The 215837-nt window shown below is 65.9% G+C and carries 244 protein-coding genes, 2 tRNA genes and 3 pseudogenes (2 of these 249 running past the window's edge); 82 read left to right on the top strand and 167 right to left on the bottom strand.

Features of this window, described 5'->3' with window-relative positions; all coding sequences use genetic code 11:
- The 3 genes in view from ACSHZY_RS05820 to ACSHZY_RS05810 are tightly spaced (at most 60 nt apart) and all read right to left on the bottom strand, a layout consistent with a single transcriptional unit that may run on beyond the window.
- Window positions 1-1031, bottom strand: partial view of a 5-(carboxyamino)imidazole ribonucleotide synthase gene (locus tag ACSHZY_RS05820; protein ID WP_435166682.1) — the 5' portion only. The gene continues 37 nt to the left of window position 1, outside the view; 1031 of the gene's 1068 nt are visible here — the first part of the coding sequence; the start codon lies at window positions 1029-1031; its stop codon lies off the left edge, out of view.
- Entirely contained in the window at window positions 1028-1510 is a 483-nt protein-coding gene (gene purE, locus ACSHZY_RS05815; protein ID WP_435166679.1) for a 5-(carboxyamino)imidazole ribonucleotide mutase, read from the bottom strand. The genes ACSHZY_RS05820 and purE overlap by 4 nt, the downstream gene beginning before the upstream one ends.
- Before the next feature lie 60 nt (window positions 1511-1570).
- The gene (locus tag ACSHZY_RS05810; RefSeq protein WP_435166949.1) at window positions 1571-1789 is read right to left on the bottom strand and encodes a YdcH family protein; all 219 of its coding nucleotides are present in this window, start codon (window positions 1787-1789) and stop codon (window positions 1571-1573) included.
- A 169-nt stretch (window positions 1790-1958) separates the two neighbouring features.
- Between ACSHZY_RS05810 and ACSHZY_RS05805 the strand changes: the two genes are divergently transcribed.
- Entirely contained in the window at window positions 1959-2390 is a 432-nt protein-coding gene (locus ACSHZY_RS05805) for an Hsp20 family protein (RefSeq protein ID WP_435166676.1), read from the top strand.
- Window positions 2387-2602, top strand: a complete 216-nt coding sequence (locus tag ACSHZY_RS05800) for a DUF1150 family protein (RefSeq protein WP_435166673.1) — start codon at window positions 2387-2389, stop codon at window positions 2600-2602. The genes ACSHZY_RS05805 and ACSHZY_RS05800 overlap by 4 nt, the downstream gene beginning before the upstream one ends.
- A 48-nt stretch (window positions 2603-2650) precedes the next feature.
- Here ACSHZY_RS05800 and ACSHZY_RS05795 read toward each other — a convergent pair whose 3' ends face one another.
- Window positions 2651-3733, bottom strand: a complete 1083-nt coding sequence (locus ACSHZY_RS05795; protein WP_435166670.1) for a Hint domain-containing protein — start codon at window positions 3731-3733, stop codon at window positions 2651-2653.
- 117 nt (window positions 3734-3850) lie between these two features.
- A complete protein-coding gene (trxB, locus tag ACSHZY_RS05790) occupies window positions 3851-4804 on the bottom strand; it encodes a thioredoxin-disulfide reductase (RefSeq protein ID WP_435166667.1) in 954 nt (317 codons plus the stop codon).
- A 136-nt stretch (window positions 4805-4940) separates the two neighbouring features.
- On the opposite strand from trxB, the gene ACSHZY_RS05785 reads away from it, so the two are divergent.
- Complete coding sequence (locus ACSHZY_RS05785) at window positions 4941-5447, top strand: Lrp/AsnC family transcriptional regulator (RefSeq protein ID WP_271974564.1); 507 nt, start codon at window positions 4941-4943, stop codon at window positions 5445-5447.
- Here ACSHZY_RS05785 and pgeF read toward each other — a convergent pair.
- The 3 genes from pgeF to lgt are packed head-to-tail and all read right to left on the bottom strand — an operon-like array spanning window position 5425 to window position 8062.
- The gene (gene pgeF / locus ACSHZY_RS05780; RefSeq protein WP_435166663.1) at window positions 5425-6165 is read right to left on the bottom strand and encodes a peptidoglycan editing factor PgeF; all 741 of its coding nucleotides are present in this window, start codon (window positions 6163-6165) and stop codon (window positions 5425-5427) included. The genes ACSHZY_RS05785 and pgeF overlap by 23 nt on opposite strands.
- Complete coding sequence (locus tag ACSHZY_RS05775) at window positions 6162-7187, bottom strand: class I SAM-dependent methyltransferase (protein WP_435166947.1); 1026 nt, start codon at window positions 7185-7187, stop codon at window positions 6162-6164. Before ACSHZY_RS05775 ends, pgeF begins: the two co-directional genes overlap by 4 nt.
- Window positions 7184-8062 carry a prolipoprotein diacylglyceryl transferase gene (gene lgt / locus ACSHZY_RS05770; protein ID WP_435166660.1) on the bottom strand — a complete coding sequence of 293 codons (879 nt, stop codon included), beginning with the start codon at window positions 8060-8062 and terminating at the stop codon, window positions 7184-7186. The genes ACSHZY_RS05775 and lgt overlap by 4 nt, the downstream gene beginning before the upstream one ends.
- Window positions 8063-8159: 97 nt before the next feature.
- On the opposite strand from lgt, the gene ACSHZY_RS05765 reads away from it, so the two are divergent.
- Both ACSHZY_RS05765 and ACSHZY_RS05760 read left to right on the top strand, forming a co-directional pair.
- The gene (locus ACSHZY_RS05765) at window positions 8160-8411 is read left to right on the top strand and encodes an accessory factor UbiK family protein (protein WP_435166658.1); all 252 of its coding nucleotides are present in this window, start codon (window positions 8160-8162) and stop codon (window positions 8409-8411) included.
- The gene (locus ACSHZY_RS05760; protein WP_435166655.1) at window positions 8408-8851 is read left to right on the top strand and encodes an NUDIX domain-containing protein; all 444 of its coding nucleotides are present in this window, start codon (window positions 8408-8410) and stop codon (window positions 8849-8851) included. Before ACSHZY_RS05765 ends, ACSHZY_RS05760 begins: the two co-directional genes overlap by 4 nt.
- On the opposite strand, the gene ACSHZY_RS05755 is transcribed toward ACSHZY_RS05760, so the two are convergent.
- The 5 genes from ACSHZY_RS05755 to ACSHZY_RS05735 all read right to left on the bottom strand — a co-directional run bounded on the left by ACSHZY_RS05755 (window position 8821) and on the right by ACSHZY_RS05735 (window position 12541).
- Window positions 8821-9513 carry a hypothetical protein gene (locus tag ACSHZY_RS05755; RefSeq protein ID WP_435166652.1) on the bottom strand — a complete coding sequence of 231 codons (693 nt, stop codon included), beginning with the start codon at window positions 9511-9513 and terminating at the stop codon, window positions 8821-8823. The two genes, ACSHZY_RS05760 and ACSHZY_RS05755, sit on opposite strands and share 31 nt — an antisense overlap.
- A 44-nt stretch (window positions 9514-9557) precedes the next feature.
- Complete coding sequence (locus tag ACSHZY_RS05750) at window positions 9558-10019, bottom strand: transglycosylase SLT domain-containing protein (RefSeq protein WP_435166649.1); 462 nt, start codon at window positions 10017-10019, stop codon at window positions 9558-9560.
- Window positions 10020-10180: 161 nt separating this feature from the next.
- Window positions 10181-11815, bottom strand: coding sequence for a chaperonin GroEL (gene groL, locus ACSHZY_RS05745; protein ID WP_435166646.1), 1635 nt, complete (start codon window positions 11813-11815; stop codon window positions 10181-10183).
- A gap of 44 nt (window positions 11816-11859) precedes the next feature.
- Window positions 11860-12147 (bottom strand): co-chaperone GroES, encoded by a 288-nt coding sequence (locus ACSHZY_RS05740; protein WP_271974578.1) that lies wholly within the window; start codon window positions 12145-12147, stop codon window positions 11860-11862.
- Between the two features lie 187 nt (window positions 12148-12334).
- A complete protein-coding gene (locus tag ACSHZY_RS05735) occupies window positions 12335-12541 on the bottom strand; it encodes a hypothetical protein (RefSeq protein WP_435166643.1) in 207 nt (68 codons plus the stop codon).
- Window positions 12542-12744: 203 nt separating this feature from the next.
- Between ACSHZY_RS05735 and ACSHZY_RS05730 the strand changes: the two genes are divergently transcribed.
- The 6 genes from ACSHZY_RS05730 (at window position 12745) to ACSHZY_RS05705 (ending at window position 18125) form a co-directional block, all read left to right on the top strand.
- Window positions 12745-13659, top strand: coding sequence for a manganese-dependent inorganic pyrophosphatase (locus tag ACSHZY_RS05730; RefSeq protein ID WP_435166640.1), 915 nt, complete (start codon window positions 12745-12747; stop codon window positions 13657-13659).
- Window positions 13659-14546 (top strand): TIGR01459 family HAD-type hydrolase, encoded by an 888-nt coding sequence (locus ACSHZY_RS05725; protein ID WP_435166637.1) that lies wholly within the window; start codon window positions 13659-13661, stop codon window positions 14544-14546. The genes ACSHZY_RS05730 and ACSHZY_RS05725 overlap by 1 nt, the downstream gene beginning before the upstream one ends.
- Window positions 14547-14603: 57 nt before the next feature.
- A complete protein-coding gene (locus tag ACSHZY_RS05720; protein WP_435166944.1) occupies window positions 14604-15527 on the top strand; it encodes a bifunctional riboflavin kinase/FAD synthetase in 924 nt (307 codons plus the stop codon).
- Between the two features lie 34 nt (window positions 15528-15561).
- Window positions 15562-16005 carry a YcgN family cysteine cluster protein gene (locus ACSHZY_RS05715; protein WP_435166634.1) on the top strand — a complete coding sequence of 148 codons (444 nt, stop codon included), beginning with the start codon at window positions 15562-15564 and terminating at the stop codon, window positions 16003-16005.
- Window positions 16005-17042, top strand: a complete 1038-nt coding sequence (locus ACSHZY_RS05710) for a threonine aldolase family protein (RefSeq protein WP_435166631.1) — start codon at window positions 16005-16007, stop codon at window positions 17040-17042. The genes ACSHZY_RS05715 and ACSHZY_RS05710 overlap by 1 nt, the downstream gene beginning before the upstream one ends.
- Window positions 17043-17108: 66 nt before the next feature.
- The gene (locus ACSHZY_RS05705; RefSeq protein ID WP_435166628.1) at window positions 17109-18125 is read left to right on the top strand and encodes a ribose-phosphate pyrophosphokinase; all 1017 of its coding nucleotides are present in this window, start codon (window positions 17109-17111) and stop codon (window positions 18123-18125) included.
- Window positions 18126-18129: 4 nt separating this feature from the next.
- On the opposite strand, the gene ACSHZY_RS05700 is transcribed toward ACSHZY_RS05705, so the two are convergent.
- The 7 genes from ACSHZY_RS05700 to ACSHZY_RS05670 form a co-directional block, all read right to left on the bottom strand.
- Window positions 18130-18483 carry an H-type lectin domain-containing protein gene (locus tag ACSHZY_RS05700; RefSeq protein WP_435166625.1) on the bottom strand — a complete coding sequence of 118 codons (354 nt, stop codon included), beginning with the start codon at window positions 18481-18483 and terminating at the stop codon, window positions 18130-18132.
- A 97-nt stretch (window positions 18484-18580) separates the two neighbouring features.
- A complete protein-coding gene (locus ACSHZY_RS05695; RefSeq protein WP_435166622.1) occupies window positions 18581-18979 on the bottom strand; it encodes a F0F1 ATP synthase subunit epsilon in 399 nt (132 codons plus the stop codon).
- Between the two features lie 9 nt (window positions 18980-18988).
- On the bottom strand, window positions 18989-20416 hold the full coding sequence (gene atpD / locus ACSHZY_RS05690) for a F0F1 ATP synthase subunit beta (RefSeq protein ID WP_435166619.1): 1428 nt from the start codon (window positions 20414-20416) through the stop codon (window positions 18989-18991).
- A gap of 19 nt (window positions 20417-20435) precedes the next feature.
- Entirely contained in the window at window positions 20436-21305 is an 870-nt protein-coding gene (locus ACSHZY_RS05685; protein WP_435166616.1) for a F0F1 ATP synthase subunit gamma, read from the bottom strand.
- A gap of 22 nt (window positions 21306-21327) precedes the next feature.
- Window positions 21328-22866 carry a F0F1 ATP synthase subunit alpha gene (gene atpA / locus ACSHZY_RS05680; RefSeq protein ID WP_435166614.1) on the bottom strand — a complete coding sequence of 513 codons (1539 nt, stop codon included), beginning with the start codon at window positions 22864-22866 and terminating at the stop codon, window positions 21328-21330.
- Window positions 22866-23426, bottom strand: coding sequence for a F0F1 ATP synthase subunit delta (locus tag ACSHZY_RS05675; RefSeq protein ID WP_435166612.1), 561 nt, complete (start codon window positions 23424-23426; stop codon window positions 22866-22868). The genes atpA and ACSHZY_RS05675 overlap by 1 nt, the downstream gene beginning before the upstream one ends.
- A 224-nt stretch (window positions 23427-23650) precedes the next feature.
- On the bottom strand, window positions 23651-24421 hold the full coding sequence (locus tag ACSHZY_RS05670) for a class I SAM-dependent methyltransferase (RefSeq protein ID WP_435166609.1): 771 nt from the start codon (window positions 24419-24421) through the stop codon (window positions 23651-23653).
- Window positions 24422-24480: 59 nt separating this feature from the next.
- Here ACSHZY_RS05670 and gloB point away from each other — a divergent pair, with 59 nt between their 5' ends.
- Both gloB and clpA read left to right on the top strand, forming a co-directional pair.
- Window positions 24481-25248 carry a hydroxyacylglutathione hydrolase gene (gene gloB / locus ACSHZY_RS05665; protein WP_435166606.1) on the top strand — a complete coding sequence of 256 codons (768 nt, stop codon included), beginning with the start codon at window positions 24481-24483 and terminating at the stop codon, window positions 25246-25248.
- Between the two features lie 158 nt (window positions 25249-25406).
- Entirely contained in the window at window positions 25407-27725 is a 2319-nt protein-coding gene (gene clpA / locus ACSHZY_RS05660) for an ATP-dependent Clp protease ATP-binding subunit ClpA (protein WP_435166603.1), read from the top strand.
- Between the two features lie 45 nt (window positions 27726-27770).
- Here clpA and ACSHZY_RS05655 read toward each other — a convergent pair whose 3' ends face one another.
- Window positions 27771-28175, bottom strand: coding sequence for a DoxX family protein (locus ACSHZY_RS05655; protein WP_435166600.1), 405 nt, complete (start codon window positions 28173-28175; stop codon window positions 27771-27773).
- A gap of 95 nt (window positions 28176-28270) precedes the next feature.
- Window positions 28271-29194 (bottom strand): DUF2125 domain-containing protein, encoded by a 924-nt coding sequence (locus tag ACSHZY_RS05650; protein ID WP_435166597.1) that lies wholly within the window; start codon window positions 29192-29194, stop codon window positions 28271-28273.
- 75 nt (window positions 29195-29269) lie between these two features.
- Between ACSHZY_RS05650 and ACSHZY_RS05645 the strand changes: the two genes are divergently transcribed.
- The 3 genes from ACSHZY_RS05645 (at window position 29270) to ACSHZY_RS05635 (ending at window position 32609) form a co-directional block, all read left to right on the top strand.
- The gene (locus ACSHZY_RS05645; RefSeq protein WP_435166595.1) at window positions 29270-29794 is read left to right on the top strand and encodes a gamma-glutamylcyclotransferase; all 525 of its coding nucleotides are present in this window, start codon (window positions 29270-29272) and stop codon (window positions 29792-29794) included.
- A gap of 149 nt (window positions 29795-29943) precedes the next feature.
- Window positions 29944-31059, top strand: coding sequence for a biopolymer transporter ExbB (locus tag ACSHZY_RS05640; protein ID WP_435166941.1), 1116 nt, complete (start codon window positions 29944-29946; stop codon window positions 31057-31059).
- The gene (locus ACSHZY_RS05635; protein WP_435166592.1) at window positions 31059-32609 is read left to right on the top strand and encodes a peptidoglycan -binding protein; all 1551 of its coding nucleotides are present in this window, start codon (window positions 31059-31061) and stop codon (window positions 32607-32609) included. The genes ACSHZY_RS05640 and ACSHZY_RS05635 overlap by 1 nt, the downstream gene beginning before the upstream one ends.
- Here ACSHZY_RS05635 and ACSHZY_RS05630 read toward each other — a convergent pair.
- The 10 genes from ACSHZY_RS05630 to ACSHZY_RS05585 all read right to left on the bottom strand — a co-directional run bounded on the left by ACSHZY_RS05630 (window position 32606) and on the right by ACSHZY_RS05585 (window position 42765).
- Window positions 32606-33319 (bottom strand): extensin-like domain-containing protein, encoded by a 714-nt coding sequence (locus ACSHZY_RS05630; protein WP_435166589.1) that lies wholly within the window; start codon window positions 33317-33319, stop codon window positions 32606-32608. The genes ACSHZY_RS05635 and ACSHZY_RS05630 overlap by 4 nt on opposite strands.
- Before the next feature lies 1 nt (window position 33320).
- Entirely contained in the window at window positions 33321-34232 is a 912-nt protein-coding gene (locus ACSHZY_RS05625; RefSeq protein ID WP_435166938.1) for a prephenate/arogenate dehydrogenase family protein, read from the bottom strand.
- A complete protein-coding gene (gene hisC / locus ACSHZY_RS05620) occupies window positions 34229-35314 on the bottom strand; it encodes a histidinol-phosphate transaminase (RefSeq protein WP_435166586.1) in 1086 nt (361 codons plus the stop codon). Before hisC ends, ACSHZY_RS05625 begins: the two co-directional genes overlap by 4 nt.
- 171 nt (window positions 35315-35485) lie before the next feature.
- Entirely contained in the window at window positions 35486-36106 is a 621-nt protein-coding gene (gene rpsD / locus ACSHZY_RS05615) for a 30S ribosomal protein S4 (protein ID WP_435166584.1), read from the bottom strand.
- A 155-nt stretch (window positions 36107-36261) separates the two neighbouring features.
- Entirely contained in the window at window positions 36262-37413 is a 1152-nt protein-coding gene (locus ACSHZY_RS05610; protein WP_435166581.1) for an MFS transporter, read from the bottom strand.
- A gap of 87 nt (window positions 37414-37500) precedes the next feature.
- Window positions 37501-38340, bottom strand: coding sequence for a dipeptide ABC transporter ATP-binding protein (locus tag ACSHZY_RS05605; protein ID WP_435166578.1), 840 nt, complete (start codon window positions 38338-38340; stop codon window positions 37501-37503).
- On the bottom strand, window positions 38337-39185 hold the full coding sequence (locus ACSHZY_RS05600) for an ABC transporter ATP-binding protein (protein WP_435166575.1): 849 nt from the start codon (window positions 39183-39185) through the stop codon (window positions 38337-38339). The genes ACSHZY_RS05605 and ACSHZY_RS05600 overlap by 4 nt, the downstream gene beginning before the upstream one ends.
- Window position 39186: 1 nt before the next feature.
- A complete protein-coding gene (locus ACSHZY_RS05595; RefSeq protein ID WP_435166572.1) occupies window positions 39187-40080 on the bottom strand; it encodes an ABC transporter permease subunit in 894 nt (297 codons plus the stop codon).
- 7 nt (window positions 40081-40087) lie between these two features.
- Window positions 40088-41095, bottom strand: a complete 1008-nt coding sequence (locus ACSHZY_RS05590; RefSeq protein ID WP_435166569.1) for an ABC transporter permease subunit — start codon at window positions 41093-41095, stop codon at window positions 40088-40090.
- 71 nt (window positions 41096-41166) lie between these two features.
- Window positions 41167-42765, bottom strand: a complete 1599-nt coding sequence (locus tag ACSHZY_RS05585) for an ABC transporter substrate-binding protein (protein ID WP_435166566.1) — start codon at window positions 42763-42765, stop codon at window positions 41167-41169.
- Between the two features lie 220 nt (window positions 42766-42985).
- Here ACSHZY_RS05585 and ACSHZY_RS05580 point away from each other — a divergent pair, with 220 nt between their 5' ends.
- The gene (locus tag ACSHZY_RS05580) at window positions 42986-43387 is read left to right on the top strand and encodes a DUF1489 family protein (protein ID WP_435166563.1); all 402 of its coding nucleotides are present in this window, start codon (window positions 42986-42988) and stop codon (window positions 43385-43387) included.
- Here the strand turns inward: ACSHZY_RS05580 and hisG are convergent.
- The 3 genes from hisG to hisS are packed head-to-tail and all read right to left on the bottom strand — an operon-like array spanning window position 43384 to window position 46660.
- The gene (gene hisG, locus ACSHZY_RS05575; protein ID WP_435166560.1) at window positions 43384-44097 is read right to left on the bottom strand and encodes an ATP phosphoribosyltransferase; all 714 of its coding nucleotides are present in this window, start codon (window positions 44095-44097) and stop codon (window positions 43384-43386) included. The two genes, ACSHZY_RS05580 and hisG, sit on opposite strands and share 4 nt — an antisense overlap.
- Window positions 44091-45179: an ATP phosphoribosyltransferase regulatory subunit gene (locus tag ACSHZY_RS05570; RefSeq protein ID WP_435166557.1), complete on the bottom strand. Its 1089-nt coding sequence runs from the start codon at window positions 45177-45179 to the stop codon at window positions 44091-44093. The genes hisG and ACSHZY_RS05570 overlap by 7 nt, the downstream gene beginning before the upstream one ends.
- Window positions 45176-46660 carry a histidine--tRNA ligase gene (gene hisS / locus ACSHZY_RS05565; RefSeq protein ID WP_435166554.1) on the bottom strand — a complete coding sequence of 495 codons (1485 nt, stop codon included), beginning with the start codon at window positions 46658-46660 and terminating at the stop codon, window positions 45176-45178. The genes ACSHZY_RS05570 and hisS overlap by 4 nt, the downstream gene beginning before the upstream one ends.
- A 76-nt stretch (window positions 46661-46736) precedes the next feature.
- Between hisS and ACSHZY_RS05560 the strand changes: the two genes are divergently transcribed.
- On the top strand, window positions 46737-46937 hold the full coding sequence (locus ACSHZY_RS05560) for a SlyX family protein (protein WP_435166551.1): 201 nt from the start codon (window positions 46737-46739) through the stop codon (window positions 46935-46937).
- Between the two features lie 3 nt (window positions 46938-46940).
- On the opposite strand, the gene dnaE is transcribed toward ACSHZY_RS05560, so the two are convergent.
- Complete coding sequence (gene dnaE, locus ACSHZY_RS05555) at window positions 46941-50432, bottom strand: DNA polymerase III subunit alpha (protein ID WP_435166548.1); 3492 nt, start codon at window positions 50430-50432, stop codon at window positions 46941-46943.
- Between the two features lie 220 nt (window positions 50433-50652).
- Between dnaE and ACSHZY_RS05550 the strand changes: the two genes are divergently transcribed.
- The 5 genes from ACSHZY_RS05550 to ACSHZY_RS05530 all read left to right on the top strand — a co-directional run bounded on the left by ACSHZY_RS05550 (window position 50653) and on the right by ACSHZY_RS05530 (window position 56166).
- Window positions 50653-52182: an ABC transporter ATP-binding protein gene (locus ACSHZY_RS05550; protein ID WP_435166545.1), complete on the top strand. Its 1530-nt coding sequence runs from the start codon at window positions 50653-50655 to the stop codon at window positions 52180-52182.
- Window positions 52169-53251: an ABC transporter permease gene (locus ACSHZY_RS05545; RefSeq protein ID WP_435166543.1), complete on the top strand. Its 1083-nt coding sequence runs from the start codon at window positions 52169-52171 to the stop codon at window positions 53249-53251. The genes ACSHZY_RS05550 and ACSHZY_RS05545 overlap by 14 nt, the downstream gene beginning before the upstream one ends.
- A complete protein-coding gene (locus ACSHZY_RS05540) occupies window positions 53251-54180 on the top strand; it encodes an ABC transporter permease (protein ID WP_435166935.1) in 930 nt (309 codons plus the stop codon). Before ACSHZY_RS05545 ends, ACSHZY_RS05540 begins: the two co-directional genes overlap by 1 nt.
- 17 nt (window positions 54181-54197) lie before the next feature.
- On the top strand, window positions 54198-55283 hold the full coding sequence (locus ACSHZY_RS05535) for a BMP family ABC transporter substrate-binding protein (protein ID WP_435166540.1): 1086 nt from the start codon (window positions 54198-54200) through the stop codon (window positions 55281-55283).
- Between the two features lie 103 nt (window positions 55284-55386).
- Complete coding sequence (locus tag ACSHZY_RS05530) at window positions 55387-56166, top strand: GH25 family lysozyme (protein ID WP_435166537.1); 780 nt, start codon at window positions 55387-55389, stop codon at window positions 56164-56166.
- Here ACSHZY_RS05530 and ACSHZY_RS05525 read toward each other — a convergent pair whose 3' ends face one another.
- From ACSHZY_RS05525 to ACSHZY_RS05515, 3 genes are read right to left on the bottom strand one after another with little or no spacing between them, the layout of a single operon-like run.
- Window positions 56167-56958 (bottom strand): metal ABC transporter permease, encoded by a 792-nt coding sequence (locus ACSHZY_RS05525; protein ID WP_435166534.1) that lies wholly within the window; start codon window positions 56956-56958, stop codon window positions 56167-56169.
- Window positions 56951-57691: a metal ABC transporter ATP-binding protein gene (locus ACSHZY_RS05520; RefSeq protein WP_435166531.1), complete on the bottom strand. Its 741-nt coding sequence runs from the start codon at window positions 57689-57691 to the stop codon at window positions 56951-56953. Before ACSHZY_RS05520 ends, ACSHZY_RS05525 begins: the two co-directional genes overlap by 8 nt.
- Window positions 57688-58164 (bottom strand): Fur family transcriptional regulator, encoded by a 477-nt coding sequence (locus ACSHZY_RS05515; protein WP_435166528.1) that lies wholly within the window; start codon window positions 58162-58164, stop codon window positions 57688-57690. Before ACSHZY_RS05515 ends, ACSHZY_RS05520 begins: the two co-directional genes overlap by 4 nt.
- Window positions 58165-58230: 66 nt before the next feature.
- Between ACSHZY_RS05515 and ACSHZY_RS05510 the strand changes: the two genes are divergently transcribed.
- From ACSHZY_RS05510 to ACSHZY_RS05500, 3 genes are all read left to right on the top strand, one after another.
- Window positions 58231-59184 (top strand): zinc ABC transporter substrate-binding protein, encoded by a 954-nt coding sequence (locus ACSHZY_RS05510; protein ID WP_435166525.1) that lies wholly within the window; start codon window positions 58231-58233, stop codon window positions 59182-59184.
- A 114-nt stretch (window positions 59185-59298) separates the two neighbouring features.
- Window positions 59299-60216 (top strand): diacylglycerol/lipid kinase family protein, encoded by a 918-nt coding sequence (locus tag ACSHZY_RS05505; RefSeq protein ID WP_435166522.1) that lies wholly within the window; start codon window positions 59299-59301, stop codon window positions 60214-60216.
- Window positions 60213-61004 (top strand): metallophosphoesterase family protein, encoded by a 792-nt coding sequence (locus ACSHZY_RS05500; protein WP_435166519.1) that lies wholly within the window; start codon window positions 60213-60215, stop codon window positions 61002-61004. Before ACSHZY_RS05505 ends, ACSHZY_RS05500 begins: the two co-directional genes overlap by 4 nt.
- Here the strand turns inward: ACSHZY_RS05500 and ACSHZY_RS05495 are convergent.
- Both ACSHZY_RS05495 and ACSHZY_RS05490 read right to left on the bottom strand, forming a co-directional pair.
- Window positions 61001-61972, bottom strand: a complete 972-nt coding sequence (locus tag ACSHZY_RS05495) for a type I glyceraldehyde-3-phosphate dehydrogenase (RefSeq protein ID WP_435166516.1) — start codon at window positions 61970-61972, stop codon at window positions 61001-61003. The two genes, ACSHZY_RS05500 and ACSHZY_RS05495, sit on opposite strands and share 4 nt — an antisense overlap.
- A gap of 58 nt (window positions 61973-62030) precedes the next feature.
- On the bottom strand, window positions 62031-62816 hold the full coding sequence (locus tag ACSHZY_RS05490) for a tellurite resistance TerB family protein (RefSeq protein ID WP_435166513.1): 786 nt from the start codon (window positions 62814-62816) through the stop codon (window positions 62031-62033).
- Between the two features lie 160 nt (window positions 62817-62976).
- Between ACSHZY_RS05490 and ACSHZY_RS05485 the strand changes: the two genes are divergently transcribed.
- Entirely contained in the window at window positions 62977-63102 is a 126-nt protein-coding gene (locus ACSHZY_RS05485; RefSeq protein WP_435166510.1) for a hypothetical protein, read from the top strand.
- Between the two features lie 38 nt (window positions 63103-63140).
- Window positions 63141-63260, top strand: a complete 120-nt coding sequence (hemP, locus tag ACSHZY_RS05480) for a hemin uptake protein HemP (protein WP_241557940.1) — start codon at window positions 63141-63143, stop codon at window positions 63258-63260.
- Between the two features lie 51 nt (window positions 63261-63311).
- On the opposite strand, the gene gshB is transcribed toward hemP, so the two are convergent.
- Genes gshB through rsmI form a run of 3 tightly spaced genes read right to left on the bottom strand, consistent with a single transcriptional unit; the run spans window position 63312 to window position 65431 of the window.
- Window positions 63312-64244 carry a glutathione synthase gene (gene gshB / locus ACSHZY_RS05475; protein WP_435166507.1) on the bottom strand — a complete coding sequence of 311 codons (933 nt, stop codon included), beginning with the start codon at window positions 64242-64244 and terminating at the stop codon, window positions 63312-63314.
- Window positions 64245-64280: 36 nt separating this feature from the next.
- A complete protein-coding gene (locus ACSHZY_RS05470) occupies window positions 64281-64604 on the bottom strand; it encodes a YraN family protein (protein WP_435166504.1) in 324 nt (107 codons plus the stop codon).
- Window positions 64601-65431: a 16S rRNA (cytidine(1402)-2'-O)-methyltransferase gene (rsmI, locus tag ACSHZY_RS05465; protein WP_435166501.1), complete on the bottom strand. Its 831-nt coding sequence runs from the start codon at window positions 65429-65431 to the stop codon at window positions 64601-64603. Before rsmI ends, ACSHZY_RS05470 begins: the two co-directional genes overlap by 4 nt.
- Window positions 65432-65514: 83 nt before the next feature.
- Between rsmI and ACSHZY_RS05460 the strand changes: the two genes are divergently transcribed.
- From ACSHZY_RS05460 to murJ, 3 genes are read left to right on the top strand one after another with little or no spacing between them, the layout of a single operon-like run.
- Window positions 65515-66684, top strand: a complete 1170-nt coding sequence (locus ACSHZY_RS05460) for a penicillin-binding protein activator (RefSeq protein WP_435166498.1) — start codon at window positions 65515-65517, stop codon at window positions 66682-66684.
- Window positions 66641-69412 (top strand): [protein-PII] uridylyltransferase, encoded by a 2772-nt coding sequence (locus ACSHZY_RS05455; RefSeq protein ID WP_435166495.1) that lies wholly within the window; start codon window positions 66641-66643, stop codon window positions 69410-69412. The genes ACSHZY_RS05460 and ACSHZY_RS05455 overlap by 44 nt, the downstream gene beginning before the upstream one ends.
- The gene (gene murJ / locus ACSHZY_RS05450; RefSeq protein ID WP_435166492.1) at window positions 69409-70950 is read left to right on the top strand and encodes a murein biosynthesis integral membrane protein MurJ; all 1542 of its coding nucleotides are present in this window, start codon (window positions 69409-69411) and stop codon (window positions 70948-70950) included. Before ACSHZY_RS05455 ends, murJ begins: the two co-directional genes overlap by 4 nt.
- On the opposite strand, the gene ACSHZY_RS05445 is transcribed toward murJ, so the two are convergent.
- On the bottom strand, window positions 70941-71618 hold the full coding sequence (locus ACSHZY_RS05445; protein WP_435166489.1) for a rhomboid family intramembrane serine protease: 678 nt from the start codon (window positions 71616-71618) through the stop codon (window positions 70941-70943). The two genes, murJ and ACSHZY_RS05445, sit on opposite strands and share 10 nt — an antisense overlap.
- A gap of 73 nt (window positions 71619-71691) precedes the next feature.
- Here ACSHZY_RS05445 and trpS point away from each other — a divergent pair, with 73 nt between their 5' ends.
- The 15 genes from trpS to ACSHZY_RS05370 all read left to right on the top strand — a co-directional run bounded on the left by trpS (window position 71692) and on the right by ACSHZY_RS05370 (window position 84331).
- Complete coding sequence (gene trpS, locus ACSHZY_RS05440; RefSeq protein WP_435166487.1) at window positions 71692-72735, top strand: tryptophan--tRNA ligase; 1044 nt, start codon at window positions 71692-71694, stop codon at window positions 72733-72735.
- A complete protein-coding gene (locus ACSHZY_RS05435; protein WP_435166484.1) occupies window positions 72735-73793 on the top strand; it encodes a hypothetical protein in 1059 nt (352 codons plus the stop codon). The genes trpS and ACSHZY_RS05435 overlap by 1 nt, the downstream gene beginning before the upstream one ends.
- A gap of 169 nt (window positions 73794-73962) precedes the next feature.
- Complete coding sequence (locus ACSHZY_RS05430) at window positions 73963-74817, top strand: branched-chain amino acid aminotransferase (protein WP_435166481.1); 855 nt, start codon at window positions 73963-73965, stop codon at window positions 74815-74817.
- A 51-nt stretch (window positions 74818-74868) separates the two neighbouring features.
- Complete coding sequence (locus ACSHZY_RS05425; RefSeq protein WP_435166478.1) at window positions 74869-75324, top strand: universal stress protein; 456 nt, start codon at window positions 74869-74871, stop codon at window positions 75322-75324.
- 53 nt (window positions 75325-75377) lie between these two features.
- Window positions 75378-75638: a hypothetical protein gene (locus ACSHZY_RS05420; RefSeq protein ID WP_435166475.1), complete on the top strand. Its 261-nt coding sequence runs from the start codon at window positions 75378-75380 to the stop codon at window positions 75636-75638.
- A 66-nt stretch (window positions 75639-75704) separates the two neighbouring features.
- A complete protein-coding gene (locus ACSHZY_RS05415; protein WP_435166473.1) occupies window positions 75705-76265 on the top strand; it encodes a NifU family protein in 561 nt (186 codons plus the stop codon).
- Complete coding sequence (gene tsaB, locus ACSHZY_RS05410) at window positions 76255-76833, top strand: tRNA (adenosine(37)-N6)-threonylcarbamoyltransferase complex dimerization subunit type 1 TsaB (RefSeq protein WP_435166471.1); 579 nt, start codon at window positions 76255-76257, stop codon at window positions 76831-76833. The genes ACSHZY_RS05415 and tsaB overlap by 11 nt, the downstream gene beginning before the upstream one ends.
- A complete protein-coding gene (locus tag ACSHZY_RS05405) occupies window positions 76823-77212 on the top strand; it encodes a GNAT family N-acetyltransferase (RefSeq protein WP_435166469.1) in 390 nt (129 codons plus the stop codon). The genes tsaB and ACSHZY_RS05405 overlap by 11 nt, the downstream gene beginning before the upstream one ends.
- A 42-nt stretch (window positions 77213-77254) precedes the next feature.
- A complete protein-coding gene (locus ACSHZY_RS05400; RefSeq protein WP_435166466.1) occupies window positions 77255-78244 on the top strand; it encodes a BMP family lipoprotein in 990 nt (329 codons plus the stop codon).
- Window positions 78244-79779, top strand: a complete 1536-nt coding sequence (locus tag ACSHZY_RS05395; protein WP_435166464.1) for an ABC transporter ATP-binding protein — start codon at window positions 78244-78246, stop codon at window positions 79777-79779. The genes ACSHZY_RS05400 and ACSHZY_RS05395 overlap by 1 nt, the downstream gene beginning before the upstream one ends.
- Window positions 79779-80858, top strand: a complete 1080-nt coding sequence (locus tag ACSHZY_RS05390; RefSeq protein WP_435166461.1) for an ABC transporter permease — start codon at window positions 79779-79781, stop codon at window positions 80856-80858. The genes ACSHZY_RS05395 and ACSHZY_RS05390 overlap by 1 nt, the downstream gene beginning before the upstream one ends.
- Window positions 80858-81808 carry an ABC transporter permease gene (locus tag ACSHZY_RS05385; RefSeq protein ID WP_435166458.1) on the top strand — a complete coding sequence of 317 codons (951 nt, stop codon included), beginning with the start codon at window positions 80858-80860 and terminating at the stop codon, window positions 81806-81808. Before ACSHZY_RS05390 ends, ACSHZY_RS05385 begins: the two co-directional genes overlap by 1 nt.
- 1 nt (window position 81809) lies before the next feature.
- Window positions 81810-82610 (top strand): purine-nucleoside phosphorylase, encoded by an 801-nt coding sequence (locus ACSHZY_RS05380; RefSeq protein WP_435166455.1) that lies wholly within the window; start codon window positions 81810-81812, stop codon window positions 82608-82610.
- A 45-nt stretch (window positions 82611-82655) separates the two neighbouring features.
- Window positions 82656-83576, top strand: coding sequence for a sulfite exporter TauE/SafE family protein (locus tag ACSHZY_RS05375; protein WP_435166453.1), 921 nt, complete (start codon window positions 82656-82658; stop codon window positions 83574-83576).
- On the top strand, window positions 83573-84331 hold the full coding sequence (locus ACSHZY_RS05370; protein ID WP_435166450.1) for a TIGR02186 family protein: 759 nt from the start codon (window positions 83573-83575) through the stop codon (window positions 84329-84331). Before ACSHZY_RS05375 ends, ACSHZY_RS05370 begins: the two co-directional genes overlap by 4 nt.
- Here the strand turns inward: ACSHZY_RS05370 and trpA are convergent.
- The gene (gene trpA, locus ACSHZY_RS05365) at window positions 84328-85119 is read right to left on the bottom strand and encodes a tryptophan synthase subunit alpha (RefSeq protein ID WP_435166447.1); all 792 of its coding nucleotides are present in this window, start codon (window positions 85117-85119) and stop codon (window positions 84328-84330) included. The two genes, ACSHZY_RS05370 and trpA, sit on opposite strands and share 4 nt — an antisense overlap.
- Window positions 85120-85238: 119 nt before the next feature.
- On the opposite strand from trpA, the gene ychF reads away from it, so the two are divergent.
- Window positions 85239-86336: a redox-regulated ATPase YchF gene (gene ychF / locus ACSHZY_RS05360; protein ID WP_435166445.1), complete on the top strand. Its 1098-nt coding sequence runs from the start codon at window positions 85239-85241 to the stop codon at window positions 86334-86336.
- A 39-nt stretch (window positions 86337-86375) separates the two neighbouring features.
- Entirely contained in the window at window positions 86376-87032 is a 657-nt protein-coding gene (gene pdeM, locus ACSHZY_RS05355; protein ID WP_435166442.1) for a ligase-associated DNA damage response endonuclease PdeM, read from the top strand.
- Between the two features lie 3 nt (window positions 87033-87035).
- Here the strand turns inward: pdeM and folD are convergent, their stop codons facing one another.
- The 15 genes from folD to ruvC form a co-directional block, all read right to left on the bottom strand.
- Window positions 87036-87923 (bottom strand): bifunctional methylenetetrahydrofolate dehydrogenase/methenyltetrahydrofolate cyclohydrolase FolD, encoded by an 888-nt coding sequence (folD, locus tag ACSHZY_RS05350; RefSeq protein WP_435166440.1) that lies wholly within the window; start codon window positions 87921-87923, stop codon window positions 87036-87038.
- A gap of 113 nt (window positions 87924-88036) precedes the next feature.
- On the bottom strand, window positions 88037-89935 hold the full coding sequence (ftsH, locus tag ACSHZY_RS05345) for an ATP-dependent zinc metalloprotease FtsH (RefSeq protein WP_435166437.1): 1899 nt from the start codon (window positions 89933-89935) through the stop codon (window positions 88037-88039).
- 60 nt (window positions 89936-89995) lie between these two features.
- Entirely contained in the window at window positions 89996-91186 is a 1191-nt protein-coding gene (gene tilS, locus ACSHZY_RS05340; protein WP_435166434.1) for a tRNA lysidine(34) synthetase TilS, read from the bottom strand.
- Window positions 91186-92010, bottom strand: a complete 825-nt coding sequence (gene ybgF, locus ACSHZY_RS05335; protein ID WP_435166431.1) for a tol-pal system protein YbgF — start codon at window positions 92008-92010, stop codon at window positions 91186-91188. Before ybgF ends, tilS begins: the two co-directional genes overlap by 1 nt.
- Window positions 92011-92571 (bottom strand): peptidoglycan-associated lipoprotein Pal, encoded by a 561-nt coding sequence (gene pal / locus ACSHZY_RS05330; protein WP_435166429.1) that lies wholly within the window; start codon window positions 92569-92571, stop codon window positions 92011-92013.
- Between the two features lie 69 nt (window positions 92572-92640).
- Window positions 92641-93957 carry a Tol-Pal system beta propeller repeat protein TolB gene (tolB, locus tag ACSHZY_RS05325; protein ID WP_435166426.1) on the bottom strand — a complete coding sequence of 439 codons (1317 nt, stop codon included), beginning with the start codon at window positions 93955-93957 and terminating at the stop codon, window positions 92641-92643.
- A gap of 42 nt (window positions 93958-93999) precedes the next feature.
- Entirely contained in the window at window positions 94000-95262 is a 1263-nt protein-coding gene (locus ACSHZY_RS05320) for a cell envelope biogenesis protein TolA (RefSeq protein ID WP_435166423.1), read from the bottom strand.
- A 13-nt stretch (window positions 95263-95275) separates the two neighbouring features.
- A complete protein-coding gene (gene tolR / locus ACSHZY_RS05315; RefSeq protein WP_435166420.1) occupies window positions 95276-95746 on the bottom strand; it encodes a protein TolR in 471 nt (156 codons plus the stop codon).
- Window positions 95747-95749: 3 nt separating this feature from the next.
- Entirely contained in the window at window positions 95750-96445 is a 696-nt protein-coding gene (gene tolQ, locus ACSHZY_RS05310; protein WP_435166417.1) for a protein TolQ, read from the bottom strand.
- Between the two features lie 85 nt (window positions 96446-96530).
- Entirely contained in the window at window positions 96531-96917 is a 387-nt protein-coding gene (gene ybgC / locus ACSHZY_RS05305) for a tol-pal system-associated acyl-CoA thioesterase (protein ID WP_435166415.1), read from the bottom strand.
- Window positions 96914-97477: a hypothetical protein gene (locus tag ACSHZY_RS05300; RefSeq protein ID WP_435166412.1), complete on the bottom strand. Its 564-nt coding sequence runs from the start codon at window positions 97475-97477 to the stop codon at window positions 96914-96916. Before ACSHZY_RS05300 ends, ybgC begins: the two co-directional genes overlap by 4 nt.
- Window positions 97474-98493, bottom strand: a complete 1020-nt coding sequence (gene ruvB / locus ACSHZY_RS05295) for a Holliday junction branch migration DNA helicase RuvB (RefSeq protein WP_271974726.1) — start codon at window positions 98491-98493, stop codon at window positions 97474-97476. The genes ACSHZY_RS05300 and ruvB overlap by 4 nt, the downstream gene beginning before the upstream one ends.
- 42 nt (window positions 98494-98535) lie before the next feature.
- The gene (gene htpX, locus ACSHZY_RS05290) at window positions 98536-99435 is read right to left on the bottom strand and encodes a zinc metalloprotease HtpX (protein ID WP_435166409.1); all 900 of its coding nucleotides are present in this window, start codon (window positions 99433-99435) and stop codon (window positions 98536-98538) included.
- Window positions 99436-99466: 31 nt separating this feature from the next.
- Window positions 99467-100129 carry a Holliday junction branch migration protein RuvA gene (ruvA, locus tag ACSHZY_RS05285; RefSeq protein WP_435166406.1) on the bottom strand — a complete coding sequence of 221 codons (663 nt, stop codon included), beginning with the start codon at window positions 100127-100129 and terminating at the stop codon, window positions 99467-99469.
- On the bottom strand, window positions 100126-100632 hold the full coding sequence (gene ruvC, locus ACSHZY_RS05280) for a crossover junction endodeoxyribonuclease RuvC (RefSeq protein WP_435166403.1): 507 nt from the start codon (window positions 100630-100632) through the stop codon (window positions 100126-100128). The genes ruvA and ruvC overlap by 4 nt, the downstream gene beginning before the upstream one ends.
- A gap of 207 nt (window positions 100633-100839) precedes the next feature.
- On the opposite strand from ruvC, the gene ACSHZY_RS05275 reads away from it, so the two are divergent.
- Window positions 100840-101022: a DUF1127 domain-containing protein gene (locus ACSHZY_RS05275; protein ID WP_435166400.1), complete on the top strand. Its 183-nt coding sequence runs from the start codon at window positions 100840-100842 to the stop codon at window positions 101020-101022.
- Window positions 101023-101093: 71 nt separating this feature from the next.
- On the opposite strand, the gene ACSHZY_RS05270 is transcribed toward ACSHZY_RS05275, so the two are convergent.
- Window positions 101094-101966 carry a 50S ribosomal protein L11 methyltransferase gene (locus ACSHZY_RS05270; protein WP_435166397.1) on the bottom strand — a complete coding sequence of 291 codons (873 nt, stop codon included), beginning with the start codon at window positions 101964-101966 and terminating at the stop codon, window positions 101094-101096.
- Between the two features lie 74 nt (window positions 101967-102040).
- On the bottom strand, window positions 102041-102694 hold the full coding sequence (gene fsa / locus ACSHZY_RS05265) for a fructose-6-phosphate aldolase (protein ID WP_435166394.1): 654 nt from the start codon (window positions 102692-102694) through the stop codon (window positions 102041-102043).
- A gap of 82 nt (window positions 102695-102776) precedes the next feature.
- Between fsa and ACSHZY_RS05260 the strand changes: the two genes are divergently transcribed.
- From ACSHZY_RS05260 to ACSHZY_RS05250, 3 genes are all read left to right on the top strand, one after another.
- Window positions 102777-104984, top strand: a complete 2208-nt coding sequence (locus ACSHZY_RS05260; protein WP_435166931.1) for a primosomal protein N' — start codon at window positions 102777-102779, stop codon at window positions 104982-104984.
- Window positions 104985-105028: 44 nt separating this feature from the next.
- Window positions 105029-105661 (top strand): peptide-methionine (S)-S-oxide reductase MsrA, encoded by a 633-nt coding sequence (gene msrA, locus ACSHZY_RS05255; protein ID WP_435166391.1) that lies wholly within the window; start codon window positions 105029-105031, stop codon window positions 105659-105661.
- 81 nt (window positions 105662-105742) lie between these two features.
- Window positions 105743-107035, top strand: a complete 1293-nt coding sequence (locus tag ACSHZY_RS05250) for an MFS transporter (protein ID WP_435166388.1) — start codon at window positions 105743-105745, stop codon at window positions 107033-107035.
- A gap of 36 nt (window positions 107036-107071) precedes the next feature.
- Here ACSHZY_RS05250 and ACSHZY_RS05245 read toward each other — a convergent pair whose 3' ends face one another.
- The 3 genes from ACSHZY_RS05245 to ACSHZY_RS05235 all read right to left on the bottom strand — a co-directional run bounded on the left by ACSHZY_RS05245 (window position 107072) and on the right by ACSHZY_RS05235 (window position 109629).
- Window positions 107072-107821 carry a DUF1013 domain-containing protein gene (locus tag ACSHZY_RS05245; protein WP_435166385.1) on the bottom strand — a complete coding sequence of 250 codons (750 nt, stop codon included), beginning with the start codon at window positions 107819-107821 and terminating at the stop codon, window positions 107072-107074.
- Between the two features lie 144 nt (window positions 107822-107965).
- Window positions 107966-108967 carry an NAD(P)H-quinone oxidoreductase gene (locus tag ACSHZY_RS05240; protein WP_435166383.1) on the bottom strand — a complete coding sequence of 334 codons (1002 nt, stop codon included), beginning with the start codon at window positions 108965-108967 and terminating at the stop codon, window positions 107966-107968.
- Window positions 108964-109629, bottom strand: a complete 666-nt coding sequence (locus tag ACSHZY_RS05235; RefSeq protein WP_435166380.1) for a COQ9 family protein — start codon at window positions 109627-109629, stop codon at window positions 108964-108966. Before ACSHZY_RS05235 ends, ACSHZY_RS05240 begins: the two co-directional genes overlap by 4 nt.
- Before the next feature lie 92 nt (window positions 109630-109721).
- On the opposite strand from ACSHZY_RS05235, the gene rpsU reads away from it, so the two are divergent.
- Window positions 109722-109928, top strand: coding sequence for a 30S ribosomal protein S21 (rpsU, locus tag ACSHZY_RS05230; RefSeq protein ID WP_128254633.1), 207 nt, complete (start codon window positions 109722-109724; stop codon window positions 109926-109928).
- Window positions 109929-110000: 72 nt separating this feature from the next.
- Here rpsU and ACSHZY_RS05225 read toward each other — a convergent pair whose 3' ends face one another.
- The 4 genes from ACSHZY_RS05225 to gloA2 all read right to left on the bottom strand — a co-directional run bounded on the left by ACSHZY_RS05225 (window position 110001) and on the right by gloA2 (window position 113876).
- Window positions 110001-110459: an Lrp/AsnC family transcriptional regulator gene (locus ACSHZY_RS05225; protein WP_435166376.1), complete on the bottom strand. Its 459-nt coding sequence runs from the start codon at window positions 110457-110459 to the stop codon at window positions 110001-110003.
- A 58-nt stretch (window positions 110460-110517) separates the two neighbouring features.
- Window positions 110518-110961, bottom strand: coding sequence for a large conductance mechanosensitive channel protein MscL (gene mscL / locus ACSHZY_RS05220; RefSeq protein ID WP_435166373.1), 444 nt, complete (start codon window positions 110959-110961; stop codon window positions 110518-110520).
- A gap of 94 nt (window positions 110962-111055) precedes the next feature.
- Window positions 111056-113281 carry a FepA family TonB-dependent siderophore receptor gene (locus tag ACSHZY_RS05215; protein ID WP_435166370.1) on the bottom strand — a complete coding sequence of 742 codons (2226 nt, stop codon included), beginning with the start codon at window positions 113279-113281 and terminating at the stop codon, window positions 111056-111058.
- A gap of 208 nt (window positions 113282-113489) precedes the next feature.
- Window positions 113490-113876 (bottom strand): SMU1112c/YaeR family gloxylase I-like metalloprotein, encoded by a 387-nt coding sequence (gene gloA2 / locus ACSHZY_RS05210; RefSeq protein ID WP_435166367.1) that lies wholly within the window; start codon window positions 113874-113876, stop codon window positions 113490-113492.
- A 156-nt stretch (window positions 113877-114032) separates the two neighbouring features.
- On the opposite strand from gloA2, the gene ACSHZY_RS05205 reads away from it, so the two are divergent.
- Window positions 114033-114263, top strand: a complete 231-nt coding sequence (locus tag ACSHZY_RS05205; protein WP_435166365.1) for a hypothetical protein — start codon at window positions 114033-114035, stop codon at window positions 114261-114263.
- 455 nt (window positions 114264-114718) lie between these two features.
- Here ACSHZY_RS05205 and ACSHZY_RS05200 read toward each other — a convergent pair whose 3' ends face one another.
- Window positions 114719-114853: a hypothetical protein gene (locus tag ACSHZY_RS05200; protein ID WP_435166362.1), complete on the bottom strand. Its 135-nt coding sequence runs from the start codon at window positions 114851-114853 to the stop codon at window positions 114719-114721.
- A 553-nt stretch (window positions 114854-115406) separates the two neighbouring features.
- Between ACSHZY_RS05200 and ACSHZY_RS05195 the strand changes: the two genes are divergently transcribed.
- On the top strand, window positions 115407-115766 hold the full coding sequence (locus tag ACSHZY_RS05195; protein WP_435166359.1) for a VOC family protein: 360 nt from the start codon (window positions 115407-115409) through the stop codon (window positions 115764-115766).
- A 107-nt stretch (window positions 115767-115873) separates the two neighbouring features.
- Here ACSHZY_RS05195 and ACSHZY_RS05190 read toward each other — a convergent pair whose 3' ends face one another.
- From ACSHZY_RS05190 to ACSHZY_RS05130, 13 genes and pseudogenes are all read right to left on the bottom strand, one after another.
- Complete coding sequence (locus ACSHZY_RS05190) at window positions 115874-116278, bottom strand: DUF4440 domain-containing protein (RefSeq protein ID WP_435166356.1); 405 nt, start codon at window positions 116276-116278, stop codon at window positions 115874-115876.
- Between the two features lie 89 nt (window positions 116279-116367).
- On the bottom strand, window positions 116368-116820 hold the full coding sequence (locus ACSHZY_RS05185; RefSeq protein WP_435166353.1) for a GNAT family N-acetyltransferase: 453 nt from the start codon (window positions 116818-116820) through the stop codon (window positions 116368-116370).
- A 269-nt stretch (window positions 116821-117089) separates the two neighbouring features.
- Complete coding sequence (locus ACSHZY_RS05180) at window positions 117090-118229, bottom strand: epoxide hydrolase family protein (protein ID WP_435166350.1); 1140 nt, start codon at window positions 118227-118229, stop codon at window positions 117090-117092.
- A 248-nt stretch (window positions 118230-118477) separates the two neighbouring features.
- Window positions 118478-118780: pseudogene (locus ACSHZY_RS05175) on the bottom strand (transposase); the annotation flags it as partial.
- A gap of 67 nt (window positions 118781-118847) precedes the next feature.
- The gene (locus ACSHZY_RS05170) at window positions 118848-119741 is read right to left on the bottom strand and encodes a glycosyltransferase family 8 protein (protein ID WP_435166928.1); all 894 of its coding nucleotides are present in this window, start codon (window positions 119739-119741) and stop codon (window positions 118848-118850) included.
- A 502-nt stretch (window positions 119742-120243) separates the two neighbouring features.
- The gene (locus tag ACSHZY_RS05165) at window positions 120244-121545 is read right to left on the bottom strand and encodes an ATP-binding protein (RefSeq protein ID WP_435166347.1); all 1302 of its coding nucleotides are present in this window, start codon (window positions 121543-121545) and stop codon (window positions 120244-120246) included.
- Window positions 121542-122201, bottom strand: coding sequence for a response regulator (locus ACSHZY_RS05160; protein WP_435166344.1), 660 nt, complete (start codon window positions 122199-122201; stop codon window positions 121542-121544). The genes ACSHZY_RS05165 and ACSHZY_RS05160 overlap by 4 nt, the downstream gene beginning before the upstream one ends.
- 7 nt (window positions 122202-122208) lie before the next feature.
- Window positions 122209-122757: a L,D-transpeptidase gene (locus ACSHZY_RS05155; protein ID WP_435166341.1), complete on the bottom strand. Its 549-nt coding sequence runs from the start codon at window positions 122755-122757 to the stop codon at window positions 122209-122211.
- A gap of 60 nt (window positions 122758-122817) precedes the next feature.
- Window positions 122818-123156, bottom strand: a complete 339-nt coding sequence (locus ACSHZY_RS05150; RefSeq protein WP_435166925.1) for an MFS transporter — start codon at window positions 123154-123156, stop codon at window positions 122818-122820.
- Window positions 123157-123260: 104 nt separating this feature from the next.
- Window positions 123261-123611, bottom strand: coding sequence for a DUF305 domain-containing protein (locus tag ACSHZY_RS05145; protein ID WP_435166338.1), 351 nt, complete (start codon window positions 123609-123611; stop codon window positions 123261-123263).
- Between the two features lie 27 nt (window positions 123612-123638).
- A complete protein-coding gene (locus ACSHZY_RS05140; protein ID WP_435166335.1) occupies window positions 123639-123917 on the bottom strand; it encodes a hypothetical protein in 279 nt (92 codons plus the stop codon).
- 48 nt (window positions 123918-123965) lie between these two features.
- The gene (locus tag ACSHZY_RS05135) at window positions 123966-124577 is read right to left on the bottom strand and encodes a methyltransferase family protein (RefSeq protein WP_435166333.1); all 612 of its coding nucleotides are present in this window, start codon (window positions 124575-124577) and stop codon (window positions 123966-123968) included.
- A 7-nt stretch (window positions 124578-124584) separates the two neighbouring features.
- Window positions 124585-125133, bottom strand: a complete 549-nt coding sequence (locus ACSHZY_RS05130) for a tyrosine-protein phosphatase (RefSeq protein WP_435166331.1) — start codon at window positions 125131-125133, stop codon at window positions 124585-124587.
- 89 nt (window positions 125134-125222) lie between these two features.
- On the opposite strand from ACSHZY_RS05130, the gene ACSHZY_RS05125 reads away from it, so the two are divergent.
- From ACSHZY_RS05125 to ACSHZY_RS05110, 4 genes are all read left to right on the top strand, one after another.
- Window positions 125223-125879 carry a response regulator transcription factor gene (locus ACSHZY_RS05125; protein ID WP_435166328.1) on the top strand — a complete coding sequence of 219 codons (657 nt, stop codon included), beginning with the start codon at window positions 125223-125225 and terminating at the stop codon, window positions 125877-125879.
- Window positions 125876-127132, top strand: a complete 1257-nt coding sequence (locus ACSHZY_RS05120) for a sensor histidine kinase (RefSeq protein WP_435166326.1) — start codon at window positions 125876-125878, stop codon at window positions 127130-127132. The genes ACSHZY_RS05125 and ACSHZY_RS05120 overlap by 4 nt, the downstream gene beginning before the upstream one ends.
- 192 nt (window positions 127133-127324) lie before the next feature.
- Window positions 127325-127552 carry an EamA family transporter gene (locus ACSHZY_RS05115; RefSeq protein ID WP_435166323.1) on the top strand — a complete coding sequence of 76 codons (228 nt, stop codon included), beginning with the start codon at window positions 127325-127327 and terminating at the stop codon, window positions 127550-127552.
- Between the two features lie 288 nt (window positions 127553-127840).
- Window positions 127841-128266: a VOC family protein gene (locus ACSHZY_RS05110; protein ID WP_435166320.1), complete on the top strand. Its 426-nt coding sequence runs from the start codon at window positions 127841-127843 to the stop codon at window positions 128264-128266.
- Window positions 128267-128348: 82 nt separating this feature from the next.
- Here ACSHZY_RS05110 and ACSHZY_RS05105 read toward each other — a convergent pair whose 3' ends face one another.
- The 3 genes from ACSHZY_RS05105 to ACSHZY_RS05095 all read right to left on the bottom strand — a co-directional run bounded on the left by ACSHZY_RS05105 (window position 128349) and on the right by ACSHZY_RS05095 (window position 130798).
- Complete coding sequence (locus ACSHZY_RS05105) at window positions 128349-128729, bottom strand: hypothetical protein (RefSeq protein WP_435166317.1); 381 nt, start codon at window positions 128727-128729, stop codon at window positions 128349-128351.
- A gap of 568 nt (window positions 128730-129297) precedes the next feature.
- Window positions 129298-129374 (bottom strand) — tRNA-Arg (locus ACSHZY_RS05100).
- A 65-nt stretch (window positions 129375-129439) separates the two neighbouring features.
- Window positions 129440-130798 carry a sensor histidine kinase gene (locus ACSHZY_RS05095; protein WP_435166314.1) on the bottom strand — a complete coding sequence of 453 codons (1359 nt, stop codon included), beginning with the start codon at window positions 130796-130798 and terminating at the stop codon, window positions 129440-129442.
- A 238-nt stretch (window positions 130799-131036) separates the two neighbouring features.
- Here ACSHZY_RS05095 and rpmH point away from each other — a divergent pair, with 238 nt between their 5' ends.
- The 10 genes from rpmH to ACSHZY_RS05045 all read left to right on the top strand — a co-directional run bounded on the left by rpmH (window position 131037) and on the right by ACSHZY_RS05045 (window position 139176).
- On the top strand, window positions 131037-131171 hold the full coding sequence (gene rpmH / locus ACSHZY_RS05090; RefSeq protein ID WP_435166311.1) for a 50S ribosomal protein L34: 135 nt from the start codon (window positions 131037-131039) through the stop codon (window positions 131169-131171).
- Between the two features lie 74 nt (window positions 131172-131245).
- A complete protein-coding gene (gene rnpA / locus ACSHZY_RS05085; RefSeq protein ID WP_435166308.1) occupies window positions 131246-131572 on the top strand; it encodes a ribonuclease P protein component in 327 nt (108 codons plus the stop codon).
- Window positions 131569-131799 carry a membrane protein insertion efficiency factor YidD gene (yidD, locus tag ACSHZY_RS05080; RefSeq protein ID WP_435166305.1) on the top strand — a complete coding sequence of 77 codons (231 nt, stop codon included), beginning with the start codon at window positions 131569-131571 and terminating at the stop codon, window positions 131797-131799. Before rnpA ends, yidD begins: the two co-directional genes overlap by 4 nt.
- Entirely contained in the window at window positions 131799-132665 is an 867-nt protein-coding gene (gene ttcA, locus ACSHZY_RS05075; RefSeq protein WP_435166302.1) for a tRNA 2-thiocytidine(32) synthetase TtcA, read from the top strand. Before yidD ends, ttcA begins: the two co-directional genes overlap by 1 nt.
- A gap of 95 nt (window positions 132666-132760) precedes the next feature.
- Window positions 132761-134569 (top strand): membrane protein insertase YidC, encoded by a 1809-nt coding sequence (gene yidC, locus ACSHZY_RS05070; RefSeq protein ID WP_435166299.1) that lies wholly within the window; start codon window positions 132761-132763, stop codon window positions 134567-134569.
- Complete coding sequence (locus ACSHZY_RS05065) at window positions 134566-135300, top strand: MOSC domain-containing protein (RefSeq protein ID WP_435166296.1); 735 nt, start codon at window positions 134566-134568, stop codon at window positions 135298-135300. The genes yidC and ACSHZY_RS05065 overlap by 4 nt, the downstream gene beginning before the upstream one ends.
- Window positions 135294-135944, top strand: coding sequence for a ribosome biogenesis GTP-binding protein YihA/YsxC (gene yihA, locus ACSHZY_RS05060; protein WP_435166293.1), 651 nt, complete (start codon window positions 135294-135296; stop codon window positions 135942-135944). The genes ACSHZY_RS05065 and yihA overlap by 7 nt, the downstream gene beginning before the upstream one ends.
- Before the next feature lie 29 nt (window positions 135945-135973).
- Complete coding sequence (locus ACSHZY_RS05055; RefSeq protein WP_435166290.1) at window positions 135974-137728, top strand: MFS transporter; 1755 nt, start codon at window positions 135974-135976, stop codon at window positions 137726-137728.
- A gap of 75 nt (window positions 137729-137803) precedes the next feature.
- The gene (gene argB / locus ACSHZY_RS05050) at window positions 137804-138682 is read left to right on the top strand and encodes an acetylglutamate kinase (RefSeq protein ID WP_435166922.1); all 879 of its coding nucleotides are present in this window, start codon (window positions 137804-137806) and stop codon (window positions 138680-138682) included.
- A complete protein-coding gene (locus tag ACSHZY_RS05045; RefSeq protein ID WP_435166288.1) occupies window positions 138679-139176 on the top strand; it encodes a SixA phosphatase family protein in 498 nt (165 codons plus the stop codon). Before argB ends, ACSHZY_RS05045 begins: the two co-directional genes overlap by 4 nt.
- Window positions 139177-139209: 33 nt before the next feature.
- On the opposite strand, the gene ACSHZY_RS05040 is transcribed toward ACSHZY_RS05045, so the two are convergent.
- The 55 genes from ACSHZY_RS05040 to parC all read right to left on the bottom strand — a co-directional run bounded on the left by ACSHZY_RS05040 (window position 139210) and on the right by parC (window position 185676).
- A complete protein-coding gene (locus ACSHZY_RS05040; RefSeq protein WP_435166285.1) occupies window positions 139210-139995 on the bottom strand; it encodes an amino acid ABC transporter ATP-binding protein in 786 nt (261 codons plus the stop codon).
- A gap of 10 nt (window positions 139996-140005) precedes the next feature.
- On the bottom strand, window positions 140006-141322 hold the full coding sequence (locus ACSHZY_RS05035) for an amino acid ABC transporter permease (RefSeq protein ID WP_435166282.1): 1317 nt from the start codon (window positions 141320-141322) through the stop codon (window positions 140006-140008).
- A gap of 1 nt (window position 141323) precedes the next feature.
- Window positions 141324-142571 (bottom strand): amino acid ABC transporter permease, encoded by a 1248-nt coding sequence (locus ACSHZY_RS05030; protein WP_435166280.1) that lies wholly within the window; start codon window positions 142569-142571, stop codon window positions 141324-141326.
- A 111-nt stretch (window positions 142572-142682) separates the two neighbouring features.
- Window positions 142683-143699 (bottom strand): amino acid ABC transporter substrate-binding protein, encoded by a 1017-nt coding sequence (locus tag ACSHZY_RS05025; RefSeq protein WP_435166278.1) that lies wholly within the window; start codon window positions 143697-143699, stop codon window positions 142683-142685.
- A gap of 170 nt (window positions 143700-143869) precedes the next feature.
- On the bottom strand, window positions 143870-144574 hold the full coding sequence (locus tag ACSHZY_RS05020; protein ID WP_435166919.1) for an ATP12 family chaperone protein: 705 nt from the start codon (window positions 144572-144574) through the stop codon (window positions 143870-143872).
- Window positions 144571-145596 (bottom strand): RluA family pseudouridine synthase, encoded by a 1026-nt coding sequence (locus ACSHZY_RS05015; protein WP_435166275.1) that lies wholly within the window; start codon window positions 145594-145596, stop codon window positions 144571-144573. Before ACSHZY_RS05015 ends, ACSHZY_RS05020 begins: the two co-directional genes overlap by 4 nt.
- Window positions 145593-145967 carry a fluoride efflux transporter CrcB gene (crcB, locus tag ACSHZY_RS05010; protein ID WP_435166273.1) on the bottom strand — a complete coding sequence of 125 codons (375 nt, stop codon included), beginning with the start codon at window positions 145965-145967 and terminating at the stop codon, window positions 145593-145595. Before crcB ends, ACSHZY_RS05015 begins: the two co-directional genes overlap by 4 nt.
- A gap of 31 nt (window positions 145968-145998) precedes the next feature.
- Window positions 145999-147315: a replication-associated recombination protein A gene (locus ACSHZY_RS05005; RefSeq protein WP_435166270.1), complete on the bottom strand. Its 1317-nt coding sequence runs from the start codon at window positions 147313-147315 to the stop codon at window positions 145999-146001.
- A gap of 36 nt (window positions 147316-147351) precedes the next feature.
- The gene (locus ACSHZY_RS05000; protein WP_435166267.1) at window positions 147352-147981 is read right to left on the bottom strand and encodes an autoinducer binding domain-containing protein; all 630 of its coding nucleotides are present in this window, start codon (window positions 147979-147981) and stop codon (window positions 147352-147354) included.
- 143 nt (window positions 147982-148124) lie between these two features.
- Complete coding sequence (gene rplQ / locus ACSHZY_RS04995) at window positions 148125-148538, bottom strand: 50S ribosomal protein L17 (RefSeq protein ID WP_271975929.1); 414 nt, start codon at window positions 148536-148538, stop codon at window positions 148125-148127.
- A gap of 128 nt (window positions 148539-148666) precedes the next feature.
- Complete coding sequence (locus tag ACSHZY_RS04990) at window positions 148667-149683, bottom strand: DNA-directed RNA polymerase subunit alpha (protein WP_435166916.1); 1017 nt, start codon at window positions 149681-149683, stop codon at window positions 148667-148669.
- Window positions 149684-149801: 118 nt separating this feature from the next.
- Window positions 149802-150191: a 30S ribosomal protein S11 gene (rpsK, locus tag ACSHZY_RS04985; protein ID WP_136683665.1), complete on the bottom strand. Its 390-nt coding sequence runs from the start codon at window positions 150189-150191 to the stop codon at window positions 149802-149804.
- Between the two features lie 13 nt (window positions 150192-150204).
- The gene (rpsM, locus tag ACSHZY_RS04980) at window positions 150205-150573 is read right to left on the bottom strand and encodes a 30S ribosomal protein S13 (RefSeq protein ID WP_435166263.1); all 369 of its coding nucleotides are present in this window, start codon (window positions 150571-150573) and stop codon (window positions 150205-150207) included.
- Between the two features lie 147 nt (window positions 150574-150720).
- Window positions 150721-151371 (bottom strand): adenylate kinase, encoded by a 651-nt coding sequence (locus ACSHZY_RS04975; RefSeq protein WP_435166261.1) that lies wholly within the window; start codon window positions 151369-151371, stop codon window positions 150721-150723.
- A gap of 9 nt (window positions 151372-151380) precedes the next feature.
- A complete protein-coding gene (gene secY / locus ACSHZY_RS04970) occupies window positions 151381-152739 on the bottom strand; it encodes a preprotein translocase subunit SecY (protein WP_435166258.1) in 1359 nt (452 codons plus the stop codon).
- Window positions 152740-152827: 88 nt separating this feature from the next.
- On the bottom strand, window positions 152828-153310 hold the full coding sequence (rplO, locus tag ACSHZY_RS04965) for a 50S ribosomal protein L15 (protein WP_435166255.1): 483 nt from the start codon (window positions 153308-153310) through the stop codon (window positions 152828-152830).
- Between the two features lie 333 nt (window positions 153311-153643).
- On the bottom strand, window positions 153644-153829 hold the full coding sequence (rpmD, locus tag ACSHZY_RS04960; protein ID WP_435166252.1) for a 50S ribosomal protein L30: 186 nt from the start codon (window positions 153827-153829) through the stop codon (window positions 153644-153646).
- A 12-nt stretch (window positions 153830-153841) separates the two neighbouring features.
- Window positions 153842-154396 carry a 30S ribosomal protein S5 gene (gene rpsE, locus ACSHZY_RS04955; RefSeq protein WP_271975922.1) on the bottom strand — a complete coding sequence of 185 codons (555 nt, stop codon included), beginning with the start codon at window positions 154394-154396 and terminating at the stop codon, window positions 153842-153844.
- A 10-nt stretch (window positions 154397-154406) separates the two neighbouring features.
- A complete protein-coding gene (gene rplR / locus ACSHZY_RS04950; RefSeq protein ID WP_271975921.1) occupies window positions 154407-154766 on the bottom strand; it encodes a 50S ribosomal protein L18 in 360 nt (119 codons plus the stop codon).
- A 14-nt stretch (window positions 154767-154780) separates the two neighbouring features.
- The gene (gene rplF, locus ACSHZY_RS04945) at window positions 154781-155314 is read right to left on the bottom strand and encodes a 50S ribosomal protein L6 (RefSeq protein ID WP_435166248.1); all 534 of its coding nucleotides are present in this window, start codon (window positions 155312-155314) and stop codon (window positions 154781-154783) included.
- A gap of 10 nt (window positions 155315-155324) precedes the next feature.
- On the bottom strand, window positions 155325-155723 hold the full coding sequence (gene rpsH / locus ACSHZY_RS04940; RefSeq protein ID WP_128254679.1) for a 30S ribosomal protein S8: 399 nt from the start codon (window positions 155721-155723) through the stop codon (window positions 155325-155327).
- A gap of 11 nt (window positions 155724-155734) precedes the next feature.
- Entirely contained in the window at window positions 155735-156040 is a 306-nt protein-coding gene (rpsN, locus tag ACSHZY_RS04935) for a 30S ribosomal protein S14 (protein WP_435166244.1), read from the bottom strand.
- A gap of 3 nt (window positions 156041-156043) precedes the next feature.
- Window positions 156044-156619 (bottom strand): 50S ribosomal protein L5, encoded by a 576-nt coding sequence (gene rplE, locus ACSHZY_RS04930; protein WP_435166242.1) that lies wholly within the window; start codon window positions 156617-156619, stop codon window positions 156044-156046.
- Entirely contained in the window at window positions 156619-156924 is a 306-nt protein-coding gene (gene rplX, locus ACSHZY_RS04925; protein WP_271975917.1) for a 50S ribosomal protein L24, read from the bottom strand. Before rplX ends, rplE begins: the two co-directional genes overlap by 1 nt.
- Window positions 156924-157292, bottom strand: a complete 369-nt coding sequence (rplN, locus tag ACSHZY_RS04920; RefSeq protein ID WP_022705624.1) for a 50S ribosomal protein L14 — start codon at window positions 157290-157292, stop codon at window positions 156924-156926. Before rplN ends, rplX begins: the two co-directional genes overlap by 1 nt.
- A 63-nt stretch (window positions 157293-157355) precedes the next feature.
- Window positions 157356-157592 (bottom strand): 30S ribosomal protein S17, encoded by a 237-nt coding sequence (rpsQ, locus tag ACSHZY_RS04915; protein WP_435166237.1) that lies wholly within the window; start codon window positions 157590-157592, stop codon window positions 157356-157358.
- Window positions 157593-157606: 14 nt separating this feature from the next.
- Window positions 157607-157810, bottom strand: a complete 204-nt coding sequence (rpmC, locus tag ACSHZY_RS04910; RefSeq protein ID WP_435166234.1) for a 50S ribosomal protein L29 — start codon at window positions 157808-157810, stop codon at window positions 157607-157609.
- Between the two features lie 110 nt (window positions 157811-157920).
- Complete coding sequence (gene rplP, locus ACSHZY_RS04905) at window positions 157921-158334, bottom strand: 50S ribosomal protein L16 (protein WP_271975914.1); 414 nt, start codon at window positions 158332-158334, stop codon at window positions 157921-157923.
- 12 nt (window positions 158335-158346) lie between these two features.
- Entirely contained in the window at window positions 158347-159054 is a 708-nt protein-coding gene (rpsC, locus tag ACSHZY_RS04900; RefSeq protein WP_271975913.1) for a 30S ribosomal protein S3, read from the bottom strand.
- Window positions 159054-159434, bottom strand: coding sequence for a 50S ribosomal protein L22 (gene rplV, locus ACSHZY_RS04895; RefSeq protein WP_271975912.1), 381 nt, complete (start codon window positions 159432-159434; stop codon window positions 159054-159056). Before rplV ends, rpsC begins: the two co-directional genes overlap by 1 nt.
- A 3-nt stretch (window positions 159435-159437) precedes the next feature.
- Entirely contained in the window at window positions 159438-159716 is a 279-nt protein-coding gene (gene rpsS, locus ACSHZY_RS04890) for a 30S ribosomal protein S19 (RefSeq protein ID WP_244736234.1), read from the bottom strand.
- A 3-nt stretch (window positions 159717-159719) separates the two neighbouring features.
- The gene (gene rplB, locus ACSHZY_RS04885) at window positions 159720-160556 is read right to left on the bottom strand and encodes a 50S ribosomal protein L2 (protein ID WP_271975911.1); all 837 of its coding nucleotides are present in this window, start codon (window positions 160554-160556) and stop codon (window positions 159720-159722) included.
- Window positions 160557-160682: 126 nt separating this feature from the next.
- Window positions 160683-160979 (bottom strand): 50S ribosomal protein L23, encoded by a 297-nt coding sequence (locus ACSHZY_RS04880; protein ID WP_271975910.1) that lies wholly within the window; start codon window positions 160977-160979, stop codon window positions 160683-160685.
- Complete coding sequence (gene rplD / locus ACSHZY_RS04875; protein WP_271975909.1) at window positions 160976-161596, bottom strand: 50S ribosomal protein L4; 621 nt, start codon at window positions 161594-161596, stop codon at window positions 160976-160978. The genes ACSHZY_RS04880 and rplD overlap by 4 nt, the downstream gene beginning before the upstream one ends.
- On the bottom strand, window positions 161593-162444 hold the full coding sequence (rplC, locus tag ACSHZY_RS04870) for a 50S ribosomal protein L3 (protein ID WP_435166226.1): 852 nt from the start codon (window positions 162442-162444) through the stop codon (window positions 161593-161595). Before rplC ends, rplD begins: the two co-directional genes overlap by 4 nt.
- A gap of 12 nt (window positions 162445-162456) precedes the next feature.
- Window positions 162457-162765, bottom strand: a complete 309-nt coding sequence (rpsJ, locus tag ACSHZY_RS04865; RefSeq protein ID WP_244736229.1) for a 30S ribosomal protein S10 — start codon at window positions 162763-162765, stop codon at window positions 162457-162459.
- 72 nt (window positions 162766-162837) lie between these two features.
- Window positions 162838-164013 (bottom strand): elongation factor Tu, encoded by a 1176-nt coding sequence (gene tuf, locus ACSHZY_RS04860; protein ID WP_435166184.1) that lies wholly within the window; start codon window positions 164011-164013, stop codon window positions 162838-162840.
- A 117-nt stretch (window positions 164014-164130) separates the two neighbouring features.
- Window positions 164131-166254, bottom strand: a complete 2124-nt coding sequence (fusA, locus tag ACSHZY_RS04855; RefSeq protein ID WP_435166222.1) for an elongation factor G — start codon at window positions 166252-166254, stop codon at window positions 164131-164133.
- A gap of 24 nt (window positions 166255-166278) precedes the next feature.
- Window positions 166279-166749 carry a 30S ribosomal protein S7 gene (rpsG, locus tag ACSHZY_RS04850; RefSeq protein ID WP_271975906.1) on the bottom strand — a complete coding sequence of 157 codons (471 nt, stop codon included), beginning with the start codon at window positions 166747-166749 and terminating at the stop codon, window positions 166279-166281.
- Window positions 166750-166760: 11 nt separating this feature from the next.
- Window positions 166761-167132 carry a 30S ribosomal protein S12 gene (gene rpsL / locus ACSHZY_RS04845; protein ID WP_128254696.1) on the bottom strand — a complete coding sequence of 124 codons (372 nt, stop codon included), beginning with the start codon at window positions 167130-167132 and terminating at the stop codon, window positions 166761-166763.
- Window positions 167133-167379: 247 nt separating this feature from the next.
- Window positions 167380-168189 carry a glycosyltransferase gene (locus ACSHZY_RS04840; protein ID WP_435166217.1) on the bottom strand — a complete coding sequence of 270 codons (810 nt, stop codon included), beginning with the start codon at window positions 168187-168189 and terminating at the stop codon, window positions 167380-167382.
- A 48-nt stretch (window positions 168190-168237) separates the two neighbouring features.
- Window positions 168238-172431 carry a DNA-directed RNA polymerase subunit beta' gene (gene rpoC, locus ACSHZY_RS04835; RefSeq protein WP_435166214.1) on the bottom strand — a complete coding sequence of 1398 codons (4194 nt, stop codon included), beginning with the start codon at window positions 172429-172431 and terminating at the stop codon, window positions 168238-168240.
- A gap of 48 nt (window positions 172432-172479) precedes the next feature.
- The gene (gene rpoB, locus ACSHZY_RS04830; protein WP_435166211.1) at window positions 172480-176613 is read right to left on the bottom strand and encodes a DNA-directed RNA polymerase subunit beta; all 4134 of its coding nucleotides are present in this window, start codon (window positions 176611-176613) and stop codon (window positions 172480-172482) included.
- 242 nt (window positions 176614-176855) lie between these two features.
- The gene (gene rplL / locus ACSHZY_RS04825) at window positions 176856-177233 is read right to left on the bottom strand and encodes a 50S ribosomal protein L7/L12 (RefSeq protein ID WP_435166208.1); all 378 of its coding nucleotides are present in this window, start codon (window positions 177231-177233) and stop codon (window positions 176856-176858) included.
- A gap of 66 nt (window positions 177234-177299) precedes the next feature.
- On the bottom strand, window positions 177300-177815 hold the full coding sequence (rplJ, locus tag ACSHZY_RS04820; protein ID WP_435166205.1) for a 50S ribosomal protein L10: 516 nt from the start codon (window positions 177813-177815) through the stop codon (window positions 177300-177302).
- A gap of 323 nt (window positions 177816-178138) precedes the next feature.
- The gene (gene rplA / locus ACSHZY_RS04815; RefSeq protein WP_435166202.1) at window positions 178139-178834 is read right to left on the bottom strand and encodes a 50S ribosomal protein L1; all 696 of its coding nucleotides are present in this window, start codon (window positions 178832-178834) and stop codon (window positions 178139-178141) included.
- A gap of 3 nt (window positions 178835-178837) precedes the next feature.
- On the bottom strand, window positions 178838-179290 hold the full coding sequence (rplK, locus tag ACSHZY_RS04810) for a 50S ribosomal protein L11 (RefSeq protein ID WP_435166199.1): 453 nt from the start codon (window positions 179288-179290) through the stop codon (window positions 178838-178840).
- Window positions 179291-179368: 78 nt separating this feature from the next.
- On the bottom strand, window positions 179369-179908 hold the full coding sequence (gene nusG, locus ACSHZY_RS04805) for a transcription termination/antitermination protein NusG (RefSeq protein ID WP_435166196.1): 540 nt from the start codon (window positions 179906-179908) through the stop codon (window positions 179369-179371).
- 134 nt (window positions 179909-180042) lie between these two features.
- Window positions 180043-180231 (bottom strand): preprotein translocase subunit SecE, encoded by a 189-nt coding sequence (secE, locus tag ACSHZY_RS04800; RefSeq protein WP_435166193.1) that lies wholly within the window; start codon window positions 180229-180231, stop codon window positions 180043-180045.
- Between the two features lie 67 nt (window positions 180232-180298).
- Window positions 180299-180374, bottom strand: a tRNA-Trp gene (locus tag ACSHZY_RS04795).
- A gap of 95 nt (window positions 180375-180469) precedes the next feature.
- Window positions 180470-180709 carry a hypothetical protein gene (locus tag ACSHZY_RS04790; protein WP_435166190.1) on the bottom strand — a complete coding sequence of 80 codons (240 nt, stop codon included), beginning with the start codon at window positions 180707-180709 and terminating at the stop codon, window positions 180470-180472.
- A gap of 186 nt (window positions 180710-180895) precedes the next feature.
- Window positions 180896-181120, bottom strand: coding sequence for a hypothetical protein (locus tag ACSHZY_RS04785; protein WP_435166187.1), 225 nt, complete (start codon window positions 181118-181120; stop codon window positions 180896-180898).
- A gap of 314 nt (window positions 181121-181434) precedes the next feature.
- Window positions 181435-182610, bottom strand: a complete 1176-nt coding sequence (gene tuf, locus ACSHZY_RS04780; protein ID WP_435166184.1) for an elongation factor Tu — start codon at window positions 182608-182610, stop codon at window positions 181435-181437.
- 85 nt (window positions 182611-182695) lie between these two features.
- Window positions 182696-183319: a hypothetical protein gene (locus ACSHZY_RS04775; RefSeq protein ID WP_435166181.1), complete on the bottom strand. Its 624-nt coding sequence runs from the start codon at window positions 183317-183319 to the stop codon at window positions 182696-182698.
- Window positions 183320-183390: 71 nt separating this feature from the next.
- Entirely contained in the window at window positions 183391-185676 is a 2286-nt protein-coding gene (parC, locus tag ACSHZY_RS04770) for a DNA topoisomerase IV subunit A (protein ID WP_435166178.1), read from the bottom strand.
- A gap of 118 nt (window positions 185677-185794) precedes the next feature.
- On the opposite strand from parC, the gene ACSHZY_RS04765 reads away from it, so the two are divergent.
- The 5 genes from ACSHZY_RS04765 (at window position 185795) to ACSHZY_RS04745 (ending at window position 188998) form a co-directional block, all read left to right on the top strand.
- On the top strand, window positions 185795-186178 hold the full coding sequence (locus tag ACSHZY_RS04765; RefSeq protein ID WP_435166175.1) for an SH3 domain-containing protein: 384 nt from the start codon (window positions 185795-185797) through the stop codon (window positions 186176-186178).
- Between the two features lie 39 nt (window positions 186179-186217).
- Complete coding sequence (locus ACSHZY_RS04760) at window positions 186218-187042, top strand: SDR family NAD(P)-dependent oxidoreductase (protein WP_435166172.1); 825 nt, start codon at window positions 186218-186220, stop codon at window positions 187040-187042.
- Window positions 187039-187239 carry a hypothetical protein gene (locus ACSHZY_RS04755; RefSeq protein WP_435166169.1) on the top strand — a complete coding sequence of 67 codons (201 nt, stop codon included), beginning with the start codon at window positions 187039-187041 and terminating at the stop codon, window positions 187237-187239. Before ACSHZY_RS04760 ends, ACSHZY_RS04755 begins: the two co-directional genes overlap by 4 nt.
- 113 nt (window positions 187240-187352) lie before the next feature.
- Window positions 187353-188111: an electron transfer flavoprotein subunit beta/FixA family protein gene (locus ACSHZY_RS04750; RefSeq protein ID WP_435166166.1), complete on the top strand. Its 759-nt coding sequence runs from the start codon at window positions 187353-187355 to the stop codon at window positions 188109-188111.
- Window positions 188111-188998, top strand: coding sequence for an electron transfer flavoprotein subunit alpha/FixB family protein (locus tag ACSHZY_RS04745; RefSeq protein WP_435166163.1), 888 nt, complete (start codon window positions 188111-188113; stop codon window positions 188996-188998). The genes ACSHZY_RS04750 and ACSHZY_RS04745 overlap by 1 nt, the downstream gene beginning before the upstream one ends.
- Here ACSHZY_RS04745 and ACSHZY_RS04740 read toward each other — a convergent pair.
- The 7 genes and pseudogenes from ACSHZY_RS04740 to ACSHZY_RS04710 form a co-directional block, all read right to left on the bottom strand.
- Window positions 188995-189264, bottom strand: coding sequence for an HPr family phosphocarrier protein (locus tag ACSHZY_RS04740; protein ID WP_435166160.1), 270 nt, complete (start codon window positions 189262-189264; stop codon window positions 188995-188997). The two genes, ACSHZY_RS04745 and ACSHZY_RS04740, sit on opposite strands and share 4 nt — an antisense overlap.
- Complete coding sequence (locus ACSHZY_RS04735; protein ID WP_435166157.1) at window positions 189261-189656, bottom strand: PTS sugar transporter subunit IIA; 396 nt, start codon at window positions 189654-189656, stop codon at window positions 189261-189263. Before ACSHZY_RS04735 ends, ACSHZY_RS04740 begins: the two co-directional genes overlap by 4 nt.
- Window positions 189657-189660: 4 nt before the next feature.
- The gene (rapZ, locus tag ACSHZY_RS04730; RefSeq protein ID WP_435166154.1) at window positions 189661-190560 is read right to left on the bottom strand and encodes an RNase adapter RapZ; all 900 of its coding nucleotides are present in this window, start codon (window positions 190558-190560) and stop codon (window positions 189661-189663) included.
- Complete coding sequence (locus tag ACSHZY_RS04725; RefSeq protein ID WP_435166151.1) at window positions 190557-190955, bottom strand: HPr kinase/phosphorylase; 399 nt, start codon at window positions 190953-190955, stop codon at window positions 190557-190559. Before ACSHZY_RS04725 ends, rapZ begins: the two co-directional genes overlap by 4 nt.
- Window positions 190952-191944 (bottom strand): annotated as a pseudogene (locus tag ACSHZY_RS04720) (sensor histidine kinase); the annotation flags it as partial. The gene ACSHZY_RS04725 and the pseudogene ACSHZY_RS04720, both read right to left, overlap by 4 nt.
- A 159-nt stretch (window positions 191945-192103) precedes the next feature.
- Window positions 192104-192280 (bottom strand): annotated as a pseudogene (locus ACSHZY_RS04715) (sensor N-terminal transmembrane domain-containing protein); the annotation flags it as partial.
- Window positions 192281-192283: 3 nt separating this feature from the next.
- Window positions 192284-192982: a response regulator gene (locus ACSHZY_RS04710; protein ID WP_435166148.1), complete on the bottom strand. Its 699-nt coding sequence runs from the start codon at window positions 192980-192982 to the stop codon at window positions 192284-192286.
- Between the two features lie 317 nt (window positions 192983-193299).
- On the opposite strand from ACSHZY_RS04710, the gene ACSHZY_RS04705 reads away from it, so the two are divergent.
- Window positions 193300-194898, top strand: coding sequence for a phosphoenolpyruvate carboxykinase (locus ACSHZY_RS04705; RefSeq protein WP_435166146.1), 1599 nt, complete (start codon window positions 193300-193302; stop codon window positions 194896-194898).
- Window positions 194899-194946: 48 nt separating this feature from the next.
- Here ACSHZY_RS04705 and ACSHZY_RS04700 read toward each other — a convergent pair whose 3' ends face one another.
- Genes ACSHZY_RS04700 through folK form a run of 13 tightly spaced genes read right to left on the bottom strand, consistent with a single transcriptional unit; the run spans window position 194947 to window position 204790 of the window.
- Window positions 194947-195711 carry a sulfite exporter TauE/SafE family protein gene (locus ACSHZY_RS04700; protein WP_435166143.1) on the bottom strand — a complete coding sequence of 255 codons (765 nt, stop codon included), beginning with the start codon at window positions 195709-195711 and terminating at the stop codon, window positions 194947-194949.
- A 21-nt stretch (window positions 195712-195732) separates the two neighbouring features.
- A complete protein-coding gene (gene recO / locus ACSHZY_RS04695; RefSeq protein WP_435166140.1) occupies window positions 195733-196455 on the bottom strand; it encodes a DNA repair protein RecO in 723 nt (240 codons plus the stop codon).
- 6 nt (window positions 196456-196461) lie between these two features.
- Entirely contained in the window at window positions 196462-196797 is a 336-nt protein-coding gene (locus tag ACSHZY_RS04690; RefSeq protein WP_435166137.1) for a DUF1491 family protein, read from the bottom strand.
- Window positions 196794-197702: a GTPase Era gene (gene era / locus ACSHZY_RS04685; RefSeq protein WP_435166134.1), complete on the bottom strand. Its 909-nt coding sequence runs from the start codon at window positions 197700-197702 to the stop codon at window positions 196794-196796. Before era ends, ACSHZY_RS04690 begins: the two co-directional genes overlap by 4 nt.
- 1 nt (window position 197703) lies before the next feature.
- Entirely contained in the window at window positions 197704-198384 is a 681-nt protein-coding gene (gene rnc, locus ACSHZY_RS04680; protein ID WP_435166131.1) for a ribonuclease III, read from the bottom strand.
- On the bottom strand, window positions 198381-199178 hold the full coding sequence (lepB, locus tag ACSHZY_RS04675; RefSeq protein WP_435166128.1) for a signal peptidase I: 798 nt from the start codon (window positions 199176-199178) through the stop codon (window positions 198381-198383). Before lepB ends, rnc begins: the two co-directional genes overlap by 4 nt.
- Window positions 199179-199227: 49 nt before the next feature.
- A complete protein-coding gene (acpS, locus tag ACSHZY_RS04670; protein ID WP_435166125.1) occupies window positions 199228-199653 on the bottom strand; it encodes a holo-ACP synthase in 426 nt (141 codons plus the stop codon).
- A gap of 4 nt (window positions 199654-199657) precedes the next feature.
- Window positions 199658-200407, bottom strand: coding sequence for a pyridoxine 5'-phosphate synthase (locus tag ACSHZY_RS04665; RefSeq protein WP_435166122.1), 750 nt, complete (start codon window positions 200405-200407; stop codon window positions 199658-199660).
- Entirely contained in the window at window positions 200404-201036 is a 633-nt protein-coding gene (locus tag ACSHZY_RS04660) for a DUF2062 domain-containing protein (protein WP_435166119.1), read from the bottom strand. The genes ACSHZY_RS04665 and ACSHZY_RS04660 overlap by 4 nt, the downstream gene beginning before the upstream one ends.
- Before the next feature lie 36 nt (window positions 201037-201072).
- A complete protein-coding gene (locus tag ACSHZY_RS04655) occupies window positions 201073-201705 on the bottom strand; it encodes a DUF2062 domain-containing protein (protein ID WP_435166116.1) in 633 nt (210 codons plus the stop codon).
- 10 nt (window positions 201706-201715) lie between these two features.
- On the bottom strand, window positions 201716-203827 hold the full coding sequence (locus ACSHZY_RS04650) for a RelA/SpoT family protein (protein ID WP_435166113.1): 2112 nt from the start codon (window positions 203825-203827) through the stop codon (window positions 201716-201718).
- 15 nt (window positions 203828-203842) lie between these two features.
- Window positions 203843-204196, bottom strand: coding sequence for a DNA-directed RNA polymerase subunit omega (rpoZ, locus tag ACSHZY_RS04645; protein ID WP_271975867.1), 354 nt, complete (start codon window positions 204194-204196; stop codon window positions 203843-203845).
- 36 nt (window positions 204197-204232) lie between these two features.
- A complete protein-coding gene (gene folK, locus ACSHZY_RS04640) occupies window positions 204233-204790 on the bottom strand; it encodes a 2-amino-4-hydroxy-6-hydroxymethyldihydropteridine diphosphokinase (RefSeq protein ID WP_435166109.1) in 558 nt (185 codons plus the stop codon).
- A 74-nt stretch (window positions 204791-204864) separates the two neighbouring features.
- Here folK and ispH point away from each other — a divergent pair, with 74 nt between their 5' ends.
- Together ispH and rnhA are read left to right on the top strand one after the other, a co-directional pair.
- Window positions 204865-205827 (top strand): 4-hydroxy-3-methylbut-2-enyl diphosphate reductase, encoded by a 963-nt coding sequence (ispH, locus tag ACSHZY_RS04635; protein ID WP_435166106.1) that lies wholly within the window; start codon window positions 204865-204867, stop codon window positions 205825-205827.
- A gap of 192 nt (window positions 205828-206019) precedes the next feature.
- On the top strand, window positions 206020-206478 hold the full coding sequence (gene rnhA, locus ACSHZY_RS04630; protein WP_435166103.1) for a ribonuclease HI: 459 nt from the start codon (window positions 206020-206022) through the stop codon (window positions 206476-206478).
- A 3-nt stretch (window positions 206479-206481) separates the two neighbouring features.
- Here rnhA and fmt read toward each other — a convergent pair whose 3' ends face one another.
- Genes fmt through def (ACSHZY_RS04615) form a run of 3 tightly spaced genes read right to left on the bottom strand, consistent with a single transcriptional unit; the run spans window position 206482 to window position 208394 of the window.
- On the bottom strand, window positions 206482-207372 hold the full coding sequence (gene fmt, locus ACSHZY_RS04625) for a methionyl-tRNA formyltransferase (RefSeq protein ID WP_435166100.1): 891 nt from the start codon (window positions 207370-207372) through the stop codon (window positions 206482-206484).
- A gap of 3 nt (window positions 207373-207375) precedes the next feature.
- A complete protein-coding gene (gene def, locus ACSHZY_RS04620; protein WP_435166097.1) occupies window positions 207376-207873 on the bottom strand; it encodes a peptide deformylase in 498 nt (165 codons plus the stop codon).
- A complete protein-coding gene (gene def, locus ACSHZY_RS04615) occupies window positions 207870-208394 on the bottom strand; it encodes a peptide deformylase (protein WP_435166094.1) in 525 nt (174 codons plus the stop codon). The genes def (ACSHZY_RS04620) and def (ACSHZY_RS04615) overlap by 4 nt, the downstream gene beginning before the upstream one ends.
- A gap of 74 nt (window positions 208395-208468) precedes the next feature.
- On the opposite strand from def (ACSHZY_RS04615), the gene ACSHZY_RS04610 reads away from it, so the two are divergent.
- Window positions 208469-209641 carry a MalY/PatB family protein gene (locus ACSHZY_RS04610; RefSeq protein ID WP_435166091.1) on the top strand — a complete coding sequence of 391 codons (1173 nt, stop codon included), beginning with the start codon at window positions 208469-208471 and terminating at the stop codon, window positions 209639-209641.
- On the opposite strand, the gene ACSHZY_RS04605 is transcribed toward ACSHZY_RS04610, so the two are convergent.
- The gene (locus tag ACSHZY_RS04605) at window positions 209635-209982 is read right to left on the bottom strand and encodes a hypothetical protein (protein ID WP_435166088.1); all 348 of its coding nucleotides are present in this window, start codon (window positions 209980-209982) and stop codon (window positions 209635-209637) included. The genes ACSHZY_RS04610 and ACSHZY_RS04605 overlap by 7 nt on opposite strands.
- Window positions 209983-210061: 79 nt before the next feature.
- Between ACSHZY_RS04605 and ACSHZY_RS04600 the strand changes: the two genes are divergently transcribed.
- Both ACSHZY_RS04600 and ACSHZY_RS04595 read left to right on the top strand, forming a co-directional pair.
- Window positions 210062-210925 carry a glycosyltransferase family 2 protein gene (locus ACSHZY_RS04600; RefSeq protein ID WP_435166085.1) on the top strand — a complete coding sequence of 288 codons (864 nt, stop codon included), beginning with the start codon at window positions 210062-210064 and terminating at the stop codon, window positions 210923-210925.
- Window positions 210922-211461, top strand: coding sequence for an MOSC domain-containing protein (locus tag ACSHZY_RS04595; RefSeq protein WP_435166082.1), 540 nt, complete (start codon window positions 210922-210924; stop codon window positions 211459-211461). Before ACSHZY_RS04600 ends, ACSHZY_RS04595 begins: the two co-directional genes overlap by 4 nt.
- Here the strand turns inward: ACSHZY_RS04595 and ACSHZY_RS04590 are convergent.
- Window positions 211458-214904 carry a chromosome segregation SMC family protein gene (locus ACSHZY_RS04590; protein ID WP_435166079.1) on the bottom strand — a complete coding sequence of 1149 codons (3447 nt, stop codon included), beginning with the start codon at window positions 214902-214904 and terminating at the stop codon, window positions 211458-211460. The genes ACSHZY_RS04595 and ACSHZY_RS04590 overlap by 4 nt on opposite strands.
- A gap of 120 nt (window positions 214905-215024) precedes the next feature.
- On the opposite strand from ACSHZY_RS04590, the gene ACSHZY_RS04585 reads away from it, so the two are divergent.
- Window positions 215025-215381 carry a CidA/LrgA family protein gene (locus ACSHZY_RS04585; protein ID WP_435166076.1) on the top strand — a complete coding sequence of 119 codons (357 nt, stop codon included), beginning with the start codon at window positions 215025-215027 and terminating at the stop codon, window positions 215379-215381.
- Window positions 215378-215837: the 5' portion of an LrgB family protein gene (locus tag ACSHZY_RS04580; protein ID WP_435166073.1), read on the top strand. 248 nt of this gene lie beyond the right edge of the window; only the first 460 of its 708 coding nucleotides appear in the window; the start codon lies at window positions 215378-215380; its stop codon lies off the right edge, out of view. The genes ACSHZY_RS04585 and ACSHZY_RS04580 overlap by 4 nt, the downstream gene beginning before the upstream one ends.

Below are 215837 nucleotides of genomic sequence, written 5' to 3'. Positions count from 1 at the left end.
TTCCGGCCCGGACGCGCCTCGGTCTTGCCATACAGATGCAGGGCCGCGCCACGTTCCGCGGCGATGTCGGGCACGCGCAGGATGTCGTCGCCGATCAGGTTTTCCATCACCACGTCCGAATGCCGCCCACCATCGCCCAAGGGCCAGCCGGCCACCGCGCGGATGTGCTGCTCGAACTGGTCCACTGCGCAGCCGTTCTGCGTCCAGTGGCCGGAATTGTGCACGCGGGGCGCGATCTCGTTCACGATCAATCCGTCCGTCGTCACGAACAGCTCCACCCCCATGACACCTACGTAATCAAGGGCGTTGAGGATCTGCGCCGCCATCAGCACCGCGTCCGACCGGCGGTTGGGCGTCAGGCGCGCGGGGATCGTCGTCGTGTGCAGGATGCCGTCGCGATGCACATTCTCACCCGGGTCATAGGCGGCGACCGCGCCGTCCAGCCCGCGCGCAGCGATGACCGACACTTCGTGGCTGAAGGTCACGAAGCCTTCCAGCACGGCCGGCGCGCCGTTCATGGCGGCCAGCGCCGCCCCGGCATCCTCGGGCACCATGATGCGCGCCTGGCCCTTGCCGTCGTAACCGAAGCGCGTGGTCTTCAGAATGGCGGGCGTGCCCACGGCGGCAATGGCGGCGGCCAGATCGTCGGCGTTGTTCACCGCGTGATAGGGCGCGACCTTCAGGCCCAGACCCGACAGGAAGTCCTTTTCCACCAACCGGTCCTGGCTGGTCGCCAACGCGCGGCGGTTCGGGCGGATCGGCAGCGCCGCTTCCAGCACGTCCAGCGCGGCGGTGGGAATGTTCTCGAACTCATAGGTGATGACATCCACGGCGGCGGCGAAGGCGCGCAGCGCGTCGTGGTCGTCATAACTGGCCGTGGTCACCGCATGGGCAACATCCGCGGCGGGCGGGTTGGCCGCCGGTTCGAAGATGTGGGTGCGGAAGCCCAGACGGCTGGCCGCAACCGCCAGCATGCGGCCCAACTGCCCGCCGCCAAGAATGCCGATCGTTCCACCGGGTTTCAGGGTCATTCCTGCGGCTCCTCGGGGATGGAGGCGGAGAGGGCTTCGCGCCAGGCGTCCAACCGCTGCGCCAGTGCCGGATCGTGGACGGCCAGGATTCCCGCCGCCATCAGCCCCGCATTGGCCGCGCCCGCCGCCCCGATGGCCATGGTCGCCACCGGGAAGCCCTTGGGCATCTGCACGATGGAATACAGGCTGTCCACGCCCGACAGCGCCTTCGTCTGCACCGGAACGCCCACCACCGGCACGCGCGTCTTGGACGCCATCATGCCCGGCAGATGCGCCGCCCCGCCCGCGCCCGCGATGATGACCTTCAGGCCACGGCCCGCCGCTTCTTTCCCGTAGGTCCAAAGGCGGTCCGGCGTCCGGTGGGCCGACACGATCTTCGCTTCATAGGAGATGCCGAGTTCGTCCAGAATCGTGGCCGCCTCCTTCATCGTCGGCCAGTCCGACTGGCTTCCCATGATGATCCCGACATCCACGCCCATGGCGATCCCCCGTTGCTGAAAGCGCGCATCATACAGCGGTGCCGCCCGCCCGCAATGGCGTCAGGCGATGATGTCGGGGATCAGGTCGTCCTCGATCCGCGTGATCTCGTCCTTCAGGGCCAGCTTGCGCTTTTTCAGGCGACGCAGCTGCAAGGGATCGGGCGCGGGCTGGGTTTCCAGCGCAAGGATCGCGTCGTCCAGATCCCGGTGTTCGCGCCGCAGAACGCCGACGCGGATTCGCAGCACATCTTCCTGTTTCAGTTCGGTCGGGGCGTTCATGGCAAACTCGGGCTGTGGTGCGGCCATCCTATCCGATGGTCCGGAAAATTGCGCGGGAATTTTGCGCGGCAGGTCCAAGACTTGCGCCCCTGTGCCCCGCATCCCATATTGATCGGGAAGGCGCCGGACGGGCCTTTGCGATTTGTCGCTTCCAGCAAGGGCAAAAGACATGACGAAACTGAGCTTTGGGGCGCACCCCCATCTTCTGGGCTTCGAACAGCTGGAACGGCTGGTCGAACGTACCTCCAAGACCGAAGGGTATCCCCCCTTCAACATCGAGGCCGTGGCCGAAAACGTCTACCGCATCACTCTGGCCGTGGCCGGCTTTCGCGACGCGGACCTTTCGATCACGGTGGAGGATCGCCAGCTGGTGATCCGGGGCCGCCAGCCCGACGATCAGGATCGCCGGGTGTTCCTGCACCGCGGCATCGCGGGCCGCGCCTTCCAGCGCAGCTTCGTTCTGGCCGAAGGGGTGGAGGTGGCGGGCGCCGATCTGGATCACGGCCTGCTACATGTCGACCTGCGCCGCACGGTTCCGGACACGATCGTTCAGACCATTCCCATCCGCACCGCCGCCAAAGCTGAAGGAGAGTCCAAATGAACACCCCCCAATCGCCCGGCGATCGTCTGGTCTATGTCCGGCCGGTGCTTGTGGCCGAACTTCCGCAGGACGTGCAGGATCAGGCCGAAGGCCTCGACACGCTTTACGCGCTGCACAGCGCGGACGGCGAACAGCTGGCGCTGGTGAAGAACCGGCACATGGCGTTCCAGCTTGCGCTCCAGAACGACCTTGCCCCCGTCAACGTCCACTGAGGTCAACGTCCACTAGAAAGCAGGCCCCCGCTTCCGGGGGCCTTTTCTTCAGGCCAGAACCGCCTGCACTTCCCAAGCCTTCAGGCAGGTCCGCGCGGTCGGGCCATAGGCGTCCGGACCGTCAGCCAGTTCGGGGAAGATGCCCACGATCTCGTCCCACTGCGCGTTCAGCACCGAAGCGCCGTACTGGCCCGGGTGGAAGCTTTCCGTCCACACGCCGCCCGAACGCACGATCTGGTGCTGGTCGAACATGATGTGCACATAGGTGACCGTGTCGCACGCCACCTGGCGGATCGTCGTGTCGTTGACCATGTGCTTGGCCGCGGCCAGAACCTGCGAGTCGCCGCTCATCAACTCGGCGCGCCAGCCTTCCAGAAGCATCCGGTGCTGCGGAGAGACGCGAAGCTCTTCCACGTTGCCCAGCGCGCCCGGCGCCACGCAGATCGGCGCCATGGCGCCCTGACCGGGGATGGTGCGTCCGCCGACCCAACGCAGCGGCTGCGCGCCGTTGTCCAGCGTCGTGACCAGATCACCGACGCGAAGATCCTCGACTTTGCGGGGGCCTTCGGGCGTGTCGATCAGCGTGCCGGCGGTGAAGCACGGCATCAGCTGTTCGTCGAAGCGGTCGATCGGTGCCTTGGTGTCCAGCAGGTTCAGCAGCGCGTGCTTGCCCAAGGTCAGCTCTCCGAACGAACCGGGGGTGGCGCCCTCGGGGATATCCTCGTCGGCGATCCGGACCATGTAGGTCTTGTCGGTCATCAGGAAGACATATGCCGTGACCTTCGTCGGCACGCCGTCGATTTCCAGCGTGCTGCCACGATAGGCATAGATCTCGTCCAGCTTCTTCGATTCGCCGTCGATCTCGATCCGGTCGCCGTTCGTGGTGTCGCGGGGGAAGAATCCGAACTGGTTCTGCTCGCTCAGCTCGCCGTCGCGGTTGCCGTCATGGAACGACAGGTCGGTATAGGTGCTGCCGGCATCGATCTTGAGGCCTTCGCCCCGGTTGGCTTCGAAGAAATCAACGCCACCGCCGAAACCGTCCGGCCACTTGTCACCGCTGTACCAGCCCCAGCTGGCGGTATCGGCTGCAGACTGACCACCGTTCCCGCAGTCGGGATTCTTAAACCACATCACTCGTCTCCGTAAAAGAGTTACGGATTAGCGAATGGCTAACTTATACAGCGGAAAAAGGGCCAAACCTGGCCCTTAGCATGTCTTTATTAAACAATTGTAAAATGAAGACTTTTACTAAAAGTGCGCCGTGTCGATGCCCGCAAGCCAGCGTTCGGCGTCCAGAGCCGCCATGCAGCCCATTCCGGCGCTGGTGATGGCCTGACGGTAGACGTGATCCGTCAAGTCCCCCGCCGCAAACACCCCCGGAATGGACGTCCGCGTCCCGCCGGCTTCCACCTTCACATATCCGTCAGAGTGAAGCTCCAACTGATCCCGGACGAGTTCCGACGCCGGAGAATGCCCGATTGCGACAAAGAAGCCGTCGCAGGGAATCACCCGCTCCGCCCCGTCGCGGACATCCTTCACCCGCACGCCCGTCACGCCCAGCGGCCCCTCGGTTCCCAGAACCTCCTCGACCGTCGAATGCCAGGCTAGCTCAACCTTGGGGTGATTGAAAAGCCTGTCTTGCAGGATTTTCTCGGCCCGCAGCGTGTCGCGGCGGTGAATAAGCGTCACCTTGCTGGCGAAGTTGGTCAGGAACAGCGCTTCCTCCACGGCCGTGTTGCCGCCGCCGATCACTACGACCTCTTTCCCGCGATAGAAGAAGCCGTCGCAGGTCGCGCAGGCCGACACGCCGAAGCCCTTGAACTTCTCCTCGCTTTCCAGCCCCAGCCATTTCGCCTGCGCCCCGGTGGCCAGGATCACCGCATCCGCCGTGAAGGTCGTGCCGCTGTCGGCCGAGGCGGTGAAGGGCCGCTTCGACAGGTCCAGATCGGTGATGTAGTCGGTGATGATCTCTGCCCCCATGGCGCGGGCATGCTCCTCCATTCGCACCATCAGGTCGGGGCCCTGCACATGGGTGTCGCCGGGCCAGTTCTCCACCTCGGTGGTGATGGTCAGTTGGCCGCCGGGCTGAAGACCCTGAACCAGGATGGGTTTCAGCATGGCGCGCGCCGCATAGACGGCCGCCGTATACCCCGCCGGTCCCGAGCCGATGATCAGAACCTTGCTGTGCCGCGTTTCGGCCATGAGGATGCCCTTTCGATGATGCTGGCCCGATATAGGCGAGGCGCCGACACGCGAAAACCCCCGCCATGGGCGCGACAGAATATTGCGCATGGCGCGCGCCACTTGTAATGTCCGGCCATCACGAACGGAGACTTGCATGGCCGGATCGAAGCTCGATCCCATTGACCGACAGATCCTGGCAGAACTTCAGGCCGACGGTCGAATCACCAATGTCGAACTTGCCCGCCGCGTGGGCATTTCCGCCCCGCCCTGCCTGCGCCGGGTCCGCGCGCTGGAGGAAGCGGGCTATGTGCGCGGTTATCACGCGCAGATCGACCCTCGCCAGATGGGGTTCGAGGTGCAGGTCTTCGCCATGGTGCGCCTGCACAGCCAGGCCGAACGCGATCTTTCCGCCTTCGAGGAGCATTGCCGCTCCCTGTCCCTCGTCCGCGAATGTCACATGCTGAACGGAGAGATCGACTTCATCCTGAAATGCGTCGCCCCGGATCTGAGCACGTTCCAGACGTTCCTGACGCAACATCTCACCAGCGCCGCGAACGTGGCCAGCGTGAAGACCAGCCTTGTCATCCGCGGGGCCAAGGACGAACCCGGCGTGCCCTTCGACGTGCTGGAGGCGCGGATCAAAGCCGGATCGTCGCGATAAGGCGACCGTAGTCGGCTTCCTTCGCATGGGTGGTGCGGCGGAAGGAATAGAAGCGGTCGGGGTCGGAATAGGTGCAATGGCCGGTCCATTCCGCCTCGGCCCCCGCCGCGCGCAGACGCGACAGGCCAAAGCCCGGAAGGTCGAACAGCAGCCGGTCCCCCTGCCCTTGCGCGAAGAAGCGGGAATATTCCTCGTCCTCGGCCATGAAGGTGTCCAGCAGCTCGGGTCCCACCTCATAGGCGCGCTGGCTGATGCAGGGGCCGATCACGGCCGTGATGTCCGTGGCGCCCAAATCGCGCATCGCCTGCACCGTCGCCTCCAGCACGCCGCCGATCGCGCCTTTCCAGCCGGCATGGGCCGCGCCGATCACGCCGGCCTTGGCGTCCGCCAGCAGGACGGGCTGGCAATCGGCCGTCAGGATCGACAGGACCACCCCCGGCCGGTCCGTCACCATCGCGTCCGCCGCGGGCGTGCCCTCGAACGGCGCCGTTACCACGGTGGCGGAATGGATCTGGTTCAGCGTGCGGATGCCGTCGGCCGGCACCTCCATCGCCTTGGCCACGCGCGCGCGGTTGATGCCCACGACCTCGGGCATGTCGCTGCTGCCATAGCCGCAGTTCAGCCCCGCAAACACGCCCGAGGAAGCGCCCCCCTTTCGGGTGAAGAAGCCGTGGTGCAGCGGATGCAGCGCGCGCGAAGTGATGATGTCCAGCGTCATGCGAACCCCGGTGGTGGTGGTGCGGCGGGCGGCGTGATCGCCAGCGCCTTGAACAGTTCACCCATCTGCGCGGGATCGGTCAACCGCTCCAGCGCCGAAAGATGGGCGGGGGCGTCGCCCCGCGCGGCCAACCGCTCGGCCCGCAGCCCGATGCCCAGCGCGGCCAGAAGCCGCCCTTGCGTGGTGTAGTGATGGGTGCAGGGTGCTGCGGCCAGCGCCAGCGCCTCGAAATCCACATGCGCCGTCAGGTCGGCCCGCCCGGGGGCCGCGAAGGGATCGGCAAAGGCATGGCCCGACAGCGCCTGGAACGTGTCGCCGCGGGACCGCCAGCCGCCGTAGTCCACGATCAGCGCCAACCCGCCCTGCGCCACGCGTGCGGCGACGGCTTCCATGATGGGGATGGCCTGAGGGCAGATCTCCACCACATCCCCATCCTGCGTGTCGTCCAGCCGGTAGGCCAGGGACTGAAGGGTCAGCGGGGCAGACAGGCCCAATGTAAGGTCCGGCCCCACCATCCGCTCGCGCCAACCCGCGCTGTCCCGGACGAACTGACGGATGGGCAAGGCGTCGAAGAACTCGTTGGCGACCAGAAACAGCGGCCCGTCCGGCAGGTCGTGCACCGTCTCCACATGCCGCGCAGGCACCCGTTCGGCCTGCAAGGCGCGCAGGCGCGGGCTCGCCTCCACCATCACCAGATCGGCGGCGGCGTGAAAGCCCGGAACGCCCTTCGTGGCGCGCAGGATGTCGGCCATCAGCGTGCCACGACCGGGGCCCAGCTCCGCCAGCGTGAAGGCGCCGCCCCCCTGATCCAGCCAGACCTGCGCCAAGCACAGGCCCAGCATTTCGCCGAACATCTGGCTGATCTCGGGCGCGGTGGTGAAGTCGCCTGTCGTCCCGAACGGCTCCCGTGTGGTGTAATAGCCGTGTTCGGGATGCAGCAGGCATTCGGCCATGTAGTCGGCCAGCGTGATCGGCCCCGTCTGCGCGATGCGGCGCGCCAGAAGATCCCCCAGCGGCGTCACGCCCGCCGCGCCCGCCCGATCAGCCACAGCCCCACCGCGATCATCGGCAGCGACAGCGCCTGCCCTTGCGTCAGGCCATAGCCGCCGATCTGCCAGGCCAGGCCCAGAGGGTTCCCCTCGGACACGAACTGTGCGTCCGGCTGGCGCACGAATTCGACCAGGAAGCGCGACACGCCATAGCCCGCGATGAAGATCCCGCAGATCGCCCCCGGCCATTTCAGCCAATGGCGGCGCAGGATCAGCAGCCAGATCAGCGCGAACAGAAGGATGCCTTCCAGCCCCGCCTCGTACAGCTGCGAGGGGTGGCGCGCGCAGACGCCCGTCACCTGGCCGCAATCCTGCGCGGCTTCTCCCGGGAAGGCCACGCCCCAGGGCAGGGTCGTGGGACGGCCCCACAGCTCGGCGTTGATAAAGTTTGCGATGCGGCCGAAGAACAGCCCCGGCGGCACCGCCAGCGCCATCATGTCGGCCACCGACAGCTTCGGCGCCCCTTCGCGCGTGCTGAAGATCCAGACCGCCGTCACCACGCCAAGGAAGCCGCCATGGAAGGACATGCCCCCCTGCCAGACCTGAAGGATCTGGCCCGGATGGCTCAGGTAATAGCCCGGTTCATAGAACAGCACGAAGCCCAGCCGCCCGCCCAGCACCACGCCAAGGATCACCCAGGTCAGCAAGCGCTCCACCTGCTCGGCCGTCATGGGGGCGGTGTCGGCGGGCCAAAGCTTCGGGCAGGCGATGGCGCGGCGCACCACCCACCAGCCCAGCAGCAGCCCCGCGATGTAGGCCAGCGCGTACCAGCGCAAGGAAAAGGAGAACCCGCCGAGGCTCAGCGTGAAGATCTCGGGCGAAATGTCCGGGAAGGGGATGTAGCTCATGGCACCTCGGGGGTTTTGCCGCTTTGTCCGGTGCGGCGGCAGGGTTGTCAACCTTGGCCCGTGCCGCCATATCATGTCCCAGCCAACAGGAGATGCCATGACCGCGCGATCCAAATTCCTCGACGACATGTCGCAGTTGATGACCAATGCGATGGGCGTGGCCCAGGGCGCCAAGTCCGAGGCCGACACCGCCTTCAAGGGCATGGTCGACCGCTGGCTCGCGGACCGCGACCTCGTGACGCGGGAAGAGTTCGAGGCCGTCCGCCTGATGGCCACCAAGGCTCGCGCCGAGAACGAGGCCCTGTCCGCGCGCATCGCCGCGCTGGAGGCCAAGCCGGTCGCCGAGTGACCGGCCCCCGGCTGGCGGTCCGCGCCCTGATCCTGGACGAACAGGACCGCCTGCTGATCGTGAACGCGTGGCCCGGGGGCGTGTCCGACCTCTGGACCGCGCCGGGCGGCGGGGTGGAACGTCACAGCGCCCTGCCCGACAACCTGATCCGCGAGGTGCATGAGGAGACGGGCCTGACCGTGTCCGTCGGCGCACCGGTTCTGGTGAACGAATTCCACGACCCGCAGGGCAGCTTCCACCAGGTGGACATCTATTTCCGCTGCACGCTGGTGGATGGCACCCTGTCAGACGACTGGCGCGATCCGGAAGGCGTGGTGACCGAACGCCGCTGGGTCACGAGGAAGGAACTGGCGGCCCTGCGCGTGAAGCCTGACAGTCTGGCCGAGGCCGCATGGGGCGACCGGATGATCTATGATCCGTTGGAGCCGATCATCCGCTGAACCCCAAGCGTGCCGATCACTGCCAGCGCAAGGGGAAGGAGCGGAACCGCCCCCAGAACCAGCGCCGCCCCGACCAGCGCCAAGGGCGCCAAGGCCGGGAGCCGCAGCCAGCCCCAGCCCCAGCCTGCGACCCCCACGATCAGCCCGGCGACAAGGGCGCAGACCAGCGCGTCGGCCCGCAAGGGCGGCAGGTCGTACATCAGGACCAGTGCGATTGGCACGCTCAGGATCAGGTGGCTGGCGTGCCGCACCAGCGCGCTGCCCCGCCGCATCAGAACCGCCTGCGCCCCGAACCCGATGCCGGCCAGCGCAAAGACAGGCGACCAGAGCAGGCCCAGCGGAACGGCTGTGATCAACGCGAAGATCCAAACGGTCGCAGGGACGGGTTCCCGCAGCACCACCCGTGCCGCCGGAAGCGTCAGCGCGGCGGCCGCCGGAATGACCACAACGGCCCATCCCGCCGGGGCCTTGGCAAAGGCCAGTGCACCCACCCAAAGGAGGCAGGCCGCCGCCCCCGTCACGGAGGCGACATCCACGGAAAGCTTGGGGCGCAGGCCGGTTCGCTTGCGGCGCAGCAAGAGCCCCAGCCACATGGACGCGGCCGCCACGGCCAGAACCGTGCCAGCCAGCGCCCGCGGGTCCGCCCCGTTGTTCAGCGCCATCCGGAACAGGACCGGCAGCGCCGCGATGGCAAAAACCGAAAGGATCAGGAGCGCAGGCCCGTCTGCTGCAGCAGACCCTTGCGCTTGGCCTCGTAGTAGTAGCCTTTGGAGTACCACTCCACCGCCTTGTCCTGGCTGCCATTCGACACCATCCAGGCCCCGCGCAGATACTTCATCGCGTAGGTCAGGTTGGTTTCAGCGTCCAACAGTTCCGTCGGCTCTCCGCGGAAGCCCATGATGCGGGCGGTGGACGGGGCGATCTGCATCAGGCCGTAATAGGTGCCGTTGCGGGCGGCCGGGTTGTAGGTGCTTTCGCGCTTCACCACGCGGTGCGCCAGGCTGCGCGGAACGCCGTAGCGGTCGGCGTAATCGTCGACCATGCGCGACACTTCGGCGCGACCGGCGGGCATCGCCAGATCGGGTGCTGCCGCACGGGACACCTCGCCCCCTCCTCCGCAGGCCGCAAGGCCAAGGATCAGCGTCAGGGCAAGGGTGGTGCGCAGCATCTTCACGTCCCGAAGTTGTTATCGTTGGTGAAGTGCTAGCGGGCCGACATGCGTTCGGGCAAGCGCAGGTTCCCGCTGTCAACCCGCATGGGCGGAATCCCGCGCAAACGAAAAGGGGCGCCCCGAAGGACGCCCCCTGATTTCCGAAAGGAAACCGCAGCTTACATCATGCCGCCCATGCCGCCCATGTCGGGCATGCCACCGCCGGCCGCTTTCGGCTCCGGCTTGTCGGCGATCATGGCTTCCGTGGTGATCAGCAGCGAAGCCACCGATGCCGCATCTTCCAGCGCCGTGCGGACGACCTTCGCGGGGTCGATCACGCCAAAGGCGAACATGTCGCCATACTCTTCGGTCTGGGCGTTGAAGCCGAACTTCACGTCGTTCGATTCACGGATCTTGCCGGCAACCACCGAACCGTCCACGCCCGCGTTCTGGGCGATCTGGCGCAGCGGGGCTTCCAGCGCGCGGCGCACGATGGCGATACCCGCGTTCTGGTCGGAGTTCGCACCCTCGACGCCTTCAAGCGACTTGCCGGCCTGGATCAGGGCGACACCACCACCCACGACAACGCCCTCTTGGACGGCCGCGCGGGTTGCGTTCAGAGCGTCATCGACGCGGTCCTTGCGCTCTTTCACTTCCACTTCGGTCATGCCGCCGACGCGGATCACGGCAACGCCGCCAGCCAGTTTGGCCACGCGCTCTTGCAGTTTTTCCTTGTCGTAGTCCGAGGTGGTTTCCTCGATCTGCGTGCGGATCTGTGCCACGCGAGCCGAAATCTCGGCCTTGTCGCCAGCGCCGTCGACGATCGTGGTGTTGTCCTTGGTGATCGTGACCTTCTTGGCCGAGCCGAGCATGTCGATCGTGACATTTTCCAGCTTCATGCCAAGGTCTTCGGAGATCACCTGGCCACCGGTCAGGATCGCGAGGTCCTGCAGCATGGCTTTACGACGGTCGCCGAAGCCCGGAGCCTTGACGGCGGAGATCTTCAGGCCGCCGCGCAGCTTGTTGACGACCAGCGTGGCCAAAGCCTCGCCTTCGACGTCCTCGGCGATGATGATCAGCGGCTTTTGCGACTGGATCACGGCTTCCAGCAGCGGGACCATCGGCTGCAGCGACGAGAGTTTCTTCTCGTGCAGCAGGATCAGCGCGTCGTCCAGTTCCGCGACCATCTTGTCGGGGTTCGTGACGAAGTAGGGCGACAGGTAGCCGCGGTCGAACTGCATGCCTTCGACGACTTCGGTTTCGGTCTCGAGGCCCTTGTTCTCTTCGACGGTGATGACACCCTCGTTGCCGACCTTCTGCATCGCGTCGGCGATCTGACGACCGATTTCGGCTTCGCCGTTGGCGGAGATGGTGCCGACCTGTGCGACTTCAGCCGAATCCGTGACCGGACGTGCCGCTGCCTTGATCGCCGCAACGACCTTGGTCGTCGCGAGGTCGATGCCGCGCTTCAGGTCCATCGGGTTCATGCCGGCGGCCACGGCCTTCAGGCCGTCCTTGATGATGGCCTGTGCCAGCACCGTTGCCGTCGTGGTGCCGTCGCCGGCTTCGTCGTTGGTGCGGGAAGCGACTTCCTTCACCATCTGGGCGCCCATGTTCTCGAACTTGTCGGAAAGTTCGATTTCCTTGGCGACCGAAACACCGTCCTTCGTGATGCGCGGGGCGCCGAAGGATTTCTCGATCACGACGTTGCGGCCTTTCGGGCCCAGCGTCACCTTCACGGCGTCTGCAAGAATGTTTACGCCGCGCAGCATGCGGTCGCGGGCATCGGTATCGAACTTGACGTCCTTGGCCATTGGATTGCTCCTGTCAGTCTAATTACGTTGGGAAGGGCGAAGGCTCAGGAAAGAATCCCGAGGATGTCGCTTTCCTTCATGATCAGCAGCTCTTTGCCGTCGATCGTCACTTCGGTGCCGGACCATTTGCCGAACAGGATGCGGTCGCCGGCTTTCACCGACGGTGCGATCAGCTCGCCCGAGTCCTTGCGCGCGCCTTCACCGACCGAGACGATCTCGCCTTCGGAGGGCTTTTCTTTCGCGGAATCGGGGATGATCAGCCCGCCCTTGGTCTTTTCGTCGCCTTCGATGCGGCGGACCAGAACACGATCATGCAGCGGTTTGAATGCCATCTGGAAGCTCCCTCAGGATCCATGTTGAATGCCTTTAGCACTCACCCATCGGGAGTGCTAACGAACCGGAAGCTATGCAGCCCGTCGGGACCTGTCAACGGGAATCCTGCGAAATTTTGATGACGGCGGACAAAGAAAAACGCCGGAAGCAAGGGCTTCCGGCGTTCTTCGAGGGAACGGATGACGCTCAGGCGCGGGCGTTGTGCATCTTGGGCATCTGGGCGGGGTTGATGCCCAGCAGGCGCAGGTCAGACGCGGCCGGCTCGCGGCGGGATTCCAGCGACACCTTGATGCGGTGCACGGCGCCCAGAAGGGCAAAGAAGGAACCGATGCGGGCGACCAGGCCCGACGCGGGGGCGGTGGTGTGCAGGGGGGCGGCGATGTTCATGTTCATGGCGGTCTCTCCGATCTGGACCCTATGTCCTTCGTTGCCCACAAGATGCCCATTGCACCCCTTGCCCACAACGGCGGAAAGGCGAAGACCCGGCATGCGCCCGGTGCATAGGCCGTGCCGAAAGCGCCGCAAAAACGGGCGGGTGACAAGGCGGCGGGTGCGTCCTATAGATTTTGCAACGCGTCAATGCAGGATGATTTCCCATGCTCAAGGTCTTCGGCCACAAATCCCCCGACACCGACACCACCGCCTCGGCCATCATCTGGGCCTGGTACCAGTCGGAAATGCGCAACACTCCGGCCAAGGCCTTCGTACAGGGCACGCCCAACACCGAGGCACTGTTCGTGCTGAAGCACTGGGACGCGCCCGTGCCGGAGCAACTGGACCTCGCCGCTGGCGACCAGGTGGTGATCGTCGACACGAACAACCCGGCCGAACTGCCCGACACCATCGGCGACGCCTCCATCACGGCGATCATCGACCACCACCTGCTGGTGGGCGGCCTGAAGACGAAAACGCCGATCGACATCACGATCCGTCCCCTCGCCTGCACGGCGACCATCATGTACGACCTGATGGGCAGCGCCGTCGAACGCGCCCCCCGCCACATCCAGGGGCTGATGCTGTCCTGCATCCTGTCGGACACGCTGGAATTCCGCAGCCCCACGACCACGCCGCATGACCGCGCCGTGGCCGAGGAACTGGCCCGTACCCTGCGCATCAACATCGCCGCACACGCGGCCGACATGTTCGCCGCGAAATCCGACGTGTCCGCCTTCTCCGAGGTGGAGCTGCTATGCATGGACAGCAAGGAATACACCGTCGGCGGAAAGGAACTCCGGATCTCGGTTCTGGAAACCACATCGCCCGGGCAGATCCTGTCGCGCAAGGAGGCGCTGGTCGCCGCCATGCCGGGCGTCGCAGCCAAGGACAAGGCCGACCAGGTCCTGCTGTTCGTGATCGACATCCTGAAGGAGGAAGCCACCCTTCTGGTCCCGAACGACCTGGTGAAGACCATCGCGGAAAAAAGCTTCGGCGTCACCGTCACGGGCGACACTGTCGTGCTTCCGGGCGTGATGAGCCGCAAGAAACAGATCATCCCGATGCTGGCCGTCTGATGGCCCGGATCGTCAACTCGCTGGCCGAACTGGGCCAATACCGCGCGCTGTTCTGCGACATCTGGGGCTGCCTGCACAACGGCGTGGCGCCCTTCCCCGACGCCGTGGCCGCCCTCCGGGCGTTCCGGGCCAAGGGCGGGATCGTGATCCTCGTCTCGAACTCCCCCCGCCCCGGGCGGTCGGTGGCGGCGCAGCTGGACGGCATGGGCGTTCCGCGCGACTGCTGGGACGACATCGCCACCTCGGGCGATGCGGCGCAGTTCGCGATGCTGACGGGCGAGGTGGGCCGCCGCATCCACCACATCGGCGCCCCCAAGGACGAGACGTTCTTTTCGGACCTGTCGGACGATCTGAAGGCCGTGGCCGAAAGCCAGCCCGCCATCACCCGCGTCCCGCTGGAGGAGGCGGAGGGCATCGTCTGCACCGGCCTGTTTGACGACATGACCGAAACGCCCGACGATTACATGGACGTGCTGGAACAGGCCAAGGCGCGCAACCTGCGCCTTTTGTGCGCAAACCCGGACATCGAGGTGGACGTGGGCGAGCGCCGCGTCTTCTGCGCGGGCGCCATCGCGCTGGCCTATGACCGGATGGGCGGCGACAGCCTGTATCTGGGCAAGCCGCACGCTCCGATCTACGACCTGGCCCGCCGGCGTCTGGCTGCCTTTGCCGACGTGACGGACGCGCAGACGCTGTGCGTGGGCGACGGCATCCTGACGGACGTGCAAGGCGGGCTGAACCAGAAGATCGACTCGCTCTTCATCACCTCGGGCCTCGCGGCCGGGCACTTTGGCGATGACACCGCCAATCCCGACGCGACCCTGCTGGACCGCTGGATTCTGGAACAGACGCTGGAGCCGACCTGGGCCATCGGGCATCTGCGCTGACTTGCAACTGCCACCCCCCTGCGCGATAGGGGGGTAAGCATGAGCGGACACGTGACGATGAACATCCACAGGCATTGGCGAAACCTTCCGACCAAAGCGCGGCGCGCCTCGGCCGCGATGGGCAATTTCGACGGGCTGCATCTGGGCCATCAGGCCGTGATCGACCTCGCGCGCGGTTCGCCCCCCCTTGGCGTCGTCACGTTCGAGCCGCACCCGCGCGAGGTATTCGCCCCCCACCTGCCCCCCTTCCGCCTGATGAACGCCGAAAGCCGCGCCAACCGGCTGGCAAAGCTGGGCGTGCAACACCTGTTCGAACTGCCTTTCGACACGGACCTTGCCGCCCTGCCGCCCGAGGATTTCGTGCGGGAGGTTCTGGTGGAAGGCCTCGGCGTGTCCCGCATCGTGGTGGGCAGCGATTTCTGCTTTGGCCGCAGACGGTCGGGCAACGCGCTGGCGCTGGCCGCCATGGGCCGCGATCTGGGGTTCGAGGTGACGATCGCGGAACTGGTCGGGCTGGAAGGGAACCAGATCTCCTCCACCGCGATCCGCAAGGCTTTGAGCGAGGGGGACCCCCGTCTCGCCTCCGCCATGTTGGGCCATTGGCACCGGATCGAGGGCGAAGTGCTGCACGGCGAAAAGCGCGGGCGTGAACTGGGCTATCCGACCGCGAACATGTCGCTAAAGGGCCTGCACCTGCCGCGCTTTGGTGTTTATGCGGTGCTGGTGGACGTGCTGACGGGCCCGCAGGCCGGCCGCTACAAGGGCGCGGCCAGCCTTGGCGTGCGCCCCATGTTCGACGGAGAGGTGCCGAACCTTGAAACCTTCTTGTTCGACTTCACGGGCGATCTCTACGGCCAGCACCTGTCGGTCGCGCTGGTCGACTACCTTCGGCCGGAACTGCGCTTCGACGGGCTGCCCGCCCTGATCGCGCAGATGGACGCCGATTGCCTTCGGGCCCGCGAATGTTTGTCGGGGCTTTGACATCCCGCCCCGCAACCCCCACTTGGGCCCCATGATGCGCGACAAATTCTGGGAAACCGTGAAGCTGAAGAACATGACGCCCCAGGAATGGGAAGCGTTGTGCGACGGCTGCGGCAAATGCTGCCTGAACAAGATCGAGTTCGAGGACACGAACGAGATCGCCTTCACCCGGGTGGCCTGCAAGCTTTTGGACGGCACCAGCTGCTTTTGTTCGAAATATGAAACGCGGCGCGATTACGTGCCCGACTGCGTGCAGCTGACCCCGAAGAAGCTGCCCGAGATCGCCTACTGGCTGCCCAAGACCTGCGCCTATCGCCGGCTGCACGAAGGCAAGCCCCTGCCCGACTGGCATTATCTGGTCACCGGCGATCGCGAATCTATCCACAAGGCGCAGGCCTCGGTGCGGGGGTGGACAGTGCCCGAATATCAGGTATCCGAAGACGACTGGGAAGATTACCTGATCGAGGAGACCCCCTGATGTTCTTCGCCTCCGACAACGCCTCGGCCGTGCCGCCGCAGGTTCTGGACGCCCTTGTCCGCTGCAATGAGGGCTACGAGATGCCCTATGGCAATGACACGGTGATGGACCGCGTCCGCGCCCGCCTGCGCGAGGTGTTCGAGGCGCCGGAGGCCGCGGTTTATCTTGTGGCCACGGGAACGGCGGCCAATTCGCTGTCGCTGGCCCTGCTGACGCCGCCTTGGGGTGCCGCACTGTGCCACACGCTGGCTCATGTGCAGGTGGACGAATGCAACGCCCCCGAGGCGTTCATGAATGGCGGCAAGCTGATCACCGTGCCGGGCGACGATGGCCGCATCGACCCGGCCGCGCTGAAGGCCACGCTGGACCGGCTGGTTCCCGCATCGGTCCACAACGCGCAGCCTTCGGCCCTGACGCTGACCAACACCACTGAACTCGGCACCGTCTACACCCCTGACCAGATCGCGGAATTGACAGGTCTGGCCAAGGCCGCCGGTCTTGCCACCCACATGGACGGGGCGCGCTTTGCCAACGCCCTCGTCTCCACCGGCGCGACGCCGGCGGAGATGACGTGGAAGGCCGGCATCGACGTGCTGTCCTTCGGCGGCACCAAGAACGGGCTGATGGGCGTCGAAGCCGTGATCCTGTTCGACCCTGCCCGCGCGCGTGAATTCGAATTGCGCCGCAAGCGCGGGGCGCACCTCTTCTCCAAGCACCGGTATCTTTCGGCGCAGATGGATGCGTATCTTGAGGGTGATCTTTGGCTGGATCTGGCGCGCCGCGCCAACGCCTCTGCCGCGCGGCTGGCTGCGGGGATCGAGGCGCTGCCGGGCGGCCGCCTGATGCATCCGGTGCAGGCCAACATGCTGTTCGCGGAATTCCCTGCTGCCGGCCACACCCGCGCCACCGCGGCGGGCGCCGTGTTCTACAACCTGCGCGACCTGAACGGCGGATCGAACCTTGGGGCGCGGCTTGTCACGTCGTGGTCCACGACCGAGAATGAGGTCGATACTTTCCTATCACATCTGCGGGGATAGGCGTTCCCGCCACGGGCATTGAGTGCTATTCGGAGCGCGACGATTCCGCTGCCAAGGATAGCCCCCATGCCCGCACTGACCGAGCCGAAGCTGATTGCCGGCAACGCCAACCAGACCCTTGCCAAGGCCATCGCGCGCCGCATGGCCGTGCATCGGGGCATGGCTGTCAGCCTCGTCGATGCGCGGGTTGAACGCTTCAACGACCAGGAGATCTTCGTCGAGGTCTACGAGAACGTCCGCGGCGAGGACATGTTCGTGATTCAGCCGACCTCCAACCCCGCCAATGACAACCTGATGGAACTGCTGATCATCACCGACGCGCTGCGCCGGTCGTCCGCGGACCGCATCACGGCCGTGATCCCCTATTTCGGCTATGCCCGTCAGGACCGCCGCGCCAAGGCCCGAACACCGATTTCCGCCAAACTGGTCGCGAACCTGCTGGTGGAGGCGGGCGTGGACCGCATCCTGACGCTGGACCTGCACGCCGCCCAGATCCAGGGCTTCTTCGACATTCCGGTGGACAATCTGTATTCGGCCCCCGTCTTCGCCTTGGATATCGAGCACCACTTCAAGGACAAGATGCAGGACGTGATGATCGTGTCCCCGGACGTCGGCGGCGTGGCCCGCGCGCGCGAGATCGCGAAACGCATCAACGCCCCGCTGGCCATCGTGGACAAACGTCGCGAAAAGGCTGGCGAGATCGCGGAAATGACCGTGATCGGCGACGTGGCGGGCAAGACCTGCATCATCGTGGACGACATCTGCGACACGGCCGGCACCCTGTGCAAGGCGGCCGAGGTGCTGGTGGAAAACGGCGCGACCGAAGTCCATTCCTACATCACGCATGGCGTCCTGTCGGGTCCGGCGGTGGAGCGCGTGTCGAAATCGGTCATGAAGTCGCTGGTCATCACCGATTCGATCGAGCCGACGGACGCGGTGCGCAACTGCGCCAACATCCGGATTGTGCCGACCGCGCCGATGTTCGCCCAAGCCATCCTGAACACGTGGAACGGCACCTCCGTTTCCTCGCTGTTCGAGACGGACACGCTGGTGCCCATCTATGAAGGCCTGTATTCGCGCTGAGGCGCTATTCGACGTCCCACTGATCGTCGTCGCGCATCGGGCCAAGTGCCACCCAGTCGGCCCGGATGCGCGCGATGCGCGTGTCCGACCATGTGCGGAACACCAGATCGAACCCGTCGACGCGCACGTTCTCGGCCGACAGGTCGGCCCGGAACGCCGTTTCCTGCGCCATGTCCCACATGGACACGGTCACCGTCACGACGGGAATGCCCGTGAACGTGTCGGAGAACAGGACCGGACGGCGCCGTTCCCGGGGCCCGGTGCTGGTCCACATCTCCCCTCCATCGGCGAAGTCGGTGAACATCATCTGGGACCCGCGCAGGATCCCCAAGCTTGCCGTGGAAATGATCTGTTTCATGAAGTCTTCTCTGCGTCCGGGCCAAGATAACACGGGCCGGGAACAGGAAAAGGGCCCATCGCACGTGGCGACGGGCCCTTTTTCGTCGGTATTTTTCTCAATAACCCGCCGCGGCGCGAAGGGCGATCAGGTCCGCGACCTTCTTGTCCGCCACCGCCCGGTCTTCGGGAAGCGCGGCATCGGCCAGGCTGCGGGCCTCGGCCACCAGTTCGTCGAAGATGGTCGCGTTCGTGTCTTCCACCGGGATCGCCTGTTCGGCCAGAACCGACAGCGACGGCCCCGTGGCCTCAACAAAACCACCCGTGACGGCAAAGGTCAGATGACCTTGCGGACCGATGGCCTTCAGGATGCCGGGACGCAGGGTGGTGATCGTGGGCGCATGGCCCGCCATCACCGTCATGTCGCCCTCGGCCCCCGGGATCTGCACCTCGGTCACGGGAACGGAAGACAGCTTCCGTTCCGGAGTGACGAGGTCGAATTGCAGGGTTTCGGCCATGTTGCCCCCTTACGCCGCAGCTTTGGCGAGACGTTCGGCCTTGGCTTTGACTTCCTCGATCCCGCCGACCATGTAGAAGGCCGCTTCCGGCAGGTGGTCGTATTCACCCGCAACAACCGCCTTGAACGAGGAGATCGTGTCTTCCAGCGGAACCTGCTTGCCGTCGGCGCCGGTGAAGATCTTCGCCACGTCGAAGGGTTGCGACAGGAAGCGCTGGATCTTGCGGGCACGGGCCACGGTCAGCTTGTCCTCTTCCGACAGCTCGTCCATCCCGAGGATGGCGATGATGTCCTGAAGCGACTTGTAGCGCTGAAGGATGCCCTGCACGTCGCGGGCGACCTTGTAGTGCTCCTCGCCGACGATGGTCGGATCCATCAGGCGCGAGGTGGAGTCGAGCGGGTCCACGGCCGGGTAGATGCCCAGTTCCGAGATCGCGCGGCTCAGCGTGGTGGTGGCGTCGAGGTGGGCGAAGGACGTGGCGGGCGCCGGGTCGGTCAGGTCGTCGGCCGGAACGTAGATGGCCTGCACCGAGGTGATGGAGCCCTTCTTCGTCGAGGTGATGCGTTCCTGCAGCGCGCCCATGTCGGTCGCCAATGTCGGCTGGTAGCCCACGGCGGACGGGATGCGGCCCAGCAGGGCCGACACTTCGGACCCGGCCTGCGTGAAGCGGAAGATGTTGTCCACGAAGAACAGCACGTCCGAACCCGAGGTGTCGCGGAACTGCTCGGCGATGGTCAGGCCGGTCAGCGCGATGCGGGCGCGTGCGCCCGGGGGCTCGTTCATCTGGCCGTAGACCAGCGCCACTTTCGACTCGGCCAGGTTGTCCGGCTTGATGACGCCCGACTCGATCATCTCGTGATACAGGTCGTTGCCTTCGCGCGTCCGTTCACCCACGCCGGCGAACACGGAATAGCCCGAGTGCACCTTGGCGATGTTGTTGATCAGTTCCATGATCAGAACGGTCTTGCCCACGCCGGCGCCGCCGAACAGGCCGATCTTGCCGCCCTTCGCATAGGGGGCCAGAAGGTCGATGACCTTGATGCCCGTGACCAGGATCTCGGACGTGGTGGCCTGCTGGTCGAAGTCCGGGGCGGGCTGGTGGATGGCGCGCATCTCGGTCGCGGCCACGGGGCCGGCCTCGTCGATCGGCTCGCCGATGACGTTCAGGATGCGGCCCAGCGTCGCGTCGCCCACCGGAACGGTGATCGGCGCGCCCATGTCCGTCACGGCCGCGCCGCGCACCAGACCTTCGGTCGCGTCCATGGCAATGGCGCGGACGGTGTTTTCGCCCAAATGCTGGGCCGTTTCCAGAACCAGCCTCTTGCCGTTGTTGTCGGTGGTCAGCGCGTTGAGGATCGCAGGCAGCGGCCCCTCGAACTGCACGTCCACGACGGCGCCGATGACTTGCGTCACCTTGCCCTGTGCTGCTTGTGCCATGTCGTTTCTCCGTTCGGGATCAGAGCGCCTCGGCGCCCGAGATGATTTCGATAAGCTCTTTGGTGATCGCGGCCTGACGGGTCCGGTTGTACTCGATCGTCAGGTCCGAGATCATGTCGCCCGCGTTGCGGGTCGCGTTGTCCATCGCGCTCATCCGCGCGCCCTGTTCGGACGCGGCATTTTCCAACAGCGCCGTGAAGATCTGCGTCGCTACGCCACGTGGCAGCAGATCCGTCAGGATCTCGGCTTCCGACGGCTCGTAGTCGTAATCCGTCCGCTCTTCGCCCGAAGCCTCGAACACGGCCGGGATCACCTGCTGTGCCGTCGGCACTTGGCTGATGACCGACACGAAGCGCGCATAGAACAGCGTCGCGACGTCGAACTCCTCGGCGTCGAAGCGGCTCAGCACCTCGCGCGCGATGCCTTGCGCGTGGGTGTAGCCAAGCTTCTTGGCGTCCGACATGTCGACATGGCCGATGAACAGGTGGCCGAAGTCGCGGCGCAGCTGTTCGCGGCCCTTCTTGCCGACGGTCAGGATCTTCACCGTCCGGCCCTCGGCCAGCAGCGTCGTCAGATGCTGCCGCGCCTTGCGCACGATCGAGGAGTTGAAGCCGCCGCAGAGACCGCGTTCGGCCGTCATCACGACCAGCAGATGCACCGCGTTGCGGCCCGTGCCGGCCAGAAGGCGCGGCGCGCCATCCGTGCCCTGCACCGACCCGGCGAGGCCCGCCATCACGGCGTTCATCCGCTCGGCATAGGGGCGCGCGGCCTCCGCCGAATCCTGCGCACGGCGCAGTTTCGCGGCAGCGACCATCTGCATCGCCTTGGTGATCTTCCGCGTGTTCTTGACGCTTCCGATCCTGTTTTTCAGGTCCTTAAGGCTGGGCATGCTCTATCTCCCTGCCCCGCCCTCAGGCGAAGTCTTTGACGAAAGCGTCCAGGGCCGCGCGGATCTTCTCTTCCAGCTCACCCTTCACCTTGCGGTCGTTGTTGGTGATGTCGTCCAGCAGATCGCGCTTGTCGTTCCGCAGGAAGGCCAGCAGCGCCGCTTCGAAGCGGGTGACGTCCTTGACGGCCACCTTGTCGATGTAGCCCTTGATGCCGGCGAAGATGACGCACACGATTTCCGCGTTGGTCAGCGGCGAATACTGCGGCTGCTTCATCAGCTCAGTCAGGCGGGCACCGCGGTTCAGCAGCTGCTGGGTGGAGGCGTCCAGATCCGAACCGAACTGGGCGAAGGCCGCCATCTCGCGGTACTGCGCCAGTTCCAGCTTCATCGAGCCTGCAACCGACTTCATCGCGTCCGTCTGGGCCGAGGAGCCCACGCGCGACACCGACAGACCCGTGTTCACGGCCGGGCGGATGCCCTGGTAGAACAGTTCGGTTTCCAGGAAGATCTGGCCGTCGGTGATGGAGATCACGTTCGTCGGGATGAAGGCCGACACGTCGCCCCCCTGGGTTTCGATGATCGGCAAAGCCGTCAGCGAGCCCGAGCCGAAGTCGGCGTTCAGCTTGGCCGAACGCTCCAGCAGGCGGGAGTGGAGGTAGAACACGTCGCCCGGATAGGCTTCGCGGCCCGGCGGACGGCGCAGCAGCAGCGACATCTGACGGTAGGCGACGGCCTGTTTCGACAGGTCATCGTACACGATCAGCGCGTGGCGGCCGTTGTCGCGGAAGAACTCCGCCATCGCCGTTGCGGCATAGGGGGCCAGGTACTGCATCGGCGCGGGGTCCGAAGCGGTCGCGGCGATGACCATCGAATAGGCCATGGCGCCGGTTTCTTCCAGCTTCTTCACCAGTTGCGCAACGGTCGAACGCTTCTGCCCGATCGCGACATACACGCAGTAGAGCTTCTTGCCCTCGTCTGTGCCGGCCGCTTCGTTGTAGGACTTCTGGTTCAGGATGGTGTCCAGCGCGATGGCGCTTTTGCCGGTCTGACGGTCGCCGATGATCAGCTCGCGCTGGCCGCGACCTACGGGGATCATGGCGTCAACGGACTTGATGCCCGTCGCCATCGGCTCATGCACGCCCTTGCGCGGGATGATGCCCGGCGCCTTGACGTCGGCCACGCGGCGTTCGGTCGTCAGGATCGGGCCCTTGCCGTCGATCGGGTTGCCCAGCGCGTCGACCACGCGGCCCAGCAGGGCGTCGCCCACCGGAACGTCCACGATGGCGTTCGTGCGCTTGACGGTGTCGCCTTCCTTGATGCCGCTGTCATTGCCGAAGATCACGATGCCGACGTTGTCGGTTTCGAGGTTCAGCGCCATGCCACGCACGCCACCGGGGAATTCGACCATCTCACCGGCCTGGATCTTGTCCAGACCGTGCACGCGGGCAATCCCGTCGCCAACCGACAAGACGCGGCCGATTTCGGCCACTTCGGCATCCTGACCGAAGTTCTTGATCTGCTCTTTAAGGATCGCAGAGATCTCAGCAGCCTGGATTGCCATTATCCAACCTCTTTCATAGCATTCTGGAGAGCCGAAAGCTTCGAGCGGATCGAGGTGTCGATCATGGTCGAACCAAGCTTCACGACAAGGCCGCCAATCAGCGACTCGTCAACGGCGGTTTTCAGTTTCACGTCCTTGCCGGCCTTGGCCTTCAAGGTTTCGGACAGTTTGGCGGCCTGGTCGGGCGACAGCGGCTGGGCCGAGGTCACTTCCGCCAGAACTTCGCCACGATCTTCGGAAATCATGGTGCGCAGGGCCACGATCATGCGCGGCAGCACGAACAGGCGGCGCTTGGACGCCATCACGGCCAGGCTGTTCACCGTCAGGCCCGACAGCCCCATCGCCTGCCCCACCGCGCGGATGCCGGACTGCTGTTCGGCGCGCGTGTAGACGGGGGAGGAGATCAGGTCACGCAGATCGGCACTGTCGTCCAGCGCGGAGTCGAGCGTGTCCAGATCGGATTCCAGAGCGGGGATCGAGTTGGCGTCCTTCGCCAGTTCGAAGACTGCGGTCGCGTAACGTGTCGCGATACCAGTGGAAATCGAGGCCGGTTCAGACACTTCAACCCTTTCGATGTTCTGCCCCTGCGGCGGCCAAAACCCCTCCGCAAGGCAATGGTGTGCGCATGTCGGGCATGCGTCACAGGTCGGCGTCGGAATAGCAGAGCAATAAGGGTGCCGCAACTGTGAAGCCGCCGCCGAACCTGTATTTCATGACGCATCCTTACACTCGGAGTGTCGCACGTGGCAACATGTCGCAGGCTTTGACTCGCGTTAACGAAATATTAATTCTTGACACGAACCAGGTGCGGTGCGGGAAGCGGCTTCGGGGCGCTGACGCCTTCCAGCGCCTTCAGGGGGCGCGTCACGGCCGCCTTTAGCCCGGGCTTGCGGGGGGCGTAGACCTGCTTGGACACCTCCACCATCACCACCCCTCCGGCAAGCCAGGGCGCGAACCGGCGGCCCGCCCGCTCCCACATTCCGGCCGTGCGCAGCCAGAACCGGCGGTGCGAAGGGGGCGCGAACAGGGCCGACACCGCACGTTCCGGCACGAAGGAATGGCGGCGCAGCTGCGATTCCAGCTGGTTGGCAGAATAGGGACGGCCAAAGCCGAAGGGCGTGCCTTCGGTCCGCGCCCAGAAGCCGGAACGATTCGGCACCACGAAGATCGCTCGCCCCCCCGGCCCCAGCACGCGCCAGCATTCGTCCAGAAGGTCCGGCTGCTCCTCGGACGGTTCCAGCCCGTGAAGGACCACCAGCTTGTCGACCATCCCGGTTTCCAGCGGCCAAGACGCCTCTTCGGCCAGGAGGGACACGTTCGCCATCCCTGCGGGCCAGGGCATCACGCCCTGGGGCGCGGGCATGACGGCGATGACCCGCCGCGCCTGATCCAGATAGGGACGCAGCAAGGGCGCGGCAAAGCCGAAGCCCACCACCGTCTGGCCCTTGGCCTCGGGCCACATCTCCACCAGCCGGTCGCGGATCGCCCTTTGCGCCACGCGGCCCAGTTGGGTGCGGTAGTAGAAATTTCGCAAATCCAGAACGTCGAGATACATTGCGTAAGGCGCGCGTTAGGGGAATGCTGGAACTCTAGGCGGAGACGGAAGGAATAGCCATGCCCATCGAATTGCTGACGATCCCCTGCCTTCGGGACAACTACGCCTTCCTGCTGCATGACAGCGACCGCGGAGAGGCCGTATGCGTCGACGTGCCGGAATCCGGGCCGATCATGGCCGCGCTGTCGTCCCGGAAATGGACGCTGACCCACATCCTGCTGACACACCATCACGACGACCACATCGCGGGGTTGGCGAAGCTTCAGGCCTTTTCGGACGCCAAGGTCGTGGGGGCCGCCGCCGACGCGGCCCGCCTGCCCCCGCTGGACATGGAAGTGGCCGAAGGCGACATCTTCAAGGTGCTGGGCACGCCCGTGCACGTGATCGACACGCCCGGCCACACCGTCGGCCACGTCGCGTTCCACTTTCCGGAAACGGGCCACGCCTTCACCGGCGACACGTTGATGGCCGGGGGCTGCGGCCGCCTGTTCGAAGGCACGCCCGCCCAGATGTGGTCCAGCCTGCGCAAGCTGGCGGTGCTTCCGCCCGAAACGCTGATCTGCTCCGGCCACGAATACACGCAGTCGAACCTGCGCTTCGCCCACTCTCTTGAACCGGAAAATCCAGCTCTTATCTCTCGTCTCGACACCACCGAGGAGGCGCGGGCCGATGGTCGGCCCACCGTCCCCTCGACCCTGGCCGAGGAACTGGCCACGAACCCCTTCCTGCGCGCGGACCGACCGAATCTGCGGCAGGCCGTCGGCCTCCCGGACGCCCCGGTGGTCGAGGTCTTCGCCGAGATCCGCGCAAGAAAGGATAATTTTTAGGCACTCGCGCGGCGGCCGTTCACAATTGCCTGCGCGTGGCCGCAGTTTCGCATTCCCACTTGAAGCTTTGGGCAAAGACCCGATGTTAAAGTGTACGAGGCAACGGTTGTGCGGGCCCGAACGCGCCCGCCCGGCCCGCAAGACAGGAGCACCACATCGTGCCATCGTTTTCGAACACCCTTGAGCAAGCAATCCACGGCGCTCTGGCGCTTGCGAACGCCCGTCGCCATGAACTCGCCACCCTTGAACATCTTCTGCTTGCCCTGCTGGACGAACCCGATGCGTCGCGTGTGATGAAGGCCTGCGCGGTGGACACGGACGAGTTGCGCAAGACGCTGGTCGACTTCATCGACGACGACCTGTCCACGCTGGTCACCAGCGTCGAAGGCTCCGAAGCCGTGCCGACCGCCGCCTTCCAGCGCGTGATCCAGCGCGCGGCCATCCACGTCCAATCCTCGGGGCGGACGGAAGTGACGGGCGCCAACGTCCTGGTCGCCATCTTCGCCGAGCGGGAGTCGAACGCCGCCTACTTCCTGCAGGAACAGGACATGACCCGCTATGATGCGGTGAACTTCATCGCGCATGGCGTGGCGAAGGATCCGGCCTTCGGCGAACCCCGCGGCGTGTCGGGCGCCGAGGAACATCACCACGAGACGCCCAAGGCCGAGGCCGGAGAGGCCAAGGAATCTGCGCTGTCCAAATATTGCGTGGACCTGAACGTGAAGGCCCGCAAGGGCGACGTGGACCCGCTGATCGGCCGCGAGGCCGAGGTGGAGCGTTGCATCCAGGTCCTGTGCCGCCGCCGCAAGAACAACCCGCTTCTGGTGGGCGATCCGGGCGTGGGCAAGACGGCGATTGCCGAAGGTCTGGCCTGGAAGATCATCAACAACCAGGTGCCGGACATCCTGGCGCGGGCGACGATCTACAGCCTGGATCTCGGCGCGCTGCTGGCCGGCACCCGTTACCGCGGCGACTTCGAGGAGCGGCTGAAGGCCGTCGTCAAGGAGATGGAGGATCACCCGAACGCGGTGCTCTTCATCGACGAGATCCACACGGTCATCGGCGCCGGCGCCACCTCGGGCGGTGCGATGGACGCATCGAACCTGCTGAAACCGGCGCTGGCCGGTGGCAAGCTGAGGACGATGGGATCGACCACCTACAAGGAGTTCCGCCAGCACTTCGAAAAGGACCGCGCTTTGTCGCGGCGCTTCCAGAAGATTGACGTGAACGAACCGTCGCTGCCCGATGCGATCAAGATCCTGATGGGTTTGAAGCCGCATTTCGAGGATCACCACGACATCCGCTACACCAACGACGCGATCAAGACGGCGGTGGAATTGGCCTCGCGCTACATCAACGACCGCAAGCTGCCGGACTCCGCCATCGATGTCATCGATGAAGCGGGCGCCGCCCAGCACCTGCTGTCGGAAGCCAAGCGCCGCAAGACGGTGGGCGTGAAGGAGATCGAGACGGTCGTCGCCAAGATCGCCCGCATCCCCCCGAAAAGCGTGTCGAAGGACGACGCCGAGGTGCTGCGCGATCTGGAGCCGACGCTGAAGCGCGTGGTCTTCGGGCAGGACACGGCCATCACGGCCCTCGCCTCCGCCATCAAGCTGGCCCGTGCCGGCCTGCGCGAGCCGGAGAAGCCTATTGGCAACTACCTGTTCGCAGGGCCGACGGGCGTGGGCAAGACCGAGGTGGCCAAGCAACTGGCCTCGACCCTGGGCGTGGAACTGCTGCGCTTCGACATGTCGGAATACATGGAGAAGCACGCCGTTTCGCGGCTGATCGGCGCCCCTCCGGGCTATGTCGGGTTCGACCAGGGCGGCATGCTGACGGACGGCGTGGACCAGCACCCGCATTGCGTGCTGCTGCTGGACGAAATGGAGAAGGCGCATCCGGATGTGTACAACATCCTGCTGCAGGTCATGGACCATGGGAAACTGACGGACCATAACGGCCGTCAGGTGGACTTCCGCAACGTGATCCTGATCATGACCTCGAACGCCGGGGCGTCCGACATGCAGAAGGCCGCGATCGGCTTTGGCCGCGACCGGCGCGAAGGCGAGGACACCGCCGCGATCGAGCGGATCTTCACGCCCGAGTTCCGCAACCGTCTGGACGCCATCATCTCCTTCGCGCCGCTGCCGAAAGAGGTGATCCTGCAGGTCGTCGAGAAGTTCGTGCTGCAACTGGAAGCCCAGCTGATGGACCGCAACGTCCATATCGAGCTGACCCCCGACGCTGCGAAATGGCTGGGCGACAAGGGCTATGATGACCGCATGGGGGCGCGCCCGCTGGGCCGCGTGATCCAGGAAAGCATCAAGAAGCCGCTGGCCGAGGAACTTCTGTTCGGCCGCCTGACCAAGGGCGGGGTCGTGAAGGTCGTCGTGAAGGACGACAAGATCGAGCTGGAGATCGAGGAGCCGAAAGGCCGCCTGACCAACCAGCGCCCGCCCCTTCTGACCGCCGAATAAGGAAAAGGCCCCCGAAAGGGGGCCTTTTCAATTTCAGGCCGGCGTTCATTCCGCCGGGACGTAGCCTTTGGCGCGACCCGTCTTTGCATCCACCGAGAAAGGACCTGGACCGGCCACGCAGATGTACAGGAACACGAAGCACAGGATCATCGCCAGCGAGCCGCTGTTCAGCGCCGGGAAGAAGCCCTTGCCCGCATGGCCGATGAAATAGGCGAAGGCCATCAGGCCGGACAGGATGAACGCCGCCGGGCGGGTGGCAAAGCCCACCAGCAGCAGCAGGCCCCCGATCAGTTCGATGCAGCCGGCGAACCACGGCAGCGATCCGACAGGCGGCTGCATTCCCACCGGGAAGTGCAGGATCTTCATCGTGCCATAGCTGAGAATAAGCAGACCGGCGGCGATGCGCAAAACCGACAGCATGGCCGGCTGGTAACGGGACAGATTTTCCATGTTCACCCTCTTGAAGGCGGCAGCGCCGCATGACGCCTTTGGTTACCACGGAATCCTTTCAACCCATACAAGCACCACAGCACAGAACTTGTGCGTCAGCGGAAGCGCGGCGCGGGTCCAAGCGGCAGCGGGCCGAAGCGGATCTCTCCGCCCGACAGGGTCAGCGGCAGTTCCAGCGTGTCGCCCTCGGCCATCATGCGGAACCCGCCTTCCAGCATGCCGATGCGGTTTTCAGGGATCAGCCCCGCGGACACGGCGGCGTCCAGCGCTTCCTGCCAGTTTTCCAGCCGCAGCGTCAGATCCCCGGCCGCAAAGCCGCGCCCGTCGGACACCAGCTTGCCCGTGGCCGTCACCGCCGCGTCGGCAAAGCGCATTTCGGCCTTTGTCAGCGACAGGGTGTCGATGGGCACGGCCACGGCGTCGGGCACATCCTGCACCCGTTCGGCCAAGGTGATGTCCCCTTCCACCGACAGCGCGCCGCCCGTCAGGTTCACCGGTCCGCCTTCCAGCCCCAGCCCGTCCGCCGTGACCGTCACGTGATGGGTGAAGCCGTCCCGGCGCGCACTGTCGAAGCGGAAGCCGCCCGCCCGCAGCGTCCCGTCGGCGCCCGCGGCCTGAAGCATGCCGCTTTCCACATGCAGCGCCTTGGGCGCCATCGATGGCGAAAGGTCGAACCGGCCCGTCAGATCCTGCACCGTCACGTCCAGTTGGCCGCGCGGGGTTTCCACCACCTGATGTTCCGGCAGCTTCGCGGTAATCTGGAAGGGCCACCAGCTGGGCATCGACACGGCCGCTGACGGTGTCTGCCAGCCCCAGCCCGACGGGTCCGCGATCACGATCGTGTCGGATGTCGCGCGGAAGGCGGTCGGAAAGCCCTCGATCTCCAGCCCCTGCACCTCGGCGCTGCGCCCCGCCTCGGTCTGCGCGGCGAACCAGTTTTCCACCCCTTGCCGGAAGTAGTGCGCGCCAAGGAACCAATAGCCGCTGAACGCCGCCGCCAGCACGATCAGGAGTGTCACGAGAGCCCGCATTGCACTTGTTCCTTCGGAGGTTTAGCCCAAGCCTTAACGACAGGCTTCCGAAAGGGCCAGACGATGACGGAGCGGCTTTGGGTCTTCGGCTACGGATCGCTGATCTGGGACCCGTGTTTTCCGGTGGAACGGCGGATGACGGCGCGGCTGGACGGGTGGCGGCGCAGCTTCTGCATGACCTCCCTCCATTATCGCGGCACGGCCGAGGCGCCGGGGCTGGTGCTGGCGCTGGACCGGGCGGACGGCGCCTTCTGCCACGGCGTCGCCTTTCTGGTGGAACGGGGGGCGGAGGACGTGGCGCTCGCCGCCCTGCGCGAACGCGAACTTGTGTCCGACGCCTATACCGAGATGCGCCTGCCCCTGACCGATCCCGCAGTGACCGCGCTGACCTATGTGATCGATCCGGCCAACGTACAGTATTGCCTGCACGACGTGGACACGCAGGCGCGGATCATCGCGGGGGCCGCGGGGCAGCGGGGGCCGAACCGCGACTACCTGATGAACACCGTCCTGCATCTGGACGAACTGGGCATCTCTGATGCCGAATTGCACGATCTGGCCAAACGGGTGCGCGCGCTGACGCCTTGACGGTTGGCAGGCGCAACCGCGCACCCTATCCTGACCGCGAAAAAGACAACAACAGGCGCGCCGTGGAACAACCCCTTACCGCCCTTCGTCCCGGACCGGTCACCCGCCCCGAGAACGTATTCACCCAGCCGCTGCGACAGCTCGTGGTCATGGCGCTGGTCATCCTGCTGGTGGTGGCGGGCAGCGCGCTGGCCTGGCCGCATCTGTGGCCGCTGTTCATGGCGAAGAAATGGCTGAACGGCTTCATCACGCTGGCCTTCGTGATCGGGGTCGCCACCTGTTTCGCCAGCGTGATCCGCCTGATGCAGTCCATCACCTGGATCGAGGCGTTCGTGCAGCGGCGCGGCGTGCAATCCGAACCGCCCGGCATGCTGCTGCCCTTGGCCAACATGCTGCGCTCGCGCTCCGCCAACAGCCGCATCTCGGCCACCTCCTCCCGCTCTATCCTCGATTCCGTCGGCGCGCGTCTGGATGAATCGCGCGAGGTGAGCCACTACCTGTCCAGCCTGCTGATCTTTCTGGGCCTTCTGGGCACGTTCTATGGCCTTGCCACCACGGTTCCGGCGCTGGTGGACACGATCCGCAGCCTCGCCCCGCAGGAAGGCACCACCCTTTCCGGGACCGAGGTGATGTCGGGCCTGATGAGCGGCCTGCAAAACCAGCTGGGCGGCATGGGCACGGCCTTCTCCTCCTCGCTTCTGGGGCTGGCGGGGTCGCTGGTCGTGGGGCTTCTGGCGCTCTTCGCCTCCCATTCCCAGACCCGCTTCCATCAGGAGCTGGAGGAGTGGCTGTCCTCCATCACCCGGCTGGGCTTTGCCGATGGCGAGGATGGGGGCGTGACGGGCGTTCTGGACATGATCAGCCACCAGATGGACGAGCTGCGGGACATCTTCGCGGAATCCGAAGCCGGCCGCCGCGCCAGCGACGACCGGTCGGCCCAGCTGACCGACCAGATCGGCCGCCTTCTGGCCCGCAGCGAACAGCAGGACCAGGCCCATGCCCGTCTGGCCGACGCGCAGACGGCCGCGCTGGCGCGCATCGCCGACGGTCAGGGCCGCATGGCCGACGCGATGGAGGTGTCGGCCGCCAAGGACGCGCCCCATGCCGACGCGGAATACCGTTCGCGCCTGCGGTCCATCGACAACCAGCTTCTGCGCCTGCTGGAGGAGCTGGCCGTCGGCCGTCAGGAAACCACGGCCGAACTGCGCGCCGATCTGGCCCAGCTGACGCACACGCTGCGCCAGGCCGCCAAGGGTGAGATCTGATGGCCCTGTCCCGCCGCGGCGGACGCCCGCGCGAATCCCAGATCTGGCCCGGCTTTGTGGACGCCATGACCGCGCTGCTGCTGGTGCTGATGTTCGTGCTGACGATCTTCCTGGTCGTGCAATCGGTGCTGCGCGACACCATCACGAGCCAAGGGTCCGAACTCGACCGGCTGACGGATGAGATGACGGTCCTGTCCGAACGGCTGGGGCTGGAACAGCGCCGGGGCGCGGAGCTGACCGGCCAGTTGTCCGACGCGCAAAGCGAGGCGGAACGTCAGGCGCAGCTGGCCGCCACCCTGACGGGGCAGCTGGACGACGCCACCTCCCGCATCGCCACCTTCGAGGATCAGGTCGCCTCCCTCATCGCGTCGCGCACGGATCTTCAGGCGCAGAACACCGATCTTGCCAAGGCCCGCGACGAGGCGCTGAGCCGGGAGGAGCAGCTGAACCTCGCCCTCGCCACCGCGCGGTCCGAGGTGGACGCGCAGGCCGAACAGGCCCGTCTGGCCGCCGCGCGGCGCGAGGCGATCGAGGCGATGGTCGCTGACCTGCAATCGCGCGCCGTGGCCGGAGAACAGGCCGCCACCGCCGCGCAAGCCGCCCTGACCGAGGCGGAGCAGCAGCAGATCGTGGACGGCGCCGCCGCCGAAGCCCTGCGCGCCCGCCTTCAGGAAGGTCAGGCCGAGCTGACGGCGATGAGCCTGAATCTGGAAGAACAGCGCCGCAAGGCCGAGGAAACGCTGACCCTTCTGGCCGCCGCCCAAGCCAGCGCCACCCAGACCGCCGACGAACGCGCCACGGCCCTCGCCACAGCCGAGGCGGTGCTGGCCAGCGAACGCGTCAAGGCGACGGAGGCCGAAAAGCAGACCGCCGCACTGAACGCGCAGGTGGCCGAACTGCGCGCCCAGCTTTCAGCGCTGCAACGGACGCTGAACGTGCAGGACGCCACGGGCGACGCCCAGCAGGCGCAGATCGACGATCTGGGCGGCAAGCTGAACGTCGCCCTTGCCCGCGCCGCCGAAGAACAGCGCCGCCGAGCGGAGCTGGAAGAGGCGGAACGCAAGCGCCTCGCGTCCGAGGCCGAGCAGCTGGCCCGCTACCGGTCCGAGTTCTTCGGCCAGCTCAGCCAGATCCTTCAAGGGCGCGAAGGCGTGCGCATCGTGGGCGACCGCTTCGTCTTCTCCTCGGAGGTGCTGTTCAACGTGGGCTCGGCCGACCTGTCGGACGAAGGGCGCACCCAGATCGCGGATGTGGCCGTCAGCCTGCGCGACATCGCGGCCCAGATCCCCGCCGAACTGGACTGGATCCTGCGCGTCGACGGCTTCACCGACAACCTGTCCTTGTCCGGCACCGGCCAGTTCCGCGACAACTGGGAGCTGAGCCAGGCCCGCGCCCTGTCCGTGGTGCGCTTCCTGCAGGATGGCCTTGGCTTCCCGCCCGAACATCTGGCGGCCACGGGCTTCGGGCAATACCAGCCGGTGGCCGAAGGGGACACCCCCGACGCCCGCGCCCAGAATCGCCGGATCGAGCTGAAGCTGACCGAGCGTTAATGGCAGTAAGGGCTTCGGCGGTTCGAGGGCATGTCGAAATGCATGTGATCCTCGTGATAGCCGTCGGAGCCCGGGCCGAGCGTGGTGCCGAAGATCCCGCAGCCCTTGTCATAGCTGCGGGCCATCCGCTGGCCATCGGCGCCCTTGTTCCAATCCGCCGCCACGGTGATGCTGTGGCCGTCCGTGAAGGTCAGGCCGCTGACATCGATCGCCCTGCCCCGCCCGTGTTCGCTGACCTTGGCGCCCTTCACGTTGTTGCGTCCCCGGCAGACATACCCGCCCGCCACGTCGATCCGCCGGATGCGCTGGTCGAAGCCGGGCTGAAGCACGGTTTGTACCCAGAGGTTCATCGCCTTCGCGATGGAACAGTCCAGCACCAACGGCATCGACAGCGGTATCTCCTGAACGGAAGCGAGCTGGACCGGCTCCTCGATCCCGCAGCCGTCGATGTCGGAAGTCACTGGGGTCAGCGGCTTGCCGACCAGCCCCGCCACCCCGCACAAGGCCCCCGTCGCCGGTTTGGGCGGCGAAACCACCGCCGGGGGCAGGACCAGCTTCGGCGTGGAGGTCGGCCGCGGCATGGGGCGCAGCGAATAATCAAGGGTGACGGGCGCCGCGACCGGCCGCCCGATGGGACGGGGGGAGCTTTCGGGCGCCGCCCAGACGGGTCCGGCCGCCAGCAGGCAGGCGACCAGTGCCAGGCGCCGCATGCTACTTGGCCACCGCGCGACCGAAATCGGGGGCGGAGGTGTCCTGCCCCGCATCGATGATCGATCGGCGGATGGCGCGCGTGCGGGTGAAATATTCGTGCAGATGCTCGCCATCCTCGGTCCGGATGGCGCGCTGCAGGGCGAACAGCTCTTCGGAGAAGCGGCCGAGGATGTCCAGAACCGCGTCCTTGTTGGTCAGGAAGATGTCGCGCCACATGGTGGGGTCGCTGGCCGCGATCCGGGTGAAGTCCCGAAAGCCCGAAGCGGAATATTTGATGATCTCGCTGTCCGACACCCGGCGCACGTGTTCGGCCACGCCCACCATCGTATAGGCGATCAGGTGCGGCGTGTGGGACACCACGGCCAGAACCACGTCGTGATGCGCGGCGTCCATGACGTCCACGTTCGCGCCCATCCCTTCCCACAGCGCGCGCAGGCGGGCCATGGGTTCGGGGGCCGCGTGATCGTCGATCAGCAGGCACCAGCGGTTGGTGAACAGCGTGGCAAAGCCCGAACGCGGGCCCGAATGTTCGGTCCCCGCCAGCGGATGCCCGGGAATGAAATGCACGCCCTTGGGGATGTGTGGGCCCACTGCGTCGATCACGGCCATCTTGACCGAACCCACATCCGTCACGGTCGCGCCCGGCTTCAGATGGGGGGCAATGGCGGCGGCCAGTTCCCCCATCGCGCCGACCGGCACCGCCAGCACGACCAGATCGGCCCCGGCCACGGCCTCGGCCGCCGTGTCATAGACGTGGTCGCAGAACCCGACCTCGCGCGCGGCGTCGCGGGTGGCGGCGCTGCGGGCATAGCCCGTGATCTCTCCGGCCAGCCCCGCCGCCTTCATGGCATGCCCCATGGAGGAGGCGATGAGCCCCAGCCCCAGCAGCGCCACACGCTCGTAGATCATCAGCGAAGGCCCTTGAACTGCGCGATCGCATGGGCGACGCGGCGGCAGGACGCCTCGTCCCCGACGGTGATGCGCAGGCAATGCGGCAGCTTGTAGCTGCCCACGCGCCGCACGATCAGCCCCTGGCTTTGCATGAACTTGTCGCAGGCCTCCGCCTCGTCGGCATCGGCGAAACGGGCGAGGATGAAGTTCGCGGTGGACGTGTCCGAGGGCACGCCCAGTTCGGCCAGCGCCTCGGCCAGCCAGACGCGCCAGCGGGCGTTTTCTTGACGGCAGCGGGTGACCCAGTCCTGGTCGCGCACGGCGGCCTCGGCCACCTCCTGCTGGGTGGTGGACAGGTTGAAGGGGCCGCGGATGCGGTTCAGCACGTCGATGATGGCTTTCGGGCCGTAACCCCAGCCCACGCGCAGCCCGCCCAGACCGTAGATCTTGGAGAAGGTCCGCGTCATGACGACGTTGGCCCGCGCCTCGATCAGGTTCAGGCCGGCGTCATAGCCTTGCACGTATTCGGCATAGGCCCCGTCCAGCACCAGGATCGCCTGCGGCGGCAGGCCTGCCGCCAGACGCGACACCTCGGCCGAGGAGATCATCGTCCCGGTCGGGTTGTTGGGGTTGGCGATGAAGACCAGCTTCGTGTTCGGCGTGCAGGCCGCCAGCAGCGCGTCCACATCCGTGGTGCGCTCCCGCTCCGGCACTTCCACCGGCGTGGCGCCGACGGCAAGGGCCGAGATGCGGTACATCAGGAAGCCGTGTTCGGTGAACACCACCTCGTCCCCCGGCCCGGCATAGGCCTGGCACAGGAAGGTGATGATCTCGTCCGAGCCGACGCCGCAGATCACGCGGTCCGGATCCAGCCCGTGCACTTCTCCGATCGCCTGGCGCAGGGCGGCGTGATCGGTGCCGGGATAGCGGTGGAGCGTGTGGACGGTGCGCAGGAACGCCTCGCGCGCACGCTCGGACGGCCCGGCCGGGTTTTCGTTGGAGGACAGCTTCAGCGCGTTCGCCACGCCCGACACATGACTTTTTCCGCCTTCATACAAGGCGATGTCAAGGATTCCGGGCTGCGGACGGATGGCGTTGGTCATGGTCGTGTCCCCTCTGGTCCTCGGGTTCTAGCGACGCCCATAAGCCCTGACCAGAGGAAACGTGGCAACGGGGGCTTGGGCCGGGACAGTGCGGCCTTCCGGCCACCCCGGCCCATGAAAAAGGCCGCCGCGGGGATTCCCGCAGCGGCCCTGAAGCAGATCTGAAAAGGATCAGTTCTGCGCGTAGAATTCGACGACCAGGTTCGGCTCCATGACGACCGGGTACGGAACGTCGGACAGGCCCGGCGTGCGCGTGAAGGTCGCGGTCAGCTTGGAGTTGTCGACCTCGATGTAGTCGGGAACGTCACGCTCGGCCAGCGACACGGCTTCCAGCACGATGGCCAGTTGCTTCGAGGACTGCTTGACCTCGACCACGTCGCCTTCGCGGACGCGGAAGGAGGCGATGTTCACGCGCTTGCCGTTCACGGTCACGTGGCCGTGGTTCACGAACTGGCGGGCGGCCCAGATGGTCGGGACGAACTTCGCGCGGTAGACGACGGCGTCCAGGCGACGCTCCAGAAGGCCGACCAGCATCTCGCCGGTGTCACCCTTCAGACGCTCGGCCTCGGCGTAGATGCGGCGGAATTGCTTTTCCGTCAGATCGCCGTAGTAGCCCTTGAGTTTCTGCTTCGCGCGCAGCTGCGTGCCGAAGTCCGACAGCTTGTTCTTGCGGCGCTGGCCGTGCTGGCCGGGGCCGTATTCGCGCTTGTTCACCGGGGACTTCGGACGGCCCCAGATGTTTTCGCCCATGCGGCGGTCGAGTTTGTACTTGGCAGAGGTGCGTTTGGTCACCGCTGATCTCCTTCGATATGCGTGAAGGGCGTTGTCCTTTCCCCCGGATCCGAAAACCGCAGGGGCGACAGGTCATCCCCTTGCGGGGGCCACCAACACCAATGAAAACCGCCTTGGGGGCGGATCGCGCGCTTATACAGGCGCGCGTCCCGGTGTCAACAGCGCTTCGCCGGCGTGCCGCGCCAAAGGCCCATCGCAGCCAGCGTCAGGCAGGCCAGAACGATCAGGCCATAGCCGTGCGCCACCGGGATCAGCCCGAAATGCGGCACGACCACCCCGGCCAGAACCGCCGGCAAGGCGAACGCGGTGTAGCTGAGCGCGAAGAACGTGGACAGCATCGCCGCGCGTTCATGCCCATGCGCCAAGGGCAGCAGCAGCCGCAGGATGGAGGAGAAGCACAGCCCCTGCCCCGCCCCGGACACGAGCGTTCCGGCGAAGATCATGGCGGCCTGCTCCGTCTCGATCCCCATCAGGGTCATGGGGATGCCCGTCGCCTGCGACAGGGTGCCCGCCATCATCATGCGGGATGGGGGGCGCGTGCGGCCCCACAGCACGGCCGCCGCCGCCGCCCCCATCTGCGCGCAAACCAGCGCGCCGGTAATCAGCTGGGTCTTCGTGTGCAACGCCTCGTGCAGGATGTTGGGCATCAGCGACATGTAAAGCCCCCCCAGCGCCCAGCCGGTCAGAACCGGCGGCACCAGCCGGGCAAAGGCGGGGCGTGCCGCGGCCGGAACACCCAGGTTGGGGATCATGGAGGCGAAGGCCCCCGGGCTGGGCGGGCTGGTTTCCGGCATCCGGATCAGCGCCACCAGCAGCATCAGCGACAGGCCGGCCACAATGGCGAAGGGCAGAACGGTCGGCATGGGCGCGAAGGCGACCAGCAGCCCGGTGGCCAGCGCCCCCGAGGACATGCCAAGGAACGGCACGATGGAATTGAGCACGGGGCCGCGGTCGGGATCGGCGTCGACGATGGCTGCCCCACAGGTTGGCACCGCGATGCCCATGGCGAGCCCCTGCATGGCGCGGGCCAGTAGCAGCCCCTCGTAGCTTCCGGCCTGCAGGAACAGCAGCAGCGCCACGATGTTCAGGATCAGAGCGCCCGCGATCACGGGCTTCCGGCCAAGGTGGTTCGACAGGCGCCCCCCTGTCAGCAGCGCCAGAAGCAACGTCACCACGTAGATGGCAAAGATCAGCGTGATCTGGAAGGGAACCAGCGCGAATTGTTGCTGGTACGTGGCGTAAAGCGGTGTCGGAATGGAGGCGCCAAGGGCGAAGACAATTGACGCCAGCGTTCCGAAAACCGTCATTGCACGCAAGCTGGCGTGGCGCATGGGAAACCCTTCACGAATTGGATAGGAACTGAACTATCCTCGGAAGGTTCCCATGTCCACCCGTCAGGCGGAGGTTCCGATCCCCGCCGCCCGCCGACGCGCCACCCGCGCGCGGATCGCCTCCACATCCGTGACGGGCGTCGCCGCGAACAGCTTGCGGGTGTAATCGTGGCTGGGCGCGTCGAAGACGGCGTCGCGGGTGCCGTATTCCACCACCTCGCCCTTGAACATCACCATCACCTCATCCGCGATGTAGCGCACGACCGACAGGTCGTGGCTGATGAAGACATAGGTCAGGTCGAATTCATCCTGCAGGTCGGCCAGCAGGTTCAGCACCTGCGCCTGCACCGACAGGTCCAGCGCCGACACGGGTTCGTCCAGCACCAGAAGCCGCGGGTTCACCATCAGCGCCCGCGCGATGGCCAGACGCTGCCGCTGCCCGCCCGAGAACATGTGGGGATAGCGGTTGAAGTGCTCCGGCATCAGGCCCACGCGGGTCAGCATCGCCATCGCCTTTTCGCGGCGGGTGGCGGCACTGTCCTTCGTGTTCAGGATCAGCGGCTCCATCAGCATGTCGCCGACCTTCTGGCGCGGGTTCAGGCTGCCATAAGGGTTCTGGAACACGATCTGCACCTTGCGGCGCAGTTCGGGCGTCAGGGCCCAGCTGGCCACCTGTTCGCCGTCGATCAGCAACTCGCCCCCGCTTTGCGGATCGATCAGCGTCAGGATGCGGGCCAGCGTGGACTTGCCGCAGCCCGATTCCCCGACGATGGCCAGCGTCTTGCCCTGTTCCACCTTGAACGAGATGCCCTTCAGCGCCCGCACCGTTCCCGCCTTGCGGAACATCCCACCGGCGGTGGCATAATCGCGGGTGATGTTGCGGGCTTCCAGAACGGCGGTCATCGTGCGGCCTCCAGCGTGGCGGGATCAAGGAAGTCGGACACGGTGGACAAACGGTCGCCCGTCGCATGTTCCGGCAGCGCCGACAAAAGCGCCTTGGTGTAGGGGTGCGAGGGGGCCTCGAACAGGGTCAGCACGTCGGCCTCCTCCATCTTCTGGCCCTTGTACTTCACGATCACCCGATCGGCGGTTTCGGCCACGACGCCCATGTCGTGGGTGATCATGATCATGCCCATGCCGGTGTCTTCCTGCAGCTTCATCAGCAGATCGAGAATCTGCTTCTGGATCGTCACGTCCAGCGCCGTCGTCGGTTCGTCCGCGATCAAGAGCTTCGGCTGGCAGGCGATGGCGATGGCGATCATCACGCGCTGGCACTGCCCGCCCGACATCTGGTGCGGATAGGAGCCGAGACGCTTTTCCGGATCGGGAATGCCCACGGCCGTGAACAGCTCGATCGCGCGCTGGCGGCGCTGGGCGCGGCCCAGGCCCAGATGGGCGCGCAGCACCTCCTCGATCTGGTAGCCCACCGTGAAGCAGGGGTTCAGCGAGGCGATCGGCTCCTGGAAGATCATCGAGATGTCGCGCCCGATGATCGCCCGCCGGTCCTTGTCGGACATGGCCAGCAGGTCGCGGCCGTTGAAGGTCATCGCGTCGGCCGTGACGGTGGCGCTTTTGGGCAGAAGGCCCATCGCCGCCAGCATCGACACCGACTTGCCCGAGCCGGATTCGCCCACGATCGCCAGAACCTCGCGTTCGTGCACGGTCAGGTTCAGCCCCTTCACGGCGTGGAACGTGCCGGTGGAGGTGGCGAAATGGACGTTGAGGTTGCGGATCTCCAGAAGTGCCATGTCAGCTCCGCTTCAGTTTCGGGTCAAGCGCGTCGCGCAGGCCGTCGCCCACGAGGTTGATCGCAAGGACCGTGATCAGGATGGCGAGGCCCGGGAAGGTCACGACCCACCACGCGCTCAGGATGAACTCGCGCGCTTCGGCCAGCATGGTGCCCCATTCCGGGATCGGCGGCTGCGCGCCCATGCCCAGAAAGCCCAAGGCGGCGGCGTCCAGAACGGCGTTGGAAAAGGACAACGTGCCCTGCACAATCAAGGGCCCCATGCAGTTCGGAAGGATCGTGCGGACCATCAGGCGGAAGCGCCCCGCCCCGGCCACGCGCGCGGCCATGACGTATTCCTTGTTCTTTTCCGCCATAACAGCGGCGCGGGTCAGACGCGCGAAATGCGGTTGCAGAACGATGGCGATGGCGATCATCGCGTTCATCAGGCCCGGCCCCAGGATCGCGACCATCACCAGCGCCAGCAGCAGCGACGGGAAGGCCAGGATCACATCCATCACGCGCATGATCACCGTGTCCACCCAGCCGCCGAAGAAGCCGGAGACAAGGCCCAGGACGATGCCGCCCACCAGCGCGATGAACACGACCACGCAGCCGATGATCAGCGACTGGCGCGCGCCGAAGATCAGGCGCGACAGCACGTCCCGGCCCACGGCGTCGGTGCCCAGCAGGAATTGGGAGGCGCCGCCTTCCTGCCACGAGGGCGGGGCAAGAAGGAAGTCGCGGTATTGCTGGATCGGATCGTGCGGCGCCAGAAGCGGCGCGAAGATCGCGACAAGGATCAGGGCAAGGAACACGGCAAGGCCGATCACGGCGCCACGGTTTTCCGAGAAGTAGAACCAGAACTCCCGCAGCACGCGCGCGCGTTCGGACCCGGTTTTGACGGTTGCGGTCATGTGTCCCTCACGAATGGCGGATGCGCGGATTGATGATGCCGTACAGCAGGTCGACGATCAGGTTCACGATCATCACGATGCCCGCGATCAGCAGCAGGCCGCCCTGCACCGACGGGTAATCGCGGCGCGAGATGCTGTCGATCATCCACTTGCCGACGCCCGGCCAGGAAAAGATCGTTTCCGTCAGGATGGCGCCGGCCATCATCACGCCGATCTGCAACCCGATGGTGGTGATCACGGGGATCATGGCGTTGCGCAGGGCGTGAATGCCCACGACCCGCCAGGCCGACATGCCCTTGGCGCGGGCGGTGCGGACGTAATCCTCGGACAGGACCTCCAGCATGGCCGACCGCGACTGGCGCGCGATCACGGCCATCGGGATCGTGGCCAGCACGATCGAGGGCAGGATCAGGTGTGACAGCGCCGACGCGAAGGCCCCCTTCTGCCCCGACATCAGCGAATCGATCAGCATGAAGCCGGTGCCGTTGCGGAAGAAGTACAGGAAGTCGATCCGTCCCGACACCGGCGTCCATCCCAGGATGCCCGAGAACAGGATGATCAGCAAAAGACCCCACCAGAAGATCGGCATGGAATAGCCCACAAGCGCCGCCCCCATGGAGATCTGGTCGAACGCGCTGCCCCGCTTGATCGCGGCGAACACGCCCAGCGGGATGCCGATCAGCGTGGCCAGGATGATGGCGCAGATCGCCAGTTCCATCGTGGCCGGGAACAGGGTCAGGAATTCGCCCAGAACCGGACGGCGGGTGGCCAGCGAGGTGCCGAAATCACCCTGGAACAGCCCCATGACGAAATCAAGATACTGGACCACGATCGGGCGGTCGAAGCCCAGCTGGGCCGAAAGCTCGGCGTGACGTTCGGGCGAGATGCCGCGTTCGCCCGCCATCAGCAGCACCGGATCGCCCGGCAGAAGCCGAACGAAGCCGAACGCCACGACCGTGATCCCGATAAAGGTCGGGATCAGATAGGCAAGCTTGCCAAGAAGAAATCTGATCATCGGTGTCCCGAAAAGTTGGAGGCGCGCCGCAAGGAAAACCCCTGCGACGCGCCGTTGCCGAATTTGGCCGATCACTCGGCGATGTCGACGCCTTCGAAGCTGTGGCGGCCCAGCGGGTTCATCACATAGCCGGTGACGTCCTTGGACATCGGCATGAAGACCTGGCTGTGGGCCAGCGTGGCCCAGGGGTTCTGGTCCTTGAAGATGACCTGCGCTTCTTCATACAGCTTCGTGCGCTCGGCCTGGTCGGTCGTGACTTTCGCCTTCTGCAGCAGCGCATCGAAGTCCTTGTTGCACCACTGGGCGCGGTTCGCACCGCCATCGCCGGTCGCGGCGCAGCCCAGAAGAACGGCCAGGAAGTTGTCCGGATCGCCGTTGTCGCCCGTCCAGCCCATGATCACCGCGCCCTTGCGGGTCGGGTCGGTGGACCGTTTCAGGTATTCGCCCCATTCGTAGGACACGATCGACACGTTCACGCCGACCTTGGCGAAGTCCGACTGGATCAGCTCGGCCACGCGGCGGGCGTTGGGCATGTAGGGGCGCTGCACCGGCATCGCCCAGACTTCCATCTCCAGGTTTTCCACGCCCGCATCCGTCAGCATCTTCTTGGCCGCTTCGGGATCGTAGGCGTTGTCTTCCACGGCGTCGTTGTAGGACCACATGGTCGGCGGGATCGGGTTCTTGGCCACGACGCCCGTGCCCTGGAACACCGCGTCCACGATGGCCTGCTTGTTCATGGCCATGTTCAGCGCTTCGCGCACCTCGGGCTTGTCGAAGGGCGCGATCGTGGTGTTGTAGGCCAGATAGGCCACGTTCAGGCCCGGCTGTTCCATGACCTGCAGGTCGTCATTGGCCTTCATCGCCTCGATGTCGGCTGGCGAGGGATAGGGCATGACGTGGCATTCGCCGGCTTCCAGACGCTGGCGGCGCACCGCCGGGTCGGGCGTGATGGCGAAGACCAGATCGTCGATCTTCTGCACACCCTTGTAGTAGTCGGGGTTCGCCTTGTAGCGGATCACCGCGTCCGGCTGATAGGCTACGAACTGGTAGGGGCCGGTGCCGACGGGCTGGCTGTTCAGCGCGGCCATGTTGCCGTCCGCTTCCAGCTGGTCCATGTATTCCTTGGAATAGATCGACGCGAAGGGCATCGCCATGTTCGCAAGGAACGGCGCCTCGGCGCGGTTCAGGACGAACGTCACCGTCAGGTCGTCGACCTTCCGGATCTCCTTCACCAGCGCCGGCATTTCCATCGCGTTGTAGTATTCGTAGGTCGTACCGGGGATGTAGTCGGCCCAGGGGCTTTCCGGATCGCCCTGACGCAGGAACGAGAAGATGACGTCGTCGGCGTTCATCTCGCGCGTGGGCTCGAAATAGTCGGTGGTGTGGAACTTGATGCCAGACCGCAGGTGGAAGGTGTATTCCAGCCCGTCTTCCGACACGTCCCAGCTTTCGGCCAGACCGGGTTCGACATTGGTCGTGCCCGGCGCGAATTCCACCAGGCGGTTGAACACGGCGTCGCTGCTGGCGTCCATCGTGGTGCCGGCGGTGGTGGTCGCGGCGTCGAAGCCTTCGGGCGAGCCTTCCGAGCAATAGACCAGCGTCTTGGCCTGGGCCCCGGCGGCAGCCATGATCGCGAAGGCCGAAACCATCGCAAGATGGGCGAATTTCATGTGCAACTCCCATTGCGGGCAGCGGTTCGTGCCGCCGCCATTCTGAATCCCCGCATGATTTTCCCAAAATCCGCAGGGTGCAAGCGCGATTATAGATCGAAGCCCCCCTTCGCAAGGTGTCTGACGCAAGAAATCCACAGTCCGAGGGTTAACGTCACGTCATCCGCGACGCATGGACGCGGACGCTTTCCGTCCCTATCTATGCGCCATGACCCTGCACATGCTGAAGCTTTGCGTCGGCGCCGAGCGCGTCGAGGATCTGGCCCACCGCCAGGCCACCCATTGGCACGGGGAACCGCGCCACGTCACCCGCATGTGGCCCAAGCGGGAGGCGGAGCTGCTGAACGGCGGCTCCATCTACTGGATCTTCAAGGGCCTTGTCCTGGCCCGCCAACGGATCTTGGGGCTGGAGGCCACGCGCGGCGACGACGGGATCGAGCGCTGCGCGCTGATTCTGGACCCCATGATCGTGCGCACGCAGGCGCAGCCGCGCCGCGCGTTCCAGGGATGGCGCTATCTGGACGCCAAGGATGCCCCCGCCGACATCCCCGAAGGCCGCGACCACGAGGAGCCCCTGCCCCCCGACCTGGCCCGTGCGCTGGCCGAGATGGGCCTGCGTTAACCTTCGCGGATCACGTCCGGCACCGGCAGGCGCAGCTGCGCCATCAGGGCCCTCAGCGCCGGACGCGCTTCGGACCATTCGGCGGCGCGGGCGGCGAACAGGGTGGCTTGGCTGCGGTGGATCACCGCGTCCTCCAGGATCTTCAGGTGGTTCGCGCGCAACGTCTCGCCGGTGGAGGTGATGTCGGCGATCGCCTCGGCCGTGAGGTTGCGGATCGTGCCTTCGGTCGCGCCCTGGCTGTCGACCAGCTGGTAATCCGCCACGCCGTTTTCCGTCAGGAAGTCGCGCACCAGCCGGTGGTATTTCGTGGCGATCCGCAACCGGAATCCATGCACCCGCCGGAAGGCCGAGGCCGCGGCGTCCAGATCGTCCAGCGTGTCCACGTCGACCCAGCACACCGGCACCGCAAGGATCAGGTCCGCATGGCCAAAGCCCAAGGGCGCCACCTCGGCCACCTGCGCGGGCCAGTCGGCCAGCTTGTCGCGCACAAGGTCCGATCCCGTCACGCCCAGATGGATGCGGCCCGCCGACAGTTCGCGCGGGATCTCTCCGGCAGACAGAAGGACCAGCTGCACGCCGTCCAGCCCCTCCACCTCGCCGGAATATTCCCGTTCGTTGCCGGTGCGGCGCATGGTGACGCCGCGCGCCCCGAACCAGTCGAAGGTCTTCTCCATCAGCCGCCCCTTGGACGGCACACCGATCTTCAGCATCCTTCGGCCCTCAACTGCGCGACCAGATGCGGGCGGATGATCCCGCCCACGGCCGGGATGGACTGCCCCTGCCCCAGAACCCGCGTCAGCGCGTCATACCGCCCGCCCGAGGCGACCACCGGAAGCCCCGGATCGGCCGCGTGGAAGGTGAAGACGAAGCCATCGTAATATTCCAGGGTGGTGCGGCCATGGGTAGTTTCGAACGGCAGGTCGTCCACCACGATGCCGCGCGCCTTCAGCGCCGTCAGGCGGGCGCCGAACCGTTCCACCGCGACAGAGATATGGGGCATGTCCACCGCCAGATCCCGCAACCGCTCCAACGCCTGGGGCGCGGGGGCGGACAGGGCCATCAGGTCCTCCAGCAGCGTCGCCTGCCTGGCGGGGATGGAGGGGGTGTCGGCGTCCTCGGCCAGCGCGTGGATGCGGGCCGCGATCTCGGACGCGGAACGCAGGCCGATATGCGGGCCAGTCTTGGGCAGCGCGCCCTCCTCCAGGGCCTTCAGCAGGCGCACGCGTGCGGGGTGCGGGCCGGTGCGGCCGGCATAGCGGTCCAGCAGGTGCCGGAACCGGCGCGGACGCCAAACGTGGCGCAGCAGGGCCGCGCGGCGCGTCTCGGTCGTCTGCAACCCGTGCACGGCGGCCATCAGGATGCCGATGTCGCCGATCTGCGGCTGCACACGCAGGGGCGCCAGAAGTTCGGTGAACAGGGCAAACACTTCGGCGTCCGCCTCCTCGGGGGCGGTGCGGTCGAACACCTCGAACCCGACCTGAAGGTATTCGGCGGCGCGGGGGCGCAGCGTGTCCTGCTTGCGGAACACCTCGCCCATATAGGTGTACCGCGCGGGATCGGCCCCGTGCGCCATGTGCGCCTGCACCACCGGCACGGTGAAGTCCGGCCGCAGCACCATCTCTCCGCGCAGGGGGTCTTGCGTGACATAGGCGCGGGCGCGGATGTCCTCGCCATACAGATCCAGCAGCATGTCGGCGGGCAGAAGGATGTCCGCCTCCACCGGCTGGGCCCCGGCGGACTGGAAGGCGGCGAAGAGCCGCTCCGCCTCGGCCCGGATCTCGGCCTTGATCATGCGAGCATCTTCCGCACCTCGGCCACCAGATCGCCGCGCGGCACTTCCACCTGCGCCGGGCGGGCCTTCCACTCCTCAAGGCTGGCACCTTCGGCAATCTTTGCGCCCAAGATCAGGTCCTTCAGGATGATGGTATTCTTCCCCGCCTCGTCCCCGCCCTGGATGACGGCCACGGGGGACTGGCGCTTGTCGGCGTATTTCAACTGGTTGCCGAAGTTCTTGGGGTTGCCCAGATACACCTCGGCCCGGATGCCGGCGTTGCGCAGATCGGCGGCCATGGCCATGTAGTCGGCCATCCGGTCGCGGTCCATCACGGTCACGATCACAGGGCCCTGCGCCTGCGCGCCCATGCGGCCCTTTGCCCGCAGCGCCGCCAGCAGCCGGTCCACGCCGATCGACACGCCCGTGGCCGGCACCGCCTGCCCGGTGAAGCGCTTCACCAGATCGTCATAGCGGCCACCGCCGGACACGGACCCGAACTGGCGCTTGTTGCCCTTCTCGTCGAAGATCTCGAAGGTCAGCTCGGCCTCGAATACGGGGCCGGTGTAATAGCCAAGGCCGCGCACGACGGACGGGTCCACCTCGATCCGGTCCGACGCATAGCCCTGACGGTCCAGCATCTCGGCGATGGTTTCCAACTCCTGCACGCCTTCAAGGCCGATGGCGGACCCGCCCACCAGTTCGCGCAGGCGGGCGGCCGTTTCGCCACCCGTGGCGCGCTTGGCGGCCATGAAGCCCATCACGACCTCGGCCTGCTCGTCGCTCAGGCCCGCGCCGTGGGTGAAGTCGCCCGATTCGTCCTTGCGGCCCGCGCCCAGCAGCGCGCGCACGCCCGCGTCGCCCAGACGGTCCAGCTTGTCGATGGCGCGCAGCACGATCCCGCGCTCCCCCTCGAACCGCGACAGGTCGGAAGGGTCGAGCACGCCCGCCACCTCCATCACGCCGTTCAGGACCTTGCGGTTGTTTACCCGCACCAGATAGTCGCCGCGCGGGATGCCCACGGTTTCCAGCGCGTCCGACAGCATGGCGCAAATCTCGGCATCCGCCGCGACCGACGGCGCGCCCACCGTGTCGGCGTCGCATTGATAGAACTGGCGGAAGCGGCCCGGACCCGGCTTTTCGTTGCGCCAGACGGGGCCCATGGCATAGCGGCGATAGGGGCTGGGCAGATCGTTGCGGAACTGCGCGGCCACGCGGGCCAAGGGGGCGGTCAGGTCATAGCGCAGGGCCAGCCACTGCTCGTCCTCGTCCTGCCAGCCGAAGACGCCTTCATTCGGGCGGTCCACGTCGGGCAGGAACTTGCCCAGCGCTTCCACCGTTTCGACGGCGCTGGTTTCCAGCGGGTCGAAGCCATAGCGGTGATACACATCGGCGATGGCATCAAGCATCGCCTTCCGTTCGGTCACGTCCGCGCCGAAATAATCGCGGAAGCCCTTGGGCGTTTCCGCGCGGGGGCGGCGGGGGGACTTGTCCTTGGCCATGGTCGGACCCTTCGCTATGCTGTCGGGCCAAGGCATTATCGGAAGGGGCGGCGGGCGACAAGCCGCCGAAAGGATCATGGACCGGATCGAACGCAGCGAAGAACAGATCGCCCACCTGACGCGGATGGTGGACGACCTGTCCGAGATCGTCACCCGCCAGACACGAGAGATCGAGCGGCTGTCCCGCCGCGTCGGCCTGCTGATGGAGCGGGAGGCCGAACGCGAGGCCGAAGGCGGAACCCTTCCGCTGGCCGACCAGCGCCCGCCGCACTGGTGAGCCTTACAGATCCTCGATCATGACGACGCCCTGCACCGCCTTGATCGCGCCCTTCACCTGCGGGGTGACGGGATAGCGGTCGGGCAACGCAAGGTCGATCTCCTGCCCCTGTTCGTCCGTCACGCAGAACCGGATCTCTCCGCCCGCGCGCCCGTTGCCGGACAGGCGCGCGAACAGCGCCGCGACCGAAGCCGCCGCCTCCGCCCGCTCCAGATGGATGCGGAAGCCCGCGCCACCTGCATCCGCCGCCACGCTGTCGATGGGCTGTGCGGCGCGCGCCAGCAGCTTCAGCGTGTCCCCTTCCAGCTGCGCCTCCACCGTCAGGACCACGTTCTGGCCGGGTTCCAGCAGGTCGCGCGCCTGGTCCAGCGTGTCGGAAAACACCGTGACCTCATACAACCCCGTCGGGTCCGACAGCTGCACGAAGGCAAAGCGGTTGCCGCGCGCGGATTTGCGTTCCTGTTTCGAACCGACCGATCCCGCCAGCTTCGCCACCTTCGGCCCGCCCTGCGCGGCCTCCGTCAACTCGGTCAACGTCATCACGTTCTTGCGGCGCAGCGGGCCCATGTAATCGTCCAAGGGGTGGCCGGACAGATAGAAGCCGATGGCCTTCATCTCCTCCGCCAGACGCTCCACCGGCAGCCAGTCGTCGCGGTTGGCCATGCGCGGTTCGGGCAGATCGTCCCCCGCCTCGCCGAACAGCGACACTTGGGACGACGCCCGCGCCTCGTGCACCGCGGCGGAATAGGCGACCAGCCCGTCCAGCGCGTCGAACACGCGGGCGCGGTTGCCGTCCAGCATGTCGAAGGCGCCGGCGCGGACCAGCATCTCCATCGGGCGCTTGCCGACGCGTTTCAGGTCCACCCGCCGCGCGATGTCAAACAGGCTGACGAAGGGCTTGTCGCCCCGGCCGGCGACGATCATCTTCATCGCCTCCACGCCCACGTTCTTCAGCGCGCCAAGGCCATAGACGAGCTTCCCCTCCCGCACGCTGAACGTCGCCTGCGAACGGTTGACGCAGGGGGGCACCGTCTCGATCCCCAGCTTGTCCACCTCGCGCTTGTAGATGGCCAGCTTGTCGGTCAGGTCGATGTCGCAGTTCATGACGCCGGCCATGAACTCGACCGGATGGTTCGCCTTCAGCCAGCCCGTCTGGTAGCTGACCACGGCATAGGCCGCCGCGTGAGACTTGTTGAAGCCGTAATTGGCGAACTTCTCCAGAAGGTCGAACACCTCGCCCGCCTTCTTGGCGTCGATGTCGTGCGTCTCGGCCGCGCCCTTGATGAACTTCGGGCGTTCCTTGGCCATCTCCTCGGCGATCTTCTTGCCCATGGCACGGCGCAGAAGGTCGGCGCCGCCAAGGGAATATCCCCCCATGACCTGCGCGATCTGCATCACCTGTTCCTGATAAACGATGATGCCCTGCGTTTCCTTCAGGATGAAGTCGATGGTCGGGTGGATCGACTCGATCTCCCGCAGCCCGTTCTTCACCTCGCAATAGACGGGGATGTTCTCCATCGGGCCGGGGCGGTACAGGGCCACCAGCGCCACGATGTCCTCGATGCAGGTGGGCTTCATGCGCCGCAGCGCGTCCATCATGCCCGAGCTTTCGACCTGGAACACCGCGACCGTCTTGGCCGCCGAATAAAGGTCGTAGGTCGCCGCGTCATCCAGCGGGATGTGCCCGATGTCGTTTTCCGTCCCTGGCGCGGGGGTATAAAGCGTGCGCCCGTCCGCCGCCTGATGCAACTCGCGCCCGCCCGCGCGGATCAGGTCGATCGCGTTCTGGATCACCGTCAGCGTCTTCAGGCCCAGGAAGTCGAACTTCACGAGGCCCGCGGCCTCCACCCACTTCATGTTGAACTGGGTCGCGGGCATGTCGGATCGCGGGTCCTGATAAAGCGGCACCAGCGCATCCAGCGGCCGGTCGCCGATCACGACACCTGCGGCGTGGGTCGAGGCGTTGCGCAAGAGCCCTTCCACCTGCTGGCCGTAATCCAGAAGGCGCTTGACCACCTCCTCCTTCGCGGCCTCGCGCAGGCGGGGTTCGTCCGCCAAGGCCTTTGCGATGGAAACAGGTTTCACCCCTTCCAGCGGAATCATCTTCGACAGGCGGTCCACCTGCATGAAGGACATCTGCAACACGCGGCCCACATCGCGCACGGCAGCCTTGGACAAGAGCGCGCCGAAGGTGATGATCTGCCCCACCTTGTCGCGGCCGTACTTCTTCTGGACGTAGCGGATCACCTCCTCGCGCCGGTCCATGCAGAAGTCGATGTCGAAGTCGGGCATGGACACGCGTTCGGGGTTCAGGAACCGTTCGAACAGCAGGGCATAGCGCAGGGGGTCAAGGTCGGTGATCAGCAGCGCATAGGCCACGAGCGAGCCTGCGCCCGACCCCCGCCCCGGACCGACGGGGATCTGGTTGTCCTTGGCGTATTTGATGAAGTCGGCCACGATCAGGAAATAGCCGGGGAAGCCCATCTTCTCGATGATCCCCAGCTCGAAATCGAGGCGTGCGTGATACTCCTCCACCGTCACGGCGTGGGGGATGACGGCCAGACGCCGTTCCAGCCCCGCACGGGCCTGACGGCGCAGCTCCTCCACCTCGTCCTCGGCGAAGCGGGGCAGGATCGGGGCGCGTTTCGCGGCCTTGAAGGCGCAGCGGCGGGCGATCTCGACCGTGTTCTCCAACGCCTCCGGCAGGTCGGCGAACAGGGCGCACATCTCGGCTTCGGATTTGAAGTAGTGCTGCGGCGTCAGGCGGCGGCGCGGCTGCTGCTGGTCCACATAAGCGCCTTCGGCGATGCAGATCAGGGCGTCATGCGCCTCGTACATCTCGGCCTTGGGAAAATACACGTCGTTGGTGGCGACCAGCGGCAGGTTCAGGTCATAGGCCATCTCCACATGGCCACGCTCGGACAGCGCCTCCGCCTCGGGCAGCTTGCCGCCTTCGCCGGGATGGCGCTGCAATTCAACGTACAGCCGGCCCGGATAGGTGGCGGCCAGCCGGCGCAGCAGCGCGTCGGCCTTCGTGCGCTGCCCCGTGCGCAGCAGCCGCCCCACCGGCCCGTCCGGCCCGCCCGACAGGCAGATGAGGCCGGCGGAATAGGTGGCAAGTTCGTCCAGCGTCACCTGCGGCAACTGCCCGCCCTTGTCCACGTAGAGGCAGGAGGACAGCTTCATCAGGTTCATGTAGCCCGCCTCGTCCTGCGCCAGCAGGACCACGGGCGCGGCGGGGCGCGTCTTTTCGCCCGGCTGGGCCGGATCGTAATCGACCGACACCTGGCAGCCCACGATCGGCTGCACCCCGGCCCCCGAGGCGGTGACGGAAAACTCCAGCGCGGCGAACATGTTGTTCGTGTCGGTCACGGCCACGGCGGGCATGGACGCCGCCTCGCACAGCTTGACCAGCTTCTTGACGGGCACCGCCCCTTCCAGAAGCGAATGCTCGGTGTGGACGCGCAGATGGATGAAACGGACAGGATTCGACATGCCGCATCCTAACGCGGCAGACGCGCCTGTTAAAGCGGCAGCGACCTGTCCCGCCCCGGCTTCTTGTGGCGGTCCTGCCGCAAAATCCGCGGGACGGCGGTGTTGCCTATTCCCACAGGCGCGATCCACGGCTATTCGCCGCGTTCGGCCATCCTGCCATTGCGATCAGGGCGCCATCACACGTATCAAGAACGAAGACCATCGGGGACGGAGATCGCGGATGACGGGAAGCGACACGCTGCTGCGGGTGGAGGGGCTGACCAAGGCCTATCCGGGCGTGGTGGCCAACAGCGAGGTCGGGTTCTCCCTCCGCCCCGGTGAGGTGCACGCGCTGCTGGGCGAAAACGGGGCGGGGAAGTCCACGCTGGTCAAGATGATCTACGGCCTTGTCACCCCCGATTCCGGCCGCATGGTGTTGTCGGGACAGGATTTCGCGCCCGACCGCCCCGCCACCGCCCGCCGCGCGGGCGTGGCAATGGTGTTCCAGCATTTCAGCCTGTTCGACGCGCTGACGGTGGCGGAAAACGTGGCGCTGGGCATGGAAGCCCCGCCCCCCATGCGCGATCTGGCCCGCCGCATCCGCGAGACGTCCGCCACCTACGGCCTGCCGCTGGACCCCGCCCGCATCGTGGGGGATCTGAGCGCGGGCGAACGCCAGCGGGTGGAGATCATCCGCTGCCTGCTGCAGGACCCGAAGCTGCTGATCATGGACGAGCCCACCTCGGTCCTGACCCCGCAGGAGGTGGAGATCCTGTTCCAGACCCTGCGCAAGCTGGCGGCCGAAGGCACCGCGATCCTGTACATCAGCCACAAGCTGGAAGAGATCCGCACCCTGTGCGACCACGCCACCATCCTGCGGCGCGGCAAGGTCGTGGCCACCTGCGTCCCGCGCGAGCGTTCGGCCCGCGAACTGGCCGAACTGATGGTGGGCGCCGTCCTGACCCCGCCCGCCCGCACCCCCCACCCGAAGGGAGAGGTGATGCTGGAAGTGACGGGCCTGTCCGCCCCCTCCCCCATCCCGTTCGGGACGGCGCTGAAGGACATCCGCCTGTCGGTGCGGAAAGGCGAGGTGCTGGGCATCGCGGGGGTTGCGGGCAACGGGCAGGACGAACTCCTGCTGGCGCTGAACGGCGAACTCCGCAGCGCGCCCGACGCCCTGCGGATCGGCGGCCGGCCCGTGGGCGACAAGGGACCGGAGGCGCGACGTCTCGCCGGCCTCGTTTCCGCGCCCGAGGAACGGCTGGGCCACGCCGCCGCCCCCGACATGACGCTGACGGAAAACGCGCTGCTGTCGGGCGCGATCCGCCAGAAGCTGGTGCGGCACGGCTTCATCGACTGGGGCAAGGTCCGCGCCTTCGCCAATGCCATCATCCGCGATTTCGACGTCCGCACGCCGGGCACGGAAGTGGCGGCCCGCGCCCTGTCGGGCGGAAACCTTCAGAAATTCGTGGTGGGGCGGGAATTGTCGCAGGGGTCCGAGGTGATCGTGATCAACCAGCCCACCTGGGGCGTGGACGCCGCGGCTTCGGCCTTCATCCGGCAGGCGATCCTGAACCGGGCCGCCGACGGGGCAGCGGTGGTCGTGATCAGCCAGGACCTGGACGAGCTGCTGGAGATCGCGGACAGCTTTGCCGCGCTGAACGAAGGACGGCTCAGCCCGCCGCGTCCGGTGGCGGGGCTGACCGTGGAAGAGATCGGACTGATGATGGGCGGCGCGCACGGGATGGAGGTCGCCCATGATGCGGCTTGAAAAACGGGCCACGCCGTCGCGCGCGTGGTCGGTGGCGACGCCGGTTCTGGCCGTCGTCCTGACGATGATCGCGGGCGGCATCCTGTTCGCGATGCTGGGCAAGGATCCGGTCGCGGCGATCCGCACCATCTTCTGGGACCCGCTGTTCAACCCGCAATTCGCGGCCTATTCCCGCCCGCAGCTTCTGGTGAAGGCGGGGCCGCTGATCCTGATCGCGATCGGCCTGTCGCTGGGCTTCCGCGCCGGCGTCTGGAACATCGGGGCCGAGGGGCAGTATGTCGTCGGCGCCCTGACCGGGGCCGCGGCGGGCCTTGCGCTGTATCCGATGGACAGCCGCCTGATCTTTCCGCTGATGGTGGTCGCGGGCGGCTTGGGCGGGTTCCTTTGGGCCATGATCCCGGCGATCCTGCGCACCGTGTTCCGCACGAACGAGATTCTCGTCTCGCTTCTGCTCGTCTATGTCGCGCAGGCGCTGCTGTCCTCGATGGCGCTGGGCGCCTTGCGCAACCCGCAGGGCGGCGGCTTTCCCGGATCGCGCAACCTGTCGCAATGGGCCTCCTCGGCCAATCCCGAGCTGATCGCGGGCACGGGGATGCATTGGGGGGTCGTGGCGGCCTTCATCGCCGTGATCTTCGCCTACATCCTGCTGCAACGGCACATGCTGGGCTTTTCCATCCGGCTGACGGGTCAGGCCCCGCGCGCCGCGCGCTTTGCCGGCGTGTCACCGCGCAAGCTGGTGATCGTGTGCTTCGGCATCTCGGGCGCACTGGCGGGTTTGGCGGGGCTGTTCGAGGTGACGGGACCCGCCGGGCAGATCAGCCTCGACTTCGCGCAGGGTTACGGCTTCACCGCGATCATCGTGGCCTTCCTCGGCCGCCTGAACCCGATCGGCATCCTGCTGGCCGGCCTTCTGATGGCGCTGACCTATATCGGCGGCGAACTGGCGCAGTTCATGCTGGGGGTTCCCGCGGCCGCGATCCAGGCCTTCCAAGGGATGCTTTTGTTCTTCCTTCTGGCGGTGGACATCCTGACCAATTACCGCATCCGCTGGGCACGGGAGGCTTCGTGATGGACATTGGCGGCATCAACCTCGTCACGCTTCTGGCCACGCTGATCGTGGCCTCCGTCCCCATCCTGATGGCGGCACTGGGAGAGATGGTGGTCGAGAAGTCCGGCACCCTGAACCTCGGGGTGGAGGGCATGATGATCATGGGCGCCGTCACCGGCTTCGTGGTGGCGGTGACGACCGGCAGCCCTGTGCTGGGCTTCGTGGGCGGTGCAGCGGCGGGGGCGGCAATGGCGGCCTTGTTCGCGCTGCTGACGCAGGTGCTTCTGGCCAACCAGGTCGCGTCCGGCCTTGCGCTGACGCTGTTCGGGCTGGGATTGTCCAGCCTGATCGGGCAAGGCTGGAACGGCATCCGCCCGCCCCTGACCGGGGACGTGCCGCTGGGTCCGCTGGCCGACCTGCCCGTGCTGGGGCCGATCCTCTTTTCCCATGACGGGATGGTCTATCTGTCGCTGATCCTGGTGGCCGCGACCTGGTGGTTCCTGCGTTCCACCCGCGCCGGCCTGATCCTGCGCGCCGTGGGCGAAAGCCACGAGGCGGCCCATGCGCTGGGCTACAAGGTCCGCCGCATCCGCACGGGGGCGATCCTGTTCGGCGGGGCCATGGCGGGCATGGGCGGGGCCTATGTCAGCCTGGTGCGCGTGCCCCAATGGACCGACGGCATCACCAGCGGCGCGGGCTGGATCGCGCTGGCCATCGTCGTCTTCGCGGGCTGGAAGCCGTGGCGCGTGCTGATGGGCGCATGGCTGTTCGGGGGCATCAGCGTGCTGCAGCTGAACCTTCAGGCCGCAGGTTCCCGCATCCCGGTCGAGTATCTGACGATGTCCCCCTACATCATCACGATCCTTGTTCTTGTTCTGATATCCTCGGGCCGGGGGCGCGCGATGGGCGCGCCGGCCGACCTTGGCAAGACGTTCCACGCTTCGCATTGACCCACAGGGAGACCCACATGAAACGCAGACTGCTTCTGGCGACCGCCGCCGCGCTGATGGCGCTGCCCGCCGCTTCCTTCGCGCAAGGCATGGACAAGGTGAAGGCCTGCTTCATCTATGTCGGCCCGGTGGGCGACGGCGGCTGGTCCTTCCAGCACGATCAGGCCCGGCAGGCGCTGGCGGCGGAATTCGGCGACAAGGTCGACGCCACCACCTATCAGGAATCGGTGCCCGAAGGGGCCGACAGCGAACGCGTGATGACGCAGATGGCGCTGTCGGGCTGCAACATCATCTTCGCCACCTCCTTCGGGTACATGGACGCGGTGAACAACGTCGCCGCGAAGTTCCCGAAGGTGATGTTCGAACACGCCACCGGCTACCGCCGCGACCATGCCAACGTCTCCACCTATGACGCGCGCTTCTACGAAGGCCGCGCCGTCACGGGCACGATGGCCGGCCTGATGACAAAGTCGGACAAGATCGGCTATATCGGCTCGTTCCCGATCCCGGAAAACATCCAGGGCATCAACGCGGCCTATCTGGCGGCGAAGAAGGTGAACCCCGACGCCACGATGTCGGTCGTCTGGGCCTACACCTGGTTCGACCCCGCGAAAGAGGCCGACGCCGCCCGCGCGCTGATCGAACAGGGCGTGGACGTGATCCTGCAGCACACCGATTCCACCGCCCCGCTGGCCGAAGCGGCCAAGACCGAAGGCGTGGTCGGCTTCGGCCAGGCCTCCGACATGGCGGAGTTCAAGCCGAGCCCGCGCGTGGCGTCCATCATCGACAACTGGGCGCCCTACTACATCGAACGCGTGGGCGCGCTGCTGGATGGCACCTACAAACAGGGCGCGACCTGGGCCGGCATCGCCGGAGGGGAAGTTCAGATCGGCGAGATCACGGACGCTGTCCCCGCCGAGGTGAAGACCAAGGCCGAGGAAGTGCGCGACGCCATCGCCGCCGGCACCCTGCACCCGTTCACCGGCCCCCTGAAGAAGCAGGACGGTTCGGAGTGGCTGGCGGACGGCGAGACGCCGGACGACGCCGAACTGGCGGGCATGAACTTCTACGTCGAAGGCATCACGGGCGAGATCCCGAACTGACGCCGACAGCACGGGGCGCGGTGTTCCGCCGCGCCCCGTCACGCCCCCGTGACGGGGCGCACGATCCGGTGCACAAGGGTGGGCGATTCTGTCCGGAGATCCGATGCGCCCCGTTCGTCTTCTTGCCCTTCTGATCCTTGCCGTCCTGGCCGCCTGCGGCCCCCGGGAACCGATGTCCGTGCAGGGCCTCCCCCACCAGTTCGGCGACGCCGCCCCCTATGCCTGGCGCGGCCGCAACGTGCCCGCCGCCTATGCGGTGCATGGCATCGACGTGGCCCGTTATCAAAGCAACATCGACTGGGGCGTCGCGCGCAGCTATGGCGTGCGCTTCGCCTTCATCAAGGCGACCGAGGGGGGCGACTACACCGACCCGATGCTGAACCACCACCGTTCGGCGGCGCGGGCTGCGGGTGTGCCCTCCAGCGCGTATCACTATTATTACTTCTGCCGGACCCCGCAGGAACAGGCGGCCTGGTACATCGCCAACGTGCCGCGCCGAGCGGGCGACCTGCCCCCGGTCCTGGACATGGAATGGACGCCCACCTCGCGCACCTGCACCCGCCGCCCCCCGGCCGAGGAGGTGCGCCAGGACGCGGCCATCTTCACGTCGATCCTGACGCAGTATTACGGGCAGCGGCCGATCATGTACCTGACCGTGGACTTCTTCCGCGACAACGAGATGTGGCGCGTGCCGGGGGTGGAATTCTGGCTGCGATCCGTCGCCGGCCATCCGTCCGAGGTGCATCCGGGCCATGACTGGACGTTCTGGCAATACACCGGCACCGGCCTGATCCCCGGCATCGACGGGCGCGTGGACATCAACGCCTTCCGCGGCAGCGAGCCGGAATGGGCGGTCTGGCTCGCGCAGCGCGCGCAGCGCTGATCAGGCGCGGCGCAGGCGCCCCACCACCACCGCGACGGCAAAGATCGCCGCGGCGGCGGTGACGATGGACGGACCGGCCGGCGTGTCGAAATGGTACGAGGCCCAAAGCCCGCCCAGCGCCGACGCCGCCCCGATCAGCGTCGCCCCCACGGCCATCGCCTCCGGCCCCCGGCTGACGGCCCGTGCGGCGGCGGCCGGCACGATCAGCAGGGCGGAAATCAGCAGCGCCCCCACGATCTTCAGGGAAATCGCCACCACCAGCGCCAAGGCCAGCGTCAGCACCAGCCGCTCCCTCAATGGGGAAATGCCGTCGGCATGGGCCAGATCCTCGTTCACCGTGGTCAGCAGCAGCCGGTTCCAGCGCCACGCGATCAACGCCACCACCAGCGCCGCCCCGCCCCAGATCACCGCAAGATCGGCGCGTGACACCGCAAGGATGTCGCCGAACAGATAGCTCTCAAGGCTCAATTGCACGTTCTGCACGAAGCTGATCGCGACAAGGCCAAGGGCCAGCGCCGCATGGGCCAGAACGCCCAGCACCGTGTCCGCCGCCCAGCCGCGCCCCGTCAGGTTCGCCACGGTCAGCCCCATCGCGGCGGCCACGGCCGCGGCCCCCACGGCGATCGGCAGGTCGCTTGCCAGCGCCAGCGCCACGCCCAGGATCGCGGCATGCGCGGTCGCGTCTCCGAAATAGGCCATGCGCCGCCACACGACGAACACGCCCAGCGGCCCGGTGGAACAGGCGACGCCCACCCCCGCCACGGCGGCGCGCGTCAGAAAATCGTCAAACATGGTCGTGCCCCTCGCAGCCGTCGTGATGGTGCCCGTGGTCGTGGCGGTGCTGATACAAGGCCAAGGCCCCGCGCGTCCCCTCGCCGAACAGGGCGCGGTATTCGGGGGCGTTGGACACGACATGCGGCGTGCCTTCGCAGCAGATATGCCCGTTCAAACACACCACCCGGTCCGAGGCGGCCATGACCACGTGCAGGTCGTGGCTGACCATCAGGACGGCGGCGCCGGTTTCGGCGCGCACCTCCTCCAGCAGGCGGTAGAAGGCGGCCTCCCCCGGCTGGTCCAGGCCTTGGGTCGGTTCGTCCATCAGGATCGCTTCGGGTTTCACAAGCAGGGCGCGGGCCAGCAGGACGCGCTGCATCTGCCCGCCCGACAGGCCGGACATGGGCCGCCTCTCCACCCCCGGCAGGCCGACACGGGCCAGCGCGGCCGCGATGTCGGCCCGCGACTGGCGGCGGGGCAGCGACAGGAACCGCGCCACCGGCAGCGGCAGCGTCGGGTCCAGTGCCAGCTTTTGCGGCACATACCCGATCCGCAGCCCCGCCCGGCGCGTCACCCGGCCGGAGGCGAGGGGGACGATCCCCAGAAGCGTGCGCAGCAGCGTGGACTTGCCCGACCCGTTGGGCCCGACGATGGTCACGATCTCGCGCGGGTTCAGTTGCAGGGACACGTCCTGCAACACGGGCTGCGAACCAAGGGTGACACTCACCCGCTCGGCATGGATCAGGGTCATGCGGCCTCGCGGCAGGCGGGGCAAAGGCCGACCGCCTCCACATTCGAGCGTTCGATCACGAAGCCGAGCTCCTGCGCCGCCGCGTCCAGCGCCTCGCGCACCGGTTCGGCGGGGGCTTCGGCGACGATGTTGCAGGTGCGGCAGATCAGGAAGGCGGGGGCGTGCGCTTCGCCCGGATGCATGCAGGCGGCAAAGGCGTTCAGGCGGCGGATGCGGTGGGCCAGCCCCTGCTCCACCAGAAACTCCAGCGCGCGATAGGCCACGGGGGGCTGGTTGCCGAATCCTTCGGAGGCCAGGCGTTGCAGCACGTCATAGGCGCCCAGCGCGCGATGCTCCTCCAGCAGGATTTCCAGCACGCGCCGGCGGACGGGGGTCAGGCGCAGGCCCTTTTCGGCCGCGATGCCTTCGGCCCGCTTCAGGACATCGCCAGAACAATGGGCGTGATCGTGGCGGGAGAAAGCCAGCGGGTCCATGGGCACCTCTTGACGTGTTACGTTATTACATTTACCCATATGGCGACCGAACGAAAGGGTATCAAGATGCGTTATACCATATCGCTGCTGCTGGCGAGTGTCGCGGCCACCCCCGCACTGGCGGATGTGAAGGTCGTGACCGACATCTCTCCGGTCCAGTCGCTGGTGGCGCAGGTCATGGGTGACACGGGCACGCCCGACCTGATCCTGCCGCCCGGCAGCGATCCCCATCATTTCCAGCTGAAGCCAAGCCAGGCGGGCGCCATCCAGGACTCGGACCTCGTGATCTGGCTGGGGCCGGAAATGACGCCTTGGCTGAGCGCGGCGCTGGACGCCCGCAGCGGCGAGGAGCTGGAGCTTCTGCACATTGACGGCCTGACCACCCGCCAATACGCCGAAGGCGAGCATGAGCATGAGCATGAGCATGAGCATGAAGCACATGATCACGGGCACGAGCACAACGCCGATCATGATCATTCCGAGGAAGGCGAGGAGCATCACCACCACGAGGGCCTTGATCCCCATGCCTGGCTGAATCCCGACAACGCCCTTGTCTGGCTGGACGCCATCGCCGCCAAGCTGTCGGAGATGGATCCCGAGAATGCCGAAGCCTATGCCGCGAACGCCAAGGCCGCCGGGGCGGAGATCACATCCCTCGACGCCGACCTGACGACGCAACTGGCCGATCTGCACGGCAGGCCCTTTGTCACCTTCCACGACGCCTACGGTTATTTCGCGGACCACTACGACCTGAGCCCGGCGGGTGCGATCTCGCCCGGCGACGCGTCCTCCCCCTCGGCCCAGCGTCTGGCGGAGATCAGGGAAAAGGCCGGTCCCGCGACCTGCATCTTCCCCGAAACGCAGCACGACCCGAAGCTGGCCCGGCAGATGGCCGACGATGCGGGCGTACAGCTGGGCGGCGCGCTGGACCCCGAAGGCTCGCAATTGTCGCCCGGCCCGCAGCTTTACGCGCAGCTGATGCACGGGCTGGCCGACACGCTGACCGCCTGCCTGAAGTGACCCCAAGGCGGGCCGCCTTCCCCCCGCGGCCCGCTTTTCCAGGACATGACGGCCTTTGCGGAAACCAGAGGCGGTGCTGCGGCGTTGCCCCTGTGCCCGTAGCCGGAGACCTCCATGGCCCTTGATCCTTCCACCATCTGCGTGATCGCCAACCCCAAGTCGGGCCGCAACAGCCACGACGCGCAGGCGATCGACACGGCCATGTCCGTGTTCGGCACCGCCACCCTGCGCCGCTGGCAGGAAGGGGAGGACATGAAGGACGCCGTCCGCAAGGCCGTGGAGGACGGGTTCACCACCATCGTCGCCGCCGGGGGGGATGGCACGGTAATGGGCGTGGCCAACGCGCTGGTCCACACCGATGTGAACCTAGCCGTGCTGCCCTTGGGCACCTTCAACTATTTCGCGCGGGGGCTCGGGCTTCCGCAGGAACCCGACGAGGCCGCCCGCGCCATCCTGAACGGCCATTCCCACCGCATTTCCGTAGGCGCGGTGAACGGCATCGTGTTCCTGAACAACGCGAGCCTGGGCATCTATCCCGCGATCCTGAAGCAGCGGGAATCCGTTTATGAACGCTTCGGTCGCAGGCGCGTGGCCGCGCACTGGTCGGTGCTGAAGACCTTCCTGCGCTATCGCCGCCCATGGCGCGTCACTCTGGAGGTGGACGGCGAACGCCGGCAGGTGTCCACCCCCCTGATCTTCGTGGCCCGCTCCGCCTATCAGCTGGAACGGTTCGGCCTTCCCGGGTCGGCCGAGATCAGCGAAGACGATCTGGTCGCCTTCATCGCCAAGGGTGAAGGGCGCGCATCGCTGTTGAAGACCACGTGGAACCTGTGCCGGGGCAAGGTGAAACTGGGGCGGGACGTGGACCTTCTGCATGTGAACGAATTCACGGTGGAAACGAAGAAATCCAGCCTTCTGGTCGCCTATGACGGGGAAAAGAGCCGGATGGACACGCCTCTGACGTTCGAGATCCTGCGCGACGCGCTGTCCATCATCCTTCCCGACGAGGCCGACCGGGTGGAGACCCCATGAGGCGGATCGTCCACCTGTCGGATCTTCACTTCGGCCGCACCTCCCCCGCCCTTCTGGAACCCCTGCTGGAAAAGGTGAACACGCTGTCGCCGGACCTGTGCGTCATTTCCGGCGATTTCACCCAACGCGCCCGCCGCTGGCAGTTCGAGGAGGCGCGGTCCTTCATCGACCGCATCACTGCCCCCGTGCTGGCGGTGCCCGGAAATCATGACACGCCGCTGGACAACCTTTGGGTGCGCCTGACGCGGCCATGGGAACGCTACCGCGAATACATCGCCACCGATCTGGAACCCACCTTCGAGAATGACCGCATCCGCGTCGTCGGCGTGAACACGGTCAACCCCCTGGCACATCAGACGGGCCGCCTGTCCTCCCACACCCTGAAACGGGTGTGCAACGCCTTTGCGGATGCCGGTGACAAGGCGCGCGTCGTCGTTCTGCACCACCCGCTGGAGCATCTGGAGGGCAGTGACAAGCGGCTGATGCGCGGATCGGCCAAGGCGCTGAAGGCGCTGGCCGAGTGCGGGGCGGACGTGGTTCTGTGCGGGCACATCCACACCACGCATATCGGGCCCTTCACCACCGCGCCGGGCTTGCTGTTCGTGCAGGCGGGCACCGGCCTCTCGACCCGCCTGCGCCATCAGGACAACAGCTTCAACGTGCTGGACGTGTCACGGGCGGAAATCACGGTCCGCGCCATCTCCGCCGGTGAGGAGGCGCGTTTCGTGGAAACCGCCGCCCACACCTTCCGCCGTGCGCCCGAAGGCTGGTTGCAGCTGGACAGCTAGGCCAGCCGCAGCGCCATGTCGAGCATGCGGTTGGAAAAGCCCCATTCGTTGTCGTACCAGCCGAAGACGCGCAAAAGACCTTGATCGGTCCGGCGCGTTTCCGGCGTGGCCATGACGATGCTTTCCGGCCGGGCGCGCAGGTCCGTGCTGACCAGCGGGCCATCCACCGCCCCGATCACGCCGCCCGCGTTGCGGAAGGCCAGATTCACCGCGTCCACATCGACGGGACGTTCGGTCATCACCGCCAGATCCACGGCGGAGACGGAGGCGACCGGCACCCGCACCGCCGACCCCTGCACCCGCCCCGCCAGATCCGGCAGGACCTGATCCAGCAGCCGCTGGGCGGAGGTGGTGGTGGGCACCATCGACAGCGCCGCCGCGCGCGACCGCGCGAAATCCGCCGCCGGCGCGTCCATCGTGGGCTGGCTTCCGGTGTAGCAGTGGATCGTGGTCATCGTCCCCGTGACCACGCCCCATTCGGCGTCCAGCAGCTTCACCAACGGGGCCAGCGCGTTCGTTGTGCAGCTGGCGTTGGAGATGATGCGATGTCCGGCGGTCAGCGCCCCTTCGTTCGCGCCAAGGACCAGCGTCACGTCGGCGGCCTTTGACGGGCCCGACACCAGAACGCGCCTCGCCCCCGCGATCAGGCCGCGTTCGGCGACCTCTCGGGTGTCAGCGCGGCCGGTGCATTCCATCACCACGTCGATGCCCGACAGGTCCAGCACCGACAGGTCCTGCGTGCGGTGCAACGGGATCGCGCGGCCGTTCACGACCAGCGCCCCGCCTTCCAGCGCCACCGTGCCGGGGAACGGTCCGAAGACGCTGTCATACTGGAACAGGTAGGCGCACATCTCGGCTGTGGCGATGTCGTTGATGCCCGCGATCTCGATTCCCGGCCAGCCGCCCTGCGACCACGCCCGCAGGACGGATCGCCCGATCCGCCCGAAACCGTTGAGGAATATCCGCATCGCGCCCTCCGTTCATCCGCACCTTGTCCAAGCACGGATGCGCGGCGGGCGCAATCGGTCAGGCCAGCTCGGCCACGCGGGCGTGAAGGTGGCACACAAGTTCGGGATCCAGCCCCAGGCGGGCGGCGAGCATGGCCAGATAGCCCTTTTCCGCCGCGCCGTCCGGGTTCACCACCAGAAGGGAGGCGGCGTAAACCTCGGCCCCTTCCTCGGGCGTGCGGGCCAGGGCCGCGATGCGGCCCACATCCAGCGGCGCGGCCAACTCGTCGGCGATCAGGCGCTCGGCCTCCGCGTCCAGACCCAGCTGGGCCAGCTGCGTTTCGATTCGCTGCCGTTCGTCTGGGGTCACATGGCCATCGGCCTTGGCCGCCGCGACCATCACCTGCACCAGACGGGTGGCCAGATCGTCCGCCGCCGCGGGATCGGAGGGCAGGAACGCCGTCCCCTCGGGCGAGGGCAGCGCCTTCGGTTCGGCGTCCTTCGTGACGGCCTTGCCGTCCTGCCAGTCCTGCCACGCACGATAGGCCAGCGCACCCACAACTGCCGCACCGCCCACCTTCAGCGCACCGCCCGCCACGTTGCGCACATCCTTGCCGCCCAGCAGCAGCGCCAGAAGACCGCCGCCCGCCGCCACCTTGGTCACATTGCCCTGCTGGTCCCACATCCCCTTGGCCTGCCCCGCCAAACCGCCCAGCGAGCCGCCCTGCACGCCGGCCAGCATGCTCTTCGCCTGCTCGGCCAGACCACCGGCGCCGCCTGTTCTGCCCTTTGCCTGCCCTGCAAGACCGGCCAGCCCGCCCGAGCCGCTCATCAACCCGTCCAGAAGCTTCATCGCGTTTTTCATCGGTTTCTCCATGCTTTGCAAAGATATGGGCAGCCCCTGCCCCGAACGGTCTGCGTCAAAAGGACGCCTGCTTATTCCCGAGTAAATAAATCAGGCTTTACAAGCCCGAGATAATCACTAAGGATTTGACTCACAGAGTCACTTGTCCCGCAGGAATGCCATGACACACCGCCCACCGGAAAAGCCCGACACGGACCTGACCGAAGTCTTGCGGCAGGTGTTGTCCGGCCTTGCACCGACCCACGGGTATTCCCTTCTCATCGACCGACTGGAGCGCAGATCATGAACGCGATGACCGACCTTTCCCACCTGATCGACACCAGCATGCCCGTGCATGACGCCACCCGCCTGACGGATGGCGGCAACCAGGCGCGGATCGTGCTGAACGGCCAGATCTACAGCCTGCGGATCACCCGCGCGGGCAAGCTGATCCTGACGAAGTGAACGCAAAAGGCCCGCCACACCGGCGGGCCTTTTTCTTGATGCGGGGCTGGATCAGGCCTTCGCTTCGATCGCGTCCCAGATCAACGCCGCGCCGTTGGTGCCGTCGAAGCGTTCCAATTCCTGAAGACCGGTGGGCGAGGTCACGTTGATCTCGGTCAGCCAGTCGCCGATCACGTCGATGCCAACGAAGATCTGGCCCTTTTCCCGCAGGGTGGGCCCGATGATGCGGCAGATCTCGCGGTCACGCTCGGTCAGGGCCACCTTTTCGGGACGGCCGCCGACATGCATGTTGGACCGCGTTTCCCCGGCCTGCGGCACGCGGTTGATCGCGCCGATCGGTTCGCCGTTCACCAGGATCACGCGCTTGTCGCCCTTGGACACCGCGGGCAGGAACTTCTGCACGATCAGCGGCTCGCGGCTGATGCCGGTGAACATCTCGTGCAACGAGGCGAGGTTGCGGTCGTTCGGGTCCAGCCGGAACACCCCCGCACCCCCGTTGCCGTACAGCGGCTTCAGGATGACGTCGCCGTGGCGGGCCTTGAACTCCCGGATGGTGGCCAGATCGCGTGCGATCATCGTGGGCGGCGTCAGGTCCGGGAAGGTCAGGACCAGCAGCTTTTCGGGATAGTTGCGCACCCAGAACGGGTTGTTCACGACCTGCACCGACGGTGGCAGCATGTCCAGAAGATGGGTGGAGGTGATGTAGCCCATGTCGAAGGGCGGGTCCTGCCGCAGCCAGACCACGTCCATGGTCGAGAGGTCCACCACCTGCGTGTCGCCGAAGGTGACGTGGTTGCCCTTTTCGCGCCGCAAGGTCATCCACTGCCCGCGCGCGGTGATCCGCCCCTCGTCGAAGGCGAGGTGGTCGGGATGGTAGTGGAACAGCTCGTGCCCCCGCGCCTGCGCTTCCAGCGCGATGCGGAAGGTGCTGTCACCGTCGATGTTGACGGACCCCATCGGGTCCATCTGGAATGCGACCTTCATGCGGCTCTCCTTCTTTTGCGCCTATCAGTGGCGCAGTCACTGGACATTGGCAATGACCTCCACCCGCCCGTCCACCACCAGCGCCACGTCGAAGCGGCAGTCGGTGCGCTGGCCCAGGGGTTCGTCCGCCAGCCACGCCAAGGCCGAGTTGCGGATGCGGGCGATCTGGCGCGTTTGCAGGGCATGGGCGGCGCGGCGGCCGGCCTTCACCTCCACGAAGATCACCGAACCGCCTTCGCGCAGGACCAGGTCGATCTCACCCCCCGGCCCCTTCCAGCGGCGCGCGGCCACGGGCAGGCCGTAATGGCGGATGACGATGTCCTCGGCCGCGAGGCCCGCATGGTGGTTTGTCGCGCTCAAAGCTTCAGGGCCAGTTGATAGACGTCGCGCTTGGGCAGGTTCAGGCGGGCGGCCACCTCGGCCGCGGCGTCCTTGACCGATGCATGCTCCAGGGCGGCGCGCAGGGCGTCTTCCACATCGGCCTCGGTCGCGGCCTGCGGAAGGGCGCGGTCGATCAGCACCACGATCTCCCCCTTCACCGACTGGTCGGCATAGGTTTCGGCCAGCGCAGGCAGCGTGTCGCGCACCGTTTGCTCGAACTTCTTGGTCAGTTCGCGGCACACCACCGCCTGCCGGTCGCCCATCACCTCCGCCATGTCGCGCAGGGAGGCTGCCAGTCGTTTCGGCGATTCGTAGAAGATCAGCGTGGCCTGAATGCCCGCCACCTCGGCCAGCGCCTTCTTGCGCGCGCCCGAAGCCGAAGGCAGGAACCCCGCGAAGAGGAACCGGTCCGACGGCAGCCCCGACACGGTCAGCGCGGCCAGAACGGCGGAAGGTCCGGGCGCCGTCAGCACCGGCAGGCCGGCGGCGATGGCGGCCCGCCCCAGCTCGAACCCCGGATCGGACACCAGCGGCGTTCCCGCCTCGGATGCATAGGCGACGGTCTTGCCCTCCTCCATCGCACGGATCAGGCGGGGGCCCGCGGTGTCGCCATTGTGGTCGTGATAGGCGACCAGCGGGCGTCCGTTCAGCGGGATGCCGTGGATTTCCATCAGGTGGCGCAGGGTGCGCGTGTCCTCGGCGGCCAGAACGTCGGCGTCGCGCAGGATGTCCAGCGCCCGCAGCGTGATGTCGCGCGCCGCACCGATGGGGGTGGCCACGAAGTGAAGCCCAGCGGCCAGCGCCATGTTCCGTCCTTCCAAAAGTTGCTTTCCACCTCCCGCCGCCCTAGGCTCTGCCCCGAAGCGCCACAGGGATGAGGAATACGCGAATGTTGTCTGTTTTCAGCCGCGCCCGCAAGCAGATGGGCCGCGCCGTCGTCGCCCTGTCGGCGCTTGCGATCGCCGCGTGCCAGCCGATCGACACCGCCGGCACCGCGCCGGGGGCCAGCCGCGGGCAGGCCGTGCAGGTCGCCCTGCTGGTTCCCGCCGGATCGGGAAAGGCCAGCGACGAGGATCTGGCCCGCGCGCTGGAAAACGCCGCGCGCCTTGCGATCCGCGACCTTGGCACCAGCCAGATCGTGCTGCAGGTCTATCCGACCGCGGGCCAGCCAGGCAACGCGGCGGCACAGGCGCAGAAGGCCGTCACGGCGGGCGCCGACATCATCCTGGGCCCGCTTTACGCGGCCGAGGCGAACGCCGTGGGCAGCGCCGTTCCGCAGAACGTCAGCGTGCTCGCCTTCTCCAACAACACCTCGGTCGCGGGCGGAAACGTCTTCGTGCTGGGGCAGACCTTCCAGAACACCGCGCGCCGGCTGGCCAGCTATGCCCAAAGCCAGAACGCGGGCCGCATGATGATCGTTTATGACAGCAACGCGGCCGGGGAAACCGGACGTGCGGCCATCGCCAGCGGGGCGCAGCAGGCCGGTGCCACGATCGTCGGACAGGAAGGTTACAGCTTCTCGCAGAACGGGATCCGGCAGGCGGCGCCGGGCATTGCGCAGCGCGCACAGGCGGGGGGCGCAAATTCAGTCTTCCTGACGGCCGACACCGCCGGCGCCCTTCCCGCGATCACCGAAGCCCTGCGCAGCAACGGCCTGACACCGGAGATGGTGCAGTTCATCGGCCTGACCCGCTGGGACATCCCGTCCGAAACGCTGGGTCTGCCCAGCCTGCAGGGCGGCTGGTTCGCGCAACCCGATCCGGCGCTGTGGGGCGGCTATGTCCAGCGCTACACCCAGGCCTATGGCCGTGCCCCGCATCCGGTGTCAGGCCTGGCCTATGACGGGGTGGCGGCCATAGGTGCGCTGGTGAAATCCGGCAAACCGCTCAGCCGTCCGGCGCTGACGCAAAGCGCGGGCTTTGCCGGAACCGGCGGCGCGTTCCGCCTGCTGCCCGACGGCACCAACGAACGGGCACTGGCCGTGTCGCGGATTTCCAACAACCAGGTGAGCGTGATTGACCCTGCCCCCCGCAGCTTCCGTGGCGGCTTCGGCTTCTGAGCCGGGGCCCCGCGACGGCCTTCTGACCGACCTTCCGACCGAAGCGGGCCTTCTGGCGGCGATCCGCGCCGAGCTGGCCCGCCCCCTCGATCCCCGCGCGGCGCGCGAGGTGGCCGTCCGCCACCTGACCGCCGCGCGGGTGGCGACGGAAGCCCGGCTGAAGGCCAGCTTTGCCGAAAACCCCCTGTCCTCCCGCGCGCTGATCCGCGATCAGGCGCGGCTGGTCGACGCGATGGTGGGCGCGGCCTTTCATCTGGCCTGCGACCTGCACCTTGACGGGCAGACCCCCGTGGCGGTGCTGGCCGTCGGCGGCTATGGCCGGGCCGAGATGGCGCCGTTTTCGGATGTCGACCTGCTGTTCCTGACGCCCCCCCGCAGCAATCCGCAGATCGAGGCGGCGGTGGAAGCCACCCTGTACATCCTGTGGGACCTGAAGCTGAAGGTCGGCCACGCCACACGCTCCCTTCGCGAATGCCTGCACATGGCGCGCGAGGACATCACCATCCGCACGGCCCTTCTGGAACACCGCGTCCTGACCGGCGACTTCGCCCTTTGGGCGGAGTTGGGGGAGCGGCTGTGGTTTGACCTGTTCCGCCGGTCGGGGCCGGAGTTCATCGAGGCGAAGCTGGCCGAACGGGCCGACCGCCACAAGCGTCAGGGCGGCCAGCGCTACGTGCTGGAACCCAACGTGAAGGAAGGCAAGGGCGGGCTGCGCGACCTTCAGACCCTGTACTGGATCGGCAAGTACCTGCACCGCGTGCCCCGCGCCGAAGGGCTGGTCGCGGCCGACCTTTTCACGCGCGAGGAGTACGAGACCTTCCGCGACGCCGAGGATTTCCTTTGGACCGTGCGCTGCCACCTGCATTACGCGGCCAAACGTGGGGTGGACCAGCTGACCTTCGACATGCAGGTGGAGGTCGCTGCCCGCATGGGCTACGAGGATCGCCCCGGCCGTCGCGGCGTGGAACGCTTCATGCAGGCCTATTTCCGGCAGGCCACCACCGTGGGAGAGCTGACGGCGATCTTCCTCGCGGAACTGGAAGCGCGGCACGCCAAGCGTGAGCCGGACCTTCTGGGCCTGATCCGCCGCCGCAAGGCGCTGCGCCCGCAGTTCCGCCTGTCCCATGGCCGGATCGAGATCCGCGATCCGCAGACCTTCCTCGCCGACAAGCTGAACCTGCTGCGCATCTTCGAGGAAACGGTGCGGACCGGCTACATGATGCATCCCGACGCCGCGCGTCTGGTGGCGGCCAACCTCGACCTCATCGACGAGGACATGATCCACAATCGCGAGGCGAACCAGATCTTCCTCGATCTGCTGCTGAAGCACGGCAACCCCGAACGTGCGTTGCGGCGGATGAACGAGGTGGGGGTGCTGGGCGCCTTCATGCCGGAATTCGGCCGCATCGTCGCGATGATGCAGTTCAACGTGTATCACCACTACACGGTGGACGAGCACACGATCCAATGCATCTCCACCCTTGCCCGGATCGAGAAGGGGGAGCTGGCGGACGAGCTGCCCATGACGCCCGAGGTGATGGGGGGCGCTAATCGCCGCGTCATCTACATCGCGCTGCTGCTGCACGACATCGGCAAGGGCCGGCCCGAGGAGCATTCGATCCTGGGCGCCCAGATCGCCCGCCGCGTGGCCCCCCGCCTTGGCCTGTCGGCCGAAGAATCGGAAACGGTGGAATGGCTGGTGCGCCATCACCTGCTGATGTCCGACGTGGCGCAGAAGCGCGACATCTCGGACCCGCGGACGGTGCGGGATTTTGCCAAGGCCGTGCGGTCGCGCCGCCGGCTGGACCTGCTGACGATCCTGACAGTGTGCGACATCATCGGCGTGGGCCCCGGCACGTGGAACAACTGGAAGGCGCAGCTTTTGCGCCAGTTGCACCGCGACACCGAAACCGTGCTGGAAGGCGGGCTGGAAACGCTGAACCGGCAGGCCCGCGAAGGCGAGGCGCGCCGCGCCCTGCGCGAGGCGCTGGCCGGCTGGGACCCCCGCCAGCTGCGGGCCGAGATGAACCGCCATTACCCGCCTTACTGGCAGGGGCTGCCCACCTCGGCCCATGTGGTGCTGGCGGGGATGCTGCGTGGCTTGGGCGATGACGAGATCCGGATCGAGCTGGACGCCGAGCCCGACCGCGCCGCCACCCGCGCCTGCTTTGCGCTGGCCGACCATCCGGGCATCTTCTCGCGCCTCGCCGGGGCCCTGGCGCTGGCGGGGGCGAACGTGGTCGATGCGCGCACCTACACGACCAAGGACGGCTATGTGACCACCGTCTTCTGGGTGCAGGACGCCGACGGCGCCCCCTACGAGGTGGCCCGCCTGCCCCGCCTGCGCCAGCTGATCGAACGCATCCTGAAGGGAGAGGTCGTGACCCGCGAGGCGCTGGCCGATCGCGACAAGGTGAAGAAGCGCGAAAGCGCCTTCCGCTTTCCCACCCACATCGTCTTCGACAACGAAGGATCCGAGATCTACACGATCATCGAGGTGGACACGCGGGACCGTCCGGGCCTGCTCTATGACCTGACGCGCACGCTGGCGACCGACAACATCTACATTGCGTCGGCGCAAATCGCGACCTATGGGGCACAGGTCGTCGACACCTTCTATGTGAAAGACATGTTCGGACTGAAACTGCACAACAAGTCCCGCCGCGAAAGCCTGGAGGCGAAGCTGCGCCGCGCCATCACCGAAGGCGCGGCGAGGGCGGGGCGTTGAGCCGCAGCCTCGTTCGCGGCTTCCTGACCGTCGGCGGCTGGACCTTCGGGTCACGGCTGGTTGGGTTCACGCGCGACATCATGATGGCCGCCTATCTGGGCGCAGGCCCGGCGGCGGAGGCGTTCCTTGTCGCCTTCTCCCTCCCGAACATGTTCCGCCGCTTCTTTGCCGAAGGCGCGTTCAACATGGCCTTTGTGCCGATGTTCGCGAAAAAGGTGGAAGGCGAGGAAGACCCCAAGGGCTTCGCCCGCGACGCCTTCAACGGGCTGGGAACGGTGCTGATCGCGGTCACGCTGATCGGCACGCTGGCCATGCCGCTTCTGGTCTGGGCCATGGCCTCGGGGTTCGGGGGCGACGAACGGTTCGGGCTGGCGGTGGAATACGGGCGGATCGGCTTCGTCTACATCCTGTTCATCTCCCTCGTCGCGCTGATGTCGGGGGTGCTGAACACCCATGGCCGCTTTACGGAAGCCACGATTGTGCCCGTGCTGATGAACATCGTGTTCATCCTGGCGATGCTGCTGGCCGACCGGATGAACTGGGACATGGGCCTGACGCTGGCCTGGACCGTGCCGGTGACGGGGATCGCGCAATTCGCCTTCACCTGGTGGGCGGCGCGGCGGGCGGGCTACACCTTCCTGCCCGGACGCCCCCGCCTGACGCCCGAACTGAAGCGCCTTCTGGTCATCGCAGGGCCGGCCGTGATGGCGGGCGGCGTGGTGCAGATCAACCTTCTGGTGGGGCGGCAGGTCGCCTCCTTCACCGAAGGGGCGGTGGGCTGGCTGTCCTATGCGGACCGTTTGTACCAGCTTCCCCTGGGCGTGGTGGGCATCGCCATCGGCACGGTGCTGCTGCCGGAACTGTCGCGCCGCCTACGCGCCGGGGACCATGAGGGCGGCCGTGCCAGCTTCAACCGGGGGATGGAGTTTGCGGCCCTGCTGACCCTGCCCGCCGCCGTGGCGCTGGTGGTGCTGGCGCTGCCGCTGGTGCAGGTGCTGTATCAGCGCGGGGCGTTCACGGCGCTGGACACGCAGAACACCGCGCTGGTGCTGGGCGCCTATGGTCTGGGCCTGCCGGCCTTCGTTCTGCACAAGCTGTTCCAGCCGCTGTATTACGCGCGGGAAGACACGCGCAGCCCCTTCCGCTTTGCCCTCTGCGCCATGGCGGTGAACGTCGTCTTTGCCGTCGGGCTGATGCCGGTGATGGGCTTTCTGGCGGCCGCGCTGGCCACCACGGTGTCGGGCTGGGTGATGTTCGCGCAGCTGTGGTGGGGTGCGCGCCACATGGGCGACGCCGTGCGTCCGGACGGGCGGCTGAAGGCGCGGCTGCCGCGCATCTGTCTCGCCTCGGTTCTGATGGGCGTGGTGCTGCTGGTGGCCGCGCAGGCGATGGCGGGACCGCTGGCGACCCCCGCGCTGCGCTATGCCGCGCTGGCGGCGCTGGTCGGGCTCGGGATCGTCAGCTATTTCGGGTCGGCTTTCCTGCTGGGGGCGTTCCGCCCGTCCGACATGAAGGCCGCGATGCGCCGTCAGCGCTGACGCAGGCGGGCCACCACGCGCGACCATCCGCCGGGGCTGACAAGGAAGGACAAAAGGAACCCGGCGGCAAAGCCCGCAAGGTCGGCCACCCATTGCAGCCCGCCGCCGAACAGCGCCGCGAAGATCAGCTGCACCCCCATCAGAAGGCCTATCAGGCTGAACGCGCGGTAGGGGTTGCTGCCCGTGCCGGCCAGATTCACCCACAACAGGAAGGTGAAGCCCCCGATCAGCCCGTAGACGGCGGGATAGGCGCCATAGAGCGGCATCACGTTTCCGGGCAGCGCCATGAAGACCAGCGCCCCGGCAATGGCCGCGCCGAAGAACACGACCAGCACGGCCAGCGGGCGAAACGCCTCCCCCACCATCTTGCCCAGCGCCAGAAGGATCACCACGGCAAAGATCGCCTGCGTGACCGACCCCTGCACGAAGGGATAAAGCACGATCCGCATCACGTGCTGGGGCGGCCAGTCGCCCGCCGCCCACATTGCCTTGAAGATCTGCGGGAAGAAGGCGAAGCGCTCCACCGCCTCCAGCCGCCAGCCGATGGCGCCGGGATTCGACGTCAGGCCCGACTGGCCCAGCGCGAAGGCCAGTTCCATCGCGATCATGGGCAGCGCCAGCAGCCACACGACCCAGGGGAGCGGATTGATCGGAGCTTCGGTCTGCATCGCTTTTCCTTGCCTTGCCACGGCCCCCAGCGTTAAGCGGAAACCCTGACACATTCCAGACGGAGTTCACATCATGGCCGAGCCGGTCCAAACGCCTCAGGCTTTCCCCACGCGCATCTTCTCGGGCATCCAACCCTCGGGAAGCCTCACGCTGGGCAACTACCTTGGCGCGCTGAAGCGCTTTGCGCAAAAACAGGACGAGGGGATCGAGACGCTGTACTGCGTCGTGGACCTGCACGCGATCACCGTCTGGCAGGACCCCGCGAAGCTGCGCCAGCAGACGCGTGAAGTGGCGGCGGCCTACATCGCCTCGGGCATCGATCCGAAACGCTCGATCCTCTACAACCAAAGCCAGGTCCGCGCGCATGCCGAACTTGCCTGGGTCTTCAACTGCATCGCGCGCATCGGCTGGATGTACCGGATGACGCAGTTCAAGGACAAGGCGGGCGCGAACTCCGAGAACTCCTCGCTGGGGCTCCTGGCCTATCCGTCGCTGATGGCGGCCGACATCCTGGCCTTCAAGGCAACCCATGTGCCGGTGGGCGAGGATCAGAAGCAGCATATCGAGCTGACGCGCGACATCGCGGCGAAGTTCAACCACGACTACAAGGTGAACTTCTTCCCCATCACCGAACCGCTGATCGAAGGGCCGGCGACCAAGGTCATGTCCCTGCGCGACGGCACGAAGAAGATGTCGAAATCCGACCCGTCGGACCAGAGCCGCATCAACCTGACCGACGACGCCGACACCATCGCCAAGAAGATCCGCAAGGCGAAGACGGATGCCGAGCCCCTGCCCGACACCGTGGAGGGGCTGGAGGGACGCCCCGACGCCAAAAGCCTCGTGAACATCTACGCGGCGCTGTCGGACCGGACCACCGCCGACGTGCTGACGGAGTTTGCGGGCGCGCAGTTCGGCACCTTCAAGCCGGCGCTGGCCGATCTGGCGGTGGCCAAGCTTGGCCCCATCACGGCCGAGATGAACCGCCTGATGCAGGAACCGGACGAGATCGACGCCATCCTGGGCCGCGGGGCCGAACGGGCGGACGCTATCTCCTCGCCCATCCTGAACGACGTCTATGACATCGTGGGCCTGATCCGCTCGCGGCAGGTGTGATGCTGCGGCTGGCGGCGCGCGCGGGGCTGACGGCCCTTCTGGCGTGCTCGCTGGTCTTCACCCTCTGGTCGGGGATCCGCATCGCGCGGGACCCTGACCTTCGCCCCTTCACCGACCGCGCGGGGGCCGAGATTTCTGCCGCGATGGACCGCGCCATGGCGGAAGAGGCGACCCCTGCGCGGATCGCGGACCGTCTGGCCGCGCTGCTGGCCGAGGATCCGCGCAACTGGATCGCCATCGACGCCGTGATCACGGTGGCCCAGGAACGGGGCATCCCCGTCGACACCGCGGCGATCGACGCCGCCCGTGCCGTGGATGGCGGGCTGTGGACGCAGATGTCCGATTGCGCCGCCTGCGCCTATGACGCGGCGAACTGCCAGCTGTCGGCAATGCTGCTGTGCCAGGCGCCGGTGGCGCTGACCAGCCTGGGCGACATCGCCGGGCTGACCCGGGGCGGGCTGGCCTACCTGTCGGACGAACCCGTGGATGTGCTGGATGTGGGGCTTTCGGCCGTGGGGCTGGGGGCGACGGCGATGATCCTCGCCTCGGGCGGGACGACGCTGGGGGTGCGCGCGGGCGCGGCGGTGGTGAAGACCGCGCGCCAGATGCGCCTTCTGTCGCCGCCGCTGACCGCGCGCCTGACCCGTGCCGTGCGCGAAGGCGTCGATTGGGCCGCCCTGCCCGCCGTGCGCGGCACCGACGACGTGGCCCGCCTGCTGCGCCCCGCCGCGCTGGAGCCGGTGATCGACGTCGCCCGCAGCGTCAACCGGATGGAGAACACGCTGCCCCCGCTGGAAACGCTGCACCTTCTGCGCCATGTTGACGACGCGACCGAGGCCCGCCGCATCGCCAACGCGTCGGAAGCGCTGGGCGCCCGCACCGTCGGCCGGATGGAGGTGCTGGGCAAGACGCGCTTCCTGCGCGCGACGGTGCGCCTGTCGAACACGGCGCTGGGTCTGGCGGCCGGTTTGTTCGGGCTGATGCTGGCGCTGGCGGGGATGATGGCGCAACTGGGCCAGACGCTGGCCTTGCGCGGCCTGCGGCGGCTGGCGCGCTGAAACCCGTCACAAAACCGCCATCGATTCGGCGCATCCTGTCCGTGGCTGCATCCTGTTCCCCAACAGCCCGCGCCTTCGGGTCCCCCGTCCCCCAGACCTTCGCCCGAAGGCGCCCCCCTTGCCCCCTTTGCCGCGTGATGGTCTAACAACGCCGAAATTGGAGGGCATGATGGCATTTGGCACGCAAATCCGCACATGGTTCGAGGGCTCTTGGCACGAGGGCGACATTCCGGTCATGAGGGCCGCCGATCACGGGTTGTGGCAGGGGTCCAACGTGTTCGACGGCGCCCGGCTGTTCGACGGTGTGACGCCGGATCTGGATCTGCATTGCGCCCGCCTCAACCGCTCGGCCGAGGCGCTGATGATCACGCCCACCATTGACCCGTCCGAGATGGTGGAGATCGTGCGCGAAGGGCTGAAGGGCTATGACACCGCCGTCTACATCCGCCCGATGTACTGGGCCATTGACGGATCGGACCTTGGCGTCGCCCCGGCCGAGGATTCGACCGGTTTCGCCATCAGCCTGGAAGCCGTGCCCCTGCCCCCGGCCGACCGCACCACCACGCTGACGCGCACCCGCTTCCGCCGCCCGGTGCTGGAGGATGCGGTCTGCAACGCCAAGGCCGGCGCCCTGTACCCCAACAATGCGCGCATGCTGGTGGAGGCCAAGCGCAAGGGCTTCGGCAACGCGCTGGTGGGGGACGCGATGGGCAACGTCGCCGAAACCGCCACGGCCAACGTGTTCATGGTGAAGGACGGCGTCGTCTTCACCCCCATCGCCAACGGCACCTTCCTGTCGGGCATCACCCGCGCGCGCCACATCGCCAACCTGCGCGCCGACGGGGTGGAGGTGCGGGAAACCGTGCTGACCTTCGACGACTTCCACGCCGCGGACGAGGTGTTCCTGTCGGGCAACTTCTCCAAGGTGCAGGCGGTGACGCGGTTCGACGACACCGAATACGCCCACGGCCCCGTCACCAAGCGGGTGCGCGATCTCTACATGGACTTTGCCCATTCGCGCTGAACGCTTGCATTTCGGGGCCATGCGCCCATCATCGACCAAGGGGGACGGATCATGCGGAAATTCCTTGTCGTGCTGGATGACAGCCGCGAATGCCTGAACGCCATGCGCTACGCGGCCTATCGCGCCGCCCATACCGGGGGCGGCGTGGTGATCCTGGCCGTGATCGAGCAGGAGGACATGCAGCATTTCATGGGCGTGGCCGACGTCATGCGGACCGAGGCGCGCGAGCGGATCGAGGCGCATTACGAGGTCTTCGCCAAGTGGATGCGCGACCGGCAGGGCGTCCATCCCTCGCTCGTGGTACGCGAAGGCGACACGGGGCAGGAGATCCTGAAGCTGGTGGAGGAAGACCCCACCATCGGCATCCTCGTCCTTGGGGCCAGCGTGGAAAAGGGCGGCCCCGGTCCGCTCGTGACACAAATGACGCGCAACGCGGGCACGCTGCCGATTCCAGTCACAGTGGTGCCGGGCGACCTGTCCAAGGAACGGCTGGAAGCGATCACCTGACGGGAACTTCCCGCCGCACCTGTGGTTTCCCCTGCCGGAAACCGGAGGAAACCATGTCCGAATCGCACAAGACACAGGACCACGACACGATCCGCGGATGGGCCGAGGCCCGCGACGGCCATCCGGCCAAGATCGAAACCAAGGGCAAGGGCGGCATCCTGCGCATCGATTTCGGGGAACCGGAAGACAACCTCACCCCGATCGAGTGGGAGGAGTTCTTCCAGATCTTCGACGACAGCGGCCTGACCTTCCTGTATCAGGACAAGGTGGCGGATGGCGGGACCAGCCGCTTCAACAAGTTCGTGGCCGATTAGAATCGTTCCAAAACTTGACAGGGGCGGCCTTCGGGCGCATATCGGAGCCAACCTTGGAGGCTGCCCATGTTCATCCAGACCGAACCCACCCCGAACCCCACCACCCTGAAATTCCTGCCGGGCCGTCAGGTGCTGGACATCGGCACCGCCGATTTCCCGACCGAGGCGGCCGCCACCTCCTCCCCCTTGGCAAAGCGCATCTTTGCCGTGGGCGGCGTGGCCGGCGTCTTCTTCGGCCACGACTTCATCACGGTGACCAAGGCCGATGGCCGCGAATGGGACCATGTGAAGCCCGCCGTTCTGGGCGCCATCATGGAGCATTTCCAGTCCGGCGAACCCGTCATCGCCGGTGAGCGCACGGCCTCCGCCCATGCCGAGCACAATGGCGAGGATGGCGCCATCGTGGAGCAGATCAAGGAACTGCTGGACACCCGCGTCCGCCCCGCCGTGGCGCAGGACGGTGGTGACATCACCTTCCACGGTTTCGACCGCGGCATCGTGTATCTGCACATGCAGGGCGCCTGCGCTGGCTGCCCCTCCTCGACCCTGACGCTGAAAATGGGGATCGAGAACCTGCTGCGCCACTACATCCCCGAGGTGCTGGAGGTGCGTCCGGTTGCGGCCTGACGCGCTGATCCTCGCGTTCGACACATCGGCCGCGCATTGCGCGGCCGCTTTGCTGCAAGGCGACACGGTTCTGGCGCAGGCCGAGGAACTGATGGCCAAGGGCCAGGCCGAACGCCTGATCCCCCTGCTGGAGGAGGTGCTGGCCCAAGGCGGCAGACGCTGGTCGGATCTGGACGCGCTGGCCGTGGGCACCGGCCCCGGCAACTTCACCGGCGTCCGCATTGCCGTGGCCGCCGCCCGTGGGCTGGCACTGGGGCTGGACATCCCCGCCCTTGGCGTCACCACGCTGGAAGCGCGGGCCCATGGCCTGCCCAGACCGCTGGTCGTGGCCGAAGATGCAAGACGCGGGGCGTTCTATGTCCAGACCTTCGGCCCCGACACTGCGGCTTGCTTAAGCGAGACGATCCCCGAGGGTCCGCAGCATCCGCCCTTGTTTCCGCTGGCCGAAGCCATTGCCCGCGTCGCCGCCAAGTGCGCGCCCGAGGGGCCCCCTTCCCCCTTCTACCTGCGGGGCGCCGACGCCGCGCCCCCTTCGGATCCGCCGCCGGTGATTCTGGATGTGGACTGATCTGGCCGCCATCCACGCGGCCTCCTTCACCAACCCCGCCCCTTGGTCGGCCCGCGACCTGCAATCGGCTGCGGAAAGCCCCGGCGCCTTCCTGCTGTGCGAGGATCAGGCCTTCCTGATCGGCCGCGCCATCGCCGGAGAGGCGGAGCTTCTGACCCTTGCCACCCATCCCGACGCGCGCCGCCGGGGGATCGGCGCGCGGCTGGTCGCTGGCTTTCTTGCGCGCGCCGCCGAAACTGCCGACACGGCTTTCCTGGAAGTGGCTGCTGACAACGCCGGCGCGATCCGTCTTTACACCGCGCACGGCTTCGGCAAGGCAGGCCTGCGTCGCCGCTATTATGGGCCGGTGGATGCGCTCGTGATGCGTTGCCCTCTCTAGTCAGTCGCTTATACTGGGCACAATCAACATGGAGGCCGCCCCGTGACTTTGAAAGCCGTTCTTGGCGCAACCGCGCTTGCCCTCACCGCCACCTCGGCCATGGCCGATCCGGCCCTGATCTTCGATCTGGGCGGCAAGTTCGACAAGTCCTTCAACGAGGCGGCCTATAACGGCGCGCAGCGCTGGTCCGAGGACACCGGCGGCAAGTACCGCGAGATCGAGATGCAGTCCGAAGCCCAGCGCGAACAGGCGCTGCGGCGGCTGGCGCAGTCGGGGTCGAACCCGATCGTCATGACCGGCTTCTCCTTCTCGGACGTGCTGGAACAGGTGGCGGCAGATTACCCGGACACGAAGTTCGTCATCATCGACTCGGTCGTGGAAGCGCCCAACGTCCGTTCGGTCGTCTTCTCCGAGGAAGAAGGCTCCTACCTCGCGGGGATCATGGCGGGCATGGCGTCCAAGACGGGCACGGTCGGCTTCATCGGCGGCATGGACATCCCGCTGATCCGCAAGTTCGGCTGCGGCTATGCCCAGGGGGTCGTCGCGGCGAACCCGCAGGCCAAGGTGCTGGTCAGCTGGACGGGATCGACCCCCGCGGCCTGGAACGACCCGGTGCGCGGCGGCGAACTGGCCCGCGCCCAGATCGGCCAAGGCGCGGACGTGATCTATCACGGCGCGGGCGGCACGGGCATCGGCATCCTGCAGGCGGCCGCCGATGAAAACATCCTGTCCATCGGCGTCGACAGCAACCAGAACATGCTGCACCCGGGGCAGGTCCTGACCTCCATGGTGAAAAGCGTGGACGTGGCCGTGCAGGACGCCTTCACCCAGGGTGCGGAGATGGAAGGCGGCACGGTCACGCTGGGCCTGGCCGAAAAGGGCGTCGTCGTCGCCATGGACGAAAACAACGCAAAGCTGGTCACGCCCGAAATGAAGGCCGCGGTGGACGATGCGACGCAGAAGATCATCGCCGGTGAAACCGCGGTTCACGACTACATGACCGATGACACCTGCCCGGTTGCCGGCTTCTGATGATCCAAGGCCCGAACACGGCCCCTGCGATCGAGCTGCGGGGCATCTCCAAGGCCTTCGGGCCGGTGCAGGCGAACAAGGACATCTCCATCCGTGTCGCCAAGGGATCGATCCACGGGATCATCGGTGAAAACGGGGCCGGGAAGTCGACGCTGATGTCGATCCTTTACGGCTTCTACCGGGCCGATTCGGGCGAAATCCTGGTGGATGGGCGCGAAACGCCCATCCCCGACAGCCAGTCCGCGATCCGCGCGGGCATCGGCATGGTGTTCCAGCACTTCAAGCTGGTGCAGAACTTCACGGTTCTGGAAAATGTCATCCTCGGGGCCGAGGATGGGGGGCTTCTGCGCCCTTCGCTGGCCAAGGCGCGCAAGGAACTGGCGCGCCTGTCGAAGGATTACGGGCTGGAAGTGAATCCCGACGCCCGGATCGAGGATCTGTCCGTCGGCTACCAGCAGCGGGTGGAGATCCTGAAGGCGCTGTACCGTCAGGCCGACATCCTGATCCTGGACGAACCCACGGGCGTGCTGACCCCGGCCGAGGCCGATCACCTGTTCCGCATCCTGCGCGGGCTGCGCGATCAGGGCAAGACCGTCATCCTGATCACCCACAAGCTGCGCGAGATCATGGAGATCACCGACACCGTATCCGTCATGCGGCGCGGAGAGATGGTGGCCACCGTTACCACGCGCAACACCTCCCCGGCGGAGCTGGCGGAACTGATGGTCGGTCGCAAGGTTCTGCTGCGCGTCGAAAAGCGCCCCGCCACCCCCGGAGAGGTGGTGCTGGAGGTCGAGGATCTGCGTGTCACGCAGGACGGGGTGGAGCGGTTGAAGGGCGTGTCCCTGACCCTGCGGCGGGGCGAGATCCTGGGCATCGCGGGCGTCGCCGGTAACGGCCAGTCCGAGCTGATGGAAGTGCTGGCTGGCATCGCGACCGCCAAGGGTCAGGTGCGCCTTCTGGGCCGCCACCTGAACCTGACCGGGCACGAGGACGGTCAGGACCGCCGCCGCGCCGGTGTGGGCCACGTCCCCGAGGACCGGCATCACCTTGGCTGCATCATGGACTTCCCGGCTTGGGAAAACGTCGCCTTCGGCTATCACCGCGAAGACGACTACCGTCGCGGCGCCTTTACCGACCAAGCGGCGCTGAAGGCGGACACGGCGGCCAAGATGCAGCGCTTCGACGTGCGCCCTCCCCTGCCGAACCTCGCGATCAAGCATTTCTCGGGCGGGAACCAGCAAAAGATCATCGTGGCGCGCGAGATCGAGCGAAACCCCGACCTTCTTCTGATCGGCCAGCCCACCCGCGGCGTGGACATCGGCGCGATCGAGTTCATTCACAAGCAGATCGTCGCCCTGCGCGATCAGGGCAAGGCGATCCTTCTGGTGTCCGTGGAACTGGACGAGGTGATGTCCCTGTCCGACCGCGTGGCCGTGATGTTCGACGGCCGCATCATGGGCACGCGCGACGCCGCCACCACCAACGAACGCGAGCTTGGCCTTCTGATGGCCGGCGTGACGGAGACCGCCTGATGCGACAGATCCCCCGCTGGGCCGATGTGGTGCTGGTGCCGCTGATCTCCTTGCTGCTGGCCGCGATCTGCGCGACGCTGGTGATCCTGGCCATCGGGCAGGACCCCTGGGAAGCAATCACGACCATGGTGACGGGCGCCCTCGGCTCCGCCTATGGATGGGGCTACACGCTGTACTACGCGACCAGCTTCATCTTCACCGGGCTGGCCGTGACGATGGCCTTTCATGCCGGCCTGTTCAACATCGGCGGCGAAGGGCAGGCCCAACTGGGCGGCCTTGGCATCGCCATGGCCCTGCTGTTCATCCCGTGGCCACACTGGACGGTGGCGCTTCTGGCGGCCATCGTGGCCTCGGCCGCGTTCGGGGCGCTTTGGGGGGCGATCCCCGGCTGGCTTCAGGCGAAGCGCGGCAGCCACATCGTCATCACGACGATCATGTTCAACTACATCGCCTATGCGCTGATCGTGTGGATGCTGGTCGACGTGCTGCGCCCCGCGGGTCAGGCCGAACCCGCCACGGCACGCTTCAACGTGGGCATCCCCGCGCTGTCGGACATTCCGGGCCTGAACCTCGTCTTCACCGACGCGGTGCCGGCCAACATCTCGCTCTTCCTCGCGTTGATCGCCTGCGTGGGCGTCTGGGCCCTGCTGTGGCGCACCCCCTTGGGGTACGAGATCCGCGCCTTCGGCAAGTCCGAGCCCGCGGCCCGCTATGCCGGCATCCGCCCGGTGCGCACCGTGATGATCGCGATGGCGCTGTCGGGCGCGTTGGCGGGCATGATGTCGATCAACAACGTCATGGGCGAAAGCGGGCGGCTGTTGCAGAACTCCTCCGAAGGGGCGGGTTTCATCGGGATCGCGGTGGCGCTGATGGGCCGCAACCACCCGTTCGGCGTGGTGCTGTCAGCGCTCTTGTTCGGTTTCCTGTATCAGGGCGGGGCGGAGCTTGGGCTTTGGACCTCCATCCCCATCGACCTGCGGGTGGTGGTGCAGGGTCTGGTGATCCTGTTCACGGGCGCGCTGGATCACATGGTGCGCATGATGCTGGGCGTGTTCTTCCGCCCGCGAAAGGTGGCGTGATGGATTACGCAACGCTTCTGCAGATCCTTGATTCCACGGTCCGTCTGGCCGTGCCCCTGCTGCTGGCCTGTCTGGCGGGCCTGTGGTCCGAACGCGCGGGCGTGTTCGACATCGGGCTGGAAGGGAAGATGCTGGTCGCGGCCTTCGCTTCCGGCGCCGTGGCCTTCCTGACGGGCTCGGCTTGGGCGGGCCTTCTGGCGGGCGTCGGGGCGGCGCTGGTCTGGGCGGTGCTGCACGGCCTTGCGGCCATCACCTTCCGCGGCAACCAGCTGATCTCGGGCGTGGCGCTGAACTTCCTCGCGTCGGGCATCACGGTTCTGGTGGCGCAGGCGACGTTCCAGCAGGGCGGGCGCACCCCGGCCTTGTCGGGCGAGGCGCGGTTCACCGAACTGACCCTGCCCTTGGCCGACACGCTCCGCGACATGCCCGTGATCGGGCCGCTTTACGCGGACGTGATCTCGGGCCATCCGATCCTGACCTATGTCGCGCTGCTGGCCGTGCCGCTGACCTGGTGGGTGCTGTACCGCACCCGCTTCGGCCTGCGCCTTCGGGCCGTGGGGGAGAACCCGGCGGCGGTGGACACGGCCGGCGTGTCCGTGGCGCGGATGCGGTTTTCGGGCGTGCTGATCACGGGCGTGCTGTGCGGCATCGCCGGGGCCTATCTGGCCACCGCCCTGCAAGCCGGCTTCGGGAGAGAGATGACCGCGGGTCGCGGCTATATCGCGCTGGCAGCACTGATTTTTGCCAAATGGCGGCCCTGGGGCGCGCTGTGGGCCACGCTGCTCTTTGGCTTCTTCCAGGCCATCGCCCTGCGGCCCGACGTGGTGCCGATCCCCGTCCCGGCGCTGGAGGCCCTGCCCTACGTCCTGACCGTCCTTGTTCTGGCCGGTTTCGTCGGAAAGGCCATCCCGCCCCGCGCCGGTGGCGAACCCTATGTGAAGGAACGCTGAGATGACGGCCGACACCATCGCCACCTATATCCGCGCCAAGGCGGGCCACGATCCGGTGCGGGTCGGGCTTGTCCTCGGCTCCGGCCTTGGTCATCTGGCCGATGCGGTGGAGGGTGTGGCCATCCCTTATGCGGATCTGGGCGGATTTCCCCGTGCGGGCGTGTCGGGCCACAATCCGAACCTGATGATCGGCGATCTGGAAGGCGTGCGCGTGGCCGTCTTCGGCGGGCGGGCGCATTACTATGAACAGGGCAATCCGGCGGCGATGCGCGGACCGCTGGAGGTGTTGCGCGCCCTTGGGGCCGACCGGCTGATCCTGACCAACGCCGCCGGATCCCTACGAGAGGATCTGCGCCCCGGCGATCTGATGCTGCTGTCGGATCACATCGCCTTCAGCGGCATGAACCCCCTGATCGGGGAGTCGTCGGACGCCCGCTTCGTCCCCATGACCGACGCGCATGACGCCGACCTTCGGGCGCGGCTGAAGGCCGCCGCGCAGGCGGTGGGCGAGCCGCTGGCCGAAGGCGTCTATGGCTGGTTCTCCGGCCCCTCCTTCGAAACCCCGGCCGAGATCCGGATGGCGAAGGTGCTGGGCATGGACGCCGTCGGCATGTCGACCGTGCCCGAGATCATCCTGGCCCGCTTCCTTGGTCTGCGGGTGGCGGCCATCTCCACCATCACCAACATGGGCGCCGGCCTGTCCGACGAACAGCTGAGCCATGAGCATACGAAGACCATGGCCCCCCTTGGCGCGGCAAAGCTGGAACGCATCCTGAGGGAGACGCTGCGCCGGCTCCGATGAGGCCTGCCTGACGGAACGGCCCCCTTCCCCAGCCACGGTGCTGACATGCAGATCTATCTTCCCATCGCGGAGCTTTCGGTCAACGCCTTCGTCCTTCTGGGGCTGGGGGGCATCGTCGGCTTCATGTCCGGGATGTTCGGCGTGGGGGGCGGGTTCCTGATCACGCCGCTTCTGTTCTTCATCGGCATTCCGCCGGCCGTGGCCGTGGCAACCGGGGCGAACCAGGTGGTTGCCTCCTCCGTCTCGGGCGTGCTGGCGCAGTTGAAGCGGAAGGCGGTGGATTTCCGCATGGGGCTGGTGCTTCAGGCGGGGGGGCTGGTCGGGTCCGCCCTCGGGATCTGGCTGTTCGCCCGGCTGTCGGCCTTGGGGCAGATCGATCTGGTCGTCCAACTCTCCTACGTGCTGTTCCTCGGCGTGATCGGGGCGATGATGCTGCAGGAAAGCGTCCGCTCCCTCCGCCGCGCCCGCAGGGACAGCGCCCCCGTCCGGCGCGCGCACAGCCACAGCTGGGGGCACCGCCTGCCCCTGAAGATGAAGTTCCGGGCCTCGGGCCTCTACATCTCGGTCCTGCCGCCGCTGATGATCGGGGCGGCGGTGGGGCTTCTGTCGGCCATCATGGGCGTGGGCGGCGGGTTCATCATGGTGCCCGCGATGATCTACCTTCTGGGGATGCCGACCAAGGTCGTGATCGGCACCTCGCTGTTCCAGGTCATCTTCGTGTCCGCCTTCACGACGCTTCTGCACGCGATGACCAGCGGCACCGTGGACATCATGCTGGCGCTGCTGCTGATCATCGGAAGCGTGATCGGCGCGCAGTTCGGCGCCCGCGTGGGGGTGAAGCTGCGGGCCGAACAGCTGCGCATGCTGCTGGCGCTGCTGGTGCTGGCCGTCAGCCTGAAGGTCGGGGCCGAACTCGTCTTCCAACCTCGGGAGCTTTTTTCCCTCACCCGGGAGGCGGTGGAATGATGCGCGCGTTTCTGATCCTTCTTGCACTGGCCCTGCCCGTCTCGGCGCAAGAGGAAAGCATCGTGGCCGGCCTGTCCCAAAGCTCGGTCAGCATCACGACGAACTATGTAGGATCGGAGATTTTGATCTTCGGCGCGGTGAAACGCGACGCCCCGCGCCCGCAAGGCGCACTGGAGGTGATCGTCGCGGTCGAAGGCCCGCACACCCCGGTCGTGGTGCGCAAGAAGGAACGGACGGCGGGCATCTGGATCAACGCCGACGCCGTGCGCGTGGACAGTGCGCCCAGCTTCTATGCCGTGGCGACCACGGGGCCGCTGGACCGCATCCTGAACCAGACCGACGATCTGCGCCACCGGATCACGATCCGGCAGGCCATCCGCTCCGTCGGCATCAGCGCCGAGACAGGGGAGCCGCAGGCCTTCACCGACGCGCTTCTGCGCATCCGCGAAGCGTCCGGCCGCTACCGCATCAACGAAGGGTCGATCTGGATGGACCAGCAGACGCTGTTCCGCGCCGACGTGGCCCTGCCGGCCGACCTGACGGAAGGGCAGTACCGCGTCCGCATCTTCCTGACCCGGGACGGCCACGTGATCGACATGCTGGAACGCAACATCGGCGTGCGCAAGGCAGGGCTGGAGCGGTTCCTTTACACCCTGTCGCGCGAACAGTCGGCGCTTTACGGCCTTCTGTCGCTGGCCATGGCCGTGCTGGCCGGCTGGGGTGCGTCGGTCATTTTCCAGCGCCTGCGCCGTTAGGCGCGGTGCGCGCCGCCCGCAAGGTCGGCGATGCGGGCCAGCACCTCGTCCACCGGGCGCCCTTCGCCCACCAGCTTCACGATGGCCGACCCCACCACGCATCCATCGGCGATGGAGGCGATGCCCTCCGCCGCCTCGGCCGTGGTGATGCCGAAGCCGACGATCACCGGCAGGTCCGTCGCCGCCTTGATCCGCGCCACTTCCGGCGCGACGTCCGAGGGCTGGGGCGCGGCCGCCCCCGTGATCCCGTTGATCGACACGTAATACACGAAGCCCGAGGTGTTCTGCAGCACGCGCGGCAGGCGCGCCGCATCGGTGGTGGGCGTCGCCAGACGGATGAAGTTCAGCCCTGCCGCCTGCGCGGGCAGGCACAACTCGTCATCCTCCTCGGGCGGAAGGTCGACCACGATCAAGCCGTCGATGCCCGCGGCCTTGGCTTTTTCCAGAAAGCGGCCCACGCCGCAGGAATAGATCGGGTTGTAATAGCCCATCAGCACGATCGGGGTGGTGGTATCGCCTTCGCGGAAGCGGCGCGCGATCTCCAGCGTGCCGTCCAGGGTCTGCCCGCCTTCCAGCGCGCGTTGCCCCGCCTGCTGGATGGTGGCGCCATCGGCCATGGGGTCGGTGAAGGGCATGCCCAGCTCGATCACGTCCACCCCGGCAGCGGGCATGCCGCGCATGACGGCCAGCGTCGTGTCCGCATCGGGGTCGCCCGCCATCAGATAGGCGACGAAGGCCTTCTTGTTCTGGTCCTTCAGGGCGGCGAACTTGGCGTCGATCCGGGTCATGGCACTCTCTCCTGCTGTGCCTTTCTGGTAGGGAAAAGCGGGCGGCGGTGCAATGGCCGTGCTTGCGCGGGGACCGGATGCAGCCTATTTGGGGCGCGACGCCAGCAAGGGGAATGATGATGGGCTTTCGCATGGGTATCGTGGGCTTGCCGAACGTGGGCAAATCCACCCTCTTCAACGCGCTGACCCGTACGGCGGCGGCGCAGGCGGCCAACTTCCCCTTCTGCACGATCGAACCGAACGTGGGCGAGGTGGCGGTGCCGGACGCGCGGCTGGACAAGCTGGCGGCGATCGCCGGGTCGAAGCAGATCATCCCGACGCGGATGACCTTCGTGGACATCGCGGGCCTCGTGCGCGGCGCCTCGAAGGGCGAGGGCTTGGGGAACCAGTTCCTGGCCAACATCCGCGAATGCGACGCCATCGCCCACGTGCTGCGCTGCTTCGAGGACGGGGACATCACCCATGTCGAAGGCCGCATAGACCCCGTCGCCGACGCCGAGACGATCGAGACCGAGCTGATGCTGGCCGACATGGAGTCGATCGAGCGTCGTTTGGCCAACCTCGCCCGCAAGCTGAAGGGCGGCGACAAGGACGCGCTGGATCAGGACCGCCTGCTGCGCGCCGCGCAGGCCGCGCTGAACGACGGCAAGCCCGCCCGTACCGTGCAGGTGGCCGAGGATGACGAGAAGCAGTGGCGGATGCTGCAATTGCTGACCTCCAAACCCATCCTTTACGTCTGCAACGTGGAGGAATCGGCGGCCGCCGAGGGCAACAGCCAGTCCGCGCGCGTGGCCGCCATGGCCGCGGCGCAGGGCGCGGGCACCGTCGTCATCTCCGCCCGGATCGAGGAGGAGATCAGCCAGCTCGACGCCGATGAAGCCGAGATGTTCCTGGGCGAAATGGGTCTGGAGGAGGCCGGCTTGGATCGTCTGATCCGCGCGGGCTACCAGCTTCTGGGCCTGCAAACCTATTTCACCGTCGGCCCGAAAGAGGCACGCGCCTGGACAATCCACAAGGGCATGCTGGCCCCGCAGGCCGCCGGCGTGATCCATGGCGATTTTGAAAAAGGCTTCATCCGCGCCGAAACCGTGGCCTATGACGACTACATCGCCGGCAAGGGAGAGGCTGGCGCGAAAGAAGCGGGCAAGTTCCGCGTCGAAGGCAAAAGCTACGAGGTGAAGGACGGCGACGTGCTTCACTTCCTGTTCAACGGCTGACCCCTTGCGCCGGGCGCGCGGATGGGGGAAGCACGAAGCATGAACACCTGTGCTTTCACCCTCGGTTCCGCGCGCCTGCACGCCATGGGCTCCGGCGCGCTGCACTGGCCCGACCAGGACCTGCTGCTGGTGTCCGACCTGCATTTTGGCAAGTCCGAACGCATGGCCCGCCGCGGCGGCGCCCTGCTGCCCCCTTATGAAACGCGCGACACGCTGACCCGGCTGGAGGCCGACCTTCAGGCCACCCAGGCTGCGCGGGTCATATGCCTGGGCGACAGCTTCGACGATGCCGAGGCGTCGCTGGGCGAGGCCGAACTGGACTGGCTGGCCCGCCTGATGGCCGGGCGCGACTGGACCTGGATCGCCGGCAACCATGATCCGGTCCCGATGGCCGTCGGCGGCGGGCATCGGGAGGAGCTTCAGGTCGGGCCTCTGACGCTTCGGCACATCGCCTTGGGGTCGGGCCATGAACTGTCTGGACATTACCATCCAAAGGCCAGTCTGGCGGGCGTCACGCGGCCTTGCTTCCTTGTGGATCGCCGACACGCCATCCTTCCCGCCTATGGCACCTATACCGGGGGGATGTGGTGCCATGACACGGTGCTGGCCGGACAGATGGGCGAAGGGGCCTGCGTCATCCTGACCGGCCCCCGTCCATTGGCGGTCCCGCTGCACCGGACGGCGCGGCGGGCATAGGGGTCAGGGCGTCAGGCCTTCGGGTTCAGCGAGGCCGTTGGCGCGGCAGCAGGCGGTGACGGTGTTGGCCAGCAGGCAGGCGATGGTCATGGGGCCGACGCCGCCCGGCACCGGGGTGATGGCGCCCGCCACGGCTGCGGCGCTGGCGAAGTCTACATCCCCGACCAGACGCATCTTGCCGTCCCGCTCCACCCGGTTGATGCCGACGTCGATCACCGTGGCGCCCGGCTTGATCCAGTCGCCCGGCACCATGTCGGCCCGGCCCACGGCGGCGACAAGGATGTCGGCGCGGCGGCACACATCCGCCAGATCCTGCGTGCGGCTGTGGGCGATGGTCACGGTGCAGCTGTCGCCCAGCAGCAGTTGCGCCATCGGCTTGCCCACGATGTTCGACCGGCCCAGAACCACGGCGTTCAAACCTGACAGGCTGCCATGATGTTCGCGCAGCATCATCAGGCATCCCAGCGGCGTGCAGGGCACCATCGCCTTCTGCCCCGTGCCCAGCAGGCCCACGTTCAGGATGTGGAACCCGTCCACATCCTTGGCCGGGTCCAGCGCGTTGATGACCTTGGCCGCGTCCATGTGCGACGGCAGCGGCAATTGCACCAGGATGCCGTGCACCGCCGGATCGGCGTTCAGCCGGTCGATCAGGTCCAGCAGCTCCGCCTCGGGCGTGTCGACAGAAAGGCGGTGTTCGAAGCTGGCCATGCCCACCTCCACCGTCATCTTGCCCTTGCTGGCCACATAGACCGAGGAGGCCGGATCCTCCCCCACCAGCACGACCGCAAGGCCCGGCGTGACGCCTGCCGCCTTCAGGCGCGTCACTTCCGCGGCCACGCGGCCGCGCACACGGGCCGCAAAGGCCTTGCCGTCGATGATCGTTGCGGTCATGTCCAATCTCCCCTTCTGCTGCGCGCCTTCCTCATACCGGCCCCGAGGGCATGGGGCAATCACCCCACCGACAAGAAGAAAGCCCTGAAACCGTCAGGTCTCAGGGCTCGTTGTCAGGCGGAAGGTTCCGGCAGCGGCTCACTTGGCGGCTTTGGCCGCGTCTTCGGGATCGACGCGATAGAGCCGGTGCCCGAGGACTTGTCGTTGTCGTCCTCCTCGTCGATCGGTTCGCCGGCGACGACCTTGCGGATCTGGTTGCCCGTCAGCGTCTCGTATTCCAGAAGACCCTTGGCCAGCCGCTCGAACTGCTCCGACTGCTCGGTCAGGATGCGATAGGCGGTTTCGTAGCCTTCGTCGATCAGGCGCTTCACCTCGGCCTCGATCATGGTCTTCGTCTCGGCCGAGACGGAGAAGCCGCCCGTCTGGCCCTGATAACCCTGATGCGCCTCGGCATAGTCGATGTTGCCGACGGCGTCCGACATGCCCCAGCGCATCACCATGGCCCGAGCCAGGGCCGAGGCCTGCTGGATGTCGCCTGCGGGGCCGGAGGAGACGCCTTCTTCACCGTACTTGATGATCTCGGCGGCCTTGCCGGCCATGGTCATCGCGATCTTCTGCTTGCCTTCGTCCTTGTGCATGTTCAGCCGGTCCATCTCGGGCAGGCTGACGACCATGCCCAAGGCCCCGCCGCGCGGGATGATGGTGGCCTTGTAGACCGGATCGCATTTCGGCATCGCCATGCCGACCACAGCGTGACCGGCCTCGTGATAGGCGGTCTTTTCCTTGACGTCGGGGGTCAGGACCATGGACCGGCGTTCGGCGCCCATCATGACCTTGTCCTTGGCGTTCTCGAAGTCGTCCATGGTCACGAAACGGCGGCCGACGCGGGCGGCCATCAAAGCCGCCTCGTTCACCAGGTTCATCAAGTCGGCGCCCGAGAAGCCGGGCGTGCCGCGCGCGATCAGGCGCAGGTCCACGTTCGGACCCAGCGGCACCTTGCGGGCGTGGACGTTCAGGATCTTCTCACGCCCCTTGATGTCGGGGTTCGGCACGTGGATCTGGCGGTCGAAACGGCCCGGACGCAGCAGCGCGGGGTCCAGCACGTCCTTGCGGTTCGTGGCGGCGACGATGATCACGCCCTCGTTCGCCTCGAAGCCGTCCATTTCCACCAGAAGCTGGTTGAGGGTCTGCTCACGCTCGTCATTGCCGCCGCCGATGCCCACGCCCCGGGCGCGGCCCACGGCATCGATCTCGTCGATGAAGACGATGCAAGGGGCGTTCTTCTTGGCCTGTTCGAACATGTCACGAACGCGGGATGCGCCCACACCCACGAACATTTCCACGAAGTCGGAGCCGGAGATGGTGAAGAACGGAACCCCCGCCTCACCCGCGATGGCACGGGCCAGAAGCGTCTTACCGGTGCCGGGAGGGCCGACCAGCAGCGCGCCTTTCGGGATCTTGCCGCCAAGGCGCGAGAATTTCTGCGGGTTGCGCAGGAACTCGACGATCTCCTCCAGCTCCTCCTTCGCCTCGTCGATGCCGGCGACGTCGTCGAAGGTGACGCGGCCGTGCTTTTCGGTCAGCAGCTTGGCGCGGGACTTGCCGAAGCCCATGGCCCCGCCCTTTCCGCCGCCCTGCATCCGGTTCATGAAGAAGATCCAGATCCCGATCAGCACGATGAACGGCAGCCAGAGCGAGATGAGCGACAGGAAGCCTGACTGCTCCTGCGGTTCGGCCCGCACCTCGACCTTCTTGTCGATCAGGCGGTCGGTGACCTCCTCACCCGCCGGCTTGATCGCGACATATTGATTGCCGTCATTCCCGCGGAACAGGATGCGTTCGCCGTCCAGCGTGACCGAGGTCACCTGGCTGTTGTCCACCCGCTCGATGAAGTCCGAGAAGGAGATGGTGCGCGACGCGTTGGTCGAGCTTCCGCCGCTGAACAGGTTGAACAGTGCCAGCACAAGCAGGAACAGGACCACCCAGAAGGCAATGTTTCGCGCGTTCCCCAAAAGTCGTCTCCCCTGACACGTCAAACCCGCAGAGCTGCGGGCACTTCGGCCACAAGATAGTCATTCGCGCGGGGGGTTCAATCCGATAAGCGGCCGATCCTTCCGGGCGGTCCAGCTTCCGAGGCCTGCGAGGGGCGCCGCCACGAGGTCATTGCCCTCCCACACCGCCGGCGAGGCGAGGAGGCTGCGGCGTGGAAGCCCGCTGTCGCGCCAATGCGGGCAGAGGACGACCCCCTCTCCCAGCGCCGCGATCCGCAGTCCCGGCTGCGCGGGGCCGTCCAGGCGCCAGCCATCCCACGGTTCCGTCACCGGCACCGACAGATCGCGCACGGCCGCCCATTCGCGGAAGATGCGCCAGAGGCCCTTCTGCGCCACCATGCCGCAGCCCTGCACGGCGGCCGGACGCCCCTGCGCCAGCGCCTCCAGTGCCCGCGCGACGGAAGCGGCGCGGGGCGGATAGGCGCGACCGCCGATCCAGGCCACGGCGCGCAGCAGAAGGCGGCGCTGCATTTCAGGGTCCAGACCATTAGGGTCCAGCAGGACATCGCTACGATCCTGCCGCAGATGATTCCGGGCCGCCGTGACGGTGGCCGCGTCCAGAGCGGCACGGGCCGACGCAAGATGCTGCGCCACCTCGGCCAGTCGGTCGCGGGTCAGGCCCAGCGGCAAGGCGGCCAGAGCCTGCCGGGCACGGGCACGTTCGTAGGCCAGATCCGTGTTGCTGGGATCCTCGGCCCAGTCGAACCCGCGGGCGCGCAGAAAATCGCGAAGCTCCTCCCGCCCCACGGACAGAAGCGGCCGGCGCCAGTGCAGGCCATGCTCCTCCCACGCGGGGGCCATGGCGGACAGGCCGTCCAGCCCCGCCCCACGCGCCAGCCGCATCAGGAAGGTTTCGGCCACGTCGTCGCGCGTGTGACCCAAGGCCACGGTTCCGAGGCCGTGGTCCGTGGCCCAGTCGGCGATCAGGCGACGGCGGGCGCGACGGCCGGCGTCCGGCAGGTTGCCCTGCTTGTCCCACTGCCAATGCAGCACCTGATGGGGCACATGAAGGCGCGCGCAAAGGTCCGCCACCTGCCGTGCCTCCTCGGCCGCCTCGGGGCGCAGGCCATGGTCGACGGTGACAACGCGGCACGTGATCCCCACCTCCACCGCCAGCACCAGAAGGGCCACGGAATCGCCGCCCCCGGAAACGGCAAGGCCCAGGACCGGCGGAACCGGTCCCAGGCCTGTCAGAAACCGCCCTTGCGGCATCAGTTGCAGCCAAGCCTCTGGGCCGAGGTCTGCGCTTCGCCGGCGGCGTTGCTGCCGCCAAAGCGATTGCCCACTTCGGCAAGCGTGATGCAGGCCTGCTGGGTCTGGCCCAGATCGCCCAGACGCTGGCCCACCCGCAGCAAAGCGTCCGCCGCGCGCGGCCCTTCCGGATCGCCCGAGAAAGCGTCCAGATAGGACCGTGCCGCGTCCTGCGTACGGTTCAGCTGGCTCAGCGCCTCGCCGCGCAGATACAGCGCCTCATAGGTCAGGGGGCCGCCCGTGTAGGTCTGGGCAAAGGCCTCAAGCTGGTCAGCGGCGGCTTGAAAGTCACCTTGACCGAGCACCCCCTTGGCCCGGTCAAAATCCGCCTGCTCCTGAACGGCAAGCTGCGTTGTGGTGCCTGCGGCCGCGGCCGGGGCGGAAGGCGGCGGGGCGGCGGCCGCGGTGCTGCTGTCGCCCCCCAGAGTGGCTTGCGGGGGGATGGCGCCGACATCGCCGCCTTCCAGTTCCGTCACCCGGAACTGCAGGTCGCCCAGCTGGTTCGTGCCCTGCTGGACCACGCGGTTCAGGCGCAGCTCCACCTCCTCGGTGCGGCCGGTCAGCCGCTGGATCGACGCCTCGATCGTATCAAGGCGTTGCAGCGCCGAGCCGCCCGCCGCACCGCTGCTGATCGCGCCGGTGCTGACAAGTTCGCGCTTCAGGCTGTTGAACTGCGCTTCAAGCTGGCTCAGCTCCGCCTGGATGTCGGCCAGCGACTGCGCCCGATCCTGCGCGAACGCAGAGACGGGCAGCAGCGCCAGCGTCAGGATCAGGGCGAACCGCATTTACGACCCCGCGCCCGCTTGCAGCACCGTCACCGCGCGGCGGTTCTGGGCATAGCACGATTCTTCCGAGCAGGTCGCCGCCGGGCGTTCCTTGCCGTAGGACACGGTGCGCACGCGGCTGGGCGCCACCCCCTGCGAGATCAGGAAGTCCTGCGCCGAGGAAGCGCGGCGTGCGCCGAGCGCGAGGTTGTATTCGCGCGTGCCCTTTTCATCGGCATGGCCTTCGACGATGATGGCATAGTTCGGATGGCTGTTCAGCCACTGCGCCTGACCGGACAGGACCTGACGGCCTTCGTCGTTCAGCGTCGCCTGGTCATAGCTGAACAGGATGCGGTCGCCGACGCGCTGGCTGAAATAGGCCTGGCTGTTGGGATCGTTCGGATCGCCCAGACCCGAGGTGCCGACGCCGCCGACCCCGGCCCCGTAGCCGCCATTGGCGCCGTAAGCGCCATTCGCACCGGCACCCGCGCCTGCGCCACCCGCACCGAAGCGGTTGGGGTTGTTGCAGGCCGCGAGGCCCAGCACGGCGACCAGCATCAGCGCCTTGGGAAGAAAGCTCATCGACACGTCCTCTCGTTGTATTCCGTCAAGGATAACAGGTTTCGACCGCCCGTCCAACGGGCGACCGTATTACGGCAGCAGCGGCGACCATGACGGGTCCGAGGCCCCGCCCTGAGTCGGCACGCGCTTCAGGTTGCGCCCCGAGATGTCGACCGAATAAAGCGCAGGCTCTCCGCTGGCGCCCGCGCTTTCGCGTGTGAACATCAGCACGCGGCCGTTCGGCGCCCAGGTCGGGCCTTCGTCAAGGAAGGACGACGTCAGCAAACGTTCTTCCGAGCCGTCGGTGCGCATCACGCCGATGTGGAAGCGGCCTTCGGACTGCTTGGTGAAGGCGATCATGTCGCCGCGCGGCGACCAGACGGGCGTGTTGTAGCGCCCCGACCCGGCCGAGATGCGCCGCGCTTCGCCGCCGCCGGCCGACATGATGTAGATCTGCGATTCGCCCGAACGGTCGCTCTCGAAGACGATCTGACGGCCATCCGGGGAGTAGCTCGGCGCAGTCTCGATCGAAGGCGAATTCGTCAACTGCCGACGCTGACCGCCTTGCGTGTCCAGCGTGTAGATGTCGGAGTTGCCGCCCTGTTCCAAGCTGAACACCACCGTCCGCCCGTCGGGCGAGAAGCGGGGCGCGAAGGTCATCGTGCCCGGCTGCTGGTCCAGACCGCGCGTCTGCATGTTCGCGGTGTTCAGCAGGTAAATGCGCGGGAAACCCGACTGGTAGGAGGTGTAGAGGATCTGGTTGCCCTGCGGGCTGAAGCGCGGCGCCAGAACCAGGTCCGACCCGGTGGTCAGGTACTGGGTGTTCGCCCCGTCATAGTCCATGATGGCGAGACGCTTCACGCGGCGGTCCTTCGGGCCGCTTTCCAGCACGTGCACGACGCGGCTGTCGAAATACGGACCCTCGCCGGTGATGCGGCTGTAGACGGCGTCGGCCACCTTGTGGGCCATGCGGCGCCAGGTGTCCGTGGTGCCCGCGAATTGCAGACCGTCACCCAGCGGCTGGCCCGAGAAGATGTCGAACAGGCGGAACTGCACCGTGATGCGGTTGCCCTGCTGGATGACGTTGCCGGTGATCAGCGCCTGCGCGTTGATCGCCTTCCAGTCGTTGTAGGCAACCGGCGCGTCGAAGCTCGACACGTTGGAGATGAAGGCCGAGGACGGGATTTCCCGGAAAAGGCCGGTGCCCGACAGGTCGGCCGCGATCAGGCGGCTGATGTCGCCCGCCACCTGCCCGCCGCCCGAGAACGTCGGCAGGGCAAAGGGCAGCGGCTCGATCACGCCTTCGGTGATCTCAATCCGGAGGGGGCCCTGCTGGGCATGGGCCACGCCCCCGAACAGGGAAAGCGCAAGCGCGGCGGCGGTGGTGAGGGTTCTGAACATTCTCATCCTCTGGCGTTTTCCGATAGTATAGGCGGCCTGCGCGCCACGTCACTTCACGCGCATGTTCGCCGGGTTGAAGACAATCTCGATATTCTGCCACTGGTCGTATTTTTCCGGCGGCAGGGGGAAGCCCTTAGCCCCGCAGCGGATGATCGCGCGGCGTGCAGCCTCGAAGGCTTGGCGCGCACCAGCGTCCGATCCGCCTTCATAGCCGACCATCTTGACCGAGCCCGAATCCGGCACCCCGCCTTGCGAGACGGAGAAGCCCACGGTCACCGTGCTTTGCAACGCTTCCGTCGAAAGGGAGCCGACATTCCAGCATTGCTGCACCGCGACCCGCAGCGTGTCTTTCTCGCCCGAGGTCATGGGCGGGCCGGAGGGTGCGGACGGGCGGGCGGGAGCTTCGGCCTCTCCGCTGCCCAGGGCTTCGGCCAGCGCGTCGTTCACGGCGTCGCTTTCGCTTTCCGTTTCCGCAGGCGCGGCCGGTTTTGCGGCGGGCGTCGCAGGCTTCGCGGCCGGCGTTGCGGGCTTTGCCGCGGGAGTCGCCGGCTTCGCCGCCGGTGTGGCTGGTTTTTCCGCCGGCTTCTCGGTGTTCTCGGCCTGTTGCGTCGGGCGTTCGGCCTGCGCGGGGGCGGCCGGGCGCTGCGGACGGTCCCGCGGACGCGGGCTTCCGGCGGGGGCAAGGTTCGCCTGCGGCTGCGCTTCGGGCACGACCTCGGTCGTGGCTTCGGGCGGGGCCTGTTCGGGCTGGGGTTCCGGCTCCGGCGTCGGCGTCTCGGTCGGCTCCTCCGTCACGGCAGGGGTCGGTGTTTCCGCCACCTCGGCGCGCGGGGATGGCGCGGGGGCCGGGGTCGGCGCAACGCGGGGGGCCTGGCGCGGACGCGGGCTTTCGTCGGGCGACAGCTGCGGCTGTTCCACGGGTGCGGGCGGCAGCACGGCCTGCGGCTGCGGCGTTTCGGGCGCGGGCGTCGGCGCCACCTCCGGCGCGGCGGGGGCCGGCGTCGGCGCGGGCGCGGGCGTCGGGGCCGGCTCAGGCTCCGGCGCGGGCTCGGGGGCCGGCTCGGGTTCGGGCGCGGGCGCCGGACGGCTCCGCGGCGGGGTCGGCGGCGGCGGGGCCGGTGCGGGCTCGGCCGCCTCTTCGCTTCGGCTTTCGGTTTCCGCGACCATCTCGTTGAACTCGGCGTTCGACATGATGGACACGTCCGTCACCGCCATGGGCGGTGGCGGTTCGGACTGGAACAGCCCGCCGAACAGCAGCCACAGGATCAGCAGCACGTGGCCGGCGGTCGAGATGATGACGCCCGTTCTCATGAACGAGATACCCTTAGTTTCCACCGAAGGTCGGTCCGTCGCTGTCGGTGACAAGGCCGATGCTGTTGAAGCCCGCCGCGTTCAGCGCGCCCATGATCTGCGCCACGCGCTCGTACGCCACGGCGCCGTCGGCGCGCAGGAAGATCTTGCGGTTCTCGCGCTCGGCCGCGATGGCGGTCAGGCGGGGGATCAGTTCGGCCTCCGGCACCTCGGACTGCTGGATCATCAGGCGGTTGTCGCCCGTGACGGTGATGGCCAGCGGCTCCTCCTGCTCGGTCGGGAGGGCGCTGGCGGCCGTGTCCGGCAATTCCACCGGCACGCCCACCGTCAGCATGGGTGCGGCGACCATGAAGATGATCAGAAGCACCAGCATCACGTCCACGAAGGGCGTGATGTTGATTTCGGACATGGGCGCCCCGCCCCGCCGCCGGCGGCGTCCACCGCGGCGGCCGCCGCCCGCACTGCGCATCACCCCTCCGGCCATGGATCAGGCGTCCAGCTGGCGCGAAAGGATGGTGGAGAATTCGTCCGAAAACGCCTCGTATCCGCCAAGGATGCGTTCGCTGTCGGTGTTCAGCTTGTTGTAGAAGATCACCGCCGGGATGGCCGCGATCAGGCCGATGCCGGTGGCCAGCAGCGCCTCGGCGATGCCAGGGGCGACGACGGCCAGGTTGGTGTTCTGGCTGATCGCGATCTGCTCGAACGAGTTGGTGATCCCGACGATCGTGCCGAACAGCCCAATGAACGGAGAGATGGAGCCCACGGTCGCCAGAACGCCGAGGCCCTTCTGCATGTGCTCGGCCTCCTTGTTGATGGCGACGTCCATGGACCGGTCGATGCGCGACTGCGCGCCCGCGATCAGCTTGCCGTCCTGACGGTGGCTGCGGCGCCATTCCATCATGCCGGCGGCGAAGATCTTCTCGGACGCGCCGTCGGGCTGCGATCCGGTCTTCTCGAACAGTTCGTCCAGCGGCTCGCCGGACCAGAAGGCGCGGTCGAAGACCGTCGCCTCGCGGCGGGCCAGCTTGAAGGCGATGTGCTTCTGAATGATGATGGCCCACGACCAGACCGACATGATCATCAGAACGATCATGACCAGTTTCACGGTCAGCGTTGCGCGTGCGAAAAGCGAGAGCATCGAGAAGTCGATCTCGTGCGCCGCGGCCAGAGTTTGCGTTTCCATTATGCCTGCTCGTCCGAATGGGGCCCTTATGGCCTCTTAGCGGCGATTCTATCTTCTTTGCAGGGGGAATGCCAACACGAACTCGTCATCCGGCGGCAGCTTGCCGCAGCTGGTCGGGCAGCCGCACGGGCCGCGCGCCCGACAGGCAGGCCAGCACCACCACGGCGCGGAACAGGGGCTGGCCGTCCAGCGTCACCGTCTGGCACAGCGTGGCGCGGGCGGGGGTGAGCGCGGCCACCCCCGTTTCCACCTCCAGCCGGTCGCCAAGGCGCGCGGGCCGCAGGAAGTCTGCCTCGATCCGGGTGACGGCGAAGACCTGCCCTGCATCCCGCATCGCGTTCTGGTCAAGGCCGAGGCTTTCGACCCATTCACTGCGCGCCCGTTCGATGAACTTCAGGTAGTTCGCGTGGTAAACGATGCCGCCCAGATCGGTGTCCTCGTAATACACGCGGGTGGAAAAGCGGTGGATCATGTGCGCGCGGCCATCCGCAGGGCGTGACTGGGATCGGTCGCGTGCGGGGGCAGGATCGGGTCATAGGCGGCGCGCAGCAGGGCCGCGATGTCGTCCCGCAACACGCCGTCCCGCACCAGAACCGGATCGCCGGCCCAGGTCAGCATCATCCGCGCGGCCTGATCCAGCAGCAGCGGTTCCGCTGGGGCATCGGCCAAGGCGCCACCCATCCGCAGGCACAACAGGCCCAGCGTGATCGCACCCGACGGATCGAAGCGGAACAGGCGGGCAACGTCGCCGGTCAGCGCGCCCGGATCGGGCAGAAGGTGGTGCAGGTCCGGCACGGCCGCCAGCTCGGCCCAGTCGCGGACGAAGAACACCATCAGGTTCGCGCCGAGTTCGGGATCATGTTCGGCCATGCGGTGGCCGGCGGTGGCGACCACGGCCTCGATCGCGCCTTTGACAAGCTGAAGGGTGTCCTCCTCCACCCCGAAGACGATGGGCACGATGGGGCGACCCCAGCGGGCGCAGCGAAAGCCGTCGGGATGGGTGAACAGCGGAAGGATGTCGTCAGGGGTCATGTGAAAAGGTCGGGTTGTCCACGTGGGGGGGCGATGCCGATGTGCTGCCAGGCCTTCTGCGCCAGCATCCGTCCGCGCGGCGTCCGCTGGATGAGGCCCTGCTGCAGAAGATAGGGTTCGATGACCTCCTCCACCGCGTCTCGGGCTTCGGACAGGGCGGCGGCGATGGTTTCCACCCCCACCGGCCCGCCGCCATAGTTTTCGGCCAGCAGCAAAAGGTAACGGCGGTCGGCGCCGTCAAGGCCCAGATCGTCCACCCCCAGCCGCAGCAGCGCGTTGTCGGCGATGTCGCGGGTGATCTTGCCGTCGCCTTCGACCAGCGCGAAGTCCACGACGCGACGCAAAAGGCGGCCGGCGATGCGTGGGGTGCCGCGCGCGCGGCGGGCGATCTCTCGCGTGCCGTCTGGTTCGGTGGCGATGCCCAGCATCCGCGCGCCGCGCGACACGATCAGGTCCAACTCCTCGATCGTGTAGAATTGCAGGCGGGTCGGGATGCCGAAACGGTCGCGCAGGGGCGTCGTCAGCAGGCCCAGACGGGTCGTGGCGCCCACCAGCGTGAAAGGTTGCAGATCGATCCGCACGGTCCGCGCGGCGGGCCCTTCCCCGATCACCAGATCCAGCGCAAAATCTTCCAGCGCGGGATACAGCACTTCCTCCACCACCGGGGACAGCCGGTGGATCTCGTCGATGAACAGCACGTCGCGGGGTTCAAGGTTGGTCAGGATCGCTGCCAGATCGCCGGGCTTGGCCAGCACGGGGCCCGAGGTCATGCGGAAGCCGACGCCCAGTTCCCGCGCCATGATCTGCGCCAACGTCGTCTTGCCCAGACCGGGCGGGCCGTGGAACAGGGTGTGGTCCATCGCCTCGCCCCGCATCTTGGCCGATTCGATGAAGACGCGCAGATTGGCGCGCGCCTCGGCCTGGCCGATGAACTCCTCCAGCCCTTGCGGGCGAAGGGCGCGGTCATGGTCTTCGGGCAAACGCTCGGGGCGCAGGGTGGGATCGGGCTCGCTCATATGCGAACAATCGCGGAACGCGGGGGGGGCCGCAAGCCCCGATCAGCCCCAGGGACCGCGGGGCTTGGTGGGCGGAACGCGCGGCACGCTGGGTCGGGTGGCCACTGGCATGCCTGCCGCCATCGCCTGAAGGGCCGCCACGCGGTTCGCGGTCTTCGGGTGGGTCGAAAACAGCTTGTCATGCGCAAAGGCGTGCAGCGGGTTGATGATGAACATATGCGCCGTGGCCGGATTGCGCTCGGCCGCCGGGTTGTCGATCCGCAGGGCGAAGGCCTCGATCTTCTGCAGGGCGCCCGCCAGCCACAACGGGTGGCCGCAAATCTCCGCCCCCATCCGGTCAGCCTCGTATTCCCGAGAGCGGGAGATCGCCATCTGCACCAGCGCGGCCGCCAAAGGCGCGAGGATCATCAGCGCCAGCGTGCCGAAGATCCCGCCCGGACGGTCGCGGTTGCCAAAGAACATCGCGAAGTTCGCGAGCATCGAGATGGCGCCGGCAAACGTCGCCGTGATCGTCATGATCAGCGTGTCGTGGTTCTTCACATGCGCCAGTTCATGCGCCATCACGCCGGCCAGTTCCTCGCGCGTCAGGCGTTGCAGAAGGCCGGTGGTGGCGGCCACGGCGGCGTTCTCCGGATTGCGGCCGGTGGCGAAGGCGTTGGGCTGGTCGGTGTCGATGATGAACACCCTGGGCATGGGCATCCCGGCATTCGCGGCCAGCCCCGCCACCAGACGGTAATATTCGGGCGCCGTCCGTTCGTCCACCTGACGGGCGTTGTGCATCCGCAGCACCGCCTTGTCGGAGTTCCAGTAGCTGAACGCGTTCATCCCGACGGCGATGACCAGCGCGATCATCATCCCGCCGCGCCCGCCCAGCAGGGCCCCGACGCCCAGAAACAGCGCCGTCATCGCGGCCATCAGGATGGCGGTCTTCGCATAACCCATGGTCACCTCCGTTTTGGCGGATATGGGCCGATCACTCCTTCGGGGCAAGACGCCGCAGGGACAGGCGGATCAGGGTCGTGGTGTCGGCCTCCGGCATCTCGGCCGCCGTTTGCATCACGGCCGAAGCCGCGTCCGCCGGCGCATAGCCCAGATTGGCGAGGGCCGAGAGGGCGTCCGCTGTGTTCGCGACATTGGAAGGTTTCGCCGCGGCGCGACGTTTGGGCGCAGGCCCGGGGGCCGGTTCCTCCTCCAGCACCGGATCGTCCAGCTCCACCCGGCCCATGGCCATGACCGACGGCGCCTTGGACTTCAGCTCCAGCACCACGCGTTGCGCGATCTTGGGCCCGACGCCAGGCGCCGCTTGGATCGAACGCGCATCGCCCAGCGCGATGGAGCGAGACACGCCTTCCGCCCCCAAGGCACCCAGAATCGCCATTGACGCCCGCGCCCCCACGCCCTGCACCGTCATCAGAAGGCGGTGCCATTCCTTTTCCACCAGCGTAGGGAAGCCGAACAGTTGCAGGATGTCCTCCCGCACCAGAAGCTCCGTATACAGCGCCACCGCCTCCCCCGGTCCGGGAAGGGAGGCGAGCGTCCGGTCCGACACGTAGACGAGGTATCCCACACCGCGCACGTCGATCAGCACGTGATCCATCGCGCGGTATTCCAGGCGTCCGGCGATGCGGCCGATCATGCCGTCGCCCTCGCCAAGGCGGCCTGAAGGCGGCCGGCGCTTTGCACGTGATGGGAATGGCAGATGGCCACGGCCAGCGCGTCGGCGGCGTCCGGCCCGGCAATGACCACGCCGGGCAGATGCAGGCGCACCATGTGGTCGATCTGCTGCTTGGCCGCATGGCCCACGCCCACCACCGTCTTCTTCACGGCGTTCGGGGCGTATTCCCCCACCTCCAGCCCCGCCTGGGCGGGCACCAGAAGCGCGACCCCCCGCGCCTGCCCCAGCTTCAGCGTGCCGGCGGCGTCCTTGTTGACGAAGGTGTGTTCCACCGCCGCCGTGTCGGGGGCATATCGTGCCACCACATCGGTCAGCTGGGCGTGGAGGGAACACAGGCGGCGCGCCAGATCATCCCCCACCGAATGGCAGACGCCGTTCGCGACATGGGTGACGCGCACGCCCGTCACGTCGATGACGCCCCAGCCCATGTTCCTGAGGCCCGGGTCGATTCCCAACACGCGCATGCCGTCTCCTGTCCGTTTTCAACGGGATAGCACGAAGCGCGAACATCTGTCACCCGGCGCATGACGATATTACGACGCGAGCCATGCGTTCCCTGCATCACGGGGATGCGAACGCGCCCGTTGCCGTATGCACGGCGCCCGACTATTTGACGTCCATGCAGCAAGGGTGCTGCATAATTGATCCGTTTGTGAAAAGGACTGAACCCCATGGCCGTTATCGAGACGACCCCCCGCGCGTCGATCGGTACCCAGACGTCGCCCTTCGCCACCTTCTTCCAGGCGATCCGTGACTGGAACGATGCTCGCGTCACCCGTTCGGCGCTGAACAAGCTGTCGGACCGTGAACTGGACGACATCGGTCTGACCCGCGGCGACATCGACCGCATCTGACCGGACGCTTTCGCGTCAACCGACCGAAGGACAGGCCGCACGGGGAAACCCGCCGCGGCCTTTGCCTTGTCTTACGCCTTGCGCAGCGTCAGGGCGGACCATTCACCCAGATCCTCGCGGTGGACCAGGGCGAAGCCCTGCGCTTCATAGGCCGCCAGAATCGACTCCGCCTGCACGACCAGCAGCCCGGACAGGATGATGATTCCCCCCTGCGCCGCGTTCCGCGCCATGTCGGGCGCCAGTTCGACCAGCGGCCCTTTCAGGATGTTGGCGAAGATCAGGTCGAACGGGGCCGCGGACTGGATGTCGGGATGGGCAAAGCCCGCCGCTTCCATGCAGGCCACGCGGCCGGCCAGATGGTTGATCTCCACATTCGCGCGGGCGACGTCCACCGCCACCTCGTCGATGTCGGAGGCGAGGATGCGCGCCTCGGGCAGTTCCTTTGCCGCGGCCATCGCGAGCACGGCCGTCCCGCAGCCGATGTCGGCCACATTGGCGAAACTCGCGCCCTCGTTCAGCAGGCGGTCCAGCGCGCGCAGGCAGCCCAGCGTCGTGCCGTGATGGCCCGTGCCGAAGGCGACCGTCGCCTCGATCTGCAAGGGCACGCGACCGGCGGGCACCTTTCCGGCATCGTGCGAGCCGAAGACGAAGAAGCGGCCCGCGTCCACGGGCGCGAGTTCTCGGCGCACATGCGCGACCCAGTCCACCTCGGGCACTTCGGAGATCACGAAGGGCGCGGCGCCAAAGGCTGTGCGCAGCAGTTCCAGCGTCACCGCGTCCGGGGCGTCGAGGAAATAGGCGCCCACCTCCCACAGGCCCGAGCCGTCCTCGATCTCGAACACGCCGACGCCCGAAGGCTCCGGCTCCATCCGCTCGATCGCTTCGGCAAGGGAATCGGCGGCGTCCTCGCCCGGCAGGGTGGTCAATGCGGTGTAGGTGGGCATCTCATACTCCATTCCTTGCGGAACGTCGCCGTCCCGCGGGCGCGGCCCGGATCCCGGACCGCGCGAACCGTGTCTCAGACGATCTTCTGACCGGTCTTGGCCCAGTCGGCCATGAACGTTTCAAGACCCTTGTCGGTCAGCGGGTGGCTGGCCAGACCCTTGATGACGGCGGGCGGCGCGGTGATCACGTCGGCGCCGATCAGCGCGCATTGCGACACGTGGTTGGCGTTGCGGACCGAGGCCGCCAGGATCTGCGTCTGGAAGCTGAAATTGTCGTAGATCGTGCGGATGTCCTGGATCAGCTCCAGCCCGTCCAGGTTCATGTCATCGAGGCGGCCGATGAAGGGGCTGATGAACGTGGCGCCCGCCTTGGCGGCCAGCAGCGCCTGGTTGGCGGTGAAGCACAGCGTGACGTTGACCATGAAACCTTCGTCCGACAGAACCTTGCAGCATTTCAGGCCGTCATGGGTCAGCGGCACCTTCACGGCGATGTTGGACGCGATTTCGGCCAGCTTGCGGCCTTCGGCGATCATGTCGTCCGCTTTCAGCGCCACGACTTCGGCCGATACGGGACCGGACACGATCGAGCAGATCTCTTTCGTGACCTCCAGGATGTCGCGGCCCGATTTCAGGATCAGCGACGGGTTGGTGGTCACGCCGTCGACCAGGTTCAGGTCGTTCAGTTCCTGGATGGCCGCGACGTCGGCGGTATCGACGAAGAATTTCATGAAGCTGTTCCTTGGATTGGATACGGGCGGGATGTGCGGGGTTTCCCCCGGGGCCGCCCCCGTGATAGCGCAAGCGAAGGGCATGGGAAAGGGAGTGCGCGTGTCGGAACGGTTTGCCGAAGGCGATCTGGTCGGCGTCCTGACGACCGAGCCGCTGGGCCGCCCGCTGGACTACAAGGCGCCCGAAGGCGGCTGCGTGGCCGGCGATCTGGTGGAGGTGCCGCTGGGCCCGCGCCGGGTTCTGGGCTGCGTCTGGGGCAAGGGCGAGGGCAACTTCGACATCAACCGCGTGCGCCCCGTCACCCGCGTTCTGGACGCCGCCCCCCTGCGGGACGAAATGCGGACCTTCCTGCAGCGCGCCGCCGATTACACCCTGACCCCCCTGCCCCAGATGCTGCGGCTGGCCACACGCGCGCCGGACCTTGGCGCGGGCCCCGCCACCCGCCGCGTGCTGCGCGCCACCGGGCGCGAGCCGGCACGGGAAACCGAGGCGCGGCTGCGGGTGATGGACGCGCTGGACGCCTTTGGCGGCGTCTGGGTCACGGCTGGGGAGCTCGCGGCCGAGGCCGGCGTGTCCACCGCCGTGCTCAAAGGCCTGGTGAAGGCCGGCGTGCTGGCCGAGGAGGACGCCCCCCGCGATCTGCCCTATCCGCGCCTGAACCCGAACCTGCCGTCGAAGGACCTGTCCGACAGCCAGGCCGAGGCCGCCGCCGCGCTGGCCGCCGCCGTGGCCAGCGGCACCTATGGGACCACGCTGCTGAAAGGCGTCACCGGATCGGGCAAGACAGAGGTGTATCTGGAAGCCGTCGCGGAATGCCTGCGTCAGGGCCGTCAGGCGCTGGTCCTGCTGCCCGAGATCGCGCTGACGGCTGGGTTTCTGGACCGCGTCGAGGCGCGGTTCGGCGCGAAGCCCGCCGAATGGCATTCCGGCGTCACCTCCACCGAACGCCGCCGCCTTTGGCGCATGATCGGCGAGGGGGAGGCGCAGCTGGTCGTCGGCGCGCGGTCGGCCCTGTTCCTCCCCTTCCGCGAGATGGGCCTGATCGTCGTGGATGAGGAGCACGACACCTCTTACAAGCAGGAGGAGGGGGTGCTGTACAACGCCCGCGACATGGCGGTGCTGCGGGCGTCGATCTGCGGGGCGCAGGTGGTGCTGGCCTCGGCCACCCCCGCGCTGGAAACATGGGTGAACGCCGACAGCGGCAAGTATCGCCGTCTGGACCTGACCGCCCGCTTCGGCACCGCCGAACTGCCCGAAATGCACGCCATCGACATGCGGGCGGAAAAGCTGCCGTCGAACCGCTGGATCTCTGAAACGCTGGCCCGGCAGGTGGAAAAGCGCATCTTGGCGGGGGAACAGTCGCTTCTGTTCCTGAACCGGCGGGGCTATGCCCCCGTCACCATCTGCCGCGCCTGCGGGCATCAGGTGGGCTGCACCGAGTGCGACGCGCGGATGGTCGAACACCGCTTCCTGAAGCGCCTTGTCTGCCATCAATGCGGCGCGACGCGGCCGGTGCCGGAGACCTGTCCGGCCTGTTCCGTCGAAGGCAAGATGGCCGCCGTCGGCCCGGGGGTGGAGCGGTTGGCCGAGGAGGTCGCCGAACGCTTTCCGGAGGCGCGTGTGTCGGTCCTGTCCTCGGACCTGTTCGGATCCGCGCGGGCGTTGAAGGAGGCGATCGAGACGATTGCGGGGGGCGGCGCCGACATCATCATCGGCACGCAGATCGTGGCCAAGGGGCACAATTTCCCGCTGCTGACGCTGGTCGGGGTGATCGACGCGGATCTGGGCCTGCAAGGGTCGGACCTGCGGGCGGCGGAACGCACCTTCCAGCTGATGCGGCAGGTCGCGGGCCGTGCGGGGCGGGCCGAAAAGGCGGGCGTGGCGCTGCTGCAAACCCACCAGCCCGAACATCCCGTGATCCGTGCCATCCTGACGGGGAACGAGGAAGACTTCTGGCGGGCCGAGGCCGCCGAGCGGCGCATGGCCGGCGCGCCCCCTTACGGGCGGATGGCGGGCATCATCCTGTCCCATCCGGACGTGGCCGTGGTGTTCGACTTCGCGGGCGAACTGGCGCGGCGCGACGGGCCGTTGCGGACCATCGGCGCACAGATCTACGGCCCCGCCCCCGCCCCCATCGCGCGGGTGCGCGGCCGGCACCGCGTGCGCCTTCTGGTGAAGGCTGAACGGGGTGCCCCCTTCCAGGCGGCGCTGGCCGAATGGGCAGGACAGCTGAAGCTGCCCGCCAACCTGCGCCTTGCCATCGACATCGATCCGCAAAGCTTCCTATAGCGCCTGCGGCTTCCTATATTGGCCCCAACGAACGGAGGTTTCCCATGTTCTTTTCCAAACCCGCCGCGATGGTCCGGCCCGAAGACGCCCTTCCCGGCCGCGCCCAGCCGCTTCCCACGGCCGACACGCATTTCATTTCCGGCATCCCGCTGAAATCCCCCGTCCCCGAGGGGTTCGAGGAGGCCATGTTCGGCATGGGCTGCTTCTGGGGCGTTGAACGCCGCCTGTGGCAGGTGCCGGGCGTCTGGCTGACCATGGCCGGATATGCGGGCGGCTACACGCCGAACCCGACCTATAAGGAAACCTGCACCCAGCTTACGGGGCATAACGAGGTGGTGCGCGTGATCTTCGACCCGAAGGTCGTCAGCTTCACCGATCTGCTGAAGGTGTTCTGGGAAAACCACGACCCCACGCAGGGGATGCGGCAGGGCAACGACGTCGGCTCCACCTACCGCTCGGGCATCTACTATTACACCCCCGAACAGAAAGCCGCGGCCGAGGCGACGAAGGCCGAGTTCGAGGCAGGCCTGAAGGCCGCCGGCTACGGCGCCGTCACGACCGAGATCATTCCGGTGCCGGAGTTCTATTACGCCGAGGACTATCACCAGCAGTATCTGGCCAAGAACCCGGACGGCTATTGCGGGCTGCGGGGCACGGGCGTGACCTGCGCGATCTGAAGGAAGGGGCCGCGCGGCCCCTTTTTTCTTTCCTTTTGCCCGCTGTGCCGTAACAAAAGCGTCAACCAGGCGGGGGACGCGATGCAGCACACGGTGGACGAGGTTCTGACGACGGGCGGCGCAGGTCGCTTCCAGTGGCGGCTTCTGGGCATCTTCGGGCTGGTCTGGACGGCGGACGCGATGCAGGTGCTGGCGGTCGGTTTCTCCGCCGCCTCCATCGCGGCCACGTTCGGGCTGACGATCCCGCAGGCCTTGCAGACGGGCACGCTGTTCTTTCTGGGGATGTTCTTGGGCGCTGCGGCCTTCGGGCGGCTGGCGGACCGGATCGGACGGCGGCGCGTGTTGCTGATCACGGTGGCCTGCGACGCCGCGTTCGGGCTTTTGTCGGTCTTTGCGCCCAGCTTTGGCATCCTGCTGGCGCTGCGGTTCCTGACCGGCGTGGCCGTGGGCGGCACCCTGCCGGTCGATTACGCGATGATGGCCGAATTCCTGCCGCCAAAGAACCGTGGCCGCTGGCTGGTCGGGCTGGAAGGATTCTGGGCTGTCGGCACGCTGATCGTCGCCCTGACCGCCTGGATCGCCAGCCTGATGGGCGCGGCCGAGGCGTGGCGCTGGATGTTCGCGGTCGCCGCCTTGCCCGCCCTGATCGGCATCTGGTTGCGGCTGTGGATTCCCGAATCCCCCATGTACCTGCTGAAGGCGGGGCGCGAGGCGGAGGCCCGCGCCGTGTTGACCAAGGTGCTGCGCGTGAACGGCCGGACGATGCCCGAAGGCACGCTGTCGCTGCCCCCCGCACAGGGATTCACGTCCGACCTGCGTCGCATGACGGTGGCGGTGGCGGCGCTGTGGTTCCTTGTGTCCGTCGCCTATTACGGGGTGTTTGTCTGGGTGCCGGGGCGGCTGGCCTCCGAAGGCTTCGGATTTGTGCGGGGCTACGGCTTCCTCGTGATCCTCGCGCTGGCGCAATTGCCGGGATACGCGCTGGCCGCCTATGGGGTAGAGCGGTGGGGTCGCAGGCCGACGCTGATCGGCTTCCTTTTGGCCTCGGCCGCCGGATGCCTGCTGTTCACGGTGGCGGGGGGCGCCACGCTGATCGCAGCCTCCCTGCTGCTGATGAGCTTTGCACTGCTGGGCACCTGGGGCGCGCTGTACGCCTTCACGCCGGAACTGTACCCGACCGCCTTGCGCGGGACCGGAATGGGCACGGCGGGGGCGATGGCGCGGCTGGGCGGGTTGGCGGCGCCGTCGGTCGTCGGGCTGGTGGTGGCCTACAGCTTCACCGTGGCGATCGGGCTGTTCGCAGGCCTTTTGCTGCTGGCGGCACTGGCGGCGGCCACGATCCGGACCGAAACGCGTGGCGCGCGCCTGACCTGAAAGCAAAACGCCCGGGGTTTCCCCCGGGCGTTCGTGTCAGCGACGATCGTATTCGTCATCCTCGTCATGCACCGTCTCTCCGGCGGGCTTGAAGAAGCTTTCGGCGTCCGAATAGTCGACGGAGGACTTGTCCTCCTCCTCTTCGCGCTTGGTGAAAATGTCGAAGTCGGACGGCATGCGGGGCTCGTCCTCCATCTCCAGCGACTGTTCGGTGGACACCAGCTTGCGGCGTTCGTCATCCGTCATCACGCCGCCTTCGGCCGCGCGCTTGCGGGCCGCCTGCTGCACGATCGAATCAAGTTCCGTTTGACGGCACAGGCCCAGCGCCACCGGATCGATCGGCGTCATGGAGCCGATGTTCCAATGCGTCCGTTCGCGGATGGACTGGATCGTGGGCTTCGTGGTGCCGACCAGTTTCGCGATCTGGCCGTCGGTCAGTTCCGGGTGGAACTTCACCAGCCACAGGATCGCGTTCGGACGGTCCTGACGCTTGGACAGGGGCGTGTAGCGGGGACCGCGACGCTTGTCCTCGCCCTGAGCGGCGGCGTTGTATTTCAGCTTCAGCTTGTGAAGCGGGTTCTTCTGGCCCTTCTCGACCTCGGCAGGGTCAAGCTGGTTGTTGGCCACCGGATCGAAACCCTTCACGCCGGTCGCGACATCGCCGTCGGCGATGCCCTGCACCTCAAGCTCGTGCATGCCGCAGAAATCGGCGATCTGCCGGAAGGACAACGTCGTGTTGTCGATCAGCCAGACGGCCGTCGCCTTTGCCATCAGGGGCTTCGTCATGGGTTGCTCCTTTACACATCTCTCCCGGGCCGGGAAACGGCTGCGGGGCGGGCCCGCGACTTTCGCTTTCGGGAATTGACGTCGTATATAGGTCAAGGACCGGCCAAGGGGAAGGGAAAATGCGTCCCCTGCCCCTTGGCAGGGTCAATCCCCCGGCATCTCCAGCACGATCTTCCCGATATGGGCGGAGCTTTCCATGCGTGCATGGGCCTTCGCCGCATCGTCCATGGAAAACGTGCTGTCCATCACCGGACGCAGATGGCCCGCCGCGATCATCGGCCAGACGTGGCGCTGCACCTCTTTCGCGATCCGCGCCTTTTGCAGCGTGGATTGGGGGCGCAGCGTCGATCCGGTGACCGTCAGGCGGCGGGTCATGACCTCGGCCATGTTCAACTCCACCTTGGCGCCCTGCAGGAAGGCGATCTGGACCAAGCGGCCGTCATCGGCCAAGGCCCGCAGGTTCCGCGGCAGGTAATCGCCCCCCACCATGTCGAGGATGACATCCGCCCCGCCCACCGCGCGCAGCATCTCCACGAAGTCGCTGTCGCGGTAGTTCACGGCCTCGGCCCCCAGATCGGCGCAGGCCTCGCATTTCTCGTCCGAACCGGCGGTGGCGAAGACGCGGGCGCCCAGCGCGCAGGCGATCTGGATCGCCGTCGTCCCGATGCCGGAAGACCCTCCATGCACCAGAAACCGCTCCCCCGCCGCCAGTCCACCGCGCATCACCATGTTCGACCAGACGGTGAAGCAGGTTTCGGGCAGGCAGGCCGCTTCGGCAAGGCTCAGCCCCTCGGGGATGGGCAGGGCGTGGTCGGCCTGCGTGACCACGTGGGTCGCGTAACCGCCGCCCGGGAGCAGCGCGCAGACCGGATCGCCGATCTTCCAGTGGGTGACCCCCGGCCCCACCGCCGCCACATAACCCGCACATTCCAGCCCCGGCAAGGGGGAGGCGTCGGGCGGCGGCGCGTACTGGCCGGCGCGTTGCAGAGCGTCGGGGCGGTTCACGCCCGCAAAGGCCACGCGGATCAGGATCTGGCCATGGCTGGGCACGGGCGTCGGCACATAGTCGATCGTCAGAACCTCGGGCGCGCCATGTTCGCGGATGGTGACGGCGCGCATCAGTTCGGGCATGTCCTCGGGGATCATGACATGCGCCCCGGCATGTCGTCCCGCCCCTTCGGCGCCCGGATCCAGGACAGCGGGAAGGCCGCCATCTTCGCCAGCGGGTTGCCGGCATAGCGGGCCTTCAGCCCTTCGAACTTCATCACGCCTTCGATCCGGCGGTCCAGGAAGTCCCAGGTCGCCTGATGGTCCGTGCTGTCGTCGCCCAGCCAGAACAGAACCGTTGCGGCATAGACGCCCGACAGGGTGACCCGCTTCGTGTACCAGTTCACGTCCTGCGACGTATCGCCCAGCGTGCGCCAGATCATGTCCGCCGTGTGCCAGATGGCGCGCGCGCCGTCCCCCGCATGTTGCGGCAGCGCGAACAGGGTGGAGCCGCGACGGACGGCCTCCTTGTCGGCCTCCTCCAGCCGCAGGCGGATCAGGGTGGCGACCCGCTGGCGGTAGGGCATGTCGTCCAGCGCCACGGTGGCCGCACGGTCCACCATGCGGGCGTCGCCGCGCCAGTGATAGGCCAGCGCCAGATCCACCGCACCGCGCGGAAACAGGGCGCGGCCCAGCCCGTGCGACACGCCGGCATCGGTCAGCGCGGCCCGCAACGTCGCCTCGGACCAGCCGTCGAAGGCGACATGCGCCAGGGCCGCGTCGATGACGGCGTTCTTCACTTCGGTGCTTTCCATGCTCATACCTCCGTTGCGGTGGACATGGGGGATATAGTGTTCTATATGGGCGCTGCCTGCACAATCGTGCAACTCTAGCTTAGGAAGGTGGTGACACCATGCAGGTCAGCGTCCGTGACAACAACGTCGAACAGGCCCTTCGGGCCCTGAAGAAAAAACTTCAGCGTGAAGGCGTTTTCCGCGAAATGAAGCTCAAGCAACATTTCGAGAAACCGTCCGTCAAGAAAGCGCGTGAGCAAGCCGAGGCCGTTCGTCGTGCCCGTAAACTCGCTCGCAAGAAAGCGCAGCGCGAGGGCAACCTCTAAGACGTTCGCGTCCAAAGCTGGGGCCTTCGGGTCCACCGTTGAACCCCCTTGCCCAGGCTTGGGGGTTTTTCGTTACACGGGTATGGCGGTGGTGCGGAACACGGTCTTCAGCGCGAAGGACGAATGCATCTGCGCCACGCCCGGAAGCCGGGCCAGCGACTGGCGGTGGATGCGGGCGAAATCCTCGGTGTCGGCGGCCAGCACCTTCAGAAGGTAATCGGCCGTGCCGGCCATCAGGTGGCATTCCATCACGTCGGGGATGCGCTGAACGGCGGCCTCGAACGCGGCCAGAACCTCGTCTGCCTGGCCCGACAGCGTGATCTCGACGAAGACGACGGTGGGGCGTTCCATCTTGCGGGCGTCCAGCAGCGCGACATAGTCCGCGATGAAGCCCTCCTCCTCCAGCCGCTGCACGCGCCGGTGACAGGCCGAGGCGGAAAGGTTCACCCGTTCGGCCAGATCGGCGTTGGTGATGCGTCCCTGCTTTTGCAGGACGGACAGAATGCGGCGGTCAATGGGGTCGAGTTTCATCCGGGCGGGCCTTTGGCTGGTGCGTCGGCCTTACGCCAAGCCCACCCGGATGGGAACGTCAAACCTGCGGCTTTTGCGCCAGAAGGTCGCGGATCTGGATCAGCAGTTCTTCCTGTGTCGGACCCTTGGGGGCGGCGGCTTCCTCTTGCGCTTTCTTGTGGTGGGTCGCGTCCTTGACCTTGTTCACCGCCTTGACCAGCAGGAACACCACGAAGGCCACGATCAGGAAGTTGATCACCGCCATCACGAAGGAGCCGTAGGCGAAGATCGCGGCGCCGGAATTGCGCGCTTCGTCCAGGCTGGCGCCGGGGGTCACGGTGCCCGACAGCACCCAGTACAGGTTGGAAAAGTCGATCCCGCCGATGATCAGGCCGATCACCGGGTTGATCAGGTCCTTCACGATGGAATTGACGATCGCGGTGAACGCGGCGCCGATGATGATGCCGACCGCGAGGTCGAGCACGTTGCCCCGCGCGATGAACTTACGGAATTCATGAAGCATGGTTTGCCCTCTTCGTTGCGTGTGTTTTCATATGAGGCGGGGTGCAGGGTTGACGAGGGATTCGTCGCGAAAAGCCGCGCCTCCGTCCTTGGTGTCAGAAGGTCTTGCTCAGCCCCAGATAGATGGCGCGGCCCGGTTCGTTGAAGGTGTTGGCCCCTACGCCGGTGCGGTCCACGTCCTTGTCCAGAAGGTTCGTGATCCCCCCGGTGATGGACACGCTGTCATCCAGAACATACCGCGTGGACAGGTTCACGAGGGTGTAGGGATCGCGGTCCTCGGTGCTCGTGGCGTCGGCGCCGGTCAGGGCGTTGAACTGCGCGGCCTCGATCTTGCCGTAATGGGTCAGGGCCGGGATGATCGTCCAGTTGTCGGTCGCGTCCCATTCCAGCGCAGCGTTGATCGTGTATTTGGGCACCAGGCTCAGCGGATCGCCGGTTTCCTTGTTTTCCGACTTGATCATGTAGGTGAGGTTGGTCGTCAGGCTCAGCGTGTCGCTCAGTGGTGTGCTGAAGCTGCCCTCCACCCCCGTGATGACGGCGCGGGGGATGTTTTCCCACTGGAAGACCTTGCAGGCGCTGTCGGCCGTGGCCGGATCCTCGTCAAAGTCGCAGGAGGCCTGCGCCTGCAGCGTGTCGCCCGACTGGATGCGGTTGCGGTAGTTGTTGTGGAACGCGGTCAGCGTGGCCGCCACGCCGAAGTCGTTTTCATACGCGACGCCCAGTTCCGCGTTCACCGAGGTTTCCGGTTCCAGATCCGCGTTGCCAAGAACGTAGCACGGCCCCTCCACCCCCACGGGGCAACCGTTGCCGCGCGTGGTGTAGATGTAGTTGGGGCTGACCTGATACAGGTTCGGCGCCTTGAAGGCGCGCGCGACGCCGCCCTTGACGGTCCAATTGTCCGTGACGCGATAGGACGCGTTCAGCCCGCCGCTGAAGGTCGTGCCGAAATCCTCGCTCCAGTCCGCGCGCAGGCTGGGGGCAAGGGAAAGGCGGTCCGACAGCTCGATGTTGCCTTCGGCGTAAAGGCCGACCAGCGTCTGGTCCAGAACGGGGTCGCGGTCCTCCGCGCTGTCGGCGGTGCCCCCCACCCCAAGGTCGATGTCGCCCGCACCGGTGACGATCACGGGATCGTTGATGCGTTCGTAGCGCACCTCACTGCCCAGGGTCCAAGTGGCCAACCGGCCGAAGATCTGGCCCGGCAGGACCCATTCCGTCTTGCCGCTGATGTTGCGCAGGTCGACCGTGCCAAAGTCCAGCGCGTTGATGGCCCCTTCCCCGGACCCGGCCGTGCCTTCCAGAAGGCGGGTGTTCGACGTCTTCTCGAACTGCAGATAGCTCATCGATTTGCCGAAGCCGTAGGTGCCGCGATGGGTCAGGGCGGCGGTGCGGCGGCGCAGGACGTTCGTTTCCGACCCCTGAAGGGATTGCAGGAAGTCGGCGTTGGCGCTGGTGCTGCCGTTCGACAGCTGCGTGTCGCCGGCGAAAATGTTGCCCTGGCGCGAATAGCCCAATTCGAAGTCGAAGCTGTTCTGATCGTTCGGCGTCCAGCGCAGAAGGCCGTTGAAGTCGCGGTTGCGCACGCCTTCGTTGCCGGCGGGCACGGCGCAGTCGGTCACCGCGCCGGCGCGGTCGTAGCACGTTTCTTCGGCCACGGCGTCGGCGTTGATGTCATAGGCGTCCGCGTCGGTCTTGTTGAAGTTCCCGGTGAAGCGCAGGGCCAGCTGGTCGTTCAGCGGTTTCGACCAGATCAGGTTCAGCCGCTTCGTGTCCCCTTCGTCCGAGGATTCGGGAAAGTCGAAATGGGTGCTGATGGACAGGCTTTCCTTGGTCGGCATCTTGGTGATGATGTTCACCACGCCCCCCGCCGCGCCGGATCCGTAACGGGCCGCCGCGGGGCCGCGGATCACCTCGATCTGCTCGATCAGCTCGGGCGGGACCCAGTTCGAATCGCCCCGCGAGTCCCGCTCGCCCCCGCGCCCCATCTTGACCGAGTTGCGCGACAGCACGGGCTTGCCGTCGATCAGGATCAGCGTGTTTTCAGGCCCCATCCCGCGAATGTCGATCTGGCGCTGGTTGCCCCGCTGCCCCGTGGAGCTGGCCCCGGTCAGGTTCACGCCCGGCTGCTTGCGGATCAGTTCGGAGATGTCGTTGACGACGGGCGTCTTCTCGATCTGCTCTTCGGTGATGGTGGAGGTGCCCAGCGCCTGGCGCACCGCTTCCTCGTAGCTTTCCACGATGATGGGATCGAGGACGAGGACCTCGTCCTCCGTCGCCGGGGCGTCTTGCGCCCACAGGGCTGCGGGAACGGCCGTCGAAGCCATGAGCGTCAAAAATGCACGGGAAATGGTGCGCGAAACTCGCCTTGCCATGACCTCTCCTGTCAGGGTGTGAGGGAAGAGGCTGGCGGGAAGGCTGGCGATCGAGCGCGTGTGTAATCACAGGACTTTGACCTGCCAAGCAGATTTCGTCATCGACCGGAACATGCTGAAGCATTTGCGCCACAGGGGCCGAACAGGCCGCACCCTGCGGTTACGCCTGATAAAGCTCCAGCGGCAGGCCGTCAGGGTCCGCGAAGAAGGTGAAGGCCCGGCCGGTGTATTCGTCGATCCGCACAGGTTCCACGGCCACGCCCCGCGCTTCCAGCGACGTCTTCTCGGCCGCCACATCCTTCACCGCAAAGGCCAGATGCCGCAGGCCGGCCGCCTCGGGCCGGTTGGGCCGGGGGGGTGGGTCGGGGAAGGAAAACAGCTCGATCCCCGTCCCGTCCGGCAGCACGAGGTCGAGCTTCCAGGAATCGCGTGCCGCCCGGAAGTTTTCGGCCACCACGCGCGCGCCCAGCACGTCGCAATAGAACGCTTTCGACCGCGCATAGTCGGTGCAGATGATCGCGATGTGATGAACGCGGATGATCTTCATCGTCCCCCCCTGCCCGGCGATGATACCAGAAAAGGCATCTTTGCGCGTGGAAGAAAAGGGCAATGATCGCCTAGAGCGGCGCCGAAAGCGCGCTGTGCGATGATCGCGTGAAGTGTTTGAGGATGTAGATTCGCAGACGGGTTTGCCGCTGCCTGCGTGGAAACCCACGCGCACACTGCATCCTTCACCAAGCATTTTTACCTCGTTCGCCATGCAACCTTAGCGCATTACACCCTGATCGGCTGGGCGAGACACCGCATGCCAAATGGCCCTTGCCGCGACGATGACCATGAGCGCGCCTCTAGAGGCCTGATCGAGAAGATCGCTGAAGTTCAGGAGCAGGCAAAGAGCGAAGACTTCGTTCAGACGGCGAGGACAGCAAGCTGATGATGAATACCGAATTGGGTGAAACCGACCTGAAGGCTCACCGCACGGCCTCCAACTAACAAGTGAGAAACGGAAGGACGAGGGCTGATGGGGCGCAAATGAGCGCCAAGCTGCTCTCCGGCTGGCGCAGGTGCGCCACGCATTCAGCCCTCAGTCCACTGAAGCAGTGCGCGCATTTTTAGCGCCGTCTGGTGCTCCTGCGAGGAACTCGGTCAAGCCAATTAGTAGGGTTCAGACCTAGTTCTAGATACTCAAGATCAGGCCGTGTAGATGAAACCAAGTGTGACCATGCACCCGATCTTTAGCACTAGCCGACGCTCAAGGTCACGACCCCAGTGCTGATATTACCCCGAATACGTGTGCTGGCAGTACTTTCCTTTGCAAGCTTGACGATCATATCAATCTGCTCGTCGGTGTAGTGTGCTGACTTTAGTCGGCGCGCGTATTCGCATAGGTCAACAAACATTAGTTCTGCCATTTTTGGCTTTGGTGGCTGCGACCGCATCTGCAATGCCATACAACGCAGGGTTGTTCGCACAGTCACCGCCATCAGCCAATTCTATTTTGTCCCAAATAGCGGTGACGGCCATCTTGCGGTTGAAATAAGGATACGCGGAACAAATCTTCGAAGGTCGCCTGGTTGAAGATCCTTGCTACCAGTTTTGCTAAGGCCTCTGATCTATGTGTAGCTGATTTCTTTTGCATGATGTCCGGCACATGCTCACAGTAGAGCTTGTGGATCGTCTCGACGTCGTTCCGGCCCCGTGTGTCAGATCACCGTCCGCCTCAGGTCGGGCTGCGCCCACCCTGCTTTGCCCTTCCGATGACATGAGGTCATCCAAAGTGAAAAGCACGGATGGCTTCGCCACTGGCGGAGTAGAGGGGCACAGACCGGAATGTGGGCACACGCACGAGGTAATTTCGTGACGCAAAAGGTAATTTTGCGCGATGTTCACAAATGATGTAGATTCGCACGCTGATTACCGCGCCATGGTGCAAGAACTTCGGAAAATACTAACAGTGTGTCAGGCATTTTTGCCGCGTTCGTCATGCAGCTTTGCCGTTACGAGCCCTATGCGGACCTTGGCACATCGCAAAAAGTTGTTACAATGCATACAGTGGTATGCCATTCGGAGGGTCGATGTGATCAAAGCCATGCATCATGTCCAACTCGCGATGCCTAAGGGCGGCGAGGATCAAGCACGGGCATTCTACGTAGGAGCCTTGGGCTTTGATGAGGTCAATAAGCCTTCGATCTTGCAAGGCAGGGGCGGCGTCTGGTTCAGCCAAGCCGGAGTGGAAGTTCACCTTGGTGTGGAAGAACCTTTTACCCCAGCAAAGAAAGCTCACCCTGCTTTCGAAGTCACTGCACTTGAGCAAGCTGTGAAGCGCCTAACAGACATGGGACTTGAGTATCGTCGTGATGTCGATCTGCCCATGATCCGCAGGATCTACATTGATGACCCCTTCGGCAACCGGATCGAACTATTGGAGACTATCTAAGTCACCACCGCTCGCTGAACGGCAAGAACGTCCCATGATCGTCGTCCAGAGCCCGAAGCCGTCATTCGAGACCTGCGACTTAGGCTTTCATCTAAGGGCAAGGATATTCAGAACGGTGTTCGCTGATGGAAGCGAAGCTTCCACTGGCCTTCATTCTTTATCCAAAGCGATGAGCGACGGCCCCTTTCGATGGTGCCGGTATGGCGCACTTCGCTTGTATAAGTTGCCAAAGCAACATTCGGAGCGATGAAGGCCAAAGCATAGTCAGTGAGAGGAAGTTTCGCCTCAATTTTCGCATCTGAGGTCTGTTCGAACATCATTTCAGATCTCTCGTAACGACGACCGGAGCGACCGAATTCTATGAAGCCGTCAGCGAAAGTTCGATCCATCAACTGGGGGTCGAAACGTGTCTCTGCACGCCATAGGGATTCTTCGAGCATACGCAGCTCGTCTACATCTTCGTCTGTAAGCTCCATTTTCAAAGCTCCCTCGGCATCCTTCCGCTTCGGCATCATATGCCGCTGTCCGTTCTGTCCCAAGATCGTCGTGCGAGCCAGAAGCCGTCATTCGCGGAAAGTCAGGCAATATCCTTTTGCATTTTTTAACGCTTCAGGACGACGCCCTGCCGCTCTACATGCTCCTCTTCTACCATGACCCACCCGCGCCTTAGAAAGAAGGGATGTGCGACCAAGCTGGCCTCGGTTGTGAGCTTTGTCGCTCCATTGTCTTTGGCCCAATCTTCTGCGGCGTTTAGGAGGGTTCGGCCTACGCCCCTGCCGCTCGCTGAAGGTAGCACAAAAGCCAGATCGACATATCCTGTGCGGTCGATGGTAATGAATCCAATTGGCTCGCCGTTCGCTTCCGCGACAAAACCGCCAAGTGCTTTGACCCGCGCTTTCCAGCGATCAAGGTCAATCGCGTCTCCGCCCCAAGCAAGCCGTTGCTGATAGCTGTAGGCGGTTCTTGTGCCCTCATGCACAGCGCAGAAGAAGATGCGGCCAACTGCACTGTAGTCTTCAGGTGCCAAGGGCCGGATATGGATCTGTGTGCTCATGTTCCCCCCACGGGGCGAATGTTTAGCCTCGGAGGACAATCTCGGCAACGTCCGCAATCTCCCATCTTCGACTGCCCAGCCGACACCGGGCGCTTCCGACCAGCATCGACGTTCGGAGCCCAAACCGGACATTTGCTACCCGGTGAAACAAGCTGCCTGGCTTGCTCAGGCGAGGCACTAAGACGCTCTCTCCTGCTCTCCTTACCGACTGGTGCATTTGGTTTGACAGCACCCCACGCACCGCGCATCGGAAACGGAGATCTTCACTTTCAGGCGCGCGCTCCCGACACCTCCGCGATAAAGGCGCGCAGGTCGGCCAGCATCAGTTCCGGCTCTTCCAGCGCGGCGAAATGGCCGCCCCGCGGCATGTCGGTCCACTGCACGATGTTGTAGGTCTTCTCCGCGAACGAGCGCGGCGGCGGCGGGAACATAGGATCGGGGAAAGCCGCAACGCCGGTCGGCACCTGGATGCGGGTGCCGGCCGGAAGCATCCGCGACTTCTCAAGCCGGCTGCCATAGTAGATCCAGGTGGCAGTCACGAACGATGCCGGCGCGATGTAGAGCATGATGTTGGTGAGGAGTTCCTCCTCGGAAAACTTGCTCCAGATGTCGGGGTCGCCATTGGCGGTTCTCGGAAGATCGGCCCACTTGCCGAACTTTTCGAGTATCCAGCCTGCCGCTCCGACCGGGCTGTCGGCCATCGCGACGCCGAGTGTCTGCGGATAGGTTTCTTGCTCGCGAAAGTAGGCGCTCTCCTGATCAGCAATCGCGGCCCGCTTGTCGGCGAAGGACTTCTCCTCGCGGGTCGTCGGAGCGGCATCTTCCGCACGCACGGTCATCATGTTGATATGGATGCCGAGCAGAGCGTCCGGGCGATCATGCGCTGCCCATGCCGCGAGGGCGTGGCCCCAATCGCCCCCTTGAACGAAATACCGCGTGTCGCCGAACAGTTGGATCATCAGCCCATGCACAAGCGCAGCAGCCCGCCGCGGGCCGATCGGGCGTGTGTTCGGGTTGGAGAACGCGAATCCGGGAAGCGAGGGGACGACGACATCGTGCCCGTCCGCTGCGAGTGGCTCCAACAGCCGCTCGAACTCGAGATACGAGCCCGGCCAGCCGTGGAGAAGCAGGACGGGCGGCTTGGAGGCGTCGCCTTTTACATGAACGAAGTGGAGGCGCTCGCCTTCCACGTCGGCCGTGAAGTTGAGGAGTGCATTGAGGCGCCGTTCGACCGCACGCCAGTCGTAGCTATCCCGCCAATACGCGGCGAGCCGCTTAAGATCACCAACTCCGACCCCCGCCGACCAGCCCCCCGCATCCGGCAGCTGGCTCCAATCATAAGCCTCGACCTTGTCCCTGATCGTGGAGAGCCGTTCCTCAGAGATGTTGATCGTGTAGGGTGAAATCATGATGTTCTCCGCTTAAGTTGGGATGCGGTTCGATGGAAAGGGCGGGTCTCACCGTGGCTAAGGCCGAGGTTCGATGAAGCCGGAATGATCCGCATACTCCTTTGATAGCTGCCGATGAGTCTTCGGTCGACAGAACGCTGAACGACCGCAATTTCCCAATTGTGTTGAAAAACTCGTCCTAGATCCTGCGACGATTTCGCATCAAGATCGGGCCGCGCGTTCCCCTCAGCAACCTGCTGCCTGATCCAGATAAGTTTCGCCAGTTTGCGGAGGTTCTGGGCGGTCGCGGCGAGATGGAACTCGTCCTTGGCATCGTTCAGGCCGCGCAGGCGCAAGCGGCCGAGGCGCAGGATGCGCTTGAGGTGGGCGAAGAGCATCTCGACCTTCTTCCGCCGTCGCGTGCTCTCGAGGTAGGCGTCGGTTCCGGCGAAGGCCCGGACCTTGTCGCGGACGGCCTCATGGCGGTGGCGGGAGATCGTGCGCGTGGCCTGGTTTGGCGTGCAGCGGGCCTTGAGGTCGCAGGTGCCGCAGTCCGCTTTGCTGGCGTAGTATCTCCGGAAGTCGTCGGCCCCGTAGGCCGGTCGTTCCTTGTCGAGGACGGGGAGGCCTTCTCTTCCTTCAGGTGAAGATGGCTTCTGGGTATCTCCGACGGAACGACCAAAGCGCGGCCTTGTAAATTGCCACAGCGTAGATGCTACGTTTCCATTTATCCCTCGGCAAAGAATGCCACGGCTTTAGTGGACCATGAAAGTGGTAGATGCCATCTTTCTCTTCTTTCAATTCGGCGCCGCTGCAGCCATGGTCTTTTGCCCAAGATCTTTGAAGGGAGGCGCGACCCCATGATGAATTCCAAGCAGGGTTTAGGTGTTTAATCCGGCCACGGAATAGCTCGTTGATGAAGTCTTGATCTACTGTCCGGTATCCTATCGCGCGTTCGAATTTGAGCATTCCCTCTGCGAGGGATCCTTCATTTCGGATCGCACCACAATCCATCAACAAGACGCCGGAGTTTATGTAGCTGTGCACAGGAGAAGGCGCCACGATCTTCGCAGTCTCTTCGAGATGAGACCACGTCTTGCCACGTGAGATACGGTGCAGGGCATGAAGGGACCCAGAGTCCCGCACCCCACCAATCAAATGCCCGTCCATCGATATGCCGTAGACTTCAGCAAGATCACGACGCACATATGTATCTCCGTCTATGTATAGCACTCGCCCTTCCATCAGATGGGGGAGGAAAAGACGTGCTAACGCAGCTTTGGGGACATGACGACCTTTATGTCGGGCGCTACCAAAGGCATCGTCTTTCAGTGGATGAAACTGGATAGCTATTCCGCGATCATCGGCAATCCGCCGCAGTAGATCGGTGGCTTTGGAGTCAAGAGAGACGCTAAGAATATCCACTTTGGCCAAATCAGGAGTCGATTGAATGGCTGATGAAAGTGACAGCGCCGTTGGTCCCACCAAACCCATGTCTGTTCCGTATGCAATCCTTACGCCATGGTTATCCATATGCTGACCCATCTCAGACGATCGTGATATCGTATTCTTCGGCATCGTGGACATTCTTCGTCAGCACCTGCGCGTAACGGCGCAAGCGGAGCAGTAAATGCAGCAGGCTTCGGATATCGGCGTCCATGTGTTTCAGACGTAGCGGAGGCGATCCTTATTCCCCTTGTGGCCGTTTTCTTTCGTCTATGTTTGTTGCTATGCTCCTCGACCTTGGACAGGACACGCCCAGTGCAGGCTCGAGTCACCCTGCGCATCTCAGATGCCGGGCACAGTTGGGCATTTTGTAATGAAGATGCCATCCTGGTGCGAGCTTGGCTCGCGCGTGTCGGGGTGGGCTGACGGCAGCTCGTCCCGTCCTCGACTGGAAGAGCCCTGAGCCGCCATTCGCTCCAGATGTTGATGATGCTGTCGCAGCATCATCATAGATGTTCTCTGGTCGCGTAGTCGATCGAGTTGCGCGCTACTAACGCTCGTAGACAGTCTTCGTGCGCACTGGCCGCCGTCAACCCAGCCGGAGCGTCACCCTCTCCCCGCCACCCCTCGCGGGATCCAGGTGCAGCTCTCCACCCATCTTCTCCATCGCCGTGCGGGCGATAGCGAGGCCGAGACCGCTGCCGCCGGGCTTCGGGCGGCTGCCGCGAAAGAAGCGCTCGGTGATGCGGGTGCGGTCCTCGGCCCGGATGCCGGGGCCCCTGTCGGTGACCTCGATGCGGCGCGCGTCGGCGCGGACCCGGACGGTGCCGCCGGCGGGCGAGGCCTGGATCGCGTTCTCCAGCACGTTGCGCAGCGCCGCCCCCAGCAGAAGGCGGTCCCGCGGCGGCGCGGGTCCGGCCTCCACGCGGACGTTGACGCCCTTCGCCTCGGCCAGCGCCTCCGTCATCTGCACGCAGTCCCTCAGGATCGCCGCCAGCGGGGCGTGATCCTCGCCCATGCGCCGCGCGTCCACCGCCGCCATGTCCAGAAGCTGCCGCACGAGGCGGTCGGTGCGCGCGACGCTCGTCTCGATCTGCGACAGGGCGCGGGCGCGCTGCCCCTCGTCGCCGCGCGCGGCGATCTGCGCCTGGGTCTTCAGCCCGGCGAGCGGCGTCTTCAGTTCGTGCGCGGCGAAGGCGGTGAAGCTGCGCTCGCGCTCCCGCGCGGCCTCGACGCGGGCGAAGAGGTCGTTCATCGCGCCCCGGACCGGCGTCAGCTCGGACGGCAGGCGGCGGTCGAGGGGGTGCAGCTCCTCCGCCTCGCGCGCGGCGAGATCGCCGGCGAGCCGGCGCAGCGGGCGAAGGCCGCCGCTGAGGCCCAGCCAGATCAGCCCGGTCAGCACCGGCAAGATGGCGAGCGAGGGCAGGATCAGCCCGTGCGTCACGTCCGCGATCAGCCGCTCGCGCATCGCCATGCTGTCGCCGATCATCACCCGGACGCCGCGCTCGGCATCGGTCACCGAGAAGACCCGCCATTCGGTGCCGTCGACGGTGTTGGTGCCGAAGCCATCGGCCTCGGCCAGCCGTTCCTCGGGCGCGAAGGTGGATCCTGCCAGCCGCGCCCCGTCCAGCCGCCAGATCTGGCAGGAGAGCTGGCGCGAATAGCCCGCCACCGTCTCGGAGGACGTGGCCAGCGCGACCGCGGCCTCCACGTCGATCCGCCTGTCCGAGATCAGCGAGGACACCATCCGCGCCGCCTCCGCCAGCCGCGCGTCGAGCACGTGGTCAACCTTGGCGGCCGTCGAGTGGTGGATCCAGGCGATGCCCGACAACCATACCGCGCAGGTGGCGGCCATCAGGATCGCGAACATGCGCAGGCGAAGCGAGATCATGGCGCGGCCAACCGGTAGCCCGCGCCGCGTACCGTCTCGATGAAGGCCGCGCCCAGCTTGCCGCGCAGCTTGTGGATGTGGACCTCGACCGTGTTGCTTTCCACCTCCTCCTGCCAGCCGTAGAGACGCTCCTCCAGCGCGGGCTTGCCCAGGATCGCGCCCGGCCGCTCCATCAGCGCGTGCAGGATCGTGAACTCGCGATGCGAGAAGCCGAGCGCTTCGCCCCGCAGGCGGCCGGCCATGCGCGCGGGATCGAGGATCAGCCCGTTCCATTCAAGTGCCGGCGCGGCGCGTCCCTCAGCCCTGCGCAGGATCGCGCGCAGGCGGGCCGCCAGCTCCTCCAGGTCGAAGGGCTTTCCAAGGTAGTCGTCGGCGCCGCGGTCCAGCCCCGCGATGCGTTCGGCGACCTGGTCGCGCGCGGTCAGCACCAGCACCGGCAGCGCCACCCCCGCCGCCCGCCACTCGGCCAGCAGGTCGAGGCCGGAGCCGTCGGGCAGCATCACGTCCAGCACCACCCCGTCGAAGCCGCCCGCAGCCAGCGCCGCGCGGGCGTCGGCGAGGCTTTCGACCACCTCGGACGAAAAACCGGCAAGGCCCAGCCCCACCCTCAACCCGTCCTGCAGCACGGGGTCGTCCTCGACGATCAGAAGCCTCATGATGTCCTCAGAGCAGCCGCACCTGCGTTCCGACTAGCGCCAACTCGTAAAGCTCCTCCACATGCTCGTTGTAAAGCCCGACGCAGCCCGAGGATGAGGGCCGGCCGATCTTCCTCGTGTCATGGGTGCCGTGGATGATGTAGGCGGACCAGCCCAGATACATCGCGCGGGTGCCCAGTGGACATTGCGGTCCCGGCGGGACGTAGCGCGGCAGCGAGGGGTCGGCGGCGATCATCGAAGCGGTCGGCCGCCAGTCGGGATCCTCTCGCTTCCTCACGATCTCGGTATAGCCGCGCTTCGTCAGGTCCTCGGTCATCGGGATGGAGCTGGGGTAGAGCCGGTAGGCCCCGTCCGCCCCCCAGTAGTGCAGCGCCCGCGAGGTGAGGTCGGCGAGGATCGCCCCCTTGCCGATGTGGTCGAAATGGCCGCGCCAATCCTGCATCTGGAAGCTGGAGATGTTGGCGCGCGGGCCCGCGACCTGCGCCCGCAGCGGCGTGGACATCAGCGCGGGCGCGGCGAGCGCGGTCAGGAGAAGGGTGCGGCGGGGGATGGTCATGCGATTGCCTCGTTCGTTGCCAAACCCGCATCGCCCCCCAACCTTAAGCCGGGCTGAAGGTCAGCGCCGCCGCATCCGCCAGACCAGCGGCGCCAGAACCAGCGCGATGGCCGGAAAGATCAGCAGGTGGATCGCGTTCCACCCCGAGGCCTGCAGCAGCGCCCCCGAGAAGAACGAGCCCGCCGCCACCGTGCCGAAGACGATGAAGTCGTTCAGGCCCTGCGCTCGGCCGCGCTCGGCCTCGTCATGGGCGGCGGCCACCATGGCGGTTGCGCCGATGAAGCTGAAGTTCCAGCCCAGGCCCAGCAGGATCAGCGAGACGTAGAAATGCGAAAGGTCCAGCCTCGTCAGCGCCACCGTCCCCGAGACACCGATGATGACGAGGCCGGTGGCCGTGATCCGCTCCTCGGCTGATGGCCTCCGCCATCGCCGAGCTGCAGGAGGAGCGAAGCGGTTCCTGCCCCTCTGTTGAAGAGAGGCCCGCGATGAGCGGGCCCATCCGTTTATTCGGGCATTTCGACGCCCATATGGTCCAGCATCGCCGTCATCTCGGCGACCTCGTCCTTCTGGGCGTCGATGATTTTCTGCGCCATCTCGCGCGTTTCGTCGTCGGTGCCGTGTTCCAGTTCCACCTCGGCCATGTCGATGGCGGACTGGTGGTGCGGGATCATCATCAGCAGGAAATCCGCATCGGGATTCCCGGTGCTTTCCATACCCTCCATCGATCGCATCATCGTGTCCATCGTCGCCATGTAGGCAGACATCGCGCCCTCCATCGCGTGTCCGGAGTGATCCTGTGCGGCGGCGGGGCCGGCGATCAGCAGGATCGCGGCAAGGGGTTTCAGAATGTTCATGTCATCTCTTCCTGTTTGAAAACGGGTTCAGACAAAGACATGGGTGATCGGGGGCCGGAACAAAGGCTCGGTCGTGGCCGAGGGCAGAATGTGTGGTTCCGGCACCGGCCACGGGAACACCACAACGCGGACCGCCTGCACGATCTCCAGCCGTTCGGGCGTCGAGGCGCAACACGAGTGCGAGGTGCAGACGGCCTTTTCGTGATCCGGCATATCTGCGCAGGCCATTGCGCCGGACCCGCCCGTCGCAGTCAGCAGCACAAGCGCAATCGTCGTCGCGCGCAAGAGGATCAGAAGAACCTGCATCAGGACGGATCATTCACTGGACGCGGGGAGATCACAACGCGTCTGACATCACCAAAGCGCGAGACCGCTCAGCGGGTGCGCCGCGTGCAGCCAGTTCAACGCCTCGGCCAACGGGATCAGGGACAGGAACACCATCGCGTCACGCGTGTTGCGCCGCAGGGTTCCGGTGTCGAAGGTCACGCGCTGCGGCGTCGAAAACCCTGACAGGCCCGGCATGATGCGCGGCACCCGCGCGGCATAGGCATCATAAGCCCCGCCGAACATCCGGCGCAGGTCGCGCTCCTCGCGCGCGGCTGTTGCGGTCAGGATCGCCAGTACGATGCCTCCCACCAGCAGCGTCAGCGTCACGCTTTCCAGCATCAACCCGAACCCGACTGCCCCGATGGTCGAGAACAAGTAAAGCGGATGGCGGCAGATCGAATAGGGACCGTCCTGCATCACGGTCCGGTTCTTGTGCCCGCCGATATACAGGATCGCCCAGAACCGCCCCAGCAGCGCCGCGACGATGCACAGGATCCCCGCGCCATGCAACAGCGCGGCGGACAGGCCGCTGACGGCGGGGGCGCTGAACAGCAGCACCGGCACGAGCGCCAGCACGGCAAGGCGCAATCCGGCAATGCGGATCCTCTGGTTGAACGGGCGGGCGATCATTGCGGTCATGGAACCCTCAGGATGAATAGCCAAGCCATGGCTCCAACGCTTCCCAGCTTTGGTCCATCGGCCATGCGGCGGTGTGGGGCATTGAAATGTGTCCGTAGCGGAACGAGATCTGCGCCTCGGCGGCATCCTCGTCATCGCCAAGCGTCGAGAGAAGAAGCGCCGAGGCGAGGCCGGTGCGGTCCGCCCCCGACTTGCAATGGATCAGCACCGGCTTGGGGGCGGCGCGCAGCAGGGCCACAAGCTCGGCCGCGTGGTCCTGCGACAGCGGCTTGCCGGCCGACATGCCGAGATCGTAGTGCGCGATGCCAAATCGCGTCGAGGCCGCGACCTCGGCGTCATACAATGCGGTGCCGACATGTTCGCGGCGCACGTTGATGACGCTGCGGATACCGTTCTCCGCCACCCAGCGATCCGAATCGTCGCCCGTCGGCTGGGCCGAATGGTAGGCGACGCCCTCGAGCACCGGGTGGAAGTTGCCGTTTATCTGGAGGTTGGCCAGGTACCCGCCCGGCAGGGCAAGGCACAAGGCGGCGAGAAGGAGGAGCTTGCGATACATCATGCCGCCTCATCGCACCCGAAGCTGACACCAAGCTGAACGCTGGCCTTCGCCGCCGCAGGGGTTATGCTGGCGCGGCGGAGGACCGGATGCGGGTATTGCTGATCGAGGATGACGCGGGCCTTGGCCCCGCCGTGCGCGACCGCATCACGGGCGACGGTCATCTGCCCGACTGGGCCGAGGATCTGGCGACCGCGCGCGATCTACTGGCCACGATGACCTACGACTTGGTGCTTCTCGACATGATGCTGCCCGATGGCCACGGGCTGGATCTGTTGCGACAGATGCGGCAGGCGCGGAACGCGGTTCCCGTCATCATCCTGACCGCGATGGACCGCATCACCGACCGGATCGACGGGCTGAACGCAGGGGCAGACGACTATCTGGTGAAACCGTTCGACCTGTCCGAGCTGACGGCCCGCATCGGGGCCGTGGCGCGGCGCTATGCGCGTGATCCGAACCCGCATCTTCGTGTCGCGGGCCTGGAGGTGGATCTTGCGGGGCGGTCGGTCATCGGCCCCGAGGGAGCGATCGAACTGTCGCAACGCGAATGGATCATCTTCGAGACGCTGGTCCAGGCGCGGGGCGGCGTGGTGTCCAAGGCCCGGCTGGAGGATCGGCTGTATTCCTTTGATGCCGAGGTGGAGAGCAACACGATCGAGGTCTATATCAGCCGCCTGCGCAAGAAGCTGGGCAAGGGCAGTGTCGAGACGCTGCGCGGTCTCGGCTATCGGGTGGCGCGATGAAGGCGCGAAGCCTGCGGCGCGATCTGGCGCTTGGCCTTGGCGCGGGGCTGACGGTGCTGTGGATCGTGGCGATGCTGGGCGCGACCCTGATCGTGCGCGAGGAACTAGACGAGGTCTATGACAGCCTGATGGAGGAAACCACTGACCGCCTGCTGCCCTTCATGGCCATGCAGGGCACCGGTGATTTTCCGTCACGGGCCGAGGCACTGCTGACATGGGCGCTGCGCGACGCCGATGGCGTGCGGTATTCGGAAGAAGCGGACCCTGCCGATTTCGCCGTGGGGGCGCCCGAAGGGTTCAGCACCATTGGGGATCAGCGCCATTTCGTGCGCATCTCGGGCGGGACGGCCTTGGACATCGCCAGCCCGCTGCAGGAACGGCGCGAGGCGCTGCTTGGCGTGATGACCGCGCTGATCCTGCCCGCGCTGGCGCTTCTGCCGCTGTGCCTGCTGGGGATCAAGTGGTTCACGAACCGCCGTCTGCGCCCCGTGGCCGCCCTGTCGGCCGAGGTCGCGGGCCGCAGCCCGGGTGATCTTCGCGCGTTGAGCACGCCCGACCTGCCCACGGAAGTCGGACCCGTGCGGGACGAAATGAACCGCCTGATGGCCGATCTGTCCGAGACGCTGGAGGCGGAGAAAGCCTTCTCCGCAAACGCCGCGCATGAGCTGCGCACGCCCATCGCGGCAACGTTGGCGCATGTGCAGCTTTTACGCGACGCCTCGAACGGCCCGCTGCGCGAACGTGCCGAGAAGGCCGAAACCGAACTGAAGCGCGTGGTCCGGCTGGCCGAGAAACTGCTGCAACTGGCACGGGCCGAACACGCGAAGAACGTCGCGCCACCGGTAGACGTCGCCCCGATCCTGCGCCTGGTCGCCGCCGATTTCGGTCTGACGGCAGATGTTCCCGATGCGCCGGTGCCGCTGCGCATCGACCCCGATGCCTTCGCCATCCTTGCCCGCAACCTGATCGAGAACGCCGCCACCCATGGCACCGACCCATCCGTTCGGCTGCACGTCGACGGCACGCTGCATGTCGCCAATGACGGGGCGGTCGTGCCGTCAGCAGCCCTTAACCACCTGACCCGCCGCTTCGAACGGGCGGGCTCGCGCACGGCCGGTTCAGGCCTCGGGCTCGCAATCGTCGCCGCCATCGCGGAAAAGGCGGGGCTGAAAATGGCTCTTCGTTCACCGCGCGAAGGCTCGGATCAAGGATTCGAGGCGGTCATCCTTTCGAATTTGGCCCAATACTCTTGATGCGATATAAGAACGAGGCTGCGCAGGCAGCCATGGAGCCAATCACAGGCGGTCCGCTGGAGATACCTCATAAAGTCCTGCGCAGCTGGCCGGGCCGGACCTTCGGCCAGATACACGTTCAGCCAGGTCGGCGGCAGCGGGGGCAGCGCCTCTCCATGTCCGAGACGAGGGAGCTGCTCGCGTCTTCTTGACATGGCGCCGGACGGTCTGGGTCGGAATGACCGGACGCCGGGGGCGCTCTTCTGGTTCTTCGCTTTCGCCCTGCAGAACGCCGCCTACGTCTGCGCGCTTGGCCAGATCGAGATGACGTTCACGCTCATCGGGTCGTTCCTCGTCTTCCGCGAGCGGCTGACATGGCGGGGAGCGACGGGCATCGCGCTGATCTGCGCGAGCATCTTCCTGCTGCTCCTGACGCTGTGACGACGCCACGACAATGCTCTGCGCATTCTGCGGCGCAGCGAATGACCGCTTCGTCCCATGAGCGGACCCGCGCCCGTGGCGGGCCTGTGGCCCGCAGGAATGGCATGGAATGGGACGAAGCGGACATTGACCGCTCAGAAAGCCAGGCTTAGTCTTTGCCGGTCTGAAACAGGTTAGGCTCGGGAAGGTTGGCCCGGCCCCCGCGTGTCGGGTCCTTCCGTTGCAAGCCAACGGCCCAAGACTATCAGGGCGTCTGCACGATGCAGGGGCCGATAGAAAGGGCACGAAATGAGAGCCAGGATTTCCGTTCTTACGCTCGGGGTTGCTGACCTGGAGCGGTCGGTTCGCTTCTACCGTGACGGGCTCGGACTGCCGACGAAGGGTATCGTCGGTCAGGAGTTCGAACATGGCGCGGTTGCATTCTTCGACTTATCGGGGGGGCTGAAACTCGCCCTTTGGGCGCAAGTCGATATAGCCCATGATACCGGATTGCCGATGCAGCCGGTCAGCCCGACCGCCGTTACCATCGGGCACAATGTGACGCGTCGACAAGAGGTTGATGAGGTCATGGCGGCTGCGTCGCGGGCGGGTGCCACGGTGATAAAGTCGGCGCAGGACACCTTCTATGGCGGTTACGCGGGCTACTTTCGTGACCCGAATGGGCATCTTTGGGAAATCGTCTGGAACCCCGACCTGCTTCCGTCGGAAGATTGAGCAGACTTCCGGAAGCTGCTGGCCCGAGACGTGGGCCAGTGACCGCTTCGGGCTCTGAGCGATCCTAATCGGGTTGTGTTGGCTAGACCCCCGAAGTTGACGTGCAAAGGTCGTGATTGGTCATTTCTGGAAAGTCATCAAGCCAGATCTGACACCAAAAGTTAGCGCTCATATCTTGTGTCATTGCTGTCATCTTCTCGATGAACAAACGCCGTGATACCAACGGGTCCTGTTGCGGGTGCCAGGCTCTCTCCCCGTCCTGCCCTACGATGCTGTAATCAAGACGTAGGTGCTTAGAATCTTGCACCTCCATTGCAGTAACAACCTGACGGCGCTCGTCGAACAACGGAAGCAGCTTCATCAGATCTGCGGCTTTGATGTAGTCTGAGCCGCGGCCAGATCCTGCGCCAACCAAAAAGCCGCTTATGTTTTCATCACTTAGGTTATCAAGAAAATCCGCCATTGCATCCTTCCCGGCCGTTAATATCCGCAGTTCCTGACACTGTCTCGGCTGCGAAGATGCAGGCTGATGAAGCCTGACGTCAACGTCCGCAATGGGCTCTTATCGTCCCTAGCCCTCGTGGCGGCTCCTGAGACAAAGCAAATGGTCGATGGTAGTAGGGTGTTCAGATTCCTTCAACTGGAGCCGCCTCGGAATGTTCAGCGTCTACTTTCATACGGTTTGCATGCGCCTCATGGACACGTTCAGCCGTAACCCGATGATGTCGGGCATTATCGCTGGACTCGCATTCTTCGCCACTTGCACGCTACTCCCCCCACTGCTGTCATCCATGATGCCTGAGTGGCTGACGCTTGTAGTCGTGCTTTTTGCTTGGCTACCTGTCGGCGTCGTAGTGCTCATCGTCGCTTGGAAAAAGATCCTCAAAGGTTAGGGCCTCTGCGAATGACCGCTCAGGGCTCTTTTCGTTTGTTGCTTTGCCAAGCTCGAACGGACGTTCCCCTTACACATACGGCTTGGGTCAGAAATCTGACGCGAAAGTCGCTTTTGCCTGACATGCAATAAAGAGGGATGGCGGACCCGGAGCGATTCGAACGCCCGACCCTCAGATTCGTAGTCTGATGCTCTATCCAGCTGAGCTACGGGTCCGTTGAGAGGCGATTTACCGACAGGTGCGGGGGTCCGCAAGGGGAAAATGACGATGAAGGAAAAAATCACACATCGCCGAGGGTTTCGCCCTTCGGCAGGCGGATCAGGAACTCGGTCCCCGTTTCGCCGGAGTTCAGCAGATCCAGCCGCCCACCATGGCCGCGCACCAGTTCGGACGCGATGGCAAGGCCCAGGCCCGAGCCCCCCTTGCGCGCCCCGCCTTGGAAGGCGGTGAACAGATGCTCGCGCGCCTTGGGCGGCAGGCCGGGGCCGGTGTCGCCCACGCGGATCCACCATTCGCTGTCCGCCTCACCGCCGGCCACCTCGATGTTGCCGGGTTCGGCCGTGGCCTCGATCGCCTGACGTGCGTTGCGCAGCAGGTTGGACAGCACGCGATACAGCTGTTCGCGGTCGGCACGGATCATCAGCCCCGCCGGCACGTCCAGAACCGGCGCGACGGGCCCGTCCTCGGGCAACTCCGCCTCCAGCACCTCGTCCACCAGCATGCGAAGGGAGAAGCGCGTCATCGACGGAGGCGGCTCCTCGGCCTTGCCGAAGGCGAGGGTCGTTTCGCACAGCGACACCGCGCGAGTGATGGAGTTCACCAGCTTCGGCGCCGATCGCGCCACCACCGGGTCGACGCTGTTGCCGATCCGGTCCGCGAACAATTGGGCCGAGGTCAGGATGTTGCGCAGGTCGTGGCTGATCTTGGCCACCGCCCCGCCCAGCTGGGCCAGACGTTCCTTCTGGCGAAGGTTGCCGGTCAGCTGCGTCTGCATTGACTTCAGCGCCTCCTCGGCTTCGCGAATCTCCTTGATGCGGGTGTTGGGCTGGATGGTGCGGCGCGCATCCTCCGGCGCCTCGGCATAGACGGCCATGTAGGCGACCAGGCGACGGATCGGCAGGACCATCAGCTTCTGCACCGCGATGAACAGGATCGCCGCCGTCACGATGGAGATCGCGGCCGAGATCACGAGGATCCGCAGGCTGTAGTCGATCATCGCCGCCCGCAGGGGTGCGGTGGACATCGCCACCTCGATCAGGTCGCCCCCCTGCTCGACCGGGTTGCCGATCACGCGGATCACCCGATTCGTCGGGTCCGCGAAATCCTGAAGCGCGTCGCGGATCAGGGCGGCGTGGCTGATCATCCGCAGATCGAACGTCTCGTCGATGGGCTGGGGAATGGGGGAAGACAGGACCAGCTGGCGCACCGCGTCGCGCCGCAGCACCACGTTGTAGACGCCGGCATTGTCCAGCAACTCCTTCTCCAGTTGGGGGGAGATGGTCGCATCCGTGGTCAGCAGCGCAAGACTGGCCAGCTGCGCCTTTTCCAGCCGCATCTGAAGGAAATCCTGCCGGAAGCGCGCGATGGAGGGGACGAGGATCAGCACCTCGGCCAGCAGGACGAAGGCCACCGTCAGCATGAGGAAACGGCCCGAAAGGGAATTCAGAAAGCCTGATCGTCCGATCTTCACCGTTTCAACCCCGAATGGCACCCTGGCGATGCGGTCACTACATAATCCGCCTGCGCGCCGTCTCAAAGGGCAGAACGACGCGGCGGTTGACTTGGGGACCATGTCCGCTTATGAGGCGGGCTTCGAATATATGACGTCCGAATCCCACAAGCGGCACTCGGGCAAGTCCGTCTTATGGAGTTTCGCAATGAAGCGCACGTTTCAACCGTCAAACCTGGTTCGCGCCCGCCGTCACGGCTTCCGCGCCCGCATGGCCACCAAGGGTGGCCGTTCGGTCCTGAACGCCCGTCGCGCCAAAGGCCGCGCCAAGCTGTCGGCCTGATCCTTCAGGACGATGACGTGACGACGCCGCCGGTTCGCAAGACACCGGCGGTCTTGTCATGTCCGGAGGTTATCATGCAGATCCTGGCAAAGCGGGCGGATTTCCTTCGTGCGGCGCAGGCACGGCGGCAGGGGGCGCAGGGCTTTCTGCTGCAGGCCCGCGCGCGGGACGATGACGGCCCGATGCGGGTCGGCTTCACCTGTTCCAAGAAGCTGGGCAACGCCGTGGCCCGCAACCGCGCCAAGCGCCGGCTGCGCGAGATCGCACGCCTTGTGCTGACCGAGGCCGGCCGCCCCGGCTGGGATTACGTTCTGGTCGGCCGTCCGGGCACCACCGCCACGCGCGACTTCGCGGCGCTGCGCGAGGATTTGCGGCTGGCCCTGCGCCAGGTCCACAAGTGACGCCGCTGGCCCATCTGGCCGCGCTGCCGGTCCGGGCCTATCGCTTGCTGCTGTCCCCATGGATCGGGCATGCCTGCCGCTTTCAGCCCACCTGCTCCGTATATGCACTGGAAGCGCTGGAAAAGCATGGTGGCGTCGTCGGGTCGTGGCTGACGCTGCGCCGTCTTGCGCGCTGCCATCCCTGGGGCGGTTCCGGCTATGACCCCGTGCCCGAAAGGAAACGTTGATGCTGGACGAAGCCGACGACATCCACCCGCTGTTCCACGGCGCCCCCAAGACGACGGAGTTCCGCAAGCTGCGCAAGCGTCTCGTGCGCGAGGTGCGGGACGCGATGGACACCTATGGCATGATCACGCCCGGCGACCGCTGGCTGGTCTGCCTGTCCGGCGGCAAGGACAGCTACACCCTTCTGGCCGTTCTGACCGAACTGAAATGGCGCGGCCTGTTGCCGGTGGACCTTCTGGCCTGCAACCTGGACCAGGGGCAGCCGAACTTCCCCGCCACCGTTCTGCCCGAATTCCTGACGAAGATGGGTGTGCGCCACCGGATCGAATACCGCGACACTTATTCGGTGGTGATGGACAAGGTCCCGCAGGGGCGGACCATGTGCGCGCTGTGTTCCCGCCTGCGCCGCGGCAACCTGTACCGCATCGCGCGCGAGGAAGGCTGTTCGGCCGTCGTGCTGGGTCATCACCGCGACGACATCCTCGAGACGTTCTTCATGAACCTGTTCCACGGCGGACGGCTGGCGACGATGCCGCCGCGCCTTCTGAACGAGGATGGGGATCTTTTCGTGCACCGCCCCCTCGCCTTCGTGGCCGAGGCGGATTGCGAGGCCTTTGCCACGGCCATGAACTATCCCATCATTCCCTGCGACCTGTGCGGATCGCAGGACGGGCTGCAACGCCAGCAGGTGAAGCAGCTTCTGGACGGGTGGGAAGCGCGCCATCCCGGCCGCCGCCAGATCATGTTCCGTGCCCTGATGAAGGCGCAGCCCTCGCATCTTCTGGACCCGACCTTGTTCGATTTCGCGGGGTTGATGGCCGGCACGGCCGATCCCGCGACCCCGCCAAAGCTTCGCGCGGCCGAATGACGCCGGGCGCCCCGGGGGAAAAGGCTTGACCTTTTGCCCCCCCTTCTGTTGAACCACCGCTGACCCGCGGACTGAAAAAGGCGCAAACCGGCCTCATGGAAAACACCAAGAACCTCATCCTCGCGATCGTCCTCAGCCTTCTGGTGATGCTGGGATGGTTCTGGCTGTTCCCACCGGAACAGCAGGCGAACGATCCGGTCGAACCGGACGCCGTCAGCACGATGGAAGACACGCCGGTGACGCAGCAGGCCGATGCGCCGGTGCAGGCCGACGTGCCCCGCATCTCCATCGACACGCCGGAACTGACGGGCTCCATCTCGGCCCAGGGCGGGCGGATCGACGATCTGCTGCTGAAGGGCTATCACGTCACGCTGGACGACAATTCGGACAATGTGCGCCTGCTGACCCCGGTGGGCGAGGATCGCGCCTACTACACGCTGCAGGGCTGGGTTCCGGCCGGCGGCCTCGATTTCCCCGACGTGCCGGGTCCGGACACGCAGTGGTCCATCCAGGGCCAGGGCACGCTGACGCCGGACACGCCGGTGACGCTGCAATGGCAAAGCCCGGCCGGTCTTGTCTTCACGCGCACCATCGCGGTCGACCAGCAATACATGTTCACCGTCACCGACCGCGTGCAGAACACCGGCACGGCGGAACAGCGCCTTGCCCCCTACGGCATGATCGCGCGCCACGGCACGCCGGTGGACCTACAAGGCTTCTTCGTGCTGCATGAAGGCGTCGTCGGCCGCGTCGATGGCGAGCTGATGGAAACGAAGTACAAGGCCGTCCGCGACCTGCCCCAACTGCCGCGCGAAGGCGCGCAGGCCGAGTTGCACGAGGCGACGACCGACGGCTGGATCGGCTTCACGGACCACTACTGGATGACCACCCTCATCCCGCAGCAGGGCCAGCCCTTCACCGCCGTGGAAAAATACCTGCCGCAGCAGGACGTCTTCACGACCGAAACGCGCATGCCCGTCATGGCCGTCGCGCCGGGCGCCACCATCGAATCCTCCCAGCGCATCTTTGCGGGCGCCAAGGAATGGGCCACGATCCGTCACTACCAGAACGATCAAAGCGTTCCGGGCTTCATCGATTCGATCGACTGGGGCTGGTTCTTCTTCCTGACGAAGCCGATCTTCCACGTCCTGCACTGGCTGAACGCGCATATCGGCAACATGGGCGTGTCCATCATCGCGCTGACCTTCCTTCTGAAGGCGCTGGTGCTGCCGTTGGCCTACAAGTCCTACGTCTCCATGGCGCGGATGAAGGAACTCCAGCCCGAGATGGAGGCCCTGAAGGAGCGTGCGGGCGACGACCGCGCGAAGCTTCAGAAAGAGATGATGACCCTCTACAAGGAGAAGAAGGTCAATCCGGCGGCCGGTTGCCTTCCGATGCTGCTGCAGATCCCGATCTTCTTCTCGCTTTACAAGGTGATCCTGGTCACGATCGAACTGCGCCACGCCCCGTTCTTCGGCTGGCTGCAGGATCTGTCGGCGCCCGATCCGTCGTCGCTGTTCAACCTGTTCGGCCTGCTGCCCTGGGCCGCGCCCGAAGCGGGAAGCACGCTGGCGATGGTGTTCATCGGCGCGCTGCCCATCCTTCTGGGCATCTCCATGTGGCTGCAGCAGAAGCTGAACCCGGCGCCCCCGGATCCGACGCAGCAGATGATCTTCGCCTGGATGCCGTGGGTCTTCATGTTCATGCTGGGCCACTTCGCCAGCGGTCTCGTTCTTTACTGGATCACGAACAACCTGATCACCTTCGGCCAGCAATACCTGATCATGACCAGCCACGGGGCAAGGCCGGACGTGTTCGGCAACATCCGCTCCAGCTTCCAGCGGAAGAAGGCGGCCCAAGCGACCGCCGCCGCGATCGAGCAGAAGAGCAAAAGAAAGAAATGATCCTGTCCTCCATCTGGCGGCACCCGATCAAGGCACACGGACGCGAGGAGCTCGCGTCCGTTCTGCTTTCGGCCGGTGCCTGCCTGCCCTTCGACCGGCACTGGGCCGTCGCGCACGAGGCGGCGCGGCTGGTGGACGGCTGGAACCCGTGCGCCAACTTCTCGCGCGGGGCGAAGGCCCCGGCGCTGATGGCGATCACGTCGCGGCTGGACGGCGACCGCGTCACCCTGTCCCATCCCGACCGCCCCGACCTGACCTTCCGCCCCGAGGACGAAAAAGACCTGCCGCGCTTTCTGAGCTGGGTACGCCCGCTGATGCCCGCCGACCGTGCGGCCTCGGCGCGCATCGTCCGCGCGGATCGCGGGATGACGGACAGTGACTTTCCCTCCGTGGCGATCCTGTCCCTGTCGTCGTTGACCGACCTGTCGGCCCGCATGGGCACAGACCTGTCGATCCACCGCTGGCGCGGCAACCTGTGGATGGGCAGCCTGCCCCCCTGGGCCGAGTTCGACATGATCGGGCAGGAGATCGCCATCGGCGACGCCGTCCTGCGGATCGAGGAGCGGATCACCCGCTGCAAGGCCACCACCGCCAACCCCGAAACGGGGCGCATCGATGCGGACACGCTGGCGGCCTTGTTCACCCATTACGGCCATCGTGATTTCGGCGTCTATGCGCGCGTGATCCGTGGCGGCGAGATCGCCAAAGGAGATACGGTGCGCCCATGCTGACCTTCACCCTTGCCCCCGAGCCGGAAGAGTTCGCCCGCGAACGCGGTCGCCTTCTGTTCGCCGGACCCGTCGATTTCGTCAAAGGCGTCGTCGCCATGTCGGGCCTGCCCCCCGCCGACCGGGTGGAGGTCTGCTTTGCCGGACGCTCCAACGTGGGCAAGTCCTCCCTGATCAACGCGCTGACCGGCCGCAAGTCGCTGGCCCGCGCGTCGAACACCCCCGGCCGCACGCAGGAGATCAACTTCTTCACGCTGGGCGATCAGGAAAAATACCTCGTCGACCTTCCCGGCTATGGCTATGCCGAGGCGCCGGTGGCGATCGTGGCGAAATGGCAGGCGCTGCTGAAAAGCTATCTCGCCGGCCGCACCACCCTGCGCCGCGCCTTCGTGCTGATCGACACGCGCCACGGCGTGAAGAAGGTCGATGACGAGATCATGAGCCTTCTGGACAAGTCCGCCGTAACCTTCCAGACCGTGCTGACCAAAGCCGACAAGGTCAGCCGCGCCGAGCGCGAGGCCACGATCGAACAGGTGAAGGGCGCGTTGCAGAAGCACCCTGCCGCCTTCCCCGAACTGGTGGTCACCAGCTCCGAAAAGGGGGACGGCATCGAAACCCTGCGCGCGATCATCGCCACGCTGCAATGACGCACTAGGTCACGGGGCGGAGGAGACCCATGCCAGCCGACGAACGCGACACCCCCGCCCCCGACCGTTTCGAACAGCCTGTTCCCGACACGCGCACCGGTGCCGAACGCGGGGGACCGTCCTCCCCCGCCGCGGCCGATCCGGGGGCAAGCGGCACGGCGGGCAAGCCGTCCACCTCTCCGTTCGTGCCGCTGAAGCACCCGGCCTTCCGCATGATCTGGACGGCGACGCTGGTCGCCAATCTTGGCACGCTGATCCAGAACGTGGGCGCAGGCTGGCAGATGGCGCTGCTGACGCCGTCGCACGACATGGTGGCGCTGGTGCAGGCCTCCACTACCCTGCCCGTGATGATTCTGGCCGTGGCGGCGGGCGCGCTGGCCGACAACTTCCCCCGCCGCCGCGTCATGCTGGCCGCGCAAAGCTTCCTTCTGGTCATCTCGGCCCTTCTGGCATTGGTCGCGTTCCTGGGGCTGCTGACGCCGTGGACGCTTCTGGCCTTCACCTTCCTTCTGGGCTGTGGCAACGCGATGCACCTCCCCTCATGGCAGGCCTCCATGCGCGATCTGGTCCCGCGGGAGGATCTGCCGGCGGCCATCACCCTCAACTCCATGAGTTTCAACCTCATGCGCTCGGTCGGGCCCGCGGTGGGCGGGCTGATCGTGGCAAGCGCGGGGCCGGCCGCGGCCTTCGCGCTGAACGCCGTCAGCTACACCGCCGTGATCTGGGCGCTGGCCCGCTGGCAAAGCCCGCAGGAGCCGCGCCTTTTGCCGCCCGAACGTCTGGGCCACGCCATCGCCGTCGGCATTCGCTATGTGGCGCTGTCGCCGAACCTGTCGCGCGTGATCCTGCGGGGTCTGATCTTCGGCAGCGGTTCGGTTGCCGCGCTGGCGCTGCTGCCGGTCATCACCCGCGACATCCTGCAGGCCGAGGCGGAAACTTTCGGCCTGATGCTCGGCGCCTTCGGTCTGGGCGCCATCGCCGGGGCCTTGGCCGCACCCCGCCTGCGCGCCCGCATGCGGATCGAGACGCTGATTGCCAGCGCTTTCGCCGTCAACGCGGTCGGCCTGATCATCATCGCCTTTTCCAGCCACCAGCCCCTGACGGTGCTGGGCCTGCTGCTGGCGGGATCGGCTTGGGTCACCGCGCTGTCGCTGTTCAACGTGTCGGTGCAGCTGGCCACCCCCCGCTGGGTCGTGGGGCGCGCCCTGTCCATCTATCAGACCGCCACCTTCGGCGGCATGGCGGTGGGCAGCTGGTTGTGGGGTCTGCTGGCCGAAGACATCTCCATTCCCACGGCGCTGCTGGCGGCGGCGGCACTTCTTCTGGCCGGGGCCGTGCTGGGCCGGGCCTGGCCCATGCCTGACTTTTCAGACACCAACCTTGATCCCGCGAACCGGTTCAGCGCCCCCGCCCTGCGGCTGGACCTGAAGGCGCAATCCGGACCGATCATGATCATGGTGGACTGGGACATCCCGGCCGAAAACACCGAAGCTTTCCTGAAGGCGATGGCCGACCGGCGGCGGGTGCGCATCCGGGACGGGGCGCGCCAATGGTCGCTTCTGCGCGACCTGGAAAATCCGGACATCTGGATCGAGACCTATCACGTGCCGACCTGGGCCGAATACATCCGCCACAACATCCGCCGCACGCAGGCAGACGTGGAAAGCTTCGACCAGCTTCTGAAGCTGCATCGCGGGCCCGAACGCCCCCATGTCCACCGCATGATCGAACGTCAGACGGTGCCCGTCACCGACGACATCATCATCCCCCCGAAGGTTCCGTGATCCTTGGCAGACCCGGTCAAAGCCGCTAGTCCTGAGCGCGAACCCCGAGGATTCCCGATGAAGAAGCAGCTTGCCATGATGCGCGATTCGATCACCACCGCCAAGACGTTGTCCGAAGCCCTCCCCTATCTGCAACGCTATGCGGGGGCGGTCGTGGTCGTGAAGTTCGGCGGCAACGCCATGGGGGACGAGGATGCGATGGCCGAATTCGCGCGCGACATCGTGCTGATGCGGCAGGTCGGCCTGAACCCCGTGGTGGTGCATGGCGGCGGTCCGATGATCAACGACCTGCTGGCCCGTCTGGGCATCAAGTCGGAATTCGTGCGGGGCAAGCGCGTGACCGACAAGGCCACCGTCGAGGTGGTGGAGATGGTCCTTTGTGGCATGGTCAACAAGCGGATCGTGCAGGCGATCAACGACCAGGGCGGCCGCGCCGTGGGCATTTCCGGCAAGGATGACGACCTGATGGTCGCCGTGGCCGATGATCCCGAACTGGGGTTCGTGGGCAAACCGGTGGAGATGAACGTTCAGGTCCTGCGCGATCTTTACGCCGCAGGGATGATCCCGGTCGTCGCCCCCGTCGCCACGGGGATGGAGGACAACGAGACGTTCAACGTCAACGGCGACACTGCGGCCGGCGCCATTGCCGGCGCGCTGAAGGCCGACCGCCTGCTCTTGCTGACCGACGTGTCGGGCGTCAAGAACAAGTCCGGTGAGGTGGTGACCCAGCTGACCCCGGACGAGGTGCGCGCCATGATCGAGGATGGCACCATCGCCGGCGGCATGATCCCCAAGACCGAGACGGCCCTTCAGGCCATCGAGGAGGGCGTGCGCGCGGTGGTCATCCTGGACGGGCGGGTTCCCAACGCCTGCCTTCTGGAACTGTTCACAGACCACGGCGCAGGGTCCATGATCCGCACCACGGAGCCGCGCGTGAAGCCGCGGATCCGTTGATGCGCCGCCTGATCCTGATCCGTCATGCCAAGTCCGACTGGGACGATCCGCTGCTGACCGATCATCAACGTGTGCTGGCCGAACGGGGGCGTGACGCGGCGCCGAAGATCGGGGCCTGGCTGGCCGCGCAGGGTGTGGCCCCGGATGAAATCCTGTGTTCGGACGCCACGCGCACGCAGGAAACATGGGGCCTGATCGCGCCGTTTCTGGGCGATGTGGCCCCCACCCTGATTTCGGCCCTTTATCATGCGGGGCCGGACATGATCCTGTCGCAGTTGCGGCGCGCCACGGGGCAGACGGTGGTGATCCTTGGCCACAACCCGGGCCTTGCGGAGTTTGCGGGCCTGCTGGTGAAAACCCCGCCCGACCATCCCGACTTCGACCGCTATCCGACCGCCGCCACCCTGATCGCGGACCTGCCGGTGGAACATTGGTACGATGTCGGCTATCGGACGGCCCTGCCCGTCGCCTTCACCGTGCCGCGGGACCTGTAAGCAAAAAGCGCCCCGCGGGGCGCTTTTTCTGTCTCAGTGGCCGAGGATCTGGCTCAGGAACATCTTCGTCCGCTCGGATTGCGGGTTGTTGAAGAACTCCCTCGGGGTGTTCTGTTCCACGATCTGGCCTTGGTCCATGAACACGACGCGGTTCGCGACGGCTTGGGCAAAGCCCATCTCATGCGTGACGCAGAGCATGGTCATCCCTTCCTCGGCCAAGGAGATCATGGTGTCCAGCACCTCCTTGATCATCTCGGGGTCGAGGGCCGAGGTCGGCTCGTCGAACAGCATGATCCGCGGCTTCATGCACAGGGACCGCGCGATGGCCACCCGCTGCTGCTGCCCGCCCGACAGCTGCCCCGGATACTTGTGCGCCTGATCCGGAATCTTGACCTTGCGCAGGAAGTGCATGGCCGTTTCCTCCGCCTCCTTCTTCGGGACCTTGCGGACCCAGATCGGGGCGAGGGTGCAGTTTTCCAGGATCGTCAGATGCGGGAACAGGTTGAAATGCTGGAACACCATCCCGACCTCGGACCGGACGGTGTCGATGTTCTTCAGGTCCGAGGTCAGCTCGGTCCCGTCCACCGTGATCTGTCCGGACTGATGCTCCTCCAGCCGGTTGATGCAGCGGATCAGGGTAGACTTGCCCGAGCCGGACGGGCCGCAGATCACGATCCGCTCCCCCCGGTGGACGGTCAGGTTGATGTCGCGCAACACGTGGAACTGCCCGTACCACTTGTTCATGGCGCGGATCTGGATCGCGATCTCGTCGCTGATCTTCATGTGGCTCTGGTCGACGGCGCGTTCGATGGTTTCCATGACGTGCTCCTTAACGATGATCGCGTTTCAGGCGGCGCTCCAGATACATGGAGTAGCGCGACATGCCGAAACAGAAGAGGAAGAAGATGGCGCCCACGAAGATGTAGGGTTCCCAGTAGATGCCCTTCCAGTCGGTGGAGGCGCGGACGGCGTCCGTGATGCCCTTCAGGGGGTCCAGCAGGCCCACGAAGATCACCAGCGTCGTGTCCTTGAACAGGCCGATGAAGGTGGACACGATTCCGGGGATGGAGATCTTCAGCGCCTGCGGCAGGATGATCAGCCGCTGCGCCTGGAAATAGTTCAGGCCCAGCGCGTTCCCCGCCTCGTACTGTCCGCGCGGCAGGGCTGCCAGACCGCCCCGGATCACCTCGGCGATGTAGGCCGCGGCGAACAGCGTCACCATGATGATGACCCGCAGGATGATGTCGAAATTGGTCCCCGGCGGCAGGAAATAGTTCAGCAGCAGCGAGGCTGTGAACAGCAGCGTGATCAGCGGAACGCCCCGAATGAACTCGATGAAGCAGACCGACATCGTCTTGATCAGGAACATGTCCGATTGCCGGCCCAGCGCCAGCATGATCCCCAGCGGAAGGGACAGGGAAATGGCCGCGACGCCGATCGTCAGCGACAGCACGAAGCCGCCGAACCGGTCGGAACGCACGACCTCCAGTCCCAGCGGAAGCGCGGAGGTCACCGCGTCGTTCACGGGACCCGCAAGGAACATCCACCAGATCAGGGCCGCCGCGACCCCGCCCAGCACGGCCAGCAAGGGCGACCGCCGCTGCAGCACCTGCCACACGGCATAGCCGATCACGAAGCCCAGGATGGCGACGACCGGCAGCCAGATCGACCCGCCCCACAAAAGCCAGAAGCCCACAAAAGGATAAAGGACCGAGAACACCATCAACCGGCGTGGCACGCCCGGGAACAGGACGGGCGCCAGCGCGACGAACAGCAGGATCAGCGCCGTCACCGGCCGCCAATACAGGTTGGACGGGTAGAAGCCGAAAAGGAACTGGGGCCAACGTTCGCGGATCATGGCCCAGCAGGCGCCCGTTGCGTCGGGGCCCCAGCGGTCGGCGACGATCTGACGGCATTCGGACAGGGTGTTCGCATTCCAGACGCTGTGCAGGAACCATGGTGCCATTTCTTTTACCAGGACAAACAGCGCCAGCAGGCCCAGAAGGGTCAGGACCGTGTTCATCCAGCCGGAGAACAGGTTTTCGCGCAGCCAGCGGACCGCACCCGCCTGCCCGGCCGGAGGGGTCGCCTGCGGCAGCATCGTGTCGCGGACGAAAGGAACGGTTTGGGCGTGCGTATCGCTCATCTCAACGCTCCTTCAGACGGATGCGGGAATTGTAGACGTTCATCGCACCCGAGATGATCAGGCTGATCGTCAGGTAGATCAGCATCATCAGCAGGACACATTCCAGTTCCCGCCCGGTCTGATTCAGGGTGATCCCGCCCAGCGTGCCGCGCAGGTCCAGATACCCCACGGCGATGGCCAGCGAGGAGTTCTTCGTGAGGTTCAGGAACTGCGAGATCAGCGGGGGAACGATGACGCGCAGCGCCTGCGGCAGGATCACGAGGCTCATGGTGCGGCGCGGGCGCAGGCCCAAGGCAAAGGCCGCCTCGCTTTGGCCGCGCGACACGGCCAGGATGCCAGCGCGCACGATTTCCGCGATGAAGGCACCGGTGTAGAAGGACAAGGCCAGCCACAGCGCCATGAACGAGTTGGGGACGTTGATGCCGCCGGTGAAGTTGAAGCCCGACAGCGACGGGACCAGCAGATGCGTGCCCATGTACCACAGCAGAAGCGCGATCGGCAGGACGACGATCAGCAGCGACTTCCACCACGTGGTCGGGCGGCGGCCAGTGGCTTCCTGCACGGCGCGCGCGCGGGCTTTCAGAACGTGACGGGCGTAGAAGCTGGCCGCCAGCACCACGACGATTGCCGCGAATGTAAGGTTCAGCGAAAAGAGGCCGAGGTCCAGCGCGCCGAAGCCACGCTCCACTGCGAAATCGGGCACGGCGGTGTAGCGGTTCGTCACGGCGAAGAGGCCGAGCAGCATACTTTGCCCCTCCTCTCCGCGGAAGGCGGCGGGCGGGGGGGAGGCTTCGCTGAAAACGGTGTAGAACAGCAGGATCCACAACAGCACGGGGACGTTGCGGAACATCTCCACATAGACGGTCATCAGGCGCGCGACGAGCCAGTTGGACGACAGCCGCAGCACACCCACGATGACGCCGATCACGGTTGCTAGGGCGCAGCCCATGACGGCGATCAGCAGCGTGTTCAGAAGCCCGACCAGCAAAGCCTGCGCGTGGGTGCTGTTCTGGGTATAGGGGATCAGGCGCTGCGCGATGTCATAGCCCGCGCGCACGCCAAGGAAACCGAAGTCGAAATCCTTGCCCAGCGCCGAAAGGTTGCGGACCGTGTTGTCGATCAGCCATGCGGCCCCCGCCACCACGAGGGCGAAAACGATGACCTGGATCGTCAGTGAGCGGTAGCGCGTATCATAAAGCAACATGCTCGGCCGAAAGGAATCTTTCGGCTTCTCCACGGCATTGGCCATGAGCATCCCCCTGTTTCGGACCTTCCGCCATGTGGTGGCGATGTTACGCCGCGGAGGTCCCTGTTGGTCGATGGGCAGGGGCGCGGTGGGGCGCCCCTGCGAAAGAAGTTCTTAGCGGAAGGGCGGAGCGTAAAGCAGGCCGCCTTGCGTCCATTGCGCGTTCAGGCCGCGGGCCAGACCGATCGGGGTCGCTTCGCCGACCGTGGCCGCGAAGATCTCACCATAGTTGCCGCCCACGGCGATGGCGCGCTTGGCCCAGTCGTTGTCGAGGCCCATCATCTCGCCGAGGTTGCCTTCGGCGCCCAGAAGGCGACGCACTTCCGGGTTCTGCGAGCTGGAGGTCAGCTCCTCGATGTTGGCCGAGGTGATGCCGTATTCTTCTGCCGCGATGAGGGCGTTCAGCGTCCAGCGGACGATGTCGTTCCACTGGCTGTCGCCCGAGCGCGTGGCCGGCCCCAGCGGTTCCTTCGAGATGATCTCGGGCAGGATGATGTGGTCTTCCGGCGTGGCGAGCGAGGCGCGCGTGGCCGCAAGGCCCGAGGCGTCGGTCGTGTAGGTGTCGCAGGCGCCGGCCAGATACTGCTGCTCGCCCTCGGCGTTCGACTGAACGGCGACGGGCGTGTAGGTCATGCTGTTGCTGGCAAAATAGTCGGCCAGGTTCATCTCGGTCGTGGTGCCGGTCTGGATGCAGACGGTCGCGCCTTCCAGTTCCTTGGCCGAGGTGACGCCCAGATCCTTGCGGACGATGAAGCCCTGACCGTCGTAGTAGTTCACGCCCGCGAAATCGAGGCCAAGGTCGGTGTCGCGCGAATAGGTCCAGGTCGTGTTGCGGACCAGAAGATCGACTTCGCCGGAGGACAGGGCCGTGAAGCGCGTCTCACCTGTGGTCGGAACGAAGCGGACCTTGGCGCCATCGCCCAGAACGGCGGCGGCGACGGCACGGCACACGGCCACGTCGAAACCCGACCAGTTGCCGTTCGCGTCAGGCGCGGCGAAGCCGGTCAAGCCCGGGTTGACGCCGCACAGGAGTTCGCCACGTGCCTTCACGTCATCCAGCGTTGCGGCCGAAACAAAGCCGGCCGCAAGGCCCGCCACCGTCAGCGAGCCAAGAAACAGAGTCTTCTTCATGCTTACCTCTTCCTGATGAACCGCAGCGTCGCGGCCTTCACTTACGCCCGACCTGAGCGCGCTTCCCCACTTTCCAACAGGAGTTTTCCGCGCGTCAAGTCAGCCATTCAGGTCGGTTTGCCGATTTCGTCAGCAACCCCCCGGACGTGCCAATCTATTGAGCAAGATTGTCACCGACACAATAGGAAAAATATCTCGGCTCCCAGGAAGCTTTTCATGCGCAGGTCGGCTACTTCGGCGGCCTCCTCGTCATGCCCCCAAATCTCGGCTTGGAAGGTTTCGTCCAAGCGGGACAGAGCAAATGCTTCGGCCCCGGTCAGATGCCCGTGCGTCACGGCCAGCCCCAGAACCAGCGATCCAGACATGGCGACAAGATCGTGCAGGGCCACCAGTTGATGCGGCGTGCAGGCCGCGACCTGCTTGCGCAAACGGCCAAGTGATTCGACAGGCTGATCCAAGGGAATCACGCCCGAGGTCACGTCCAGCGGCGCCTGCAGATCGGACGCGGCCCAGGCCAGAACCTCGTCCCAGACCCGTTGGCGCGCGACCAGTTCGGCCGGACCTTCGGCGCGATAGCACAGCAGGTCAGTGCCGCCATACTTCGCCACCTCCTCCACCACGGCGTCGAACAGGGGCGTCACCTTGTCGATGGCAGAATTGGCGCGGCGGGTGACGGGCATGCGCTCGGGCCGCACCTCACGCTCCTGCGCGTCCCATTCAGCAGCCACGGCGCGGGCCATCGCCTCGGTCGGCAGTATCAGGGGGGCCTTCGCGGGCGTGCGGACCGGGCGGCCGTCCAGAAGCACGGCAAAGCCGGCCCTTTCGGGCCGCACCGTCACATCCGTCCAGAAGCGCTTGGGCGCCCAGCTCATCAGAACACCTCGAACGGGTCGGCGGGCACGTCGTTCGGTTTCATGTCCAGCAGCTTGAACGCGCGGTCCATGTGTTCGGGCAGTTCGGCCACGAAGGTCATCTCCTTTTTCAGGATCGGATGCTCGATCGTCAGCTGGCGGGCGTGCAGGTTCAGCTTGCGGCTCATCTCTCCGCCGATGCCGCCGCCCCAGCCGTCGCCCTGGTTTTCCTGACCGCCGCCGCCGTATTTCCCGTCGCCCAGGATCGGGTGCCCGATCTCGGCCATGTGGGCGCGCAGCTGGTGGGTCCGGCCGGTCACAGGCTCCAGTGCCATCCACGACATGCGGGTGGCCAGGAACCACAGCACGAAGTAATCCGTATGGGCGCGCTTGGCGTCCGGATAGTCGTTCATCTTCGCCGGATGAACGCAGACCATCTTCTCGTCCCGGCCGCCGGCCTTCATCAGGCCGTATTTGATCGACCCTTTCTTCGGGTTGGGCACGCCGGCGACCAGCGCCCAGTAGATCTTGCGGGCGTTGCGGTGGCGCAGCGCTTCGGACAAGGCGCGGGCCACGCGGTCGGTGCGGGCCAGCATCAGGACGCCCGAGGTGTCCTTGTCCAGACGGTGCACCAGCTTCGGCTTGTCCTTGTAGCCGAACTTCAGCGCCTCGGCCAAACCGTCCACGTGGCGGTTGCCCTGCCCCGACCCGCCCTGCGACGGCAGGCCCGGCGGCTTGTTCAGGACGATCAGATGCTCGTCCTTGTAGATGACAGCGTCCTGGATCATCTGCGCGTCGGCATTGGTGATGCGTTGCGGCAGGTCGCGCTTGTCGTCGTTCGGATCGGGCAGCGGCGGGATGCGGATGGTCTGGCCCGGCTCGATCCGGTCGGAGGCTTTCGCCCGCCCGCCATTGACACGGATCTGGCCCGTGCGGCACATCTTTTCGACCGCGCCCTGCGTCACATGCGGGAAGCGACGCCGGAACCACTTGTCCAGCCGCTGTTCCCCTTCGTCCGTCGAAACGGTCAGATTCTTCACGCTCATCCGAGCACCCCTTTTGCCAAGGCCGCGCCGGCCAGCACCGCCATCAATGACAGGATCACCGATGCGCCCACATAGACGATCGCGGCCTGCACTTGCCCCCGTTCCCACAACGCCATCGCGTCCAGCGAAAAGGCGGAAAACGTGGTGAACCCGCCCAGGACACCGGTCAGAAGAAAGGGCGAAAACCGCTGCCCGCCCTTCATCGCCAGCGCCGTGGCCAGACATCCCATGATCGCACAGCCGAGGATGTTGATCACCAGCGTTCCCCAGGGAAAGCCGGGGGCCAGCCGAAGGGCCGCCATGTTGACCAGATAACGCAGCGAGGACCCGATGGCCCCGCCCGCCGCGACATATCCAACTGTCAGGAGCATCGGCGCTGTCTCCGTTCCCGCCGCCCGATTGTCAACCGTCGCCGTTCCGTTTCGCCCGCAGCTTGGCGAAATACTCGACGCGCTTCTTCAGTTCGCGTTCGAATCCGCGCTCGGGCGGCAGATACCAGACAGGGCGCTTCATCCCCTCGGGGAAGTAGTTCTGCCCCGAGAAGCCGTCCTGCTGGTCGTGGTCATAGGCGTAATCCGCGCCATAGCCCATGTCGCGCATCATCTTCGTGGGCGCGTTGCGGATGTGCAGCGGGGGCGGCTCGCTCCCGGTCTGCTTGGCCGCCGCCTTGGCCGCCTTGAAGGCCGTGTAGACAGCGTTCGACTTCGGGGCGAGCGAGAGGTGCACCAGCGCCCCCGCCAAGGCCAATTCCCCTTCGGGGCTGCCCAGACGTTCGTAGGTGTTCCACGCGTCCAGACAGATGCGCTGCGCGTCGGGATCGGCAAGGGCGATGTCCTCCACCGCCATGCGGGTGATGCGGCGGGCCAGATAGCGGGGATCCTCCCCTCCTTCCAGCATCCGCGCGAACCAGTAGAGCGCGGCGTCCGGGTCTGACCCCCGCACCGATTTGTGCAGGGCGGAGATCAGGTTGTAATGCTCCTCTCCGTTCTTGTCGTATTTCGCGGCGCGGCGCATCAGGCGGGCCGACAGCGCGGGCTTGTCGAGGATGCGGTCCAGCTTCCACGCGCTCACCTGCTCGATCAGGTTCAGAAGGGCGCGGCCGTCACCGTCCGCCATCTCCAGCATCGATTCGCGCGCGGGGCCGTCCAGCGGCAGGGCGTGGCCCATCTCCTGCTCGGCCCGCTGGGCCAGACGTTCCAGATCGGCCAGCGTCAGCCGTTCCAGCACGATGACCTGCGCGCGCGACAGGACAGCGGCGTTCAGTTCGAACGAAGGGTTTTCCGTCGTGGCGCCCACCAGAAGGATCGTGCCATCCTCCATGTGCGGCAGGAAGCTGTCCTGCTGCGCCTTGTTGAAGCGGTGGATTTCATCCACGAAGAGAAGTGTCCCCTGCCCGTTCCGCCGGCGCAGCTTCGCGCCCTCGAAGACCTTCCGCAGTTCCGGCACGCCGGCGAAGATCGCGCTGATCTGGACGAAGCTCAGATCCGTCTCATCGGCCAGAAGGCGCGCGATGGTCGTCTTGCCGACGCCGGGCGGTCCCCACAGGATGATGGAGGACAGGCTCCCCGCCGCCAGCATCGCGCCCAAGGGGCCGTCGGGGGACAGGATCTTCCCTTGCCCGATCACCTCGGACAGGGTGCGCGGGCGCAGACGGTCGGCCAGCGGACGGCGACCGTCCGACGGGGTGGCTTCGGGAAGGGTGTCGAACAGATCGGCCATAAATCCAAGATATGTTCGACAGCGCCTCAGGGAAAGTCAGATCAGCCCGTAATCCTTGGCGCAGCGGATCGCCTCGGGCGTGGTGCGCGCGTTCAGGCGCCGACGTGCGCCGTACAGCCGCGCCTTCAGCGCACTTTCCGAGATGCCCAGATGCGCGGCCGCGGCGGCATAGCGCTGCCCGGTGGCAATGATGCCAAGAGCTTCCCTCTGCGCCAACGACAACTGGTCCGGCAGCACGGCGAGGGAGTGCAGGCTTTGCAGCGTCTCGAACGCGCAGTTCATCTCGGCGTCCAGAAACTCCCGGTCGTTGCGCGCCAGAACGGCGACACTGAGGGAGGTCGCGGGACCAAAGCTCGCCACCATCCCGTACAGCAGGCCGAACCGCCGCGCCTCGGTGTAAACGCCATAGGTGTCGGTCAGGGCAGGATCGCTCCACCTCAACACACCGTTCGCCGAGGAAGCCCAGGCTAGGCTCGGATCGCGCATAAGGAAGCCTTGGTGACCGTAGTGGTCCATCCAGGCAGGATCCAGCGTCGTATAGCGGGCCGAAGGCACGCCCTGGCGGATGTGAAAGCCAAGGCAATAGCCGCAATTCGCCATCCGCGAAAGGTGGGCCAACCGCTCCTTCAACACGTCTTCCAGCGTCGCAGAACGCTCAAACAACATAATGTTTCCGCATCACCAAGCAAACATGTCCTACGCAACCTCTGCAGGATGCCCCGACTTCTGGAAGCAACCAGAGGGCTTTGCAATAAAAAAAGCCCGCCATGACGGCGGGCTTTTTCCAGATTGTCGAGACCTCCGGAGGATCACTCCGCCTCGAAGGCTTCCAGACGTGCGCGGTCGCCCGCACCCTTGGCTGAAGTGTCGCGGTCCACGAACTCGATGATCGCCATCGGAGCCATGTCACCATAACGGAAACCAGCCTTCATGATGCGGATGTAGCCGCCCTGACGGTCCTTGTAACGGGCGCCGAGGATGTCGAACAGGCGCTCGAGGTGCTTGTCCTCTTTCAGCTGGGCGCGGGCCTGACGACGGGCGTGCAGGTCGCCGCGTTTGGCCAGCGTGATCAGCTTCTCGACGATCGGGCGAAGTTCCTTCGCCTTCGGCAGGGTCGTCTTGATCTGCTCATGCTCGATCAGGGCACCCGACATGTTGGCGAACATCGCCTTGCGGTGTTCATGGGTACGGTTCAGGCGGCGGTAGCCACGTGCGTGACGCATGGGTCAACTCCTTTACTGTGCTTTGTCCGGCCAACCCTACGTGTGGATCGGCTCACCTTGGGGCGGCATGCCCTTATTTTCCCCCGCAGACCGGGGCATTTTCGGGGGCGCGGACGCCCCCGTAGATATTAGAACTGGTCTTCGAAACGCTTGGCCAGGTCTTCGATGTTTTCCGGCGGCCAATCCTCGACGTCCATCCCGAGGTGCAGGCCCATGCCCGAAAGCACTTCCTTGATCTCGTTGAGGGACTTGCGGCCGAAGTTCGGGGTGCGGAGCATCTCGGCTTCGGTTTTCTGGATCAGGTCGCCGATATAGACGATGTTGTCGTTCTTCAGGCAGTTGGCCGAACGAACCGACAGTTCCAGCTCGTCGACCTTCTTCAGCAGAAGCGGGTTGAACTCCAGCCCGTCCTCGGCGTCCGAACGCGTCGCCGCTTCCGGCTCGTCGAAGTTGACGAAGATCGACAACTGGTCCTGCAGGATGCGCGCGGCGAAGGCCACGGCGTCATCCGGCGTCAGCGAGCCGTCGGTTTCGATGCGCATCGTCAGCTTGTCATAGTCCAGCACCTGGCCCTCGCGGGTGGGCTGCACTTCGTAGCTGACCTTCTTGACCGGCGAATAGATGGCGTCGATCGGGATCAGGCCGATGGGCGCATCTTCCGGACGGTTCTTGTCCGCCGCGACATAGCCCTTGCCGGTGTTGACCGTCAGTTCCATCGAGACTTCGGCGCCATCGTCGAGGTGGCAGATCACGTGATCCTTGTTCAGGATCTCGATGCCATTGGTTTCGGCGATGTCACCGGCGGTGACCACACCAGGACCCTTCGCGTTGATCGCGACGCGCTTCGGGCCTTCGACTTCCATCTTGATCGCCACGCCCTTGAGGTTCAGGACGATGTCCGTCACGTCCTCGCGGACGCCTGCGACCGAGGAGAACTCGTGCAGGACGTTGTCGATCTGAACCGAGGTGATGGCCGCGCCTTGCAGCGACGACAGCAGCACACGGCGCAGCGCGTTGCCCAGCGTCAGGCCGAAGCCCCGCTCCAGCGGTTCGGCCACGACGGTGGCATTGCGTCCAGCGTCCGCACCCGGCTTCACGCCCAGTTGCGTCGGCTTGATCAGTTCCTGCCAGTTCTTGTGGATCATGCGTGTCGCCTCCATACCAGTTCCTTGCCCATGTCCTAAAGCAGGGAACGCCCGAGGATCAGAAATGACGAAACCGGGCCGCGCTGTGAAGCACGGCCCGATCCTTTTTTTGCCGGTCTTAGACGCGGCGACGTTTCGGCGGGCGGCAGCCGTTGTGCGCCATCGGCGTCACGTCGCGGATCGAGGTGATGTTCAGACCAACGGCGGCCAGCGCGCGCAGCGCCGACTCGCGGCCCGAACCCGGGCCCTGAACTTCGACTTCGATCGTCTTCAGACCGTGTTCCTGTGCCTTCTTGGCTGCGTCTTCAGCGGCCATCTGTGCGGCATAGGGGGTCGATTTGCGCGAACCCTTGAAGCCCATCGTGCCGGCGGACGACCAGGAGATCGCGTTGCCCTGCACGTCGGAGATCAGGATCTTGGTGTTGTTGAACGAGGAGTTCACATGAGCAACGCCGGCGGCGATGTTCTTGCGTTCCTTGCGCTTCATGCGGGTCTTGTCACGAGCCATCTGTCACGCCCCCTTATTTCTTCTTGCCGGCAATGGCCTTTGCGGGACCTTTGCGCGTGCGAGCGTTGGTGTGCGTGCGCTGGCCGCGCACCGGCAGATTGCGACGGTGACGCAGGCCGCGATACGAACCGAGGTCCATCAGGCGCTTCACGTTCATCGACACTTCGCGACGCAGGTCGCCTTCGACGGTGTAGTTCGCGTCGATGTGCTCGCGGATCGCCAGCACTTCAGCGTCCGACAGCTCGTTCACACGGCGGGTGCGCTCGATGCCCACGGCTTCGCAGATCTGTTCGGCAACATGGTTGCCGATGCCCGTGATGTAGGTCAGGGCGATGGGGACGCGTTTCCCCGTCGGAATGTTTACGCCAGCAATACGTGCCACGCGTTATCCTTTCCAGGTTGCGGATCCGTAACCCCGGATCCTTTTTTCACAACTTCGCCCCGAAAGACGATCTTCACCCCGAATGGGCGAAACGACCCGCGGACGATTCCGCGGGACGCCGTGGGGTATGGGATTTCCCCCTCCCCGTCAACCCTTGTTGAGGGCCATGGAGATTTCCGCCGCCACATCCTCGACCCGGGCCAGCGCGTCGACGCGGGTCAGGTCGCCCTTGGCATAGTAGTAGCCGATCAGCGGAGAGGTCTTCTTGTAGTATTCCATGAGACGGTGACGCAGAGAATCCTCGTTGTCGTCGGCCCGGCGCACGAGGTTGGTCGACCCGCAGGAATCGCATACGCCCGGCCGCGTCGTCGGATGCGTCTCGTCGTGATATACGGCACCGCAATCGGCGCAGGTGTAGCGGCCGGTGATGCGGCGCACCAGAACGCCGTCATCGACCTCCATCGCGATCACGGCGTCCAGCCTCTGCCCCATCTGGCCCAGCAGGTCGCCGAGGGCGTCCGCCTGCGCCAGCGTGCGCGGGAACCCGTCGAAGATGTAGCCGGCGCTGCCGCCGTGGGACAGCTTTTCGCGGATCAGGCCGATCACGATCTCATCCGTGACAAGGCCGCCGGCGTCCATGACCGCGGCAACCCGCAGGCCCATGTCGGACCCGCTGCTGCGCGCTTCGCGCAGCATGTCGCCGGTGGACAGCTGGACCATGCCCCGTTCCGTCACGAGGCGCTTGGCCTGGGTTCCCTTCCCCGCCCCGGGAGGGCCAAGCAAAATCACGTTCGTCATTGGTCTTCCTTAGCGACGCGTGGGGACGCGCTTGCCGGTGCGTTTGCGACCGCGCAATTGCGACTTCTCGATCAGGCCCTCGTATTGATGGGCCAGAAGATGGGATTGCACCTGCTGGATCGTGTCCATCGTCACCGACACGATGATCAGCACTGACGTGCCGCCGAAATAGAACGGGATCGTCAGCTGGTGGCGGATGATCTCGGGCAGGATGCAGACGAAGGCCAGATAGGCGGAGCCCAGCACCAGAACGCGGTTCACCACGTAGGTCAGGTATTCCTCGGTCCGCTTGCCCGGACGGATGCCGGGAATGAAGCCGTTCTGGTTCTTCAGGTTGTCCGCCACGTCATCTGTCTTGAAGGCGACGTTCGCCGTGTAGAAATAGGCGAAGAACACGATCATCGCGACGAAGAACAGCAGGTAGAGCGGTTGCCCCGGGCCGAAATAGGCCAGGATCGTCGACATGATCGGGCCCGTCTGCGACCCCGAGAAGGTGGAGATCGTCGTCGGCAGCAGCAGAAGCGAGGACGCGAAGATCGCGGGGATCACGCCGGCCGGGTTGACCTTGACCGGCAGGTGGCTGGAGCCGCCGTCATAAATCTTCATGCCGACCTGGCGACGGGGATACTGGATGTGGATCTTCCGCAGGGCCCGCTCCATGAACACCACGAAGGCGATCACGGCGATGATCATCACGCCCACGCCGATGATCACGGCCGGAGACACGGCGCCCGAACGCCCTTGGCTCAGGAACTGGCCGATGTGCAGAGGAAGCTCGGCCAGGATGCCGACGAAGATGATCAGGGAGATGCCGTTGCCGATGCCGCGCGCGGTGATCTGTTCGCCCAGCCACATCAGGAACATGGTGCCGCCGACCAGCGTGATGACGCAGGACGCCTGGAAGAACACCCCCGGATCGGTCACGAGGCCACCGGCTTCCAGACTGCGGGCGATGCCGTAGGCCTGGAACGTCGCCAGCACGACCGTGAAATAGCGTGTGTACTGGTTGATCTTCTTGCGGCCCTGTTCACCCTCTTTCTTGATCTGCTCAAGTTGGGGAACCATGGCGGCCAGAAGCTGCACGATGATGGAGGCGGAGATGTAGGGCATGATGCCAAGTGCGAAGATGCCCATGCGGCTGAGCGCGCCGCCCGTGAACATCGACAGGATCCCGCCGAGTCCGGCGGCCGCGCCGTCCATGAATTGCCGCAAAGCCAGCCCGTCGATCCCCGGCACCGGGATGTAGGTGCCGATGCGGTAAACGATCAAAAGGCCGATGGTGAAGAAGATGCGACGACGCAGCTCGGATGCCTTGCCCAAGGCCCCCCAGCTGAGGTTCGACGCCATTTGCTCTGCAGCAGATGCCATGCCCGTTCTCTTTCAAGCAAGCGCCGCCGAACCGGGTCGGTGTCGGCGGCGCGGTAACGCGATAAGGTGGACGGCGCGGGGCCGGGCCTTACTCGGCTTCGGCCGCGCGGGTCGTCGAGGTGACGGTCAGCGAGCCGCCGGCCTTTTCAACCGCTTCGACCGCGGACTGCGAGGCGCCCGACACGGTCAGGTTCAGCTTGGCGGTGATTTCGCCCTTGTTCAGAACGCGGATGCCGTCGCGCAGGTGCGAGGTCAGACCCGCCGCAACCAGAGCCGCTTCGTCGATCGCGACCGACGCGTCCAGCTTGCCCGCGTCGACGAACTTCTGGATCAGGCCCAGGTTGACGACGGCGTATTCCTTGCGGTTCGGCTTGGTGAAGCCGCGCTTCGGCAGGCGACGGTACAGCGGCATCTGGCCGCCTTCGTAGCCACCCAGAGCCACGCCCGAACGGGATTTCTGACCCTTGATACCACGGCCACCCATCTTGCCCTTGCCGGAGCCGGGACCACGCGCCACACGTTTCTTCTTGCGGGCCGCGCCTTCGTTGTCGCGCAATTCGTGCAGTTTCATGTCGCTATCTCCTTTGCCGGAACTGACCCGCCAGCGACGGACAGGGCAAACACGGCGTGTAAATGATTCCGGGCCCTGAAAGGGCCACCGGCAGCGTATAGCCTGTCAGCGAAAGCGCTTCAAGCGCCATGCCTCGGGCATATTGTCCTAGTGGCAGTGAACCGATCCGGCCGCGCTGTCCATGTGGCAGCACTGGCCGGGCGGGGACGATTTGCGGCAGCCGCCCCCATGGGCCTGCGCCGCAGTGGCGAAAGCCAAGATCGCTATGATCCGCATGAAAAGACCCATGAGCCCTACCCTACGAAAAACGCCCCCGTTTCCGGGGGCGCTGTCTCAGTTCCGCTCTTCGATGATCTTCACGAGGTGCGGGATCTTGTTGACCATGCCGCGGATGGAAGGGGTGTCCTCCAGCTCGCGGGTGCGGTTCAGCTTGTTCAGCCCGAGACCCTTCAGCGTTGCCGTCTGGATCGCGGGGCGGCGGGCGGCCGAGGCCACCTGCTTCACGACGATGGTTGCCATCTCCGTTGCTCCTTACGCTTCCACGACTTCGGCGTCGGGCTTCTTCAGGATGTCGGCGACTTTCTTGCCGCGACGGTTCGCCACCATGCGGGGCGACGCTTCCTGCTTCAGACCGTCCAGAGTCGCACGGATCATGTTGTAGGGGTTCTGCGAACCCAGCGATTTCGCCACGACGTCCTGGACGCCCAGCATCTCGAACACGGCGCGCATCGGACCACCGGCGATGATGCCGGTCCCCGCGTCAGCGGCCCGCATCACGACCTTGCCGGCACCATGGCGACCGTTGGTGTCGTGGTGCAGCGTACGACCGTCGCGCAGCGGCACGCGGATCATCTGACGTTTCGCCTGTTCGGTCGCCTTGCGGATCGCCTCGGGCACTTCTTTCGCCTTGCCCTTGCCGAAGCCCACACGACCGCGCTGGTCGCCGACCACCACGAGAGCGGCAAAGCCGAAGCGCTTGCCCCCTTTCACGGTTTTCGACACGCGGTTGATCGCCACGAGACGATCGGCGAATTCCGGGGTTTCCTCGCGTTCGCGACGGTCCCGGCGGTTCTCACGTTCTGCCATAATCGTCTCCTTAGAACTTCAGGCCGCCTTCACGGGCTGCCTCGGCCAAAGCCTTGATCTTGCCGTGAAAGAGGAAGCCGCCGCGGTCGAAATAGCACTCTTCGATCCCGGCCTTCTTGGCGCGTTCGGCAATTGCCTTGCCGACGGCCGTCGAAGCCTCGACGTTGTTCTTGCCGACGAAGCCCAGGTCCTTCTCCATGGAGGAGGCCGAGGCCAGCGTCACGCCGCTCACATCGTCGATCAGCTGAACGCTGATGTTCTTGGACGAACGGTGGACGGACAGACGCGCACGCCCATTCGCCATCGCTTTCAGTTTGTTCCGGACGCGCAGGCGGCGCTTCAGGAACAGCTCTCGTTTGTTCAAAGCCATTTGTCTGCGCCTCCTTACTTCTTCTTGCCTTCCTTGCGGAACACGAACTCACCCTTGTACCGGATGCCTTTACCCTTGTAGGGCTCGGGGCGCTTCCAGTCGCGGATGTTCGCAGCAACCTGACCAACGAGCTGTTGGTCGATGCCTTCCACAACGATTTCCGTCTGCTTCGGAGCCGTGACCGTCACGCCGGCCGGGACTTCGAAGTTCACTTCATGCGAGTAGCCCAGCGACAGCTTCAGAACGTTGCCGGCCATCGCGGCGCGGTAACCCACGCCCTGGATTTCCAGCTCTTTCTTGAAGCCCGTGGTCACGCCCGTCACCAGGTTCTCCACTTGGCTGCGAGCCATGCCCCACTGCTGGCGAGCGCGCTTGGAGGTGCCGCGCGGCGACACCTTCAGGACGTTCTCTTCCAGGGCCAGCGTGATGTCGTCGGTCGCAGTGAAGCTGCGGGTGCCTTTCGGCCCCTTCACTTCCACCGTCTGACCGGAGACCTGCGCCGTCACACCCGAGGGCAGCTCAACGGGTTTCTTGCCGATACGAGACATCGAACCCTCCTTAGAACACGGTGCAGAGCACTTCGCCGCCAACATTGGCGGACCGTGCAGCTGCATCGGACATGACGCCTTTCGGCGTGGAGATGATGGACACGCCCAGACCGTTGCGCACCGACGGCAGGTCTTTCGACGCCATGTACACGCGACGGCCGGGTTTCGAGACCCGTTTCACTTCGCGGATCACCGGGGTGCCTTCGAAGTATTTCAGGCTGATGACCAGCTCGCCTTGACCATTTTCGGTCTCGGCCTTTTCGTAGCCGCGGATGTAGCCTTCATCCAGCAGCACATCCAGCACCCAAGCGCGCAGCTTCGAGGCTGGGGTCGACACGGTCGACTTGCCACGCAGTTGTGCGTTGCGGATGCGGGTCAGCATGTCGCCGAGAGGATCGTTCACAAACATCGCGTTCCTCCTTACCAGCTGGACTTGACCATGCCCGGGATCTGGCCGAACGAGGCCAGTTCACGCAGCATGATCCGCGAAAGTTTCAGCTTACGGTAGTAAGCGTGGGGACGGCCCGTCAGCTGGCAGCGGTTGTGCAGCCGGGTGGCGGACGAGTTGCGGGGCAGTTCGGCCAGTTTGAGTTGCGCCTTGAAGCGCTCTTCCATCGGCAGGTCTGCGTTCTTCGTGATGTCTTTGAGCGCGGCGCGCTTCGCGGCATGCTGCTTGACCAGCTTGGCGCGCTTCACTTCGCGTTCGATCATGGATTTCTTGGCCATATCTTATCCCTCGCGCGTTTCGCCGATGAAGGGCATGTTGAACTGCTTCAGCAGCGCCTTCGCTTCCGCGTCCGATTTCGCGGTGGTGCAGATGATGATGTCCATGCCCAGAACCTCGTCGACCTTGTCGAACTCGATCTCGGGGAACACGATCTGCTCTTTCAGGCCCATGGCGTAGTTGCCACGGCCATCAAACGACGTCGCCTTCACGCCGCGGAAGTCGCGGACGCGGGGCAGTGCGATGGTGATCAGACGGTCCAGGAATTCGTACATCCGGTCGCCGCGCAAGGTCACCTTGCAGCCCAAGGGCATCTCCTCACGGACGCGGAAGCCGGCGATCGACTTCTTGGCGTGCGTGATGACAGCCTTCTGACCCGAGATCAGCGACAGCTCTTCGGCCGCGGCTTTCACCTTCTTGGTGTCCTTGACGGCTTCGCCGACGCCCATGTTCAGGACGATCTTGTCCAGACGCGGGATCTGCATGTCGTTCTTGTAGCCGAATTCCGACTTCAGGGCGCCGCGGATCGTGTCCTTGTACAGCGTCTTGTAGCGCGGAGTGTAGGTGGCTTGGTCGAGCATCAGATCGCCTCCCCGGTGGTCTTGGCGAAGCGCACTTTCTTGCCGTCTTCCATGCGGAAGCCGACGCGCGTGGCCTTGCCGGCCTTGTCCATCAGCGACAGGTTCGACAGGTCGATCGGCATCGCCTTCGGGATGCGGCCGCCTTGCGAGCCTTGCGACTGCTTGGTGTGACGGATGGCGATGTTCACGCCCTCGACCACGGCCTTGTTCGCGGACGGCGAAACGGACGTGATCGTCCCTTTCTTGCCCTTGTCCTTGCCGGTGAGGACGACGACTTCGTCGCCTTTCTTAAGCTTCGCAGCCATCAGAGCACCTCCGGAGCGAGCGAGATGATCTTCATGAAGTTCTTGGCACGCAGTTCGCGCACGACCGGCCCGAAGATACGGGTACCGACCGGCTCACCTTGGTTGTTCAGGATGACGGCGGCGTTGCGGTCGAAGCGGATGGCGGTGCCGTCTTCACGGCGAACTTCCTTGGCGGTGCGAACGACGACGGCCTTGCGGACGTCGCCCTTCTTCACGCGGCCGCGCGGAATGGCTTCCTTGACCGACACCACGATGATGTCGCCAACGGAAGCGTACCGGCGGTGCGAGCCACCCAGGACCTTGATGCACTGAACTCGGCGGGCGCCGGAGTTGTCAGCGACATCCAGATTGGTCTGCATCTGGATCATAAAAGGTTCTCCCGACCTTTGGAGAGCGGCGGACCGCCCCCAGGGTTTCGTTGGGCAGAACGATCAAACCGTTTCGGTTACGACCGTCCAGCGTTTCGTCTTCGAGATGGGCGCGCACTCTTCGATACGAACAGAGTCACCGACCTTGAACTGGTTCTGCGCGTCGTGTGCGCGGTATTTCTTCGAGGAACGAACGGTTTTCTTCAGCAGCGGGTGCTTGAAGCGACGTTCCACCAGGACGGTGATCGTCTGCTCGTTCTTGTCGCTCGTGACGGTGCCTTGCAGGATACGTTTGGGCATCTGTCGGGCTCCCCTCAGTTCGCTGCCGCTTGCGCGGCTTTCTGGTTCAGAACCGTCTTGATGCGGGCCACGTCGCGACGGACGGTGCGCATGCGGGCGGTGTTCTCGAGTTGGCCGGTGGCCTGCTGGAAGCGCAGGTTGAACGCTTCCTTTTTCAGCGCCACGAGCTGCTCGCGCAGCTGGTCGGGCGTCTTGGACGTGAATTCAGTGGCGGACATGCGCCATTCCTTTCCGTCTCACCAGAAGGCCCCTTGCGGGTGACCCATGGCCTGGTGGGTTTCATCAAAAACCCGAACCCCCGGGGATGCCCGGGGGTTCAGGAGAATTCTTACCAGTCTTCGCGAACGACGACCCGGCTCAGCACCGGAAGTTTCATCGCTCCGAGGCGGAGCGCTTCCCTTGCCACGGAATCAGGTACGCCGTCAATCTCAAACATGATCCGGCCGGGTTTCACCTTGGCCGCCCAGAAGTCGACGGAACCTTTACCCTTACCCATCCGGACCTCGGTGGGCTTGGAGGTGACCGGAACATCCGGGAAGATCCGGATCCAGACGCGACCCTGACGCTTCATGTGACGGGTGATCGCGCGGCGGGCCGCCTCGATCTGACGTGCCGTCACGCGCTCGGGCTCGGTGGCTTTCAGTGCATAGGTTCCGAAGTTCAGCAGGAAGCCGCCTTTGGCTTCACCGTGAATGCGGCCCTTGTGCTGTTTGCGGAACTTGGTCCGTTTCGGTTGCAGCATCTCTCGTGCTCCTTACGCGCGCTCGCGGCGGGGACGCGGTGCGGCACCCTCCTGCGATTCCGCCTGGCGACGATCGTGCGCCTGCGGGTCATGCTCCAGGATCTCGCCTTTGAAGATCCAGACCTTCACACCGATGATCCCGTAGGGCGTCATCGCCTCTTCCGTGGCATAGTCGATGTCCGCACGCAGCGTGTGCAGCGGAACGCGACCTTCACGGTACCATTCGGTACGGGCGATTTCGGCACCGCCAAGACGACCGGCCACGTTCACGCGGATGCCCAGGGCACCGATGCGCATCGCGTTCTGCACGCCGCGCTTCATGGCGCGACGGAACGACACCCGACGCTCCATCTGCTGGGCGATCGACTCGGCCACCAGCTGTGCGTCCAGCTCGGGCTTGCGAACCTCGACGATGTTGAGGTGCAGTTCCGACGCGGTGAACTGGGTCAGCTTCTTGCGAAGCGTCTCGATGTCCGCGCCTTTCTTCCCGATGATGACACCGGGGCGGGCAGCGTGGATCGTGACGCGGCACTTCTTGTGCGGACGCTCGATGATGACCTTGGAGATGCCGGCCTGCTTCACTTCCTTGTGGACGAAGTCGCGGATCTTCAGGTCTTCCAGCAGCAGATCGCCGAAGTCCTTGGAGTCCGCATACCAGCGGCTGTCCCAGGTACGGTTGACCTGCAGGCGCATCCCGATCGGGTTTACCTTCTGACCCATTACGCAGTCTCCCCTTTCTGACGCACCGTGATGGTCAGTTCGCTGAAGGGCTTCATGATCTTGCCGAAACGACCGCGTGCACGCGGACGGCCGCGCTTCAGCGTGATGTTCTTGCCGCAATAGGCTTCCGCCACGACCAGTTCATCCACGTCCAGGCCGTGGTTGTTCTCGGCGTTGGCGATGGCCGACTGCAGGCACTTCAGCACGTCCTGGCTGATGCGCTTCTTGGAGAAGGTCAGATCGGCAATTGCCTTGTCGACCTTCTTGCCACGGATCAGGGCCGCCACGAGGTTCAGCTTCTGCGGCGAAGTGCGCAGCATCTTGGCTTTCGCCATCGCCTCGTTTTCGGCCACGCGGCGCGGATTCTTTTCCTTGCTCATGGCTTACTTCCTCTTGGCTTTCTTGTCGGCGGCGTGACCGTAATAGGTCCGGGTCGGCGAGTATTCACCGAACTTCTGGCCGATCATCTCCTCGGTGATCGCCACCGGGATGTGTTTCTTGCCGTTGTAGACGCCGAACGTCAGACCGACGAACTGCGGCAGGATGGTGGAGCGACGCGACCAGATCTTGATCACTTCGTTCTTGCCCGACTCGCGCGACTTTTCGGCCTTTTTCAGGACGTAAGCGTCGACGAACGGGCCTTTCCAGACGGAACGCGACATGGATTAACGCCCTTTCTTCAGGTGACGCGAGCGGACAATGTACTTGTCCGTGGCCTTGTTCTTACGGGTGCGGTTGCCCTTGGTGCCCTTGCCCCACGGCGTGACCGGGTGGCGGCCGCCCGAGGTGCGGCCTTCACCACCACCATGCGGGTGGTCGATCGGGTTCATGGCGACACCGCGGACCGTCGGACGTACGCCCTTGTGGCGCATACGACCGGCCTTACCGAAGTTCTGGTTCGAGTGGTCGGCGTTGGACACGGCACCGATGGTGGCCATGCATTCCTGCCGCACCATGCGCAGCTCGCCCGAGGACAGGCGGATCTGAGCGTAGCCACCGTCACGGCCGACGAACTGGGCGTAGGTGCCCGCGGCGCGTGCGATCTGGCCGCCCTTGCCGGGCTTCATCTCGACGTTGTGGACGATCGTACCGATCGGCATGCCCGAGAAGGGCATCGCGTTGCCGGGCTTCACGTCCGTCTTCGCGCCGGCGATGACCGCGTCGCCCACAGCCAGACGCTGCGGTGCGAGGATGTAGGCCAGCTCGCCGTCGTTGTAGCGGACCAGGGCGATGAAGGCGGTGCGGTTCGGGTCGTATTCGATACGCTCGACCACTGCGGGAACGTCGAACTTGCGACGTTTGAAGTCGACAACGCGGTAGAGACGCTTCGCGCCGCCACCCTTGTGCCACATCGTGACGCGTCCGGTGTTGTTCCGGCCGCCCGTCTTGATCAAGCCCTCGGTGAGGGTTTTGACCGGGCGTCCTTTCCACAGCTCCGAACGGTCGATCAGAACCAGCCCACGCTGGCCAGGCGTCGTCGGCTTATACGACTTGAGTGCCATGTTTTCTGTCTTCCGTACAGCTGGGACCTGCGCGTGGCAGATCCGGTGAAGGGCTCCGAAGATCCCCGTCTTAAAAATCGGAAGCCCCGGGCGATCCCGGGGCTTCGCGATTCGTGAGGCCTTCTATCAGAGGCCGGTGGCCACGTCGATAGTGTTGCCCTCTTCAAGGGTGACGTAGGCCTTTTTCTTGTCGCTGCGCACGCCCGGACGGCCCTTGAAGCGCTTCGTCTTGCCTTTGAGGATCGACGTGTTGACGGCTTTCACCTTCACGCCAAAGACCGCTTCCACGGCTTCCTTGATCAGCGGCTTGGACGCGTCTTTTGCGACTTCGAACACGACCGCGTTCGCCTCGGAGGCTAGGGTGGCCTTCTCGGTGATGATCGGCTTCTTGATCACGTCGTAGAGTTCGGGTTTCACGCTCATTTCAGGCGAGCCTCCAGAGCTTCGACAGCCGATTTCGTGAGCACGAGGGTGTCACGCTTCAGGATGTCATACACGTTCGCACCCATGGTCGGCAGGATGTCCACGCCTTCCAAGTTGCGGGCGGCGGTTGCGAAGTTCTCGTTCACGTCGGCGCCGTCAATGATCAGGACGCGCTTCCAGCCCAGTTCCTTCACGGCCTTCGCCAGGAACGAGGTCTTGGCTTCGGCCATGACGGTGTCTTCCAGAACCACCAGGTTGCCCGTGGCGGCTTTCGACGACAGGGCGTGCTTCAGACCCAGAGCGCGGAATTTCTTCGGCAGCTCGTGGGCGTGGCTGCGGGGCTGCGGGCCCTTGTACACACCACCGTGACGGAAGGTCGGAGCTTTCTTGGAACCGTGACGTGCGCCGCCGGTGCCCTTCTGCTTGTAGATCTTCTTCGTCGAGTAGGACACGTCCGACTTGCCGAGCGTGGAGTGCGTGCCGGCCTGGGCCTTGGCGCGCTGCCAGCGAACAACGCGGTGCAGGATGTCGGCGCGCGGTTCGAGACCGAAGATCTCGTCCGCGAGGTCGATCGAGCCCGCCTTGCCGGCGTCAAGCTTGATGACGTCGAGTTTCATTTCGCTTCCCCTTCGTCGGAGGCATCGGATGCATCATCGGTGGATGCGTTGGCTTCGGCCAGTGCGGCTTCCTCTGCAGCGGCCTGTTCGGCGGCGGCAGCGGCGCGTGCGGCTTCTTCCTCGGCGGCGGCGGCAGCGGCGGCTTCTTCAGCGGCACGGTGTGCAGCCTCGGCGGCCGAACGCAGCGCGGCGGGCAGGATCACGTTGTCCGGAACCGGCTTCTTGACGGCGTCCTTCACGGTGACCCAGCCACCTTTCGATCCGGGCACGGCGCCCTTGATCATGATGATGCCACGGTCGGAGTCGGTTTTCACGACCTGCAGGTTCTGCGTGGTCACGCGGACGGCACCAAGGTGACCGGCCATCTTCTTGCCTTTGAAGACCTTGCCCGGATCCTGGCACTGACCCGTCGAACCGTGCGAACGGTGCGACACGGACACGCCGTGCGAGGCACGTAGACCGCCGAAGTTGTGACGCTTCATCGCACCGGCAAAACCTTTACCGATGGACACGCCCGCGACGTCGACATACTGACCCGCGAAGTAGTGGTCGGCGATGATTTCTTCGCCCACTTCGATCAGGTTCTCGGGGCTCACGCGGAACTCCGCGATCTTGCGCTTGGGTTCCACATTCGCCTTGGCGAAGTGGCCGCGCATGCCGGCCGAGGTCCGTTTCGCCTTGGCCGTGCCGGCGCCCAGTTGGACGGCCGAGTAGCCGTCGCGGTCAGCCGTACGCTGCGCCACGACCTGAAGCGTGTCGAGTTGGAGAACGGTCACCGGAACTTGGCGGCCGTCTTCCAGGAACAGCCGGGTCATGCCCAGCTTCTTTGCAATGATTCCAGAGCGCATAGGTCCTGCCCCTTACACTTTGATTTCGACGTCAACGCCGGCCGCGAGGTCGAGCTTCATCAGCGCGTCCACGGTCTGCGGGGTCGGATCAACGATGTCGAGCAGACGCTTGTGCGTCCGGATTTCCCACTGGTCGCGCGACTTCTTGTCGATGTGCGGACCACGGAGAACCGTGAATTTCTCGATCTGGTTCGGCAGCGGGATCGGACCGCGCACTTGTGCGCCCGTACGCTTCGCCGTGCTGACGATTTCCTGCGTGCTGGCGTCCAGCACACGGTAATCGAAGGCTTTCAGCCTGATGCGGATAGTTTGACCTTGCATTTTACATGCCCTTTGGGCCCGGCGGGAAGACAGGGGCCCGTAGGCCCCCGCCCCCTCTTCCGGTGCGGTTGATTAAGCGATGATTTTCGAGACGACGCCGGCGCCGACGGTGCGGCCGCCTTCACGGATGGCGAAGCGCAGCTTCTCTTCCATGGCGATCGGCGCGATCAGCTCGACGTTGAACTTCAGGTTGTCGCCCGGCATCACCATCTCGGTGCCTTCCGGCAGCTGGACGGTGCCCGTCACGTCCGTCGTGCGGAAGTAGAACTGCGGACGGTAGTTCGCGAAGAACGGCGTGTGGCGGCCACCTTCCTCTTTCGTGAGGATGTAGGCTTCGGCTTCGAACTTCGTGTGCGGCTTCACCGAGTTCGGCTTGCACAGAACCTGGCCACGCTCGATGCCTTCACGGTCCACGCCGCGCAGCAGCAGGCCCACGTTGTCGCCCGCTTCGCCCTGGTCCAGCAGCTTGCGGAACATCTCGACGCCCGTGCACACCGTCTTCTTGGTGTCGCGGATGCCGACGATCTCCACTTCCTCGCCGACCTTCACGACGCCACGCTCGATGCGGCCCGTCGCCACCGTGCCACGACCCGAGATCGAGAACACGTCCTCGACCGGCATCAGGAACGGCTGGTCCACGGCGCGCGCCGGCGTCGGGATGTACTCGTCCACGGCCGCGATCAGCGCGCGGATGGAGTTCTCGCCGATCTCGGGATCGCGGCCTTCCATGGCGGCCAGGGCCGAGCCCTTGATGATCGGGATGTCGTCGCCCGGGTAGTCGTAGGACGACAGAAGCTCGCGCACTTCCATCTCCACCAGTTCCAGCAGCTCTTCGTCATCCACCTGGTCGACCTTGTTCAGGTAGACGACCATGTACGGAATGCCGACCTGACGGCCCAGCAGGATGTGCTCGCGCGTTTGGGGCATCGGGCCGTCGGCCGCGTTCACCACCAGGATCGCGCCGTCCATCTGCGCCGCACCCGTGATCATGTTCTTCACGTAGTCGGCGTGGCCGGGGCAGTCCACGTGCGCGTAGTGGCGCGACGCCGACTCGTATTCCACGTGCGCCGTCGAGATCGTGATCCCGCGCGCCTTCTCTTCCGGAGCGCCGTCGATCTGGTCGTACGCGCGGAACTCGCCGAAGTACTTCGTGATCGCCGCCGTCAGCGTCGTCTTGCCGTGGTCAACGTGACCGATCGTGCCAATGTTGACGTGCGGTTTCGTCCGTTCAAACTTTGCCTTTGCCATCGTGGCTTCCTCTTGATTCGATTCCGCAGCGGCGGGGAAGGCCCCGCACTACAGGATAGGCATTGCGACTGCAACACCGGACATAGCGGAAGGGCGGGGTTTCCCCCGCCGCTCCTTTTACGCGTATTTCTTCTGGATCTCGTCCGAGATGTTCTGCGGGACGGCTTCGTAGTGGTCGAAGGTCATCGAGAACACCGCGCGGCCCGAAGACATGGAACGCAGGTTGTTGATGTAGCCGAACATATTGGCCAGCGGAACCATCGCCGAGATGACGTTGGCGTTGCCGCGGCTGTCCTGACCCTGGACCATGCCCCGACGCGAGGTCAGGTCGCCGATGATGGAACCGGTGTATTCTTCCGGCGTCACCACTTCGACTTTCATGATCGGCTCGAGCAGCTTGGCGCCCGCTTTCTTCATGCCTTCACGCATACCGGCGCGTGCCGCGATCTCGAAGGCCAGAACCGAGGAGTCGACGTCGTGGAAGGCGCCGTCGATCAGCGCAACCTTGAAGTCGATGACCGGGAAGCCTGCCAGCGGACCGGAGTCCATGACCGACTTGATGCCCTTTTCGACACCCGGGATGTATTCCTTCGGAACCGTACCGCCGACGATCTTGCTGTCGAACGAGTAGCCCTCGCCCGGCTCCGTCGGCGTGATCACGAGCTTTACGCGCGCGAACTGGCCGGTACCCCCGGTCTGTTTCTTGTGCGTGTAGTCGATCTCGGCTTCGCGCGAGATGGTTTCGCGGTAGGCCACCTGCGGAGCGCCGATGTTCGCCTCGACCTTGAACTCGCGACGCATGCGGTCGACGAGGATGTCGAGGTGAAGTTCGCCCATGCCCTTCATGATCGTCTGTCCCGACTCGAAGTCGGTTTCGACGCGGAAGGACGGATCCTCGGCCGACAGACGTGCCAGAGCCAGACCCATCTTTTCCTGGTCAGCCTTGGACTTCGGCTCGACGGCGATCTCGATCACCGGCTCGGGGAAGGTCATGGTTTCCAGAACGACCGGTTTCGCCGGATCGCAAAGGGTGTCGCCCGTGGTCGTGTCCTTCAGGCCGGCGAGTGCGATGATGTCGCCGGCAAAGGCTTCATCGATCTCTTCGCGGTTGATGGCGTGCATCATCATCATGCGGCCGACGCGTTCTTTGCGGTTCTTCGTCGCGTTCAGCATCTGGTCGCCCTTTTTCAGGACGCCGGAATAGATTCGCGTGAAGGTCAGCGAGCCGACGAAGGGGTCGTTCATGATCTTGAATGCCAGGCCCGAGAAGGGCTGGGCGTCGTCTGCCGAACGCTCGATGTTCCGGGTTTCGGTCTCGTCGCCCGGGGCGAAGCCGACATAGGCCGGAACGTCCAGCGGCGAGGGCAGGAAGTCGATGACCGAGTTCAGGAGGGGCTGGACGCCCTTGTTCTTGAACGCCGAACCGGCCGTGACCGGAACGAAGGTCAGCGACAGCGTCCCCTTGCGGATCAGCGCGCGCAGGGTCGCCTCGTCGGGCTCGGTGCCCTCCAGATAGGCTTCCATGGCCGCGTCGTCCATGTCGACCGCCAGTTCGACCATGTTCGCACGCCATTCCGCTGCGAGCTCCTGAAGCTCGGCACGGATCGGCTTGCGGACCCAGGATGCGCCAAGGTCTTCACCTTCCCACACCCATTCTTCCATCTTGATCAGGTCGACGATGCCTTCCAGCTTGTCCTCGGCGCCGATCGGCAGTGCGATCGGGCACGGGGTCGCGCCGGTGCGGTCCTTGATCATCTTCACGCAGTTGAAGAAGTCGGCGCCGATCTTGTCCATCTTGTTGACGAACACGATCCGCGGAACCTTGTAGCGGTCGGCCTGACGCCAGACGGTTTCGGTCTGCGGTTCGACGCCGGCATTGGCGTCGAGCAGGCAGATCGCGCCGTCGAGCACCGCCAGCGAACGTTCGACTTCGATGGTGAAGTCGACGTGGCCGGGGGTGTCGATGATGTTGAAGCGGAATTTCGTGTCCGAAATCCCGTCAGCCGTCGGATCTTCCTGACGCTGCCAGAACGTGGTGGTTGCAGCCGAGGTGATCGTGATGCCACGCTCCTGCTCCTGCTCCATCCAGTCCATCGTCGCGGCGCCGTCATGCACCTCGCCGATTTTGTGGCTCTTGCCAGTGTAGAACAGGATCCGCTCCGTCGTCGTCGTTTTACCGGCGTCGATGTGAGCCATGATCCCGAAGTTGCGGTAGCGTTGCAGCGGGTAGTCGCGTGCCATTGGTTCGGTCCTCAGGCTGATGGGTTACCAGCGGTAATGGCTGAACGCCTTGTTGGCGTCGGCCATCTTGTGCGTGTCTTCGCGCTTCTTGACGGCGGTTCCACGGTTGTTCACGGCGTCCGAAAGCTCGGCAGCCAGACGCTCTTCCATGGTGTTCTCGTTGCGCTTGCGGGCCGCGGTGATCAGCCAGCGGATGGCCAGAGCTTCGCGGCGCTCCGTCCGGACTTCGACCGGAACCTGGTACGTGGCACCACCGACGCGGCGCGAGCGCACTTCGACGGACGGCTTTACGTTTTCCAGCGCTTCGTGGAACGCTTCGATCGGCTCGCGCTTCAGGCGACCCTGAACGCGGTCAAGCGCGTTGTAGACGATCGATTCGGCGATGGATTTCTTGCCATCGATCATCAGGTTGTTCATGAACTTGGTCAGAACCCGATCGCCGAACTTGGCATCGGGCAGGATTTCGCGCTTCTCGGCGGCGTGACGACGGGACATCTCTCAGAACCTCACTTCGGACGTTTCGCGCCGTATTTCGAACGGCGTTGGCGACGGTCTTTTACGCCTTGCGTATCGAGCACACCGCGCAGGATGTGGTAACGAACGCCCGGAAGGTCTTTTACCCGGCCGCCGCGGATCAGGACAACGGAGTGTTCCTGAAGGTTGTGCTTTTCGCCCGGAATGTACGAAATCACCTCGAACCCGTTGGTGAGGCGAACCTTCGCCACTTTCCGCATGGCGGAGTTCGGTTTCTTCGGAGTCGTCGTGTAAACGCGCGTGCAGACGCCACGTTTTTGCGGGCAGGATTCCAAGTGCTGCGACTTGGAGCGGTTCTTCTTCGGCTCCCGCGGTTTGCGGATAAGCTGCTGGATCGTCGGCATTCGGTTCCCCGTGCTTCCTGTTGCGTTTACGCCTGCCCGGATCCTGTCGGGGGGCGCCAGTTCAGGGCGTTCGTGAAAACGCCAAAACCGCATCCACCCCAAGAAGGGATGGCGCGGCAGAATTTCAGAGGATCGGGCAAAGCGCCCGGATCATGACCACTACAGAACCCGAAGGTCGTCGCGGCGGGTCAGACCCGCAATTCGGTATCGCGCGTATATGGGGAGTCGCGCGCAATGTCAACAAAGCCTAGCGGCGCAGCGCCGCCTCGAACCCCGGCAGGTCGATCGCGAAGCGCTCGGCCAGGACGGCGGGCGCCGTTTCGGGCTTGAAGAAGAACGGGCTGCCCCCGCGCGACGGCGGGCGGCTGTCATTCGTTTCATGCTTGCCGCGAAGATACATCTGCGGGCCCGACAGGCACAAGCCCGGCATGAAGGTCGACAGGCGGTGATGCGGATAATCAAGCGCCCCGCGATCATGTCCGGCGGGGGCCACGATGTTCAGCGCCACGCCTAGGGTGTGCGTGATCTGGGGGTTCATGTGCACCTCCCCTTCCGCGTATTCCAGCGTGAAGCCGCGGGCGTAGTCCATGAAGAAGAGCGGATGATCCTCCGCCATGGCGCGCATCCGAAGAAGGTCGCGACGCGTCATCTCCACGTAATCGATGGCGACCGCGTCGTCGTCGTCGTGGCGGAACAGGACCAGACGGTCCGCGGTGCGGTCCGCGTGGCGCAGCATCGCATGACGACACACGTCGCGATGATGGCCCAAGGGGCACAGCTCGATGATGATGCCGGGGATGGAGGCGGAGAGATCGCGCAGCCGGTCCAGCCAAAGTGCCGGGAAATCCTCCGCCACGGCAACGACCAGTTTGAAATCCCGGTCCGTCTGCTTCGCCCAGCCCGGCAGGGCGACATGCTCGAACCAGACGAAGCGCTGCTCCAGCCGCACGGGATCGTAAAGATGGCGGCGGCGCTCCTCCAGCGTCTCGTGGACCACCTTGAACCCGCCCTCGGACAAAAGTGAGAAACGGCACAGGCCAAGCATCTGGATCTTCATGGGGTCTCCGAAAAGAAAAGGCCCCCCGTTTCCGGGGGGCCCTTCACATCAGTCATTTCCGGCTTCCGGCGCGGCCAGCGGCACGGCCGCTTCGGCCTCGCTGCGGCGCGCGTCGATCACGACGGCGTCGCGTGCGGAGGCGACCTGCTTCACGCGGCTGGTTGCGCCGCCGGTGCCGGCCGGGATCAGGCGGCCTACGATGACGTTCTCCTTCAGGCCGACCAGCTTGTCGCGCTTGCCCTGAACCGAAGCCTCGGTCAGCACGCGGGTCGTTTCCTGGAAGGACGCCGCCGAGATGAAGCTGCGGGTCTGCAGCGACGCCTTGGTGATCCCCAGCAGGATCGGCTCGGCCGAGGCCGGACGCATGTTGTGCGACACGGCCTTCTCGTTGACCTCGTCAAGCTCGGCCTTGTCGACGTGCTCGCCTTTCAGCAGCGTCGTCTCGCCCGAATCCAGGATCTCGTACTTCTGCAGCATCTGCCGCACGATCACCTCGATGTGCTTGTCGTTGATCTTCACGCCCTGCAGTCGGTACACCTCCTGCACTTCGTCGATCATGTAGTTGGCCAGGGCCTCGATCCCCATGATCCGCAGGATGTCGTGCGGAGCCGGGTTGCCGTCCATGATGTAGTCACCCTTCTGCACGAAGTCGCCTTCCTGCACCGGGATGTGCTTGCCTTTCGGCACCATGTATTCGACGGGCGTCAGGCTTTCGTCCACCGGCTCGATCGTGATGCGGCGCTTGTTCTTGTAGTCCTTGCCGAAGCGCACGTAGCCATCGCTTTCAACGATGATCGCGTGGTCCTTCGGACGACGGGCTTCGAACAGTTCCGCCACGCGCGGCAGACCCCCGGTGATGTCCTTCGTCCGCGCGCCTTCGCGCGGGATACGGGCCACCACGTCACCGGCCTTGATCTCCTGGCCGTCTTCGACCGAAAGGATCGCGTCCACCGACATCGGATAGGAGATGGGGTTGCCACCTTCGCCGCGCATCGGCTCACCGGTTTCCGGGTCCATGATGATGATCTCGGGCTTCAGCTCGTTGCCCTTAGGGGCCGCGCGCCAGTCCGAAACGATCTTCTGGCTCATGCCGGTCGCCTCGTCGGTGTCCTCGCGGACCGACAGACCCGTGATGAGGTCGACGAAACGTGCCACACCGGTCCGCTCGGCGATGATCGGAAGGGTGTAGGGGTCCCATTCGATCAGCTTGGTGCCGCGCTTGATGGTGTCGCCTTCGCGCACGTGCACCTTGGTCCCGTAGGTGACCTTGTGCGTCGCACGCTCCTGCCCCGCCTCGTCGATGATGACGAGCTGCATGTTGCGGCCCATCGCCACCTGATCGCCCGCCGCGTTTTCCAGCAGCTGCGCGTTGCGGAACTCCACCCGACCCTCTTGCGAGGCGTCGAGGAAGGACTGCTGACCGCCCTGGGCCACGCCGCCGATGTGGAACGTCCGCATCGTCAGCTGCGTCCCCGGTTCACCGATCGACTGCGCCGCGATGATGCCGACGGCCTCACCCTGGTTGACCAGAGTGCCGCGAGCGAGGTCACGGCCGTAGCACATGGCGCAGACACCTTCCTCGGCCTCGCAGGTCAGCGGGCTGCGGATGCGGACGGATGCCACGTTCGCCTGGTCGATCGCATCGGCCCGGCGTTCGTCGATCAGCTCGCCGCGCGCCACCAGCACCTCGTCCGTGCCCGGAACGAAGATGTCGTCGGCCGCCACGCGACCCAGCACACGCTCGGCCAGCGGGGCGACGACTTCACCCTCGTTGACCGCCGCCGAGGCAGTGATCCCCTGCTCGGTTCCACAATCGTGCGAGCGCACGATGCAGTCCTGTGCCACGTCCACCAGACGACGGGTCAGGTAGCCCGAGTTCGCCGTCTTCAACGCCGTGTCCGACAGACCCTTCCGGGCGCCGTGGGTGGAGTTGAAGTATTCAAGAACGGTCAGACCTTCCTTGAAGTTCGAAATGATCGGCGTCTCGATGATCTCGCCGTTCGGCTTGGCCATCAGGCCGCGCATCCCGCCCAGCTGCTTCATCTGCGTGACCGAACCCCGGGCCCCGGAGTGGGCCATCATGTAGACCGAGTTCGGCTCCATTTCGGCGCCGTTCTCGTCATGACGCGTGGCCGAGATGGTCGACATCATGGCCTCGGTGACCTTGTCGTTGCACTTCGACCAGGCGTCCACGACCTTGTTGTACTTTTCGCCCTGGGTGATCAGGCCGTCCATGTACTGCTGCTCGAAGTCCTTCACCTGCTCCTGGACCTCGTTGACGATGGTCCACTTGGTGTCGGGGATCAGCATGTCGTCCTTGCCGAACGAGATGCCGGCCTTGAACGCTTCACGGAAGCCCATGCCCATGATCTGGTCGCAGAAGATGACCGACTCCTTCTGACCGCAATAGCGGTAAACGGTGTCGATGACGTTCTGGACGTCCTTCTTGCGCAGCAGGCGGTTCACCAGTTCGAACGGCGCTTTGGCGTTCAGCGGCAGCAAGTTGCCCAGACGCAGGCGGCCCGGGGTCGTCTCGAAACGCTTGACGACCTCGTTGCCCTCGTTGTCGATCTGCTTGATCCGCGCCTGGATCTTGGCGTGCAGGTGCACCTCGCCGGCGGCAAGGGCGTGCTCCACTTCCTCGACCGAGGCGAAGGCCATGCCTTCACCCTTCATGCCGTCACGCTGCATGGTCGTGTAGTAGAGACCAAGGACCATGTCCTGCGACGGAACGATGATCGGCGCGCCGTTGGCGGGCGACAGGACGTTGTTCGTCGACATCATCAGGACGCGCGCTTCCAGCTGCGCTTCCAGCGACAGCGGAACGTGGACGGCCATCTGGTCACCGTCGAAGTCGGCGTTGAAGGCCGAGCAGACGAGCGGGTGCAGCTGGATCGCCTTGCCTTCGATCAGGATCGGCTCGAACGCCTGGATGCCGAGACGGTGCAGCGTGGGCGCGCGGTTCAGCAGAACCGGGTGCTCGCGGATGACCTCGTCCAGGATGTCCCAGACCTCGGGACGCTCCTTCTCGACCAGCTTCTTCGCCTGCTTCACGGTGCTGGACAGGCCCTTGGCCTCCAGACGCGAGTAGATGAAGGGCTTGAACAGCTCCAGCGCCATCTTCTTGGGCAGGCCGCACTGGTGCAGCTTCAGTTCCGGACCCGTCACGATGACGGACCGGCCCGAGAAGTCGACCCTCTTGCCCAGAAGGTTCTGACGGAAGCGGCCCTGCTTGCCCTTCAGCATGTCGGACAGCGATTTCAGCGGGCGCTTGTTGGTGCCGGTGATCACGCGGCCACGACGGCCGTTGTCGAACAGCGCGTCGACGGCTTCCTGAAGCATCCGCTTCTCGTTGCGCACGATGATGTCCGGCGCGCGAAGCTCGATAAGGCGCTTCAGGCGGTTGTTCCGGTTGATCACGCGGCGATACAGGTCGTTCAGGTCGGACGTCGCGAACCGGCCGCCGTCCAGCGGGACCAGCGGGCGCAGTTCCGGCGGGATCACCGGCAGGACGGTCAGGATCATCCACTCGGGACGGTTGCCCGACTCCAGGAACGACTCGACAATCTTCAGACGCTTGATGATCTTCTTCGGCTTCAGCTCGCCCGTGGCTTCCTTCAACTCCTCGCGCAGCTGATCGGCGGTCGCCTGCAGGTCGATCGCGGCCAGCATCTCGCGGATGGCCTCCGCGCCGATGTTGGCCGTGAACGCGTCGGCGCCGTACTGGTCCTGCGCGTCAAGGAACTCGTCCTCGGTCATCAGCTGGCCGTAGGTCAGGTCGGTCAGACCCGGTTCGATCACGACGTAGTTCTCGAAATACAAGATCCGTTCCAGATCGCGCAGCGTCATGTCCAGCATAAGGCCGATGCGGGACGGCAGCGACTTCAGGAACCAGATGTGGGCAACGGGCGCGGCCAGCTCGATGTGGCCCATGCGCTCGCGACGCACCTTCTGGAGCGTGACCTCGACGCCGCACTTCTCGCAGACGACGCCGCGATACTTCATGCGCTTGTACTTGCCGCACAGGCACTCGTAGTCCTTGATCGGCCCGAAGATACGCGCGCAGAACAGGCCGTCCCGCTCCGGCTTGAACGTGCGGTAGTTGATGGTTTCCGGCTTCTTGATCTCGCCATAGGACCACGACAGGATCCGCTCCGGCGACGCCAGGGAGATCTTGATCTCGTCGAAGGTCCGCACCGGTGCGACCGGGTTGAACGGATTGGTGCTCAGTTCCTGGTTCATTTCATGTCCTTACAGAAGGGATGCGGGTTGGTGAGGGCGCGAACGCCCTCACTCCTCCTCCGAATCCAGGAGTTCCATGTTGAGGCCCAGACCGCGGACCTCCTTGACGAGGACGTTGAACGATTCCGGCACGCCGGCTTCGAAGTTGTCCTCACCCTTGACGATCGACTCGTACATCTTCGTCCGGCCCGCGACGTCATCCGACTTCACCGTCAGCATCTCCTGCAGGGTGTAGGCGGCGCCGTAGGCTTCCAGCGCCCAGACCTCCATCTCACCCAGACGCTGACCACCGAACTGCGCCTTGCCGCCCAGCGGCTGCTGGGTCACGAGCGAGTACGGACCGGTCGAACGGGCGTGCAGCTTGTCGTCCACCAGGTGGTGGAGCTTCAGCATGTACTTCACACCCACCGTGACAGGACGTGCGAACTGTTCGCCCGAACGGCCGTCGAAGACGATCGACTGGCCGGATTCGTTGAAGCCCGCGCGGCGAAGCGCATCGTTCACGTCCGGCTCTTTCGCGCCGTCGAAGACCGGGGTCGCGATCGGAACGCCCTTGGTGACGTTGCCCGCCATTTCCAGGATGTCCTCGTCGTTCCGCTCGCCGAAGGCCGCGTCATACGTCTCGTCGCCATAGGCCAGACGCATCGCTTCCTTTACCGGAGTCATGTCACCCTTGCGGCGATACTCCTGCAGCGCTTCGTCGATCTTGATCCCCAGACCGCGCGCGGCCCAGCCCATGTGGGTTTCCAGGATCTGGCCGACGTTCATCCGCGACGGCACGCCCAGCGGGTTCAGCACGAGGTCGACCACGGTCCCGTCGGCAAGGAACGGCATGTCCTCCACCGGCACGACCTTGGAGATCACGCCCTTGTTGCCGTGACGACCGGCCATCTTGTCGCCCGGTTGCAGCTTGCGCTTCACCGCGACAAACACCTTGACCATCTTCATCACGCCCGGGGGCAGATCGTCGCCGCGACGGACCTTCTCGACCTTGTCCTCGAACCGGTGATCGAGCTGGCGCTTCTGGGCCTCGTACTGCTCGTGCAGCGCTTCGACCTCTTTCGCGTCGGCTTCCTCACCCAGGGCAAGCTGCCACCACTGGCCCTTGGACAGGGTGCCCAGCAGTTCGGCGTCGATGGTCGATCCGGACTTGATGCCCTTCGGACCCTTGACGGCCGTCTTGCCCAGAACCAGCGTCCGCAGGCGCGAGTAGATGTTGCGGTCGAGGATCGCCAGCTCGTCGTCGCGGTCGCGCGACAGGCGTTCGACTTCCTCACGCTCGATCTGCAGCGCACGTTCGTCCTTGTCGACGCCGTGACGGTTGAAGACCCGAACTTCCACGATCGTGCCGTAGGCCCCCGGCGGCAGGCGCAACGACGTGTCGCGCACGTCCGAGGCCTTCTCACCGAAGATGGCACGGAGCAGTTTCTCCTCCGGCGTCATCGGGGATTCGCCCTTCGGGGTGATCTTGCCGACCAGGATGTCGCCCGGCTGAACTTCGGCCCCGATATAGACGATGCCGGCTTCATCCAGGTTGCGCAGGGCTTCTTCGCCCACGTTCGGGATGTCGCGCGTGATCTCTTCCGGCCCCAGCTTCGTGTCGCGGGCGGCGACCTCGTATTCCTCGATATGGATCGAGGTGAAGACGTCATCCTTCAGGATGCGCTCCGAGATCAGGATCGAGTCCTCGTAGTTGTAGCCGTTCCACGGCATGAACGCGACGATGACGTTCCGGCCCAGGGCCAGTTCGCCCATGTCGGTGTTCGGACCGTCGGCCACGACCTCGCCGCGCGTCACCTGATCGCCCACCTTCACCAGCGGACGCTGGTTGATGCAGGACGACTGGTTCGACCGCTTGAACTTGCGCAGACGGTAGATGTCCACGCCCGGCTCGCCCGGCTCCAGCATCTCGGTCGCGCGGACCACGATACGGGTCGCGTCCACCTGGTCGATGATGCCGGCACGACGCGCCATGATCGCGGCGCCCGAATCGCGGGCCACGACCGCCTCGATCCCCGTGCCCACGAAGGGCGCGTCGGATTTCAGCAGCGGAACCGCCTGACGCTGCATGTTCGAACCCATCAGGGCGCGGTTGGCGTCGTCGTTTTCCAGGAACGGGATCAGCGAGGCCGCCACCGACACCAGCTGCTTCGGCGACACGTCGATCAGGTCCACGGCTTCCGGCGGGTTCAGCATGAACTCGCCCGCCTTGCGGGTGGAGATCAGGTCGCTGGTGAAGCGGCCGTTCTCGTCGATCGTCGCGTTCGCCTGGGCGACCGTGTGGCGCATCTCCTCGGTGGCGGAGATGTAGACCACGTCATCCGTGACCTGACCGTCCACGACCTTGCGGTACGGGGTTTCGATGAAGCCGTACTTGTTCACGCGGGCGAAGGTGGCCAGCGAGTTGATCAGACCGATGTTCTGACCTTCCGGAGTTTCGATCGGGCACATCCGGCCATAGTGGGTCGGGTGAACGTCGCGCACTTCGAAGCCCGCACGCTCGCGCGTCAGACCGCCCGGCCCCAGGGCCGAGAGACGACGCTTGTGCGTCACCTCGGACAGCGGGTTCGTCTGGTCCATGAACTGCGACAGCTGCGAGGAGCCGAAGAATTCACGCACCGCGGCCGCCGCGGGTTTCGCGTTGATCAGGTCCTGCGGCATGATCGTGTCGATCTCGACCGAGGACATGCGTTCCTTGATCGCGCGCTCCATGCGCAGGAGGCCGACGCGGTACTGGTTCTCCATCAGCTCGCCGACAGAACGCACACGACGGTTGCCGAGGTGGTCGATGTCGTCGATCTCGCCCTTGCCGTCGCGCAGTTCCGTCAGCGCCTTGATGCAGGCGATGATGTCGTCGCGGTCCAGCGTGCGCTGCGTGTCCGGCTTGTCCAGATCCAGGCGCATGTTCATCTTCACGCGGCCCACGGCAGACAGGTCGTAGCGCTCCGAATCGGCGAACAGCGTGTCGAACAGGTTCGACGCGGCTTCCACGGTCGGCGGCTCGCCCGGACGCATGACGCGGTAGATGTCCATGAGCGCGCCTTCGCGGCCCATGTTCTTGTCCGCGGCCATCGTGTTGCGGATGTAGGCGCCGACGTTGATGCCGTCGATGTCGAGGATCGGAAGCTCCGTGATGCCCTGATCCAGCAGCACCTTCAGGGTGCCGCCTTTCACTTCGCCATCACGGTCGTATTCCATGGTGAGCTCGTCACCGGCTTCGACCCAGATCTCGCCCGTTTCCTCGTTGATGATGTCCTGCGCCACGAAACGACCGATGATCTGGTCGAAGGGCAGCAGCAGTTCGGTGACCTGCGCCTCGTCGATCAGCTTCTTGACCATGCGCGGCGTCATCTTCTCGCCGGCCTTGCAGATCACTTCGCCGGTGGCCGCGTCGACCAGATCGTAGGTCGGACGGGTGCCGCGCACACGCTCGGGGAAGAACTTGGTGACCCAGCCTTTGTTCTTCTCGTAGCGGTAGCTGACCGTCTCGTAATAGGCGGACATGATCGCTTCCTGGTCCAGGCCCAGGGCATAGAGAAGCGTCGTCACCGGCAGTTTGCGGCGACGGTCGATGCGCGCGAAGACGATGTCCTTGGCGTCGAACTCGAAGTCGAGCCACGAACCGCGGTACGGAATGATGCGGCAGGCGAACAGCAGCTTCCCCGAGGAATGCGTCTTGCCCTTGTCGTGGTCGAAGAACACGCCCGGCGAACGGTGCATCTGGGACACGATCACCCGTTCGGTTCCGTTGACGATGAACGTGCCGTTCGAGGTCATCAGGGGCATGTCGCCCATGTAGACGTCCTGTTCCTTGATGTCCTTGACCGAACGGTTGCCCGTCGTCTCGTCGACATCGAACACGATCAGACGCAGGGTGACCTTCAGCGGCGCGGCATAGGTCATGTCGCGCTGCTGGCACTCGTCCACATCGTATTTCGGCTTCTCAAGCTCGTACTTCACGAACTCGAGCACTGCGGTCTCGTTGAAATCCTTGATGGGGAACACGGACTGGAAGACACCCTTGATCCCTTCGCCGTCCGCCGGAGTCTGGCCTTCGCCCGACTTCAGGAACAGGTCATAGGACGACTTCTGAACCTCGATGAGGTTCGGCATTTCCAGAACTTCACGGATTTTTCCGAAGTAACGGCGGATGCGCTTCTGGCCAACGTAGCTCTGAGCCATGCTCAAGGTCACCTTTCGTGTCTCGCGGGCGTGCGTCCGTCGGGGACCGGATGCGCGCCGCTTGCGAAGCAGGGGGTCAGGTTCCATTCATGCCCACCGTCCCACCGGCAGGCTCCCGAACCGTGAACCGCGCCTTGGGCGAGGCTTTCGAGAAAGCCCCCTCCAAGACAGGTTCGGCTGGGCCCGAATTCCTCGGACCCAGCCTTCGTGTGATGATCAGCGCCCGAAGGCACCGGTTCAGCTTAGCGCAGCTCGGCTTTCGCGCCAGCAGCTTCCAGCTTTTTCTTCATGTCTTCGGCTTCGGCTTTCGCGACGCCTTCTTTGATCTTGCCACCGGCTTCGACCAGGTCTTTGGCTTCTTTCAGGCCCAGACCGGTGATCGCACGCACTTCTTTGATGACGTTGATCTTGTTCGCGCCAGCGTCCGTCAGGACGACGTCGAACTCCGTCTTTTCTTCTTCGGCCGGTGCGCCTGCACCAGCAGCCGGGCCGGCCATCATGACGGCGCCACCGGCTGCCGGCTCGATGCCGTACTCGTCTTTCAGGATGGTTTTCAGTTCTTGCGCTTGCAGCAGCGTGAGGTTCACGATTTGCTCGGCGAGTGCTTTCAGATCAGCCATGTTCTGTTCCGTTCATTAAGATGGGTTCCGACGTGGGTGTATTCAACCACGCAGGTCAAGGATTGCTCAGGCGGCTTCCCGCTCCTCCAGGGTGGAGAGGATGCCGGCGATGTTCGAAGCAGGCGCGCCAATGGCACCGGCGATGTTCGAGGCGGGCGCACCGATGCAGCCGACGATCGAAGCGATGAGCTCCTCACGCGACGGCATGGCGGCCACGGCTTTCACACCGGCCGTGTCCAGGATCGTCTCGCCCATGGCCCCGCCCAGGATGACGAACTTGTCCGTCGACTTGGCGAAGTCCTCCGCGACCTTCGCAGCAGCGACAGGGTCTTCGGAGTAGGCGAGAACGGTCATGCCCGTGAGCAGGTCACCCATCGCAGCGGCGGGTTTCCCTTCAAGGGCGATCTTGGCGAGCTTGTTCTTGGCAACGCGTACGGATCCACCAACGACACGCATGCGCGCGCGCAGATCCTGCATCTGTGCAACCGTCAGACCTGCATAGTGGGCAACGACCACCACGCCAGAGCTTTCGAAGATCTGGCCGAGTTCCTCGACCACTTGCTCTTTCTGGGCTCTATCCACAGGTTCACTCCAAGTATGGGGGTTTCCCCCCGGCTCAGTTGGTGCCTTCACCCGAAAGGATGAAGACGTCGGGTCCCAAAGGGTCCCGAGGCCATGATCGCCCGAGGAAATTCCCCGGAAAAACAGTCTCGACAACCCATCTCAGGCAGGCAATTAAGCGGATCGCTCCGCACCCACCGTCTAGGACGAATACAGCACCCCGCGACGAATCGCGCGGACGCTGTAGAGGCCTCCTATAGACCGCGACCGCGCCCCCGGCAAGGGGCCAACGAAAAAGGCCGCCGACCCTTTCGGGCGGCGGCCTTCCTGTGGTGCAGGCAGGATCAGTTGCCGGAGGCCGAAGCCAGGTCCAGTGCAACGCCCGGGCCCATCGTGGAGGACACGGACACCTTCTTCACGTAGGTGCCCTTGGCGCCCGCCGGACGTGCGCGCGACACGGCCTCGACGAAGGCGCGGATGTTCTCGGCCAGCTTGTTCTCCTCGAAGGAGACCTTGCCGATACCTGCATGGATCACGCCGGCCTTTTCAACCTTGAACTGGACTTCACCGCCCTTGGCGTTGCCGACGGCGCCGGCGACATCCATGGTCACGGTGCCGACCTTCGGGTTCGGCATCAGGTTGCGCGGGCCCAGGATCTTGCCCAGACGGCCGACCAGCGGCATCATGTCCGGCGTCGCGATGCAACGATCGAAGTCGATCTTGCCCGACTGGATCGATTCCATCAGGTCCTCGGCGCCGACGATGTCGGCACCGGCGGCCTTGGCTTCGTCCGCTTTCGCACCGCGCGCGAACACGGCGACGCGAACCGTCTTGCCCGTGCCGTTCGGCAGGGTGACGACGCCACGGACCATCTGGTCGGCGTGACGCGGATCGACGCCCAGGTTCATCGCGATTTCCAGCGTTTCGTCGAACTTGGCCGAAGCCGTGCCCTTGATCAGCTTGACCGCATCCTCGACCGTGATCAGGTTCTTGCCTTCGAACGCGGTGCGGGCGGCTTTCGTACGTTTACCAATGGCCATGACTTACCCCTTGACCTCGATGCCGCAGGATTTCGCCGAACCCAGGATGATCTGCATCGCAGCTTCCACGGAGTTGGCGTTCAGGTCCTTCATCTTCGCTTCGGCGATCGAACGGATCTGTGCGACCGTGACCGAACCCGCGACTTCGCGGCCCGGTTTCACGGAGCCCTTGGCGCGGTTGCGCTTGCCCACGGGGGGCAGGCCTGCGGCCTTTTTCAGCAGGAAGGAGGCCGGAGCCGTCTTCATCTCGAGGCTGAAGGACTTGTCCTGGTAGTAGGTGATGATGACCGGCGTGGGCGTGCCCGGCTCGATATCGGCGGTCTTCGCGTTGAATTCCTTCACGAAGGCCATGATGTTCAGGCCGCGCTGACCCAGTGCCGGGCCGACGGGCGGGGACGGGTTGGCTTGCCCCGCTTTGACTTGCAGCTTCAGCTGCCCGATGATCTTCTTGGCCATGTGGCCTCTCCTTTGTCACAATGCCCGAAGGCACGGTTTAGTGGTCCGGTCCCGAAACGGGACCTCCCACGGGCTTCCTCAGTTGCCTTTCGACACCTGAGTGAATTCCAGTTCGACCGGGGTCGCGCGGCCGAAGATCGACACGGTGACCTTCAGGCGCGAGTTGTCCTCGTCCACGTCCTCCACCTGACCGGTGAAGCCTTCGAACGGGCCGTCGGTTACGCTCACGGTTTCACCGATCTCGTAGCGGATCAGGTTGCGCGGTGCGGCGACCTCGCCCGTCACGTCGGTGCGGTGCAGGATGTCGTTCACCTCGGCGTCGCGCATCGCCATGGGGCGGCCTTGCGGGCCAAGGAACCCCGTGACGCGGTTGATCGAGGTGATCAGGTGATATCCGCGGCTCGTCATCTCCATGCGAACCAGCACGTAGCCGGGCATGAAGCGGCGCTCGCTCGTCACCTTCTTCCCGCGACGGATCTCGATCACGTCCTCGGTCGGAACGACCACTTCCTCGATCTCGTCCTCAAGACCGGCTTCGATCACGGCTTGCTTGATCTGCTCGGCAATCTTCTTCTCGAAGTTCGAGAGGACGCTTACCGAATACCAACGCTTCGCCATGCCAGCCACCTATCTTCATCTGCTTCGAGGCCTAGCCCCGTAATGTAAAACAGCGCGCAACCGAATCGCTGCGCGCCCGTTCCAGGATCACAGGAAGGGGCAATAAAGCCACCCTCCCCCGATGACAAGGATTATCAGAACGCCTTGAGGATCTGGGCAAGGCCCGTCCGGATGCCGACATCGACCAGCGAGAAGAAGGTCGCGGTCAGCGCGGCCAGCACCAAAACCATGACCGTCGTCAGCACCACCTCGCGGCGGGTTGGCCAGACGACCTTGCCGACCTCGGTGCGCACCTGCTGGAAGAACTGGATGGGATTGGTCATTGCGTCATCCTCTGTCGCGTCCGCGCGCTGATACACGCTTCGCACTTGCGGATCAAGGCGGGGAATATGGCAGGAGTTGGGGGACTCGAACCCACGACCCTCGGTTTTGGAGACCGATGCTCTACCAACTGAGCTAAACTCCTACTTGCCCGCCAGATAAAGAAGGATGCGGGGGTTGGCAAGGCCAGAAATGCAAAAGGCCGCCCCAAAGGGCGGCCCGCATGGTTGCTGAAGGGACTTACATCGTTTCCAGGATCGTCTCGAGTTCGCCTTCCGTCAGACCGTCATCTTCGACTTCTTCGTTGATTTCGTTGATCTGGATCGGGGTCAGCGTCGTCACGTCCAAATTCGGATCCAGCGTGCGCAGTTGTTCGATCGCGCCGGAATCCAGCATAGTGTCACCCGGAGCGGCGGTTTGAGCAAAAGCGGCACCCGACAGGGCAACGAGGGCGGCGGTGGTCAGAGCGAGAACTTTCATCAAGTATCCTTCCGTCTTCTATGAAGCGGCGTGGCCGCATGGTCGTCCGCTCCAAGGCGGCTACGACCAAAGAACGCGTGGATCACCTAAAAAGTTCAGCTTGAGCATGAGATTTTTTGAAGGAACCAAAGACAAGGCCGCCCGTTTGGGCGGCCTTGCAAGCGCGAGAGCAGACGCGCGAATAAATCAGTTGGCCAGGATGGTGCGCAGTTCCGGCTGGCTCAGACCGTCGTTCGAAGCCACTGCGTTGTTGATTTCACGAACCTGAAGCGGGGTCAGGGTGTCCAGCTGCACGGTCGGGGCCAGAGTGGCAAGGGTCACCTGAGCGTTTGAGCTCAGGTTCGACGAAGCTGCCGAAGCCATGCCGGCAAAGGCAATAAGAGCAGCGGATGCAAGGGCGAAGCGTGTCATGATGTGTTCCATTTTGCTTTTTTAAGGCGACATTCTCTGTCGTCCCTTCCCATATGCACACCACCTGTCGGCTTGAAAAGGGGCCGTAGGAGGAATTCTTTTCCGCCATTTGCCGGGTGTTAGCCGCGTTGAAGGGGCTGTGTCACAAATCTGTTGTATATCATTTACTTAACGTCCTATTTATAAGGCTCCGATGTGGCTTGCATAAATTGCATGTCCGTCATGCAGGTTCTTGACCCACCCTTCCCCTGCGCCGCCAATGCAAAAAGCCGCCCCGGGGGGCGGCTTTTCAAACAAGCTGAAGCTTTGCCAGATCAGGCGATGATTTTCGAGACGACGCCGGCGCCGACGGTGCGGCCGCCTTCACGGATGGCGAAGCGCAGCTTCTCTTCCATGGCGATCGGCGCGATCAGCTCGACGTTGAACTTCAGGTTGTCGCCCGGCATCACCATCTCGGTGCCTTCCGGCAGCTGGACGGTGCCCGTCACGTCCGTCGTGCGGAAGTAGAACTGCGGACGGTAGTTCGCGAAGAACGGCGTGTGGCGGCCACCTTCCTCTTTCGTGAGGATGTAGGCTTCGGCTTCGAACTTCGTGTGCGGCTTCACCGAGTTCGGCTTGCACAGAACCTGGCCACGCTCGATGCCTTCACGGTCCACGCCGCGCAGCAGCAGGCCCACGTTGTCGCCCGCTTCGCCCTGGTCCAGCAGCTTGCGGAACATCTCGACGCCCGTGCACACCGTCTTCTTGGTGTCGCGGATGCCGACGATCTCCACTTCCTCGCCGACCTTCACGACGCCACGCTCGATGCGGCCCGTCGCCACCGTGCCACGACCCGAGATCGAGAACACGTCCTCGACCGGCATCAGGAACGGCTGGTCCACGGCGCGCGCCGGCGTCGGGATGTACTCGTCCACGGCCGCGATCAGCGCGCGGATGGAGTTCTCGCCGATCTCGGGATCGCGGCCTTCCATGGCGGCCAGGGCCGAGCCCTTGATGATCGGGATGTCGTCGCCCGGGTAGTCGTAGGACGACAGAAGCTCGCGCACTTCCATCTCCACCAGTTCCAGCAGCTCTTCGTCATCCACCTGGTCGACCTTGTTCAGGTAGACGACCATGTACGGAATGCCGACCTGACGGCCCAGCAGGATGTGCTCGCGCGTTTGGGGCATCGGGCCGTCGGCCGCGTTCACCACCAGGATCGCGCCGTCCATCTGCGCCGCACCCGTGATCATGTTCTTCACGTAGTCGGCGTGGCCGGGGCAGTCCACGTGCGCGTAGTGGCGCGACGCCGACTCGTATTCCACGTGCGCCGTCGAGATCGTGATCCCGCGCGCCTTCTCTTCCGGAGCGCCGTCGATCTGGTCGTACGCGCGGAACTCGCCGAAGTACTTCGTGATCGCCGCCGTCAGCGTCGTCTTGCCGTGGTCAACGTGACCGATCGTGCCAATGTTGACGTGCGGTTTCGTCCGTTCAAACTTTGCCTTTGCCATCGTGGGCGCCTCGAAGTTTCGGGGGCCCACCGGGCCCGGTTCATACCGCGCGGCAAATACTCACCACCGCGCGGAAAATCAAGTGTCAGTTGACGGATGGCCCCGCCGCGGTGGCGGGCTCGACCGGCGGCGCGGCCACCACCACGGGGTCCGAACCGGTTTCGGGAACCGGGGCCGGCGACTGGATGTCGAACCATTCCGGGTTCTCCTGGAACCACTGCTCCACCCGCTTGGCCGCGTTGTAGGCCAGCGAGTCCATCTGCCGGTCGCGCCCGCGGATCAGTCCGGAGCCGAGGATGTTGGCGCCCGCATCTTCCCACAGGGTGATCTGCTTGCCTTCGGCGTTCAGCTTCTTCTGCGCCGCGTCGTCCCAGACGTTGGCCGTGATCACCAGCACGGATTTCGGGGCGGCGATGACGGGAATGCCGGGCGGGGCCAGGGCATAGCCGTCGACGCTGATCCCGATGTTGTACATCTTCGACCCCTTGTAGCGGCCAAAGCGTTGCTGAATCGCGTCCGTGATCGCGGCTTCCCATTCCTCTTCCGAGGCGGTGCGCGAGATCGGCACCTTCTCGGCCTTGTCGGCCACGGCGATGTTCAGGCCCAGACGGAAGTTGCCCATGTCCACCGGCGGTTCGTCCAGATCGCGTCGCCCGCAGGCGGAAACGGCGGCCAGACCGGCGCACAGAACAAGAATGCGGATCAGCATGCGTCACTCCCTTGGGTCGGCGTCACAGTAGGGGGAAAGCCAAGGGCCGCAAGCCCGAAACGCCCCATCCTTCAGAAACGGTTGTCGCGGGGGAAGCCCCGGGGCGCCATGCGGCCGGCCGTCGCGCGGGCGGCCAGCCATTCGGACAGGTCCGTTTCGCGCCGGTTGCGGCCGCCTTCCAACTGCCAGGCGATCCCGTCAGCGAGGCTGAAGGTGATCGCGTCCGACAGGCCGCCATCCTTGTAGCGTTGAAGCCGCACACCCTTGCCTTTGCCCATCTCGGGCAGTTCGCTGATCGGGAAGACCAGCATCTTGCGGTTGTCGCCCACCACTGCGACGTGATCGCCGGTCACCGGCTTCACCAGCGCGGTCCTTGCGCCATCCTTCACCGTCAGAACGGCCTTGCCCGCGCGGGTCTGCGCCACCGCCTCCTCGGCCGGCAGGATGAACCCGTCCCCGGCGGTGGAAGCAATCAGCCACTTCATCCCCGGCTTCCAGATGACGAGATCCGTGATCTCCGCCTCATTCGGCAGGTCCACCATCAGGCGGACGGGTTCGCCCATGCCGCGCCCGCCGGGCAGGTTCGCCCCGATCAGCGTGTAGAAACGACCGTTGGAGCCGACCAGCAGGATCTTGTCCGTCGTCTCGGCGTGGAAGATGAAGCGGGGCGCGTCGCCGTCCTTGAACTTCACGTCCTGGTCCAGCGCGACATGCCCCTTCATGGCGCGGATCCAGCCCATCTTCGAGCAGATGACGGTGATCGGCTCCCGCTCGATCATGGCCTCGAAGGGCACGTCCTCGATCACGCCCGCCTCGGCAAAGGCGGAACGGCGGGCGCCCAGGGCCGTGCCTTTCCCGAAGGACTTCTGGATCGCTCCCAGCTCCTTGCCAATGGCCTTCCACTGCTTCGCCTCGCTCTCCAGCAGGGCGTGCAAATCAGCCTTCTCGGCGGTCAGCGCGTCGCGCTCGGCCAGAAGCTCCATCTCCTCCAGCCGCCGCAAGGACCGCAGGCGCAGGTTCAGGATCGCCTCCGCCTGCACGTCCGACAGCGTTCCTTCCCCGGTGGGAGAGATATAGTCCGCTTCGGTCACCGCCTTCGGGCGGGTCAGCGTCCAGTCCTCGGCCATCAGGGCGCGCTTGGGGTTGTCGTCATAACGGATGATGTCGATGACGCGGTCCAGATGCAGGAAGGCGGTGATCAGGCCCTCCAGCACCTCCAGCTGGTGGTCGATCTTGTCCAGCCGGTGCTGCGACCGGCGCACCAGAACCTCGCGCCGGTGATCGAGGAAGGCGCGCAGCACCTCCTTCAGCGAACACACCTTGGGCGTGCGCCCGTCGATCAGCACGTTCATGTTCAGGCTGAACCGCGTTTCAAGGTCGGAGTTCTTGAAGAGCATGCCCATCAGCATCTCGGGCTCCACCGTCCGGGCCCGGGGCTCCAGCACGATGCGGATGTCGTCGGCCGATTCGTCGCGCACATCGGCCAGAAGCGGCACCTTGCGGGTCTGGATTAGCTCGGCCAGACGCTCGATCAGCTTGGACTTCTGGACCTGGTACGGGATCTCCGTCACCACGATCTGCCAGTTGCCGCGGCCCAGATCCTCCTTTTCCCACTTCGCGCGGGTGCGGAACGATCCGCGCCCGGTGCGGTAGGCTTCCAGGATGACCGAACGCGGCTCCACGATGATGCCGCCGGTGGGGAAGTCGGGACCGGGCACAAGGTCCACCAACGCCTCGTCCGGCAGGTCCGGCGTCTTGATCATCGCTTGGCAGGCGTCGATCAGCTCGTGCAGGTTGTGGGGCGGGATGTTCGTCGCCATCCCCACCGCGATGCCCGACGCGCCGTTGGCCAGCAGGTTCGGAAAGGCCGCCGGCATGACCACTGGTTCTTCCAGCGTGCCGTCGTAGTTGGGGCGGAAATCGACCGCGTTCTCGGCCAGCCCTTCCATCAGCGTTTCCGCGATGGGGGTCAGCCGCGCCTCGGTGTAGCGGGAGGCGGCGGGGTTGTCGCCGTCGATGTTGCCGAAGTTGCCCTGCCCGTCCACCAGCGGATAGCGGACGTTGAAATCCTGCGCCAGCCGCGCCATCGCGTCATAGATCGCGGCGTCGCCATGCGGGTGATAGTTGCCCATCACGTCGCCCGAGATCTTGGCCGACTTCCGGAAGCCGCCGGTGGGCGACAGCCGCAACTCGCGCATGGCGTAAAGGATGCGCCGGTGCACCGGCTTCAACCCGTCCCGCGCGTCCGGCAACGCACGGTTCATGATCGTGGACAGCGCATAGGTCAGGTACCGCTCGCCGATGGCGCGCGACAGGGGTTCGAAGGTCAGTGCGGGTTCGTTCGGGGCATCGGTCATGCCCCATCCTCTAGTCCCCTGCGCGCCGCCGGTCCAGAGGGCGGAACCTTTTCACGTCTGCGAGATTGTTCTGCCAACCAGCAAGATCCTGCCGAGCGAGGATGCCAAAATGATCCGCATGACCCTGATTCTGAGCGCTGCCGTTTATGCCACCCTCGTGGTTGCCGGCACGGACAAGGGACAGGTGCGGGCCGGTCTGGCCAATGCCCAGCCCCGTGCCGCCGTGGAAACCTACCGCTACATCCCCGTGCCCCAGACGGTGGCTGCGGTCCAGACCGCCACCGCGCTGCCCACGGCCGTGGTGACGGCCGCCGCCGTGAACCTCCGCTCCGGCCCGTCGACCGGCAGCGAAAGCCTCGACAAGCTGCACCACGGAGAAGAGGTCACCGTCGTCTCCACCAAGGGTCCGTGGACGCAGATCCGTCTGGAAGGCAGCGGCGGCGAAGGCTGGGTCGCCTCGGAATACCTTGCGGCGATGCCGGTGCGGATGGCCGGCAACTGAGCGCTGGCCTTTGTGGACCCCGCGTTCCATAACGGGCGCATGACACGGTCCATCCTCATCACCGGCTGTTCCTCCGGGATCGGCCATGACGCGGCCAAGGGGTTGCACACCCGCGGCTGGCGCGTTTTCGCGACCTGCCGCGCTGCCGAGGATTGCGAACGTCTGGCCGCCGAAGGTCTGGAAAGCTTTCCTCTCGATCTGGACAGTCCCGCCTCCATCCAGGGGGCGCTGGATCAGGTTCTGGCCCGCACGGGCGGCACGCTGGACGCGCTGTACAACAACGGCGCCTTTGCCTGCCCCGGCGCGGTGGAGGACATTCCCCGCGACGCCCTGCGCGCGATCTTCGAAACCAATCTGTTCGGCACCCATGACCTGACCCGTCGCGTGATTCCGGTCATGCGCAGGCAGGGGCATGGCCGCATCCTGAACTGCTCCTCGGTTCTGGGCTTCGTGGGCGCGAAATGGCGCGGGGCCTATGCGTCCACGAAATTCGCGATGGAAGGCCTGACCGACATCCTGCGGCTGGAGATGGAGGGCACGGGCGTCCACGTGGTCCTGATCCAGCCCGGCCCCATCACGTCGGACCTGCGGCGCAAGGCCATCCCACATTTCGAACGCTGGATCGACTGGAAGACCGCCGCCCGCGCCGACGAATATCGCGGCCTTCTGCACCGCCTTTACGAAGAAAAGACGCCGGACCGCTGGGAACTGCCCGCCCGCGCCGTGACCGACGTGATCGCCCGCGCGCTGGAGGCCGAGCGCCCCCGCGCCCGCTACCGCATCACGGCGCCGACGAAGGCCATGGCTGTCGCGAAGCGCCTTCTCCCCACATCGACCCTCGATCGTCTGCTGAGCCGCGCATGAATCCCTTGACCCCACAGGCCGTCTTCATCCTTGGCTGCATCGGGGCCATCGCCGTCCTGGGGATCGCGATGATCCTTCTCAGCTGGCAGACGGACAGCCCCAAACGCAACCGGCAGATGCGCGCCGCGCGGGCCGGGGCGCTGGGCCTGATCTTCGTGATGGTCCTTCTGATCGTGTGGCGTGTGAAGAACGGATGACGGGGGCGGTTGTCTTCCGCCCGCTTTCGGTTTGTATTCGGCCGACGCCGCCCGTGACACGGGTAAGCAAATGACGAACGGCCCTTGGCCATGATGAGTGTTGGGAGAAGCGGATGAAGGTTCTTGTGCCGGTCAAACGCGTGATTGACTACAACGTGAAGGTCCGGGTGAAGTCGGATGGAACGGGTGTTGATCTGGCGAACGTGAAGATGTCGATGAACCCGTTCGACGAGATCGCGGTGGAGGAGGCGATCCGCCTGAAGGAGAAGGGGATCGCGACCGAGGTCGTGGTGGTGTCGATCGGGGTGAAGCAGGCGGGGGACACGCTGCGCACGGCGATGGCGATGGGCGCGGACCGCGCGATCCTCGTGACGGCGTCCGAGGACGCGGCCACGGACATCGAGCCCCTGGCGGTGGCCAAGATCCTTGCGAAGGTGGTGGCGGCCGAAGGGCCCTCGCTGGTGATCGCGGGCAAGCAGGCGATCGACAACGACATGAACGCGACGGGGCAGATGCTGTCGGCGCTGCTGGGCTGGGGCCAGGCGACCTTCGCCTCCAAGCTGGAGGTGGAGGGCGACGCGGCCCTTGTCAAGCGCGAGATCGACGGCGGCATGCAGACGATCCGCGTGGCGCTGCCCGCGATCGTGACGGCCGACCTGCGCCTGAACGAGCCGCGTTATGCCAGCCTGCCCAACATCATGAAGGCCAAGAAGAAGCCGCTGGAGGAGAAGACGCCCGCCGATTACGGCGTGAACATCGCCCCGCGGCTGACGGTGCTGAAGACGGAAGAACCGGTGATGCGGGCGGCGGGGATCAAGGTCGGCTCGGTGGACGAGCTGGTGGCGAAACTGAAAGACGCGGGGGTGCTCTGATGGCCGTTCTTCTTCTGGCCGAGGCGGGCAGCCTCGATGCGACAGCGCGCGCGCTGACGGCCGCCAAGGCCCTGGGCGAGGTGACGGCGCTGGTGGTGGGGCCCGACGCTTCGGGCGTGGCGGCGCTGGACGGGGTGGCGCGCGTGCTGCACGCCGCGGCCGACCACGTCATGGCCGAACCCGTGGCCACGCTGATCGCGGACCTGTCGGGGTTCAGCCACATCGTGGCGCCCTCCACCTCGGACACGCGCAACATCCTGCCGCGGGTGGCGGCGCTTCTGGACGTGATGATCATCCCCGACGTTCTGGCGGTGGTGGACGATGCGACCTTCACCCGCACGGCCTATGCCGGCAACGCGGTGCAGACGGTGCGTTCGGCCGATCCGGTGAAGGTGCTGACGGTGCGCACGACGGCCTTCGCCCCCGCGGGCACCGGCGCCCCCGCCCCGGTGGAGCCTGTAGCGCTGGCGGATGCAGGCCTGTCGGCCTGGGTCGCCGATCACATCGCGGCGACGGACCGGCCGGAGCTTGGCTCGGCTAGGATCGTGGTGTCAGGCGGCCGCGGGATCGGGTCGGAGGAGAACTTCGGCATCGTCACGGCGCTGGCCGACAAGCTGGGCGCGGCCGTGGGCGCGTCGCGCGCGGCGGTGGATGCGGGATATGCCCCCAACGACTGGCAGGTGGGGCAGACAGGCACGGTGGTGGCGCCGGACCTTTACATCGCCTGCGGCATCTCGGGCGCGATCCAGCACCTGGCGGGCATGAAGGACAGCAAGGTCATCGTCGCCATCAACAAGGACGAGGACGCGCCGATCTTCCAGGTCGCCGACTACGGCCTCGTCGGTGATGTCTTCACCCTCGTCCCGGAACTGACCGCAAAGGTCTAATGCTCCTCGCCGAAGCGATTGGCCACCAGCGTTTCCAGCGCGTCGGCCAGCGCTTCGGCTTCCCGGCCCGTGGTGACCACGCCGATGCTGGTCCCGCGCGAGGCCGCCAGCATCAGCAACCCCATGATCGAATCGCCCGACACGTCCATCCCGTCCTTGGACACGGTGGCCTCGGCGTCGAACTCCTCCACCACCTCCACGAAGCGGGCCGAGGCGCGCGCGTGCAGGCCCTTTTCGTTGACGATGCGCAAGTCGCGACGGATCACTGTGCTTCACCCAGATCAAGGCTGTTGATGTATTTGCGCCCGGCGTCCAGCGCCAGCGCGACCGCGTCCTGCACCGGCAGTTCGCGGGATTTGGCCAGCTTGATCAGCATGGGCAGGTTGGCGCCATAAATGATGCGCCGGTTGCGCCCCGCGCAGGCGGGAAGCGACAGATTCGAGGGCGATCCCCCGAACATGTCCGTCACCACGACGACACCGCCCCCGGTGTCGACGGCATGCGCGGCCGCGCTGATTTCGGCTTGCTTGGCAATGCGATCGTGCTCGTCCTCGATCGTGATGGCCGCCATCGCGGGCTGTTTGCCCACGACATGCTCCACCGCCGAGAGGTATTCCCTCGCCAATCCGCCATGTGCCACGATCACGATTCCGATCACGCGTTCATCCTGCCTGCGTCGGGAGCGATAAGGCCACCCTGCGTTCGAGTTCACGATGCCGTTTTGACACCGGCCAGCCTTGCTGTGCAAGCACATAGGCCAACATTTCAACAAGTGCCACCGAACGATGCTGCCCGCCCGTGCAGCCGAAGCCGATGGCCAGATGGGCTTTCCCTTCATCCTGCTGCGCGGGCAGAAGGAACAGGACCAGATCGCGGACGCGGGTGAAGAACTCCTCGAACTTCGGGTCCTGCCGGATGTGATCCACCACGGCCGCGTCCCGTCCGTCCAGATCGCGCAAGGTGGGCACCCAATGGGGGTTGGACAGGAACCGGCAGTCGAAGATCATGTCCACCCCGCGCGGCACCCCGCGCTTGTAGGAAAAGGACTGCACCGCCACCGACATGCGGGACATCGCGTCGCGGTCGTACCAGCGGGCGATCTCCGCCTTCAGGTCGTGGGGCGACATCTCGGTCGTGTCGATCAAGTTGTCCGCGCGCACGCGAACGGGGGCCAGAAGGTCGACCTCGCGCGCGATGGCCTCGGCGGGTTCCATGCCCAGGGGATGCCGCCGACGCGTCTGGTTGTAGCGGCGGATCAGCTCATCGGCCGAGCAATCCAGATACAGTACGTCCAGCGACACTTCGGGCCGCCGCGTCAGCCGGTCGATCAGCTCGATCAAAGCGGTCGCCGCGAAATCGCGGTTCCGCACGTCCAGACCCAGCGCGATCGGCCCAACGGGGGATCCCTCGACCAGCCGCGGCACAAGGCTGAGCGGGAGGTTGTCGATCACCTCGTAGCCCAGATCCTCCAGCGCGTTGATGGCCGTCGACCGCCCGGCGCCCGAGGGGCCGGTGACCAGCACAAGCCGGTGTCCTTCCGTGATCGACGTCCGATCGCTCACGCCTGCCGCCCGCCCTTCAGATATTGCAAGATCGCACAGGCAAGGTGACCCTGCCCCTGCCCCAACACAAGGGGCAGTCGCATGTCATGCACAAGAGTGTGACGGATTTGCGGCAAACGCTCCGGCTCCGGCCGGCCCAGATCGACGGCCAGCACCAGACGCGCCGGGGCATGGTCCGCGCGCAGAAGGCCGACGCCCCGCGCCTCGATCAGGCCGGCGATGGCGGTGGGGGCGCGGGCGGTCAGGTCCGGGTCGATTTCGGTCCGGTCATCGGCGATCAGCACGGCGCCAAGACCCATCAGTTCCAGCGCCAGCATCGACTTGCCGCTGCCCGAGGGGCCAAGGATCAGCACCCCCCGCCCCTGCCATGCCACCGCTGACGCGTGCAGGATCACGCGGGAAGTCCGATCACGAAGCGCGCGCCGCCGTCGGGAATGTTCTCGGCCCAGATGACGCCGCGATGGGCTTCGACGATCTGGCGCGAGATGGAGAGGCCCAGCCCCGAATGTTCGCCGAACTGCCGCTCGGGCCGTTCGGAATAAAAGCGGCGGAAGATCTGGGTCAGCGCTTCTTCGGGAATGCCGGGGCCCTCGTCCTCCACCACGACAAGGGCGCGGCCTGCGCGATGATGCGCCCAGACCCGCACCGTGTCGCCCGGGGCGGAAAACGACAGCGCGTTGGAGATCACGTTGACGAAGACCTGCGCCAGCCGCGCTTCCAGCCCCTGAAGGGCGATGGTGGTGTCGGGCAGATCGGCCACCAGCGTCACGCCTTGCTCGGAGGCCTGATGCCGCATGTTGTCGGTCAGCCCGCGCAGCATGGCGGTCAGGTCGACGGGCTCCTCCTCCTCCTTCACCAGTTCGCTGTCGAGGCGGGACGCGTTGGAAATGTCAGTCACCAGCCGGTCCAGCCGCCGCACGTCATGGTCGATGATGTCCATCAGACGGGGGCGCTGATCCTCGCGCGCGACGCGCAGCGTGTCGACGGCCGACCGGAGCGACGCGAGCGGGTTCTTGATCTCGTGCGCCACGTCGGCGGCGAACTGTTCATTGGCGTCGATCCGGTCGTAGAGGGCGTCCACCATGCCGCGCAGCGCTTCCGACAGGCGGCCGATCTCGTCGCTGCGGGCGGTCATGTCCGGCAGGGCCACGCGCCCCTCCTCCCGCCGTCCGGCGGCGGCGGTCAGGTCGCGCAGGGGCCGCGCGATGCGCGACGCCAGCGTCAGGCTGAGACCGACCGACACCAGAAGCGCCGCCGCGAAGATGGTCAGCATGCGCCGGTAATCCTGCTGCACCACGCCGTTCACCATGGCCAGCGACTCGCGCAGAACCACCCGGCTGCCGCCCGCCACCTGCGCCTCGGCGCTGAGCCAGGGGTTGCCGTCGTGCAGCGACAGGCGCGTCCAAAGGCCGGGGGCCGGCGCGGCGGGCCCGCGGAAGGTCGAAAGGACGGCGCCGCTGGCCGACAGGAGCGTGACCTCCTGCCCCATGGTGGGTGGCACCGCGTCCAGCCCGTCGCCCTTGGCCACCTCGACCGCGATCAGGCGGGCCTGAAGGGCCAGCACCTCGTGACGCTGCTGCACCATCATGTCCCGCGTCGGGCTGAGGACCAGCATCGCCGCCAACATCACCCCCAGCGAGACGAGGTTGAATCCCACCATCCGCCGCCAAAGGCGCGAGCCCGTGAAACGATGCAGCCTGCTCCCCCCCACCCTGCACATGACTCACATCTCGTTGTAGCGATAGCCGATGCCGTAAAGGGTCTCGATCGCGGAAAACGACGGATCGACCATCCGCAGCTTCTTGCGCAGCCGCTTGATGTGGCTGTCGATGGTGCGGTCGTCCACATGCACCTCGTTGGGATAGGCATCCTGCATCAGCTGGTCGCGCGTCTTCACGAAGCCGGGGCGCCCGGCCAGCGACTGCAGCAGCAGGAACTCTGTCACGGTCAGGTTGATCTCCTGCCCGCGCCAGTTCACGGCGTGCCGCAGCGAATCCATCTGCAGATGCCCCCGGTCCAGCAGGTGCCGGTCGTCGTCGGGAGCGGCGCGTTCGGTGCGCGCGGCGTGACGGCGCAGAACGGCCCGGATCCGTTCCACCAGAAGGCGCTGGGAAAAGGGCTTCTTCATGTAATCGTCCGCGCCCATCCGCAGGCCTAGGATCTCGTCGATCTCGTCATCCTTGGAGGTCAGGAAGATCACGGGCAGCGCACTGATCTGGCGCAGGCGCTGCAGCAGGTCCATGCCGTCCATGCGGGGCATCTTGATGTCCAGCACGGCCATGTCGGGCAGGCGGCGGGCGAATCCTTCCAGCGCGCTTTGCCCGTCGCTGAAGGTTTCCACGTCGAACCCTTCCGCCTCCAGCGCCATCGACACCGATGTCAGAATGTTGCGGTCATCATCCACAAGCGCGATACGCGACATCGGCGGCAGGTCTTTCAAATGTGTTAACGTCTTCTCTCGCCTTCTTCCATTACCTAGAATCACTTACAACCGGCAATCGTGATCCTGCCCGTTTCGCGCCAATCTAAAGCCCCGTTGCGCGGACGACCGCCCGACCGCCGTGATGGTTGCGCTAAACAAGGGGTGGTTGCGCTAACGTACTGATTCCGGCCTATTCTTTTCAAAATTCCCCATGCTATACGAAAAACTGTCACATGGCGGCAGCATGGGACCGGCCCCCGTTCCGGGGCCGAACCGGGGTTGAAATGCCGCGTGCCGCGGCATCGGGGAGCTTGCAAATGACGATTGGACGCGTGAATCCGGCCAAGACACTGGACGATCAGGGCATCTACGGGCTGGGCAAGGTCCATTACAACCTGACCGAACCGGGACTGATGGAAGCCGCCATCGCGCGCGGCGAGGGCCGTGTCGGACAGGGTGGCACCTTCCTCGTCTCCACCGGGGCCTATACGGGCCGGTCCCCCAAGGACAAGCACGTCGTCCGCACCGCCGGCGTGGAAGACACCATCTGGTGGGACAACAACGCCGCGATGGAACCGGCGGCCTTCGACCGCCTGTATGACGACATGCTGGCCCACATGAAGGGCAAGGACTACTTCGTGCAGGATCTGTACGCCGGCGCCGACCCCCAGCACCGCCTGGACGTGCGCGTCGTAACTGAACTGGCTTGGCACGGCCTGTTCATCCGCCACCTCCTGCGCCGCCCCGAGCGTTCGGAGCTGGATCGCTTCGCCCCCGACTTCACGATCATCAACTGCCCCAGCTTCAAGTCCGACCCCGCACGCCACGGCTGCCGCTCCGACACGGTCATCGCGCTGAACTTCGAACGCAAGCTGATCCTGATCGGCGGCACGGAATACGCCGGTGAAAACAAGAAGTCGGTCTTCACGCTGCTGAACTACATCCTGCCGGAAAAGGGCGTGATGCCGATGCACTGCTCGGCCAACCACGCGGTCGGCAACCCGGTCGACACGGCGGTGTTCTTCGGCCTGTCCGGCACCGGCAAGACGACGCTGTCGGCCGACCCGTCGCGCGTGCTGATCGGCGACGACGAACACGGCTGGTCGGACCGCGGCACCTTCAACTTCGAAGGCGGCTGCTATGCCAAGACCATCTCCCTCTCCGCCGAGGCGGAGCCGGAGATCTACGCCACGACGAAGAAGTTCGGCACCGTGATCGAGAACATGGTCTATGATCCCGAAACGCTGGAACTGGACTTCGAGGATGCGAGCCTGACGCAGAACATGCGCTGCGCCTATCCGCTGGACTACATCTCCAACGCGTCGGACACCGGTCTGGGCGGGCATCCGAAGAACGTGATCCTGCTGACCTGCGACGCTTACGGCGTGCTGCCGCCCATTGCGCGGCTGACCCCGGCGCAGGCGATGTATCACTTCCTGTCGGGCTTCACGTCAAAGACGCCGGGCACGGAACGCGGCGTCGTGGAACCCATTCCCACCTTCTCCACCTGCTTCGGCGCGCCGTTCATGCCGCGCCGTCCGGAAGTCTATGGCAAGCTCTTGCAGGAAAAGATCGCCAAGCACGGCGCCTCCTGTTGGCTGGTGAACACCGGCTGGACCGGCGGTGCCTATGGCACAGGCAAGCGGATGCCGATCAAGGCCACCCGCGCCCTGCTGACGGCCGCGCTGGACGGAAGCCTGGACGGCGTGCAGTTCCGCAAGGACCCCAACTTCGGATTCGAGGTTCCGGTGGACGTGCCCGGCGTGGACGTCAAGCTGCTGGACCCGCGTTCGACCTGGGCCGATACCGCCGCCTATGACGCGCAGGCCAAGAAGCTGGTGACGATGTTCGCCGACAACTTCGCGCAATACGTCCCGTACATCGACGCAGACGTGAAGGCCGCCGCGATCGGCTGACCGGACCGCGCGGATGGAAGGAAAAGGGCGGCCTAAGGGCCGCCCTTTTCACATCAACGCCTGCCGGATCAGGTTCAGGCCGGTGGCGATCAGGAAGATCTGCGTCCATCTCCGGAACACCTTCTGGTCGAAGCTGTCCTGCAGGCGCTGGCCCAGAAGCATGCCCGCAAAGGCCGGCACGGACAGTGCGGCGGAGAAGAGAAGGCGGTCGCCCGTCAGCAGGCCCGTGGTCAGGTGGGCGATCAGCAGGGCAAAGGCTCCGACCATGAAGACGATCCCCTGCATCCGGATGTTCAGCGCCTTCGGATAATCCACGCCCAGCAGGAAGATGATCAGCGGCGGCCCCCAGATGCCCGACACGCCGCCGTAAAGGCCGGCAATCGCACCCAGCCCCCATTCGGCGGGCACTTTGTGCTTGGGCAGGATGGCCATGGTGCGACCCGACAGCTGAAGCAGGGCGTAGAGCGTGATCGGCACCCCCAGCAGAAGCAGGAACGCCACATGCGGGATCGAATCCGCGAAAGGCGCCGACACGAAGATGAAGACGATGGTGGCGATGACGAAGCGGCGGATGGTCCAGGCCGCCTCCCCCGCGGGCTGCAGGCCGTTGCGGAAGGATTGGTGGATGTTCGTGGTCAGGGTCGGCAGGATCAGGCCCGCCAGCGCGTATTCGGGCGGCAGAAAGGTCGAAAACAGCGCCACCATCACGATGGGCATGGCAAAACCGATCGCCCCCTTCACGACGCCGGCAACCAGCGTCACACCCATCGCGGCCCAGAAGGCGGCCTGCGGCAATCCGGCAATCTGATCCATCATCTCCCCCCTCGTTGCGGCCTATCCATCGGCCTTCGGGCCGGCCAACGCAACCCGAAGCAGAAGATCGACCAGCCGCGCGCGCGCCTCGGGCAGGTCCCGCTCCAACGCGCGCGTCAGGAAGTGGGAGGTCAGGGCAAACCCCTCGCGCCAGCCTTCCGCACCGCCGCCCTGCCCGAGAAGGGCCGCCGGCAAGGGCAGCAGGCGGTCCGCCCACTCCCCCGCCCCCGCCCGCGACACGGCGCGCCCGGTCCGGGGGCTGACGAAGGCAAGATCGTCCATGCTGCCGGTGACGGCGCAGCGGGTCAGGTCCAGCGCGAAGCCCACCTCTTCCAGCAGGCGCATTTCCCAACGCAGGTAATCGGTGCCCCAATCGGCAGCCCCCAAATCGTCCAGCAACCGCATCGTCAGGGCGTAAAGCGCTGGATGGGATTCGCGTTCGGGCAGCGTCACCCGCAGCATCGCGCAGACGGCGTTCAGGCCCGCCAGCGCCAGCCGGTCCTGAAGCACGCTTCGGCTGCTCTGGGGCTCCACGTGATAGGTGCCCAGTTGGTCATCCAGCCGCGCGCGCCATGTCACGTCCAACTGGTTGCCCGGCTGAAGCACGGCCGCCATCCGGCGCGAGGCGCCGCCATGCACCAGCCCCGCATGACGCCCATGCGTCGCCGTGAACACTTCGATGATCGCGGCGCTTTCCCCGTGCTGCCGCACGGACAGAAGCGCCCCTTCGTCCCGCCATTCCATGACGTATCAAGTATCGGAAAGACCCGGCTCGTCCAGCAAAGTTCGCCCTTGGCGGTCCTCCACCTCAATCACCCACAGGTCGCGGTCGAAACCGCGCTGCCGGGCGACGGCGGCGTCCACCCCCGCCTCGTCCCCTTCGGCCAGCACGACCCAGGCCCGATCGCCGGTCATCAGATCGAAGCTGCGCTGAAAGGCGCGTGCTTGTCCGTCCAGCGTGGCCAGCTTCACCAGCACGGCGCCCGCGGTCGCATCCCCCTTGGCCGTGATGAAGGCGGGAATGTCGGCCAGACGCAGCCGCGCCAGATAGGCGCGGACCCAGAAGTCCGCCGTCAGTCGACTCAAGCGTTGCCGTCCTTGAAGTCGAGGCCCATCTCCGTATAGCGCTCCGGCTCTTCCAGCCAGTTCGGACGGACCTTCACCTGAAGGAAAAGGTGCGCCGGGCGGCCGATGAACTCGGTGATGTCGACCCGGGCGGCCTGACCGACCTGCTTGATCGTTTCGCCCTTGTTGCCCAGCACGATGCCCTTGTGGCCGTCGCGGGCGACATAGACGATCTGGTCGATGCGGGTGGACCCATCGGGGCGATCCTCCCACTTCTCCGTTTCCACCGTCAGCTGGTAGGGCAGTTCCTCGTGCAGGCGCAGGGTCAGCTTCTCGCGCGTGATCTCGGCGGCGATGACGCGCATCGGCAGGTCGGCGATCTGGTCCTCGGGATAGAACCACTCCCCTTCGGGCATCTGCGACGCCAGCCACTGCTTCAGCCGGTCCACCCCGTGCCCCTTCTCGGCCGAGATCATGAAGGTCTCGACGAAGGGGAACGCCTCGTTCATGTCCTTGGCCAGACCCAGAAGCGCCTCGGCCTTCACGCGGTCGATCTTGTTGATCGCCAGCGCCACGCGGACGCCCTGCGGCACGCGGTCCTTCAGCGAATCGATGATGGATGCCGCGCCTTCGGTCAGGCCGCGATGCGCCTCGATCAGAAGGACGATCAGGTCGGCGTCGGCGGCCCCGCCCCAGGCGGCGGCGACCATCGCGCGGTCCAGACGGCGGCGCGGGCGGAAGAGGCCCGGCGTGTCCACGAACACGATCTGCGCGTCTCCTTCCATCGCGACGCCGCGGATACGGGCGCGGGTGGTCTGCACCTTGTGGGTAACGATGGACACCTTCGCGCCCACCATGCGGTTCAGCAGGGTGGATTTGCCGGCGTTCGGCTCTCCGATCAGGGCGACGAAGCCTGCGCGTGTCATCTCAATTCTCCATCCGCGCCAGAAGCGCCTTGGCGGCCGCCTGTTCGGCGGCGCGTTTCGTGCGGGCGATGGCCCGCTCGGTCTCGCCCGAATCCAGCCGAACCTCGACCGTGAACACAGGTTCATGATCGGGACCCGAACGGTCAAGCGCCGTGTAGCTTGGCGGCTGCTGTCCCCGGGCTTGCGCCCATTCCTGAAGCGAGGTCTTGGGATCCCGCGCGTCGACATCCGCCGAGGCGATCCGGTCGCCCCAAAGGCGCAGGATCATGTCCCGTGCGGCGTCGAACCCGGCGTCCAGATAAACGGCGGCGATCACCGCCTCCATCGCGTCGCCCAGCAGCGCTTCCTTGCGGCGGCCGCCCGACATCATCTCGGACCGGCCCAGCTTCAGCGCTTCCCCCACGCCCGATTCACGGGCGACGGCGGCGCAGGTTTCCTTGCGCACCAGGGCGTTCAGGCGCGGCGCCAGCTGCCCTTCGGCGGCGGCACGGTCGGCCCGGACCAGCGCATCGGCGATCGACAGACCCAGCACCCGGTCGCCCAGAAACTCCATCCGCTCGTTCGAAGGACGGGTGGCGGAGGCGATGGACGAATGCGTCAGCGCCCGAACCAGAAGTTCGGGACGCTGGAATTCATGCCCCAGACGGGTCTGAAGCGCACGGAGATCGGCCGAGAGTTTCAATCCACCGCCTTGAAGAAGCGGTCGGCGCGCCATGTCCAGAAATACAGCAGCGAACGTCCGGCCGAGGAGAACATGATCCGGTCCGCACGGCCGATCAGGTATTCGGCGGGCACCATGCCCACGCCGCCCACGGCCTGGCTGAAGCGGCTGTCCTCGGAGTTGTCGCGGTTGTCGCCCATGAAGAAGTAGTGGCCGGCCGGAACGGTGTAGACGTCGGTGTTGTCGGCAAAGCCGTTCGGGTCGATGTCCAGAACGTCATGGGACACGCCGTTCGGCAGCGTTTCGGTATAGATCGGCTTTTCGCAGGTGCCGCCCTGACCCACGGGTGCGTTGGCGCAGCGCGGCAGGTTTCCCATCGGGCCCTGCGGTTCGTAGGTTTCGGCAAAGGTGCCGTTCGGCGTCTGGGGCACTTCCTGACCGTTGATCCACAGCACACCATTGCGCATCTGCACCGTGTCGCCCGGCAGGCCGATCAGGCGCTTGATGAAGTCGGCGCCGCTGACAGGGTGGCGGAACACGACAACGTCGCCACGCTCCGGCTCCGACGCGAAGATGCGTCCGGAAATCGGGCACAGCGCGAAGGGGCAGGAAAAGCGCGAATAGCCATAGGCCATCTTGTTCACGAACAGGAAATCGCCGATCAGCAGCGTGTCCTTCATCGACCCAGACGGGATCCAGAAGGGCTGGAAGAACAGCGTGCGGAACACTGCCGCGATCAGCAGCGCGTAGACGACCGTCTTGATCGTTTCGACGACGCCGCCCTTTTCCTCAGTCTTCTTCCTGCGTGCGAACATGGATGGCCCCTTGTGATCCGGCGCTTCATGCGCGGGGGCCGCGCATAAGTCAAGTTTCGCTGACGTGAACCGCGCCTGCCAAGGGTCGCGCCTCGATCACCACGAAGGCCTGCGCCCAGGGGTGATCGTCGGTCAGGGTCACGTGCACCACCGCCTCGTGCCCTGGCGGGGTCATGGAGGCGAGGCGTTCCGCCGCCCAGCCCGTCAGGTGCATCACCGGCTGGCCCGAGGGCAGGTTCGTCACCGCCATGTCCTTCCAGGCGATGCCCATGCGCAGCCCGGTGCCCAGCGCCTTCGAACAGGCCTCCTTGGCGGCCCAGCGCTTGGCATAGGTGCCGGCCACGTCGCGGCGACGCTCGGCCTTGGCCTGCTCGATCTCGGTGAAGCAGCGGTTGCGGAAACGGTCGCCAAAGCGGGCCAGCGTCCGTTCCACACGTTCGATGTTCGCAAGATCGGTGCCGATGCCCAGGATCATCCGGTCAGCCTTCGATCGCGGACCGGGAGGCGTCCATGCGGTGGCGCATCTCTTCGATCGCGGGGCCTAGGCCGCGGAAGATCGCCTCGCCGATCAGGAAATGCCCGATGTTCAACTCCACCACCTGCGGAAAGGACGCGAAGGCGGCCACGGTGTCATAGCTGATGCCATGGCCCGCATGAACCTCCAGCCCCAGTTGGTGGGCATGTGCCGCGCCCTCCCGCAGGGCGGCCAGTTCGGCGGCGGCCTCGACCTCGCACCCTTCGGCGATCAGTTCGCAATAATGGCCGGTATGCAGTTCGACCACCGCCGCCCCGATCCGGGCCGAGGCTTCGATCTGCGCCGCGTCATGCCCGATGAACATCGACACGCGCGATCCCGCCTCCCGCAGGGGGGCGATGAAGTCGGCCAGCCGCGCCTCATCCCCCGCCACGTCCAGCCCGCCTTCGGTGGTCCGCTCCTCGCGCTTTTCGGGCACGACGCAGACGGCGTGGGGCTTGTGGCGCAGGGCGATGGCCTGCATTTCGGCCGTGGCGGCCATCTCGAAGTTCAGGGGGATTGAAATGCCGGCCATCAGCGCCTCGATGTCGGCGTCGCGGATGTGGCGGCGATCTTCGCGCAGATGGGCAGTGATGCCATCGGCCCCCGCCGCCTCGGCCAGCAGGGCCGCGCGCAGGGGGTCGGGCCAGGACCCGCCGCGGGCGTTTCGGACGGTGGCCACATGGTCGATGTTCACACCCAGACGCAGCGTCATGATCCTTGGCCCCCGTTCTTGCGCAATGCTTCGTTTCTGGCGCGAAGCCGTGCGGTGCGCAACCCGCGATAGGCCCGCACCAGGGACAGCACCGCCGCATAGGCGCCCAAGCCCGCCGGAATGCCGATCAGCGTGCCCCCTAGAAGATAGGGAAGGTAGATGTTTTGGAAGAACAGCGTCAGCCCCAGCCAGTTCATGTCGGCGTCCGATACGAGCGCCCAAAGGTTGTGGCCGATGTCCGACACCGCGCCGGCAAAGAAGCCCACGATCTGCCAGGACGGCAGTCCCTGCCCGATCCCCAGCAGATGCTGGCCCAGCGTGACCGACAGGGTGGCGAACAGCGGCAGCGTCAGCGGGTTGTTCACACAGGACGCGACAAGGGCGGCAAAGACGTTGCCCCGGATGATCCAGGCCAGTCCGACCGCGATCACGTAGTCATGGAACAGGTAGGGGCCGAAGCAGGCGAAGATGCCCGCGAACACGCCCCGCGCCACGCGCCGGGGATCGTCGGGCAAACGGACGATGCGGTGCCACAGATACTGCCCCGCACGCTTCCACCCGCTGCGCGGCCAAAGCGTCCGGCGCAGCTTTTCCCAGAACGTCTGCTCATTGCGTCGCCGGAAGACCATGGCAAGGGGATACGGGCGTCCGGAACGGGGTGCAAGCTATTCGCGCGGCGGCCGCAGGGCCGAGCGTCGGGCTGCCCGCTCCCCCGCCTGATGGGCCCGCATCCGCTGATACGCGCGCACCAGCGGCACCGTCAGCCAGTAGAAGATCAGGGACACCGCGATCCCCGGCAGGATCCCCCCGATCATGTAGGGCAGGTAGATGTCGTGGAAGAAATCGATCAGGCGGTCCCAGTGCATCACCTTGTCGGTGAAGATGGCCATGGCGTTGTCCCACAACTGGTTTCCGGCCTGCCCGAAGGCCCGCGCGATCTGCGGCAGCTCCAGCACGCCGGGAATGCCCAGCATCCACTGCCCCAGCCCGACCGAGCTGATGGCGATGATCGGCGTCGTCACGGGATTGCCGACGAAGGTGCCCAGAAGCGCGGCCAGGATGTTGCCGCGCAGCGCCCAGGCGATGGCCACCGATCCGAGGAAATGGAAGCCGAAGAACGGCGTGAAGCTGATGAAGACGCCCGCGGCAAAGCCCCGCGCCACCCGCTCCGGCTGGTCGGGCAGCCGGCGCATCCGGTGCATCACATATTGCGTGGCCCGGCGGAACCCGCCCTTGGGATACACCAGTTCTCGCGCCCATTCGGGCAGGCTGCGCGGAGTGCGCCGCTTGAAGACCATGGCCGACCTTTCATGGCTTGCGCCCCAGATCGCGGGCGCGGGCGATCTGGGCCACCTGGCTTTCCGCTTCCAGCGCCGTCATCACCAGATGCAGATGCTCCACGTTCCGCACCTCGATGTCGACGAGGACCCGGTAGAAGTCGGGCTTGCGGTCCGTGATCGCAAGGTCGGAGATATTGGCCTTCTGCTCTCCGATCAAGGTGCAGACGCGCCCGAGGACGCCCGCATCGTTCGCGATCGTGATGTCCAGGCCCACATCGTGGATGGGCGCATGGCGGCCGGGCTGCCAGTGCAGGTCCACCCAGCGTTCGGGCTGGCTTTCCATGTCCTCCAGCGCAGGGCAGTCGATGGCGTGCAGGACGACCCCCTGCCCGCGATAGGTGATGCCCACGATCCGTTCGCCCGGCAAGGGCTGGCAGCAGGCGGCGCGGCGATAGGTCTGGCCCGGAGGCAGGCCTACGACGGGCCGCAGGACCACCTCTTCGACGCCCTGCGCCACTTCGGGATACAGCACCTCCACCACGCGGCGGGCAGCCAGTTCGGCCGCGCCGATGCGCGCCATCAGCTCCACCTCGTCGGGGACGGCCAGCATCTTGGCGGCCGTCCGCAGGGCCTTGTCGGTCATCTTGCGGCCGACCTGGTCAAAGGCGGCGCGGGTCAGTTCCTGCCCCAGACGCACGAAGCGGCCGCGATCATCCTCGCGCAGGGCCCGGCGGATGGCGGCCTTGGCCCGCCCGGTGGTGACGATGTCGATCCAGCTGGACTGCGGGCGCTGGCCTTCGGCCGTGATGATCTCCACCGACTGGCCGTTGCGCAGGCGCGTCCACAAGGGCACGCGGATGCCGTCCACCTTGGCCGACACGCAGGCCGACCCGATGCGCGTGTGGATGGCGAAGGCGAAATCCAGCGGCGTCGCGCCCTTGGGCAGCTGGAACACATCCCCCTTGGGCGTGAAGCAGAACACCTGGTCGGTGTACATCTCCAGCTTCACGGTTTCCATGAAGGCGATGTGATCCTCGTCGTCCAGACGTTCGGTCAGGCTGGCGATCCAGCGCTGGGGGTCCACGGCAAAGGGGTTCTTGACCCGCTGCCCTTCGCGATACGCCCAATGGGCGGCGACGCCGGCCTCGTTGACCTCGTGCATCTGGCGGGTGCGGATCTGCACCTCCACCCGCTTGCCGTCGCGTCCCTGCACCGTGGTATGGAGCGAGCGGTAGCCGTTCTGCTTGGGCTGGCTGATGTAGTCCTTGAACCGGCCGGGCACCGCCTTCCAGCGGTGGTGGATCACGCCCAGGATGCGGTAGCAGTCGGCCTCATGCTCGCAGATGACGCGGAAGCCGTAGATGTCGGACAGCCGGGAAAAGGCAAGGTCCTTTTCCTGCATCTTGCGCCAGATCGAATACGGCTTCTTGGCGCGGCCATAGACGGCGGCGTCGATGCCCGTCTTGTCCAGCTCGTTGCGGATGTCGGCGGTGATGTCGTGCACCATGTCGCCGGTTTCGCGCTGCAGCGTGATGAAGCGGCGGATGATGGAATTGCGCGCCTCGGGGTTCAGGACGCGGAAGGCCAGATCCTCCAGCTCCTCGCGCATCCACTGCATGCCCATGCGGCCGGCCAGCGGGGCGAAGATCTCCATCGTTTCGCGCGCCTTTTGCGCCTGCTTTTCCGGGCGCATCGACTTGATGGTGCGCATGTTGTGCAGACGGTCGGCCAACTTCACCAGAATCACGCGCAGGTCGCGCGACATGGCCATGAACAGCTTGCGGAAGTTGTCCGCCTGCTTGGACTGGGTGGAGGACAGCTCGAGGTTGGTCAGCTTCGTCACGCCGTCGACGAGTTCCGCGACATCCGTGCCGAACAGCCGCTCCACCTCGGCATAGGTGGACTTCGTGTCCTCGATCGTGTCGTGCAGAAGGGCGGTGACGATGGTCGCATCGTCCAGCTGCTGTTCCGTCAGGATGGCGGCCACGGCGATGGGATGCGTGAAATAGGGCTCTCCGGACTGGCGGAACTGCCCCTCATGCATGCGCGCGCCATATTCGTAGGCGCGCGTGATCAGGTCGATGTCGGTGCGCGGATTGTAATTGTGGACAAGGGTGATCAGGTCGTCGAGGTCGATCATCCTTGCCGCATCCGCTTAGTTCTGGCCTTGCGCTTCCATGAGGGCGCGCAGCAGTTTTTCCTCGGACATGTCGTCCTGGGCCGGGCGATCCGCCTCGCCGCCCATCAGGGTGGCCATGCGGTCTTCTTCCGGCTCGTCCACCTCGATCTGGGTCTGGTGGCTTTCGATCAGGCGTTCGCGCAGCGCGTCGGCGGGCTGCGTCTCGTCCGCGATCTCGCGCAGGGACACGACGGGATTCTTGTCGTTGTCGCGATCGACCGTGATGGGGGAGCCGGTGGCGATTTCGCGCGCACGGTGCGCGGCCAGCATCACCAGTTCGAACCGGTTCGGAACCTTGTCAACGCAATCTTCGACCGTCACGCGGGCCATCGGTCTCTCCAGAATGAGGGGCATAGAACGGGTGTCTTACGCGAAATCAAGCCTATTGACAAGGTGTGCATCGGGCAGCACGGCCAGAAGTTCCGCCACCGTCCGCCCCAGAACCGGATGACGCCAATCAGGCGCGATGTCGGCCCATGGCACCAGCACGAAGGTCCGGTCCTGAAGACGGGGATGCGGCAGGATCAGGCGGTCGGGCGCCTCGGTCCGTTGGCGTTCGGCTGGCAAATCGTGCCAGTCCTGCCAGTGCTTTGCGTCCGGACACACCAGATCGCCCAAGGCCAGAAGGTCCAGATCCAGCGTGCGCGGACCCCAGCGCAGCGTCCGTTCCCGCCCCGCACCGGATTCGATGCGGTGCAGCGCGGCCAGCAGATCCTTCGCCGCGCCCTTCCAGTCCACCGCGGCCACCCCGTTCACGTAGTCAGGACCGTAACCGGCGGGGAAAGCCGGCGTCGCATAGAACGGGCTTACGGCGCTCAGGGTGATTCCCTCGGCCGCGAACGCGTCCAGCGCCAGACGCAGCAGGGCGGCCGGCGGGCGGTGCTGATGCGGGCGATTGCCGCCCAAGGCCACGAAGCCCTGCATGTTTCCCCCTTCGGGGCTGGACCTGAGCCGCCCCGCATCATACCTCTGACAGCGGATCAACGAAGGCAAGCCGCATGTCCATGCCCCCCCTGATGCTTTACCTGGCTGCGCCGCGCGGCTTCTGTGCCGGCGTGGACCGCGCCATCAAGATCGTGGAACTGGCGCTGCAGAAATGGGGCGCCCCCGTCTATGTCCGGCACGAGATCGTGCACAACAAGTTCGTGGTGGACACGCTGCGTGACCAGGGCGCCATCTTCGTGGAGGAGCTGGACGAGGTCCCGGGCGACCGTCCCGTGATCTTTTCGGCCCATGGCGTGCCGAAAGCCGTCCCGGCCGAGGCCGCGCGGCGCGAGATGGTGTATGTGGACGCGACCTGCCCCTTGGTGTCAAAGGTGCATATCGAGGCGGAACGCCACCATCAGGACGGCCTTCAGATGGTGATGATCGGCCATGCGGGCCATCCCGAAACCATCGGCACCGTGGGCCAGCTTCCCCCCGGCGAAGTGCTGCTGGTCGAAACCGCCGAGGATGTGGCAGGTCTTCAGGTGCGTGATCCCGAACGTCTGGCCTTCATCACCCAGACCACCCTGTCGGTGGACGACACGGCGGGCATCGTCGACGCACTTCGCGCCCGCTTCCCGGCCATCGTCGGTCCGCACAAGGAAGACATCTGCTATGCCACGACCAACCGGCAGATGTCGGTGAAGGCGATCGCAAACAAGATCGACGCGCTTCTGGTGATCGGGGCGCCCAACTCCTCCAACTCCCGCCGTCTGGTGGAGGTGGGGAGCGCGGCCGGTTGCGCCTATTCCCAGCTGGTGCAGCGCGCGTCCGACATCGACTGGCGCGCGCTGGACGGCATCCGCAGCGTGGGAATCACCGCGGGGGCCAGCGCCCCGGAATTGCTGGTGAACGAGGTGATCGACGCCTTCCGCGCGCGCTTCGACACGACGGTGGAACTGGTGGAAACCGCAAAGGAGCGTGTGGAATTCAAGGTTCCCCGCGTCTTGCGGGAGCCTGTGGCAGACACCATTTGACATTCCGTCCGCAGGGTGGAACGCTGCTGGGATACGGAGGAGTTTCTACCAATGATCGCTCTGCTTGCCACCATGTCGGCCCTTGCCGTTTTCGCCCTCGTGACGCGTCCCGAACCGGCCCGCGTCCGCGTCACGGCCGACAAGCGCCGCTGAGCGCTTGCGCGGGCCGCGCCCTTGCGATAGCCCGCCGTCATGCCTGAACTTTACGCTTACACCGATGGCGCTTGCAGCGGAAATCCCGGCCCCGGCGGCTGGGGTGTCCTGATGCTGGCCAAGGACGGGGACACCGTCCTGAAGGAACGCACGCTGAACGGCGGCGAAGCCATGACCACCAACAACCGCATGGAACTTCTGGCGGCCATTTCGGCGTTGGAAGCGCTGACGCGTGATTCGACGCTGATCGTGGTGACCGACTCCGCCTATGTGAAGAACGGCGTGACCGGCTGGATCCACGGCTGGAAGCGGAACGGCTGGAAGACGGCCGACCGCAAGCCCGTGAAGAACGACGACCTGTGGAAGCGGCTGGACGAGGCGCAGGCCCGTCACAAGGTCGAATGGCGCTGGATCAAGGGGCATGCCGGCCACGCCGAAAACGAACGCGCGGACGAGCTGGCGCGTCAGGGCATGGCGCCCTTCAAGAAGAAGCCCTGATCTTCAGTCCAGCCGCTTCGGCAGAACAAGACCGCGCAGCAATTCCTCGGGCGACATGGGGCGCTTGCCTTCGCGCTGGGCCTGCTTGATGGCGACCGCGCCCGTGCCGCAGGCGATGGTCAGGCCGTCCAGCACTTCCCCCACCTCCCCCTGTCCGTCGGCCAAACGGCTGGACAGCAGCTTCAGCCGCTCCCCCTCCACCAGGCACCAGGCGCCGGGGAAAGGCGACAGGCCGCGGATCTGGCGGTCCACCTCGACGGCCGGACGGGACCAGTCGATCCGCGCCTCCGCCTTGTCGATCTTGGCGGCGTAGGTGACGCCGTCCTCGGGCTGCGGGACTGACACCAGATCCCCTTCCAGCGCCTGAAGGATGCCGCGCGCGCCCATGGCCGACAGGCGGTCGTGCAGGGTCGCGGTGGTGTCTTCGGGTCCGATGGGCGTCGCTTCGCGCAGGATCACGGGGCCGGTGTCCAGCCCCGCCTCCATCTGCATGATGCAGATGCCGGTGTCCGCGTCACCGGCCAGGATCGCGCGGTGGATCGGCGCCGCCCCCCGCCAGCGCGGCAGAAGCGAGGCGTGGATGTTCAGGCAGCCCAGCCGCGGCGCATCGAGGATCGCCTGCGGCAGGATCAGCCCGTAGGCCACCACCACGGCGATGTCCGCGCCCAGCGCGGCAAACTCCGCCTGATCCTCGGGTGATTTCAGGCGGGCGGGATGGCGGACCGGCAGGCCCAGTTCCAGCGCGCGGGCGTGGACGGGGGTGGGACGGTCCTTCTTGCCGCGACCGGCGGGGCGCGGCGGCTGGGTGTAGACGCAGACCACCTCATGCGCGTCGTGCAGCGCGTCCAGCGCGGGCACCGAAAACTCCGGCGTGCCCATGAAGATGACCTTCATCCCTTACCTCCGCGTCAGTTTCCGGGCTTTGGCGACCAGCATCTTGCGCTTCAGCGGCGACAGGTGGTCGAAATACATCCGGCCGTTCAGATGGTCGATCTGGTGCTGGACCGAGGTGGCCCAGAGGCCCACGAAATCGCGGTCCTCCATCTCCCCCTCGGCGTTCAGGAACCGCACGGTGACGGCGCGGGGGCGCGTGATGGCGGCGTGCACGCCCGGCAGGTTGGGGCTCGCCTCCTCATGCTCGCGCGGCTGGACCGAGGCGTGGAGCACTTCGGGATTGGCCAGAAGCACCGCCTTGCCGCGTTCGGCCGAACAATCCACCACGGCCACCCGCAGCATCACCCCGATCTGCGGCGCGGCGAGGCCATAACCGGGCATGGCGTCCATCGTCTGGACCATGTCGGCCCAAAGGGCGCGGATGTCGTCGGTGATCGCCTCCACCGGCGTGGCGGGGGTGCGCAGGCGCGCGTCGGGCCAAGGGACGAAGGGGCGGATCATGCGGTGTCGCGCGCGCGGTCGCGCTTCAGCTTCTGCATCTTGCGCGTGATCATCTGACGACGCAGCGCCCCGATATGGTCGATGAACAGCTTGCCGTTCAGGTGGTCGATCTCGTGCTGGACGCAGGTGGCCCAAAGCCCCTCGAACTCCTGCTCCCGCTCCTGACCTTCAAGGTCGGTCCAGCGCACGCGGACGCGCGCAGGGCGTTCCACCTCGGCGTACTGGTCGGGGATGGACAGGCAGCCTTCCTCGTAGGTGCTCCCCTCGTCCGAGGACCAGGTGATCTCGGGGTTGACCAGCACCATCGGTTGCGGCTCGGCCTTTGGGTCCTTGGTGCAGTCCATGGTGATGATCCGCTTCATCACGCCGATCTGCGGCCCGGCCAGCCCCACGCCCGGCGCGTCGTACATCGTGTCCAGCATGTCGCGGCCCAGCGCGCGGATCTCGTCCGTGATGGAGTCGACCGGCGGGCAGACCTTTTTCAGGCGTGGATCGGGATGGATCAGGATGGGGCGTATCATGCCGACGATGTAGGACAAGCGCGTTGCCGCTGCAATCCTTCCGCTCTACCCTTCGCCGCAAACAGGAGAGCGCGATGAGCTTTGACGATCCGATCGACCGCTTCGGCACCCATTCGGTGAAATGGGACATGATGGAAACCCTGTACGACGTGCCGAAAGGTCAGGGTCTGGCCATGTGGGTGGCGGACATGGAGTTCCGGCCCCCGGCCTGCGTCCAGAAGGTCCTGACCGACATGGCCGATCATGGCGTCTACGGCTATTACGGCGATGATCGCGGGTATCTGGACGCGATCTGCTGGTGGATGCGCGAACGCCACGGCTGGGAGGTGGAGCGCGAGGCCATCTTCACCACCCACGGCCTTGTCAACGGCACGGGCCTGTGCGTGGACGCCTTCACGGCGCCGGGGGACGGGGTGGTGCTGCTGACGCCCGTGTATCACGCCTTTGCCCGCGTCATCGCCGCCGCGGGGCGCACGGTCGTGTCCTGCCCGCTGGCGCAGGTGGACGGCCGCTATGCCATGGATTTCGACGCCTGGGACGCGCAGATGACCGGGTCCGAAAAGATGCTGATCCTGTGTTCCCCCCACAACCCCGGCGGGCGCGTCTGGACGACCGACGAACTGCGCGGCGTGGCCGAGTTCTGCCGCCGCCATGACCTGATCCTCGTGTCCGATGAAATCCACCACGATCTGGTCTTCCCTGGCAAGAAGCACATCCCCATGCCCGTCGCGGTGCCGGACATCACCGACCGTCTGGTGATGATGACCGCCACGACCAAGACCTTCAACATCGCGGGCAGCCACACCGGCAACGTGATCATCCCCGATCCCGCGCTGCGTGAACGGTTCGGGGCCCGTCTGGCCGCGCTGGGAATCTCCCCCAACAGTTTCGGGCTGCGGATGGCCGAGGCCGCCTATTCCCCCGAAGGCGCGGAATGGGTGGATCGCCTGATGGCCTATCTGGACGAGAACCGACGGATGTTCGACGACACGGTGAACGCGATCCCCGGCCTGCGCTCCATGCCGATGGAGGCGACCTATCTGGCCTGGGTCGACTTTTCCGACACCGGGATGTCCATCGAGGAGATCGTCACGCGGGTGGAAAAGCAGGGCGGCATCGCCACGAACTACGGCCCCACCTTCGGGAAGGGCGGCGAGACGTTCCTGCGGTTCAACATCGCCATGCCGCGGAGCATGATCGAAAACGCTTGCGCGCGGCTGAAGGACGTCTTCGCCGATCTTCAATAGGCCGGCAGATAACCCGCCACAGGCTCGCCCGTCCGTTCGAAGTCGACGGGCGGGCCGTCGCTGATCGGCTGGAAGGACTTGAACTCGCATACAAGCTCCTCCCCTTCGAGGACGGAGGCGATGATCAGGCAATGGCCGATGTGACGCGGGCCATCGTAAAGGTCCACGAGGCCGCGCAGATGCGTCAAACGGTCGGCGTCGACGGCAAGGCCGGTGGCCCACATCCGCGTCACGGGGAACACCGTGTCGCCCAGCTGCACGTGAAGACGGGACCGGCGTCGGGTGCGGGCGGCCGCCTGTTGCAAACCATTGCGCAGATCTTCGGTCAGATATTCCAGCATGACACCCTCCCTTGCCATGATTATCATGTCGCCCGCCGCGGCACGAAATCAAGTGAGTCGGCGGCCGGAAAGGACGAATATGGACTGGGGCATCTGCATCACCGCCCACGCCTCCGAAATCCAGTTGCGCGCCTTTCTGGCCCATCATCTGGGGCTGGGGGCAAGCCACATCTGGCTGCATCTGGACGACCCGACGGACCCTGCCGCCGACACCCTTGAAGGCATCGACCGCGTCACCGTGATCCGCTGCGACGACGCGTGGTGGGGCAAGCGGCGGCCCGACCGGCACCAGAACCGCCAGTCGCGCAACATGCGCCGCCTGTACGACGCGGCGCCCCTGCCATGGATCGCGCATCTGGACGTGGACGAATTCATCCTGCCGCACCGTCCGGTCGCCGAGGTGCTGGCGGCCTCGGACGCGATTCTGGTGCGGATGCGCCCTTGGGAGGCGCTGCACGATCCCGCGCGGCCGTCCGGCCTCTTCGCCGCCCGCACCTTCCGCGCCCCGCTGCGCGATCTGGAACAGCGGATCGCCGCCTTCGACGATCACGCCCCCATCATGGCCAGCGGCGCGCTCAGCCATATCGTCGGAAAGGCCTTCTTCCGCACGGGCGTGACGGGGCTGGAACCGCGCCTGCATGGCGGCTTTCTGCATAAGGAAAGGATCACCGGCATCGGCTTCACCAAGGATCTGCCGCTGCTGCATTTCCACGCGCAGGACCGGGAGGCGTGGTTGCAGCGCCTCCCCTTCCGTCTGGAACGCGGCGCCTACACCAACAACGCGCCGCTGAACGACTTCCTGTCCACCGCGACCGAGGAACAGGTTCGGGCCTTCTATGACGCCGTGATGTCACCTCCCGCCCCCGTTCTGGACCGGCTGCGCGAGGACGGGCTGCTGATCGAGGCCGATCTGGATCTTGCACGGAAGGCGGCGACGCTGTGATCGGGTTCGACGACCTGCAGGCCGCCCTGCCCCATGTTCTCGCCGCGCCGAAGAACGATGCGCCCGTCACCGGCCTGTGCTTCCGCCCCGGCGTGGGCGAGCGCATCTTCCCCGACCATCTGCGCCTGACCGTGGCCGAGGGTGTGCCGGGCGACCGCTGGTTGTCCCGCCCCTGGCTGCGCCTGCCCGACGGTCGGCCTCATCCGGCGATCCAAGTGTCCATCCTGCCGCAGCGGGTGCTGGATCTGGTCTGGCGCGACAGGACGCAGCCACATCCGGGCGATCCGGTGATCGCCGATCTGGACACCTCCGAGGAGAATCTGCCGATCGGATCCCTGTTGCGCGTGGGCACCGCGGTGGTGCGGGTGTCGGACGTGTTCAACGACGGCTGCGTGAAGTGGAAGGTCCGCTACGGGGCCGAGGCCAAGAACTGGATCACCTCCCCCGGCCACCCGGCCCTGCGCCTGCGCGGCATCCTGTGTTCCGTGGAACAGGATGGCGAGGTGCGGGTCGGCAACCGGATCGTGAAGCTTTAACCGACCAGCGCCTCCGCCTTCTTCAGGTCCACGCTGACCAGCTGGCTGACGCCCTGTTCGACCATCGTCACACCGAACAGCCGGTCCATCCGCGCCATGGTGACGGCGTGGTGGGTGATGATCAGGAACCGCGTCTCGGTCCGGCGCGTCATCTCGTCCAAGAGGTCGCAGAAGCGGGTGACGTTGGCGTCGTCCAGCGGCGCGTCCACCTCGTCCAGCACGCAGATCGGCGCGGGGTTCGCCAGGAACACGGCAAAGATCAGCGCCATCGCCGTCAGCGTCTGTTCGCCCCCGGACAGAAGCGACAGGGTGGAGAGCTTCTTGCCCGGCGGCTGGCACATGATCTCCAGTCCCGCGTCCAGCGGATCTTCGGATTCCACCATGACCAGCCGCGCCTCCCCCCCGCCGAACAGGTGGGTGAACAGCGTGGCGAAGCTGGTGTTCACCTGCTCGAACGCGGCGAGCAGGCGTTCCCGCCCTTCACGGTTCAGGCCGGCGATGCCGGCGCGCAGGCGCTTCACGGCCTCGGCCAGATCGGCGGCTTCCGCGGCCAGCGCGCCGTGCTCCTCGGTGATGGCGCGGGCGTCTTCCTCGGCCCGCAGGTTCACGGCGCCCAGGCTGTCGCGGGCGCGGCGCAGGCGGAAGATCTCCTCCTCGAGCGTGGCGGCGTCGGGCAAGCCCGCAAGGTCGATCTGCAACCCGGCCAGAAGTTCGGCAGGGGTGCGTTCGGTGTCCTCGTGGATGCGCTCGGCGGCGGTCTGCACCGCGGCTTGCGCGGCGTCGCGCAAGGCTTCGGCGCGGGCACGGGCTTCGCGCGCTTCTCCGGCCGCGCGTTCGGTGTCGCGTTCGTTCGTCTGGGCGATGCGGGCGGCGCTTTCCGCGTCCCCAAGCGCGGCACGTGCGGCGTCGCGGCGGGCTTCCGCCTCCTCGATGCGTTCAAGCAGATCCTCGCGCGCGGCGGCCAGTTCTTCGGGAAGAACGGCGGCTTCCTCCAGTTCCGCCTCCGCCTCGGCCCGGCGATCGGCCAGCTCGGCGGCCCGGCGTTCGGCATTGTCCAGCCGGCCGCGCCATGTGCCCATTTCCCGTGCGATCTCGGCCCGGCGACGGGCGCGGGCGACGCCGTCGCGCTTCAACTCGTCATGGGCGCTGCGGCGGGTCAGCATGGCGATGCGCGCGGCCTCCAGCGCGACGCGCACCTCCTCCACCCCGGCGCGGGCGGCGTCCAGATCGGGCAGATCGGCAGCGGCGGCCTCCGCCTCGGCAAGGCGGGCGCGGGCGGCCATCGCCTCGTCCCCGTGGCGTGCGGCGGCCAGGCGGGCCGTTTCCACCCGCCCGGCAAGGATGGAACGTTCGGCCTCGGCGCGGCTGGCGGCGCGGCTGGCGTCGGCCACGCGCACGTCGGCGGCGCGGCGGGCCTCCCTTGCGGCCTGGTCGGCGCGGGTCGCCTCGGTCAGACGGACCTGCGCGTCGTCATGTGCGGCCACGGCCTCGGCCCGACGCCCCTCCGCCGCCTCCAGATCCTGACGCAAGGCAGACAGGCGGTTGATCTGGCGCAAGCGCTGCGCCGCGGCCGAGGGCGCATCCTCCGCTCCCGCGCGGAACCCGTCCCAGCGCCACAGATCCCCCTGAAGGCTGACCAGACGCTGGCCGGGGCGCAGAACCGCCTGAACGGCCGCGCCCCGATCCGCGTCCACAAGGCCGATCCGTCCCAGCCTGCGCGCCAGAACCGGAGGCGCCGTGACATGCGCGGCCAGGGGGGTGGTCCCGTCCGGCACATCCGCCGCCGCGTAATCCGGCAAGGTGAACCAGCCCGAGGGGCCATCCGTTTCCTCGGCCCGCAGGTCGTCGGCCAGGGCCGCGCCAAGGGCGGCCTCATATCCCGGCGCGACGGTGAGGCGGTCCAGCAGGGGCTGGCCCTGATCGGCCTCCCGCTCCACCAGCCGGGCGATGGCGGCGACCTCGGCCTTCAGGGCGGAGGTTTCGCTGTCGGCGGCCGAACGCGCCGCACGGGCCTCCGCCTCGGCGGCCTGCGCGGCGCTCCGCCGCTCCTCCGCAAGGCCCAGCGCCTCCTCGGCCACCTCGGCGGCCTCCCGCGCGTCCAGCAGCGCCTCGGTCGCGGCGTCCTGCGCTTCGGCGGCGTCCTCTTGCGCATGGGCGGCGGTGGCGGCTTCGTCCTTGGCGCGCGCAGCCTCCCCTTCGGCCCGCGCAAGGGTGGTGCGGGTGTCGGCCAGCAGGCGCTGGGCGGATTGGTGGCGGGCCGCCAGCCGCGCGATCTCCTCGGTGCGCTCGGACTGCTGCGCTTCGCGTTCCGCAAGGGCGGTCGTGGCGGTGCGGGCGGCCCGTGCGGCCTCGGTCAGGGCGGCCTCGTGGCCATCCTCGGCCACGTCCAGATCCTCGCCCTCGGCGGTCAGGCGTTCCAGCGTGTCCGCGGCGTCTCGGTTCAGCGCGCCTTCCCGCTCCGCGTCGCGGGCCAGTTGTTCGATCCGTGCCTGAAGCGTGCGGATGGTGTCGGCGGCCCGACGCTCCTGATCGGCCAGACCGTCTTGCTGCACCAGAAGACGCTGCAGCACGGCGGCGGCGATGGCCTCCTCCTCCCGCCGGGGGGCGAGGGCCGCCTCGGCCGAAGTGCGGGCCGTTGATGCATCCGCCGCCGCGCGTTCCGCACCCGCCGCCGCCGTCACGCGCAGGCGCAGCGCGGCGTCGGCCGCCGCAAGGGCCACGTCCGCCTCGTGCCAGCGCTGCCACAGCAGGCCGCCTTCGGCCCGCCGCAGCGCTTCTCCGATCTCGCGATAGCGCTGGGCCTGTTTGGCCTGCCGCGCCAGAACCGCCATCTGCGCGGCCAGCGCCTCCACGGTGTCGCCGACGCGGGCAAGGTTCGCCTCCGTCGCCGTCAGCCGCAGTTCCGCGTCATGGCGGCGGGCATACAGGCCCGAGATCCCGGCCGCTTCTTCCAGAATGCGGCGGCGCGCCTTGGGCTTGGCGTTGATCAGCTCCGAGATCTGGCCCTGCCGCACCAGCGCCGGGCTGTGCGCGCCGGTGGAGGCGTCGGCGAACAGCATCTGCACGTCGCGCGCCCGCACGTCCTTGGCATTGGCCTTGTAGGCGGACCCCGCGTCCCGCGTGATGCGGCGGATGATCTCGATCTGGTCTTCCTCGTTGAAACCAGGGGGCGCCCGGCGGTCGGCGTTGTCAAGGATCAGCGCCACCTCCGCGAAGTTCCGTGCCCCGCGCGAGGCGGTGCCGGCGAAGATCACGTCCTCCATCCCCGCGCCGCGCATGGCGGTGGGGCGGTTTTCCCCCATCACCCAGCGCAACGCTTCCAGCAGGTTGGACTTGCCGCAGCCGTTCGGTCCGACGACGCCCGTCAGCCCCGACTGGATCGTCAGATCGGTCGGGTCCACGAAGCTCTTGAAGCCGTTCAGGCGCAGGCGGGTGAAGTGCAAAAGGGGTCTCCGGGGTCTTTGCGCCCTGATAGGGGGATCGGTCCCAAAGGTCACGCCCGATGTTGCCGCCTTCCCCCCCCGCCGCGGTCCCCTTACGATGCCCCCGATTCGAGGTGCCTGATGATTCCCACCCTGCTGTTGCTTCTGGGCTGCCAACTGGCCGGAGAGATCCTGTCGCGGGGTCTGCACCTGCCCCTGCCGGGGGCGGTTCTGGGAATGATCCTGATGCTGGGGCTGATGCTGGCCCTGCCCCGCCGCGTGGACGGGATGCGGCCGGTGATCGTGCTGCTGCTGGCCAACCTGTCGCTGATGTACATCCCCGCCGGCACCGGCCTGATCGCCTTTCTGGCGGAGTTGAAGCGTGACGGTCTCGCCTTGGCGATCCTGCTGGTGGCGTCCACCGCCGCCTCGCTGATCGTGGGGGCCTGGGCCTTCGGGGCCGTGGCGCGGCTGACCGGCAACCGGGGCGTGGAATGACGGGAATGTGGGGGGCGCTGGGCCAGAAGCCGCTGTTGTGGATCGCGGCCACGCTGGCGGCCTATGCCATAGGCGACGGGCTGGCGCGGAGGGCGGGGCGGCATCCTTTGGTCAATCCGGTGCTGATCGGGGTGGCGTTGATGATGGGGCTGCTGCTGGCCACCGGCACCCCGTATGACGTGTATGCGGACGGGGTGCAGCCCATCGCGTTCCTGCTGGGGCCCGCCACCGTGGCGCTGGCCCTGCCCATCCGCGACAACCTGCACCATGTGCGACGCGCGGCGCTGCCGCTGCTGGCCGCGCTGGTGGCCGGGTCGCTCACGGCGGCTATCAGCGCGGTAGGGATCGGCTGGGCCTTCGGGCTGAACGGCGACATCCTCGCTTCCGTCGCGCCGAAGGCGGCCACGGCGCCGGTGGCGATGGGCATCGCCGAAACGCTGGGGGGCATCCCGCCGC

Origin of the sequence: Falsirhodobacter sp. 1013, assembly GCF_051195255.1 — a bacterium.
In the GTDB taxonomy this organism is placed as follows: Bacteria; Pseudomonadota; Alphaproteobacteria; order Rhodobacterales; family Rhodobacteraceae; genus Falsirhodobacter.
This window is presented reverse-complemented; position numbering and strand designations above follow the sequence as displayed.

Excerpts from the sequence above, each read along its gene's own strand:
- rplQ (WP_271975929.1), bottom strand. The coding sequence starts at position 148,538 with ATGCGTCACGCACGTGGCTACCGCCGCCTGAACCGTACCCATGAACAC.
- htpX (WP_435166409.1), bottom strand. The coding sequence starts at position 99,435 with ATGGGTTATGCGAAGACCGCCATCCTGATGGCCGCGATGACGGCGCTG.
- rplC (WP_435166226.1), bottom strand. The coding sequence starts at position 162,444 with ATGCGCTCTGGAATCATTGCAAAGAAGCTGGGCATGACCCGGCTGTTC.
- ACSHZY_RS05415 (WP_435166473.1), top strand. The coding sequence starts at position 75,705 with ATGTTCATCCAGACCGAACCCACCCCGAACCCCACCACCCTGAAATTC.
- ACSHZY_RS04755 (WP_435166169.1), top strand. The coding sequence starts at position 187,039 with ATGAATCCCTTGACCCCACAGGCCGTCTTCATCCTTGGCTGCATCGGG.
- ACSHZY_RS05545 (WP_435166543.1), top strand. The coding sequence starts at position 52,169 with ATGATGCGGCTTGAAAAACGGGCCACGCCGTCGCGCGCGTGGTCGGTG.
- ACSHZY_RS04605 (WP_435166088.1), bottom strand. The coding sequence starts at position 209,982 with ATGCTGGAATATCTGACCGAAGATCTGCGCAATGGTTTGCAACAGGCG.
- ACSHZY_RS04990 (WP_435166916.1), bottom strand. The coding sequence starts at position 149,683 with ATGATCCACAAGAACTGGCAGGAACTGATCAAGCCGACGCAACTGGGC.
- ACSHZY_RS05390 (WP_435166461.1), top strand. The coding sequence starts at position 79,779 with ATGCGACAGATCCCCCGCTGGGCCGATGTGGTGCTGGTGCCGCTGATC.
- ACSHZY_RS05695 (WP_435166622.1), bottom strand. The coding sequence starts at position 18,979 with ATGGCCGAAACCCTGCAATTCGACCTCGTCACTCCGGAACGGAAGCTG.
- ACSHZY_RS05640 (WP_435166941.1), top strand. The coding sequence starts at position 29,944 with ATGGCGCTGGTCATCCTGCTGGTGGTGGCGGGCAGCGCGCTGGCCTGG.
- ACSHZY_RS04765 (WP_435166175.1), top strand. The coding sequence starts at position 185,795 with ATGACCCTGATTCTGAGCGCTGCCGTTTATGCCACCCTCGTGGTTGCC.
- ACSHZY_RS05380 (WP_435166455.1), top strand. The coding sequence starts at position 81,810 with ATGACGGCCGACACCATCGCCACCTATATCCGCGCCAAGGCGGGCCAC.
- ACSHZY_RS05395 (WP_435166464.1), top strand. The coding sequence starts at position 78,244 with ATGATCCAAGGCCCGAACACGGCCCCTGCGATCGAGCTGCGGGGCATC.
- fsa (WP_435166394.1), bottom strand. The coding sequence starts at position 102,694 with ATGAAATTCTTCGTCGATACCGCCGACGTCGCGGCCATCCAGGAACTG.
- rpmD (WP_435166252.1), bottom strand. The coding sequence starts at position 153,829 with ATGGCAACCATCGTCGTGAAGCAGGTGGCCTCGGCCGCCCGCCGCCCC.
- ACSHZY_RS05585 (WP_435166566.1), bottom strand. The coding sequence starts at position 42,765 with ATGAAATTCGCCCATCTTGCGATGGTTTCGGCCTTCGCGATCATGGCT.
- rplN (WP_022705624.1), bottom strand. The coding sequence starts at position 157,292 with ATGATCCAGATGCAGACCAATCTGGATGTCGCTGACAACTCCGGCGCC.
- rplV (WP_271975912.1), bottom strand. The coding sequence starts at position 159,434 with ATGAGCAAGGAAAAGAATCCGCGCCGCGTGGCCGAAAACGAGGCGATG.
- ACSHZY_RS05445 (WP_435166489.1), bottom strand. The coding sequence starts at position 71,618 with ATGCAGACCGAAGCTCCGATCAATCCGCTCCCCTGGGTCGTGTGGCTG.
- ACSHZY_RS05135 (WP_435166333.1), bottom strand. The coding sequence starts at position 124,577 with ATGACCGCAATGATCGCCCGCCCGTTCAACCAGAGGATCCGCATTGCC.
- ACSHZY_RS05800 (WP_435166673.1), top strand. The coding sequence starts at position 2,387 with ATGAACACCCCCCAATCGCCCGGCGATCGTCTGGTCTATGTCCGGCCG.
- rpsH (WP_128254679.1), bottom strand. The coding sequence starts at position 155,723 with ATGTTTGTGAACGATCCTCTCGGCGACATGCTGACCCGCATCCGCAAC.
- ACSHZY_RS05505 (WP_435166522.1), top strand. The coding sequence starts at position 59,299 with ATGGCCCTTGATCCTTCCACCATCTGCGTGATCGCCAACCCCAAGTCG.
- ACSHZY_RS05485 (WP_435166510.1), top strand. The coding sequence starts at position 62,977 with ATGACACACCGCCCACCGGAAAAGCCCGACACGGACCTGACCGAAGTC.
- rpmC (WP_435166234.1), bottom strand. The coding sequence starts at position 157,810 with ATGTCCGCCACTGAATTCACGTCCAAGACGCCCGACCAGCTGCGCGAG.
- ACSHZY_RS04700 (WP_435166143.1), bottom strand. The coding sequence starts at position 195,711 with ATGGATCAGATTGCCGGATTGCCGCAGGCCGCCTTCTGGGCCGCGATG.
- rpoZ (WP_271975867.1), bottom strand. The coding sequence starts at position 204,196 with ATGGCCCGCGTGACGGTCGAAGATTGCGTTGACAAGGTTCCGAACCGG.
- ACSHZY_RS04650 (WP_435166113.1), bottom strand. The coding sequence starts at position 203,827 with ATGATCGACCTCGACGACCTGATCACCCTTGTCCACAATTACAATCCG.
- pdeM (WP_435166442.1), top strand. The coding sequence starts at position 86,376 with ATGAACACCTGTGCTTTCACCCTCGGTTCCGCGCGCCTGCACGCCATG.
- ACSHZY_RS05145 (WP_435166338.1), bottom strand. The coding sequence starts at position 123,611 with ATGAACATTCTGAAACCCCTTGCCGCGATCCTGCTGATCGCCGGCCCC.
- atpA (WP_435166614.1), bottom strand. The coding sequence starts at position 22,866 with ATGGCAATCCAGGCTGCTGAGATCTCTGCGATCCTTAAAGAGCAGATC.
- ACSHZY_RS05530 (WP_435166537.1), top strand. The coding sequence starts at position 55,387 with ATGCGCCCCGTTCGTCTTCTTGCCCTTCTGATCCTTGCCGTCCTGGCC.
- ACSHZY_RS05005 (WP_435166270.1), bottom strand. The coding sequence starts at position 147,315 with ATGGCCGATCTGTTCGACACCCTTCCCGAAGCCACCCCGTCGGACGGT.
- ACSHZY_RS04840 (WP_435166217.1), bottom strand. The coding sequence starts at position 168,189 with ATGAAGATCCAGATGCTTGGCCTGTGCCGTTTCTCACTTTTGTCCGAG.
- rplB (WP_271975911.1), bottom strand. The coding sequence starts at position 160,556 with ATGGCACTCAAGTCGTATAAGCCGACGACGCCTGGCCAGCGTGGGCTG.
- nusG (WP_435166196.1), bottom strand. The coding sequence starts at position 179,908 with ATGGCGAAGCGTTGGTATTCGGTAAGCGTCCTCTCGAACTTCGAGAAG.
- msrA (WP_435166391.1), top strand. The coding sequence starts at position 105,029 with ATGTTCTTTTCCAAACCCGCCGCGATGGTCCGGCCCGAAGACGCCCTT.
- parC (WP_435166178.1), bottom strand. The coding sequence starts at position 185,676 with ATGACCGATGCCCCGAACGAACCCGCACTGACCTTCGAACCCCTGTCG.
- ACSHZY_RS05735 (WP_435166643.1), bottom strand. The coding sequence starts at position 12,541 with ATGAACATGAACATCGCCGCCCCCCTGCACACCACCGCCCCCGCGTCG.
- tuf (WP_435166184.1), bottom strand. The coding sequence starts at position 164,013 with ATGGCAAAGGCAAAGTTTGAACGGACGAAACCGCACGTCAACATTGGC.
- ACSHZY_RS05810 (WP_435166949.1), bottom strand. The coding sequence starts at position 1,789 with ATGAACGCCCCGACCGAACTGAAACAGGAAGATGTGCTGCGAATCCGC.
- ACSHZY_RS05105 (WP_435166317.1), bottom strand. The coding sequence starts at position 128,729 with ATGGCGGATTTTCTTGATAACCTAAGTGATGAAAACATAAGCGGCTTT.
- rpsC (WP_271975913.1), bottom strand. The coding sequence starts at position 159,054 with ATGGGTCAGAAGGTAAACCCGATCGGGATGCGCCTGCAGGTCAACCGT.
- ACSHZY_RS05740 (WP_271974578.1), bottom strand. The coding sequence starts at position 12,147 with ATGGCATTCAAACCGCTGCATGATCGTGTTCTGGTCCGCCGCATCGAA.
- tolQ (WP_435166417.1), bottom strand. The coding sequence starts at position 96,445 with ATGGAAACGCAAACTCTGGCCGCGGCGCACGAGATCGACTTCTCGATG.
- ACSHZY_RS04660 (WP_435166119.1), bottom strand. The coding sequence starts at position 201,036 with ATGGTCTTCCGGCGACGCAATGAGCAGACGTTCTGGGAAAAGCTGCGC.
- ybgC (WP_435166415.1), bottom strand. The coding sequence starts at position 96,917 with ATGATCCACCGCTTTTCCACCCGCGTGTATTACGAGGACACCGATCTG.
- rplF (WP_435166248.1), bottom strand. The coding sequence starts at position 155,314 with ATGTCTCGTATCGGCAAGAAACCCGTTGAGCTGCCCTCGGGTGTGACG.
- ACSHZY_RS05510 (WP_435166525.1), top strand. The coding sequence starts at position 58,231 with ATGCGTTATACCATATCGCTGCTGCTGGCGAGTGTCGCGGCCACCCCC.
- ACSHZY_RS05425 (WP_435166478.1), top strand. The coding sequence starts at position 74,869 with ATGCGGAAATTCCTTGTCGTGCTGGATGACAGCCGCGAATGCCTGAAC.
- rpsG (WP_271975906.1), bottom strand. The coding sequence starts at position 166,749 with ATGTCCCGTCGTCACGCCGCCGAGAAGCGCGAAATCCTGCCCGATGCC.
- mscL (WP_435166373.1), bottom strand. The coding sequence starts at position 110,961 with ATGCTTCATGAATTCCGTAAGTTCATCGCGCGGGGCAACGTGCTCGAC.
- ACSHZY_RS05155 (WP_435166341.1), bottom strand. The coding sequence starts at position 122,757 with ATGACCATCCCCCGCCGCACCCTTCTCCTGACCGCGCTCGCCGCGCCC.
- lgt (WP_435166660.1), bottom strand. The coding sequence starts at position 8,062 with ATGAGCTACATCCCCTTCCCGGACATTTCGCCCGAGATCTTCACGCTG.
- ACSHZY_RS05250 (WP_435166388.1), top strand. The coding sequence starts at position 105,743 with ATGCAGCACACGGTGGACGAGGTTCTGACGACGGGCGGCGCAGGTCGC.
- ACSHZY_RS05560 (WP_435166551.1), top strand. The coding sequence starts at position 46,737 with ATGGACCGGATCGAACGCAGCGAAGAACAGATCGCCCACCTGACGCGG.
- ACSHZY_RS05595 (WP_435166572.1), bottom strand. The coding sequence starts at position 40,080 with ATGACCGCAACCGTCAAAACCGGGTCCGAACGCGCGCGCGTGCTGCGG.
- ttcA (WP_435166302.1), top strand. The coding sequence starts at position 131,799 with ATGCTGGACGAAGCCGACGACATCCACCCGCTGTTCCACGGCGCCCCC.
- ACSHZY_RS05750 (WP_435166649.1), bottom strand. The coding sequence starts at position 10,019 with ATGCTGCGCACCACCCTTGCCCTGACGCTGATCCTTGGCCTTGCGGCC.
- hisS (WP_435166554.1), bottom strand. The coding sequence starts at position 46,660 with ATGGCCAAGGACAAGTCCCCCCGCCGCCCCCGCGCGGAAACGCCCAAG.
- ispH (WP_435166106.1), top strand. The coding sequence starts at position 204,865 with ATGTCCATGCCCCCCCTGATGCTTTACCTGGCTGCGCCGCGCGGCTTC.
- ACSHZY_RS04880 (WP_271975910.1), bottom strand. The coding sequence starts at position 160,979 with ATGAGCGTGAAACCCGAACTCTACGACGTGATCAAGAAGCCGATCATC.
- ruvC (WP_435166403.1), bottom strand. The coding sequence starts at position 100,632 with ATGCGCGTGTTGGGAATCGACCCGGGCCTCAGGAACATGGGCTGGGGC.
- rplP (WP_271975914.1), bottom strand. The coding sequence starts at position 158,334 with ATGCTGCAACCGAAACGGACCAAGTTCCGCAAACAGCACAAGGGCCGC.
- folD (WP_435166440.1), bottom strand. The coding sequence starts at position 87,923 with ATGACCGCAACGATCATCGACGGCAAGGCCTTTGCGGCCCGTGTGCGC.
- ACSHZY_RS05275 (WP_435166400.1), top strand. The coding sequence starts at position 100,840 with ATGGCCGTTATCGAGACGACCCCCCGCGCGTCGATCGGTACCCAGACG.
- rpsL (WP_128254696.1), bottom strand. The coding sequence starts at position 167,132 with ATGCCGACGATCCAGCAGCTTATCCGCAAACCGCGGGAGCCGAAGAAG.
- ACSHZY_RS05190 (WP_435166356.1), bottom strand. The coding sequence starts at position 116,278 with ATGCCGAAGCGGAAGGATGCCGAGGGAGCTTTGAAAATGGAGCTTACA.
- ACSHZY_RS05715 (WP_435166634.1), top strand. The coding sequence starts at position 15,562 with ATGCGCGACAAATTCTGGGAAACCGTGAAGCTGAAGAACATGACGCCC.
- ACSHZY_RS05200 (WP_435166362.1), bottom strand. The coding sequence starts at position 114,853 with ATGGCCGTCACCGCTATTTGGGACAAAATAGAATTGGCTGATGGCGGT.
- tuf (WP_435166184.1), bottom strand. The coding sequence starts at position 182,610 with ATGGCAAAGGCAAAGTTTGAACGGACGAAACCGCACGTCAACATTGGC.
- ACSHZY_RS05590 (WP_435166569.1), bottom strand. The coding sequence starts at position 41,095 with ATGATCAGATTTCTTCTTGGCAAGCTTGCCTATCTGATCCCGACCTTT.
- ACSHZY_RS05040 (WP_435166285.1), bottom strand. The coding sequence starts at position 139,995 with ATGGAAACCATCGAACGCGCCGTCGACCAGAGCCACATGAAGATCAGC.
- ACSHZY_RS04710 (WP_435166148.1), bottom strand. The coding sequence starts at position 192,982 with ATGTCGCGTATCGCGCTTGTGGATGATGACCGCAACATTCTGACATCG.
- ruvB (WP_271974726.1), bottom strand. The coding sequence starts at position 98,493 with ATGAGCGAGCCCGATCCCACCCTGCGCCCCGAGCGTTTGCCCGAAGAC.
- yidC (WP_435166299.1), top strand. The coding sequence starts at position 132,761 with ATGGAAAACACCAAGAACCTCATCCTCGCGATCGTCCTCAGCCTTCTG.
- ACSHZY_RS05160 (WP_435166344.1), bottom strand. The coding sequence starts at position 122,201 with ATGAGGCTTCTGATCGTCGAGGACGACCCCGTGCTGCAGGACGGGTTG.
- ACSHZY_RS05025 (WP_435166278.1), bottom strand. The coding sequence starts at position 143,699 with ATGAAGAAGACTCTGTTTCTTGGCTCGCTGACGGTGGCGGGCCTTGCG.
- secY (WP_435166258.1), bottom strand. The coding sequence starts at position 152,739 with ATGGCATCTGCTGCAGAGCAAATGGCGTCGAACCTCAGCTGGGGGGCC.
- ACSHZY_RS04975 (WP_435166261.1), bottom strand. The coding sequence starts at position 151,371 with ATGACGAACGTGATTTTGCTTGGCCCTCCCGGGGCGGGGAAGGGAACC.
- ACSHZY_RS04610 (WP_435166091.1), top strand. The coding sequence starts at position 208,469 with ATGAGCTTTGACGATCCGATCGACCGCTTCGGCACCCATTCGGTGAAA.
- ACSHZY_RS05795 (WP_435166670.1), bottom strand. The coding sequence starts at position 3,733 with ATGTGGTTTAAGAATCCCGACTGCGGGAACGGTGGTCAGTCTGCAGCC.
- ACSHZY_RS05300 (WP_435166412.1), bottom strand. The coding sequence starts at position 97,477 with ATGACCCCTGACGACATCCTTCCGCTGTTCACCCATCCCGACGGCTTT.
- rpsQ (WP_435166237.1), bottom strand. The coding sequence starts at position 157,592 with ATGCCCAAACGTATCCTGCAAGGCACCGTCACGAGCGACAAGAACGAG.
- argB (WP_435166922.1), top strand. The coding sequence starts at position 137,804 with ATGATGCGCGATTCGATCACCACCGCCAAGACGTTGTCCGAAGCCCTC.
- rplL (WP_435166208.1), bottom strand. The coding sequence starts at position 177,233 with ATGGCTGATCTGAAAGCACTCGCCGAGCAAATCGTGAACCTCACGCTG.
- ACSHZY_RS05165 (WP_435166347.1), bottom strand. The coding sequence starts at position 121,545 with ATGATCTCGCTTCGCCTGCGCATGTTCGCGATCCTGATGGCCGCCACC.
- ACSHZY_RS05170 (WP_435166928.1), bottom strand. The coding sequence starts at position 119,741 with ATGGATAACCATGGCGTAAGGATTGCATACGGAACAGACATGGGTTTG.
- ACSHZY_RS05515 (WP_435166528.1), bottom strand. The coding sequence starts at position 58,164 with ATGGACCCGCTGGCTTTCTCCCGCCACGATCACGCCCATTGTTCTGGC.
- ACSHZY_RS05065 (WP_435166296.1), top strand. The coding sequence starts at position 134,566 with ATGATCCTGTCCTCCATCTGGCGGCACCCGATCAAGGCACACGGACGC.
- dnaE (WP_435166548.1), bottom strand. The coding sequence starts at position 50,432 with ATGTCGAATCCTGTCCGTTTCATCCATCTGCGCGTCCACACCGAGCAT.
- ACSHZY_RS05520 (WP_435166531.1), bottom strand. The coding sequence starts at position 57,691 with ATGACCCTGATCCATGCCGAGCGGGTGAGTGTCACCCTTGGTTCGCAG.
- ACSHZY_RS05670 (WP_435166609.1), bottom strand. The coding sequence starts at position 24,421 with ATGTATCTCGACGTTCTGGATTTGCGAAATTTCTACTACCGCACCCAA.
- rnpA (WP_435166308.1), top strand. The coding sequence starts at position 131,246 with ATGCAGATCCTGGCAAAGCGGGCGGATTTCCTTCGTGCGGCGCAGGCA.
- rplO (WP_435166255.1), bottom strand. The coding sequence starts at position 153,310 with ATGAAACTGCACGAATTGCGCGACAACGAAGGCGCGGCCCGCAAGAAG.
- ACSHZY_RS05405 (WP_435166469.1), top strand. The coding sequence starts at position 76,823 with ATGTGGACTGATCTGGCCGCCATCCACGCGGCCTCCTTCACCAACCCC.
- hemP (WP_241557940.1), top strand. The coding sequence starts at position 63,141 with ATGCCCGTGCATGACGCCACCCGCCTGACGGATGGCGGCAACCAGGCG.
- ACSHZY_RS05320 (WP_435166423.1), bottom strand. The coding sequence starts at position 95,262 with ATGAGAACGGGCGTCATCATCTCGACCGCCGGCCACGTGCTGCTGATC.
- rplX (WP_271975917.1), bottom strand. The coding sequence starts at position 156,924 with ATGGCTGCGAAGCTTAAGAAAGGCGACGAAGTCGTCGTCCTCACCGGC.
- ACSHZY_RS05375 (WP_435166453.1), top strand. The coding sequence starts at position 82,656 with ATGCAGATCTATCTTCCCATCGCGGAGCTTTCGGTCAACGCCTTCGTC.
- ACSHZY_RS05705 (WP_435166628.1), top strand. The coding sequence starts at position 17,109 with ATGCCCGCACTGACCGAGCCGAAGCTGATTGCCGGCAACGCCAACCAG.
- pgeF (WP_435166663.1), bottom strand. The coding sequence starts at position 6,165 with ATGACGCTGGACATCATCACTTCGCGCGCGCTGCATCCGCTGCACCAC.
- trpA (WP_435166447.1), bottom strand. The coding sequence starts at position 85,119 with ATGACCCGGATCGACGCCAAGTTCGCCGCCCTGAAGGACCAGAACAAG.
- fmt (WP_435166100.1), bottom strand. The coding sequence starts at position 207,372 with ATGAAGGTCATCTTCATGGGCACGCCGGAGTTTTCGGTGCCCGCGCTG.
- rsmI (WP_435166501.1), bottom strand. The coding sequence starts at position 65,431 with ATGGCGCTGGCCGCTGGGCTTCACTTCGTGGCCACCCCCATCGGTGCG.
- rpoC (WP_435166214.1), bottom strand. The coding sequence starts at position 172,431 with ATGAACCAGGAACTGAGCACCAATCCGTTCAACCCGGTCGCACCGGTG.
- ACSHZY_RS05635 (WP_435166592.1), top strand. The coding sequence starts at position 31,059 with ATGGCCCTGTCCCGCCGCGGCGGACGCCCGCGCGAATCCCAGATCTGG.
- ACSHZY_RS05525 (WP_435166534.1), bottom strand. The coding sequence starts at position 56,958 with ATGTTTGACGATTTTCTGACGCGCGCCGCCGTGGCGGGGGTGGGCGTC.
- ACSHZY_RS05115 (WP_435166323.1), top strand. The coding sequence starts at position 127,325 with ATGGCGCCGGACGGTCTGGGTCGGAATGACCGGACGCCGGGGGCGCTC.
- gloA2 (WP_435166367.1), bottom strand. The coding sequence starts at position 113,876 with ATGAAGATCATCCGCGTTCATCACATCGCGATCATCTGCACCGACTAT.
- rnhA (WP_435166103.1), top strand. The coding sequence starts at position 206,020 with ATGCCTGAACTTTACGCTTACACCGATGGCGCTTGCAGCGGAAATCCC.
- rpoB (WP_435166211.1), bottom strand. The coding sequence starts at position 176,613 with ATGGCTCAGAGCTACGTTGGCCAGAAGCGCATCCGCCGTTACTTCGGA.
- folK (WP_435166109.1), bottom strand. The coding sequence starts at position 204,790 with ATGCAGGGCTTCGTGGCCTTGGGCGGCAATCGCCCGCATCAGCACCGC.
- rpsE (WP_271975922.1), bottom strand. The coding sequence starts at position 154,396 with ATGGCAGAACGTGAGAACCGCCGGGACCGTCGCGAACGCGAGGAAACC.
- ACSHZY_RS05000 (WP_435166267.1), bottom strand. The coding sequence starts at position 147,981 with ATGTTGTTTGAGCGTTCTGCGACGCTGGAAGACGTGTTGAAGGAGCGG.
- rpsN (WP_435166244.1), bottom strand. The coding sequence starts at position 156,040 with ATGGCCAAGAAATCCATGATCGAACGCGAAGTGAAGCGCGCCAAGCTG.
- trpS (WP_435166487.1), top strand. The coding sequence starts at position 71,692 with ATGGCCGAGCCGGTCCAAACGCCTCAGGCTTTCCCCACGCGCATCTTC.
- ACSHZY_RS05435 (WP_435166484.1), top strand. The coding sequence starts at position 72,735 with ATGCTGCGGCTGGCGGCGCGCGCGGGGCTGACGGCCCTTCTGGCGTGC.
- ACSHZY_RS05630 (WP_435166589.1), bottom strand. The coding sequence starts at position 33,319 with ATGCGGCGCCTGGCACTGGTCGCCTGCCTGCTGGCGGCCGGACCCGTC.
- era (WP_435166134.1), bottom strand. The coding sequence starts at position 197,702 with ATGACACGCGCAGGCTTCGTCGCCCTGATCGGAGAGCCGAACGCCGGC.
- rpsS (WP_244736234.1), bottom strand. The coding sequence starts at position 159,716 with ATGTCGCGTTCCGTCTGGAAAGGCCCGTTCGTCGACGCTTACGTCCTG.
- trxB (WP_435166667.1), bottom strand. The coding sequence starts at position 4,804 with ATGGCCGAAACGCGGCACAGCAAGGTTCTGATCATCGGCTCGGGACCG.
- ACSHZY_RS05245 (WP_435166385.1), bottom strand. The coding sequence starts at position 107,821 with ATGACGAAGCCCCTGATGGCAAAGGCGACGGCCGTCTGGCTGATCGAC.
- ACSHZY_RS05460 (WP_435166498.1), top strand. The coding sequence starts at position 65,515 with ATGTTGTCTGTTTTCAGCCGCGCCCGCAAGCAGATGGGCCGCGCCGTC.
- ACSHZY_RS05095 (WP_435166314.1), bottom strand. The coding sequence starts at position 130,798 with ATGCTGACGGTGGCCTTCGTCCTGCTGGCCGAGGTGCTGATCCTCGTC.
- ACSHZY_RS04705 (WP_435166146.1), top strand. The coding sequence starts at position 193,300 with ATGACGATTGGACGCGTGAATCCGGCCAAGACACTGGACGATCAGGGC.
- tolR (WP_435166420.1), bottom strand. The coding sequence starts at position 95,746 with ATGGCCGGAGGGGTGATGCGCAGTGCGGGCGGCGGCCGCCGCGGTGGA.
- tilS (WP_435166434.1), bottom strand. The coding sequence starts at position 91,186 with ATGCCGCAAGGGCGGTTTCTGACAGGCCTGGGACCGGTTCCGCCGGTC.
- ACSHZY_RS05550 (WP_435166545.1), top strand. The coding sequence starts at position 50,653 with ATGACGGGAAGCGACACGCTGCTGCGGGTGGAGGGGCTGACCAAGGCC.
- ACSHZY_RS05030 (WP_435166280.1), bottom strand. The coding sequence starts at position 142,571 with ATGGCCAATGCCGTGGAGAAGCCGAAAGATTCCTTTCGGCCGAGCATG.
- ACSHZY_RS04760 (WP_435166172.1), top strand. The coding sequence starts at position 186,218 with ATGACACGGTCCATCCTCATCACCGGCTGTTCCTCCGGGATCGGCCAT.
- ACSHZY_RS05540 (WP_435166935.1), top strand. The coding sequence starts at position 53,251 with ATGGACATTGGCGGCATCAACCTCGTCACGCTTCTGGCCACGCTGATC.
- ACSHZY_RS05765 (WP_435166658.1), top strand. The coding sequence starts at position 8,160 with ATGACCGCGCGATCCAAATTCCTCGACGACATGTCGCAGTTGATGACC.
- rpsU (WP_128254633.1), top strand. The coding sequence starts at position 109,722 with ATGCAGGTCAGCGTCCGTGACAACAACGTCGAACAGGCCCTTCGGGCC.
- ACSHZY_RS05685 (WP_435166616.1), bottom strand. The coding sequence starts at position 21,305 with ATGCCCAGCCTTAAGGACCTGAAAAACAGGATCGGAAGCGTCAAGAAC.
- ACSHZY_RS05570 (WP_435166557.1), bottom strand. The coding sequence starts at position 45,179 with ATGATCAAGGCCGAGATCCGGGCCGAGGCGGAGCGGCTCTTCGCCGCC.
- ACSHZY_RS05130 (WP_435166331.1), bottom strand. The coding sequence starts at position 125,133 with ATGTATCGCAAGCTCCTCCTTCTCGCCGCCTTGTGCCTTGCCCTGCCG.
- ACSHZY_RS04745 (WP_435166163.1), top strand. The coding sequence starts at position 188,111 with ATGGCCGTTCTTCTTCTGGCCGAGGCGGGCAGCCTCGATGCGACAGCG.
- rplD (WP_271975909.1), bottom strand. The coding sequence starts at position 161,596 with ATGAAACTCGACGTCATCAAGCTTGACGCCGGCAAGGCGGGCTCGATC.
- ACSHZY_RS05180 (WP_435166350.1), bottom strand. The coding sequence starts at position 118,229 with ATGATTTCACCCTACACGATCAACATCTCTGAGGAACGGCTCTCCACG.
- ruvA (WP_435166406.1), bottom strand. The coding sequence starts at position 100,129 with ATGATCGGCCGCATCGCCGGACGCCTGGAATACCGCGCGATGGATCAC.
- def (WP_435166097.1), bottom strand. The coding sequence starts at position 207,873 with ATGATCCGCCCCTTCGTCCCTTGGCCCGACGCGCGCCTGCGCACCCCC.
- ACSHZY_RS05605 (WP_435166578.1), bottom strand. The coding sequence starts at position 38,340 with ATGACCGCCGTTCTGGAAGCCCGCAACATCACCCGCGATTATGCCACC.
- ACSHZY_RS04585 (WP_435166076.1), top strand. The coding sequence starts at position 215,025 with ATGATTCCCACCCTGCTGTTGCTTCTGGGCTGCCAACTGGCCGGAGAG.
- ACSHZY_RS05235 (WP_435166380.1), bottom strand. The coding sequence starts at position 109,629 with ATGAGCATGGAAAGCACCGAAGTGAAGAACGCCGTCATCGACGCGGCC.
- ACSHZY_RS05495 (WP_435166516.1), bottom strand. The coding sequence starts at position 61,972 with ATGCGGATATTCCTCAACGGTTTCGGGCGGATCGGGCGATCCGTCCTG.
- hisG (WP_435166560.1), bottom strand. The coding sequence starts at position 44,097 with ATGCTGAAGATCGGTGTGCCGTCCAAGGGGCGGCTGATGGAGAAGACC.
- ACSHZY_RS05725 (WP_435166637.1), top strand. The coding sequence starts at position 13,659 with ATGGCCCGGATCGTCAACTCGCTGGCCGAACTGGGCCAATACCGCGCG.
- recO (WP_435166140.1), bottom strand. The coding sequence starts at position 196,455 with ATGGAATGGCGGGACGAAGGGGCGCTTCTGTCCGTGCGGCAGCACGGG.
- ybgF (WP_435166431.1), bottom strand. The coding sequence starts at position 92,010 with ATGCGGTTCGCCCTGATCCTGACGCTGGCGCTGCTGCCCGTCTCTGCG.
- ACSHZY_RS04775 (WP_435166181.1), bottom strand. The coding sequence starts at position 183,319 with ATGCTGATCCGCATTCTTGTTCTGTGCGCCGGTCTGGCCGCCGTTTCC.
- rpsK (WP_136683665.1), bottom strand. The coding sequence starts at position 150,191 with ATGGCTCGTGACAAGACCCGCATGAAGCGCAAGGAACGCAAGAACATC.
- ACSHZY_RS05385 (WP_435166458.1), top strand. The coding sequence starts at position 80,858 with ATGGATTACGCAACGCTTCTGCAGATCCTTGATTCCACGGTCCGTCTG.
- ACSHZY_RS05270 (WP_435166397.1), bottom strand. The coding sequence starts at position 101,966 with ATGCCCACCTACACCGCATTGACCACCCTGCCGGGCGAGGACGCCGCC.
- crcB (WP_435166273.1), bottom strand. The coding sequence starts at position 145,967 with ATGCTCCTGACAGTTGGATATGTCGCGGCGGGCGGGGCCATCGGGTCC.
- gshB (WP_435166507.1), bottom strand. The coding sequence starts at position 64,244 with ATGAAGGTCGCATTCCAGATGGACCCGATGGGGTCCGTCAACATCGAC.
- ACSHZY_RS05120 (WP_435166326.1), top strand. The coding sequence starts at position 125,876 with ATGAAGGCGCGAAGCCTGCGGCGCGATCTGGCGCTTGGCCTTGGCGCG.
- ACSHZY_RS05500 (WP_435166519.1), top strand. The coding sequence starts at position 60,213 with ATGAGGCGGATCGTCCACCTGTCGGATCTTCACTTCGGCCGCACCTCC.
- ACSHZY_RS05225 (WP_435166376.1), bottom strand. The coding sequence starts at position 110,459 with ATGAAACTCGACCCCATTGACCGCCGCATTCTGTCCGTCCTGCAAAAG.
- ACSHZY_RS05370 (WP_435166450.1), top strand. The coding sequence starts at position 83,573 with ATGATGCGCGCGTTTCTGATCCTTCTTGCACTGGCCCTGCCCGTCTCG.
- rplK (WP_435166199.1), bottom strand. The coding sequence starts at position 179,290 with ATGGCCAAGAAGATCATCGGGCAGCTGAAGCTGCAAGTCAAAGCGGGG.
- rplR (WP_271975921.1), bottom strand. The coding sequence starts at position 154,766 with ATGGCTTTGAACAAACGAGAGCTGTTCCTGAAGCGCCGCCTGCGCGTC.
- ACSHZY_RS05580 (WP_435166563.1), top strand. The coding sequence starts at position 42,986 with ATGCTGAAGCTTTGCGTCGGCGCCGAGCGCGTCGAGGATCTGGCCCAC.
- ACSHZY_RS05490 (WP_435166513.1), bottom strand. The coding sequence starts at position 62,816 with ATGAAAAACGCGATGAAGCTTCTGGACGGGTTGATGAGCGGCTCGGGC.
- ACSHZY_RS05645 (WP_435166595.1), top strand. The coding sequence starts at position 29,270 with ATGACGGAGCGGCTTTGGGTCTTCGGCTACGGATCGCTGATCTGGGAC.
- fusA (WP_435166222.1), bottom strand. The coding sequence starts at position 166,254 with ATGGCACGCGACTACCCGCTGCAACGCTACCGCAACTTCGGGATCATG.
- acpS (WP_435166125.1), bottom strand. The coding sequence starts at position 199,653 with ATGATCCTGGGCATCGGCACCGATCTTGCGAACATCGAACGTGTGGAA.
- atpD (WP_435166619.1), bottom strand. The coding sequence starts at position 20,416 with ATGGCACAAGCAGCACAGGGCAAGGTGACGCAAGTCATCGGCGCCGTC.
- pal (WP_435166429.1), bottom strand. The coding sequence starts at position 92,571 with ATGAGCTTTCTTCCCAAGGCGCTGATGCTGGTCGCCGTGCTGGGCCTC.
- secE (WP_435166193.1), bottom strand. The coding sequence starts at position 180,231 with ATGACCAATCCCATCCAGTTCTTCCAGCAGGTGCGCACCGAGGTCGGC.
- ACSHZY_RS05755 (WP_435166652.1), bottom strand. The coding sequence starts at position 9,513 with ATGGCGCTGAACAACGGGGCGGACCCGCGGGCGCTGGCTGGCACGGTT.
- ACSHZY_RS05185 (WP_435166353.1), bottom strand. The coding sequence starts at position 116,820 with ATGAGCACACAGATCCATATCCGGCCCTTGGCACCTGAAGACTACAGT.
- groL (WP_435166646.1), bottom strand. The coding sequence starts at position 11,815 with ATGGCCAAGGACGTCAAGTTCGATACCGATGCCCGCGACCGCATGCTG.
- ACSHZY_RS05655 (WP_435166600.1), bottom strand. The coding sequence starts at position 28,175 with ATGGAAAATCTGTCCCGTTACCAGCCGGCCATGCTGTCGGTTTTGCGC.
- ACSHZY_RS04655 (WP_435166116.1), bottom strand. The coding sequence starts at position 201,705 with ATGGTCTTCAAGCGGCGCACTCCGCGCAGCCTGCCCGAATGGGCGCGA.
- rplE (WP_435166242.1), bottom strand. The coding sequence starts at position 156,619 with ATGCTCGACCAAGCCACCTACACTCCGCGCTACAAGACGCTGTACAAG.
- ACSHZY_RS05110 (WP_435166320.1), top strand. The coding sequence starts at position 127,841 with ATGAGAGCCAGGATTTCCGTTCTTACGCTCGGGGTTGCTGACCTGGAG.
- ACSHZY_RS04790 (WP_435166190.1), bottom strand. The coding sequence starts at position 180,709 with ATGAAAGTTCTCGCTCTGACCACCGCCGCCCTCGTTGCCCTGTCGGGT.
- ACSHZY_RS05240 (WP_435166383.1), bottom strand. The coding sequence starts at position 108,967 with ATGATCCCCGAGGACATGCCCGAACTGATGCGCGCCGTCACCATCCGC.
- ACSHZY_RS05215 (WP_435166370.1), bottom strand. The coding sequence starts at position 113,281 with ATGGCTTCGACGGCCGTTCCCGCAGCCCTGTGGGCGCAAGACGCCCCG.
- ACSHZY_RS05535 (WP_435166540.1), top strand. The coding sequence starts at position 54,198 with ATGAAACGCAGACTGCTTCTGGCGACCGCCGCCGCGCTGATGGCGCTG.
- ACSHZY_RS05610 (WP_435166581.1), bottom strand. The coding sequence starts at position 37,413 with ATGACGGTTTTCGGAACGCTGGCGTCAATTGTCTTCGCCCTTGGCGCC.
- ACSHZY_RS04785 (WP_435166187.1), bottom strand. The coding sequence starts at position 181,120 with ATGACACGCTTCGCCCTTGCATCCGCTGCTCTTATTGCCTTTGCCGGC.
- rpsJ (WP_244736229.1), bottom strand. The coding sequence starts at position 162,765 with ATGCAAGGTCAAACTATCCGCATCAGGCTGAAAGCCTTCGATTACCGT.
- ACSHZY_RS05125 (WP_435166328.1), top strand. The coding sequence starts at position 125,223 with ATGCGGGTATTGCTGATCGAGGATGACGCGGGCCTTGGCCCCGCCGTG.
- ACSHZY_RS05720 (WP_435166944.1), top strand. The coding sequence starts at position 14,604 with ATGAACATCCACAGGCATTGGCGAAACCTTCCGACCAAAGCGCGGCGC.
- tolB (WP_435166426.1), bottom strand. The coding sequence starts at position 93,957 with ATGAGAATGTTCAGAACCCTCACCACCGCCGCCGCGCTTGCGCTTTCC.
- ACSHZY_RS04750 (WP_435166166.1), top strand. The coding sequence starts at position 187,353 with ATGAAGGTTCTTGTGCCGGTCAAACGCGTGATTGACTACAACGTGAAG.
- rplA (WP_435166202.1), bottom strand. The coding sequence starts at position 178,834 with ATGGCCATTGGTAAACGTACGAAAGCCGCCCGCACCGCGTTCGAAGGC.
- gloB (WP_435166606.1), top strand. The coding sequence starts at position 24,481 with ATGCCCATCGAATTGCTGACGATCCCCTGCCTTCGGGACAACTACGCC.
- ACSHZY_RS05700 (WP_435166625.1), bottom strand. The coding sequence starts at position 18,483 with ATGAAACAGATCATTTCCACGGCAAGCTTGGGGATCCTGCGCGGGTCC.
- ACSHZY_RS04665 (WP_435166122.1), bottom strand. The coding sequence starts at position 200,407 with ATGACGCTGCGTCTGGGTGTGAACATCGACCATGTGGCCACCGTCCGA.
- def (WP_435166094.1), bottom strand. The coding sequence starts at position 208,394 with ATGATACGCCCCATCCTGATCCATCCCGATCCACGCCTGAAAAAGGTC.
- rpmH (WP_435166311.1), top strand. The coding sequence starts at position 131,037 with ATGAAGCGCACGTTTCAACCGTCAAACCTGGTTCGCGCCCGCCGTCAC.
- ACSHZY_RS05420 (WP_435166475.1), top strand. The coding sequence starts at position 75,378 with ATGTCCGAATCGCACAAGACACAGGACCACGACACGATCCGCGGATGG.
- hisC (WP_435166586.1), bottom strand. The coding sequence starts at position 35,314 with ATGACCAACGCCATCCGTCCGCAGCCCGGAATCCTTGACATCGCCTTG.
- ychF (WP_435166445.1), top strand. The coding sequence starts at position 85,239 with ATGGGCTTTCGCATGGGTATCGTGGGCTTGCCGAACGTGGGCAAATCC.
- ACSHZY_RS05260 (WP_435166931.1), top strand. The coding sequence starts at position 102,777 with ATGGGAAAGGGAGTGCGCGTGTCGGAACGGTTTGCCGAAGGCGATCTG.
- ACSHZY_RS05785 (WP_271974564.1), top strand. The coding sequence starts at position 4,941 with ATGGCCGGATCGAAGCTCGATCCCATTGACCGACAGATCCTGGCAGAA.
- ACSHZY_RS05430 (WP_435166481.1), top strand. The coding sequence starts at position 73,963 with ATGGCATTTGGCACGCAAATCCGCACATGGTTCGAGGGCTCTTGGCAC.
- ACSHZY_RS05055 (WP_435166290.1), top strand. The coding sequence starts at position 135,974 with ATGCCAGCCGACGAACGCGACACCCCCGCCCCCGACCGTTTCGAACAG.
- yihA (WP_435166293.1), top strand. The coding sequence starts at position 135,294 with ATGCTGACCTTCACCCTTGCCCCCGAGCCGGAAGAGTTCGCCCGCGAA.
- ACSHZY_RS05035 (WP_435166282.1), bottom strand. The coding sequence starts at position 141,322 with ATGAGCGATACGCACGCCCAAACCGTTCCTTTCGTCCGCGACACGATG.
- purE (WP_435166679.1), bottom strand. The coding sequence starts at position 1,510 with ATGGGCGTGGATGTCGGGATCATCATGGGAAGCCAGTCGGACTGGCCG.
- ACSHZY_RS05730 (WP_435166640.1), top strand. The coding sequence starts at position 12,745 with ATGCTCAAGGTCTTCGGCCACAAATCCCCCGACACCGACACCACCGCC.
- ACSHZY_RS04600 (WP_435166085.1), top strand. The coding sequence starts at position 210,062 with ATGGACTGGGGCATCTGCATCACCGCCCACGCCTCCGAAATCCAGTTG.
- lepB (WP_435166128.1), bottom strand. The coding sequence starts at position 199,178 with ATGTTCGCACGCAGGAAGAAGACTGAGGAAAAGGGCGGCGTCGTCGAA.
- ACSHZY_RS05600 (WP_435166575.1), bottom strand. The coding sequence starts at position 39,185 with ATGGCACTTCTGGAGATCCGCAACCTCAACGTCCATTTCGCCACCTCC.
- ACSHZY_RS05015 (WP_435166275.1), bottom strand. The coding sequence starts at position 145,596 with ATGAGCGTGAAGAATCTGACCGTTTCGACGGACGAAGGGGAACAGCGG.
- ACSHZY_RS05140 (WP_435166335.1), bottom strand. The coding sequence starts at position 123,917 with ATGCAGGTTCTTCTGATCCTCTTGCGCGCGACGACGATTGCGCTTGTG.
- ACSHZY_RS05710 (WP_435166631.1), top strand. The coding sequence starts at position 16,005 with ATGTTCTTCGCCTCCGACAACGCCTCGGCCGTGCCGCCGCAGGTTCTG.
- ACSHZY_RS05805 (WP_435166676.1), top strand. The coding sequence starts at position 1,959 with ATGACGAAACTGAGCTTTGGGGCGCACCCCCATCTTCTGGGCTTCGAA.